Source organism: Fictibacillus nanhaiensis (genome assembly GCF_042686385.1).
Taxonomy (GTDB): Bacteria; Bacillota; Bacilli; order Bacillales; family Fictibacillaceae; genus Fictibacillus; species Fictibacillus nanhaiensis.
The window spans coordinates 2132426-2363111 of sequence record NZ_JBHUPF010000006.1 but is presented as its reverse complement, the minus strand read 5'-3'; the positions used below and the strand labels follow the sequence as shown (position 1 = coordinate 2363111).

Annotated in this window: 232 protein-coding genes, 2 tRNA genes, 1 other RNA gene and 3 pseudogenes (2 of these 238 cut by a window edge); 207 read left to right on the top strand and 31 right to left on the bottom strand. The window is 39.5% G+C overall.

What is annotated here, in order from left to right:
* Together ACFS5O_RS15705 and spoVM are read left to right on the top strand one after the other, a co-directional pair.
* Positions 1 to 350 carry the 3' portion of a thiamine diphosphokinase gene (locus ACFS5O_RS15705; protein ID WP_205726076.1) on the top strand. Its footprint begins 295 nt before the window's first position, so the window shows 350 of its 645 coding nt (coding positions 296-645); its start codon lies off the left edge, out of view; its stop codon occupies positions 348 to 350.
* Positions 351 to 454: 104 nt separating this feature from the next.
* Positions 455 to 535 carry a stage V sporulation protein SpoVM gene (spoVM, locus tag ACFS5O_RS15700; protein ID WP_007202502.1) on the top strand — a complete coding sequence of 27 codons (81 nt, stop codon included), beginning with the start codon at positions 455 to 457 and terminating at the stop codon, positions 533 to 535.
* Between the two features lie 634 nt (positions 536 to 1169).
* Here the strand turns inward: spoVM and rpmB are convergent.
* Positions 1170 to 1358 carry a 50S ribosomal protein L28 gene (rpmB, locus tag ACFS5O_RS15695; RefSeq protein WP_066240673.1) on the bottom strand — a complete coding sequence of 63 codons (189 nt, stop codon included), beginning with the start codon at positions 1356 to 1358 and terminating at the stop codon, positions 1170 to 1172.
* A gap of 234 nt (positions 1359 to 1592) precedes the next feature.
* On the opposite strand from rpmB, the gene ACFS5O_RS15690 reads away from it, so the two are divergent.
* From ACFS5O_RS15690 to rnc, 11 genes are all read left to right on the top strand, one after another.
* Positions 1593 to 1955 carry an Asp23/Gls24 family envelope stress response protein gene (locus ACFS5O_RS15690; RefSeq protein WP_066240675.1) on the top strand — a complete coding sequence of 121 codons (363 nt, stop codon included), beginning with the start codon at positions 1593 to 1595 and terminating at the stop codon, positions 1953 to 1955.
* A 15-nt stretch (positions 1956 to 1970) separates the two neighbouring features.
* Positions 1971 to 3647, top strand: a complete 1677-nt coding sequence (locus ACFS5O_RS15685; protein WP_205726077.1) for a DAK2 domain-containing protein — start codon at positions 1971 to 1973, stop codon at positions 3645 to 3647.
* Between the two features lie 96 nt (positions 3648 to 3743).
* Entirely contained in the window at positions 3744 to 4406 is a 663-nt protein-coding gene (sdaAB, locus tag ACFS5O_RS15680) for an L-serine ammonia-lyase, iron-sulfur-dependent subunit beta (RefSeq protein ID WP_144700837.1), read from the top strand.
* Between the two features lie 12 nt (positions 4407 to 4418).
* Entirely contained in the window at positions 4419 to 5306 is an 888-nt protein-coding gene (sdaAA, locus tag ACFS5O_RS15675; RefSeq protein ID WP_205726078.1) for an L-serine ammonia-lyase, iron-sulfur-dependent, subunit alpha, read from the top strand.
* A 2-nt stretch (positions 5307 to 5308) separates the two neighbouring features.
* Positions 5309 to 7345 carry an ATP-dependent DNA helicase RecG gene (gene recG / locus ACFS5O_RS15670; RefSeq protein WP_205726079.1) on the top strand — a complete coding sequence of 679 codons (2037 nt, stop codon included), beginning with the start codon at positions 5309 to 5311 and terminating at the stop codon, positions 7343 to 7345.
* 170 nt (positions 7346 to 7515) lie between these two features.
* Positions 7516 to 8088: a transcription factor FapR gene (fapR, locus tag ACFS5O_RS15665; RefSeq protein ID WP_153238561.1), complete on the top strand. Its 573-nt coding sequence runs from the start codon at positions 7516 to 7518 to the stop codon at positions 8086 to 8088.
* A gap of 6 nt (positions 8089 to 8094) precedes the next feature.
* Positions 8095 to 9093, top strand: coding sequence for a phosphate acyltransferase PlsX (plsX, locus tag ACFS5O_RS15660; protein WP_205726080.1), 999 nt, complete (start codon positions 8095 to 8097; stop codon positions 9091 to 9093).
* A gap of 3 nt (positions 9094 to 9096) precedes the next feature.
* Positions 9097 to 10047 carry an ACP S-malonyltransferase gene (gene fabD / locus ACFS5O_RS15655; protein WP_205726081.1) on the top strand — a complete coding sequence of 317 codons (951 nt, stop codon included), beginning with the start codon at positions 9097 to 9099 and terminating at the stop codon, positions 10045 to 10047.
* Complete coding sequence (gene fabG, locus ACFS5O_RS15650) at positions 10040 to 10780, top strand: 3-oxoacyl-[acyl-carrier-protein] reductase (RefSeq protein ID WP_205726082.1); 741 nt, start codon at positions 10040 to 10042, stop codon at positions 10778 to 10780. The genes fabD and fabG overlap by 8 nt, the downstream gene beginning before the upstream one ends.
* A gap of 83 nt (positions 10781 to 10863) precedes the next feature.
* The gene (acpP, locus tag ACFS5O_RS15645) at positions 10864 to 11097 is read left to right on the top strand and encodes an acyl carrier protein (RefSeq protein WP_066240701.1); all 234 of its coding nucleotides are present in this window, start codon (positions 10864 to 10866) and stop codon (positions 11095 to 11097) included.
* 183 nt (positions 11098 to 11280) lie between these two features.
* The gene (rnc, locus tag ACFS5O_RS15640) at positions 11281 to 11991 is read left to right on the top strand and encodes a ribonuclease III (RefSeq protein WP_066399950.1); all 711 of its coding nucleotides are present in this window, start codon (positions 11281 to 11283) and stop codon (positions 11989 to 11991) included.
* Positions 11992 to 12041: 50 nt separating this feature from the next.
* On the opposite strand, the gene ACFS5O_RS15635 is transcribed toward rnc, so the two are convergent.
* Positions 12042 to 12266 carry a DUF1128 domain-containing protein gene (locus ACFS5O_RS15635; RefSeq protein WP_205726084.1) on the bottom strand — a complete coding sequence of 75 codons (225 nt, stop codon included), beginning with the start codon at positions 12264 to 12266 and terminating at the stop codon, positions 12042 to 12044.
* A gap of 228 nt (positions 12267 to 12494) precedes the next feature.
* On the opposite strand from ACFS5O_RS15635, the gene smc reads away from it, so the two are divergent.
* The 119 genes from smc to hfq all read left to right on the top strand — a co-directional run bounded on the left by smc (position 12495) and on the right by hfq (position 134853).
* Positions 12495 to 16061 carry a chromosome segregation protein SMC gene (smc, locus tag ACFS5O_RS15630; protein ID WP_205726085.1) on the top strand — a complete coding sequence of 1189 codons (3567 nt, stop codon included), beginning with the start codon at positions 12495 to 12497 and terminating at the stop codon, positions 16059 to 16061.
* 14 nt (positions 16062 to 16075) lie between these two features.
* Positions 16076 to 17065, top strand: coding sequence for a signal recognition particle-docking protein FtsY (gene ftsY, locus ACFS5O_RS15625; protein ID WP_197220771.1), 990 nt, complete (start codon positions 16076 to 16078; stop codon positions 17063 to 17065).
* A 448-nt stretch (positions 17066 to 17513) separates the two neighbouring features.
* Positions 17514 to 17837: a putative DNA-binding protein gene (locus tag ACFS5O_RS15620; protein ID WP_205726086.1), complete on the top strand. Its 324-nt coding sequence runs from the start codon at positions 17514 to 17516 to the stop codon at positions 17835 to 17837.
* A gap of 15 nt (positions 17838 to 17852) precedes the next feature.
* Complete coding sequence (ffh, locus tag ACFS5O_RS15615; protein ID WP_205726087.1) at positions 17853 to 19199, top strand: signal recognition particle protein; 1347 nt, start codon at positions 17853 to 17855, stop codon at positions 19197 to 19199.
* Positions 19200 to 19281: 82 nt separating this feature from the next.
* On the top strand, positions 19282 to 19554 hold the full coding sequence (gene rpsP, locus ACFS5O_RS15610; protein WP_066393596.1) for a 30S ribosomal protein S16: 273 nt from the start codon (positions 19282 to 19284) through the stop codon (positions 19552 to 19554).
* A 21-nt stretch (positions 19555 to 19575) separates the two neighbouring features.
* Entirely contained in the window at positions 19576 to 19803 is a 228-nt protein-coding gene (locus ACFS5O_RS15605; protein ID WP_066393598.1) for a KH domain-containing protein, read from the top strand.
* A 453-nt stretch (positions 19804 to 20256) separates the two neighbouring features.
* Entirely contained in the window at positions 20257 to 20772 is a 516-nt protein-coding gene (gene rimM / locus ACFS5O_RS15600; protein WP_205726088.1) for a ribosome maturation factor RimM, read from the top strand.
* Complete coding sequence (gene trmD, locus ACFS5O_RS15595; protein ID WP_205726089.1) at positions 20772 to 21512, top strand: tRNA (guanosine(37)-N1)-methyltransferase TrmD; 741 nt, start codon at positions 20772 to 20774, stop codon at positions 21510 to 21512. Before rimM ends, trmD begins: the two co-directional genes overlap by 1 nt.
* A 113-nt stretch (positions 21513 to 21625) precedes the next feature.
* Positions 21626 to 21967, top strand: a complete 342-nt coding sequence (rplS, locus tag ACFS5O_RS15590; RefSeq protein ID WP_066393605.1) for a 50S ribosomal protein L19 — start codon at positions 21626 to 21628, stop codon at positions 21965 to 21967.
* A gap of 85 nt (positions 21968 to 22052) precedes the next feature.
* Positions 22053 to 22604 (top strand): signal peptidase I, encoded by a 552-nt coding sequence (lepB, locus tag ACFS5O_RS15585; RefSeq protein ID WP_205726090.1) that lies wholly within the window; start codon positions 22053 to 22055, stop codon positions 22602 to 22604.
* 12 nt (positions 22605 to 22616) lie between these two features.
* Positions 22617 to 23480 (top strand): ribosome biogenesis GTPase YlqF, encoded by an 864-nt coding sequence (ylqF, locus tag ACFS5O_RS15580; RefSeq protein ID WP_205726091.1) that lies wholly within the window; start codon positions 22617 to 22619, stop codon positions 23478 to 23480.
* A gap of 334 nt (positions 23481 to 23814) precedes the next feature.
* Positions 23815 to 24600, top strand: coding sequence for a ribonuclease HII (locus ACFS5O_RS15575; RefSeq protein ID WP_205726092.1), 786 nt, complete (start codon positions 23815 to 23817; stop codon positions 24598 to 24600).
* Positions 24593 to 26059, top strand: coding sequence for a hypothetical protein (locus ACFS5O_RS15570; RefSeq protein WP_205726093.1), 1467 nt, complete (start codon positions 24593 to 24595; stop codon positions 26057 to 26059). Before ACFS5O_RS15575 ends, ACFS5O_RS15570 begins: the two co-directional genes overlap by 8 nt.
* Positions 26056 to 26331: an EscU/YscU/HrcU family type III secretion system export apparatus switch protein gene (locus tag ACFS5O_RS15565; protein WP_205726094.1), complete on the top strand. Its 276-nt coding sequence runs from the start codon at positions 26056 to 26058 to the stop codon at positions 26329 to 26331. The genes ACFS5O_RS15570 and ACFS5O_RS15565 overlap by 4 nt, the downstream gene beginning before the upstream one ends.
* 46 nt (positions 26332 to 26377) lie before the next feature.
* Positions 26378 to 26536, top strand: a complete 159-nt coding sequence (locus ACFS5O_RS15560) for a small, acid-soluble spore protein, alpha/beta type (protein WP_137789681.1) — start codon at positions 26378 to 26380, stop codon at positions 26534 to 26536.
* 201 nt (positions 26537 to 26737) lie between these two features.
* Positions 26738 to 27898 carry an ADP-forming succinate--CoA ligase subunit beta gene (gene sucC / locus ACFS5O_RS15555; RefSeq protein ID WP_066393619.1) on the top strand — a complete coding sequence of 387 codons (1161 nt, stop codon included), beginning with the start codon at positions 26738 to 26740 and terminating at the stop codon, positions 27896 to 27898.
* Positions 27899 to 27932: 34 nt separating this feature from the next.
* Positions 27933 to 28847: a succinate--CoA ligase subunit alpha gene (gene sucD / locus ACFS5O_RS15550; protein WP_144700799.1), complete on the top strand. Its 915-nt coding sequence runs from the start codon at positions 27933 to 27935 to the stop codon at positions 28845 to 28847.
* 78 nt (positions 28848 to 28925) lie between these two features.
* The gene (gene dprA, locus ACFS5O_RS15545; protein WP_205726095.1) at positions 28926 to 29792 is read left to right on the top strand and encodes a DNA-processing protein DprA; all 867 of its coding nucleotides are present in this window, start codon (positions 28926 to 28928) and stop codon (positions 29790 to 29792) included.
* 99 nt (positions 29793 to 29891) lie between these two features.
* A complete protein-coding gene (gene topA, locus ACFS5O_RS15540) occupies positions 29892 to 31967 on the top strand; it encodes a type I DNA topoisomerase (protein ID WP_205726096.1) in 2076 nt (691 codons plus the stop codon).
* Between the two features lie 13 nt (positions 31968 to 31980).
* A complete protein-coding gene (gene trmFO, locus ACFS5O_RS15535) occupies positions 31981 to 33285 on the top strand; it encodes an FADH(2)-oxidizing methylenetetrahydrofolate--tRNA-(uracil(54)-C(5))-methyltransferase TrmFO (protein WP_066393637.1) in 1305 nt (434 codons plus the stop codon).
* 61 nt (positions 33286 to 33346) lie between these two features.
* Complete coding sequence (gene xerC, locus ACFS5O_RS15530) at positions 33347 to 34252, top strand: tyrosine recombinase XerC (protein WP_205727257.1); 906 nt, start codon at positions 33347 to 33349, stop codon at positions 34250 to 34252.
* A gap of 24 nt (positions 34253 to 34276) precedes the next feature.
* Entirely contained in the window at positions 34277 to 34816 is a 540-nt protein-coding gene (gene hslV / locus ACFS5O_RS15525) for an ATP-dependent protease subunit HslV (protein WP_205726097.1), read from the top strand.
* 20 nt (positions 34817 to 34836) lie between these two features.
* A complete protein-coding gene (hslU, locus tag ACFS5O_RS15520) occupies positions 34837 to 36231 on the top strand; it encodes an ATP-dependent protease ATPase subunit HslU (protein WP_205726098.1) in 1395 nt (464 codons plus the stop codon).
* A 24-nt stretch (positions 36232 to 36255) separates the two neighbouring features.
* Positions 36256 to 37035, top strand: a complete 780-nt coding sequence (gene codY / locus ACFS5O_RS15515) for a GTP-sensing pleiotropic transcriptional regulator CodY (RefSeq protein WP_066393642.1) — start codon at positions 36256 to 36258, stop codon at positions 37033 to 37035.
* Between the two features lie 501 nt (positions 37036 to 37536).
* On the top strand, positions 37537 to 37899 hold the full coding sequence (gene flgB / locus ACFS5O_RS15510; protein WP_205727258.1) for a flagellar basal body rod protein FlgB: 363 nt from the start codon (positions 37537 to 37539) through the stop codon (positions 37897 to 37899).
* 2 nt (positions 37900 to 37901) lie between these two features.
* The gene (gene flgC / locus ACFS5O_RS15505; RefSeq protein WP_205726099.1) at positions 37902 to 38348 is read left to right on the top strand and encodes a flagellar basal body rod protein FlgC; all 447 of its coding nucleotides are present in this window, start codon (positions 37902 to 37904) and stop codon (positions 38346 to 38348) included.
* A gap of 13 nt (positions 38349 to 38361) precedes the next feature.
* A complete protein-coding gene (gene fliE / locus ACFS5O_RS15500) occupies positions 38362 to 38661 on the top strand; it encodes a flagellar hook-basal body complex protein FliE (RefSeq protein ID WP_205726100.1) in 300 nt (99 codons plus the stop codon).
* An 81-nt stretch (positions 38662 to 38742) separates the two neighbouring features.
* Positions 38743 to 40335 (top strand): flagellar basal-body MS-ring/collar protein FliF, encoded by a 1593-nt coding sequence (gene fliF, locus ACFS5O_RS15495; RefSeq protein ID WP_205726101.1) that lies wholly within the window; start codon positions 38743 to 38745, stop codon positions 40333 to 40335.
* A 14-nt stretch (positions 40336 to 40349) separates the two neighbouring features.
* Positions 40350 to 41363 carry a flagellar motor switch protein FliG gene (fliG, locus tag ACFS5O_RS15490; RefSeq protein WP_066393658.1) on the top strand — a complete coding sequence of 338 codons (1014 nt, stop codon included), beginning with the start codon at positions 40350 to 40352 and terminating at the stop codon, positions 41361 to 41363.
* Positions 41356 to 42153: a flagellar assembly protein FliH gene (gene fliH / locus ACFS5O_RS15485; protein WP_205726102.1), complete on the top strand. Its 798-nt coding sequence runs from the start codon at positions 41356 to 41358 to the stop codon at positions 42151 to 42153. The genes fliG and fliH overlap by 8 nt, the downstream gene beginning before the upstream one ends.
* Positions 42150 to 43466, top strand: a complete 1317-nt coding sequence (gene fliI, locus ACFS5O_RS15480) for a flagellar protein export ATPase FliI (protein ID WP_205726103.1) — start codon at positions 42150 to 42152, stop codon at positions 43464 to 43466. Before fliH ends, fliI begins: the two co-directional genes overlap by 4 nt.
* On the top strand, positions 43466 to 43903 hold the full coding sequence (fliJ, locus tag ACFS5O_RS15475; RefSeq protein ID WP_205726104.1) for a flagellar export protein FliJ: 438 nt from the start codon (positions 43466 to 43468) through the stop codon (positions 43901 to 43903). The genes fliI and fliJ overlap by 1 nt, the downstream gene beginning before the upstream one ends.
* A gap of 17 nt (positions 43904 to 43920) precedes the next feature.
* Entirely contained in the window at positions 43921 to 44487 is a 567-nt protein-coding gene (locus tag ACFS5O_RS15470) for a MotE family protein (RefSeq protein ID WP_205726105.1), read from the top strand.
* A gap of 26 nt (positions 44488 to 44513) precedes the next feature.
* Complete coding sequence (locus ACFS5O_RS15465) at positions 44514 to 45674, top strand: flagellar hook-length control protein FliK (RefSeq protein ID WP_318300275.1); 1161 nt, start codon at positions 44514 to 44516, stop codon at positions 45672 to 45674.
* Between the two features lie 6 nt (positions 45675 to 45680).
* On the top strand, positions 45681 to 46133 hold the full coding sequence (gene flgD / locus ACFS5O_RS15460; protein ID WP_205726107.1) for a flagellar hook assembly protein FlgD: 453 nt from the start codon (positions 45681 to 45683) through the stop codon (positions 46131 to 46133).
* 12 nt (positions 46134 to 46145) lie between these two features.
* Positions 46146 to 46520 (top strand): TIGR02530 family flagellar biosynthesis protein, encoded by a 375-nt coding sequence (locus ACFS5O_RS15455; protein WP_205726108.1) that lies wholly within the window; start codon positions 46146 to 46148, stop codon positions 46518 to 46520.
* An 83-nt stretch (positions 46521 to 46603) separates the two neighbouring features.
* Positions 46604 to 47461 carry a flagellar basal body rod protein FlgG gene (gene flgG, locus ACFS5O_RS15450; protein WP_205726109.1) on the top strand — a complete coding sequence of 286 codons (858 nt, stop codon included), beginning with the start codon at positions 46604 to 46606 and terminating at the stop codon, positions 47459 to 47461.
* A gap of 49 nt (positions 47462 to 47510) precedes the next feature.
* The gene (locus ACFS5O_RS15445; RefSeq protein WP_205726110.1) at positions 47511 to 47723 is read left to right on the top strand and encodes a flagellar FlbD family protein; all 213 of its coding nucleotides are present in this window, start codon (positions 47511 to 47513) and stop codon (positions 47721 to 47723) included.
* A complete protein-coding gene (fliL, locus tag ACFS5O_RS15440) occupies positions 47724 to 48152 on the top strand; it encodes a flagellar basal body-associated protein FliL (protein ID WP_082861356.1) in 429 nt (142 codons plus the stop codon).
* A 34-nt stretch (positions 48153 to 48186) separates the two neighbouring features.
* Positions 48187 to 49179 carry a flagellar motor switch protein FliM gene (fliM, locus tag ACFS5O_RS15435; protein WP_066393678.1) on the top strand — a complete coding sequence of 331 codons (993 nt, stop codon included), beginning with the start codon at positions 48187 to 48189 and terminating at the stop codon, positions 49177 to 49179.
* Positions 49173 to 50309: a flagellar motor switch phosphatase FliY gene (gene fliY, locus ACFS5O_RS15430; RefSeq protein ID WP_205726111.1), complete on the top strand. Its 1137-nt coding sequence runs from the start codon at positions 49173 to 49175 to the stop codon at positions 50307 to 50309. Before fliM ends, fliY begins: the two co-directional genes overlap by 7 nt.
* Positions 50310 to 50327: 18 nt before the next feature.
* The gene (locus ACFS5O_RS15425) at positions 50328 to 50690 is read left to right on the top strand and encodes a response regulator (RefSeq protein ID WP_066240809.1); all 363 of its coding nucleotides are present in this window, start codon (positions 50328 to 50330) and stop codon (positions 50688 to 50690) included.
* 7 nt (positions 50691 to 50697) lie between these two features.
* Entirely contained in the window at positions 50698 to 51351 is a 654-nt protein-coding gene (locus ACFS5O_RS15420) for a flagellar biosynthetic protein FliO (protein ID WP_205726112.1), read from the top strand.
* Entirely contained in the window at positions 51344 to 52024 is a 681-nt protein-coding gene (fliP, locus tag ACFS5O_RS15415; protein ID WP_205726113.1) for a flagellar type III secretion system pore protein FliP, read from the top strand. Before ACFS5O_RS15420 ends, fliP begins: the two co-directional genes overlap by 8 nt.
* 13 nt (positions 52025 to 52037) lie before the next feature.
* A complete protein-coding gene (fliQ, locus tag ACFS5O_RS15410; RefSeq protein ID WP_066393686.1) occupies positions 52038 to 52307 on the top strand; it encodes a flagellar biosynthesis protein FliQ in 270 nt (89 codons plus the stop codon).
* A gap of 4 nt (positions 52308 to 52311) precedes the next feature.
* Positions 52312 to 53082 carry a flagellar biosynthetic protein FliR gene (gene fliR / locus ACFS5O_RS15405; protein ID WP_205726114.1) on the top strand — a complete coding sequence of 257 codons (771 nt, stop codon included), beginning with the start codon at positions 52312 to 52314 and terminating at the stop codon, positions 53080 to 53082.
* A gap of 4 nt (positions 53083 to 53086) precedes the next feature.
* A complete protein-coding gene (flhB, locus tag ACFS5O_RS15400; protein ID WP_205726115.1) occupies positions 53087 to 54166 on the top strand; it encodes a flagellar biosynthesis protein FlhB in 1080 nt (359 codons plus the stop codon).
* 23 nt (positions 54167 to 54189) lie between these two features.
* A complete protein-coding gene (flhA, locus tag ACFS5O_RS15395; RefSeq protein WP_205726116.1) occupies positions 54190 to 56223 on the top strand; it encodes a flagellar biosynthesis protein FlhA in 2034 nt (677 codons plus the stop codon).
* Positions 56223 to 57344: a flagellar biosynthesis GTPase FlhF gene (flhF, locus tag ACFS5O_RS15390; RefSeq protein WP_205726117.1), complete on the top strand. Its 1122-nt coding sequence runs from the start codon at positions 56223 to 56225 to the stop codon at positions 57342 to 57344. Before flhA ends, flhF begins: the two co-directional genes overlap by 1 nt.
* Positions 57337 to 58194, top strand: coding sequence for a MinD/ParA family protein (locus tag ACFS5O_RS15385; RefSeq protein WP_205726118.1), 858 nt, complete (start codon positions 57337 to 57339; stop codon positions 58192 to 58194). The genes flhF and ACFS5O_RS15385 overlap by 8 nt, the downstream gene beginning before the upstream one ends.
* Before the next feature lie 7 nt (positions 58195 to 58201).
* A complete protein-coding gene (locus ACFS5O_RS15380) occupies positions 58202 to 59248 on the top strand; it encodes a protein-glutamate methylesterase/protein-glutamine glutaminase (protein WP_205726119.1) in 1047 nt (348 codons plus the stop codon).
* Between the two features lie 18 nt (positions 59249 to 59266).
* On the top strand, positions 59267 to 61300 hold the full coding sequence (locus tag ACFS5O_RS15375; RefSeq protein ID WP_205726120.1) for a chemotaxis protein CheW: 2034 nt from the start codon (positions 59267 to 59269) through the stop codon (positions 61298 to 61300).
* A gap of 11 nt (positions 61301 to 61311) precedes the next feature.
* Positions 61312 to 61776, top strand: a complete 465-nt coding sequence (locus ACFS5O_RS15370; RefSeq protein ID WP_379839366.1) for a chemotaxis protein CheW — start codon at positions 61312 to 61314, stop codon at positions 61774 to 61776.
* Between the two features lies 1 nt (position 61777).
* Positions 61778 to 62410: a chemotaxis protein CheC gene (locus ACFS5O_RS15365; RefSeq protein WP_205726121.1), complete on the top strand. Its 633-nt coding sequence runs from the start codon at positions 61778 to 61780 to the stop codon at positions 62408 to 62410.
* The gene (locus tag ACFS5O_RS15360; RefSeq protein WP_205726122.1) at positions 62403 to 62891 is read left to right on the top strand and encodes a chemotaxis protein CheD; all 489 of its coding nucleotides are present in this window, start codon (positions 62403 to 62405) and stop codon (positions 62889 to 62891) included. The genes ACFS5O_RS15365 and ACFS5O_RS15360 overlap by 8 nt, the downstream gene beginning before the upstream one ends.
* A 27-nt stretch (positions 62892 to 62918) precedes the next feature.
* Entirely contained in the window at positions 62919 to 63683 is a 765-nt protein-coding gene (locus ACFS5O_RS15355) for a FliA/WhiG family RNA polymerase sigma factor (RefSeq protein ID WP_066393712.1), read from the top strand.
* An 11-nt stretch (positions 63684 to 63694) separates the two neighbouring features.
* Complete coding sequence (locus ACFS5O_RS15350; protein WP_205726123.1) at positions 63695 to 65035, top strand: flagellar assembly protein A; 1341 nt, start codon at positions 63695 to 63697, stop codon at positions 65033 to 65035.
* 18 nt (positions 65036 to 65053) lie between these two features.
* Positions 65054 to 65329: a hypothetical protein gene (locus ACFS5O_RS15345; RefSeq protein ID WP_205726124.1), complete on the top strand. Its 276-nt coding sequence runs from the start codon at positions 65054 to 65056 to the stop codon at positions 65327 to 65329.
* Positions 65330 to 65339: 10 nt separating this feature from the next.
* Positions 65340 to 65750, top strand: coding sequence for a DUF6115 domain-containing protein (locus tag ACFS5O_RS15340; RefSeq protein WP_205726125.1), 411 nt, complete (start codon positions 65340 to 65342; stop codon positions 65748 to 65750).
* 157 nt (positions 65751 to 65907) lie between these two features.
* Positions 65908 to 66633 (top strand): 30S ribosomal protein S2, encoded by a 726-nt coding sequence (gene rpsB / locus ACFS5O_RS15335; RefSeq protein WP_144700734.1) that lies wholly within the window; start codon positions 65908 to 65910, stop codon positions 66631 to 66633.
* Between the two features lie 102 nt (positions 66634 to 66735).
* A complete protein-coding gene (gene tsf / locus ACFS5O_RS15330; RefSeq protein ID WP_144700732.1) occupies positions 66736 to 67614 on the top strand; it encodes a translation elongation factor Ts in 879 nt (292 codons plus the stop codon).
* Between the two features lie 327 nt (positions 67615 to 67941).
* A complete protein-coding gene (gene pyrH / locus ACFS5O_RS15325; RefSeq protein ID WP_066393724.1) occupies positions 67942 to 68667 on the top strand; it encodes a UMP kinase in 726 nt (241 codons plus the stop codon).
* On the top strand, positions 68667 to 69224 hold the full coding sequence (frr, locus tag ACFS5O_RS15320) for a ribosome recycling factor (protein WP_198767060.1): 558 nt from the start codon (positions 68667 to 68669) through the stop codon (positions 69222 to 69224). The genes pyrH and frr overlap by 1 nt, the downstream gene beginning before the upstream one ends.
* 168 nt (positions 69225 to 69392) lie before the next feature.
* Positions 69393 to 70148, top strand: coding sequence for an undecaprenyl pyrophosphate synthase (uppS, locus tag ACFS5O_RS15315; RefSeq protein ID WP_205726126.1), 756 nt, complete (start codon positions 69393 to 69395; stop codon positions 70146 to 70148).
* Positions 70149 to 70161: 13 nt separating this feature from the next.
* Positions 70162 to 70950, top strand: coding sequence for a phosphatidate cytidylyltransferase (locus ACFS5O_RS15310; RefSeq protein ID WP_205726127.1), 789 nt, complete (start codon positions 70162 to 70164; stop codon positions 70948 to 70950).
* Between the two features lie 16 nt (positions 70951 to 70966).
* Entirely contained in the window at positions 70967 to 72124 is a 1158-nt protein-coding gene (gene dxr, locus ACFS5O_RS15305) for a 1-deoxy-D-xylulose-5-phosphate reductoisomerase (protein WP_205726128.1), read from the top strand.
* Positions 72125 to 72129: 5 nt separating this feature from the next.
* Positions 72130 to 73392: an RIP metalloprotease RseP gene (gene rseP / locus ACFS5O_RS15300; RefSeq protein WP_205726129.1), complete on the top strand. Its 1263-nt coding sequence runs from the start codon at positions 72130 to 72132 to the stop codon at positions 73390 to 73392.
* Between the two features lie 27 nt (positions 73393 to 73419).
* On the top strand, positions 73420 to 75132 hold the full coding sequence (locus ACFS5O_RS15295; RefSeq protein ID WP_205726130.1) for a proline--tRNA ligase: 1713 nt from the start codon (positions 73420 to 73422) through the stop codon (positions 75130 to 75132).
* Positions 75133 to 75349: 217 nt separating this feature from the next.
* On the top strand, positions 75350 to 79651 hold the full coding sequence (locus ACFS5O_RS15290) for a PolC-type DNA polymerase III (RefSeq protein ID WP_205726131.1): 4302 nt from the start codon (positions 75350 to 75352) through the stop codon (positions 79649 to 79651).
* 156 nt (positions 79652 to 79807) lie between these two features.
* A complete protein-coding gene (gene rimP, locus ACFS5O_RS15285) occupies positions 79808 to 80278 on the top strand; it encodes a ribosome maturation factor RimP (RefSeq protein ID WP_197127750.1) in 471 nt (156 codons plus the stop codon).
* A 19-nt stretch (positions 80279 to 80297) separates the two neighbouring features.
* Positions 80298 to 81401: a transcription termination factor NusA gene (gene nusA / locus ACFS5O_RS15280; RefSeq protein ID WP_066393741.1), complete on the top strand. Its 1104-nt coding sequence runs from the start codon at positions 80298 to 80300 to the stop codon at positions 81399 to 81401.
* Positions 81402 to 81421: 20 nt separating this feature from the next.
* A complete protein-coding gene (rnpM, locus tag ACFS5O_RS15275) occupies positions 81422 to 81688 on the top strand; it encodes an RNase P modulator RnpM (RefSeq protein ID WP_197220793.1) in 267 nt (88 codons plus the stop codon).
* Positions 81685 to 81990 (top strand): YlxQ family RNA-binding protein, encoded by a 306-nt coding sequence (locus ACFS5O_RS15270; protein ID WP_205726132.1) that lies wholly within the window; start codon positions 81685 to 81687, stop codon positions 81988 to 81990. Before rnpM ends, ACFS5O_RS15270 begins: the two co-directional genes overlap by 4 nt.
* Positions 81991 to 82005: 15 nt before the next feature.
* Positions 82006 to 84324 (top strand): translation initiation factor IF-2, encoded by a 2319-nt coding sequence (gene infB, locus ACFS5O_RS15265; RefSeq protein ID WP_205726133.1) that lies wholly within the window; start codon positions 82006 to 82008, stop codon positions 84322 to 84324.
* The gene (locus ACFS5O_RS15260; RefSeq protein WP_205726134.1) at positions 84321 to 84599 is read left to right on the top strand and encodes a DUF503 domain-containing protein; all 279 of its coding nucleotides are present in this window, start codon (positions 84321 to 84323) and stop codon (positions 84597 to 84599) included. The genes infB and ACFS5O_RS15260 overlap by 4 nt, the downstream gene beginning before the upstream one ends.
* A gap of 31 nt (positions 84600 to 84630) precedes the next feature.
* A complete protein-coding gene (rbfA, locus tag ACFS5O_RS15255; RefSeq protein ID WP_066393771.1) occupies positions 84631 to 85014 on the top strand; it encodes a 30S ribosome-binding factor RbfA in 384 nt (127 codons plus the stop codon).
* A gap of 81 nt (positions 85015 to 85095) precedes the next feature.
* Positions 85096 to 86007, top strand: a complete 912-nt coding sequence (gene truB, locus ACFS5O_RS15250; protein WP_318300204.1) for a tRNA pseudouridine(55) synthase TruB — start codon at positions 85096 to 85098, stop codon at positions 86005 to 86007.
* Between the two features lie 24 nt (positions 86008 to 86031).
* Entirely contained in the window at positions 86032 to 86970 is a 939-nt protein-coding gene (locus ACFS5O_RS15245; protein ID WP_205726136.1) for a bifunctional riboflavin kinase/FAD synthetase, read from the top strand.
* 139 nt (positions 86971 to 87109) lie between these two features.
* Positions 87110 to 87379, top strand: coding sequence for a 30S ribosomal protein S15 (rpsO, locus tag ACFS5O_RS15240; RefSeq protein WP_066240919.1), 270 nt, complete (start codon positions 87110 to 87112; stop codon positions 87377 to 87379).
* 193 nt (positions 87380 to 87572) lie between these two features.
* Positions 87573 to 89687 carry a polyribonucleotide nucleotidyltransferase gene (gene pnp, locus ACFS5O_RS15235; RefSeq protein WP_205726137.1) on the top strand — a complete coding sequence of 705 codons (2115 nt, stop codon included), beginning with the start codon at positions 87573 to 87575 and terminating at the stop codon, positions 89685 to 89687.
* A 202-nt stretch (positions 89688 to 89889) separates the two neighbouring features.
* Positions 89890 to 90864, top strand: coding sequence for a polysaccharide deacetylase family protein (locus ACFS5O_RS15230; RefSeq protein ID WP_318300205.1), 975 nt, complete (start codon positions 89890 to 89892; stop codon positions 90862 to 90864).
* 78 nt (positions 90865 to 90942) lie between these two features.
* Entirely contained in the window at positions 90943 to 92184 is a 1242-nt protein-coding gene (locus ACFS5O_RS15225; RefSeq protein ID WP_205726138.1) for a M16 family metallopeptidase, read from the top strand.
* A 299-nt stretch (positions 92185 to 92483) separates the two neighbouring features.
* A complete protein-coding gene (dpaA, locus tag ACFS5O_RS15220; protein ID WP_205726139.1) occupies positions 92484 to 93374 on the top strand; it encodes a dipicolinic acid synthetase subunit A in 891 nt (296 codons plus the stop codon).
* A 5-nt stretch (positions 93375 to 93379) separates the two neighbouring features.
* Entirely contained in the window at positions 93380 to 93973 is a 594-nt protein-coding gene (gene dpaB / locus ACFS5O_RS15215) for a dipicolinate synthase subunit B (RefSeq protein WP_205726140.1), read from the top strand.
* A 152-nt stretch (positions 93974 to 94125) separates the two neighbouring features.
* Complete coding sequence (gene asd / locus ACFS5O_RS15210) at positions 94126 to 95169, top strand: aspartate-semialdehyde dehydrogenase (RefSeq protein ID WP_205726141.1); 1044 nt, start codon at positions 94126 to 94128, stop codon at positions 95167 to 95169.
* Positions 95170 to 95190: 21 nt separating this feature from the next.
* Positions 95191 to 96456 (top strand): aspartate kinase, encoded by a 1266-nt coding sequence (gene dapG, locus ACFS5O_RS15205; protein WP_205726142.1) that lies wholly within the window; start codon positions 95191 to 95193, stop codon positions 96454 to 96456.
* A gap of 12 nt (positions 96457 to 96468) precedes the next feature.
* On the top strand, positions 96469 to 97338 hold the full coding sequence (dapA, locus tag ACFS5O_RS15200; protein WP_205726143.1) for a 4-hydroxy-tetrahydrodipicolinate synthase: 870 nt from the start codon (positions 96469 to 96471) through the stop codon (positions 97336 to 97338).
* 107 nt (positions 97339 to 97445) lie between these two features.
* A complete protein-coding gene (locus ACFS5O_RS15195; protein ID WP_205726144.1) occupies positions 97446 to 97682 on the top strand; it encodes a hypothetical protein in 237 nt (78 codons plus the stop codon).
* A gap of 359 nt (positions 97683 to 98041) precedes the next feature.
* The gene (locus tag ACFS5O_RS15190) at positions 98042 to 99709 is read left to right on the top strand and encodes a ribonuclease J (protein WP_205726145.1); all 1668 of its coding nucleotides are present in this window, start codon (positions 98042 to 98044) and stop codon (positions 99707 to 99709) included.
* A gap of 91 nt (positions 99710 to 99800) precedes the next feature.
* A complete protein-coding gene (locus tag ACFS5O_RS15185; RefSeq protein WP_205726146.1) occupies positions 99801 to 100541 on the top strand; it encodes a ClpP family protease in 741 nt (246 codons plus the stop codon).
* On the top strand, positions 100538 to 100747 hold the full coding sequence (locus ACFS5O_RS15180) for a YlzJ-like family protein (RefSeq protein ID WP_205726147.1): 210 nt from the start codon (positions 100538 to 100540) through the stop codon (positions 100745 to 100747). The genes ACFS5O_RS15185 and ACFS5O_RS15180 overlap by 4 nt, the downstream gene beginning before the upstream one ends.
* A 120-nt stretch (positions 100748 to 100867) precedes the next feature.
* Positions 100868 to 103225 (top strand): DNA translocase FtsK, encoded by a 2358-nt coding sequence (locus ACFS5O_RS15175; protein ID WP_205726148.1) that lies wholly within the window; start codon positions 100868 to 100870, stop codon positions 103223 to 103225.
* Positions 103226 to 103421: 196 nt separating this feature from the next.
* The gene (locus tag ACFS5O_RS15170) at positions 103422 to 104147 is read left to right on the top strand and encodes a GntR family transcriptional regulator (RefSeq protein WP_066393804.1); all 726 of its coding nucleotides are present in this window, start codon (positions 103422 to 103424) and stop codon (positions 104145 to 104147) included.
* A gap of 89 nt (positions 104148 to 104236) precedes the next feature.
* Positions 104237 to 105304 carry a BMP family lipoprotein gene (locus tag ACFS5O_RS15165; protein ID WP_066393806.1) on the top strand — a complete coding sequence of 356 codons (1068 nt, stop codon included), beginning with the start codon at positions 104237 to 104239 and terminating at the stop codon, positions 105302 to 105304.
* 77 nt (positions 105305 to 105381) lie between these two features.
* Positions 105382 to 106908: an ABC transporter ATP-binding protein gene (locus ACFS5O_RS15160; protein ID WP_205726149.1), complete on the top strand. Its 1527-nt coding sequence runs from the start codon at positions 105382 to 105384 to the stop codon at positions 106906 to 106908.
* The gene (locus ACFS5O_RS15155; protein ID WP_066393810.1) at positions 106898 to 107950 is read left to right on the top strand and encodes an ABC transporter permease; all 1053 of its coding nucleotides are present in this window, start codon (positions 106898 to 106900) and stop codon (positions 107948 to 107950) included. The genes ACFS5O_RS15160 and ACFS5O_RS15155 overlap by 11 nt, the downstream gene beginning before the upstream one ends.
* Positions 107950 to 108912 carry an ABC transporter permease gene (locus tag ACFS5O_RS15150; protein ID WP_205726150.1) on the top strand — a complete coding sequence of 321 codons (963 nt, stop codon included), beginning with the start codon at positions 107950 to 107952 and terminating at the stop codon, positions 108910 to 108912. Before ACFS5O_RS15155 ends, ACFS5O_RS15150 begins: the two co-directional genes overlap by 1 nt.
* Before the next feature lie 301 nt (positions 108913 to 109213).
* On the top strand, positions 109214 to 110512 hold the full coding sequence (gene yfmF / locus ACFS5O_RS15145) for an EF-P 5-aminopentanol modification-associated protein YfmF (protein ID WP_205727261.1): 1299 nt from the start codon (positions 109214 to 109216) through the stop codon (positions 110510 to 110512).
* The gene (gene yfmH / locus ACFS5O_RS15140; RefSeq protein ID WP_205726151.1) at positions 110493 to 111782 is read left to right on the top strand and encodes an EF-P 5-aminopentanol modification-associated protein YfmH; all 1290 of its coding nucleotides are present in this window, start codon (positions 110493 to 110495) and stop codon (positions 111780 to 111782) included. Before yfmF ends, yfmH begins: the two co-directional genes overlap by 20 nt.
* Before the next feature lie 60 nt (positions 111783 to 111842).
* A complete protein-coding gene (ymfI, locus tag ACFS5O_RS15135; RefSeq protein WP_205726152.1) occupies positions 111843 to 112568 on the top strand; it encodes an elongation factor P 5-aminopentanone reductase in 726 nt (241 codons plus the stop codon).
* 68 nt (positions 112569 to 112636) lie between these two features.
* Positions 112637 to 112894, top strand: a complete 258-nt coding sequence (locus ACFS5O_RS15130) for a DUF3243 domain-containing protein (protein WP_066393818.1) — start codon at positions 112637 to 112639, stop codon at positions 112892 to 112894.
* A gap of 134 nt (positions 112895 to 113028) precedes the next feature.
* Positions 113029 to 113805, top strand: a complete 777-nt coding sequence (locus ACFS5O_RS15125) for a DUF3388 domain-containing protein (RefSeq protein WP_066393823.1) — start codon at positions 113029 to 113031, stop codon at positions 113803 to 113805.
* Between the two features lie 18 nt (positions 113806 to 113823).
* Positions 113824 to 114696: a helix-turn-helix domain-containing protein gene (locus ACFS5O_RS15120; RefSeq protein ID WP_205726153.1), complete on the top strand. Its 873-nt coding sequence runs from the start codon at positions 113824 to 113826 to the stop codon at positions 114694 to 114696.
* Positions 114697 to 114737: 41 nt separating this feature from the next.
* The gene (pgsA, locus tag ACFS5O_RS15115) at positions 114738 to 115316 is read left to right on the top strand and encodes a CDP-diacylglycerol--glycerol-3-phosphate 3-phosphatidyltransferase (protein ID WP_066393829.1); all 579 of its coding nucleotides are present in this window, start codon (positions 114738 to 114740) and stop codon (positions 115314 to 115316) included.
* Between the two features lie 154 nt (positions 115317 to 115470).
* On the top strand, positions 115471 to 116712 hold the full coding sequence (locus ACFS5O_RS15110) for a competence/damage-inducible protein A (RefSeq protein ID WP_205726154.1): 1242 nt from the start codon (positions 115471 to 115473) through the stop codon (positions 116710 to 116712).
* A gap of 126 nt (positions 116713 to 116838) precedes the next feature.
* Positions 116839 to 117885 carry a recombinase RecA gene (gene recA, locus ACFS5O_RS15105; RefSeq protein WP_198767091.1) on the top strand — a complete coding sequence of 349 codons (1047 nt, stop codon included), beginning with the start codon at positions 116839 to 116841 and terminating at the stop codon, positions 117883 to 117885.
* A 373-nt stretch (positions 117886 to 118258) separates the two neighbouring features.
* Positions 118259 to 119824, top strand: a complete 1566-nt coding sequence (rny, locus tag ACFS5O_RS15100) for a ribonuclease Y (RefSeq protein ID WP_066393834.1) — start codon at positions 118259 to 118261, stop codon at positions 119822 to 119824.
* A 339-nt stretch (positions 119825 to 120163) separates the two neighbouring features.
* Positions 120164 to 120424 (top strand): stage V sporulation protein SpoVS, encoded by a 261-nt coding sequence (spoVS, locus tag ACFS5O_RS15095; RefSeq protein ID WP_010193268.1) that lies wholly within the window; start codon positions 120164 to 120166, stop codon positions 120422 to 120424.
* A gap of 354 nt (positions 120425 to 120778) precedes the next feature.
* On the top strand, positions 120779 to 122521 hold the full coding sequence (locus tag ACFS5O_RS15090) for a 2-oxoacid:acceptor oxidoreductase subunit alpha (protein WP_205726155.1): 1743 nt from the start codon (positions 120779 to 120781) through the stop codon (positions 122519 to 122521).
* Between the two features lies 1 nt (position 122522).
* Complete coding sequence (locus ACFS5O_RS15085) at positions 122523 to 123389, top strand: 2-oxoacid:ferredoxin oxidoreductase subunit beta (protein WP_198767093.1); 867 nt, start codon at positions 122523 to 122525, stop codon at positions 123387 to 123389.
* Positions 123390 to 123570: 181 nt separating this feature from the next.
* Positions 123571 to 124611, top strand: a complete 1041-nt coding sequence (tdh, locus tag ACFS5O_RS15080) for an L-threonine 3-dehydrogenase (protein WP_318300206.1) — start codon at positions 123571 to 123573, stop codon at positions 124609 to 124611.
* 24 nt (positions 124612 to 124635) lie between these two features.
* Positions 124636 to 125811, top strand: coding sequence for a glycine C-acetyltransferase (locus ACFS5O_RS15075; protein ID WP_205727263.1), 1176 nt, complete (start codon positions 124636 to 124638; stop codon positions 125809 to 125811).
* 227 nt (positions 125812 to 126038) lie between these two features.
* Complete coding sequence (gene miaB / locus ACFS5O_RS15070) at positions 126039 to 127559, top strand: tRNA (N6-isopentenyl adenosine(37)-C2)-methylthiotransferase MiaB (protein ID WP_379839350.1); 1521 nt, start codon at positions 126039 to 126041, stop codon at positions 127557 to 127559.
* Positions 127559 to 127993 carry a YlbF/YmcA family competence regulator gene (locus ACFS5O_RS15065; RefSeq protein ID WP_066393841.1) on the top strand — a complete coding sequence of 145 codons (435 nt, stop codon included), beginning with the start codon at positions 127559 to 127561 and terminating at the stop codon, positions 127991 to 127993. The genes miaB and ACFS5O_RS15065 overlap by 1 nt, the downstream gene beginning before the upstream one ends.
* Before the next feature lie 464 nt (positions 127994 to 128457).
* A complete protein-coding gene (cotE, locus tag ACFS5O_RS15060) occupies positions 128458 to 129030 on the top strand; it encodes an outer spore coat protein CotE (RefSeq protein WP_198767094.1) in 573 nt (190 codons plus the stop codon).
* Between the two features lie 104 nt (positions 129031 to 129134).
* Complete coding sequence (mutS, locus tag ACFS5O_RS15055; protein WP_205726156.1) at positions 129135 to 131726, top strand: DNA mismatch repair protein MutS; 2592 nt, start codon at positions 129135 to 129137, stop codon at positions 131724 to 131726.
* A gap of 14 nt (positions 131727 to 131740) precedes the next feature.
* Complete coding sequence (gene mutL / locus ACFS5O_RS15050; RefSeq protein ID WP_205726157.1) at positions 131741 to 133624, top strand: DNA mismatch repair endonuclease MutL; 1884 nt, start codon at positions 131741 to 131743, stop codon at positions 133622 to 133624.
* Positions 133625 to 133634: 10 nt separating this feature from the next.
* The gene (miaA, locus tag ACFS5O_RS15045) at positions 133635 to 134585 is read left to right on the top strand and encodes a tRNA (adenosine(37)-N6)-dimethylallyltransferase MiaA (RefSeq protein ID WP_205726158.1); all 951 of its coding nucleotides are present in this window, start codon (positions 133635 to 133637) and stop codon (positions 134583 to 134585) included.
* Between the two features lie 31 nt (positions 134586 to 134616).
* A complete protein-coding gene (gene hfq, locus ACFS5O_RS15040; RefSeq protein WP_066393852.1) occupies positions 134617 to 134853 on the top strand; it encodes an RNA chaperone Hfq in 237 nt (78 codons plus the stop codon).
* Positions 134854 to 134933: 80 nt separating this feature from the next.
* On the opposite strand, the gene ACFS5O_RS15035 is transcribed toward hfq, so the two are convergent.
* Positions 134934 to 135914 carry a tyrosine-type recombinase/integrase gene (locus tag ACFS5O_RS15035; RefSeq protein ID WP_205726159.1) on the bottom strand — a complete coding sequence of 327 codons (981 nt, stop codon included), beginning with the start codon at positions 135912 to 135914 and terminating at the stop codon, positions 134934 to 134936.
* Positions 135915 to 136016: 102 nt separating this feature from the next.
* Between ACFS5O_RS15035 and ACFS5O_RS15030 the strand changes: the two genes are divergently transcribed.
* A complete protein-coding gene (locus tag ACFS5O_RS15030; protein ID WP_205726160.1) occupies positions 136017 to 136595 on the top strand; it encodes a YhcN/YlaJ family sporulation lipoprotein in 579 nt (192 codons plus the stop codon).
* A gap of 131 nt (positions 136596 to 136726) precedes the next feature.
* Here ACFS5O_RS15030 and ACFS5O_RS15025 read toward each other — a convergent pair whose 3' ends face one another.
* Positions 136727 to 137350 carry a YitT family protein gene (locus ACFS5O_RS15025; protein ID WP_205726161.1) on the bottom strand — a complete coding sequence of 208 codons (624 nt, stop codon included), beginning with the start codon at positions 137348 to 137350 and terminating at the stop codon, positions 136727 to 136729.
* A gap of 274 nt (positions 137351 to 137624) precedes the next feature.
* Between ACFS5O_RS15025 and spoVK the strand changes: the two genes are divergently transcribed.
* The 5 genes from spoVK to glnA all read left to right on the top strand — a co-directional run bounded on the left by spoVK (position 137625) and on the right by glnA (position 143087).
* Positions 137625 to 138578, top strand: a complete 954-nt coding sequence (gene spoVK, locus ACFS5O_RS15020) for a stage V sporulation protein K (RefSeq protein ID WP_205726162.1) — start codon at positions 137625 to 137627, stop codon at positions 138576 to 138578.
* 39 nt (positions 138579 to 138617) lie between these two features.
* Positions 138618 to 139874, top strand: coding sequence for a GTPase HflX (gene hflX / locus ACFS5O_RS15015; protein WP_205726163.1), 1257 nt, complete (start codon positions 138618 to 138620; stop codon positions 139872 to 139874).
* 1 nt (position 139875) lies between these two features.
* A complete protein-coding gene (locus ACFS5O_RS15010) occupies positions 139876 to 141147 on the top strand; it encodes a methionine gamma-lyase family protein (RefSeq protein WP_205726164.1) in 1272 nt (423 codons plus the stop codon).
* A 129-nt stretch (positions 141148 to 141276) separates the two neighbouring features.
* On the top strand, positions 141277 to 141678 hold the full coding sequence (locus ACFS5O_RS15005; protein ID WP_066393870.1) for a MerR family transcriptional regulator: 402 nt from the start codon (positions 141277 to 141279) through the stop codon (positions 141676 to 141678).
* Positions 141679 to 141752: 74 nt separating this feature from the next.
* Positions 141753 to 143087 (top strand): type I glutamate--ammonia ligase, encoded by a 1335-nt coding sequence (gene glnA / locus ACFS5O_RS15000; RefSeq protein ID WP_205726165.1) that lies wholly within the window; start codon positions 141753 to 141755, stop codon positions 143085 to 143087.
* Between the two features lie 68 nt (positions 143088 to 143155).
* Here the strand turns inward: glnA and ACFS5O_RS14995 are convergent, their stop codons facing one another.
* Complete coding sequence (locus ACFS5O_RS14995; RefSeq protein WP_318300207.1) at positions 143156 to 143404, bottom strand: DUF2642 domain-containing protein; 249 nt, start codon at positions 143402 to 143404, stop codon at positions 143156 to 143158.
* Positions 143405 to 143707: 303 nt separating this feature from the next.
* Entirely contained in the window at positions 143708 to 144322 is a 615-nt protein-coding gene (gene lexA / locus ACFS5O_RS14990; protein WP_205726166.1) for a transcriptional repressor LexA, read from the bottom strand.
* A 160-nt stretch (positions 144323 to 144482) separates the two neighbouring features.
* Here lexA and yneA point away from each other — a divergent pair, with 160 nt between their 5' ends.
* The 14 genes from yneA to ACFS5O_RS14920 all read left to right on the top strand — a co-directional run bounded on the left by yneA (position 144483) and on the right by ACFS5O_RS14920 (position 157020).
* Positions 144483 to 144749, top strand: a complete 267-nt coding sequence (yneA, locus tag ACFS5O_RS14985; RefSeq protein ID WP_066393884.1) for a cell division suppressor protein YneA — start codon at positions 144483 to 144485, stop codon at positions 144747 to 144749.
* 19 nt (positions 144750 to 144768) lie between these two features.
* Entirely contained in the window at positions 144769 to 145413 is a 645-nt protein-coding gene (locus ACFS5O_RS14980; RefSeq protein ID WP_205726167.1) for a YneB family resolvase-like protein, read from the top strand.
* A 59-nt stretch (positions 145414 to 145472) separates the two neighbouring features.
* Complete coding sequence (locus ACFS5O_RS14975) at positions 145473 to 145712, top strand: DUF896 domain-containing protein (protein ID WP_205726168.1); 240 nt, start codon at positions 145473 to 145475, stop codon at positions 145710 to 145712.
* A 105-nt stretch (positions 145713 to 145817) separates the two neighbouring features.
* Positions 145818 to 146102 (top strand): HesB/YadR/YfhF family protein, encoded by a 285-nt coding sequence (locus ACFS5O_RS14970; protein ID WP_205726169.1) that lies wholly within the window; start codon positions 145818 to 145820, stop codon positions 146100 to 146102.
* 173 nt (positions 146103 to 146275) lie between these two features.
* Positions 146276 to 148279, top strand: a complete 2004-nt coding sequence (gene tkt, locus ACFS5O_RS14965) for a transketolase (RefSeq protein WP_379839342.1) — start codon at positions 146276 to 146278, stop codon at positions 148277 to 148279.
* A 145-nt stretch (positions 148280 to 148424) separates the two neighbouring features.
* A complete protein-coding gene (gene sirA / locus ACFS5O_RS14960) occupies positions 148425 to 148865 on the top strand; it encodes a sporulation inhibitor of replication protein SirA (RefSeq protein ID WP_205726171.1) in 441 nt (146 codons plus the stop codon).
* Positions 148866 to 148942: 77 nt separating this feature from the next.
* Positions 148943 to 149161 carry a YneF family protein gene (locus ACFS5O_RS14955; RefSeq protein ID WP_066241071.1) on the top strand — a complete coding sequence of 73 codons (219 nt, stop codon included), beginning with the start codon at positions 148943 to 148945 and terminating at the stop codon, positions 149159 to 149161.
* A 96-nt stretch (positions 149162 to 149257) separates the two neighbouring features.
* Positions 149258 to 150304, top strand: a complete 1047-nt coding sequence (mnmH, locus tag ACFS5O_RS14950) for a tRNA 2-selenouridine(34) synthase MnmH (RefSeq protein ID WP_205726172.1) — start codon at positions 149258 to 149260, stop codon at positions 150302 to 150304.
* A gap of 133 nt (positions 150305 to 150437) precedes the next feature.
* On the top strand, positions 150438 to 152189 hold the full coding sequence (locus tag ACFS5O_RS14945) for an ABC transporter transmembrane domain-containing protein (RefSeq protein WP_205726173.1): 1752 nt from the start codon (positions 150438 to 150440) through the stop codon (positions 152187 to 152189).
* Complete coding sequence (locus ACFS5O_RS14940) at positions 152186 to 153988, top strand: ABC transporter ATP-binding protein (protein WP_379839338.1); 1803 nt, start codon at positions 152186 to 152188, stop codon at positions 153986 to 153988. Before ACFS5O_RS14945 ends, ACFS5O_RS14940 begins: the two co-directional genes overlap by 4 nt.
* A gap of 420 nt (positions 153989 to 154408) precedes the next feature.
* Positions 154409 to 155254, top strand: coding sequence for a M15 family metallopeptidase (locus ACFS5O_RS14935; protein WP_318300208.1), 846 nt, complete (start codon positions 154409 to 154411; stop codon positions 155252 to 155254).
* A 105-nt stretch (positions 155255 to 155359) separates the two neighbouring features.
* Positions 155360 to 156070, top strand: a complete 711-nt coding sequence (locus tag ACFS5O_RS14930; protein ID WP_205726174.1) for a cytochrome c biogenesis CcdA family protein — start codon at positions 155360 to 155362, stop codon at positions 156068 to 156070.
* Positions 156071 to 156094: 24 nt separating this feature from the next.
* Positions 156095 to 156553: a Na(+)/H(+) antiporter subunit B gene (locus ACFS5O_RS14925; RefSeq protein ID WP_260858765.1), complete on the top strand. Its 459-nt coding sequence runs from the start codon at positions 156095 to 156097 to the stop codon at positions 156551 to 156553.
* Between the two features lie 2 nt (positions 156554 to 156555).
* Positions 156556 to 157020: a CcdC family protein gene (locus tag ACFS5O_RS14920; protein WP_205726175.1), complete on the top strand. Its 465-nt coding sequence runs from the start codon at positions 156556 to 156558 to the stop codon at positions 157018 to 157020.
* 51 nt (positions 157021 to 157071) lie between these two features.
* Here the strand turns inward: ACFS5O_RS14920 and ACFS5O_RS14915 are convergent, their stop codons facing one another.
* Entirely contained in the window at positions 157072 to 157497 is a 426-nt protein-coding gene (locus ACFS5O_RS14915) for a DUF2621 domain-containing protein (RefSeq protein WP_205726176.1), read from the bottom strand.
* Between the two features lie 28 nt (positions 157498 to 157525).
* Positions 157526 to 157622: transfer RNA gene (locus tag ACFS5O_RS14910), tRNA-Sec, on the bottom strand.
* 399 nt (positions 157623 to 158021) lie between these two features.
* On the opposite strand from ACFS5O_RS14910, the gene selB reads away from it, so the two are divergent.
* From selB to phnC, 5 genes are read left to right on the top strand one after another with little or no spacing between them, the layout of a single operon-like run.
* Positions 158022 to 159911 carry a selenocysteine-specific translation elongation factor gene (gene selB / locus ACFS5O_RS14905; RefSeq protein ID WP_205726177.1) on the top strand — a complete coding sequence of 630 codons (1890 nt, stop codon included), beginning with the start codon at positions 158022 to 158024 and terminating at the stop codon, positions 159909 to 159911.
* A gap of 3 nt (positions 159912 to 159914) precedes the next feature.
* The gene (locus ACFS5O_RS14900; protein WP_205726178.1) at positions 159915 to 160913 is read left to right on the top strand and encodes a glycosyltransferase; all 999 of its coding nucleotides are present in this window, start codon (positions 159915 to 159917) and stop codon (positions 160911 to 160913) included.
* 19 nt (positions 160914 to 160932) lie between these two features.
* Positions 160933 to 161826 carry a phosphate/phosphite/phosphonate ABC transporter substrate-binding protein gene (phnD, locus tag ACFS5O_RS14895; RefSeq protein ID WP_205726179.1) on the top strand — a complete coding sequence of 298 codons (894 nt, stop codon included), beginning with the start codon at positions 160933 to 160935 and terminating at the stop codon, positions 161824 to 161826.
* 9 nt (positions 161827 to 161835) lie between these two features.
* Positions 161836 to 162594 (top strand): phosphonate ABC transporter, permease protein PhnE, encoded by a 759-nt coding sequence (gene phnE, locus ACFS5O_RS14890; protein ID WP_205726180.1) that lies wholly within the window; start codon positions 161836 to 161838, stop codon positions 162592 to 162594.
* Positions 162595 to 162603: 9 nt separating this feature from the next.
* Positions 162604 to 163347, top strand: a complete 744-nt coding sequence (gene phnC, locus ACFS5O_RS14885) for a phosphonate ABC transporter ATP-binding protein (RefSeq protein ID WP_205726181.1) — start codon at positions 162604 to 162606, stop codon at positions 163345 to 163347.
* Positions 163348 to 163385: 38 nt separating this feature from the next.
* On the opposite strand, the gene selD is transcribed toward phnC, so the two are convergent.
* Entirely contained in the window at positions 163386 to 164441 is a 1056-nt protein-coding gene (gene selD / locus ACFS5O_RS14880) for a selenide, water dikinase SelD (protein WP_205726182.1), read from the bottom strand.
* A gap of 93 nt (positions 164442 to 164534) precedes the next feature.
* Between selD and ACFS5O_RS14875 the strand changes: the two genes are divergently transcribed.
* Together ACFS5O_RS14875 and selA are read left to right on the top strand one after the other, a co-directional pair.
* Positions 164535 to 164771: an Rdx family protein gene (locus ACFS5O_RS14875; protein ID WP_318300209.1), complete on the top strand. Its 237-nt coding sequence runs from the start codon at positions 164535 to 164537 to the stop codon at positions 164769 to 164771.
* Positions 164772 to 164824: 53 nt separating this feature from the next.
* Entirely contained in the window at positions 164825 to 166204 is a 1380-nt protein-coding gene (selA, locus tag ACFS5O_RS14870) for an L-seryl-tRNA(Sec) selenium transferase (RefSeq protein WP_205726183.1), read from the top strand.
* Positions 166205 to 166253: 49 nt separating this feature from the next.
* On the opposite strand, the gene ACFS5O_RS14865 is transcribed toward selA, so the two are convergent.
* The gene (locus ACFS5O_RS14865; protein WP_066393930.1) at positions 166254 to 166394 is read right to left on the bottom strand and encodes a small acid-soluble spore protein P; all 141 of its coding nucleotides are present in this window, start codon (positions 166392 to 166394) and stop codon (positions 166254 to 166256) included.
* A gap of 294 nt (positions 166395 to 166688) precedes the next feature.
* Here ACFS5O_RS14865 and ACFS5O_RS14860 point away from each other — a divergent pair, with 294 nt between their 5' ends.
* Positions 166689 to 166946, top strand: coding sequence for a hypothetical protein (locus tag ACFS5O_RS14860; protein ID WP_205726184.1), 258 nt, complete (start codon positions 166689 to 166691; stop codon positions 166944 to 166946).
* Here ACFS5O_RS14860 and sspO read toward each other — a convergent pair.
* Both sspO and ACFS5O_RS14850 read right to left on the bottom strand, forming a co-directional pair.
* Positions 166943 to 167113 (bottom strand): small acid-soluble spore protein SspO, encoded by a 171-nt coding sequence (gene sspO / locus ACFS5O_RS14855; RefSeq protein WP_137789569.1) that lies wholly within the window; start codon positions 167111 to 167113, stop codon positions 166943 to 166945. The genes ACFS5O_RS14860 and sspO overlap by 4 nt on opposite strands.
* 81 nt (positions 167114 to 167194) lie before the next feature.
* On the bottom strand, positions 167195 to 167383 hold the full coding sequence (locus tag ACFS5O_RS14850) for a DUF378 domain-containing protein (RefSeq protein ID WP_205726185.1): 189 nt from the start codon (positions 167381 to 167383) through the stop codon (positions 167195 to 167197).
* 282 nt (positions 167384 to 167665) lie between these two features.
* Here ACFS5O_RS14850 and acnA point away from each other — a divergent pair, with 282 nt between their 5' ends.
* Positions 167666 to 170392 (top strand): aconitate hydratase AcnA, encoded by a 2727-nt coding sequence (acnA, locus tag ACFS5O_RS14845; protein ID WP_205726186.1) that lies wholly within the window; start codon positions 167666 to 167668, stop codon positions 170390 to 170392.
* Positions 170393 to 170434: 42 nt separating this feature from the next.
* Here acnA and ACFS5O_RS14840 read toward each other — a convergent pair whose 3' ends face one another.
* Positions 170435 to 170563, bottom strand: coding sequence for an FbpB family small basic protein (locus ACFS5O_RS14840; protein ID WP_205726187.1), 129 nt, complete (start codon positions 170561 to 170563; stop codon positions 170435 to 170437).
* Between the two features lie 149 nt (positions 170564 to 170712).
* Here ACFS5O_RS14840 and ACFS5O_RS14835 point away from each other — a divergent pair, with 149 nt between their 5' ends.
* The 5 genes from ACFS5O_RS14835 to ACFS5O_RS14815 all read left to right on the top strand — a co-directional run bounded on the left by ACFS5O_RS14835 (position 170713) and on the right by ACFS5O_RS14815 (position 172582).
* Positions 170713 to 170856: an acid-soluble spore protein N gene (locus ACFS5O_RS14835; RefSeq protein ID WP_066241162.1), complete on the top strand. Its 144-nt coding sequence runs from the start codon at positions 170713 to 170715 to the stop codon at positions 170854 to 170856.
* Positions 170857 to 170963: 107 nt separating this feature from the next.
* The gene (locus ACFS5O_RS14830; protein ID WP_066393947.1) at positions 170964 to 171473 is read left to right on the top strand and encodes a hypothetical protein; all 510 of its coding nucleotides are present in this window, start codon (positions 170964 to 170966) and stop codon (positions 171471 to 171473) included.
* A 67-nt stretch (positions 171474 to 171540) separates the two neighbouring features.
* Positions 171541 to 171777 carry a small acid-soluble spore protein Tlp gene (gene tlp, locus ACFS5O_RS14825; protein ID WP_205726188.1) on the top strand — a complete coding sequence of 79 codons (237 nt, stop codon included), beginning with the start codon at positions 171541 to 171543 and terminating at the stop codon, positions 171775 to 171777.
* An 86-nt stretch (positions 171778 to 171863) separates the two neighbouring features.
* Positions 171864 to 172286 (top strand): acyl-CoA thioesterase, encoded by a 423-nt coding sequence (locus tag ACFS5O_RS14820; protein ID WP_205726189.1) that lies wholly within the window; start codon positions 171864 to 171866, stop codon positions 172284 to 172286.
* Positions 172286 to 172582, top strand: a complete 297-nt coding sequence (locus ACFS5O_RS14815; protein ID WP_205726190.1) for a hypothetical protein — start codon at positions 172286 to 172288, stop codon at positions 172580 to 172582. Before ACFS5O_RS14820 ends, ACFS5O_RS14815 begins: the two co-directional genes overlap by 1 nt.
* Before the next feature lies 1 nt (position 172583).
* On the opposite strand, the gene ACFS5O_RS14810 is transcribed toward ACFS5O_RS14815, so the two are convergent.
* Positions 172584 to 172877 (bottom strand): HesB/YadR/YfhF family protein, encoded by a 294-nt coding sequence (locus ACFS5O_RS14810; RefSeq protein ID WP_379839330.1) that lies wholly within the window; start codon positions 172875 to 172877, stop codon positions 172584 to 172586.
* A 224-nt stretch (positions 172878 to 173101) separates the two neighbouring features.
* Here ACFS5O_RS14810 and ACFS5O_RS14805 point away from each other — a divergent pair, with 224 nt between their 5' ends.
* Entirely contained in the window at positions 173102 to 173728 is a 627-nt protein-coding gene (locus ACFS5O_RS14805) for a uracil-DNA glycosylase family protein (protein WP_205726191.1), read from the top strand.
* Positions 173729 to 173738: 10 nt separating this feature from the next.
* Here ACFS5O_RS14805 and ACFS5O_RS14800 read toward each other — a convergent pair whose 3' ends face one another.
* Positions 173739 to 175151, bottom strand: a complete 1413-nt coding sequence (locus tag ACFS5O_RS14800; RefSeq protein ID WP_205726192.1) for a Na+/H+ antiporter NhaC family protein — start codon at positions 175149 to 175151, stop codon at positions 173739 to 173741.
* A gap of 469 nt (positions 175152 to 175620) precedes the next feature.
* On the opposite strand from ACFS5O_RS14800, the gene cshA reads away from it, so the two are divergent.
* The 4 genes from cshA (at position 175621) to ACFS5O_RS14780 (ending at position 182018) form a co-directional block, all read left to right on the top strand.
* Positions 175621 to 177159, top strand: coding sequence for a degradosome RNA helicase CshA (gene cshA, locus ACFS5O_RS14795; protein ID WP_066393958.1), 1539 nt, complete (start codon positions 175621 to 175623; stop codon positions 177157 to 177159).
* Positions 177160 to 177286: 127 nt separating this feature from the next.
* Complete coding sequence (locus tag ACFS5O_RS14790; RefSeq protein WP_205726193.1) at positions 177287 to 177787, top strand: metallophosphoesterase family protein; 501 nt, start codon at positions 177287 to 177289, stop codon at positions 177785 to 177787.
* 61 nt (positions 177788 to 177848) lie between these two features.
* Positions 177849 to 178397 carry a GNAT family N-acetyltransferase gene (locus tag ACFS5O_RS14785; RefSeq protein WP_205726194.1) on the top strand — a complete coding sequence of 183 codons (549 nt, stop codon included), beginning with the start codon at positions 177849 to 177851 and terminating at the stop codon, positions 178395 to 178397.
* A 99-nt stretch (positions 178398 to 178496) separates the two neighbouring features.
* Positions 178497 to 182018 (top strand): dynamin family protein, encoded by a 3522-nt coding sequence (locus tag ACFS5O_RS14780; RefSeq protein WP_205726195.1) that lies wholly within the window; start codon positions 178497 to 178499, stop codon positions 182016 to 182018.
* 319 nt (positions 182019 to 182337) lie between these two features.
* Here the strand turns inward: ACFS5O_RS14780 and ACFS5O_RS14775 are convergent, their stop codons facing one another.
* Together ACFS5O_RS14775 and ACFS5O_RS14770 are read right to left on the bottom strand one after the other, a co-directional pair.
* Entirely contained in the window at positions 182338 to 183792 is a 1455-nt protein-coding gene (locus tag ACFS5O_RS14775) for a UDP-N-acetylmuramoyl-L-alanyl-D-glutamate--2,6-diaminopimelate ligase (RefSeq protein WP_205726196.1), read from the bottom strand.
* 128 nt (positions 183793 to 183920) lie between these two features.
* Positions 183921 to 185078, bottom strand: a complete 1158-nt coding sequence (locus ACFS5O_RS14770) for an aminotransferase A (RefSeq protein WP_205726197.1) — start codon at positions 185076 to 185078, stop codon at positions 183921 to 183923.
* A gap of 160 nt (positions 185079 to 185238) precedes the next feature.
* Here ACFS5O_RS14770 and bcbE point away from each other — a divergent pair, with 160 nt between their 5' ends.
* Entirely contained in the window at positions 185239 to 186498 is a 1260-nt protein-coding gene (gene bcbE, locus ACFS5O_RS14765) for a bacillibactin exporter BcbE (protein ID WP_205726198.1), read from the top strand.
* A 62-nt stretch (positions 186499 to 186560) separates the two neighbouring features.
* Here the strand turns inward: bcbE and ACFS5O_RS14760 are convergent, their stop codons facing one another.
* Both ACFS5O_RS14760 and zwf read right to left on the bottom strand, forming a co-directional pair.
* Positions 186561 to 187172 carry a cyclase family protein gene (locus ACFS5O_RS14760; RefSeq protein WP_205726199.1) on the bottom strand — a complete coding sequence of 204 codons (612 nt, stop codon included), beginning with the start codon at positions 187170 to 187172 and terminating at the stop codon, positions 186561 to 186563.
* 3 nt (positions 187173 to 187175) lie between these two features.
* Positions 187176 to 188676, bottom strand: a pseudogene (zwf, locus tag ACFS5O_RS14755) (glucose-6-phosphate dehydrogenase).
* 96 nt (positions 188677 to 188772) lie between these two features.
* On the opposite strand from zwf, the gene ACFS5O_RS14750 reads away from it, so the two are divergent.
* The 14 genes from ACFS5O_RS14750 to ACFS5O_RS14685 all read left to right on the top strand — a co-directional run bounded on the left by ACFS5O_RS14750 (position 188773) and on the right by ACFS5O_RS14685 (position 204501).
* On the top strand, positions 188773 to 189612 hold the full coding sequence (locus ACFS5O_RS14750; RefSeq protein WP_205726200.1) for a sulfurtransferase: 840 nt from the start codon (positions 188773 to 188775) through the stop codon (positions 189610 to 189612).
* Between the two features lie 41 nt (positions 189613 to 189653).
* Positions 189654 to 190484, top strand: coding sequence for a PHP domain-containing protein (locus ACFS5O_RS14745; RefSeq protein ID WP_205726201.1), 831 nt, complete (start codon positions 189654 to 189656; stop codon positions 190482 to 190484).
* A gap of 72 nt (positions 190485 to 190556) precedes the next feature.
* Positions 190557 to 191153, top strand: a complete 597-nt coding sequence (locus ACFS5O_RS14740; RefSeq protein WP_066393984.1) for a trimeric intracellular cation channel family protein — start codon at positions 190557 to 190559, stop codon at positions 191151 to 191153.
* A 230-nt stretch (positions 191154 to 191383) separates the two neighbouring features.
* The gene (ablB, locus tag ACFS5O_RS14735; protein ID WP_205726202.1) at positions 191384 to 192238 is read left to right on the top strand and encodes a putative beta-lysine N-acetyltransferase; all 855 of its coding nucleotides are present in this window, start codon (positions 191384 to 191386) and stop codon (positions 192236 to 192238) included.
* Positions 192239 to 192284: 46 nt separating this feature from the next.
* Positions 192285 to 193691, top strand: a complete 1407-nt coding sequence (locus ACFS5O_RS14730) for a sigma-54 interaction domain-containing protein (protein ID WP_379839324.1) — start codon at positions 192285 to 192287, stop codon at positions 193689 to 193691.
* A gap of 167 nt (positions 193692 to 193858) precedes the next feature.
* A complete protein-coding gene (kamA, locus tag ACFS5O_RS14725; protein ID WP_205726203.1) occupies positions 193859 to 195286 on the top strand; it encodes a lysine 2,3-aminomutase in 1428 nt (475 codons plus the stop codon).
* A 13-nt stretch (positions 195287 to 195299) separates the two neighbouring features.
* Entirely contained in the window at positions 195300 to 195572 is a 273-nt protein-coding gene (locus tag ACFS5O_RS14720) for a YokU family protein (RefSeq protein ID WP_205726204.1), read from the top strand.
* Positions 195573 to 196134: 562 nt separating this feature from the next.
* Positions 196135 to 197502 carry an aspartate aminotransferase family protein gene (locus tag ACFS5O_RS14715; RefSeq protein WP_205726205.1) on the top strand — a complete coding sequence of 456 codons (1368 nt, stop codon included), beginning with the start codon at positions 196135 to 196137 and terminating at the stop codon, positions 197500 to 197502.
* Between the two features lie 14 nt (positions 197503 to 197516).
* Positions 197517 to 198248, top strand: a complete 732-nt coding sequence (locus ACFS5O_RS14710) for a CoA transferase subunit A (RefSeq protein WP_205726206.1) — start codon at positions 197517 to 197519, stop codon at positions 198246 to 198248.
* On the top strand, positions 198191 to 198853 hold the full coding sequence (locus ACFS5O_RS14705) for a 3-oxoacid CoA-transferase subunit B (protein ID WP_205726207.1): 663 nt from the start codon (positions 198191 to 198193) through the stop codon (positions 198851 to 198853). The genes ACFS5O_RS14710 and ACFS5O_RS14705 overlap by 58 nt, the downstream gene beginning before the upstream one ends.
* A gap of 19 nt (positions 198854 to 198872) precedes the next feature.
* Positions 198873 to 200135 (top strand): peptidase, encoded by a 1263-nt coding sequence (locus ACFS5O_RS14700; protein ID WP_205726208.1) that lies wholly within the window; start codon positions 198873 to 198875, stop codon positions 200133 to 200135.
* On the top strand, positions 200132 to 201439 hold the full coding sequence (gene gabT / locus ACFS5O_RS14695; protein ID WP_205726209.1) for a 4-aminobutyrate--2-oxoglutarate transaminase: 1308 nt from the start codon (positions 200132 to 200134) through the stop codon (positions 201437 to 201439). The genes ACFS5O_RS14700 and gabT overlap by 4 nt, the downstream gene beginning before the upstream one ends.
* A 141-nt stretch (positions 201440 to 201580) precedes the next feature.
* Entirely contained in the window at positions 201581 to 203038 is a 1458-nt protein-coding gene (locus ACFS5O_RS14690) for a hypothetical protein (RefSeq protein ID WP_205726210.1), read from the top strand.
* 26 nt (positions 203039 to 203064) lie between these two features.
* Positions 203065 to 204501 (top strand): hypothetical protein, encoded by a 1437-nt coding sequence (locus ACFS5O_RS14685; RefSeq protein ID WP_205726211.1) that lies wholly within the window; start codon positions 203065 to 203067, stop codon positions 204499 to 204501.
* Positions 204502 to 204540: 39 nt separating this feature from the next.
* Here the strand turns inward: ACFS5O_RS14685 and ACFS5O_RS14680 are convergent, their stop codons facing one another.
* Positions 204541 to 204792, bottom strand: coding sequence for a DNA alkylation repair protein (locus ACFS5O_RS14680; RefSeq protein WP_066394007.1), 252 nt, complete (start codon positions 204790 to 204792; stop codon positions 204541 to 204543).
* A 108-nt stretch (positions 204793 to 204900) separates the two neighbouring features.
* Here ACFS5O_RS14680 and ACFS5O_RS14675 point away from each other — a divergent pair, with 108 nt between their 5' ends.
* The 3 genes from ACFS5O_RS14675 to ACFS5O_RS14665 all read left to right on the top strand — a co-directional run bounded on the left by ACFS5O_RS14675 (position 204901) and on the right by ACFS5O_RS14665 (position 206224).
* The gene (locus ACFS5O_RS14675) at positions 204901 to 205041 is read left to right on the top strand and encodes a hypothetical protein (protein ID WP_186320522.1); all 141 of its coding nucleotides are present in this window, start codon (positions 204901 to 204903) and stop codon (positions 205039 to 205041) included.
* A 30-nt stretch (positions 205042 to 205071) separates the two neighbouring features.
* Positions 205072 to 205256: non-coding RNA, 6S RNA (gene ssrS, locus ACFS5O_RS14670), on the top strand.
* An 80-nt stretch (positions 205257 to 205336) separates the two neighbouring features.
* On the top strand, positions 205337 to 206224 hold the full coding sequence (locus ACFS5O_RS14665) for a 5'-3' exonuclease (protein ID WP_205726212.1): 888 nt from the start codon (positions 205337 to 205339) through the stop codon (positions 206222 to 206224).
* Here ACFS5O_RS14665 and ACFS5O_RS14660 read toward each other — a convergent pair.
* On the bottom strand, positions 206221 to 207150 hold the full coding sequence (locus tag ACFS5O_RS14660; RefSeq protein WP_205726213.1) for a DMT family transporter: 930 nt from the start codon (positions 207148 to 207150) through the stop codon (positions 206221 to 206223). The genes ACFS5O_RS14665 and ACFS5O_RS14660 overlap by 4 nt on opposite strands.
* A complete protein-coding gene (locus ACFS5O_RS14655; protein ID WP_205726214.1) occupies positions 207143 to 207550 on the bottom strand; it encodes a reverse transcriptase-like protein in 408 nt (135 codons plus the stop codon). Before ACFS5O_RS14655 ends, ACFS5O_RS14660 begins: the two co-directional genes overlap by 8 nt.
* 70 nt (positions 207551 to 207620) lie before the next feature.
* Between ACFS5O_RS14655 and ACFS5O_RS14650 the strand changes: the two genes are divergently transcribed.
* Genes ACFS5O_RS14650 through ACFS5O_RS14640 form a run of 3 tightly spaced genes read left to right on the top strand, consistent with a single transcriptional unit; the run spans position 207621 to position 209288 of the window.
* The gene (locus ACFS5O_RS14650) at positions 207621 to 208289 is read left to right on the top strand and encodes a reverse transcriptase-like protein (RefSeq protein ID WP_205726215.1); all 669 of its coding nucleotides are present in this window, start codon (positions 207621 to 207623) and stop codon (positions 208287 to 208289) included.
* Between the two features lie 52 nt (positions 208290 to 208341).
* Complete coding sequence (locus ACFS5O_RS14645) at positions 208342 to 208641, top strand: DUF6123 family protein (protein WP_205726216.1); 300 nt, start codon at positions 208342 to 208344, stop codon at positions 208639 to 208641.
* A gap of 2 nt (positions 208642 to 208643) precedes the next feature.
* Positions 208644 to 209288 (top strand): HD domain-containing protein, encoded by a 645-nt coding sequence (locus ACFS5O_RS14640; RefSeq protein ID WP_205726217.1) that lies wholly within the window; start codon positions 208644 to 208646, stop codon positions 209286 to 209288.
* A 298-nt stretch (positions 209289 to 209586) separates the two neighbouring features.
* On the opposite strand, the gene ACFS5O_RS14635 is transcribed toward ACFS5O_RS14640, so the two are convergent.
* Complete coding sequence (locus ACFS5O_RS14635) at positions 209587 to 209913, bottom strand: 2Fe-2S iron-sulfur cluster-binding protein (protein WP_066394020.1); 327 nt, start codon at positions 209911 to 209913, stop codon at positions 209587 to 209589.
* Between the two features lie 179 nt (positions 209914 to 210092).
* Here ACFS5O_RS14635 and ACFS5O_RS14630 point away from each other — a divergent pair, with 179 nt between their 5' ends.
* The 4 genes from ACFS5O_RS14630 to ACFS5O_RS14615 all read left to right on the top strand — a co-directional run bounded on the left by ACFS5O_RS14630 (position 210093) and on the right by ACFS5O_RS14615 (position 214467).
* Positions 210093 to 211781, top strand: coding sequence for a formate--tetrahydrofolate ligase (locus tag ACFS5O_RS14630; RefSeq protein WP_205726218.1), 1689 nt, complete (start codon positions 210093 to 210095; stop codon positions 211779 to 211781).
* Between the two features lie 54 nt (positions 211782 to 211835).
* Positions 211836 to 211985 (top strand): YycC family protein, encoded by a 150-nt coding sequence (locus ACFS5O_RS14625; protein WP_205726219.1) that lies wholly within the window; start codon positions 211836 to 211838, stop codon positions 211983 to 211985.
* 82 nt (positions 211986 to 212067) lie between these two features.
* A complete protein-coding gene (locus tag ACFS5O_RS14620; RefSeq protein ID WP_205726220.1) occupies positions 212068 to 212928 on the top strand; it encodes a CvfB family protein in 861 nt (286 codons plus the stop codon).
* Between the two features lie 126 nt (positions 212929 to 213054).
* Positions 213055 to 214467 carry an amino acid permease gene (locus ACFS5O_RS14615; protein ID WP_379839316.1) on the top strand — a complete coding sequence of 471 codons (1413 nt, stop codon included), beginning with the start codon at positions 213055 to 213057 and terminating at the stop codon, positions 214465 to 214467.
* Between the two features lie 151 nt (positions 214468 to 214618).
* Here the strand turns inward: ACFS5O_RS14615 and ACFS5O_RS14610 are convergent, their stop codons facing one another.
* Together ACFS5O_RS14610 and ACFS5O_RS14605 are read right to left on the bottom strand one after the other, a co-directional pair.
* Entirely contained in the window at positions 214619 to 216160 is a 1542-nt protein-coding gene (locus ACFS5O_RS14610) for a solute symporter family protein (protein WP_205726222.1), read from the bottom strand.
* Complete coding sequence (locus ACFS5O_RS14605) at positions 216157 to 216492, bottom strand: DUF485 domain-containing protein (RefSeq protein ID WP_205726223.1); 336 nt, start codon at positions 216490 to 216492, stop codon at positions 216157 to 216159. Before ACFS5O_RS14605 ends, ACFS5O_RS14610 begins: the two co-directional genes overlap by 4 nt.
* Positions 216493 to 216704: 212 nt before the next feature.
* Here ACFS5O_RS14605 and ACFS5O_RS14600 point away from each other — a divergent pair, with 212 nt between their 5' ends.
* Positions 216705 to 217385 (top strand): MgtC/SapB family protein, encoded by a 681-nt coding sequence (locus ACFS5O_RS14600; RefSeq protein ID WP_066394032.1) that lies wholly within the window; start codon positions 216705 to 216707, stop codon positions 217383 to 217385.
* 140 nt (positions 217386 to 217525) lie between these two features.
* Here ACFS5O_RS14600 and ACFS5O_RS14595 read toward each other — a convergent pair whose 3' ends face one another.
* Positions 217526 to 218590 carry an SDR family oxidoreductase gene (locus ACFS5O_RS14595; RefSeq protein WP_205726224.1) on the bottom strand — a complete coding sequence of 355 codons (1065 nt, stop codon included), beginning with the start codon at positions 218588 to 218590 and terminating at the stop codon, positions 217526 to 217528.
* Positions 218591 to 218650: 60 nt separating this feature from the next.
* On the opposite strand from ACFS5O_RS14595, the gene ACFS5O_RS14590 reads away from it, so the two are divergent.
* Both ACFS5O_RS14590 and ACFS5O_RS14585 read left to right on the top strand, forming a co-directional pair.
* Entirely contained in the window at positions 218651 to 219313 is a 663-nt protein-coding gene (locus ACFS5O_RS14590; protein ID WP_205726225.1) for an NAD(P)H-binding protein, read from the top strand.
* 63 nt (positions 219314 to 219376) lie between these two features.
* A complete protein-coding gene (locus tag ACFS5O_RS14585) occupies positions 219377 to 219808 on the top strand; it encodes a BrxA/BrxB family bacilliredoxin (RefSeq protein WP_205727271.1) in 432 nt (143 codons plus the stop codon).
* A 169-nt stretch (positions 219809 to 219977) separates the two neighbouring features.
* On the opposite strand, the pseudogene ACFS5O_RS14580 reads toward ACFS5O_RS14585, so the two are convergent.
* From ACFS5O_RS14580 to ACFS5O_RS14570, 3 genes and pseudogenes are all read right to left on the bottom strand, one after another.
* Positions 219978 to 220088, bottom strand: a pseudogene (locus ACFS5O_RS14580) (YjcZ family sporulation protein); the annotation flags it as partial.
* 317 nt (positions 220089 to 220405) lie between these two features.
* Positions 220406 to 220993: a glycerol-3-phosphate 1-O-acyltransferase PlsY gene (gene plsY / locus ACFS5O_RS14575; protein ID WP_205726226.1), complete on the bottom strand. Its 588-nt coding sequence runs from the start codon at positions 220991 to 220993 to the stop codon at positions 220406 to 220408.
* 91 nt (positions 220994 to 221084) lie between these two features.
* Positions 221085 to 223271: an MMPL family transporter gene (locus ACFS5O_RS14570; RefSeq protein WP_205726227.1), complete on the bottom strand. Its 2187-nt coding sequence runs from the start codon at positions 223269 to 223271 to the stop codon at positions 221085 to 221087.
* Positions 223272 to 223415: 144 nt separating this feature from the next.
* Here ACFS5O_RS14570 and ACFS5O_RS14565 point away from each other — a divergent pair, with 144 nt between their 5' ends.
* Together ACFS5O_RS14565 and ltaE are read left to right on the top strand one after the other, a co-directional pair.
* Entirely contained in the window at positions 223416 to 224183 is a 768-nt protein-coding gene (locus tag ACFS5O_RS14565; RefSeq protein WP_205726228.1) for a class I SAM-dependent methyltransferase, read from the top strand.
* A gap of 38 nt (positions 224184 to 224221) precedes the next feature.
* Complete coding sequence (gene ltaE, locus ACFS5O_RS14560) at positions 224222 to 225244, top strand: low-specificity L-threonine aldolase (RefSeq protein ID WP_205726229.1); 1023 nt, start codon at positions 224222 to 224224, stop codon at positions 225242 to 225244.
* Positions 225245 to 225497: 253 nt separating this feature from the next.
* On the opposite strand, the gene ACFS5O_RS14555 is transcribed toward ltaE, so the two are convergent.
* On the bottom strand, positions 225498 to 226955 hold the full coding sequence (locus tag ACFS5O_RS14555; RefSeq protein ID WP_205726230.1) for an amidase family protein: 1458 nt from the start codon (positions 226953 to 226955) through the stop codon (positions 225498 to 225500).
* A 139-nt stretch (positions 226956 to 227094) separates the two neighbouring features.
* A pseudogene (locus ACFS5O_RS14550) lies at positions 227095 to 227834 on the bottom strand (DUF6081 family protein).
* Positions 227835 to 228022: 188 nt separating this feature from the next.
* On the opposite strand from ACFS5O_RS14550, the gene ACFS5O_RS14545 reads away from it, so the two are divergent.
* The 6 genes from ACFS5O_RS14545 to kapB all read left to right on the top strand — a co-directional run.
* On the top strand, positions 228023 to 228307 hold the full coding sequence (locus ACFS5O_RS14545) for a hypothetical protein (protein ID WP_205726231.1): 285 nt from the start codon (positions 228023 to 228025) through the stop codon (positions 228305 to 228307).
* Positions 228308 to 228407: 100 nt separating this feature from the next.
* The gene (locus ACFS5O_RS14540; RefSeq protein ID WP_066394065.1) at positions 228408 to 228782 is read left to right on the top strand and encodes a DUF2203 domain-containing protein; all 375 of its coding nucleotides are present in this window, start codon (positions 228408 to 228410) and stop codon (positions 228780 to 228782) included.
* A gap of 79 nt (positions 228783 to 228861) precedes the next feature.
* Positions 228862 to 228936, top strand: a tRNA-Arg gene (locus tag ACFS5O_RS14535).
* Between the two features lie 136 nt (positions 228937 to 229072).
* Positions 229073 to 229981 (top strand): oxygen-dependent tRNA uridine(34) hydroxylase TrhO, encoded by a 909-nt coding sequence (gene trhO, locus ACFS5O_RS14530; protein WP_205727273.1) that lies wholly within the window; start codon positions 229073 to 229075, stop codon positions 229979 to 229981.
* Between the two features lie 140 nt (positions 229982 to 230121).
* Entirely contained in the window at positions 230122 to 230439 is a 318-nt protein-coding gene (locus ACFS5O_RS14525) for a hypothetical protein (RefSeq protein ID WP_205726232.1), read from the top strand.
* Positions 230436 to 230686, top strand: the 5' portion of a protein-coding gene (kapB, locus tag ACFS5O_RS14520) for a kinase-associated lipoprotein KapB (protein ID WP_205726233.1). 124 nt of this gene lie beyond the right edge of the window; the window shows 251 of its 375 coding nt (coding positions 1-251); it begins with the start codon at positions 230436 to 230438; the stop codon falls past the right edge of the window. The genes ACFS5O_RS14525 and kapB overlap by 4 nt, the downstream gene beginning before the upstream one ends.

Genomic DNA, 230686 nt, shown 5'->3' with positions numbered 1-230686 from the left:
TATTCGGTGCGACTGGTGGAAGGTTAGATCATGAATTGATGAACATCCAATTATTATATCGATCTCTGAGAGTACGTACAGACGTTAAAATTATTGATAACAGGAATGAAATCTCTCTCCATTTACCGGGATGTTATGATATTGAGCAGGATCATAGATATTCATACATCTCATTTCTGGCTCAAAGTGAAGAAGTGACAGGCATAACTTTAGTGGGATTTAAATATCCGTTAGAACAAGCTAAGCTTCAGGCTGGATCATCATTATGTGTTTCCAATGAGCTTGTAAATAAAAGTGGTACTTATTCTTTTGACTCCGGCATAATATTGATGGTAAAGAGCCGTGATTAAAAAATCACGGAATACAGGCCCCCAATGCACCTTTTTATAAAAAGGGGAATAAAGTATTTATGTTTAGCTCTTATCATTTTTTATGGGCCTGGAGGAGGGGTAAGATGAAATTTTATACCATTAAACTTCCTAAATTCTTGGGAGGCTTCGTACGTGCCGTCTTAGGTTCTTTCAAAAAAGGATAACAAACAAAAAAAGCGCTTGTGCGCTTTTTTTGTTTGTTTTGTAGTGGTTCTATGTAAGTGGTTGATTTCCGCTCCAGGTTGCTCGCTTTCCATGGGGCGAACGGTGAGCCTCCTGTCTAGTTGCAGTGACTAGCCCCTCGAGGTCAAAAGTTAAACGGTCTGTGATGAGCAAAGTGCGCCGTCCTCGCCCATTTACCTTTTGCTTGTCGAGGCTGAACGAGTCACTTGCACTTTTCGGACTGCCGCTTTGCGCCATTAGGAGTTTCTACCTGACCGCTTCAAGGTTGTCTCTCTGCTCCTGCGTCTACAAGTTTATGCTAACGAAGTGAATTCCTCGTCGCATGCCTTGCGAGAAGCACCTCATGTTGCAGGCAGGCAACCTTACGCTCCAATCAACTTGCCTAAGATGAGAAAAAGAAAATACCAAAAAAGCAAAAATCATTTAGAAAGAGTCTTTTAAGAGTAAATAATTTTTAGATTGGATGATTTACTGTCCAGTTTAAAGAAAATACTGTCCGCTTTCAGCTTTTTACTGTCCAGTTTGGAATAAATACTGTCCACTTGAATCTATTATTAGTTATCAAAGCGCTTTTTGGACAAAGAAAAAAACAGCAGCGGCTGCTGCTGTTTTTATTTATACACGTTCAACTTTGCCAGATTTAAGGGCACGAGCAGATACGTATACGCGTTTAGGCTTTCCGTCCACAAGAATACGAACCTTTTGGACGTTAGCTCCCCAGCTTTTCTTTGATTTGTTCATTGCGTGAGAACGCTTGTTACCAGTTTTAGGTCCTTTTCCAGTAATAAAACATTTACGAGCCATGTAGGTGAACCTCCTTTACAGCAAAAAAGCTTTGCATCAATTCAATCGTATGTTAAATACTAAATAATATTAGCATGACTTCAGAAGCAATGCAACATATTCGTAAAAGGTTTTCAAGTAAATTTCCTTGACAATACTATTTACATAGTGTGAAATGTAGTAGTCCTTTCAAAATACGCTGATATATAGTAAAATATTTGTTAGCCATTTAACAAATTAAAGGGGGATGTAAGCATGTCCATTGAAATGAAAACAACCTATGGTCAAATTGATATTTCTAATGAAGTAATTGCAACTATCGCCGGTGGAGCCGCAATTGATTGTTACGGAATTGTTGGCATGGCATCAAGGAAGCAATTAAAGGATGGAATAACTGAGCTTTTAGGACGTGAAAATTTCTCCCGAGGGATCGTTGTTCGACAAGAAGAAGATGAAGTACATATTGATATGTACATCATCGTTAGTTATGGAACAAAGATTTCTGAAGTGGCTCATAACGTTCAGAACAAAGTGAAATATACCCTGGATCAAATGCTTGGTTTGGCGGTTGACTCAGTCAATATCTACGTTCAGGGTGTCAGGGTGACAACCCCTTAGTTAGGAGGAAGTTTTGTGTCTTTAAAAGTATTAGATGGAAAAAAGTTTTCAAAAATGGTACTCGAGGGTGCTTCAAACTTAACAAGAAACGCAGCAATGGTCGACGCACTTAATGTTTTCCCTGTACCAGATGGTGATACAGGAACGAACATGAATCTAACGATTACTTCTGGTGCAAAAGAAGTAGAAAAAAATACTTCTAATCAAATTGGCGCTGTTGCCAGTGCTTTTGCAAAGGGTTTACTTATGGGAGCACGCGGAAACTCTGGTGTTATCCTTTCACAATTGTTTAGAGGATTCTCTAAATCAATCGAAGGAAAAGAGACGATCAACGCTGCTGAATTTGCCAATGCATTTGATAAAGGTGTAGAAACGGCATATAAAGCTGTTATGAAACCAGTAGAAGGTACGATTTTAACTGTAGCTAAAGATGCTGCAAGAAAAGCAGTTAAAGAAGCTAAAAAATCAGACGACATCCTATACATTATGAAAGAGCTTGTTAAAGAATCGAAAGCTTCCTTAAACCGCACGCCAGATCTACTTCCAGTGCTGAAAGAAGTAGGTGTTGTTGATTCGGGTGGACAAGGGTTAGTCACTGTTTACGAAGGGTTTTTAGCTGTACTAGAAGGCAAAGAGCTGCCAAAAGTATCTGTTAACGCTCCATCGATGGGTGAACTTGTTAACGCTGAGCATCATAAAGCACAGATGCACATGAAGACGGAAGATATCCATTTCGGGTATTGTACAGAGTTCATGGTAAGGTTCGAAGACAAAAAGATCAAAAACAATCCATTCGATGAGATCAATTTCCGTAATGAGTTAAGTCAACATGGTGATTCCTTATTAGTTGTTGCTGATGAAGACGTCGTGAAGGTTCACATCCATACGGAACAACCGGGTAACATGCTAACACTTGCACATCGTTATGGTAGCTTGATCAACATCAAGATTGAAAACATGCGTGAGCAGCACTCAGCGATTTTAGAGAGTGAGAACGAAGTGATTCCTTCATACTCACAATCTACAGCAGAGAAAAAGAAAGAATATGGCATCGTTACAGTTGCGATGGGTGAAGGAATCGAAGAGATGTTTTCATCAATGGGAGCATCAGTGATCCAAGGTGGACAAACGATGAACCCAAGTACTGAAGATATCGTAAAAGCGATTGCTGAAGTTAACGCTGAGAAAGTGTTCATCCTTCCGAACAACAGTAATATCATCATGGCATCTGAACAAGCTGCAAGTGTTGTTGATGAAGAGGTTGTAATCATCCGCACAAAAACAGTGCCACAAGGTATCGCTTCTATATTAGCTTTCAATCCTTCAGCTGATATGTCAGAGAATGAAAAGAAGATGAACGAAGCGATTACTTCTGTTAAGTCAGGCCAAGTTACTTATGCAGTTCGTGATACATCGATTGATGGTGTTGAAATTGCAAAAGGTGATTTTATGGGAATATCTGAAGGGAAGATTCTAACTTCTAAGACAGACAAACAAGAAGTTACGAAAGAACTTCTCTCCAACATGCTTGATGAAGATTCAGAGATCGTTACGATCATCTACGGTGAAGATAGCTCTGAAGAAGAAGCACAAGAGCTTGCTGAATTTATTGAAGAAAAGTATCCCGATGCGGAAGCTGAAATTCATAATGGTAAGCAACCGATCTATTCATTCATCTTATCTGTAGAGTAAAAAATGAAAAGTATTCTCTCTTAAACTTAAAGTGTGATAAAGTTAAGAGGGAATACTTATTTTTATGGGAAAAAACGCAACTTGAAGGAGAACGTCATGAAATATAAAAGTGTATTTGATATTATCGGTCCCATTATGATTGGACCCTCTAGTTCACATACAGCTGGTGCTGCACGTATCGGACGAGTAGCGAGAAGTCTTTTCGGCAGGAAACCTAAATACGCAACCATCTCATTCTATGGCTCTTTTGCTAAAACCTATCGTGGTCACGGGACGGATGTTGCGATTGTCGGTGGAATCTTAGATTACGACACGTTTGATACTCGAATTGTGGATGCGCTTACAATCGCTAAACAAGAGGGGATCGAGGTTAAGATGACTGCTGAGGATGCTATAACCGACCACCCTAACACAGCTCGAGTGATTATTGGAGATGAAACAGACAGAATCGAAGTGGTTGGAATTTCGATCGGTGGTGGGAAAATCGAGATTACTGAACTGAACGGATTTGAGTTAAGATTATCTGGAAATCACCCAGCTCTTTTGATCGTTCATAATGATAAATATGGAGCGATAGCAGGAGTGGCAAACATATTAGCTAAGCATGAGATCAACATTGGTCATATGGAAGTATCAAGAAAAGAAAAAGGGAAAGAAGCATTGATGGTTATTGAGATCGATCAGAATGCAGACGAAATCATCATAAACGAACTAAATTCTCTCCCGATTGTTCAACAAGTAGTAAAGATACACGATTAAGAGGTGAGAAGTATGTTTCGTAATGTAGCTGAATTAATAGAATTAGCTGAGTCGAAAAATTGTAAGATCTCAGAGATTATGATACAGCAAGAAATGGATGTTACAGGTCGTTCCAGAGAAGAAGTTCTTGGATTTATGGATCGAAATTTAAGAGTGATGGAAGAAGCAGTCTTGCGAGGAATTACTGAAGATGTGAGATCTCATTCAGGTCTAACGGGCGGGGATGGAAAACTTCTACAGACCTATATTAAATCTGGTAAGTCTCTATCAGGCGAACTGATGCTTGATGCCGTAAGTAAAGCGATGGCAACGAATGAAGTGAACGCGGCAATGGGTACGATCTGTGCTACGCCTACTGCTGGTTCTGCTGGGGTCGTTCCTGGTACGCTGTTTGCGTTAAAGGAAAAACTAAATCCTACCCGAGAACAGATGGTGGAGTATTTGTTTGCTGCAGGTGCGTTTGGTTTTGTAGTGGCCAACAACGCTTCTATTTCTGGTGCTGCAGGTGGATGCCAAGCTGAGGTAGGTTCTGCTACAGGGATGGCAGCCGCCGCCATCGTCGAACTTGCAGGAGGGTCTCCTTCACAATCAGCCGAAGCGATGGCGATCGCTTTAAAGAACATGCTAGGACTTGTTTGTGATCCTGTCGCTGGATTAGTAGAAGTTCCTTGTGTGAAACGAAACGCGATGGGTGCTAGCAATGCAATCGTTGCGGCAGATATGGCACTGGCTGGAATCGTTAGCCGTATTCCGTGTGACGAAGTAATCGATGCTATGTACAAGATTGGTCTATCGATGCCATCTGCTCTCCGTGAAACAGCCCTTGGAGGCTTAGCGGCTACACCGACAGGAAGAGAGCTTGAAGCAAAAATATTCGGCATCCCGCTGAACGAGAAATAACGATGCTGAATCAATCCATAACAACGGTAAACGGTATTGGAGAGAAGAAGGCTGAAGAGCTGGCTAGCATGGGTATCCATTCTGTAGAAGATCTTTTAGAATATCTCCCTTATCGGTATGAAGATTACCAAAAGAAAGACCTTGCGGAGATTGCACATGATGAAAAAGCAACGATTGAAGGGAAGGTTCATTCTGAGCCTTCTCTGCGTTATTTTCCGAAGAAAAAATCACGCTTAACATTTAGGATGTTGATCGGTAAATATTTGATCACAGCTACAATTTTCAACCGACCTTTCTTAAAGAATCAGATTGCATTAGGGCAGACGCTTACAGTAACAGGTAAATGGGACCGAAACAAGATGACATTAACCGTCAGTGATGTTCATTTTGGCACATTCAGTGATGATCATAAGATTGAACCGGTCTATTCGGTCAAAGGTTCTTTATATGGCAAAACGATGCGTAAGATTATCGATTCGGCATTTCGCCAGTTTTCTGGAGGGATCGAGGATCCACTTCCACAAGAGATACGTGAAACTTATCGACTTCCAGATCGAGAATCAGCTCTTAGAATGATGCACTTTCCTGAAGATTTTAAAGCGTTAAAAGCGGGAAGAAGAAGGCTTGCGTATGAAGAGTTGTTGTATTTTCAATTAAAGATGCAGATTTTTAGAAAATGGAACAGACAACAATCTAAAGGAACAGCTTTAAATTTTGATCGGGACCAAGTAGAAACGTTCATTCGTTCTTTACCGTTTCAGCTAACGGAAGCTCAACGGAGAGTAGTAGACGAGATATTAAGAGATCTCTCCGATACAAGCCGGATGAACAGGCTGCTTCAAGGTGATGTTGGCTCTGGTAAAACGGTAGTAGCAGCTGTAGCGTTATTTGCAACTGTTACGGCAAACAGACAAGGTGCGCTGATGGTACCGACAGAAATTCTCGCTGAACAGCATTTCCAATCGTTAAAAGAGCTGTTTGCTCCGTTTGGAATCACAGTAGCTCTTTTAACTTCCTCGGTTAAAGGGAAAATACGAAGAGAAACGTTGAACCTTTTACAGCAAGGTGAGATTCAAATCATGATAGGTACACACGCCCTTATCCAAGAAGAAGTGAACTTTCATCATCTTGGCCTAGTGATTACAGACGAACAGCATCGGTTTGGTGTTAATCAAAGAAGAGTGCTAAGGGAAAAAGGTGAGAGCCCGGATGTTCTCTTTATGACGGCAACGCCTATCCCTCGAACCCTTGCGATATCAGCTTTCGGTGATATGGATGTTTCAACGATTGATGTGATGCCAGCAGGAAGAAAGCCGATCATCACGCATTGGGCGAAACACGGTATGCTAAATCGTGTTCTTGATTTTATAAAAAAAGAAATTGAATCAGGAAGACAGGCTTATGTGATCTGTCCCTTAATCGAAGAATCAGAAAAAATAGATGTTCAGAATGCGATTGACGTACATGCTCAGCTTAGTGCTTACTTCCAAACATATGAAGTAGGTCTAATGCATGGCAGATTGCATTCGACTGAAAAAGATGAAGTGATGAGAAAGTTTGCAGAGAATGTTTGTCAAATTCTCGTCTCTACGACGGTTGTAGAGGTAGGCGTAAATGTTCCGAACGCTACCATCATGGTCATCTATGATGCAGAAAGATTCGGCCTTTCGCAACTCCATCAGTTAAGAGGACGAGTTGGTCGTGGAAGCGAACAGTCCTATTGTGTACTCATCGCAGATCCTAAGTCTGAGGAAGGTCAAGAGCGAATGAGGATTATGACAGAGACAACGAATGGCTTTGAGCTTTCTGAAAAAGATCTTGAGTTACGTGGCCCAGGTGATTTTTTCGGAAATAAGCAAAGCGGTGTTCCGAACTTTAAAGTAGCGGACCTCGTGCATGATTATCGAATTTTAGAAACGGCTAGAAATGATGCAGCTAGACTTGTTCAATCAGAAGCATTTTGGAAAGATGAGACCTATCGTTCCATTCGAGAAGTATTAACAAGGCAAGGTGTACTCGACAAAGAAAGACTAGATTAATCTTGAAAGAAGAGTGTTGATACTATATACTACTATTAGTACCAGCTCTTAATAGCAGAAAGATAAATAGCAGGTACGCTGTAATGGCGTTACCTGCTTTTCTACGCACTGCATCTTTACTCACTATCTTTCTCATATATGAGACCTTTGTATGGAAGAAGGAAGAAACTATGAAAAAATCAAAAAAAGAGAGACAAGAGCTGTTAAGGGAAACGATAAAATTAACCCCTTTTATAACAGATGAAGAATTGGCAGAGAAGTTCAGTGTCAGCGTTCAGACGATCAGACTTGACCGTTTGGAACTTTCTATTCCAGAGCTTAGAGAAAGAATAAAGTCTGTTGCTGAAACAAAGCTGGATGATGTAAAAGCACTTCCGCTTGAAGAGGTCATCGGAGAAATCATTGACTTGCAGTTAGATGAATCCGCTATTTCTATATTAGATATAAAAGAAGAGCATGTATTTTCTCGAAATAAAATCGCAAGAGGCCATCACGTTTTTGCTCAAGCGAACTCCCTGGCTGTAGCGATAATAAATGATGAGTTGGCATTAACCGCAAAAGCGAACATTCGGTTTTCTCGCCCTGTTCGAGTAGGAGAGAGAGTGGTTGCTAAAGCCAAAGTAAAAGAGACCACTCAAGAGCGAACTATTGTAGAAGTTAACAGTTATGTAGAGAATGAGCCTGTCTTTAAAGGTGAATTTACCATGTATAGATCTGCACAAGATACAAAGGAAGGAAGTTAAATCAGCATGAATATCGCAATAGATGCAATGGGTGGCGACAACGCACCAGAAGAAATCGTAAAAGGTGCAATTCTAGCGAAAGAACAATATCCAGAGCTTTCGATAACATTAGTCGGAGATCAAGATCAAATCGTAAAACATCTACCTGAAAAGCACGCGTTTACGATCATCCACACCGATGAAGTGATCAAAACATCAGAGGAACCGGTTCGAGCGGTTCGTCGGAAAAAAAATGCTTCAATGGTAGTAGCAGCAAATGAAGTAAAATCAGGTAAAGCGGATGCGTATATCTCTGCTGGTAACACTGGAGCTTTGATGGCAAGTGGATTGTTTTATGTCGGGCGGATAAAAGGCATTGATCGACCTGCACTTGCTCCGACACTTCCGACTTTAAACGGTGACGGTTTCTTGTTCTTAGATGTAGGCGCCAATATGGATGCGAAGCCAGAGCACCTCTTACAATATGCATTGATGGGTTCTGTGTATTGGAAAGAAGTGCGTGGTGTTGAAAAACCGCGCGTAGGCTTGCTAAACGTTGGAACAGAAAGTGAAAAAGGAAACGCTCTAACAAAAGCTGCTTTTCCTCTCTTACAAGAAGCAGATATCAATTTTGTTGGTAATGTGGAAGCGAGAGATCTTTTAATGGGAGCGGCCGACGTAGTGGTGTGTGATGGATTTGCTGGAAATTTAGTACTTAAATCGATTGAAGGTACTGCCATGGGCATGTTTTCGATGATTAAAGAGCAGCTAACATCAAGTTTAACTTCTAAACTTGCAGCTGGTATCTTAAAACCTAAATTAAGAGGCATTAAAGATAAATTGGATTATACAGAGTACGGAGGAGCTGGTTTGTTCGGATTAGCTGCACCTGTAATCAAAGCGCATGGTTCCTCAAACGCGAATGCGATGTTGAACGCAATCAGACAAACGAGAAGTATGATAGAGAAAAACGTAGTACCTACGATTCAAAATCATGTACAATCCCAAGATAACAAGGAGGAGTAAGAAATGGGGAAAATCGCTTTTCTTTTTCCAGGACAAGGCTCTCAAATAGTAGGAATGGGTAAAGAGCTAGTAGCACAGGAAGCATCAGCAAAAGCTATTTTTGATAAAGCGGATGAAAAACTTGCTATGAAACTTTCAAATATTATCTTTGAAGGACCGGAAGACTTGCTCAAACGAACAGAAAATACACAGCCGGCGTTATTAACGGTCTCAACTGCTGTTCTTGAACTGTTGAAACAGCGCGGGATTCAAGCTGATTATGTAGCAGGTCATAGCCTTGGCGAATACTCTGCACTTGTTGCAGCTGGCAGTCTTTCTTTTGAAGACGCGGTTTATGCGGTTAGAAATAGAGGATTGCTCATGGAAGAAGCTGTTCCTGCAGGTGTTGGGACGATGGCAGCTGTGATTGGGTTCGATCAAGAACGATTAGAAACAATTACGAAGGAAGTCACTAACGGTGAAGAGAGCGTTCAGATCGCTAATCTTAATTGTCCAGGGCAGATCGTTATTTCTGGAACCGTTGGTGGGGTTGAGAAAGCTAGTGTCCTCGCCAAAGAAGAAGGAGCCAAAGTGATTCCACTTCAGGTAAGCGGACCGTTTCATTCTTCCCTTATGAAACCTGCTGCAGACAAATTCAACGAAATATTAGATCAAATTGAGATAAACGAAGCGAAAACACCTGTTATTGCTAACGTAACGGCGAAAGCTATAACCGATCGTGATAAGATTAAAGAAAAGTTAATCGAACAACTTTATTCGCCTGTTCGATGGGAAGAAACGGTTCGTGAGTTAATGGACCTAGGTGTTGATACGTTTGTTGAGATCGGACCAGGAAAAGTTCTATCGGGGTTAGTTAAAAAGGTGAACCGAAGAGCGAACGTAATAGCTGTAAACGATTTAGAGACGATTAACATGGCAGTTGAGAAACTAAAAGGAGAGTCTGTGGATGCTTAATGAAAAATCAGTTTTAGTAACAGGTGCCTCTCGAGGAATCGGACGAGCGATTGCTTTGTATTTTGCTAAAAATGGCGCTAAAGTAGCGGTAAATTATTCTGGAAGCGAAGCGAAGGCGAATGAAGTTGTAAATGAGATAAAAGAAAACGGTGGAACTGCTTTTGCGATTAAAGCGGATATCTCTTCATCAGAAGATGTTACAAACATGGTCAAAACAGTTGTTGATGAGTTTGGAAGTCTCGACGTTCTCGTTAATAACGCAGGAATCACGAGAGATAACCTTTTGATGAGAATGAAAGAAGAAGACTGGGATGCGGTGATCAACACGAATCTTAAAGGAGTCTTCCTAACTACAAAAGCTGTAACAAGACAGATGATGAAACAAAGAAAAGGCCGTATTATTAATATTGCCTCTATTGTTGGTGTATCTGGAAACGCAGGACAAGCAAATTATGTAGCGGCAAAAGCTGGTGTGATCGGCTTAACGAAAACAGCTGCTAAAGAACTCTCTTCAAGAGGAATCACGGTTAATGCCATCGCACCAGGTTTTATCGAGACAGATATGACTGGTAAACTAGAAGAGGCCATCAAATCGGAAATGCTTAGAAGCATTCCGCTTGCTCGTTTTGGACAGCCTGATGATATCGCATCAGCGGCAGCATTCTTAGCAAGTGATGCAAGTTCTTATATCACAGGCCAAACCCTCCATGTAGACGGCGGAATGGTGATGTAAGAAAAGAACCTTCAATGACTACAAATCCCTCTAGTTTTTTAATGGGAAAAAGAATATACTATTGAAAGGAGGTGACACACAAAATGGCAGATGTTTTAGATAGAGTTTCAAAGATTGTTGTGGACCGTTTAGGTGTTGATGCATCTGAGGTTAAGCCTGAAGCTTCCTTTAAAGAAGATCTTGGTGCTGACTCTCTTGATGTAGTTGAACTAGTAATGGAACTTGAAGATGAGTTCGAACTAGAAATTTCTGACGAAGATGCTGAGAAAATTGCAACTGTTGGTGACGTTGTAAATTACATAAACAGCAAACAATAAGTGTAAGACGGATAAAGTCCCGTGCAAAACAGCGGGGCTTTCTTCCCTTTTTAACGGAAAAATATCAATAGCAAAATAGCCCTTTTACGAGATTTTTGGAGGAAGTTTATGAAAGGTTCAAAACAACATTCAACTCATAAGAAAACGGTGAAAAATCGGTTTAAATCAGCTTCCAAAAAGGGCATGGATGACAAGGTGCGCATTCAAAAAGTAGCCCCGATACAAGAGCGTTTAAACATTAAGTTTGAAAATGAAAAATTGTTAGCTCAAGCATTTACGCATTCATCATATGTGAATGAGCATCGAGGAAGAACGTTTGAGGATAATGAAAGACTTGAATTTCTAGGTGATGCCGTTCTTGAATTGACCATATCTCAATATTTATACAGCAAGTTTGCAAATATGAGTGAAGGTGAGCTTACGAAACTTAGAGCAGCTATCGTATGCGAGCCGTCGTTAGTTCTCTTTGCAAACGACCTTCATTTTGGTGAGTTTGTTTTATTGGGAAAAGGTGAAGAGAATACTGGAGGAAGATCAAGACCAGCCCTTTTAGCAGATGTATTTGAAGCATTTATTGGAGCGCTATATCTCGATCAAGGACTCGAAAAAGTAAAAGAGTTTCTAAATCAGTATGTGGTACCACGAATAAACGAAGGTGCTTTTTCTCATGTGATGGATTTTAAAAGTCAGTTACAAGAATATGTACAGCGTGAAGGATTAGGTCATATCGACTATCGAATCATTCAAGAAAAAGGTCCGGCACACAATCGAGAGTTTGTGTCAGAAGTAAGATTGAATGAAGCGAGTTTCGGAATTGGATATGGGAGATCCAAGAAAGAAGCTGAACAACATGCGGCACAAGAAGCGATAGAGAGAGTTTCTAAAAAGAGCTAAACAAAAAACCCCCTTAACATCAGGCGATTAGCCGTGTGAGGGGGTTTCTGTTACTTTGTTTTAAGTGATGCAAGTTCTTCAACGATGCCTTCCATGTCTCGAATGCTGAATGATGGCATCTTCATGACCATATCATAAAGCTCTTTAATGTCATCGTACTTTGAGAGTTCATAGTCTTCGGGTTGAATAAGTCCGCTGTTAACAAGCTGAAGTTTCTTTTTTAATCCTTCGATCATAAATGATAAGTTCTCATGATTTTGAGTCGTCAAGTCCATGGTGGGCTCCTTTTTATCCACATATCTTTATGTGAGATTTTACGTGCAAACATATTTTATGTCCAAACACATTTCATTTTAGCACACTGTAATCTTTGTGACTATGTATGTGTGAATCTATGATAAAATATAAAGGTTAAAGAAAAAAATACATATGAAATTCAAATAGAGCGCCCGAACATTTTAAAAACGGGAAAGAAAAAGTGAGAAGTAAAGGGGGATTTAATGATGTTCCTCAAACGAATTGATGTAGCAGGATTTAAATCATTTGCAGAGCGGATACAGGTTGAATTTGTACAAGGGGTTACAGCGGTTGTTGGCCCGAACGGAAGCGGAAAAAGTAATATCTCAGATGCCGTCCGCTGGGTGTTAGGTGAACAGTCAGCAAAATCTTTGAGAGGCTCTAAGATGGAAGATATCATCTTCGCAGGTAGTGATAACCGAAAACCATTAAATGTGGCAGAGGTTACCCTTACTTTAGATAACGAAGATCAGCATCTACCGCTGGATTACAATGAAATATCAATCACACGTAGAGTTTATCGTTCAGGAGACAGCGAATACTTGATCAATAAGCAACAATGTCGTTTAAAAGATATTGTAGAGTTGTTTATGGATTCAGGGCTCGGAAGAGAAGCTTTCTCTATCATCGGACAGGGACGGGTTGAGGAGATACTAAGCAGCAAATCTGATGAACGTAGAAAGATTTTTGAAGAAGCTGCCGGTGTATTAAAGTATAAGACTCGTAAGCAAAAGGCAGAAATAAAGCTTACTGAAACGCAAGAGAACCTGAATCGTGTTGAAGACATTCTTCATGAATTAGAAGGACAAGTCGAGCCTTTAAAAATACAAGCTTCTATCGCAAAAGATTACCTTGAGAAAAAAGAAGAGCTCGAGATCGTTGAAACAGCTGTTCTTGTTCAAGAGATCGAAGACTTGCATGCTCGATGGGAAAAACAAAAAGAACTCGTTGCAGAACTACAGAAGCAAGAAACGGTCCTATCGGTAAAAGTGAAACAAGGTGAGAATAAGATCGAGAGAGCAAGGCTTGATATGCAAGCGATGGATGAATCGATCGACGAACTCCAAAGTGCTCTTCTTCTAGCTAGTGAAACTTTGGAAAAACTAGAAGGTAAGAAAGAAGTCTTAAAAGAGCGTAAAAAGAATTACGATCAAAATAAAACTTCCTTATTAGAACAAATTCAACTCTTCAAGGCAAAAAAAGAAGAGTTAGGAAATCAGCTTTCTGTTGAAAAAGATGCGTTGCAGGATAAAGAAAAGCAATTAAAAAGCATCAAAAAGCAAGTGAAAGACGAAGAAGTTCGATTATCAGTTCTTGAGATGGATGTTGAAGCAGAACTTGAAAAGTTAAAAAGTGATTATTTTGAACGCTTGAACGAACAAACCACGATTAAGAACGAGATGCGTTATATCGAGGATCAAGCTCGGCAACAGAGCTCTAAAAGCTCTCGGCTAGATGAAGAGAACACAAAATATTTGGAACAAAGAGAAGCATTAAAAGAAACAAGAAAGAATGCTGAAGCTGCCTATCAAGCAGCAGAAACACAATTAAAAACAAAGCAAGAAGAATATCAGCGGTTAAAATCTGAGATCTCGATCGAGGATCAAGAAACGAGAACTCTCCAAGATAAATTGTACCAAGCGTATCAGTTTATTCAACAGTTCAAATCTAAAAAAGAGATGCTAGAATCCATGCAAGACGAATACGCAGGTTTCATGCAAGGCGTTAAAGAGGTTTTAAAAGCGAAGGAAACAAAGCTCACTGGAATTGAAGGAGCGGTAGCGGAGCTTTTATCGGTACCTTCTGAGGTGGAAACAGCAATTGAGACGGCATTAGGTGCTTCTATGCAGCATATTGTTGTAGATCATGAACAGAACGCTATGAAAGCTATTCAATTTTTAAAACAAACGAGAGCTGGAAGAGCAACCTTTTTACCTTTGAATGTGATCAAGCCACGTCAGATCTCTGGTTCAGATGCTCACCAAGCAAGCTCTATCGATGCTTTTGTTGGTGTTGCTGCAAACCTTGTTACGTTTGATTCTAAGTATCAAAACATCGTAGGCAATCTTTTAGGAAATATTATCGTCGCTAAAGATTTAGCGGGTGCAAACAAGATTGCAAAGCAAGTGAACTACCGTTACCGAATCGTTACTCTTGAAGGAGATGTTGTGTCTCCAGGAGGATCGATGTCTGGAGGAAGTCTAAAACAAAAAAGTAATTCTCTATTGAGTAGACAAAGAGAGATTGATTCTCTTACAGACAAAGTAGCAACAATGGAGAAGCAAACACTTCAACTAGAGGAAAAAGTTAGTGAATTACGATCAAAACTAACAGAGAAGAAAGAAAGACTCGAATCTCTTCAAACAGAAGGAGAGCTCTTAAGAGAACAAGAACAAGAGTTGAGATCTTCTTTAAGAGAAGTTGAAATAGAAGAAAAGAGCTTAAACGATAGGCTTCAGCTGTATGATCGCGAAAAGAATTCTTATGAATCAGAGCGTTCTGCCGCAGATACACGTCTCACAGCTCTACAGAAAAAACTCGATCTAGCTATGAAATCGGGTAAAGAGCTTGAAAAAACGATAGCTGACCTTACTGAGAAAAAGAAAAACAATCAGAGTTCAAAAGAAGAACTTAGAGAAGCACTAACACAATTGAAGATCAAGTCTGCCGAACTCGAACAGCAGGTCGCCAATCAGCGAGAAAAATGCTTAAGAATTCAAGAAGATTTTTATGAAGTGGAAGCTAAGAGCAAAGAAACAGAAGAAGATTACTGGCTTCTTGAAGAAGAGATGAACTCGAGCTCTTCTGGTGAAGATTCTCTTGATGAACAGATTCAACAGAGAAGGCATGAAAAAAATAATGCATTGAAATTAATTGCAGAACGAAGAAAAGAAAGAACAGATTCTTTCCATTCTATTGAAAGTATGGAGATCGGTCTAAAAGAGGCTAAAAGACAATATAAGCAACTTCATGATGGCCTCCGAACAGAAGAGGTTAGTATTAATCGCCTCGATGTTGAACTAGAATCAAGGCTTACTCACCTTAGAGAAGAATATGAACTATCATACGAAGGCGCGAGATTGAAGCATCGGTTAGAGATACCGCTTCAAGATGCAAAACGAAAAGTAAAGCTGATTAAAATGGCGATCGAAGAGCTCGGGGCTGTAAACATTGGAGCGATCGAAGAATACGACAGAGTAAGCCAACGCTTTGATTTTCTTACTGAACAAAGAAACGACTTAACAGAAGCGAAGGATACTCTTTATGGCGTAATTTCTGAGATGGATGAAGAGATGAAGAATCGATTTGAAGAAACGTTTACTGCCATTCGCTCACACTTCGGTGTTATTTTTAAAGAGTTATTTGGTGGTGGTCGAGCAGATCTCGTTTTAACGCAGCCTGATGATATGCTTTTAACTGGTGTAGATATTATGGCGCAGCCACCAGGCAAGAAGCTGCAACAACTTGGCCTATTATCTGGTGGAGAACGAGCTTTAACTGCTATAGCTTTATTATTTGCAATCTTGAAGGTTAGACCTGTTCCATTCTGTATACTAGATGAAGTTGAAGCGGCACTTGATGATGCGAACGTAAACCGATTCGCAAAATTTTTACGAGCATTCAGCAAAGAAACTCAATTTATTGTAGTAACACATCGTAAAGGGACGATGGAAGAAGCAGATGTCCTTTATGGGGTGACCATGCAGGAATCTGGTGTGTCGAAGCTTGTTTCTGTGAGGCTTGAAGAAACAAAAGAACTTGTAACATCATAGGGAGGAAATGGATAGTGAGTTTTTTAAAACGATTAAAAGAAAAATTCTCAACACAGCAATCAGAGGAATCATCAGAAAAGTTTAAGAGTGGACTTGAAAAAACGAGGAACTCTTTTTCATTTAAAGTGAACGACCTTCTAAAGCGATTTAGAAAAGTAGATGAAGAATTCTTTGAAGAGCTAGAAGAGATCTTGATCGGAGCAGATGTTGGGGTCCATACCGTTCTTGATATTATTGATCAACTAAAAGATGTTGCTCGTACGAAGAACATTCAAAATCCAATGGAGCTTCGATCCGCCATCACTGAGAAGTTAGCTGAAATGCTTCAAAAAGAAGAAAGCGATAATAAGCTGAACCTACAGACCGATGGAATGACGGTTATTCTGTTCGTAGGTGTGAACGGTGTAGGAAAAACAACAACGATTGGAAAACTCGCACATCAGTTAAAGAATGATGGAAAGAAAGTAATCTTGGCTGCTGGAGATACTTTCCGTGCAGGCGCGATCGATCAGCTAGAGGTATGGGGAGAACGTGCTGGTGTTGATGTGATCAAGCATCATGAAGGAGCGGACCCAGCAGCTGTTATTTATGACAGCATCCAAGCTGCTAAGTCTCGCAAAGCGGATGTATTACTTTGTGATACAGCTGGAAGACTTCAGAATAAAGTGAATCTGATGAACGAGCTTTCAAAAGTGAAACGTGTCATTGAACGTGAAATTCCAGGTGCTCCACATGAAGTTCTTCTTGTTGTAGATGCTACAACAGGGCAGAACGCTATGAATCAGGCAAAAACATTCGGACAATCAACAGATGTAACAGGTTTAGTTCTAACAAAGCTCGATGGAACGGCAAAAGGCGGAATCGTTTTAGCAATCCGTCATGAACTAGATATTCCAGTGAAATTTGTAGGACTCGGTGAGAAAATTGATGATCTGCAGGAGTTTGATGCTGATCAGTTTGTATATGGTCTGTTTGCAGGAACAGAAGAAGAAGGTGCAGAGTAAATCTGTAATTTATTATTAAAGCCATTTAGCTCTCTTTACTTGGGAGCTAGATGGTTTTTTGATTTAGCAGGGGGTATCTGAACATCGAGAATTATCGAGGATTGTAAACTCGCGGATAAATGAACATAATTTTTGGATTCGAGTCAAAAACTCGAGGATAAATAACCAAAATTTTTGGATTGAAGCCTTTTTTATGTGGATAAATCCTTATAAATACGATCTAAATACCCAGTAGGGTATCAATTTTTATTGTCTCCCACGGACACAGTACACTCGCAGACTCACTGATTCACATTATCAGTTAGAACGCGCTTAAAAAACGATAGGAACCTCTTATTTCCAGGCCACCTTTAACAACAACAGTGTTAAGAAAAAAACTTGACATCTAAAACCATGGGTTGTATAGTATTCAAGTAAAGGCATTTCACTTAACAAGGGTTGTGGAAGAATGCTAGATAAAACAATGAGAATTAATTATCTATTTGATTTTTACCAAGCATTATTAACCCCTAAACAGAAGAATTATATGGGTTTGTACTATTTGGACGATTATTCTCTCGGTGAAATTGCTGAACAATATAATGTCAGCCGCCAGGCCGTTTATGATAATATTAAACGGACAGAGGCGATGCTAGAAGAATATGAAGATAAGTTAGGGCTTTTTGCAAAGTTTCAGGAACGTGAACAGTTGCTGTCATCTTTAAGAGAGCTTCTGAATTCTGAACCTGATAACGTAATTGCAATTATCGATCGCCTTGAAAATATGGAATAGGAGGCGTTCAGTGAGATGGCATTTGAGGGTTTAGCCGACCGTCTTCAGAACACTTTACAAAAAATCCGTGGAAAAGGGAAAGTAAATGAAGCGGATGTAAAGGAAATGATGAGGGAAGTACGCCTTGCTCTTCTTGAGGCGGATGTTAACTTTAAAGTAGTAAAAGATTTTGTGAAAAAAGTATCTGAACGTGCTGTTGGTCAGGAAGTATTAAAGAGTCTGACACCAGGTCAGCAAGTAGTTAAAGTTGTTAACGATGAACTGACAACCTTAATGGGTGGGGAACAAAGCAAGATTGCTGTTTCCAACCGACCGCCAACCGTTATTATGATGGTTGGATTACAAGGTGCTGGTAAAACAACGACAACAGGAAAGCTTGCAAATCATTTACGTAAAAAGCAAAATCGCAAACCGCTACTGGCTGCAGCTGACATCTACCGTCCTGCTGCGATCAAGCAATTAGAAACCGTAGGGAAGCAGTTAGACATTCCTGTGTTTCAGATGGGTGATCAAGTAAGTCCTGTCAAAATTGCTGAAACAGCCATCGCAAAAGCAAAAGAAGATCATCATGATTATGTTATTATTGATACAGCTGGGCGTTTGCACATTGATGAAACGCTGATGGATGAGTTGAAGCAGGTTAAAGAGATTTCAAAACCTGATGAGATCTTCTTAGTTGTAGATGCGATGACTGGTCAAGATGCTGTGAATGTAGCAGAAAGCTTTAACGAAGCGTTAGGAATCACAGGTGTTGTATTAACCAAACTTGATGGTGATACACGTGGTGGTGCTGCACTCTCGATTAAAGCTGTTACAGGCCTTCCTATTAAATTTGTAGGTCTAGGTGAAAAGATGGATGCTTTAGAGCCTTTCCATCCTGATCGTATGGCTTCCAGAATCTTAGGAATGGGTGACATGCTTACGCTTATCGAAAAGGCACAAACCTCAGTAGATGAAGAGAAAGCGCGTGATCTTCAGAAGAAGATGCGTGATATGTCGTTCACGTTCGATGATTTTCTTGATCAGATGGGACAAGTGAGAAATCTTGGACCGCTTGATGAAATACTTGGCATGCTTCCAGGTGCGAATAAGATGAAAGGCCTCAAAAACGTACAGATCGATGAAAAACAGATCGGACACGTTGAAGCCATTATCCGTTCGATGACTCTTCATGAAAGAGAACAGCCTGAGATTATCAATGCCAGCCGTAAACGCCGCATCGCTAAAGGAAGCGGAAGAACGGTACAAGAAGTAAATCGCCTCATCAAACAATTCGAGGACATGAAGAAAATGATGAAACAAATGTCTGGAATGATGAATGGCAAAAAGAAAAAAGGTGGATTTAAATTCCCTTTTATGTAAACTGAATTTTCAGGTTTACAAACCTGTCAATTTATACTATTATATTATTTTGTGTGAACTATTTTCGGAGGTGCAAGTTATAATGGCAGTAAAAATTCGTTTAAAGCGTATGGGTGCTAAGAAAGCTCCTTTTTATCGTGTAGTAGTAGCAGATTCTCGTTCTCCTCGTGATGGACGTTTCATCGAAGAGATCGGAACGTATAACCCAGTTGCTAACCCAGCTGAAGTTAAAATCAACGAAGAAAAAGCTCTTGAGTGGATGACTAACGGTGCTAAACCATCTGACACAGTTCGTAACCTATTCTCAAAAGCTGGTCTTATGGAGAAGTTCCATAACGCGAAAAACCAAAAATAATTTTGACGAAGGGGAACAGATATGACAGAGTTGATCGAATCAATTGTGAAAGCTCTAGTTGATCACCCAGATGAAGTTAGCGTCAAAGAGGTACAAGAAGGACACCGACTTGTTTATCAACTAACTGTTAACCAGACGGATATGGGAAAAGTTATCGGTAAACAAGGAAGAGTGGCTAAAGCGATTCGTACGGTTGTGAATGCAGCAGGTACGAATCAAAATAAAAGGATTTCAATCGAAATCGTCTAAAAAAGGATGAGGGAAACCTCTTCCTTTTTTCTTTTATTCAAAGGCTTTTTTAGTAAGTTTTTAATGACTTGCAAGTAGTTGATTTCCGTTCCAGGTGCTCGCTTTCCGCGGGGCAGGCGGTGAGCCCCTTGCCGCTTTGCGCCCTTAAGGGTCTCACCTGACCGCCAGTCCCGCAGGAGTCTCGCACCTTGCACTCCAATCAACTGAACGTTGGAGAAAATCTAAAAAGCAATTCAATAGGAAAGTTCAAAAAAATGCTGAGTTTTTCGGAGGGTCCCTCTTTAAGTAATATTTATGCTTTCGTCCAGCGTACTTTAGAGATTGTGAATTTTAGTCCACGCTCTGAACAAGTCTTTAAAATAAGACTTTATTTTAAAAGTATACATATCGAGTTTTATGCTAAAATTTAGATTATAAGTAACTGATTAATTTGTACGGAGGTAGTGTATCAATATGGAAAATGAATGGCTGAACGTAGGTAAGATAGTAAATACACACGGAATTAGAGGAGAAGTCAGAGTGATCTCAAGAACAGACTTTCCTGAGGAGCGCTATAAGATCGGTAACACCTTATATGTGGATATGGGATCAGAACATATACCTGTTAAGATTGAAACGCATAGAAAGCATAAGCAATTTGATCTTTTAACATTTGAAAATCTGCATAACATCAATGATGTTGAACGATTTAAAGGGAATCTTCTCAGAGTGCCAAAGGACCAGTCTGTTTCGTTAGATGAAGGAGAGTTTTTCTATCATGATATTATTGGTTGCTCGGTTTTCACAGTTGAAGGTGAAGAACTAGGAAAAGTAAAAGAAATACTGTCTCCTGGAGCAAACGATGTTTGGGTAGTAAAAAGAAAAGGATTTGGTTCCGACATTCTTATCCCTTACATTCCTTCTGTTGTGAAATCAGTGGATGTGAAAGAAGCAAGGATTGTTATTGAACCTTTAGAAGGACTATTCTAATGAAAGTAGATGTCTTAAGCCTTTTTCCAGAAATGTTTTCCGGCGTATTTAGTCAATCGATTCTAAAAAAGGCCCAGGAAAAGAATGCTCTAGAACTTCGAGTAGTTGATTTTCGTGAGTTTTCAACCAACAAGCATCGGAATGTGGATGATTACCCATACGGAGGAGGAGCAGGCATGGTCCTTACTCCTCAGCCTTTGTTCGATGCGGTTGATCATCTAACGAAAGAGGCAGCTGTAAAGCCGAGGATCATCCTTCTATGTCCTCAAGGAGAAACGTTTACTCAGAGCAAGGCGGAAGAGTTGGCAGAAGAAGAGCATCTTATTTTCTTGTGTGGTCACTATGAGGGTTATGATGAACGCGTTAGGAAACACCTTGTGACAGATGAGATCTCAATCGGTGACTATGTGCTAACGGGTGGGGAGCTTGGGGCTATGGTAGTCATAGATGCAGTTGGGAGACTGCTTCCTAATGTTCTTGGTAAAGAAGAATCTCACCAAGAGGACTCATTTAGCACAGGCTTGTTAGAACATCCGCAATATACGAGACCTGCCGATTTTCGAGGTATGAAAGTGCCTGATGTTCTCATGTCAGGCAACCATAAGAATATTGAGATTTGGCGTAAAAAAGAGTCTTTAAAAAGAACATATGAACGCCGCCCAGATCTATTAGAAAAAATTAATTTATCAAAAGAAGAAGAAACTTGGCTAAATGAGATAAAAGATCATAAAACAACTTGAACACTGTTTGAATTGTATGGTATTATATTGTTTGTGGCTTATGCCCGTTTAATCCGGTGTTCCGCTGCTCTATCATTTAGCAAGAACATCCATGGGAAGGGAGGCAATAAACTATGCAACAGCTTATTGCAGATCTAGCGAAAGATCAATTAAAAGATTTACCAAAATTCCGTTCAGGTGACACTGTTCGTGTTCACGTGAAAGTAATCGAGGGTACTCGTGAGCGTATCCAGCTTTTTGAAGGTGTAGTTATCAAGAAGCGTGGATCAGGAATTTCTGAAACGTTTACTGTTCGTAAAATTTCTTATGGTGTTGGAGTGGAGCGTGCGTTCCCATTACATTCACCGAAGATCGCGAACCTTGAAGTAGTTCGTCGTGGTAAAGTTCGTCGTGCGAAGCTATACTACCTACGTGCACTTCGTGGTAAAGCAGCTCGTATTAAAGAAATTCGCTAATAATTCTCGAAAGGAGCTTGACTTATTCAAGCTCCTTTTTCCATATTATAAGTAAGGAATTTCTAAGAGATGGTGAGGATTAAGAATGGCACGTACAAAAAACGAAACGTGGGAATGGATTAAAGCATTAGCGGCAGCCTTATTATTAGCAGGAATCATCAGATTTTTTCTTTTCGCACCTGTAGTGGTTGATGGACAATCTATGATGCCAACTCTGCACAATGGAGATCGACTGATCGTGAACAAGTTTTCATATGTGATTGGCGATCCCAAAAGATTCGATATTGTTGTCTTCCATGCAACCGAAGAAAAAGATTACATAAAAAGAGTAATCGGTTTACCTGGAGATACGATCGAATATAAAGACGATACTTTATATGTGAATGGTAAGCAGGTAAAAGAAGAATATTTAGAAGCGTATAAAAAGAAAACAAAAGACGGAAACTTCACTTATGATTTTAAGTTGCTTGAAGTAACGGGTAAGCAAAAGGTTCCTCAAGGTCAGCTATTTGTATTAGGTGATAACCGAAGAAATTCTCAGGACAGCCGAAATATTGGAACTGTTGATGACGATACGATTTTGGGTAAAGCATCTTTCCGTTTCTGGCCGTTAAAGGATATTGGATTTGTAAAGTAGGGTGAAGAAAACATGACCATTCAATGGTTTCCTGGACATATGGCCAAAGCGCGCCGGGAAATAACTGAAAAACTCAAGATGATCGATGTCGTTTTTGAGTTAGTAGATGCTAGAATTCCACTAGCCTCAAGAAATCCTATGATCGATGAAATTCTGGATCAGAAACCTCGTATTGTGCTTTTGAACAAAGCTGATCTGGCAGATCCAAAAGTAACATCGATGTGGGAAAGTTATTTTTCTGAAAAAGGAATCCCATCTCTTGCTATAAATTCGCAAGATGGTAAAGGGATTAAAAAAATTGAACCGCTTGCTCATGAGCTAGTAAAAGAAAAGTTCGATAAGATGAGAGCAAAAGGAATCGTTAAACCACGTGCGGTTCGAGCATTGATTGTTGGTATACCTAACGTTGGTAAGTCAACGATCATCAACCGTATGGCTGGCAAAAACATTGCTGTAACAGGGGATAAGCCTGGTGTAACGAAAAAGCAGCAATGGATCAAAGCAGGTAAGACATTAGAATTATTAGATACTCCAGGGATTCTGTGGCCAAAATTTGAAGACCAGTCAATCGGTTTGAAATTAGCAGTTACTGGAGCGATTAAAGAAACACTCTTTGATTTTACAGAAGTCGTCTTATATGCGATTAAATATTTAAAAGAGCACTACGAAGAGCGTTTAGTGGAACGATACAAGCTGTCTGAGATTCCAGATGACTCGCTGCCCCTTTTCGAAGAGATCGGAAAGAAACGTGGGTGTATGATGAGTGGCGGAGAAGTAGATCTTGAAAAGACTGCTGAGATTGTGTTGCGAGACCTTCGAGCAGAAAAGCTAGGACGCTTGTCTTATGAGCGCCCAAATGAGTTTGAAATTAAATAGTGAAAACCGAACAGGCGCTGATGAAAGTGCCTGTTTTTAAAATTTCCGGGCTTTCTAAAAGTCTTTCTGAAGACAAAGTTGCTCTTTGGAAGTGGTTGATCTCCGTTTCAGGTTGCTCGCTTTCCGGGGGGCGTGCGGTGAGCCACCTCGCCGCTTTGCGCCCTTAGGTGTCTCACCTGTCCCGCTGATCCCCCAGGAGTCTCGCACCTTACACTCCAATCAACTTGTCAACGATGCTCATAAAGAATAAGCAAAAGTTACAATCTATTATGAAATAGCTTCTAAAAAGTACTTATATAAAACCGATAATACATACATAAAGAGCGTGATAAATATGAAACTGTCGATAAAAGAATGGGAACAAAAATTAAAAGCTTGTGAAGATACTGAATTAGTATCTCTACTGAAAATCCTCTCTGAAGATGAAAGATTAGGTGCAAAAAAGTTATTCCAAACCTTCTCCAAACGCTTACAGCGAGAAGAAGCTGAGAGAACGAGACTGAAGTTAATGCATACTTACGAAGAGCAATGCCAAAGACAGGGTAAAACTTTGATCGCGGGTGTAGATGAAGTTGGCCGTGGACCGTTAGCTGGTCCTGTCGTTGCTGCTGCCGTTATTTTACCTCTAGGGTATATGTTACCTGGGGTCAATGATTCTAAAAAGTTATCTGAGAAAAAAAGAGATGCCCTTTATGAGATCATTTTGAAGGATGCGATTTCCTACAGTGTCCATTTAGTGCAACCAGATCAGATCGACACGATCAACATCTATCAAGCATCTAAGTTAGCGATGACAGAAGCGGTGTGCTCGCTGAATGTTACTCCAGATCAGCTTTTAATTGATGCTATGGAAGTTCCTTTAGCGATTGATCAATTAAAAATAATAAAAGGTGATGAGAAGAGTATTTCTATCGCAGCTGCATCGATCGTTGCAAAGGTTACAAGAGATCGATATATGCAGGAGCTACATGAAAAATATCCTCAATATGGACTGAATTCAAATATGGGTTATGGAACGAAGGAACATCTACACGCACTTCAGCAGTTCGGCCCAACAGACATTCATCGTCGATCATTTAGTCCGGTAGGAGAACTTATTAAACTTACAGGAAGTGATTAACCTGTTACAAATCAATCAGATTAATGGTAAACCGTTAAACCCGTCTAGACCATTGGATGAACCTTTACTAATAAAGCTTAATCAGTTCATATCTGCAAGAATTTTAGAAATTTTTCCTGATCAAACAGCGAAGGTTCAATATAACGGTTCAACACTTCATGCGAAATTAGAAGCGCCTTTAATCAAAGGGGAAAACTATCTATTCGAAGTGTCTGAGAAGAACGGTGCGATCTATTTAAAAAAGATGGACTTAGATCCCGTTAAGTCTACTTCAGAACAGATCTTATCGAGATGGAGCCTTCCAGCATCTGATCTAAACAAAAAAGCAATTGATTTTGCTGTTATAGAAAAGTTACCTTTATTAAAAGAGAACATTAAAGTCATTTCAGAGATTTTAAAACATACGAACGCGTTGCCTTTTCATGAAAAAAAAGCAGTTGTTCAGCGAATGATGGAGCTTCAACTGCCTCCAAAGCAAGAAATCATCCAAGCAGTGACTTTTAGTCTAAAAAGCAGTACAGGTTCAAGTGATGAATTCAAACAGCTCTATGAGTCTCTCTTACCCTTTATTCATAAAGATAAAGCTGTTTCGAAAACAGTAGAGCTAATAAAAGATCTCTATGTATTTAAAGGTAACGAGGGAAGTAAGGAACAGGCTCCAATTCTAGATAGAGTGCGAAGTATGGATTTGAAGAACACACCAGAAATAGTTATGCCATCGAATGGGAAACTTCCAGATCCAATAAAGGTTCAATTGGGTATAAAGGATGGTCAAGAAAACATATCAGGCTTTTTAAAAGACGATGGAATGAAGGTTTCTAAAGAAACAAATCTGAACCCATCACAAGAATTTATAACAGCTGCAAAAAAGTGGCTAGTGAAATCCGGTCTATTGCATGAAAAAAACATTATTTTAGATCCGGTGCAACTTAAACAAACAGAAACGTTAAAATCACAACTACTATACCTGCAACAGAACGCTGACCGTCTAGAGCTGCCTGAGATCATCCAACAAAAAACAGAACAAGCGTTGAGTAAACTAACTGGTCAGCAGTTACAAAACTTACAGAGTAACGAGAATATGCAGCAATTTGTTCTTCATATACCGTTTAGCCAATCAGAAAATCCGAAAGAGATGACTGTTCGTTGGGAAAGTAAAAAGCAAGATGGGAAAGGGCTCGATCCAGATCATTGCAGGATGCTATTTTGGTTAGAGATGAAGCATCTAAAAGATATAGCTTTAGATGTGCAGATTCAGAACAGGATCGTTTCATTAAAAGTTTTCCATTCGCATCCATCATCCATCGAAAAATTTTCAGAACCGTTGTTGAATACGTTAAAGGCAAGCATGAAGAACATGAATTATACGCTATCTTCCGTTACATTCAGTTCTCAAAACGAAAAGATTAAAAATAACGAGACATCTATCTCATATAAAGGATTGGATCTAAGAGTATGAGTGATCGTAAAAAAGAAGCTGTGGCTTTAAAGTACAATCCCCTCGAATCGACCTCGCCGGTTGTGATTGCAAAGGGGAAAGGGGAAACAGCAGAGCGTATTCTTAAATCGGCAGAAAATCATAACATTCCGATACAGGAAGATCCCTCATTAGTCCATTTATTATCGAAGCTAGAGATCGAAGAGAGTATTCCTGAAGAATTATATGAAGTGGTAGCTGAACTTTTCGCTTTTATCTATCACCTGGATAAAGAAGCGGGAAAAACTACATAAATGTCATTGAAACGGGGCATTCCTATCTTAAAAGGAGTGTGTTTTAATGCCTAAAAATAAATTAGTTGTACAACAATCCGAGCAACTAGTGAACCAGTTTAAAGAAGAGATGGCTGAAGAGTTTGGCATGTACCGTTCAGCAGCCGAATCTGAAGCGATAACACCTAAAATTATCAAAAAACAGAAAAACGAAAAAAACAAATGAAATAAGAAGGTCTTTTCGTTCTTAAAGAGAACGAAAAAGCGTTGAAACCAAAGTCATTTTAAAATGATTTTGGTTTTTTATTTTGGTTAAAAAGCTGTATGCGCTTGCAATTTTCTGAAGAATAGTAGACATAATAGACTAGGTCTTATACAATGATAACGGTACTTTAAGTTTTCACCATGATAGGAGGATGGAGAGTAAATGAATATCCACGAATACCAAGGTAAAGAGATACTTAGAAAATATGGTGTGGCTGTTCCAAACGGGAAAGTAGCATTTACCGTTGAAGAAGCAGTAGAAGCTGCTAATGAGCTGGGGAGCACTGTATCTGTTGTTAAAGCACAGATCCACGCAGGTGGCCGCGGTAAAGCAGGTGGCGTTAAAGTCGCTAAAAATATTGATGAAGTGCGTACATACGCAAATGAAATCTTAGGAAAAGTTCTTGTAACTCATCAAACAGGTCCAGAAGGTAAAGAAGTTAAGCGCTTACTTATCGAAGAGGGCTGTGATATTAAGAAAGAATACTATATCGGTCTTGTATTAGATCGTGCAACTTCTAGTGTTGTTATGATGGGATCTGAAGAAGGCGGAACTGAAATTGAAGAAGTGGCTGAAAAGACACCTGAAAAAATCTTCAAAGAAGTAATCGATCCAGCGATCGGCCTTCAAGCATTCCAAGCAAGAAGACTTGCTTATAACATCAACATCCCTACTGAATTAGTAGGAAAAGCAGTGAAATTCATGATGGGTCTTTATACAGCTTTTGTTGAAAAAGACTGTTCAATCGCTGAAATCAATCCATTAGTTGTAACAGGTGACGGAAATGTTATGGCACTTGATGCAAAGATGAACTTTGATTCTAATGCTTTATACCGTCACAAAGACATCTTAGAATACAGAGATCTTGAAGAAGAAGATGCAAAAGAAATCGAAGCTTCAAAATATGATCTTAGCTACATTTCTCTAGATGGAAATATTGGCTGCATGGTTAATGGTGCTGGACTTGCTATGGCAACGATGGACATCATTAAACATTACGGCGGAGACCCGGCTAACTTCCTTGACGTTGGGGGCGGCGCAACTACTGAGAAGGTAACAGAAGCATTCAAGATCATTCTTTCTGACCAAAATGTTAAAGGAATCTTCGTTAACATCTTCGGTGGAATTATGAAATGTGATATCATCGCGAACGGTGTTGTTGAAGCAACGAAACAAGTTGGTCTTGAGTTACCTCTTGTTGTGCGCTTAGAAGGTACGAACGTTGATCTTGGTAAAAAGATTCTTAAAGAATCTGGTCTAAACATTACAGCTGCTGATTCTATGGCTGATGGTGCAGAGAAGATCGTAGCTTTAGTTAAGTAATAGAGAAAACATCGTAGGAAGGATGGATGGATGCATGAGCATTTTTATTAATAAAGATACAAAAGTTATCGTTCAAGGTATTACAGGTTCTGTTGGTCTTTTTCATACAAAACAAATGCTTGAATATGGTACGAAAATTGTAGGCGGTGTTACACCAGGTAAAGGTGGAACAGAAGTTGAAGGTCTTCCTGTTTTTAACACCGTTGTGGATGCAGTTAAAGAAACTGGAGCTAACGCTTCTGTTATCTATGTTCCTCCTGCATTTGCTGCAGAAGCGATCATCGAGGCTGTTGACGCTGAACTTGATCTAGCGATCTGTATTACTGAAGGTATTCCTGTAATGGACATGGTAAAAGTTAAACGTTATATGGAAGGCAAGAAGACTCGTCTAGTTGGTCCGAACTGCCCAGGTGTAATCACTCCTGAAGAATGTAAGATCGGTATCATGCCTGGATATATTCATACAAAAGGGCATGTTGGGGTTGTATCTCGTTCTGGTACATTAACGTATGAAGCTGTTCACCAGCTGACAGAGCGTGGAATCGGTCAATCTACAGCAGTAGGTATCGGTGGAGACCCAGTCAACGGAACTGACTTTATCGACGTCCTAAAGGCATTTAACGAAGATGAGGACACATATGCAGTAATCATGATCGGTGAGATCGGTGGAACGGCTGAAGAAGAAGCCGCTGAATGGGTTAAAGCGAACATGACGAAACCTGTAGTAGGATTCATCGGTGGACAAACTGCACCTCCAGGAAAACGTATGGGGCATGCTGGTGCGATCATCTCTGGTGGTAAAGGTACAGCAGATGAGAAGATCAAAACGATGAAAGCTTGTGGAATTAAAGTTGCAGCAACGCCTTCAGTTATGGGTGAAACTTTAGTTGAAGCTTTGAAAGAAAACGATTTATATGATCGCTGTGTAACAAATAAAGCAAAAGCGTAATAACGATTACAACGTGAAAAGCTCCCAGATCGGGAGCTTTTTGTTTACATTGATTTGTTTCATGAGGAGGAATGTAGTTTGGATAAAGAACGCTTAATTTTTCTTCATCATTGCGAAGGACTCACTTGGAACCATCTAAAATCAATAGTCGCCGCTGATCCTGAACTAAAATCTGTTTTTACCATGGATATTCGCATGTTGAGAATGTCGTTTGGACTGAGTGAACAAACGGCAAAGCGTCTCTATCAACACATGAAACAATATAATAGTACATACATAATGAAGAATCTTATGAGACATTCTATTTCAGCAGTAACAATTTTTGATAAAAATTACCCGCCGCTTTTAAAAAGTATTTATGATCCCCCATGGGTTCTTTACGGAAAAGGCGATTGGACTGTTCTAAATCGGGATAAAATGATTAGTGTGGTCGGTACTCGTAATCCTAGTAAACAAGGAAAACAAGCTTTGCAGAAAGTGCTTGAGCCATTAATTGATGATAACTGGATCGTGATAAGCGGATTAGCTAAAGGGATCGATACGTTTGCTCATGAGTTAAGTGTTCAGAACAACGCTCTGACTGCAGCTGTTTTAGGCTCAGGCTTATTACAGATCTATCCGAGAGAAAACAGAGAACTAGCGAAAAAAATTAGTGAACATGGCATTGTTATATCTGAGTTTTCCCCTCAGGTTACACCAAAACGCTGGCATTTTCCGCTTCGTAACCGTATAATAAGCGGTCTTAGCCGTGCAACGCTTGTTGCTGAAGCACGAACTAAAAGTGGTTCTTTAATTACAGCTGATCAAGCACTCGAACAAGGAAGAGATGTATTTGCGATACCAGGATCCATTTTAGAAGAGTGCGCGAACGGGACCAATTTTTTGATCCAAAATGGAGCAAAATTAGTCATGAGTGCAGAAGATATACAGAATGAAAGTTTCTAACCGTTTTCATTTTAATGAGGAAACAGTTTGACAAATGCAGATACATTATTTAATAATAGGGAAGATTTCACTAAACCCTTAAAGGGGGATAAACTGTAAATGGAAAAATATTTAGTCATTGTTGAGTCTCCCGCAAAAGCAAAGACAATAAAAAAGTACCTAGGGAGTAAATATGACGTTAAAGCATCTATGGGACATGTTCGTGATCTTCCCAGAAGTCAGACTGGGGTCGATGTAGATGCAAACTATGAACCGAAATACATCACGATTCGAGGCAAAGGGCCAATTTTAAAAGACTTGAAAACTGCAGCGAAAAAAGCAAAACGTATTTTTCTCGCAGCTGACCCGGATCGCGAAGGTGAAGCAATTGCATGGCATCTTGCTCACAGTTTAGACATGGATTTAGATTCTGATTGTAGAGTTGTGTTTAATGAGATTACCAAAAATGCGATAAAAGATTCATTTAAACGACCAAGAAAGATCAATATGGACTTAGTCGATGCACAGCAAGCAAGAAGGGTGCTTGACAGACTAGTAGGTTATAAAGTCAGTCCGTTATTATGGAAGAAGATCAAAAAGGGATTGAGCGCTGGCCGTGTACAAACGGTTGCTGTCAGATTGATCGTTGAACGTGAAAAAGAAATAGAAGCTTTCCAGCCAGAAGAGTATTGGAAGATCAAAGGAATCTTTAGTGCTGCTGGAGAGGACTTTGAAGCTCAGTTCTACGGAACGGGCGGCAAAAAAAAAGAACTTTCCAACGAAGAAGAAGTAAAAGAGATTTTAAAGACGATAAAGGGGAAACAATTTAAGATCGATTCTGTTCAGAAAAAAGAAAGACGCCGAAATCCTTCGCCACCTTTCATCACTTCTTCACTTCAACAAGAAGCGGCTAGAAAACTAAATTTCCGAGCTAAAAAGACGATGATGCTTGCACAGCAATTATATGAAGGAATCGATCTTGGAAAAGAGGGTACGGTCGGTCTGATCACCTATATGCGTACAGATTCGACACGTATTTCAGATACAGCTAAGACAGAAGCTGCTGAATTCATCGAAAAAGAATATGGAGAGCAGTTCGTCAACAAATCACGAGTAGAGAAGAAATCCGGAAAGAACGCTCAGGATGCCCATGAAGCGATCCGTCCAACTTCTGTCATGTATCATCCCCGTGATCTAAAGAATTATCTTTCAAGAGATCAACTCAGATTATATAAGCTGATCTTTGAGCGATTCTTAGCGAGCCAAATGGCATCAGCCGTTCTTGATACGATGACAGTGGATCTAGAGAACAACGGAATTAACTTCCGTGCGACTGGATCTAAAGTTAAGTTTCCTGGATTCATGAAAGTCTATGTTGAAGGCAATGATGATGGAAAAAAAGAAGAAGATCGTATTCTTCCAGATGTTCAAGAAGGCATGAAAGTAGAAAAGAAAGACCTTGAACCAACACAGCATTTTACACAGCCACCTCCGCGTTATACGGAAGCAAGACTTGTTCGTACGATGGAAGAACTGGGTATAGGCAGACCATCAACATACGCACCAACGCTTGATACGATTCAAAAACGTGGGTATGTAGCTCTAGACGAAAAGAAATTTGTTCCAACTGAACTTGGTGAGCTTGTGTTAGAGATGACACTAGAGTTTTTTCCAGAAGTTTTCAACGTTGAATTTACTGCCAAGATGGAAAGTGATCTTGACGAAGTAGAAGACGGGAAAGAAAACTGGATCAGAATAATCGATGACTTCTACAAAGGTTTTGAAAAGAAACTGAAGATTGCAGAAGAAGAAATGCAAAAAGTAGAGATTAAAGATGAGCCAGCCGGTGAAGATTGTGAGAAATGCGGACATGAGATGGTCTATAAGATGGGCCGTTTTGGAAAGTTTATGGCTTGTTCAAACTTCCCAGATTGCAGAAACACGAAACCGATCGTGAAAGAAATCGGTGTTACATGCCCAACTTGTCTTGAAGGAACAATCGTAGAACGAAAGAGCAAGAAAAAAAGACTTTTCTATGGATGTAACCGTTATCCAGAATGTGAATTCGTATCTTGGGATAAACCTATTGCCAGAACGTGTCCGAAGTGTAATAGTATGTTAGTAGAAAAGAAAACGAAAAAAGGCAAAGTCGTGCAATGTGTATCTTGCGATTATGCTGAAGAGGAAGCAAAGTAAGGAGTTTATCTTCATGAATCAACATGTTAACGTAATCGGAGCAGGCCTTGCTGGTAGTGAAGCAGCTTGGCAGATCGCTAGCCGAGGAATTCAAGTAAAATTATACGAGATGAGACCGGTTAGACAAACACCGGCTCATCACACAGAGAAGTTTGCAGAACTAGTATGTTCGAACTCACTTCGTGCCAATACACTAACGAACGCTGTCGGTGTATTAAAAGAAGAGATGAGAAAGTTAAACTCTGTTATTATTTCATCAGCAGATGATTGTGCTGTACCGGCTGGTGGAGCTCTGGCGGTCGACCGTCACGAATTTGCTAGTCTTGTGACAGAGCGAGTTAAGAATCATCCTAATGTTGAGGTGATCACGGAAGAAGTAACTGAGATCCCTGAAGGTCCGACTATTATTGCAACAGGACCTCTAACTTCTGATAACTTGTCAAAATCGTTGAACTCATTAACGGGAGAAGAGTATCTTTATTTTTATGATGCGGCTGCACCGATCATTGAAGTGGACAGCATCGACATGGACAAGGTGTATTTAAAGTCTCGTTATGACAAAGGCGAAGCAGCCTATCTAAACTGTCCGATGACAGAAGAAGAGTTTGACCGTTTTTATGAAGCGTTAATCACTTCTGAAACAGTGCCTCTAAAAGAATTTGAAAAAGAGATCTTTTTTGAAGGGTGTATGCCCGTTGAAGTTATGGCTAAAAGAGGAAAGAAAACGCTATTGTTCGGACCGATGAAACCTGTTGGTCTCGAAGATCCGAAAACAGGCAAGATTCCTTATGCGGTAGTTCAATTAAGACAAGATAACAGTGCAGGAACGCTATATAATATTGTAGGTTTCCAAACACACCTTAAATGGGGGCCTCAAAAAGAGCTTTTAAGACTGATTCCAGGCTTAGAGAACGCTGAAGTAGTACGTTACGGCGTAATGCATCGCAACACGTTCTTGAACTCTCCACGCCTCTTAGAAGAGACGTATCAGTTAAAAGCTAGAAAAGACCTTTTCTTTGCAGGTCAGATGACTGGTGTTGAAGGGTATGTTGAAAGTGCCGCTTCAGGTTTGATCGCAGGAATTAATGCTGCAAAGTTAATCAAAGGTGAAGAACTAGCTGTCTTCCCGAAAGAAACAGCGATCGGAAGCATGGCATATTATATTACGACTGCTAATCCTGATAATTTTCAGCCGATGAATGCTAACTTTGGTCTTCTTCCACCACTTGAAAAGAGAATCAAAAACAAACAAGAGCGTAATACAGCTCTAGCTGATAGAGCATTGGAAACAATTCAGAATTTTATAACAAATTTGTGAACATGTATTGATTTAGCCCCTAAATTGTGTTACGATTTAGGGGCTTTGTGAGGTGTATGAAATGGTATCAGAACGCCAACACGTGGTGGATTTCTTGAATTATTTAATGATCGAGAAGAACTGTTCACCTTATACGATTGAACACTATGAAAAAGACATTAATGATTTTACTTCTTTTTTGAAACAGCAAGCAATCGAAGGATTCGCTGCTGTTTCTTATGTTTTAGTCAGGCAATATTTAGTGACCCTTCATGAGAAGAAGTATGCTCGTAATACAGTAGCAAGAAAGATATCAGCGATGAGAAGCTTTTATCGTTTTCTAAACCGCGAAAAGATCATTGAAGAACATAATCCTTTCGCTATGGCATCACTCCCTAAAAAAGCAAGAATGCTTCCTCAATTTCTTTATGAAAAAGAGTTGGAGAGGCTTTTTAATGTGTCTGATGTTACAACGGCTATGGGACAGAGAAATCAAGCCATCCTCGAAATATTGTACGGAACTGGTATTCGTGTCAGTGAATTGTGTAAGATGGAATTGAGAGATCTTGATTTGACTGTAGAAATAGCACTTGTTAAAGGAAAAGGTAAAAAAGAAAGATATGTTCCAATCGGATCGTTTGCGAGAGAAACGCTTGAAAAGTATATACAGGACGGTCGCAAGTTGCTTATAGAAAAAACGGAGAAAAAGTCCGATGCATTATTTTTAAACTATAAAGGGGAACCTTTAACCGTTAGAGGCGTAAGAACTATATTAAATAAACTAATTGAGGAATCCTCCCTTACCATACATATCAGCCCGCATGTTTTGCGACATACGTTCGCGACGCACATGCTGAATGAAGGCGCAGATCTTAGAGCGGTTCAGGAACTTTTAGGGCATGCGAACCTTTCCTCTACACAAGTTTATACACACGTTTCAAAAAGCCATTTAAAAAAAATCTATAATAATGCGCATCCTCGAGCATAAAAACAAAAAGGGAGGGATTTTTCAATGTCAACATTTCATGCTACTACAATTTTTGCGATTCAGCATAACGGCAAGGCCGCTATGACTGGAGATGGTCAGGTAACGTTCGGCAACGCAGTTGTAATGAAACACACAGCCAGAAAGGTAAGAAAGCTCTTCGGAGGAAAAGTGCTTGCGGGATTTGCTGGCTCGGTTGCAGACGCATTTACGCTTTATGAAAAGTTTGAGAGCAAATTAGAAGAATACAGTGGAAACCTGCAGCGTGCATCAGTAGAGATGGCTAAAGAATGGAGAACAGATCAAGTTCTCAGAAAGCTTGAAGCTCTATTGATCGTTATAAACGAAGAGCATATGTTATTGATTTCAGGAACTGGTGAAGTAATCGAGCCGGATGATGGGATTCTCGCGATCGGATCAGGTGGGAATTATGCTCTTGCCGCTGGTCGGGCACTGAAGAATCATGCACCTGAACTTTCTGCAAAAGAAATCGCTCTTGCAGCCTTAAAGACTGCTGGCGAAATTTGTGTGTACACGAACACGGAGATTGTTTTAGAAGAATTGTAAAAAGTAAAGGAGCGGTTGCAATGAACAGTCAATTAACTCCAAGGCAGATTGTTGAAAAATTAGACCAGTATATTATCGGTCAAAACGATGCGAAGAAAGCTGTTGCTGTTGCGCTTCGTAATCGTTATAGAAGAAGTTTGCTTGACGACAAGCTTCGTGATGAAGTCTCACCTAAAAATATTCTGATGATCGGGCCGACCGGCGTAGGGAAGACAGAGATAGCGAGAAGGTTAGCAAAACTAGCTCAAGCTCCTTTTATTAAACTTGAAGCAACTAAATTTACTGAGGTGGGTTATGTTGGCCGTGACGTTGATTCGATGGTCCGTGATCTAGTAGAAACTTCAGTAAGGCTAGTTAAAGAGCTTAAGATGAACGATGTAAAAGACAAAGCTGAACAAAATGCGAATAAGAGACTTGTAGAGCTTTTAGTTCCTGGTAAGAAAACAGAAACAAGTTTTAAAAATCCATTAGAGATGTTCTTTGGTGGAGGTAATCAAGAGCAAGAACAAAAGCCACAGCAAGATGACGCTGCAGATCTTAGACAGCGACGCAACCAAATGGCTCAAAAGCTTGCGCTCGGAGAGATGGAGGATCATCTTGTTACAGTAGAAGTAGAAGAGCAGAACCCTTCGATGCTAGACATGTTCCAAGGTTCAGGACTTGAACAAGTGGGAATGAACATGCAGGACATGATCGGTGGACTTATGCCGAAGAAAAAGAAAAAACGGAAACTTACAGTTCGAGAAGCTCGTAAAGTGTTAACACAAGATGAAGCGGCAAAGCTCATCGATATGGACGATGTTACGAGTGAAGCTGTTTACAAGACCGAACAAACAGGTATTATATTTATAGATGAGATCGATAAGATTGCAGGAAAGAACCAAAACTCTGCTGATGTGAGCCGTGAAGGTGTACAGCGAGACATCCTTCCGATCGTAGAAGGTTCTACAGTGATGACGAAGTATGGCTCGATCAAGACAGATCATATCCTGTTTATCGCAGCTGGAGCTTTTCACATTTCAAAGCCTTCAGATCTCATTCCTGAGTTGCAAGGAAGATTTCCGATCAGAGTTGAACTAAATAGCTTGTCTGTTGAGGATTTTACACGTATATTAATAGAGCCTGATAATGCGATCATAAAACAGTATAAAGCTCTATTGAGTACGGAAGGTATAAATGTTGAATTTTCTGACGATGCTATTGCTAAGATTGCAAGCATTGCCTATGAAGTGAATCAAGACACCGATAATATTGGTGCACGTAGACTTCATACCATATTAGAACGCTTATTAGAAGATCTATCTTTTGAAGCGCCTGATATCAGCTTAGATCAAATTACCATTACACCCGAGTATGTAGAAGAAAAACTGGCTAACATCGCAAAGAACAAGGATCTGAGCCAATATATATTATAGGATGCAGTAGGAGGAAGAAATACAATGAATTTATTGAACAAAGCAAGAAGTATCAACTCGATGCTTCAACAAACAGGTGGTAAACAAGTAAACTTTAAAGAGATGGCTGAAACACTTAGTACGGTGATCGAAGCAAATATATTTGTGGTCAGCCGTCGAGGTAAACTGCTAGGTCTCGCTCTTAAACAAGAAATTGAAAACGAGCGTATGAAGAAGATGATCGAGGATCGTCAATTCCCTACAGATTACACAAAAAATCTTTTCAACATTACAGAGTCTCTTTCAAACATTGATATAGAGAGCGATTATACAGCGTTTCCTGTAGAAAACAAAGATTTGTTCTCAACAGGATTAACGACGATTGTTCCGATCGTAGGTGGTGGTGAAAGACTAGGAACTCTTATTCTTTCAAGACTATCCACATCTTTCGAAGAAGATGATCTCGTTCTAGCAGAGTACGGCGCTACAGTTGTTGGAATGGAGATCCTTCGTGAAAAAGCGGAAGAGATCGAAGAAGAAGCTCGTAACAAAGCGGTTGTTCAAATGGCGATCAGTTCATTATCATATAGTGAGCTAGAAGCGATTGAACACATCTTCGAAGAATTAGAAGGAAATGAAGGGTTGCTTGTAGCAAGTAAGATTGCAGACAGAGTGGGTATTACTCGATCAGTAATCGTGAACGCTCTTCGTAAATTAGAGAGTGCTGGTGTAATTGAATCACGTTCTTTAGGTATGAAGGGAACGTATATTAAAGTGTTGAACGATAAGTTCTTGCTTGAACTTGAAAAGCTTAAAACTTCATAATAACCAATAATAAGAACCAGCTCTGTAAATCAGAGCTGGTTCTTTTGTTTTAAAAAATAATATTTACGAATTATGAATTTCATGTTCATTTGTACATTCAGAGAGTATTTGACTCCCGTGCCCTCAATCAACATTTTCCAGATGTTTTATACGTGAACTCGTTCGGAACAATTGTTGAAGAAAACAATTAATATTTGTTTATTGTAAATAATAAACATCAAAAAGGCCGGAATTGTAAATATTTGTCGATTGTGTACGAATGTGGTATAGAGGTACCAAAAGTAGTATAAATATAGGGATTTTATTACTAGTTTTCAAATTAGGCATAAAGTCACGGTCGAAATATAGTCCTTTCTATCGAAAAAAGTCAGTTTGGGAAAAAATACATAGACACTTTTTGGATATATCACTTAAAATATGATAGTGAGGTAAGATTTAACATAATATGAAACTTCTATAGTAAAAAAGAGGGAAGTGAAGAATTTGTTCTCTGGCTCAGTCATGAAAAACTTAGAAATGGCATTAGATGGATCAGCATTAAAACAAAAGACCATTTCAAATAACTTAGCTAATGTGGACACACCTGGATATAAAGCAAAAGAAACAGTTTTTAACCAGGAATTCAAAAAAAGCTTGCAAGCCTATCGAACAGATCAACGGCATTTTTCATTCGGTACTGAATCATCCTCTTCTTTTAGTGTAAGAGAAAAAACAAATACAGTGATGAATCATAACGGAAACAATGTTGACGTAGATAAAGAGATGGCAGAATTAGCGAAGAATCAGCTTTATTATCAGACACTTGTACAGCGAATCAATGGAAAGTTTAATTCGATTAAGATGGTTGTTAAAGGTGGGAGATAAATATGGGAGTATTTGATGCAATGAATGTATCAGCATCCGGTTTAACCGCTCAGCGGCTTAGAATGGATGTTGCTTCCTCTAATATGGCAAATGTCGATTCGACACGTGGGGAATATAAGAATGGTGTGTGGGAACCGTATCGACGTAAAATGGTCGTTTTAGGTTCGGGTGAATCTAGTTTTAAAAATATGTTTAATAAGGCCGTTAATAACGGAAAAATGGCTGGTGTTAAAGTAAATGGAATTGTGAAAGATGAAACGCCATTCAAAACGGTTTATCAGCCTGAACATCCTGATGCAAACGAAGAAGGATTTGTTCAGCTTCCGAATGTAGATCCATTAAAAGAGATGGTTGATCTAATGAGTGCTACTCGATCTTATGAAGCAAATGTTACAGCACTGAACGCAGCAAAAGGAATGTATTTAAAAGCATTAGAAATTGGCCGTTAGGAGTGTTGAAAACATGGACAAAATATCAATCGGTTCACTTCAGAATATTAGTAATCCAACTTCCGTTGCAAAAGTGACACCATATGAAGCTCAAGAAGATTTTAAAAGTTACCTTAAAGGTGCGCTAGAAACGTTGAGTGAAACACAAGCACAATCGAATCAGGCTACTCAAGGTTTGATGAATGGAAATATGGATAACCTCCATCAAGTGATGATTACGGCCGAAAAAGCAAGTGTGACGATGCAAACAACTCTTGAGATTCGTAATAAAGTTGTTGAGGCCTACCAAGAAATCATGAGGATGCAAGTATAGTCTCTATTACATATTTCGATATTAGCATTCGATTTTGGGGGTAGCTGTTAAAAATTTTTATTGCGTTTATCGGGGGAAAAAATGAAAGAAAAATGGAAAAACATCATCAAGCAAACGACAGAGCGATTTAAAACTCGTTCCAATGTACAAAAGGGAATGATTCTCGGAGGAATCTTTCTCATAATCACAGCATTCATCTTTGTAACCATCATGATGTCATCACCTAACCTTGTTCCTTTGTATTCAAATCTTTCCCCTCAGGAAGCAGGCCAAATACAAGAGAATTTAAATAGCAAAGGTGTCGCGAATGAAGTCCAAGATGGCGGCAAAACCATACTGGTTCCTGAAGAACAGGTAAACAACCTGCAAGTGCAGCTTGCCGCAGAAGGATTGCCTGAAAGCGGAAATATCGATTTCTCCTATTTTGGTGAAAAATCAGGTTTTGGAATAACAGATAAAGAATTCGGTGTGTTAGAAAGAGAAGCCACACAAACAGAGATTGCTAGTTTAATCAAGAGCATCAACGGGGTTGAAGATGCAAGCGTAATGATCACCTTACCTGAAAGCAGTGTCTGGGTGAATCAAGAAGAAGAGAAAGCATCAGCTTCTGTTGTTCTTTCTTTAGCAGCGGGAGCTAAATTAAATGAAGATCAAGTGAAAGCACTCTATCATCTCGTTTCAAAGAGTGTGAGTAACCTTCCTATGGAGAATATCGTCATCACAGATCAATACTTTAATTATTACGATTTGAATTCTGTAAACTCTACAGCTTCAGCTTCAAAATACGAAGAGCAGAGAAAGATTAAGCAGGATGTTGAAAGAGACTTACAACGAAGAGTTCAACAGATGTTATCAACGATCATGGGACAAGGGAAAGTAGTCGCTACAGTGACAACAGATATTGACTTTACGGAAGAAAAACGTGAAGAGAATATTGTAGAGCCTGTTGACAAAGAAAACATGAAAGGCATCGAAGTAAGCGTAGAGCGGATAAGAGAAACGTTTACTGGAGAAGGTGCAGGAGAAGGTGGAGTCGGGGGGACGGGTGATCAAGAGGTACCTACCTACCCAGGTTCGGCTGCTGGTTCAAACGGAGACTATGAAAAAGTAGAAGAACGTATCAATAACGAAGTGAACAAGATTCGTAAAGAAATTGTAGAAAGTCCTTATGAGATACGCGATCTAGGTATTCAGGTCATGGTGGAGCCTCCAACTCCTAATAAACCAGAATCATTACCACAAGAAAGATTAGATGATATTGAACAAATTTTGAGTGCAATCGTAAGAACAAGTATCTCTAAAGATATTAATGAAACATTATCAGAAGATGATATACAAGAAAAAATATTTGTATCTGCACAGCCGTTCAACGGCAAGCAAGAAGTAAGCAAAGCGTCTACAGGTATTCCATTCTGGATCTACATTGTCGGTGGCATCTTATTAATCGTCATTATTCTATTAATCTTCCTGCTGTCTCGAAAAAGAAAAACAGAGACTGATACCAAGATTGAAGAATTCGAGATGGATGAGCCACAAGAGTCTTACTACGTGCCTGATGTAAACCAAGAAAAAGGTTCTGAAGGAACCGTTCGTAAGGAACAATTAGAAAGAATGGCAAAAGAAAAGCCGGAAGAATTCGCTAAATTAGTTAGAACATGGATTTCAGAGGAGTAAGGAGGTAACGAACGATGGCAAAAGGCATGAAAGAACTTTCTGGGAAAGAGAAAGCGGCAATCCTCGTTATCTCTTTAGGTCCAGATGTAGCTGCTCAAGTATATAAACATTTAAGTGAAGAAGAGATTGAAAGATTAACACTTCAAATCTCACAAGTTAGAAAAGTAGATTCAACATTAAAAGATGAGATCATCACACAATTTCATCAGTTAGCTCTTGCGCAAGATTATATTACCCAAGGTGGAATCGGCTATGCGAAGACGGTACTCGAAAAAGCGGTAGGTAAAGACGAAGCGATGCAGATCATCAACCGTTTAACATCCACTTTACAAGTGAGGCCGTTTGACTTCGCTCGAAAAGCAGATCCGGGACAGATATTAAACTTTATACAAAACGAGCACCCTCAAACGATTGCTCTGATTCTGTCTTACTTGGATTCATCACAGGCTGGGCAGATTCTCTCTGAACTTCCACAAGAGATGCAAGCTGATATAGCGAAAAGGATCGCATTAATGGATCGAACATCTCCTGAAGTGATTAATGAAGTGGAACAGATCTTAGAAAGAAAGTTATCTGCTACTGTTACACAGGATTTCACACAAGCTGGTGGAGTAGAAGCCGTTGTGGAGGTGCTAAACGGTGTAGACCGTAGTACTGAACGGACGATCCTGGATGCACTTGAAATACAAGATCCTGAGTTAGCGGAAGAGATCAAGAAAAGAATGTTTGTCTTTGAAGATATCGTTACGCTTGATAATCGTGCGATTCAAAGAGTTATTCGTGAAGTGCAGAACGAGGATCTACTCCTTGCTTTACGTGCATCTAGCGAGGAAGTAAAAGAAGTGATGTTCAATAACATGTCACAACGTATGGCTGAAAACTTTAAAGAAGAAATGGAATTTATGGGTCCTGTTCGACTTCGTGATGTAGAAGAAGCTCAGTCTAGAATCGTTGGAACCATCAGAAGACTTGAAGAAGCCGGAGAGCTCGTGATCGCTCGAGGCGGAGGAGATGATGTGATTGTCTAAAGTCATAAAATCTTTTCACGATCACAAAGAGAAGTCTGAAACAAGCGAAGTCGTTATAGGAATTCAGTCACTTTCATTATTTAAAACGAAAAACCATGCAATTTTAGAAGTAGAGGACGAAGAATCGAAGGTCATCTACATTAAAAATCAAGCGTATAACCTGCTTGAAGAAGCAAAAAGAGAGGCTGCTTCTATAACGAAGGAAGCAGAAGAATACAAAGAGGCCCATATAAAAAGGTTAGCTGAGGAAGAGACTCTCTGGAAAGAGAAGTTAGAAGCGGCTTATGAACAAGCGAAGCATGAAGGATATGACGCTGGCTTTCAAAATGGTCTAGAGCAAGGGCACGAAAGCTGGGCTTCACAATTGAATGAAGTCAAGAGCTTTATAGATACATTGAGGAACGATTACCATAACATCTTAAGTGAAGCAGAGCCACAGATGACCATTCTTGCCATGGCAGCCGCTGAAAAAATCTTAGGAGAAACGTTACGACATGCTCCTGAAACATGGATTTCTATCGTAAAGAAACTTGTTAAAGAAGCTCGAGAGTTTGAAGAGATCAAACTATATGTTCCTCCACATTGGTTTGAACTCACTCAAAACCATCGTGAAGAACTAAAGAACATTCTTCAATCGACAGCGACTCTTTTCATCTATCCAGATGAGAACTTGACCGAGAATGGTGCAATAATCGAGTTTCCTTTTGGGAAGATCGATGCAACACTTGACGTTCAGCTTAAAGAGCTTCGTGAAAAATTGCTAGAACAACTTGAGGTGTCAGATCAATGAACGTGGAACACATGATCGAGTCCCTTCAATCAATCGATTCCTATAAAAGATATGGAAAAGTGATTCGAGTTGTAGGCTTAATGATCGAATCTAAAGGACCAAAAACGTCTATCGGTGAGGTCTGTTATATCCACATGGGGAACAACAAGCAAAAAATTAAAGCAGAAGTAGTCGGCTTTCAGGAAGAAAATGTTTTGTTGATGCCGTTTACGTATGTAAAGCATATTGCAGTTGGCAGTTTGGTAGAAGCCACACATCGTGCGCTAGAAATAAAGGTTGGACCTTCTTTGATCGGAAAAGTACTTGATGGTATGGGTGTTCCATTGGATGGTTCTCCTCTACCTCGCGGATTGTTTCGTTATCCTTCAGAGAACGAGCCGCCTAATCCAATGGAAAGACCAAGAATTCATGAAAGTATTCAGCTTGGTATCCGGTCGATCGATAGTTTGCTAACCGTGGGAAAAGGACAGCGGGTAGGTATTTTTGCTGGGAGTGGTGTAGGTAAGAGTACGCTGCTCGGTATGGTAGCACGTAATTCGACAGCTGATCTAAATGTGATCGCACTAATCGGTGAACGAGGACGTGAAGTTCTTGACTTTATCGAGCGAGATCTAGGTGAAGAAGGTTTGAAGCGATCTATTGTAATCGTTGCGACTTCCGATCAACCCGCATTAATGCGGATAAAAGGTGCATTGACGGCAACGAGCATCGCTGAGTATTTTCGAGACCAGGGCAAGAACGTCATGTTGATGATGGATTCTGTAACACGCGTGGCTATGGCTCAACGTGAGATCGGCCTAGCTGTTGGAGAGCCACCAACAACAAAGGGATACACACCTAGCGTCTTTGCGGTTCTTCCAAAATTGTTAGAGCGTTCTGGAACGAATAAGAACGGAACGATTACAGCTTTTTATACCGTTTTAGTGGATGGAGACGATTTTAACGAACCGATCTCAGATACTGTCCGAGGCATTCTGGATGGACATTTTATCTTAGATCGAAACTTAGCCAATAAAGGACAGTTTCCTGCTGTTAATATTCTTAAGAGTATAAGCAGGGTGATGAATGATATTGTTCCGAAAGAACATCGGCAAGCGGCTGAACGTCTTCGAGAACTTCTTTCATCCTATGTGGAAGCAGAGGACTTGATCAACATTGGCGCATACAAAAGGGGTTCTTCTAAATCAGTGGATGAAGCCATTCAGATGTACCCTAGCATTCTGGCGTTTCTTAAACAGCAAGTAGATGAAGATGTTAGTTATGAACAAGCTCTAGAGCGGCTGTTGATTGAATTTGGGAAGGATGAACGTTGATGTCATTTCATTTTTCTATGGAAAAGGTATTGTCTGTTAAACAAAAAGAAAAAGAATCGATTGAACAAGAATTAGGAGAAGCTGTGCAAGCATTTGAGAGCATAGCAGAAGAGATATACAGTCTCCTGAAAAGGAAAGAAGACATCGAGAACCAATCGAACTATACCTTTCAACAAAGAATCGTAGTAAACGATCTACAGAATACACAGCGTTTTCTTTTGTCGATGACGAACAAGATCAAAGAATTACAGCCGCTGTTACAACGAGCAAGAGAGAGAATGCACGTTATTCAGCAAAGATTATTGCAGCAGTCCATTGAAGTGAAAAAATACGAAAAGCTAAAAGAAAGACAACTCATCGCATATAGAGTGGAAGTTGCTTCTTATGAAAGTAAGCAGAACGACGAATTTTCGGTATTGCGTTTTGCGAAGTCGTAAATAAATCAGGTGATCAGATGAAACAGAACGAAAAATCCAGCAGAATGGTTTGGTTTTTATTAGTAATCTTCGTCCCTTTCGTTTTTGCACTGACTGTTTTCGGAATCGTCCTTTCTTTTATGGGAGTGAACGTTTGGGAAGAAGCAAAAAACACGGGTAAGAATATACCCATTATCAAAAATGTTTTTAGCGAGAAAACGGATGTGGCTGTAACAAGCAATGTACAAGATAAGCAATGGAAATCAAAGTTCGATGAACAAGAAGATTACATTAAAGTACTATCCGCTGATCTGCAAAAGAAAGAAAAAGAAGTTACCGATCTAAAAAGCAATATTGCCGTCTTAGAAAAGCAAGTGGAAGATGCAGAAACGACTGTAAAAGAGGAAGAGAATGAACAAGTAAAAAAGATTTATGAAGCCATGTCAGCAAAAGATGCTGCAGCTGTTATGTCAGAGATGAACAATAATCAGATCATGGGCATCTTGATGCTTTTACAGTCTGAAACGCAAGCTGAGATCCTTTCCAAACTTGATGCAAAACGTGCAGCCGAGCTTACGGTTCTAATGGCAAACAAAACGCTATAAAAGGAGGTGTGAAAAACGTGCAATTAATGATTTCGCAGCCAGCGGCTTCAGGAGTGCAGTCTTCACCAGTATCTGGATCTGCTCAGAAAAATAGCAACATAGATTCTCTCTTTTCTCAACTGCTAGCATCTTCAGCTACTGAAAACGAGGGAGTAACAGAAGGTTTAGGAGAAATGATCGCAAGTATTCTAGGTAACATTGAGGGACTTGAATGGAGTTCAGAACTATTAGATAACGAAACTGTTCAATCATTATTAAACGATCTACCGCCTGAAATGAAAGAAGTGGTTGAGAAACTTCTTGAAAGCGAGATTGATTTTTCAGATATTGCAATAAACCCTTCGCCTGAGATGAAGCTAGCTCTATTGTTACAGCTTGTTGTTAATGAAGAAGTTGAGCCATTCTCGCAAAAAGACCAGAAGCAGATCACAGAAATGATCAGCCGATGGTTTCCAGGAGTAAAGCTTGACCAAAAAGATTCTCTAACAAAACAAACAGAGCAGATTTTTGGAGAGATTAAAAAGCTTCTAAGCGAATCATCGAGTAATGATAAGAATACTTTCTTAAAAGTTTTTGAGACACTCTCGGCCGAAAAAAAGGTGAAGAGCTTTGCGGACCAAGCTTTTCAGCGATACCTACCAACAGCAAAGTCAGTGGAAACTAATGTTTCAGCTTCTAAAGATCTTCAAACGGTACAGAGTCCACTTTCTCCTATAGAACAATGGACATTGAAAGTGCCTGTTACAGGAGGGGAAGGACAGAAGGAGCAGTTTGTTCGTGAGGTTCAACAAATTATATCAAGAGGAAAACTGTTCGTTACAGAATCTGGATTTACAAAGATGCAGATTCGATTAACACCTGAACATCTCGGCAATATAGAGATTCAACTGATCCAAAAACATGGTGAGATCACAGCAAAGATCATTGCATCCAGCCAAGGTGCGAAAGATGCCTTGGATAGTCAGCTCACACAATTAAAACAAGCTTTCACAAGTCAAGATATAGATTTTGAAAAGATCGATGTCTTTCTTAACGGAGACGAACAGACCTTTGATTTCCGTGATCAACATAATCAAGGATATGAAGATCAACAGCATGCAGATGAGAACATGTCTGAAGATGAGAAATCAGATCATCTATCATTCGATGAACAATTATCGCAGATGGTATTAAACGAAAAGGTGTGATGAGTGATGACTAAGATTTCTGAAGATCTGATGCTTTCTAATCATCAAGCAAAAACAAAGCAGACAGGATCAAACATTTTAGGAAAAGATGATTTTCTAAAGATATTAATCACGCAGCTTCAAAACCAAGACCCTACAAGTCCAATGCAAGACCGAGAGTTTATCGCACAGATGGCAAGCTTTTCATCACTAGAACAGATGACAAACATGAACCAAACGATGCAGCAATTTTTATCGTTCCAAACAGAATCTTCACTATTACAACAAAGTCAGATGATCGGTAAACAAGTAACCTACGAAACGGAAACAGTGGACGCAGAGGGTAATAAAAAGATTGAAGAAAAAGAAGCTGTAGTGAAATCGGTGTTGTTTGAAAAAGGATCTGTCATGTTGGAAATGAGTGATGGGACAAAGATCACAAGTTACCAAGTGATAAAAATAACACATCAGGCAAAGTAAGGAGTGGATAACATGAGCGAACGTATACACGCTCATCAATTGTACCAGCCGATGCTTTATCCGAAACATCGACAGCAGAAAAAAATAGATCAATCTTTTCAGTCAGTATTTCATAAAGAGCTTGAGAACCAACTCACGGTTAGTAAACACGCTCAAAAAAGACTGCAAGATAGAAATATTAAGATATCAGAAACAAGCTGGAACAACATAAGCAAAAAGGTGATCGAAGCGGGACAAAAAGGTATTAAAGATTCATTAGTGATCATGAAGAATGTCACGCTAGTCGTGAATGCGCCAAATCAAACCGTGATTACAGCGTTAGATCGAAACGAAAGTACATCTCAGATCTTTACGAACATCAATGGTGCCATCGTCATAGACGAATAAACGAGCTGGACCTTTACAGGAGGCTCACAAAACTGCCGATTGTTAGAAGCAGTTAATAAACCAAGTAAGGGAGATAAAAACAAATGTTACGTTCTATGTATTCAGGAATCAGTGGTATGAAAAACTTTCAGGTGAAGCTAGATGTAATCGGAAATAACATCGCAAACGTTAATACGTACGGATTTAAGAAAGGCCGTACAACTTTTAAGGACCTTGTGAGTCAGCAAATTGCTGGGGCTAGTGCTCCTTCTGCTGCTACTAATGGAAGAGGAGGAGTTAATCCTTTACAAGTAGGATTAGGCTCACAATTATCAACAATAGACACAGTTCATACACAAGGAAGTCTGCAAACAACAGGTAGACCTTTAGATCTAGGAATCTCTGGAGATGGATTTTTTATTGTAAATGATGGAACGAATGATTTTGTGACTAGAGCAGGTAATTTTTATTTAGATAAAAATGGAAATTTGGTTAACTCTGATGGAATGTTTCTTATTGCAGCTGAACCAAACAATACTAACACAGGGGTATTGGGTACTGCAGGAAAAATTTCTATACCTACAGATGCTAAAAGTTTTAGTATCGGACCAGATGGAATGGTGACATATATTCAAGAGGGGGTCAGTACACCAAAAGTTGCTGGGCAAATACTTTTAGCTAAGTTCTCCAATACAGGTGGTTTAGAAAAAGTCGGCGGAAATCTTTACAGAGAAACTACCAACTCTGGAACTATTCGAAATGGAACTAACTATACCAATGTTTCCGCTCCCGGAACTGATGGTGCAGGTGGAGTTGTAGCGGGTGCTCTCGAAATGTCCAACGTAGACTTATCTGAAGAGTTCACCGAGATGATTGTTGCACAGCGTGGATTCCAAGCGAATACAAGAATCATCACGACATCGGATGAGATCCTTCAAGAACTAGTGAACTTAAAACGTTAACGTGAAGGGAGGTAGGGGTAAGCAGGTAACGGCTTAACCCCCGAAACTCATGATTTCATTAACACAACTAAATGGCAATACGTTTACGTTGAATGCGATCTATATCGAACAGATTCAATCGTTTCCGGATACTACGATCACATTAACTACTGGCAAAAAGTTTGTGGTTAAAGAAAGTGAAGAAGAGGTTGCTCAATTGATAGCAGCTTTTTATAGAGATATTACGCTATTGCCAATAAGTCAGAAAAAGGAGGGTCTGTAGTTGGGAAAAAATAAAGTGGTAACGATCATGTTCTCCATGCTTGTAGCGATCGGTTTAATCGGCGCTGCAGGATATTACGGGTTTAAGCAGTTCTCACCTAAGACCGAAGCTTCTGAACCTACAGCAGAAGAACTGGACAAGCTGATGGTCGAAACCAATGAAATGACAACCAATCTTGCAGATCAGTCTTATGTAAAGATTCAGTTCAAGATTCAAGCGGATAATGAAGATGCTAAACACGAACTTGAGAAAAGATTGTTTCAAGTGAACAACCTGATCATCTATGAGATCTCGAACAAAAAAACAGAAGAACTATCTGGACAACAAGGATTGATCTCTCTTGAAGACAAGTTGAAAACAGAGATTAATAAGGTTATGCAAGATGGGAAAGTAGTCAGAGTCTACACAACTCAAAAGATCATACAATAATTCACTAAAAACGGCATGAAAAGAGGTGAGACTCTTGGTTGATGTTTTGTCACAAAACGAAATAGATGCTCTTCTCTCCGCCCTTTCCACCGGAGAGATGGATGCAGAAGAGCTTAAAAAGGAAGAGTCAGAGAAAAAGGTTAAAGTATACGATTTTAAAAGAGCCCTTCGTTTTTCGAAAGAGCAGATTCGCAGTTTAACGAGATTGCATGAGAACTTTGCAAGACTATTAACGACTTACTTTTCAGCTCAGCTTAGAACGTACGTCCAGATCGGTGTTGCATCTGTTGACCAGCTGCCTTATGAAGAATTCATCCGTTCTGTTCCGAAGATGACGCTGTTGAATGTGTTCGAAGCCCATCCTTTTGAAGGGCGAATCTTAATGGAAGTCAATCCGAATATCGCATATGCCATGCTTGATAGAGTGATGGGTGGTAGCGGCGCTGGAATGAATAAGATCGAGAATTTAACTGAGATCGAGACCAGAATCATGAATCAGTTATTTGAAAACACACTTGATAGTTTTAAAGAAGCATGGACAAGTGTGATCGAACTGGAGCCATTCATGCTCGATTTGGAAGTGAATCCGCAATTTTTACAGATGGTTTCTCCGAACGAAACGGTAGTCGTGATCTCTTTGAATACGACGATTGGTGAAACGAGCGGAATGATCAACATCTGTCTCCCACATGTTGTCATAGAGCCGATCATTCCTAAGCTCTCCGTTCATCATTGGATGCAGAATAAGAAGAAAACACCAATCCCGGGAGAGACAGAATTTATTGAACAAAAGATAAAGAACGCCTTCTTGCCTTTTAAAGTTGAGTTAGGATCTTCAGACATGTCAATCGAAGAATTTCTAAACTTATCAATTGGTGACTGTATTGAACTAGATCAACGGATCAACCAACCTCTCGTGATAAAAGTAGAAAACAATCCGAAGTTCTACGGTCAACCCGGAAAGGTAAAGAAAAAGTTAGCCGTTCAAATTATCGAAACCATTAAGGAGGATGAGGATCAATGGTAAGTGGAGATATGCTTTCACAAGACGAAATTGATGCTTTGTTGAATGGTGGAAGTCCTTCCTCGTCCGGAGAGACCGAAACCGAAGAATACCTATCATCGATCGAACGTGATGCTTTAGGTGAGATCGGAAACATCTCGTTTGGAAGTGCTGCAACAGCACTATCCACGTTGTTAAATCAAAAAGTAGACATCACGACGCCGACGGTAACAGTTGTTAAACGCACCGAGCTAAAAGATGAGTTTCCGATTCCGCATGTTGCAGTCCAAGTTACGTATACAGAAGGGATCGAAGGAGCTAACTTGTTAGTGATCCGAAAGACAGATGCACAGATCATTGCTGACTTAATGCTTGGCGGCGAAGGTACAAATCCATCTCCTGATTTTGGAGAATTGCAACTAAGTGCTGTTGGTGAAGCGATGAATCAGATGATGGGATCAGCTTCTACATCGATGTCTACGATCTTTAATAAAAAGGTAGATATCTCTCCACCTAAAATTGATTTTCTGGATATTGAATCAAACACGAGTTTAATTCCTGATGAAGAGATACTAGTCAAAGTTTCATTCCGACTTAAAGTGGGTGAACTGATTGATTCGAATATCATGCAGCTCATTGATGCTGAGTTTTCAAAGGACCTTGTACATAAGTTGATGAATCCTGAACCAGTTGTTGAAAAAGAACCGGTTGCGGACTATGTACCTCATGAAGAAATTGCTCAACCAACTGCACCGGTAGATCATTATCAAGAGCGTCCTATTAGTGAGCCAAGACGTGATCCTCAGCCTGCTTATCAACCGCAGATGAGAGATGTTTCCATCCAGCCGGCAAGCTTTTCGGACTTTGGAGATTATGAGACGAACCAAAGAGATACGAAAAATTTAGACATGCTGTTAGACATTCCACTTCAAGTAACGGTTGAGCTAGGAAGAACGAAAAAAACGATCAAAGATATTTTAGAGATGTCTCAAGGTTCAATCGTTGAGCTCGATAAACTAGCTGGTGAACCAGTTGATATCTTTGTAAACCAAAAGATGATCGCAAAAGGCGAGGTTGTTGTGATCGATGAGAACTTCGGGGTACGTGTAACCGAAATTTTAAGTCAGCGTGATCGCTTAGAAAAATTGAAATAATTATCGGAGGTAAGTGACATGGGAGAACGTATTTTAGTTGTTGATGATGCAGCATTTATGAGAATGATGATCAAGGATATTCTAGTGAAAAATGGTTTTGATGTAGTAGGTGAAGCAGCAGATGGTGCGCAAGCAATCGAGAAATTCCAAGAGTTAAAACCAGATCTCGTTACGATGGATATCACGATGCCAGAGATGGACGGCATCTCAGCTTTAAAAGAGATCAAGAAAACGAACCCTGAAGCAAAGATTATCATGTGTTCAGCGATGGGGCAGCAGGCGATGGTTATCGATGCGATCCAAGCTGGCGCAAAAGATTTTATCGTCAAGCCGTTTGCAGCTGACCGTGTAATCGAAGCGATCAAGAAAACTTTAGGATAAGCCTTTCATGTATCGATGGTTAATTAGTTTTTTTGCAGTTTGTCTTTTGCTTGTACCATTTAGTGTACAAGCGGAAGACAGCAGTTCAGGGAAAAGTGTTTATGACACCATAAATAAATCGGATCAAAAGGGTGACAAGGAAAAAGCACCAGCAACTAGTAGCCCTGAAAGTTCTGAGAGTGAAAGCACATTCATGATGCTTGTGAAGCTCGTGTTTATGCTTGGTATCGTTCTAGCGATCTTGTTTTTTGTTTTACGCTTTATTCAAAGAAAATCTGTCAGTTTTCAAGATGGGAAAAACCTTCAGTCTTTAGGAGGCATCGGAATCGGACAGAATCGTTCCGTACAGCTGATCAAAACAGGTAATTCTGTTTTAGTAGTAGGTGTGGGTGACTCCGTAACGCTCCTAAAAGAGATCACCGATGAAGATGAAGTTCAGATGATGCTCGATCAGCGTCCGTCTCAAAACGTTTCAACGATGACGAATCCATTGAAATTAAAATGGCTGAAGAATAGAAACGAAGAGTCTAGTAGCACTTCGTCCGAAACAAAAGATCAGACGCAATCTTTTAAGAATATGCTGCAATCGATCGTTCAAGATAAGAAGAATCAGCAAAAAGAACTTCAGAGAGTGCTAGAGAAAGGGAAACATCATGAATGAATTTATTCCTGGATTAGACTTGGATTTTATTAATAATAGCGATCCAGCGAACATGGAAACTACGATTCAGCTGTTGCTGTTGTTAACAGTCCTTTCGCTTGCTCCAAGTATCTTAATTCTTATGACCTGTTTTACGAGGATTATCATTGTCTTATCTTTTGTAAGAACTTCATTAGCGACACAGCAGATGCCGCCTAACCAAGTTTTGATTGGAATTGCATTGTTCTTAACGTTTTTTATCATGGCGCCAGTGATGCATGAGGTAAACAAAGAAGCGGTCCAGCCGTTAGTAAAAGGTGAGATCTCACAAGAAGAGGCGTTTGATAAAGGAAGTCTTCCGATCAAAGAATTCATGGCAAAACATACACGTCAGAAAGATCTGATGCTGTTTATGGAATATTCAGGTGCGAAAAAGCCAGAAAGTATTAAAGATATCCCTTTAACGACACTTGTTCCGGCGTTTGCCATAAGTGAACTTAAGACAGCCTTTCAAATTGGATTCATGATCTTTGTACCGTTCTTGATCATAGATATGGTCGTTGCGTCCATTTTAATGGCGATGGGGATGATGATGCTGCCGCCCGTTATGATATCACTGCCATTTAAGATCTTGTTATTCATACTAGTTGATGGCTGGTACCTCATCGTTAAATCATTGCTATTAAGCTATTAGGGCAGGTGAAAACATGGATTCTCAATTTGTCATTTCTTTAGCAGAAAAAGGGGTATACATGACCTTGCTTTTGTGCGGTCCGCTCATGTTACTAGCCCTGATCGTAGGTTTGATCGTTAGTATATTTCAAGCAACAACACAGATTCAGGAACAAACACTTGCGTTTATACCAAAGATTGTTGCCGTGCTAGTAGGTCTTGTGTTTTTTGGACCTTGGATGCTTTCTCAAATCCTAGGATTTACATCGAATATTTTCCAAAATTTACACACTTATATAGGATGATGAAATGGTAGATTTAGTGGCTTTCCCTGCTTTTTTATTAATCCTAACTAGAGTATCGGCATTTTTCTTAACAATTCCTGTGTTTTCCAATAAAAATTTACCTGTGATGCATAAAATCGGATTATCGCTATTTTTATCTTGGATCATGTTGTACGCTGTTGACCCAAAACCAATTCCGTTAGATGGTACATTCTTTCTGTTAATCATTAAAGAAGCGATGGTCGGACTTACAATCGGATTTATTGCAGCGATCGTTTTCTACGCGATTCAAGTTGCTGGTGGATTTATTGATCTACAAATGGGTTTTGCGATCGCGAACGTGTTCGATCCGCAAACAGGCATCCAGACACCGTTAATGGGGAGATATCTGTATACGTTTGCCATTCTATTGTTGCTAGCAACAGATGCGCATCACATGTTACTTGATGGAATCTTTTATAGTTATCAATTTTTACCCATCGATTCGACCATATCTAATTTTGGTGATGGCGGGGTCATGAAGTTTGTACTAAGTGTGTTCTCCGGTATGTTCTTAGTTGCGCTGCAGATGGCGATTCCGATCGTAGGCACGTTGTTTCTAGCAGATCTAGCGCTTGGGATCGTAGCAAGAACCGTTCCGCAGATGAACATCTTTGTTATCGGTCTGCCGGTGAAGATCCTGATTGCTCTTGTATTGTTCTTAGTCGTAATGCCCGCATTCTTTGTATCTGTTCAGATGCTGGTCGATCAGATGCGTGACAGCATGATTAACTTAATGGAATTGTTGGGAGCGTAAGTCAATGAGATATCCAATTCAACTACAATACTTTTCAGGAGAAAAAACGGAAAAAGCAACACCAAAAAAAAGGCAGGAAAGTAGAAAAAAAGGTCAAGTAGCGAAAAGTGCTGACATCAATGCTGCACTTGTGCTGTTTGCATCTGTCATGTTTCTATCCTTTATGGGGGGGTGGATGGGGCAAAGATTACTTCACCTCTTCGCATACAGCTTAGATAAAAAACTACTTTATGACGTTACAGAATCTAGTATTCCTAAACTGTTTTGGGAGCTTTCTCTTGAAGTCGCCATGATCATAGCACCTGTAATGATTGCAGCAATGGTCGCTGGTGTGTTAGGAAACTATTTGCAAGTTGGCTTTTTATTATCAACAGAGGCGATTCAGATGAAACTTGAACGGATCAATCCGTTGTCTGGATTTAAAAGAATATACTCGGTGAGAGCTCTCGTTGAATTATCTAAATCGATGCTTAAGATCTTATTAATCGGTGGTGTAACTTTTTTTATCCTATGGAGTGAACGAGATATCTATTTAAGAATGAGCTTAGTGAGTATTGAATCCTCACTTCCTGTATTCGGAGGACTTGCGGTCAAGATGGGCTTTGCTGCTTCACTCGTTTTACTTTTTCTTGCGTTTCTTGACTATATGTACCAAAAATACGATTTTGAAAAGAATATTAGGATGTCTAAACAAGATATCAAAGACGAATACAAAAAATCTGAAGGTGATCCTAAGATTAAAGGGAAGATCAAGGAAAAACAAAGACAGATGGCTATGAGGCGAATGATGCAAGAAGTGCCTAAAGCTGATGTTATCATCACAAACCCTACACATTATGCGATCTGCTTAAAGTATGACGATAACAGCATGGATGCTCCAGTCGTTGTGGCAAAGGGAGTAGATCTAATCGCTCAACGCATCAAAGAGATCGCAAAAGAGCATAACGTAGCGGTTGTAGAAAACAAACCTCTAGCAAGAACGCTGTACGCCCGCGTTGAGATCGGGCATGTGATTCCTGAAGATCTGTTTAAAGCAGTAGCTGAAATTTTAGCCTTTGTATACCGTGTAAAGAAAAAAGCGTAAGGAATGAATAGGAGAGTTTACAGATGAAAGCTAGAGACATGAGTGTTTTAGCAGGCGTTATTCTCATTATCGCCATGCTCGTCATACCAATGCCAACGTTTATGTTGGATTTCTTAATCATAACGAATATATCTCTGGCACTTTTAATCATATTGATTGCCATGAACACAACACAGCCTCTCCAATTTTCCATATTTCCGTCATTGTTATTGTTAGTGACGCTTTTTAGACTAGGGCTAAACGTTTCGACAACGAGAAGCATCCTTTCAACAGGAGATGCCGGAAACGTTGTACATACTTTCGGTGAATTTGTTGTAGGTGGGAATATACTTGTTGGTATCGTAGTATTTTTCATTCTAATTATTATTCAATTTATCGTAATTACGAAAGGATCTGAACGTGTATCAGAAGTTGCTGCAAGGTTTACACTTGATGCGATGCCTGGTAAGCAGATGAGCATCGATGCAGACTTAAATGCTGGTATGATTTCAGATCGGGAAGCGAAAGAAAGACGTGAAACGATTGAACGCGAAGCAGATTTTTACGGAGCGATGGATGGAGCGAGTAAATTTGTTAAAGGTGATGCTATAGCTGGTATTATCATCGTCTTGATCAATATGTTGTTCGGAATCATCATCGGAATGCTTCAGATGGGCCTCAGTTTTGGTGAGAGTGCAGAATTGTTTACAAGAATGACCGTTGGTGATGGATTGGTGTCGCAGATTCCAGCACTCATCATTTCTACAGCGACAGGAATTATTGTGACACGTGCGGCATCAGAAGGAAACTTAGGGTTTGATATCAGCAAACAATTGCTTGCGTATCCTGTCATGCTTTTTGTAGCTGGAGGAACGATCATCATGCTTGGGTTGTTCACACCGATCAATGACTTTTTTACGATTACGATCGGAGGAATTTTAGCAATCGGCGGCTATCTTCTATTAAAAGCAGAACGTGAACAAAAAGTAAAAGAAGAAGTGGTGGAAGAAGATATACAGACAGAACAGCTGAAAAGCCCTGAATCTGTAGTGAACCTTCTGCAGATCGATCCGATTGAATTTGAATTTGGCTACAGTCTTATACCATTAGCAGACACTTCGCAAGGCGGTGACCTATTGGATAGGATCGTTATGATCAGAAGACAGCTGGCTTTAGAACTTGGAATGATCGTACCCGTCGTTCGGATACGAGACAACATCCAGCTTCAGCCGAATGAGTACAGAATAAAAATAAAAGGCAGTCAAGTCGCAAAAGGTGAGTTGCTGTTGGATCATTATTTAGCGATGAGTCCAGGAATTGATGATGAAGAGGTACAAGGTATCGAAACGATGGAACCAGCATTTGGTCTGCCGGCCATCTGGATCGGTGAAGAGATGAAAGAACGAGCTGAATACTCAGGATACACGGTTGTAGATCCCCCTTCAGTGGTCTCGACGCATTTGACAGAAGTGATAAAGAAGCACGCACACGAACTGATTGGAAGACAAGAGACGAAACAACTTGTCGACCACTTCAAAGAATCGTATCCAGCTATTGTGGAGGAAGTAACGCCAGATGTGCTTACGATCGGAGAAGTTCAAAAAGTTTTATCCAAACTTTTACGTGAGCGTATATCGATTCGTAACTTAGCGGTAATCTTTGAAACGTTGGCTGATTTTGCAAAGATGACAAAAGATACAGATCTTTTAACAGAGTATGTAAGACAAGGCTTATCCAGACAGATATCAAAAAGCTATGCGAATGAAAATGAACCTCTGCATGTCATCACACTTGGTGGGTCAGTAGAAAAGAAGATAGCGGATGCTGTTCAGCAAACAGAACATGGTAACTACCTGTCTTTAGATCCGCAAGATTCTCAATCGATCTTTGACAGCATTACATCTGAACTGGAATCGGGACGAAGTTTTGACCAATCGGTCGTTCTCTTATGTTCACCAGCAGTAAGGATGTACGTGAGGCAACTGATTGAGCGTTATCTTCCGGATGTAGCGGTTTTGTCATACAACGAATTGGAACCTGAGCTAGAAGTGAAAAGTGTAGGGGTGGTGAACATCTGATGAAGGTAAAGAAGTATACAGCACAGAACTTGCCAGAAGCTATGAAACTAGTAAGAGCAGATCTTGGAAGCGGTGCGGTCATATTAAATACAAGAGAGGTTCAAGTTGGCGGATTCTTCGGATTCTTTACTAAGAAAAATGTTGAGATTTTCGCTGGACTGGATCAAGACGTAGATTATCAGCTAACAAAGAAGCAACACAAGAATAGTATGAGAGATCAGCAACCTGTTTTTAAAGAAGAGGATCTAACAATGGAGATTCGTCAACTAAAGAAGATGGTTCACACATTGACCGTACAATCAAAAAAGCCAGAAGATACAGCACCATTTGTTAAAGAGTGGGAAGCTTTTCTTGTAAACCAAGAAGTAGATTCAACGATACTTGAAGAACTCATTCCATCATTATCTTCTAAATATGAAAGTCTGGATGAAGCAGAAAGAGAGAACTATGACTGGAATACATGGATCAGTAGCTATCTAAGCGCAAGAATGGCTAAAAGTGAGTTTGGTGGCTTTCATTACGAATCAAAATTTTTAAACTTGATCGGACCGACTGGTGTTGGTAAAACAACAACGATAGCAAAGATTGGAGCAAAAGCGGTTTTAAAGGATGGTAAGAAAGTGGCGTTTATTACGACTGATACTTATCGGATCGCAGCTATCGATCAACTGAAGACATATGCTGAAATATTAAACATTCCATGTGAGGTCGCATATACGGCGGATGATTTTAAGAGAGCGAAAGAGAAGTTCGAAGACTATGACCTTGTTCTCGTAGATTCTGCAGGCAGAAATTTTCTAAATCGATTCTATATTGAAGAACTACAAAGAATCATCCATTTTGATAAAGATATGAAAAACTATCTCGTCCTTTCACTAACTTCAAAATATCGTGATATGGAAACCATCTACAGTCAGTTTAAGAGTTTACCTGTTCATAAGGTGATTTTTACGAAGAAAGATGAAACGAAGACTTACGGTTCACTTCTAAATCTTGCAATCTTAAACAGTGTACCGGTCGGGTATGTTACAAATGGCCAGAACGTCCCTGATGATATGTTTGAAGCCGATGCGGATGAACTAATTCAGACGCTATTAAAGGAAAAAACACAACATGCTTGATCAAGCGATAAGCCTTCGAAAACAGTTGGTCTCTGTCTCATCAAGCAGTGCTCGCGTAATCTCTGTAGTCAGTGGGAAAGGCGGCGTCGGTAAAACAAATGTCACGGTGAATCTTGCCCTTTCGTTGGTTCGGATGGAGAAACGCGTTTTGGTACTGGATCTAGATATAGGTATGGGAAATGTAGACTTAATTCTCGGAAGAAGATCTCACAAGCATATGATGGACATGCTACAGAATCAATTATCTGTCTGGGAGATCATCGAAGAGGGTGAAGACGGCCTTCATACGATTGCTGGCGGTAGGAATTTCGGTTCTCTTACGAGCATAACGGATGAGATGTTGGTACATTTTATGAATCAACTAGAAGAATTAGAGAGATTTTATGATTTTATTTTTCTAGATATGGGTGCAGGTGCAACAGAAACGGCATTAAAATTTGTGCTCTCAAGCCATGAGGTATTGGTAATAGCTACACCTGAGATCACATCACTAACAGATGCCTATTCTATGATGAAATTCATTTATATGAAAGATAAAGAACTTCCCTTCTATTTAGTTATCAACCGATATGAAAACCAAAGAGAAGGAAGAGATACGGTTGAAAAGTTAAGCCATGTTTGTAAACAGTTCTTACAAAAAGAGCTCATCTGTTTAGGACAGATTCCGATGGATCAAGATGTATGGCATGCTGTAAAAAAACAAATTCCCTTTTCTATTCATAAACCATCCTCATTAGCTTCCAAAGCTGTCTATCAGTTAGCGGAAACGTATGTAGGTACGGTGAAACAGCAAGAAGTATCTTATAAGTCTTTCATCGGCAAGTTAAAATCATTTTTTAAAGAAAGGTAGATGCTGCATGAAACAGATCAGAGTGCTAATTGTAGATGATTCTGCCTTTATGAGAAAGCTGATCAAAGAGTTCTTAAGTGAAGATTCTAGGATTATGGTGATCGATACAGCTAGAAACGGACAGGAAGCAATTGATAAAACACTAAAGTTAAAACCAGACGTTATCACAATGGATGTTGAAATGCCCATTTTAAATGGCATAGATGCTGCAAGAACGATCATGAAGAACTGCCCGGTTCCGATCATTATGCTGTCAAGTACAACAAAAATCGGTGCGGAAAATACGATTCTAGCTATAGAAGCGGGAGCTATTGATTTTATCGCTAAACCATCTGGCGCGATATCCTTAGATTTACATAAAGTAAAGAATAGTTTGATAGAAAAAGTGATCACATCTTCAAAAGCAAATATCGCAACAAAAAAAGCTCTGTTTCCATATAAACTTGAAAACAATGTGCAGAAGAGAATGTTAAAGACAGAGCATAAAGACAAGCTGGTTTTGATCGGTACATCGACAGGTGGTCCGAGAGCGTTGCAACAAGTGATCACAAAGCTTCCAAGTGATTTAGATGCACCCGTAGTTGTTGTACAGCATATGCCTGCAGGGTTTACGAGATCGTTAGCAGATCGATTGAATTCATTATCAAACGTTGCTGTAAAAGAGGCGGAAGATCATGAGTTGTTACAAAAAGGTTCTGTTTACATCGCACCAGGTGGCTTTCATATACGACTATACGAAAAAATGGGGCGATTGTACGTTTCGTTACATAAAGATGATCCCGTAGGCGGACATCGACCAGCAGTTAACGTACTGTTCCGGTCTGCAAGCAAACTTCAAGACTACCAAATAGTTGCTGTTATCATGACTGGTATGGGCTCGGATGGCACAGAAGGAATCATAGATTTAAAAGAAGCGGGTTCAACGGTCGTGATTGCAGAAGCAGAAGAATCCTGTATTGTTTATGGAATGCCAAAGGCCGCGGTTCTTTCAAAAAAGGTAGATGAAGTGGTTCATTTAGAGTCAATCGGATCAGCTATTCAAAACCATTTGTAAAATAGGGGGATATATACGATGGAAATGACACGATATCTCGACATATTCATTGAAGAAAGCAAAGAACATTTACAGTCTATTAATCAACAAGCAATGCTGCTAGAAAAAACACCAGGAGAACTATCAATTGTAAATGAGATTTTCCGTTCTGCTCATACATTAAAAGGAATGTCAGCTACGATGGGTTATGAAGACCTAGCTAACCTAACTCATTGTATGGAAAATGTTCTTGATGCGATTCGTAATAACAAATTAAACGTTTCATCTTCTGTTCTAGATGTACTCTTCGCTTCACTTGATCACTTAGAAGCGATGGTAGTGGAAATTTCAGAAGGCGGTAGCGGTAAACGAGATGTCACTGCGACAGTGAAAGAGTTAGAGGCGCTTGAAAAGGGAGAAGTTCCACAATCGACCCAAGCAGAATCAAAAAATAAAGCAGGCTCATTACAAGATTATGATCAATATGAAAAACAGATCATCATTCAATCAAAAGAACAAGGATTTCATGCATACGAGCTATCGATCTCATTAAGAGAAGACTGTATTTTAAAAGCTGCCAGAGTATACATGGTGTTTGAAGTGATCGAACAGATCGGGGAGATCATTAAAACGTTACCAGCGGTAGATATGCTAGAAACAGAACAATTTGGAACACATTTTGCGCTTTCCATCCTTACGAAAGAGTCTGCTGAAAATGTTAAAGAACGTATTTTAAAAGTTTCTGAGATTAATACAGTAGAAGTAAATGATATTAAGGCAGACCAACTCAACATATCTTCAAATTTCGAGAATGAAGAGAATAAAAAAATAGAGCAACAAGAAGTGTCGCCGGAAGATAAAAAGAGTGAAGTACAGCAACCTTCTAAAAAGAGTGAAGTACAGCAACCTTCAAATACGAGTAGCAGCGGAAAAACCATTCGCGTCAATATTGAGAGGCTTGATCAGCTCATGAACTTGTTTGAAGAACTTGTCATCGACCGTGGTCGGCTAGAAGAGATTTCGAAATCATTGAAAAGCATGGAACTAAACGAGACGGTTGAACGAATGTCTCGTGTGTCAGGAGATCTGCAAAACATCATCCTAACGATGAGAATGGTTCCAGTAGAACAAGTCTTCAATCGCTTCCCAAGAATGATAAGAGGACTAGCGAAAGATCTCGGTAAAAAAGTAAACCTTGAGATCGTAGGAGCAGAAACTGAACTTGATCGAACCGTAATCGATGAGATCGGTGATCCGCTTGTTCACTTGCTTCGTAACTCGATTGATCATGGCATCGAAAACCCTGAGGTCCGTTCTTCGAAAGGTAAAAATGAAACAGGTACCATCTATCTAAGAGCTTTTCATAGCGGGAATCATGTGTTTATCGAGATACAAGATGATGGAGCGGGTATTAATAAACAAAAAGTATTAAGTAAAGCAATCGAAAACGGAATCCTCACGAAAGAAATGTCTGAAAATTTGACCGATAAACAGTGTTTTGAATTATTATTCGCTTCAGGCTTTTCTACAGCTGATGTTGTTTCTGACATCTCGGGACGTGGAGTAGGATTGGATGTAGTAAAAAATAAAATTGAGTCGTTAGGTGGCTCTATCGCTGTCGATTCAACAGAAGGATCAGGAACGATCTTTTCCATACAGCTTCCTCTGACTCTATCGATCATGTCTGTCATGCTCGTTGAAATCAGTCGTGAAAAATACGCGATTCCGTTATCATCGATCATTGAAACGGCCATTATTAGAAAAGAAGACATTCTGTCTGCCCACAATCAAAAAGTGATTGATTTTAGAGGTAAAGTGGTACCTCTTGTTAACATGAAAGACATTTTTGAAGTACCTGGTTCAATGGAATCGGGTCAGCACGTTCCTGTAGTCGTAGTAAGAAAAGGAGATAAGATGGCAGCATTAGTTGTTGATTCGTTTATCGGACAGCAAGAGATCGTCTTGAAATCACTCGGTCAGTATTTAACTTCGGTATTTGCTATCTCAGGTGCAACGATTCTAGGAGATGGACAAGTGGCGTTAATTCTCGATTGCAATGCACTCATAAAATAAGGTGGTTAATCATGATGAATGAAGAAAAAGTGATCATCTTTCAATTGAAAGATGAAGAGTATGCAGTACCTGTCCAGCACGTGAAATCGATCGAAAGAATGCAACCAATCACTAGAATTCCAAGAACGGCTTCTTTTGTAAAAGGAGTAATTAATTTAAGAGGTGTTGTTACTCCGATTATCGATCTGCGTTCTCGATTCGAGATTGAAGAAGTAAGCCACACGGATACGACACGAATCATTATTGTATCAGTAGGGACGATCGAAGCGGGGCTTATTGTAGATGCGGCGAATGACGTAATCGATCTTGATAAAGAAAAGATCGAGCCTCCTCCAGAAGTGGTAGGTGGCGTTGATGCTGAGTATATACAAGGAGTGGCAAAGATTGAGAAACGACTATTGATCCTTCTTGATCTTGTGAAAGTTTTGAATCCAGAAAAGCTGGATGTACAACCCACTAAGGAGAGTATCCAATAAGATGGATTTTCTAAGAATTCAGCCTATCCATCTGGATGTCTTACGTGAGATCGGAAACATTGGAGCAGGACATGCAGCGACAGCTTTGTCAACGATGCTGAACAAAGCTGTTGATATGAAAGTCCCTTCCGTGAATGTTATCTCTTTTGAAGAAATATCTGAGATGGTCGGCGGAGCAGAGAACGTTGTGGCTTCCGTTTTCTTGAGAATCGTAGGGGATGCTCCCGGTTGTATGTTCTTCATGCTTCCCGTTGAGCAAGCTGAGAAGCTTTTAGAAGATTTACTAGTCGGTCAAACAGTGGATCTAACAAAAGAAGATGAGTCTGACATCTCATTATCTGCTCTTCAGGAAGTAGGTAACATTCTATCAGGATCATATCTTACTTCGTTCTCTGATTTTACTGGGCTGAATTTACAGCCATCTGTACCTGCCACAAGCATTGACATGGCTGGAGCGATCTTAAGTTTTGGACTTTTGGAAATATCTACCGTTAGTGATTATGCCATTGTTATCGATACAGCATTTACAGATATAGAAAGACAAGACGAGGTAAAAGGTCACTTTTTTCTGTTGCCTGACCCTCTATCCTTCTCAAAAATTTTTCATGCATTAGGAGTTCCGTTGGATGAGTGAAATCATTAAGGTGGGAATCGCTGATATTAACCTCGTTTCTCCTCCAAACACAATTAGAACTACAGGTCTTGGTTCATGTGTGGGCGTCATACTTTTTGATCAAGTAAAAAAAATCGCAGGCATGGCGCATATCATGCTTCCGGATTCATCACTTTCAAAAACTTCTATGTTAAATGAAGGGAAGTATGCGGATACAGCGATTAAGAGTCTCTATGACATGCTGATCAAGAGTGGTGCTAATGGAAAAGGCTTAAAAGCAAAGATCGCTGGAGGCGCACAGATGTTTAAGTTCACCTCCGGAAGTGAAATGATGCGAATTGGTCCAAGAAACGTTGAACGTGTTATTGAAGAGTTATCAGCTCTAAAGATTCCTTTATTAGCAAGCGATGTAGGAGGTTCTAGCGGAAGGACGATCGAGTTCAACCCTGAGAACACTTTATTAACGATTAAAACGGTTAATGCAGGAACAAAGGTCATATAAATACCAAAAAAAACGAGGAGGATTACCATGACGGAGCCATCTTTATTAGAAGAACAATCTTGCTGGGAAAAGTGGAACACGAGTCGTGATCGAGAAGCAGGTGACGAACTGATGCGTGCTTACTTACCACTTGTCAATTATCACGTACAACGTATATCGGTTGGTTTGCCTAAAAGTGTTAACAAAGATGAACTCCGATCCCTCGGTATGCTAGGGTTGTACGATGCTCTAAAAAAATTCGAGCCTGAAAGAGACCTGAAGTTTGATACTTACGCTTCATTTCGGATACGTGGTGCTATTTTAGACGGCTTACGAAGAGAAGACTGGCTTCCAAGAAGTTTAAGAGAAAAAACAAAAAAAGTGGAAGCGGCTATTGAAAGATTGGAACAAGAAAATCTTCGTTCGGTTAGCGCAAGAGAAGTTGCTGATGAATTAGGATACTCAGAAAATGAAGTAACAACCGTTATGTCTGAAAGTTTTCTTGCTAACGTTTTATCAATTGACGAAGAGAACAAAGAAACGGAAAGTCGTGAAAAAGTTAGTTACACGATTGAAGATAAAAAAGCGATCACACCTGAAAATAGTTTACTTCAAGAAGAACTTCACGGTGAGCTTGCATTAGTAATCAAAGAATTGTCTGAGAAAGAGCAGCTTGTAGTAAGTTTGTTCTACTTCGAGGAATTAACATTAACTGAAATCGGACAAGTACTTGGTCTATCTACATCCAGAATATCTCAAATACACTCAAAAGCACTCTTTAGAATTCGACAGGTTCTACAACGATATATGTAAGGGGTAGGGATATGGATCAATGGTTTCATATAAAATTGGAGAATCGTGAAACAGAAGCTCTTTTACAAAAAAATGGAGTTGATATTCCATCTGGTGAAGTCACGTATTCTAAACTGCTAGCTTGGATCGAGTCTAAAGGAATACGACATGGAATTCGAAATGAAGTATTGAGTTTAGTGGTTGAAAATCTAAATCGTTTTGTTTTCCCTGCTGAGATTGCAAAAGGGAAACTCCCTAAAGATGGAGAGTCTGCAAGACTTATTCCATCTTTCTCAAATGAGAAGAAGCTTGATACAAACGAGAATGAGAAGCTAGATTTCAAACGACTTTTTACAATTCCTACAGCTGAGTTCGGAGAAATCTTAGCAAGGAAACAAAACGCGACTGAAGGCATAGCAGGAATAAGTGTTTTTGGAAAAGTAATACCTGCAAAAAAAGGTAAAGATCTAGTAGTGAAAAATGGTGAGAATACCGTTTATATCGAAAGTGAGAAATGTGTCTTTGCTTCAGCGAGTGGAGAGGTTACGTTCCAAAATAATCGTGTAAACATTTATCCGGTTTATCGAGTAGATGGTGATGTTTCCTTAAAGACGGGTCATATTGATTTTGTTGGAAATGTTCACATAACCGGTGATGTGCCTTCGGGGTTTAAAATAAATGCAAAAGGTGATGTTCGAGTCGAAGGCGTCGTTGAAGCAGCTGATATTATTTCTGACGGAAGCGTTGTGATCGGTGGCGGTGTTTTAGGTCAAGGAAAAGGTACGGTTCGTTGTGGTGGAGATTTCACTTCCCTTTATATTAGTCAAGGAAATGTATACGCGGGAGGAAACATCGTGGTAGCACAAACGATTCTTCACAGCCATTGTGAGGCGGAATCTAACGTGATATGTACGAGTGGCAAAGGAAATATTTCTGGTGGCACCTGTATTGCAGGAAACGGAATCTCAGCGAATAACATAGGAAGCGATACAAACTCCAAAACGTTACTATACATAAAAACAAATGATAGAATGGATAAAGAAATCATACATCATGAACATAAAATTCTTGAACTCGAAAAAAATTTAGAAAAATTAACTCATTTAAAAAACGTGTTGATTCAAAAAAATACAGAACAACAAACGATTAATAGAATTATAAATACGATTTCTCAATCGAAACTGGAGATGAATAACCATCGAGAGGAAATCGAAAAATGTAAAAATGCTCTTAAATCTTCTATTAATATTAACAGCACGCTCCATCCTAATGTTGAGATCGGGATCGGAAAATATAAACGAAAGATCCAATCTCCATACACTGCTGCGAAAGTATTTTTAGAAGAGAAGGAAATTGTTGTTCACACGCTATAAGAATAGGATGTGGATGCTGTGAGTCTTAAATTAATCGAGCTCCAAGTGGCAATTCCAAGAACTCTTGATGCTTCAAAAGCAAGCGTTGATCTTATGAACAGAGGACTTCTTCAACAACAGCATACTTCAGAAGAAATACGGAAAAAAGATAAGAAAGAAGCAGAACGGGTCAATCAAAAAGAAGCGACCGAATCAAGTTTATTTCAAACAAATGACCAGCATCAGCAAGAAAAGACGAGTTCAAAGAGTTCGAGTCATCCTTATAAGGGAAGTAAAATCGATTATTCAGGTTAGGATGGATGCGATGTACGCTTTAGTTTTACTAAGTGTGATGTTAAACATAGTATGTTTATATTTAATTTTTAATCTGCACAAGAAATTACAACAAAATAACTCACATGAATCAAAAACAAGTGAAGAAGTAGAAGAGCTTCTTGAGCTTTTTTCAGAAGAGATGAAGCAAGAAAATGAACGCTTGCATGATATGATCTTAGAATTCACACAGAAGAACCATCAACAAATGGATGTGGATGAGATCACGAATGTTAAAATTGAAAAGACAGATACGGGCCAGATTTCAGACGATAAACATTTCTCTAAAGAGACAAATGAAGTATTAATCTTAGCTCAAAAAGGATATAATGCTGAAGAAATTGCAAAAATGCTACATCGAGGAAAAGGTGAAGTAGAGTTACTTTTAAAATTTTATCGTTAACAAGTAAAAAGACTTGCAGAAATTGCGCGAAACATGTTATATTATTTCTCGGTGTTAATCACACACGTTTGCGGATTTGAGTAATGTGGTGCTGACTCAGTCAGTTATTGCTCAAAGGTGAAACAAACGGAGGTAAACAAACCTAGGAGGTGCCATTATGGCAGTAATTTCAATGAAACAATTGTTAGAAGCTGGTGTACACTTTGGTCATCAGACTCGCCGTTGGAATCCGAAAATGTCTCGTTACATTTTCACAGAAAGAAACGGTATCTACATTATCGATCTTCAAAAGACGGTAAAGAAAGTTGAAGAATGCTACAATGTTATGCGTAACATCGCAGCTGACGGCGGAAAGATCCTTTTCGTTGGAACTAAGAAACAAGCTCAAGATTCAGTTAAGGAAGAAGCTGAACGTTCAGACATGTACTACATCAACCAACGTTGGTTAGGTGGAACATTAACAAACTTCGGTACAATCCGCAAGCGTATCAACCGCTTGAAAGATCTTGAAAAAATGCAAGAAGACGGTACTTTTGAAGTACTTCCTAAGAAAGAAGTTATCCTTCTTAAAAAGGAAATGGAACGTCTTGAAAAGTTCCTAGGCGGAATCAAAGACATGAACAAGCTTCCAGACGCATTATTCGTAGTTGACCCTCGTAAAGAGCGCATCGCGATTGCTGAAGCTCGTAAATTAAACATCCCGATCATCGCTATCGTTGATACGAACTGTGATCCGGACGAAGTTGATCACGTTATCCCTGGTAACGATGATGCGATTCGTGCAGTTAAACTTCTTACTGGTAAGATGGCAGATGCTATCATCGAAGCTAACCAAGGCGGAGAAGAAGTAGCAGAAGCAGCTGAAGAAGAAACTACTGCTTAATTAAATGGAATGCTCAAGGGTGGTAGAGGGGATGACCCTTTATCACCCTTTTTATGTAAAGTCACAACTAGCACTACATATCCCATAAGGAGGCAAAAACACATGGCTATTACAGCACAAATGGTTAAAGAATTGCGTGAGAAAACTGGCGCAGGAATGATGGATTGTAAGAAAGCATTAACTGAAACAGATGGTAACATGGAGGCGGCAATCGACTACCTTCGTGAAAAAGGGATCGCGAAAGCTGCTAAGAAAGCTGACCGTATCGCTGCAGAAGGTCTAACTTCTGTAATCGTTGACGGAAACAAAGCAGTTATCCTTGAAGTGAACTCTGAAACAGATTTCGTTGCGAAGAACGAAAACTTCAAAAACTTAATCGCTGAGCTAGGTAACCACTTGTTGGCTACAGAGCCTGCTTCAGTAGAAGATGCACTAGCTTCTGACTTTAACGGAACTTCAGTAAATGACTACATCAACGCAGCAATCGCTAAAATCGGAGAAAAGCTTACACTTCGTCGCTTTGAAATCTTGAAAAAAGACGAGAATGCAGCATTCGGCGCTTACCTTCACATGGGTGGACGCATTGGAGTTCTTTCAGTTGTTGAAGGAACGACAGAAGAAGAAGTTGCGAAAGACGTTTCTATGCACGTTGCAGCAGTAAACCCTAAATACATCTCTCGTGATGAAGTTAGTGAAGAAGAAGTATCACGCGAGCGTAAAGTGTTAACTGAACAAGCACTTAACGAAGGAAAGCCTGAAAACATCGTAGCTAAAATGGTAGAAGGACGTCTTGGTAAATACTTCGAAGATATTTGCTTGAACGACCAATCTTTCATTAAAGATCCAGACCAAAAAGTTGGTAAATATGTAGCTTCCAAAGGTGCTACTGTTAAAGCCTTCATTCGCTTTGAAGTAGGAGAAGGTCTTGAGAAGCGTGAAGACAACTTCGCTGAAGAAGTAATGTCTCAAGTTAAAAAGTAAGCACAGTTTTAAAAAGAGGGGAGCACGTTGTGTTCCTCTTTTTTTACAGAAATAACCTTGGTATTTTAATGGTTTTCAAAAAAGATTGTTGCTTGTGCTTGATAAAGACATCTTTGACTAGTTGATTGAAGTGTAAGGTGCGAGACTCCTGCGGGACGAGCGGTCAGGTGAGACACTTAAAGGCGCAAAGCGGCAAGTGGCTCACCGGTCGCCCCGTGGAAAGCGAGCACCTGAAACGGAAATTAACATCTTTCATAAGCAACAAAGCTTTATACGAAAAGCCTTAACACCAAAGTAAATACATTTTTTTAGGTGATGGAGGGACAAATGACTACTTCAAAATATAAACGAGTCGTCTTGAAATTAAGTGGAGAAGCACTAGCAGGTGAACAAACATCTGGAATCGATCCAAAAATCGTTCAGTCAATTGCAGAACAAGTAAAAGAAATCGTTGAACTCGACGTAGAAGTTGCTGTAGTAGTAGGCGGCGGAAACTTATGGCGTGGTAAGACGGGCAGTGAGATGGGAATGGACCGTGCTTCAGCAGACTATATGGGCATGCTTGCTACTGTGATGAATTCATTAGCCCTTCAAGACAGTCTTGAAAACATCGGGGTTCAAACAAGAGTACAAACATCAATAGAAATGCGCCAGGTTGCAGAACCTTATATCAGAAGAAAAGCCATTCGTCACCTTGAAAAAAAACGCGTTGTCATTTTTGCAGCAGGAACAGGTAACCCGTATTTCTCAACAGATACGACTGCAGCACTAAGAGCAGCGGAAATTGAAGCAGAAGTCATCTTGATGGCTAAGAATAACGTAGACGGCGTATATTCAGCAGATCCTAAATTGGATGAGAACGCTGTTAAGTATACGACATTATCGTATCTTGATCTTTTAAAAGATGGACTAGCAGTAATGGATACGACAGCATCATCACTATGTATGGATAATGATATCCCGTTAGTTGTTTTCTCGATCATGGAAGAAGGAAACATCAAACGAGCAGTGGCTGGAGAAAAAATTGGAACCGTTATAAGGGGGAGAAACTAATGGCAAAAGAAGTTTTAACTCAAGCAGAAGAAAAGATGCAAAAAGCGATCGGAGCTTTAAGACGCGAATATTCAACACTTCGTGCAGGTAGAGCAAACCCTTCTCTATTAGACAGAGTACAAGTTGATTACTACGGAACTCAAACGCCGATCAATCAACTAGCAGGTGTAACAACTCCGGAAGCTAGACTTTTGGTGATCCAGCCTTACGACAAATCTGCAATGGCAGATATTGAAAAGGCGATTCTAAAGTCTGATCTTGGTCTAACACCTTCTAACGATGGGCAAGTGATTCGTATTGCGATTCCAGCACTAACAGAAGAGCGCAGAAAAGAACTAGTTAAACTTGTTAAAAAGTTTGCTGAAGAAGCGAAAGTAGCTCTAAGAAACGTTCGTCGTGATGCGAACGATGATTTGAAAAAACTTGAAAAAGAAGCTGAGATCACAGAAGATGAACTGCGTCGCTATAACGATGATGTTCAAAAGCTCACTGATAAATACACAGCTGAAGTTGATTCTGTAAGTTCTGTTAAAGAAAAAGAAATCATGGAAGTATAAAGCTTTTCCATGTACAATTAAATATAAAAAGCCCTCTATAAAAGGGGGCTTTTTTATTAGACAATATCACCATTTTGCTAGACTTTTAAATGATAAGGTGATTGGCATATGGAGAACACCTCCCTATGAGGTGGATTCTATGAAGTCTAAGAAGATGGAGGCTTATACATGCTTGACAAGCTTTTCTTTAAGAAAAAAAGTCCAGAGAACCATACATTCAGTGAGGAAAACATCCCTAAACATGTAGCCATTATTATGGATGGAAATGGACGGTGGGCACGAAAACGAGCTATGCCGCGAATTGCCGGTCATCATGAAGGGATGAAGACCGTTCGTAAAATCGTTAAAGAAGCGAATAAAATTGGGATAGAAGTTTTAACACTCTATGCTTTTTCAACTGAAAACTGGAAACGTCCACGCGAAGAAGTCGACTTTTTAATGAAACTTCCTGGAGAATTTTTAAATACTTTTCTTCCAGATTTGATTAAAGAGAACGTACAAGTGCGAATAATGGGTAAAAAGGAGTTATTACCCCTTCACACAGTAAAAGCTGTAGATGAAGCAATCAACAAGACGAAGAACAACAGTGGGTTAATCTTAAACTTTGCTCTTAATTATGGCAGTCGTGATGAGATTACTGCTGCGGTTAAAGCTTTGGCTTCTGAGGTGAAACAAGGAAGATTAGAACCGTCACAAATTGATGATTCCATGATTGAACAGCATTTGATGACGCATGATCTGAACGACCCCGATCTTTTGATTCGCACAAGTGGTGAAGTTCGATTAAGTAACTTTATGCTCTGGCAGCTTGCGTATTCTGAATTTTGGTTTACTGAAGTGTTATGGCCAGATTTTTCTGAAGAGCATCTACGAGAAGCTGTATCACAATTTGCCGGACGAGGCAGACGGTATGGCGGTGTTTAATTAAGGAGGACTTATGAAACAACGGATAATAACAGGTGTAATCGCAGCCGTTTTATTTATAGGGATTACCCTTTATGGAAGCTGGCCGTTCTCACTATTAATACTATTGCTAACGGGGATTGGCATGTTTGAATTATTGCGTATGAAAAGAATGGAGCTAAGTTTCGTAGGGGGAATCGGATTCTTATTAGCAGTCTTGATCGCATTACCACAAGACTGGATGAGTTCTTTAGAACCTTTTACTAAAACTGATGCCATTATACTTGCAGTTCTTCTATTACTAGTCGTAACTGTTGTACAAAAGAACCATACAGATTACAATCATATTTCGTTTGTACTTTTTAGTTCTATTTACGTAGGGTTTGGTTTTTTCTATCTACTAGAAACAAGAATATTAGAAGGTGGGGTCCAACTTTTATTCTTGATCCTATTCATGATATGGGCAACAGACTCTGGCGCGTATTTTGTTGGGAAATCGATCGGAAAACGAAAACTTTGGCCGGTGATCTCTCCAAACAAAACGATTGAAGGAGCGGTCGGAGGTATCTTCTTTAGTCTTGTTGTAGGGTTGATCAGCTATTGGACTCATTTTGTGGATATGTCGTTGTCTAATATACTATTGATTTCCATTATCGTAGGTATATTTGGTCAGATAGGTGACTTGGCAGAATCGGCATTCAAACGAATCTACGATGTGAAAGATTCGGGTACTTTGCTTCCTGGACATGGCGGGATATTAGATAGATTAGACAGTGCGTTATTTGTATTCCCGTTGCTCCACGTACTTCACTTGATAGGATAACGTTAGGAGGTATAGGATGAAATCAGTTAGTTTACTTGGTGCAACAGGTTCAATCGGTGTTCAGACCTTAGATGTGATCGCCTCTCATCCAGAACAGTTCAAATTGAGTTCGATGTCTGTAGGTAAGAATATTGAGGCTGCTGAAAAAATCATATACAAATTTCAACCTGAAATTTGTGCTGTTCAAAACGAAGAAGATGCACAAAAACTTCGTTCGAAGGTAAGTTCATCTACAAGAGTTGTCTCAGGTATGGATGGATTGATCGAGGCCGCAGTTTCTACTGATTCAACAGTTGTTGTGAACGCAGTGATCGGTAGTGTAGGCTTAATTCCTACATTAAAAGCCATCGAAGCAAAAAAGACGATCGCTTTGGCTAATAAAGAAACGCTAGTAACGGCAGGTCATCTTGTTATGGAAAAAGCAAAGAAACATAACGTCGCCATTCTTCCGGTCGATTCAGAACATTCAGCGATCTATCAGTGTTTGAACGGTGAAGATCCGAACCGTGTGGAGAAGTTGATATTAACCGCTTCTGGTGGAAGTTTTAGAGACCGTACTCGTGAAGAATTAAAAAATGTTACCGTCGAGGAAGCTTTGAACCATCCGAACTGGTCGATGGGTGCAAAAATCACGATCGATTCTGCGACAATGATGAATAAAGGGTTAGAAGTAATTGAAGCTCATTGGTTATTTTCCTTTGATTATTCGAAAATAGACGTCATTTTACATAAGGAAAGTATCATACACTCTATGGTAGAGTTTGTTGATACAAGCATCATCGCTCATTTGGGACAACCAGACATGAGAGTGCCGATACAATACGCTCTTACATATCCCGATCGACTTGAATTAATAAACGGGAAAAGGTTAAACTTATGGGAAGTTGGGAAGTTGCATTTTCAAGAAATGGATTACGACCGGTTCAGATGTTTAAAACTCGCTTTTCAGGCAGGTACTGCTGGAGGCTTGATGCCGACCATCTTAAATGCTGCGAATGAAAAAGCGGTTGAACTATTCTTGAATGGACATATCTCTTTTCTTGAGATTGAAGAGATGATTGAACGAGCTATGCAGAATTTGTCTAACGTCAGTAAGCCAGACCTTGAGACAATACAAGAAACAGATAATAGGACTCGTCAATATGTGGAGTCACTACTTAGTAAAGGCAGGTAATGGAAATGAACACTGTGATAGCCATTATCATCATTTTAGGTGCTTTAATTTTCTTTCATGAACTCGGACATCTTTTGCTGGCAAAGCGTGCAGGTATCTTATGTCGTGAGTTTGCAATTGGATTCGGCCCGAAAGTGTTTGCCTTCAAGAAAGGGGAAACGGTCTACACGATTCGTCTCTTACCTCTTGGAGGGTTCGTACGTATGGCTGGAGAAGATCCAGAGGGTATTGAACTTAAGGCAGGTCACAGAGTTGGTTTGATCTTCAACCAAGCAAATGAAGTGGAGAAAATTGTTGTCAATCACCGTGAAAAATATCCGGTACAAAAAACGATTACCATTGAAAACGCTGATCTAGAACGTGAATTGTATTTGACTGGTTTTGAAAATGAAGACGCTGGAACATCGACTTATAAAGTGAAAGAAGATGCTCTTTTTGTAGCTGATCATCAAGAGATGCAGATCGCACCATATAACCGCCAGTTTGGATCGAAGACGATCATGCAGAGAACACTTGCGATCTTTGCTGGTCCAGCAATGAACTTTTTACTAGCTTTCGTGATCTTGGTCGTATTTTCTCTCATGCAAGGAATCCCTACAAACGAATCAAGATTAGGTACCCTCCAAGAAGGAGCCGGAGCAGATAAAGCTGGTTTGGTTAAAGGGGACAAAATCATTGCAGTTCAGGGTGAAAAGATGGATGATTGGAAAGAGTTAGTGTCTGTCATTCAAGAAAACCCGGGTGAGAAGTTAATGTTTACGATCAACCGTAACGGAGAAGAGAAAGTGGTTCCTGTTACGCTTGGCTCTCGTAAAGGTGCTGATGATAAGAATGAAGGTTTTATCGGAGCACATCCATATACTGAATCGTCATTCGTTGGTTCATTAGAATATGGTGCTAAACAGACATGGTTTATGACAACTGCCATATTTACAGGGCTTGGACAACTGATAACAGGTCAGCATGGAATCGATCAGCTTTCTGGACCACTTGGAATCTATGAGTATACAGATCAAGCGGCAAAAGCTGGTGTATATATGCTATTGCAATGGGCAGCAATATTGAGTGTCAACTTAGGGATCTTTAACTTACTGCCATTACCGGCACTTGACGGAGGACGACTTCTATTCTTAGGAGTGGAAGCTTTGAGAGGGAAACCGATCGATCCGCAAAAAGAAGGCATGGTCCATTTTATCGGATTTGCATTTTTGATGTTATTGATGCTTGTCGTTACATGGAATGATATACAGAAAATTTTTCTTGGTTAATTTGGGATGATTTGAGGAGTAGAGATTATGAGACAAAGTCAGTTGTTTATGCCAACTTTAAGAGAAGTTCCTGCAGATGCAGATGTTAAAAGCCACCAGCTCTTATTAAGAGCTGGCTTTATCCGTCAGAATGCTGCTGGTATTTATTCTTTTCTTCCATTGGGGAAAAAGGTTCTTCATAAGATAGAGAATATCGTACGAGAAGAAATGAATCGTGCTGGTTCACAAGAGATGATGATGCCAGCATTACAGCTTGCTGAACTTTGGCAAGAAAGTGGCCGTTGGTATAGCTACGGTCCTGAACTTATGAGATTAAAAGACCGACACGATCGTGATTTTGCTCTTGGAGCTACACATGAAGAAGTGATCACGAGTATCATTCGAGATGAAGTGAAATCATATAAGAAGCTTCCTCTTAATCTATATCAGATTCAAACAAAGTTCAGAGATGAAAAACGACCACGTTTCGGATTGTTACGCGGAAGAGAGTTCATCATGAAAGATGCCTATTCTTTCCATGATAAGCAAGAAAGTCTAGATGATACGTATGAAGCGATGAAAGACGCCTACTCGGCGATCTTTAGTCGTTGTGGACTGAACTTCCGTGCGGTTTTAGCGGACTCAGGTGCGATCGGTGGTAAAGATAATCATGAGTTCATGGTTTTATCAGAAATTGGTGAAGATTTGATCGCGTATTCGACGGATTCAGATTTTGCAGCGAACATTGAGATGGCTCCTGTTGTTCTTCGCGAAGAACGTTCACCTGAAGCTCTTATGGACCTGGAAAAAGTAGAAACGAATCACGCGAAAACCATTGAAGAGGTTTCGGATTTTCTACAAGTTGCACCATCAAATGTGATTAAATCATTGCTTTATATCGCTGATGAGCAACCTGTTTTAGTTTTAGTCAGAGGAGATCATGAGGTTAACGAGATTAAGCTTAAAAATGTGCTGTCTGCTAAAGAAGTAGAATTAGCCACGGCAGAAGAAACTAAAAAATGGATGAATGCTGAACATGGATCTCTCGGACCGATTCAGACTTCTAAAGAAGTTAAAGTAATCGCAGATCAAGCGGTGCCATATATGGTAAATGCAGTGTGTGGGGCGAATGAAACGGGATACCATTATACAAATGTTAATCACAATAGAGATTTTGAGGTTGACGAAACGGCTGATCTTCGTTTTGTTGTCGAAGGTGATCTGTCACCAGATGGGAATGGAACGATCGTTTTTGCTAAAGGAATTGAAGTCGGGCATGTGTTCAAACTTGGTAAAGTTTACAGCGAACCGATGAAAGCTTCTTATTTAGATGAGAACGGTAAGAATCAAATCATGTCTATGGGTTGTTATGGAATAGGTGTTTCTCGTACATTAGCAGCAGTAGCTGAAGAAAACAATGATGATAAAGGGTTGATCTGGCCGTTATCATTAACACCGTTCGACGTTCATCTAATCGCTGTTAACAGTAAGAACGCAGAACAAGCAGCACTTTCAGATGAGCTGTACACACAGATCAAGAATGATGGTTTTGATTGCTTATACGATGATCGCCCGGAACGAGCGGGTGTGAAATTTACTGATAGCGATCTTATCGGACTGCCGATTCGCGTTATGGTTGGAAAACGCGCATCAGAAGGCATCGTAGAAGTGAAGATTCGTAAAAGCGGAGAATCTTTCGAAGTGCCTGTTTCTGAATTAAGCAACTTTCTTAAGAATGAGTGGGAAAAGCTTAAAAATTAGTTAGAACGTGATTGAATCGATGATGTCCATAGAGGAGGTACCTCTTTTATATAAGAGGTGCCTTTCTCTTTGGACTTTACGAATGCAGATCTAATCTTTAAGATGATATTCGAGGCTGACTACTTAAAGCTATAGTATAATTAATAAAGTAACGTTTAAGGTTTACGTTGGTTAGTCATGTGAAAACATAATTAAACCCCTTTAAGAGGAGGTTCCTATGAGCGGAAATGATCAACAGATCAGACAAGAGAGGCTGTCGCTTCTATTAGAACAACTAGGTATGCCCGATGAGATGAAAACTGGTTTTTCGGAAGGAACGATCGAAAAACTTACGATAGATAAGAATAATAGAAGCTGGCATTTTATAATTGGACTTCTTCGTCCATTAACCCCTGATAGTTATGCATGGTTTAGTGCCAGCCTTCGCCAAACTTTTCAGCACATTGCTGCGGTGTCTTTTTCTTTACAAACGAAAGAGGGATTTCAAGCAGAAGAGCTTCTTGGCTTTTGGCCGTTGTGCAAAGAAAAATTAGTTGAGACTGCAGCCCCAAGTCTAGGAAGTATGCTTTCTACACAGGATCCTATTGCGGAAGGCAACTTTTTGTGTTTGACCGTACGAAATGATGCGGAAGAAGCGCTTGTACAAAGAAAGCTTTCTCCTGTTATTAAGGAGATGTACAGTCAGTTTGGGTTTCATTCTGTAATGGTCAAAACAGAGATTAAACACTCTGAAGAAGATTTTCAAAAGTTTATCGAACAAAGAAAACAAGAAGATCAGAATAAAGTAATGGAAGCATTGGTTGAAAAAGAAAAAGCTGCTAATCGATCAGATGGTCCTGCAGCAAGAACAGATATTATGATCGGTTATTCGATCAAGGATGAACCCGTTCCGATTCAAACGATTCAAGATGAAGAAAGACGCATAACGATTCAAGGTTATGTCTTTCATTCCGAAACGAGAGAGCTACGAAGCGGACGTACACTATTAACATTTAAGATCACCGATTATACGGACTCGCTATTAATTAAAATTTTCTCTCGAGACAAAGAAGATATTCCTATCCTTCAAGGTATTCAAAAAGGAATGTGGTTAAAAGTTCGAGGAGGAATTCAAAACGATACGTTTGTGAGAGATCTAGTTATGATCGCGAACGATATTAATGAGATCAAACCAGAATTTAGAAAAGATCTAGCAGATGAAGACAACAAACGTGTTGAGCTTCACCTTCACACACCGATGAGTCAGATGGACGCGATATCCTCTGTTTCTTCTTTAGTGGGACAAGCTAAGAAATGGGGTCATCCAGCTATCGCGATAACTGACCATGCTGGTGTTCAGTCTTTTCCAGAAGCTTATAGCGCCGGAAAGAAAAACGGGATCAAGATCCTGTATGGACTTGAAGCGAATCTTGTAGATGATGGTGTACCGATCGCATACAACGAGGCGCCGAGAAAGTTAACAGATGAAACATACATTGTCTTTGACGTTGAGACGACAGGTTTATCAGCTGTATATAATAAAATCATCGAACTTGCAGCTGTAAAGATACGTGGCGGGGAGATCATTGATCGTTTTGAAAGGTTCGCAAACCCTCATGAATCCTTATCTCAAACCACGATCGAACTAACTGGAATTACAGATGATATGGTGGAGAACGCACCAGAGATCGAAGAAGTGCTTCGCGATTTTCATGCGTTTATGGGTGATGATATTCTAGTAGCGCATAACGCGAGCTTTGACATGGGCTTCTTGAACGAAGGATTACGCAAGATAGGATTAGGCGAAGCGAAGAACCCTGTTATTGATACCCTTGAATTGGCAAGGTTCCTGCTACCACAATTAAAGAATCATAGATTGAACACACTTTGTAAAAGGTTCGATATCGAACTAACTCAGCATCACCGAGCAATCTATGATGCTGAAGCAACAGGCTATCTCTTATGGAAGCTATTAAAAGAAACGTTTGAAAAGGATATCTTCTATCACGACCGTTTGAACGATAACATGGGGCAAGGTGGATTTCAGAGATCTAGGCCGTTTCACTGTACGCTCTTAGCTGTGACACAAGAAGGTCTGAAGAATTTATACAAACTTGTCTCTGAATCACATCTATCCTATTTTTATCGAACACCACGTATCCCTAGATCACGATTAAGTAAACTACGAGAAGGTATACTTGTAGGTTCAGCTTGTGATAAAGGTGAAGTGTTTGAAGGTATGATGCAAAAACCGATCGAAGAAGTTGAAAAGATCGCGGAGTTTTATGATTATTTAGAGGTTCAGCCACCTAGTAACTATTATCATCTTATCGAAAGAGAATTAGTCGCAGATGAGATGAATTTAAGAGAGATCCTCTCTAACATCGTGCAGCTTGGAGAGAAATTGAACAAGCCTGTTGTCGCAACAGGAAACGTTCATTATTTAAACCCTGAAGATGCAATCTATAGAAAGATTCTGATCTCTTCTCAAGGTGGAGCGAATCCGCTGAACAGACAAACTCTTCCAGAAGTGCATTTTAGAACGACAGATGAGATGTTGGATCTGTTCTCTTTCTTAGGTGAAGAAAGAGCTCAAAAAGTAGTTTGTGAAAATACGAGACAAATCGCCGACATGATTCAGGATATTAAACCGATCCCGGATGATCTATACACACCCAAGATTGAGGGCGCAGATGAAGAAGTACGCTCCATGAGTTATAACCGAGCAAGAAGCATCTATGGTGAGAATCTTCCTGAACTTGTTGAGAAGAGGCTGGAAAAAGAATTAAAGAGTATTATTGGGCACGGATTTGCGGTTATTTACTTGATCTCACATAAACTTGTAAAAAAATCGTTGATCGATGGATACCTTGTAGGATCGCGTGGATCAGTCGGTTCGTCGTTTGTTGCGACAATGACAGAGATCACTGAAGTGAATCCATTGCCCCCTCATTATGTTTGTCCAAAATGTAAAGAATCCCATTTCTTTAATGATGGTTCCGTTGGTTCTGGTTATGACCTACCAGATAAAGAATGTCCAACATGCGAAGTACTTTATATTAAAGATGGACAAGATATTCCGTTCGAAACGTTCCTTGGATTTAAAGGAGACAAAGTACCTGATATCGATTTAAACTTCTCAGGTGAATATCAGCCTAGAGCACATAACTACACGAAAGAACTATTTGGAGAAGATTATGTGTATCGTGCAGGGACGATAGGTACCGTAGCTGAAAAAACGGCTTATGGTTACGTAAAAGGGTATGCAGGAGACAATAACTTAACGATCCGATCGGCAGAAGTTGATCGTCTCGTAGCTGGATGTACAGGAGTAAAGAGAACAACAGGTCAGCATCCGGGTGGAATAATTGTTGTTCCAGATTATATGGACATCTATGATTTTTGTCCTGTTCAGTTCCCAGCCGATGATAGTGGATCGGAATGGAAGACGACTCATTTTGATTTTCACTCCATTCATGATAACTTATTAAAACTCGATATACTCGGGCACGATGATCCGACCGTAATCCGTATGCTTCAAGATCTAAGCGGTATTGATCCGAAGACCATTCCTGCTTCTGATCCTGAAGTTATGAAAATCTTCTCAGGCCCAGAAGTGTTGGGAGTATCAGAAGAACAGATCATGTGTAAGACAGGTACGTTAGGGATCCCAGAGTTCGGAACAAAGTTCGTAAGACAGATGCTTGAAGAAACAAAACCGAGTACTTTCTCTGAACTTGTACAGATCTCAGGACTTTCTCATGGTACCGATGTATGGCTTAATAACGCGAACGAATTAATCGCAAACGGCACTTGTGTGCTAAAAGACGTTATCGGCTGTCGTGACGATATCATGGTCTACCTGATCTATAAAGGCCTCGAGCCCTCACTTGCTTTTAAGATCATGGAGAGTGTACGTAAAGGAAAGGGTCTGCCGGATGAGTGGATCGATGAGATGAAGAAGAACGATGTACCTGATTGGTATATTGGTTCATGTTTGAAGATCAAATACATGTTCCCTAAGGCGCATGCTGCAGCTTACGTACTGATGGCCGTTCGTATCGCCTATTTTAAAGTTCATTATCCAATCTGGTTCTATGCGGCATATTTCACGGTAAGAGCGGATGATTTTGATGTGGAGTCCATGATCAGAGGATCCAAAGCTTTAAAGACAAAGATCGAAGAGATCTCAGCTAAAGGTCTAGATGCTTCTACAAAAGAGAAGAATTTGCAGACTGTACTCGAGCTAGCTCTTGAGATGTGTGAAAGAGGGTTATCGTTTCAAAAGATCGACCTTTATCGCTCAAGCGCAACAGATTTCTTAGTAGAAGGGGACACTTTGATTCCGCCGTTCAATTCGATCGCAGGATTAGGTACGAACGCAGCATTAAACATTGTAAAAGCAAGAGAACAGGGTGAATTTCTTTCTAAAGAAGATCTTCAGCAGCGTGCAAAGTTATCCAAGACGATTATTGAGTACTTGGATGACCAAGGATGTTTGGAAGGAATGCCTGATGCAAACCAGCTTTCGCTCTTTTAATAAGGGCTTTCTGAAGGCTAGATCAGTTGCAGTATTTTATTGGTTATGGTATAGTATTTTTGGAAATACTGTTGAATGAATAACTGTCGGCGAAAGAGTGGGGCTCCCCACTCTTTCGTTACGTTTTGAGGTCATTCAGTAAGAAGGAGGGCAGCAATGAGTCAGAAGATTACAGAGCTCACTACAGAGCTTGTAACCCCAATCGTTGAAAAACTAGGACTTGAACTTGTTGACGTTGAATTTGTTAAAGAGGGTAAAAACTGGTTTCTCCGTGTATATATCGATTCCACGGATGGGATTGATATCGAGGAATGCGGGACTGTCAGTGAACAATTAAGTGAAAAACTAGATGAACTTGATCCGATCGAACAGCCCTACTTTTTAGAAGTATCTTCTCCAGGTGTTGAAAGACCATTAAAGAAACCTGAAGATGTGAAAAATGCTATCGGCAAAAATGTAAACATAAAACTTTATGAGCCATTAAACGGCGAAAAAGTATATGAAGGACTTTTAAAAGACTTTGACGGTGAAACGCTGTTCATGGAGATTAGAGTGAAAACGCAAGTGAAAAAGGTAGAGTTACCTTATGCTAAAGTGGCCAACGCCCGTCTTGCGGTTGTTTTTTAATGAAGAGGGGAGAAGAAAAATGAGTACCGAGCTTTTGGATGCACTTACATTGTTAGAAAAGGAAAAAGGGATCAGTAAAGAAGTTATTATTGAAGCGATTGAAGCTGCCCTTATTTCTGCGTACAAACGCAATTTTCATCAAGCGCAAAATGTTCGTGTTGATTTTAACAGAGACACAGGAAGTATCCGTGTTTTTTCAAGAAAAAATGTGGTTGAAGAAGTTGAGGACGATCGTCAAGAGATCTCAGTGGCAGAAGCTCAAGCGATCAACCCTGGTTATGAATTAGAAGATATTGTAGAAGAAGAAGTAACACCAAAAGATTTTGGTCGTATTGCTGCTCAAACAGCAAAACAAGTTGTTACACAGCGCGTACGTGAAGCAGAGCGTGGCATCATCTTCTCAGAATTTATTGATCGTGAAGAAGACATCATCACGGGAATCGTTCAACGACAAGACCACCGTTATATGTATGTTAGCCTAGGTAGAGTTGAAGCTCTTCTACCTGCTGCTGAACAGATGCCTGGTGAATCTCATACTACGAACGACCGCATCAAAGTCTACATTACTAAAGTTGAAAAGACCACAAAAGGTCCTCAGATCTTAGTATCAAGAACGCACCCAGGTCTTTTAAAACGTTTATTCGAGCTTGAAGTGCCAGAGATCTATGATGGAACGGTTGAGATCAAATCGATCGCTCGTGAAGCGGGTGACCGTTCAAAGATTGCCGTACATGCTGCTGATCCTGAAGTGGATCCGGTTGGTTCTTGTGTTGGACAAAAAGGCGCACGTGTTCAAACGATCGTAAACGAATTGAACGGCGAGAAGATCGATATCGTTCGATGGAGTGAAGATCCAGTTGTATATGTAGCAAATTCTCTTAGTCCAGCAAAAGTACTAGAAGTACAAGTCAATGAAGAGGAAAAGATGACGACTGTTATCGTTCCAGACTATCAACTTTCATTAGCGATTGGTAAAAGAGGCCAAAATGCTCGTTTAGCTGCAAAGTTAACAGGTTGGAAGATTGATATTAAAAGTGAAACAGAAGCAATAGAATCAGGTGTGTACGATCCATCAAACGCTCGCAGTGATTTTTTCGAAGATACTGATGAGGATGAAGAGTAAGAAAAGACGAGGTGGAGACAATGAAAACACGTAAAATTCCGATGAGAAAATGCGTAGCCTGTCAAGAGATGAAGGCTAAAAAAGAATTAACACGTATTGTCCGCTCACCAGAAGGAGAAGTCTCTGTCGACACGTCAGGGAAAAAATCCGGAAGAGGAGCCTACCTTTGTCATGAACCAGCTTGTATCGAACAAGCAAAAAAGAAAAAGGTTCTTGAGTCACATCTCAAAACAAAGATTCCAGCTGATCTGTTTGAACAGCTTGAAAAAGGAAGTCATACATCTTGAAACCAACTCCTTGGGAAAACTTTCTTGGAATAGCAGCTCGAGCCGGTAAAGTCATATCCGGTGAAGAACTAGTTGTGAAAAGCATCCAAAAGCAAAACGCGAAAATTGTTCTGCTATCAAAAGATGCTTCTGATAATACAAAGAAAAAAGTTACAGATAAATGTGCCTTTTACAAAATTGATCTTGCTTGGGTAGAAGATCGCAATGTTTTAGGCAGGGCTATCGGTAAGGAGCAACGAGTTGTAGTTGCTGTAAATGATCAAGGATTTTCTAAGAGATTGAAGGAACTTCTTGATCACTAACTCGGGGGTGAACATATGAGTAAAATCCGCGTATACGAATATGCGAAACAGAAAAATGTTCAAAGTAAAGACATTATTGAAAAGCTTAAAACGATGGATGTCCACGTTGCGAATCATATGTCTATGATTGATCAGGCAGCTCTTAAAAAGCTGGATGAAGCTTATCGTCCAAAGACCAACAAAGATCAACCAAAATCAACGAATCAAAATCAACTCCCTAAATCAGATGTGAAAAATAGCAACCCTGGTAATGACACCAAATCTAATAAAAAGGAAGTTCAAAAAGAGAGTAATATGAAAATAAAAAAAGAGAACAATAACTCGTCACAAGCTAAAGGACCAAAGTCCACGAATACTAACAACCAAAGTAATCAGAACAAAACTAGCAACAACACTCAAAACAAAAATAGCAACAACAATCAAAATAAGAGCAATAGCAATCATCCAAACAACAAGAATAATAACAACAGAAACCAAAACAATAATAGAAACAACAACAAGAACAATAACAATCGCAACAAACAAAACAGAGGCGGCGGAAACCAGCAACAACAAGCTCCTCAGAAGAAAGTTCTTGAAACACCGAGCAAAATCACTTTCACTGAATCCCTTCAAGTAGGTGAATTGGCTAAAAAGTTAAACAAAGATACGTCTGAGATCATTAAAAAGTTAATGGGCCTTGGAATCATGGCAACGATCAATCAAGAGCTTGATAAAGAAGCGATCGAACTGATCGCAGCAGACTATGATGTAGAAGTAGAAGAAGAGATCATCGTAGATGAGACTGAATTCGAAAACTACGAAATCGTAGATGAAGAAAAAGATCTTCAAGTTCGTCCGCCAGTCGTTACGATCATGGGTCACGTTGACCATGGTAAAACAACGCTTCTTGATGCGATCCGTAACACAAAGGTAACTGCAGGTGAAGCTGGTGGAATTACACAGCATATCGGTGCTTATCAAATCACGAACAACGGAAAACAGATTACGTTCCTAGATACTCCTGGACATGCTGCATTTACAACGATGCGTGCTCGTGGAGCTCAAGTAACAGATATCACGATTCTAGTTGTAGCTGCTGATGACGGTGTTATGCCTCAGACAGTAGAAGCGATCAACCATGCTAAAGCAGCAGAAGTTCCAATTATCGTTGCTGTAAACAAGATGGATAAAGAATCGGCTAACCCAGATCGCGTTATGCAAGAACTAACTGAGCACGGACTTGTTTCGGAAGCTTGGGGTGGAGATACGATCTTCGTAAACGTATCTGCGATTAAAGGTGACGGAATTGATGATCTGCTTGAGATGATTAACCTTGTGTCTGAAGTTGAAGAATTAAAAGCAAATCCAAACCGTACAGCAGTCGGGACTGTAATCGAAGCACAGCTTGATAAAGGCCGTGGATCTGTAGCAACTCTTCTCGTTCAATCGGGAACGCTGAACGTTGGTGATCCAATCGTAGTAGGACACACATATGGTCGTGTTCGTGCGATGGTCAACGACCTTGGCCGCAGAGTTAAAACGGTAGGACCTTCTACACCAGTTGAAATCACTGGATTGAATGATGTTCCACAAGCTGGTGATCAGTTCATGGTCTTTGCTGATGAGAAAAAAGCTCGTCAAGTTGGTGAGTCACGCTTCAAAAAGCAACAAGATGCACAACGTAAAGAGTCTTCTAAATTAAACCTTGATGACCTCTTTAATCAGATTAAAGAAGGTGACATCAAAGAAATTAATGTCATCATCAAAGGTGATGTTCAAGGTTCTGTTGAGGCACTTGCAGGATCGTTACAAAAGATCGACGTTGAAGGCGTAAAAGTGAAGATCATCCACTCAGGTGTTGGAGCGATCAACGAGTATGATATTATGCTTGCATCCGCTTCAAACGCGATCGTGATCGGTTTTAACGTTCGTCCTGATAATGGTGCAAAGCGTACGGCTGATGCTGAAAAAGTTGATGTTCGTCTGCATAGAATTATCTATAACGTAATTGAAGAGATCGAGTCAGCGATGAAAGGGATGCTTGACCCAGAATTCGAAGAAAAAGTGATCGGGCAAGTTGAAGTTCGTACGACTTTCAAAGTTTCTAAAGTCGGTACGATCGCTGGATGTTACGTTACTGAAGGTAAGATCACGAGAGATTCTACTGTTCGCTTGATTCGTGACGGTGTTGTATCTTACGAAGGTAAGATCGATGCACTTAAACGATTTAAAGACGATGCTAAAGAAGTATCTGCTGGGTATGAATGTGGGATCACGCTAGAAAAGTTCAATGATATTAAAGAAGGCGACATCATTGAAGCTTACATCATGGAAGAGATTAAAGTAAAATGATCGGGTTCTTAACGGTTGAGTTTTTTATCTATGAAGCACAGTCGTTAAAAGATAAACTTTCAGTTGTTCAAAAAGCGGTAAACAGGCTTCGTCAACGATTAAACGTGGCTGTATCTGAAACAGATCATCAAGATTTGTGGCAGCGCGCAGAGATAAGTATGGTTACCGTTTCTTCGGACAAAATAATAGCAGAAAAAGAATTGCAAAGAGCACTTGCGATCATTACATCTATTACTGAGTTGGAAGTTACACGTTCAAACATCGAGTGGCTGTAAGGCAAGTGGCAAGAAACGGGGTGTAGTAAAAATGGGCACAATCCGTTCCAATCGTATTGGGGAACAGATGAAAAAAGAGCTTAGTGACATTATAGGCCGAAAAATCAAAGACCCCCGCGTAGGTTTTGTGACCGTTACGGCGGTAGATGTAACTGGTGATCTACAGCAGGCAACTGTTTATGTTTCTGTGTTTGGTGATGCCGATCAAAAGGAACAAACATTGCGAAGTCTAGCGAAAGCTACAGGTTTTATTCGTACGGAAATCGGAAAACGAATCCGCATGCGTAAAACACCAGACATCTTTTTTAAATTTGATGAATCTCTAAATTATGGAAGTAAGATCGAAAGTCTTTTGTCTGATATCAAACGTGAGGATGAAGAAGACGAAGAAAACGAAGAGCATCCGAAACCATAATAGCAGATGGATAGGCAATTAATTTTGTCTATCCATTTTTTGCTTACAAAACGTGATAATGTGATCGAAGGAGAAGCTTTTATGAGTGCAAGACAAGGAATTTTGGCATTGAAAAAACCTGCTGGTATGACATCACATGATTGTGTGGCAAAGATACGAAGAATCTTTAGAACCAAAAAGGTGGGTCATACAGGGACATTAGATCCTGAGGTAACAGGGGTTCTTCCTATTTGTATCGGAAGAGCGACAAAGATCGCAGAGTACATGTCAGACTATGGCAAGGAATATATAGGTGAAGTTACTTTAGGATTCTCTACAGAGACCGAAGACGCTCACGGTGAAAAAGTAGAAGAAAAACAAGTAGAAAAAGATATCCCATTTTCGGCGATCAAAGACATTTTACAGTCTTTACAAGGAGAGATCGAACAGGTTCCACCGATGTATTCCGCGGTTAAAGTTAACGGTAAAAAACTTTATGAATATGCGAGACAAGGGCTGACTGTTGAACGGCCGAAACGTAATGTTACGATTCATGAACTCGAGCTGATCAACGATAGTGATTTATTGAGTAAAGAAGAGCCGGTATTTTCCTTCCGAGTACGATGTTCCAAAGGTACATACGTTAGAACACTTGCTGTTGAGATCGGTGCGAGACTTGGATATCCAGCACATATGTCATCTTTGATCAGAACAGCATCAGGACCTTTTACTATTGAAGAATGTGTGAAGTTTGAGCAGCTTGAAAGCGGTGAGACGCCTTTAGATGATTATCTGTTTCCTCTTGAAAAAGGAATCTCTCACTTTCCAAAATGGACAGTTACAGAGGACTTGTTGTTTAAGATTAAAAATGGTTCTGTGCTTGAAGCACCAAATGATTTGGTAGAAAGCCCTTTTGGTGTTTATAATGAAGAAGGAAAATGTCTAGCCATTTATGAGAAACATCCTTCAAAACCAGGTTTAATAAAACCGGTTAAAGTGTTAGCCATTGATTAACGAAAGAAGTTAGTAGGTGAGTTTTTGGAAACGATTGTTATAAGTCATCCGCATCATTTTGAACAAGATAACCTTCCATCAACTGTATTGGCTTTAGGTTATTTTGACGGAATTCATGTAGGACACCAACGTGTGATCAACACGGCAGTAGAGCTTGCAAAGCAGAATAACGCCGTTCCTGCTGTTATGAGCTTCCATCCGCATCCGTCTGTCGTATTAGGCAAGAGTGATCAAAATTGGACCTATATCACACCTTTAGAAGAAAAAAAGAAGATTCTAGAGGAGATGGGTGTAGAGCGATTTTATCTTGTGAAATTTGATCATGTTTTTGCAGGTCTCGATACTCAGGAGTTTGTTGATCAGTATGTGATCGGATTGAACGTAGTCCATGTTGTTACTGGTTTTGATTTTTCATATGGAAAGTATGGAAAAGGAAACGTTGAAACATTAGTAAAAGAGTCTAACGGAAAGTTTGGACAGACGGTTATTGAAAAGATTGAAAAAGATGGCCAAAAAATAAGTTCTACATTGATTCGCAACTACTTAAAAGAAGGTCAAGTCGATGAGATTGAGCCTTACTTGGGTAGAAGATATAAACTTAACGGTACAGTGATTCATGGGGATAAGCGAGGTCGTACCATCGGGTTCCCGACTGCGAACCTAGACACCGATCAGTATTCACTGCCAAAAGTCGGAGTTTACGCAGTCGAGGTTTCTATCGATAACAAAAATTATCTAGCGATGGCGAATGTAGGCTACAAGCCGACATTTAAAGATGATCAAAAAAAACCTTCCCTTGAAGTGCATATCTTCGACTTCAACAAAGAGATTTATGGTGAAGATGTTCGGATCACTTGGTTGAAGAGAATCCGTGATGAAAAGAAATTTAATGGAATTGATGATCTTATCGCGCAGCTTCATGCAGATAAAAGCAAAACGTATGAAATCATACAATCACTGTAATAAAAAACTTGCATTTATTCTATAAAAAGTCTATGATAATAACTGTACATTTTAATGTGCACATAACCATTGCTTGGCAAATCGAGTCACCGACGTTTGCTCGGTAATTGGTGTTTCTATTATTAAGGAGGTGAAAAGGATGGCTATTACTCAAGAGCGTAAGAACGAACTAATCAGCGAGTATAAGGTACATGATACGGACACTGGATCTCCAGAAGTTCAAATCGCTATCCTTACTGAACAAATCAATGAGTTGAATGATCACTTGCGTACACACAAGAAAGATCACCACTCACGTCGTGGTCTATTGAAAATGGTTGGTAAGCGTCGTAACTTGTTAACGTACCTACGTAACAAGGACATCACGCGTTACCGCGAATTGATCGGAAGACTTGGATTACGTCGTTAATCCAGCAAAGCGGGATATATTTCCCGCTTTTTTTATTGCAAGCATTCATCCATAAACGGCACGAAACATGTTATTCTTGGTATGTATGAGTAAATTCTTTCGAGTTTTTCTTTTTAGGAAGGACTCCGTTAGGATATAATAGAACCATAATATGATAGGATTTTTCTAAGTGTTGAGAGGAGTACCAAGTAAAATGGATCAACAAAAAAGAACTTTTACAATGGACTGGGCGGGTAGAACGCTTACGTTCGAAATTGGAGAATTAGCAAAACAAGCAAACGGTGCTGTAATGGTCAGATATGGTGATACTGCAGTGCTTTCAACAGCTGTTGCATCAAAACAGCCTAAAAACCTTAGTTTCTTTCCGCTGACAGTAAACTACGAAGAGCGTTTATATGCAGTTGGTAAAATTCCAGGTGGATTTATTAAACGTGAAGGACGTCCAAGCGAAAAAGCTGTATTGGCGAGTCGTTTGATCGACCGTCCTATTCGTCCTCTATTCGCAGATGGTTTCCGTAATGAAGTACAAGTTGTCAGCACTGTAATGAGTGTAGATCAAAACTGTTCTTCAGAAATGGCTGCGATGATCGGATCATCCCTTGCGTTGTCTATTTCTGATATTCCTTTTGAAGGACCGATCGCTGGAGTAACTGTTGGTCGAATCGAAGGCAAATTTGTGATCAATCCAACGGTTGAACAAAATGAAAAAAGTGATATTCAATTAATTGTAGCGGGTACTAAACATGCTATCAACATGGTTGAAGCTGGTGCAGAAGAGGTTTCTGAAGAAGTGATGCTAGAAGCAATCATGTTCGGTCATGAAGAGATCAAGCGCTTAATCGCTTTCCAAGAAGAGATCGTTGCTGAAATCGGTAAAGAAAAGATGGAGATTGTTCTTCATGAGCTAGATAAAGATGTTGAACAAGAAGTTCGTGAATTTGTTGGAAACGATGTGAAAGAAGCAGTTAAGGTTGTTGAAAAGCATGCTCGTCAAGAAGCTTTAGACGCTGTAAGTGCAAACGTCGCTTCTCGCTATGAAGAAGATGAAGATAAAGCCAGCGAAGCAAAAGAGGTTTTACATAAACTCATCAAAGAAGAAGTACGTCGCTTGATCCTAAAGGAGAAAGTACGTCCGGATGGAAGGAAGACAGATGAAATCCGTCAACTTTCTTCAAAAGTTGGCATTTTAGCAAGAACGCATGGTTCAGGTCTATTTACACGTGGGCAGACTCAAGCGCTCAGCATCTGTACATTAGGTGCTCTTGGCGACGTTCAAGTCCTTGATGGTCTTGGTGTGGAAGAGTCAAAACGTTTCATGCATCAATATAATTTCCCTCCATTCAGTGTAGGTGAAACTGGGTTTATGCGTGGACCAGGTAGACGTGAAATCGGACATGGTGCACTCGGTGAACGTGCTTTAGAGCAAGTGATTCCGAACGAAGAAGAGTTCCCATACACGATTCGTCTTGTTTCAGAAGTATTAGAATCCAACGGTTCTACATCACAAGCAAGTATTTGTGCAAGTACACTTGCGTTGATGGATGCTGGTGTTCCGATTAAGGCACCAGTTGCTGGTATTGCGATGGGTCTGATCTCTGATGGTGAAGATGTAACGGTGTTAACGGATATTCAAGGCATGGAAGATCATCTTGGAGATATGGACTTTAAAGTGGCAGGAACTCCTAACGGTATCACTGCTCTTCAAATGGATATTAAAATTTCAGGAATTAATCGTGAAATTCTTCAAGAAGCTTTAACACAAGCAAAAGAAGGACGAATGATCATCCTAAAGTCTATGCTTGCTACACTTTCAGAATCTCGTACACAACTTTCTCAATATGCACCTAAGATCTTAACGATGAAGATCAATCCGGATAAGATCCGTGATGTAATCGGGCCGAGCGGGAAGATCATCAACAAGATCATTGAAGAAACGGGTGTTAAGATTGATATCGAGCAAGATGGTACAGTCTTCATCGCTTCAACTGACGAAGCTATGAACAAAAAAGCGAAGAAAATCATTGAAGATATTGTTCGTGAAGTTCAAGTAGGTGAGTACTACATGGGTAAAGTTAAACGTATCGAAAAGTTTGGTGCGTTCGTAGAACTATTCAGCGGTAAAGATGGACTCGTTCATATCTCTGAACTTGCTGAAGAACGTGTAGGAAAAGTTGAAGATGTTGTAAAGCTTGGTGACGAGATCATGGTTAAAGTAATGGAGATCGATAATCAAGGTCGTGTTAACTTATCTCGTAAAGTTGTATTGAAAGAAGAAAAAGCAAAGAACGAGCAGCAACAAAACGCATAAAATAAATAGCAAAAGACTGATCCATACAGATACATTGTATCATTGTGGTCAGTCTTTTTTTGTGTGTTGTAATAATAGCTCTTTACTTAAGGATTGGTACAACAAGAGCCGATACACTCCTTTTAATACATACACAAGCGGTTTTATAAACGTTCTAACCTGTCCAAATCGTTCATACCTTGGTTACAGGGAGGGAGTTCATGTGAAAAATAAAATTCTTCAATGGTCATTAGTCGTTATGGTTATCACTTCGATAGCATTTTCGTTGCATAATCCATTCACAAGCACGTATATTGAGAGTTTGAAGGCTCAGAGTATAGCCGTTTCACAAATGGAGTCTAATTCAATCTATCAGCAGATCAAAGAAAAAGCAAAGGAGCTTAATCGTCCTCCTAAAAATGCAGAAATTGATCCGGTCTGGAAAGCAACTCCTGGTTATAATGGTGTTGTTGTCGACATGGACGCATCCTTTAAAGCGATGAAGAAAGCAAATAAATTTGATCAAAATAAACTTGTTATAAAACAAATAAATCCTAGTGTTCATCTTGGAGACCTTCCTGCATCACCTATCTATAGAGGGAACCCTGAAAAACCTATGGTTACACTATTAGTTAACGTTGCATGGGGAAATGAGTACCTTCCTAGCATGCTTCAGACGATGAAGAAGAATAATGTGAAATCTACTTATTTTCTAGATGGTTCGTGGGTGAAGAAGAATCCATCACTGGCTAAGATGATCGCAGAAGAAAAACATGAGATCGGTAATCACGCTTACTCCCATCCAGATCTTAAGAAGATGACCAATACAAGAATAACCGAGGAACTTAAACAAACGAACGAAGTGATACATGCGACACTCGACATACAGCCAAAATGGTTTGCTCCTCCAAGTGGCAGTTTCCGGAACGACGTTGTACAAATCGCTTCGGAGATGGATATGAAGACCATTCTTTGGACGGTGGATACGATCGATTGGAGAAAACCTAATCCTGATGAGATGGTAAACAGAGTTCTCAGTAAAGTTCATCCTGGTGCAATGATCTTAATGCATCCAACAGAGTCATCCTCTGCCGGTCTTGAAAAACTCATTAAAGGAATTAAAGCAAAAGGATATAGCATCGGAACGGTTTCAGACTTGATGGATGAAACGAGATTAGTTCCTAAAACCATCAAGTAAAGTTGTGTACGCGTTATGATAATGGTATATTGTTCCTATGATTTATGTGGAACAACTGACAGCTAGGGGGAAACAAGTTTGATTAAAAGATATACATGCTCAAACGGCGTGCGAATCGTTCTGGAAAACATTCCAACAGTACGCTCTGTAGCGATCGGAGTTTGGATCGGCACAGGCTCTAGGTTTGAAAACACAAAAAACAACGGAATTTCGCATTTTCTAGAGCACATGTTCTTTAAAGGAACGAAGACGAGAACGGCACGAGAAATTGCTGAATCTTTTGATAGCATCGGTGGACAAGTGAATGCTTTCACTTCTAAAGAATACACGTGTTATTATGCTAAAGTTTTAGATACACATTCACCATATGCTTTAGAAGTATTAGCGGATATGTTTTTTAACTCAACCTTCGATGAAGGAGAGTTATCGAAAGAAAAGAATGTTGTCTTAGAAGAAATTAAAATGTATGAAGATACACCTGATGATATTGTTCATGATATGTTAAGCCGTGCTAGTTTTAAAAACCATGAACTCGGCTTTCCGATTTTAGGTACAGAAGAAACATTGAACACATTTACGGGTCATACACTTCGAGATTATATGGATACTCATTATGTGCCGGAAGAAGTAGTCATTTCTGTCGCAGGAAACGTCGATGAATCGTTTATAAAGGAAGTTGAAAAATGGTTCGGTGACTACAAAACAAGCGGAGTGATTAAGCCGGAAATTCAAACGCCAGTATTTTATCCTGAGAAGCTAACCCGTAAGAAAGAAACAGAACAAGCACATCTTTGTCTTGGATTTCCTGGACTCTCTCTAAAAGATGAACGCAGCTACAGTTTGATCATTTTAAATAATATTTTCGGATCAAGCATGTCTAGCCGTTTGTTTCAAGAAGTACGAGAGCAAAAGGGGTTAGCTTATTCTGTGTTCTCTTACCATTCAGCTTTCCAAGATAATGGGATCTTTACGATTTATGGAGGAACAGCTCCACATCAATTAGATGAATTGTATAATACGATCTTAAATATTGTAGATGATTTAAAAGAGAACGGAATCACTGACAAAGAATTAAAGAACTCAAAAGAACAGATAAAAGGAAACTTGATGCTGAGTCTTGAAAGCACGAACAGCAGAATGAGCCGCAACGGAAAACACGAGCTCATCTTAGGCTACCACCGCACTCTTGATGATATGGTGGAATCGATCGATAACGTTTCAAAAGACGATGTAGACACGTTGGTTCAGTCTATCTTAAGTGAAGGCTGTTCAGCTTCTCTAGTGAGTCCGTCTGGAGATCTTCCAAAAGTCCTTCAATAGCATAGCTACTATACTAAGAAACCCGGAATGTATCCGGGTTTTTTCTCGTTTTTAGATATCTTCCTTAAAAATGGGCTTAATGTTTTCTGAATGCCCCAAACATAGGAGTAGCTCATGAATATAATGGTGTTGATTGAAAGCTTATGATCGTGTTTATTAGCATCTAGCGTTTTTTAAATAGTCGTATACCGTTGTGCAGAATGTCTTTCTGTAACCAGATAGGCGGGGTGTTCATATGATGGTGAACGTGGATAGTAATCCCCTGCAAGAAAAGGAACAACGGAGAAAGGGGAGAAAGAATGTTAACGGATTTGCATATCGCGGTTTTTGGCGGCGATGCGAGACAGTTAGAAGTTATTCGGAAACTAACAGAACTGGATGCGATACTTACACTTATTGGTTATGACCAACTTGATCATGGATTCACTGGAGCTTCAAAGATGGATATAGATGAAGTAGACTTCACAAAGTTAGACAGCATCATTCTGCCTGTAAGTGGAACAGGACTTCAGGGGGAGATCGATACTATCTTCTCAAATAAAAAAATGATTCTTACAGAAGATCATCTTAAAAAGACAAAAAACCATTGCCAAGTATTTTCAGGTATCAGCAATTCTTATTTAGATGGTATCACAAAAAACAGCAATAGAAAGCTAACCAAACTATTTGAAAGAGATGATGTGGCGATCTATAACAGCATTCCTACTGTTGAAGGAACGATCATGATGGTCATCCAGCACACGGATATCACCATCCATCAATCAAATACGGTTGTGTTGGGATTTGGTCGTGTAGGAATGAGTGTAGCGAGAACATTCCAAGCATTAGGAGCGCGTGTAAAAGTGGGAGCGAGAAAATCTGAGCATATGGCAAGGATCTCTGAGATGGGGATGATCCCTTTTCATTTAGATGATCTAAAGAATGAAGTCTATGAAACGGACGTTTGCATTAACACGATTCCCACACAGATCGTGAATGCTGATGTCATCTCAAAGTTTCCTTCACATACATTAGTTGTTGATCTTGCTTCAAAACCTGGGGGCACTGATTTTAGGTATGCAGAAAAGCGTGGCATCAAAGCACTTCTTGCACCAGGATTACCAGGAATTGTAGCTCCTAAAACTGCGGGTAAGATTGTTGCAAATGTACTTTCGCAGCTCTTAATCCATGAATTTAAGCGGAAGGGGTAATGATGATGGATTTTAAAGATAAGCATATCGGTTTTGGCTTAACGGGATCTCATTGTACGTACGATGTCGTGTTTCCTCAGATTCAAAAGCTGGTTGAGTTAGGAGCGAACGTTTCTCCATTTTTTACACATACCGTAGGTCACACGACTACACGTTTTGGAGTAGAAGGAGAATGGGTGGAAAAGATTAAAGAGATCACTGGAAACGAACCGGTAGATTCTATTGTAAAGGCTGAGCCATTTGGACCGAAAACACCACTTGATTGTATGGTCATTGCACCGTTGACAGGAAATTCGATAAGTAAATTTGCGAATGCGATGACAGATTCTCCTGTATTAATGGGTGCAAAAGCAACACTTCGTAATCAAAAACCTGTCGTTCTCGGAATTTCTACGAACGATGGTCTAGGATTGAACGGTGTAAATATCATGAGGTTGATGGCAACAAAAAATATCTATTTCATTCCATTCAGCCAAGACGACCCAGTCAAAAAGCAAAATTCATTAGTCGCTCATATGGATGCTCTTATTGAAACGATTGACCTCGCAATTCAAGGGAAACAGCTCCAGCCAGTTCTTAGGGTAAGAGATTTAGGGTAATCCAACGAACAACAGAAGAAAATCCGTTCATAACCTCAAAGTTTATGATAAAATATGATAAATTATATGGATTAACTAGGAGAAACTAAATCTTTGAGTTTCTCCTTCTGTTGTAGATTGCTTACCTTAAACAATAAAGGAGTTAATAGAGTATGAGTCAAAAATCATTTCATGTAGCTGTTGTAGGAGCGACTGGCGCAGTTGGCCAGCAGATGTTAAATACGTTAAGTGAAAAAAACTTTCCTATAAAAAAGTTATCTCTTCTGGCAAGTAAAAGATCAGCAGGACAGGTCATCACGTTTAATGGAGAATCTCATACGATTCAAGAAGCAACTCCTGAAGCATTTGAAGGTGTTGATCTAGCATTGTTCTCAGCTGGTGGTTCTGTTTCCAAAGCTCTTGCACACGAAGCGGTGAAGAGGGGTGCGATTGTTGTAGACAACACGAGCGCATTTAGAATGGATCCGAACGTACCACTCGTTGTACCTGAAGTAAATGAACAAGACTTATTAAAACATAACGGAATCATTGCGAATCCGAACTGTTCAACGATACAGATGGTCGTTGCCCTTCAGCCTCTTCATGAAAAGTTCGGGCTGAAAAAAGTAATCGTATCTACTTACCAAGCGGTTTCAGGAGCTGGAGCTAAAGCTGTTGAAGAACTAAAAGATCAATCAAGAGCGATTTTGAACGATGAACCATTTGAAGCTTCCATTATGCCTTGTGCCTCAGACAAGAAACACTATCAGATCGCTTTTAACGCGGTTCCTCAAATTGATAAATTTGAAGAGAACGGATATACGTTTGAAGAGCTTAAGATGATGAACGAAACGAAGAAGATCATGCATCTAGAGAATTTAGAGATCGCTGCAACTTGCGTTCGTTTACCAGTTGAGACTGGACATTCAGAATCTTTGTATGCAGAGTTTGAGAATGGTAACCCTTCCGTTCAAGAAATAAGAGAACTACTTAAAACAGCTCCTGGTATTACACTTCAGGATCAGCCTGAAGAGCAGATCTATCCTATGCCAGCAATAGCTGCAGGTCTCCCTGACGTATTTGTTGGTAGAATACGTAAAGACTTAGATCGTGATAATGCGTATCATATGTGGGTCGTGTCAGATAACTTACTTAAAGGTGCTGCATATAACTCCGTACAAATCGCAGAGAGCTTGATTAAATTAAATCTGCTTTAAATATATAAAGAAGGTGCATTCATGAAGATAATCGTTCAAAAATTTGGGGGAACTTCTTTAAAAGATGATACAGGCCGCATTGAGGCGATTCGTCATATTAAAAACGCGGTAGAAGAAGGCTATAAAGTCGTTTGTGTCGTTTCGGCGATGGGACGGTTCGGTGATCCGTATGCGACAGACTCTTTATTGAGTCTTTTAGGAGATAAGAACAAGATTTCGAACCGAGAACAAGATCTTTTGTTGTCTTGCGGAGAGATTATTTCATCGGTCGTATTTTCTGGATTGTTAAATGCCAACGGCCTTTCATCTGTAGCTTTAACAGGTCCTCAAGCAGGATTCAGAACAAATGATGACTTTTCGAACGCACGAATTATCGATATGAAAGTCGATCGGTTAAAGTCTGAACTTGAAAACAATCAAGTAGTTGTGGTTGCAGGGTTTCAAGGACAATCAAAATCTGGGGATATTGCAACACTCGGAAGAGGAGGAAGTGACACGAGTGCTTCAGCCTTAGGTGCTGCTTTAGAAGCTGAATTTATTGATATTTTTACAGATGTAGAAGGAGTCATGACTGCTGACCCTCGACTAGTTAAGGATGCAAGACCCTTATCTGTCGTAACCTATGCAGAGATCTGCAACATGGCTTATCAAGGAGCTAAGGTCATTCATCCACGTGCCGTGGAGATTGCCATGCAAGCCAAGATTCCTTTACGTATTCGTTCAACGTATTCAGATCTACCGGGAACACTTGTTACATCAGCAGTAAAAGGCCCTCTAGGAAAAGACGTTCAAGAATCGATCATTACGGGTATTGCACATGTCTCAAACATTACCCAGATTAAAGTTTATGCGAACGATGGGCAGTATGATCTTCATACAAAAGTGTTCAAAGCGATGGCTCAAGAACAAATTTCAGTAGACTTTATCAACATTAGTCCAAAAGGTGTCGTCTATACGATTATGGAAGACAAGACAGATTTGGCTTTAGCAAAATTAAAAGATCTTGGATATGAACCTGAAGTGAATCGAGATTGTGCCAAAGTATCAGCAGTTGGAGCTGGAATCGCAGGAACTCCAGGGGTGACGGCGGCTATCGTCGAATCATTGTCCAGCAGAAACATACAAATTTTACAATCTGCTGACTCACATACTACGATTTGGGTCCTTGTAAAGAAAACAGATCTTATTGAATCAGTAAATGCTCTTCATTCCGCTTTTCGTTTGAATGAGGAAGGAATATCTGCAAACTTACAAGAAATTGTACAGCAGCAGTTTAATGAGTATTGAGGAGTGAAGGAAATGGATTTCGGAAGTATTAGCACCGCGATGGTAACACCTTTTGACAGCAAAGGTAACATTGATTTTAGCAGAACCACGAAATTGGTTAACCATCTGATCAACAATGGAACTGATAGTCTAGTAGTAGCAGGGACTACAGGAGAATCTGCTACATTAACGACAGAAGAAAAAATTGCCCTTTTTAAACACGTTGTAAAAGTGGTGGATGGAAGAGTTCCTGTGATCGCAGGAACGGGAAGCAACAATACGAAAGCATCTATTGATCTTTCAAAAAAGGCTGAAGAAATCGGTGTGGATGCTATTATGATCGTAGCGCCGTATTATAATAAACCGAGCCAAGAAGGGATCATCGCCCATTATAAAGCGATCGCAAGTGCTGTAAGCCTTCCGATCATGGCGTATAATATCCCAGGAAGATCAGTGATCTCATTCTCTGTTGATACAGTTCTTCGACTAGCTGAAGTGCCAAACATTGTTGCGTTGAAGGATGCTGGCGGGAATTTAGATACGATGAGTGAAGTGATTGAGAATACACCTGAGGATTTTGTTGTATATAGCGGTGACGACGGCTTAACCCTTCCATCTCTAGCGATAGGAAGCGCAGGAATCGTTTCGGTAGCTTCACATGTGATCGGAAACGAGATGCAAGAGATGATCAAGGCGTTTAGAGAAGGTGAGAATAAAGAAGCTGCGCGTATTCATCGGAAGTTGCTTCCGGTTATGCAAGAGCTCTTTAAAGCGCCTAGTCCCGCTCCGGTTAAGACAGCGCTACAAGTAAAAGGACTTGATGTTGGCGGCGTTAGATTGCCGTTACTACCTTTAAATCAATCTGAAAGAGAAGCACTCTCAAACAAATTAAATAGCTTATAAAAAGTAGTAAAGAAGGGCTTCGCATGCGAAGCTCTTTTTTCTTATGTACTCATCAGCGATCAATATAAACAAGCCCCGTCTTACATAGACAGGAGCTTTTTTAATAGGTGAGCGTATTAGTGTTGTCGCGTTTTGTCGAAGATTGTTTAATAAATTTTATCCGTGAAATTATTGACTCTATACGTGAATATATTTTGATTTACCGTGAAAATAAAATGGATTACCGTGAAATTATTAAACGTTGCGATTTCTACAAACAAAAACTTTCACTTAAACTAGATCGAATTGCAGTCGCATCATCTTTTAATAAACAAAAAGACTTTGATTCAATCAAGAAACATTGAATTAAAGCCTCAATTTTATTCAATTATGATATTTCCGACCCAGTTTTATGTCTCTTCCTATTCTCATATTGGGGCAGTCCAGACTCAGTCAAGAAAGTGTTCTCTGCCTTCAATCATCTTACTTTTGACTGCGACGCTCCCATTGTAGCAAAAAAGGTGAGACTACGAAGGCGCTTTGCAAAGGGGGGATGTAAATAGACTAAGACCAAAGTTCAAAAACAATTAGGAAGCACTTTAACCTTATTTTTATTTGTCTTTTGCTCAGTCTTGTTTTGTATTCCTCTCATAGAGTATAATGATTTTAAGTGACGTGATCGGGATTTATTTTTTTTACATACAACATAGGAGGAATATACACATTGTCAAAACAAAATAGAGATAAAATTAAAGTTTTTGCCCTGGGCGGAGTCGGTGAGATCGGCAAAAACATGTATGTCGTGGACACAGGTGAAGAAATCTTTGTCATGGACTCAGGTCTGATGTTTCCTCAAGAGGAAATGCTTGGAATCGATATCGTCATACCAGATGTGACCTACTTGAAGGAAAACCTAGAGCGTGTGACCGGAATCTTCTTAACACATGCCCATGAAGACCATATCGGCGGGCTTCCATATGTTTTAAGACAAGTACCCGTACCTGTATATGGAACACGTTTGACGTTAGGACTTGTAGAAGCAAAGCTAAAAGAAGCGGGACTATTGCGTTCGACAGAGTTAAATTTAATTGAAACGAACCAAAAGCTTTCATTTAACAGTGCGAAGGTGAGCTTCTTCCACGTAAATCACAGTATTCCAGATGCAGTAGGAATTGCAATTCACACGTCACAGGGAATTATTGCAAATACTGGTGATTTTAAGATCGATCATACACCAATCGATGGACAGCATACAGAGTTCGGCAAGATCTCAAGCCTAGCTGAAGAAGGAGTACTGTGTCTGCTATCAGATAGCACGAACGCAGAACGACCAGGCTCTACAGGTCCAGAAGCACAAGTCGGACAAGAGATCCTTGATGTGTTCCAAGCGGCAAAAGGAAGAATAATCATTGCTTCATTTGCTTCAAATGTACACCGTGTTCAGCAAGTGATGAACGCTGCTGCAAAAACAAACAGAAAAGTAGCTGTTAACGGAAGAAGTATGGTAAAAGTTGTTGATATCGCATCACAACTTGGCTATTTGACAATCGAAAAAGATCTATTAGTAACGATTGATCAAGCAAACGATTACAGTGATGAAAAAGTAGTTATCTTAACAACGGGTAGCCAAGGTGAATCGATGGCAGCGTTGTCTAGAATGGCACAAAAATCACACAAGCAGATCGCTCTTCGTCCTTCAGATACAGTCGTAATTGCCGCTACCCCGATACCTGGCAATGAAACTTCAGTTGCGAAGATGGTTGATAAACTGATGCGTACAGGAGCAGATGTTATATTTGGTCAGAAAAAGGTACACGTATCCGGACATGGTAGTGCGGAAGAACTTAAGTTCATGCTTAGTATGATGAAACCGAAATATTTCATGCCAGTTCATGGTGAGTATAAGATGCAAAAAGCGCATCAAAAATTAGCGATTGAAGTTGGAGTTGAAAAAGACAACATCTTTATCGTGGATAAAGGTGAAGTGGTAGAGTTCGCCAACGGGTTCGCTCAAAAAACAGGGAAAGTACCGTCAGGAAACGTATTAGTAGATGGTCTTGGTGTAGGAGATATCGGAAACATCGTGCTTCGTGATCGTAAACTATTATCACAAGATGGGATTTTAGTGGTCGTTGTTACGATCAGTAAAGATTCTCATAAACTGATTTCAGGTCCTGAGATCATATCAAGAGGCTTTGTATACGTACGTGAAAGTGAAGCTCTTCTTCAAGAAGCAAATACAAAAGTTCGTGACGTACTTGAAAAGTGCATGAACGAAAATATGAAAGAATGGTCTAGTCTGAAGTCAAACGTTAGAGATACATTAAGTCAGTATCTGTTCGAAAAAACGAAGAGAAGACCAATGATCATGCCGATCATAATGGAAATTTAACCCGCTGATACAGCGGGTTTTTATTTTTTTCTCATATCAATGGAAAAAACGCCCATACTAAGAAGAACCTAACTTAGAAGGGGTATGAATTATGGATCAGACACCAGAAACAGAAACACCACAAACAGATGCACCTAAAAAGGACGATAGCTCGGGACTTATACAGAAGATACAGTCGTTAGGACAAACGAACGTACCTACAATGGAAGGCTCGAGCATACATTGTTTGACGATCGTGGGCCAGATCGAAGGGCACATGCAGTTACCTCCTAACAATAAAGCAACAAAATATGAACACTTGATTCCGCAGCTAGTAGCCATCGAACAGAATCACAAGATCGAAGGACTTCTTGTTATTCTGAATACAGTAGGTGGAGATGTGGAGGCTGGCCTTGCGATCTCTGAGATGATCGCATCCCTCTCAAAGCCTAGCGTTTCTCTCGTATTAGGAGGAGGACATTCTATCGGAGTACCAATAGCGGTCAGCGCTGATTATTCGTTCATCGCTCCAACGGCTACTATGACCATCCATCCTGTTCGACTGACAGGTCTGGTCATTGGAGTACCACAAACATTTGAGTATTTAGACAAGATGCAGGACCGGGTGATTTCTTTTGTTACGAGCCATTCAGAGATCACAGAAGAGCGATTTAAAGAATTGATGTTCTCTAAAGGGAACTTGACTCGTGATATCGGTACCAATGTGATTGGAACGGATGCCGTAAGTGATGGACTCATAAACGAAGTAGGCGGAGTCGGCCAAGCGCTCAAAAAGTTAAACGAACTGATCGAAGCGAACAAAAATGAAGACGATAAAGGATTAACACAATGATCTGGTACACGATGCAGCCTTTTGAATTGATGTTTCCGGAAGAAGGAAACGAACAATCTGCGCAGAATGTTATACTTTATAATAACGTCCCTGTCCTCATCGAACGTATGGGCGATGAGACAAAGATCGTTCAGATCATGAGCACAGATCCTTCTCATTTCTTACTGGAAGACTGCCAACCTGGAATGGTGCTGCGAAACTTTTAAAAAAGTCATCTAAGAATTATGCTATACTAGTACAAAGCAGCCTTCAATTTTGCAGGGCTGCTTTTCTTTCTATTTTTGTTCATACATACATAATTGAGGCAAGCTAGCGAGGTGAAAAAAATGGCAAAAAACAAAAAAAAGAAAGCCAAGAATAAAGGCAGATGGAAAGAGCAGCTGACGTATGAGATAGCGGGACTTACCATCTTAGCACTGTCTTCTTTAGCACTTGCTAAGATGGGAAACGTAGGAATGGCTTTTGTTCATCTTCTGCGTTTCTTTAGTGGAGAATGGTATGGCATCCTTCTGCTCGGTTGTATCTTATTATCCTTTTATTTGATCTGGAAAAGAAGCTGGCCGGTTCTCATATCGAAGAAATTAACAGGTGTTTATATCCTTTTCTTCTCGTTTTTAGTTTTGAGCCACTTAACGTTGTTCGAACATTTAACAAACGGTGGAGAATGGAAAGATGCGTCGGTCATAAGAAACACGTGGGATCTATATTGGATGCAGCTTCAAGGGGAAACTGCAACGGATGATATTGGTGGAGGACTTGTAGGAGCTATCGGATTCGCTCTTTTTTACTTTTTATTTGGTGCAGGAGGAACAAAGCTTGTCATTTTCTTTCTCATAATAGGAAGCCTCCTGTTGATCTCAGGTAAATCGTTGTCCGTTCTTCTTCAGAAACTCGTTGATACATCAAGTTCAGCAACTTCTAAAATGAAAGAGTACATAAAAGAAAAGAAGACTTCAATTTCTGAAGAAAGAATGAAAAAAGTTAAAGAAAAGAAAAGTTTAAAACCGGCAACTGATGATGAAGAAGAGACGGAAGAGATCATCATCTCTGAAGAACCTGTCATTGAAGATTTTACGAAAAGAGTTCAACAAACAGAGAGTGGCGTTCAGTTAAAATTTGCTCCTCAGATGTATGGTGAGAATGAAGAAAAAGAAGAGCAAAGAGATGCAAGGGAAGCAGAGAACGAATCTACACCTTCGCCTTTACCGGTTAACTTTGGTGATGAGGTCATACAGAATGAGCATTATCAGCTTCCGACCATGAAACATCTTAGAACGCCTCAAAACAGCGGACAGCATAAAGACAAGCAATACGCTGCAAGTAAAAGTAACGCGAAAAAACTTGAAAAAACGTTCGAGAGTTTTGGCGTAAAAGCAAAAGTACTTAAAGTTCATCTTGGACCTGCTGTTACGAAATACGAAGTGTACCCAGATGTTGGTGTTAAGGTAAGTAAGATCGTGAACCTATCAGATGACTTGGCTCTCGCTCTTGCTGCAAAAGATATTCGAATCGAAGCGCCTATACCAGGAAAATCAGCTGTTGGGATCGAGGTGCCGAATCAAGAGATCTCGATGGTAACATTAAGAGAAGTTCTTGAAGCCCCTCAGTTTTCGGGTCAGCAATCACCTCTTGCGATCGGTCTTGGCAGGGATATCTCCGGTGAACCGATCATCGCAGATCTTTCTAAGATGCCTCATTTGCTTGTTGCAGGAGCGACAGGGAGCGGTAAGAGCGTGTGTGTAAACGGCATTATCACGAGTATTCTGATGAGAGCTAAACCACATGAAGTGAAAATGATGATGATTGATCCGAAGATGGTAGAATTAAATATGTATAATGGGATACCTCATCTCCTCGCACCAGTTGTAACTGAGCCGAAGAAGGCTGCTCAAGCTTTAAAACGGGTAGTCTCTGAGATGGAACGCAGGTATGAGCTATTCTCCCATAGTGGTACACGGAACATCGAAGGTTACAACGAATCGATCCGAAAACAAAACGCTAAAGGGGATGCTAAACAGCCCTTCCTACCATATATCGTCGTTATTGTTGATGAACTTGCTGATTTGATGATGGTTGCATCTGGTGATGTTGAGGACGCGATCACTCGTCTAGCACAGATGGCTCGTGCAGCTGGTATACACTTGATTATTGCAACTCAGCGGCCATCTGTTGATGTCATCACGGGTGTTATTAAAGCGAACATTCCATCACGCATCGCGTTTAGTGTATCCTCACAAACCGATTCAAGAACGATACTGGATATGGGAGGGGCAGAAAAACTTTTAGGAAGAGGAGATATGTTGTTCTTCCCTTCAGGAGCTTCAAAGCCTGTTCGTGTTCAAGGTGCATTTTTATCAGATGAAGAAGTGGAAACGATCGTAGAACACTGTGTATCACAGCAAAGAGCACAATACCAAGCAGAGATGATTCCTACAGAAGAAGCAGAACCTGCTGTCATGGAGTCTGAAGATGACTTGTTTGCTGATGCTGTCAGACTTGTCGTCGATATGCAGACAGCCTCGGTTTCCATGCTTCAACGAAGGTTTCGCATCGGTTATTCAAGAGCTGCAAGATTGATCGACTCGATGGAATCAAAAGGAATAGTAGGTCCATATGAAGGATCAAAACCTCGAGAAGTGTTGATCTCCACGATGCCTGATGAAAAAGAAGCGTCTAGTTCATAAGTCTTAGGAAAACGAGCTCATGCGGGCTCGTTTTCCTCTGTGTATGGAAATTAATTCAAGTAATGTAAAAAGCAAAGAACACCTATTAAAAATTTGTAAAAATAGTATTTATTTATAGAAATAAAAATGGTATAGTAATGTCGATTCTACTAATAATTTGTCATACGTCGAACAACTAAGTTAAGGTGGTTTTGTAATGTCAATAAAGGCTGACCATCGCTTGTTATATATAAAAGTGATTGAAAAGTTAAAAAAAGATATTGAAGAAGGTATTTATAAAGAGGGAGAAAAACTTCCTTCTGAGTTTGAGTTATCCAAACAGCTTGGTATATCTCGAGCTACATTGCGTGAAGCGCTTCGTATTTTAGAAGATGAAAACGTACTCATTCGAAAACATGGTGTTGGGACTTTTGTAAGAACTCGTGCTTTGTTCTCATCTGGCATTGAAGAACTCTACAGTGTGACCGATATGATAGAAAGAGGCGGCAAACGCGCTGGTACTATTTTCCTAACGTCGCAGATGACAGATGTTACAGAAGAACTACTTAGTAAGTTTAATGATTCATTGCCTGAAGGACTCATGATGATGGAGCGGGTACGTACAGCAGATGGTGAACCAGTCGTTTTTTGTAAGGACCATATGCCAGCACACCTTTTCCCTGCAAAAGGGTTACACGATTATGAATCATTCTTAGAGATGTTGGAAAAGGAAACGGGAAGACGTGTTATGTATGCGGTAACAAACATCGAACCGATCGGATATCACGACAGAGTTTCTGAAATATTGGAAAGCGATGAACGCGTTCCTCTCCTCATCTTAAAACAAATGCATTACGATCAATTTGATGAACCTGTACTTTATTCTTGCAACTATTTTAGATCTGATAAGTTTATGTTCTCTGTTTTAAGAAAGCGCTTATAGTTAAAGTCTTTTTTAGGGGGTGATCGGTACTTTATTTTGCAGCATTGGTTTAGTCATTAAAATGAAAACACTTACAGGGGGAAAATGACTTGAAAAAGAAATTAGGATTAATGGTAACTGCAATGTTAACGGCCGGTACGATTCTTGCCGGATGTGGATCTTCTGATGACGGGAAGTCTTCTGGCGGAGGAGAGAAAAAAGACTTTAAAGTAGCGATGGTAACAGACACTGGCGGTGTAGACGATAAGTCTTTCAACCAATCAGCTTGGGAAGGTTTAACTAAGTTTGGTAAAGATAATAGTTTAGAAGAGAGCAAAGGTTACAAATACTTGCAATCTACTGCACAAAGTGATTACAAGCCGAACTTAAACTCACTGATTCGTCAAAAGTACGATGTAGTATTTGGAATCGGGTTCTTAATGGGAACCGACGTAGAAACAGTTGCGAAACAACAACCAGATGCAAAACTTGCAATCGTTGATATGGTTGTTAAAGGTGACAACGTAGCGAACATTACGTTCTCTGAGCATGAAGGTTCATTCTTAGTAGGTCTAGTAGCTGGTATGCAATCTAAAACGAACAAAGTAGGATTCGTTGGTGGTGTTAACAGTGAACTGATCAAAAAGTTTGAAAACGGGTTTAAAGCTGGGGTATTAACAGCGAACCCTAAAGCAGAAGTAATGGTTCAATACGCTGAAGACTTCAACAAAGCTGAAAAAGGACAACAGATCGCGAACACGTTCTATCAACAAGGAGCTGACGTAATCTATCATGCTGCTGGTGGAACGGGTATGGGTGTGTTCACTGAAGCGAAGAACCGTAAGAAGAACGGTGAGAATGTTTGGGTAATCGGTGTTGACCGTGACCAACACGAAGAAGGAATGCCTGAGAACGTAACACTTACTTCAATGGTAAAACGTGTAGACCAAGCGGTATACGAAGTTTCTGAGCAAGCGATGAACGGTAAGTTCCCAGGTGGGAAAATTGTAGAGTTCGGTCTTAAAGAAGATGGAGTAGGTATCGCTCCAACTCAAGAGAACGTTGAAGAGAAGTCACTTCAATCTGTTGAAGATTTCAAAAAGAAAATCATCGCTGGCGAAGTGAAGGTTCCTAAGACAGACGCTGAATTTGAAGAGTTCAAAAAGAGCTTAAAATAATTCAAGTGAAATGAATAACAGGCCAGGACTTGGCAGAAGCCAAGTCCTTCCTTATGCAATAAGGGGGGAGCAAGAATATGGAATATGTAATCGATATGCGCAATATCCGAAAAGAATTCCCTGGAATCGTCGCGAATGATGACATCACGCTTCAAGTTAAAAAAGGGGAGATCCATGCATTACTAGGAGAGAATGGTGCAGGTAAATCAACGTTAATGAACGTTTTGTTCGGTCTTTATGAGCCTGAACAAGGGGAGATCTTCGTAAAAGGAAATAAAGTGGTGAACAATGATCCGAATATTGCCAACTCGCTTGGTATTGGGATGGTTCATCAGCACTTTATGCTCGTTGATAAGTTTACTGTTACCGAAAATATCATTCTTGGAAAAGAGCCTACAAAAGGCGGGAAAGTTGATCTTCAGACAGCTGCTAAAGAAGTACAAGCTCTTTCAGATCAATATGGACTTCGTGTAGATCCTTACGCAAAGATTGAAGATATCTCAGTTGGTATGCAGCAACGTGTGGAAATTTTGAAAACGCTTTATAGAGGAGCGGATATTCTCATTTTTGATGAGCCTACAGCTGTGTTAACTCCTCAAGAGATCATAGAACTCATTCAGATTATGAAAAAGCTAGTTAATGAAGGCAAGTCTATCATCCTCATCACTCATAAATTAAAAGAGATCATGGAAGTCTGTGATCGCTGTACGGTAATACGAAGAGGTAGAGGCGTTGGTACGGTAGAGGTTAGCGATTCTAACCCTGATTCTCTAGCAGCGATGATGGTTGGCCGTGAAGTAAACTTTAAAGTTGAAAAAATTGATGCTGATCCTAAAGAAGCTGTATTGAAGATCAAAGACCTTGTCGTTCATGATAGCAGAAAAGTACCTGCGGTAAACGGCCTGAACTTGACTGTTCATGCAGGAGAGATCGTTGGAATCGCAGGAGTTGACGGAAACGGTCAATCTGAACTTTTAGAGGCGATCACGGGTCTTCATAAAGTACATGAAGGATCGATACATCTGCGAGATAAAGAGATTACGAATAAGTCTCCTAGAAGTGTTACAGAGAACGGTTTGAGTCATATACCGCAAGATAGACATAAACATGGACTTGTATTGGACTTTTCAGTAGGAGAGAACATGGTGCTTCAAACCTATTATCAAAAGCCATATTCTAAATCTGGCATATTGAACTTTAAGCCAATCTTTGATAAAGCTAAAAAGTTGATCGAGGAATACGATGTTCGTACGCCAGATGCTTATACACCAGCTCGTGCCTTATCGGGTGGAAATCAGCAAAAAGCGATCATCGCTAGAGAAGTTGATCGGGATCCGGACTTTTTGATCGCAGCTCAACCAACTCGTGGTCTTGATGTCGGAGCGATCGAGTTCATCCATTCCAAACTGATCGAACAAAGGGATAATGGAAAAGCTGTACTGCTCGTTTCATTTGAGTTGGATGAAATCATCAACGTGAGTGACCGAATCGCAGTCATGTATGAAGGAAAGATCGTTGCGATCGTAAACCCGAAAGAAACAACAGAACAAGAACTGGGTCTATTGATGGCTGGAGGAAAGAGAGGTACCGTTCATGCAGAATAATACAAACAAGATGAAATTTTTAGTGCCTCTTATCTCCGTGTTTTTAGGACTTCTTATCGGTGGCATTATCATGCTGATCAGCGGATATCCACCGATTGAAGCGTATGCGGCTCTATTCGAAGGAATTTTTGGCGGTTCATACTACATGGGTGAAACGATCAGACAGATGTCACCTCTTATTCTTTCAGGTTTGGCTGTAGCATTTGCGTTTAGAACAGGTTTATTTAATATCGGTGTAGAAGGACAGCTTTTAGTCGGTTGGCTAGCTGCTGTTTATGTGGGGATTTTTGTTGATGCTCCAGCCATTATTCATATTCCGCTAGCAATTCTTGCAGCTGGAGTCGCTGGTGCACTATGGGGATCTGTTCCTGGTATATTAAAAGCGCGTTTTAAAGTTCACGAAGTAATTACGACAATCATGATGAACTATATTGCACTTTATAGTACAAATGAAATCATTCGTAATTTCATGCTTGCTCCAGGTGAGCGAACGGAGAATGTAAAAGAATCAGCTTCTCTTGCTTCACCGTTTTTGCAAGAACTAACAGACAATTCTACACTTCACTATGGTATTATCGTAGCAATCGTTGCAGCAGTGATCATGTGGTTCTTATTATGGAGAACAACTTTGGGTTATGAGCTTCGTGCTGTAGGGTTCAACCAGCATGCATCTCAGTACGCTGGGATCAACGTTTCAAAAAACATTGTCCTTTCCATGGCGATCTCAGGAGCATTTGCAGGGATTGCAGGAAGTATGGAAGGTCTAGGTACGTATCAATACATGACCATCAATGCCGGATTTACCGGAGTAGGATTTGATGGAATCGCTGTTGCACTTCTAGGTGCTAACAGTGCGATCGGTGTTATTTTAGGTGCTGCATTGTTTGGCGGACTAAAGATTGGTGCACTGAATATGCAAGCTATGGCAGGTGTTCCGACAGAACTTGTTGGAATCGTTATTGCTTTAATCATCTTCTTTGTTGCGTGCAGCTATCTTGTTCATTGGTTGATGAACCGTGTGAACAGAGGAGGTAAGATCTAATGAGTTTTATGGATATTCTAGCACTAATCATACCTGCTGCTATCGTTTCAGCCGCTCCCTTAATCTTTACTGCTCTAGGTGGAGTCTTCAGTGAACGTTCAGGAGTTGTAAATATTGGATTAGAAGGCTTAATGCTATTTGGTGCTTTTACAGGCGCCGTAACGATCTATTACGGCGAACAGTTTGGATTAGCCGGTGCAGCTCCATGGGTAAGTTTTGTTGTTGCAATGATCGTTGGAGCGCTATTTGCTTCTATTCATGCTGTTGCGAGTATCTCACTGAAAGCAGATCAAGTTGTTAGTGGTGTAGCGATCAACTTTTTGGCTGCTGGACTTGCGATCTTCTTAACGAAGAAAATCTTTAATGCGGGACAAACACCTGTCATCTCACAGCGTATCTCTAAAAGTGATATACCGTTTCTGTCAGATATTCCGGTGATTGGAAAACTATTCTTCCAAAACGCCTATCTGACTTCTTATCTAGCCGTATTCGTTGCTTTCATCGTATGGTATGTTCTTTACAAAACCCCATTTGGTCTACGTCTTCGTTCTGTAGGTGAACACCCGATGGCTGCAGATACGATGGGAATCAACGTTAAAAAGATGCGTTATGTTGGCGTTTTATTGAGTGGTGCTCTAGCTGGACTAGGTGGAGCTGTCTATGTAGCTTCTATTTCAGGGAACTTCACGCACTCTACGATCACGGGACAAGGTTTCATGGCTCTAGCTGCGATGATCTTCGGTAAATGGCATCCACTTGGCGCTTTAGGAGCTGCTTTATTCTTCGGTCTCGCACAAGCGATCAGTATCTCAGGAGCTCAGATTCCCGGTCTGCAAGATATCCCGAAAGTATTCTTGCTTATCGCACCATACGTTCTTACGATACTTGCTTTAGCAGGGCTTGTAGGTCGTGCAGATGCACCGAAAGCTCTTGGTACACCTTATGAAAAAGGAAAAAGATAAAAAACAGATACTGGTGGTGATATTTTCTTAGATTATATAGCAATCGCTGCTTTTTAATCTTTTTTTTATCTTCTATGAACAATTGTTGATTGTAGTAGAAGGTGCGTGCCTGTCACACGGAAAGCGAGCACCCTAAAAACGAAGATCAACTACTTTCAAAAACATCTTTATATAACATATAATAAAAAAGTCCGCCATTCGGTGGACTTTTTTTGTTTTATAGGGAGGAATGTCATGTCAGGTATCGAAAATGGGTAAACTAGGATGTAGACATAATGAAAGGGGTACTTACTCAATGGGAATTGTTAATCATAAAAAAACCAATCTCCACGGCATGACTGTACATACGATTGAAACAAAAAAGTATAAGACCACATCGTTCATACTTCAGGTTAAAGAACCGATCAACGAAAAGAACGTAACAAAGAGAGCTTTACTTGCTTATGTCTTACAGAGCGGCACTAAAGATTTTCCTTCTTCAAAAGAACTTCGAAGTGCTTTGGATGATCTTTATGGAGCTACATTAAATGCTGATCTTTCAAAAAAAGGCGAGAATCAAGTGATCAGTATTCGAATGGAAGTAGCAAATGAGAAATTCTTATCCAATTCAGAACATGTTCTTGATAAAGCTTTCCATTTGTTATCTCAAGTTCTTTTAGCACCAGCTCTAGAAGGAGACGTATTTAAAGAAGGAATCGTTAAAAAAGAGAAACGCAGTCTGAAACAACAGATCGAATCGATCTATGATGACAAGATGCGTTATGCCAATAAACGGCTTTTAGAAGAGATGTACGACTCTGAACCTTATCGTTTAAATGTCTATGGTAACGGTGATGAAGTAGATTCGATCTCATCCAAAGAACTGTTTGATTATTATCAGGAAGTGATTAAAAACGATAAGATCGATCTTTATGTGATCGGTGATATATCAACGGATGAGATGGTTGACAAGGTTAGTAAGCATTTTCGTTTTTCGAAAGATAGAAAAGAAGATGAGGCTAACGCGGTGAATGCTGCAGATGAAAAGAGGATTTCTGAGGTTAAGGAAATCTTTGAAGAGCAGGATGTTCAACAAGGAAAGTTACACATGGGTTATCGCACGTATACCACCTATGCAGACGATGATTATTTCGCTCTACAAGTGTTTAACGGTATTTTCGGTGGGTTTTCTCATTCTAAGTTGTTCATGAACGTTCGTGAAAAAGAAAGTTTGGCTTATTATGCAGCTTCTCGGTTTGAGAGCCATAAAGGTGCTGTTTTTGTTATGAGTGGAATTGAAACGGCCAACTACGAAAAGGCTGTAAAAATTATTAAAGAACAGCATGAGGAAATGAAAAAGGGTAATATCACAGAATCTGAATTTGAACAGACGAAAGCGATGATCAACAACCAAGTGTTAGAGACGATTGATCACCCGATCGGTCTATCAGAAGTGCTGTATCACAATGTTGTTGCTGGTACGGATCGATCCATTGAAGAGTGGATGGAAGGAATAAAAAAAGTAACAAAAGATGATGTGGTTGCAGTAGCTAAAAAAGTAACACTTGATACCATTTTCTTCTTGAAGGGAGCTGGCACGAATGGGAATGAAAACGTTTGATCAATTAGACGAAACGCTGCATTATGATGAACTGCCGAACGGTTTGAAGGTATATGTACTTGAAAAGAAAGGATTCAATAAGACGTATGCTACGTTTACGACGCATTATGGATCAGTAGATAATCATTTTAAACCATTAGGTAAAGATGAAAATGTAAAGGTTCCTGATGGAATCGCACATTTTCTGGAGCACAAACTTTTTGAAAAAGAGCACGGAGACGTCTTTCAAGATTTTAGTAAACAAGGTGCTTCTGCTAACGCATTCACGACATTTAACAGAACCGCTTATCTGTTTTCAACAACGGGCGATGTGAAAAAGAACTTGACGACTTTGATCGACTTCGTACAAGAACCATATTTTACAGAAAAGACAGTCGAGAAGGAAAAAGGAATCATCGGTCAAGAGATCAGAATGTACGATGACAATCCAGATTGGCGCGTTTATTTTGGCCTGATCGAGAATATGTACCACCACCACCCGGTAAAGATCGATATCGCTGGAACTGAAAAATCCATCGCTAAGATTACGAAAGATGATTTATATGAATGTTATGAAACGTTTTATCACCCTAGCAACATGATTCTTTTTATTGTGGGTCCGGTAGATGCAGAAGATATTTTAAATTTCGTAAAAGATAATCAATCACAAAAAACGTTTAAAGAAAAAGAACACATCGAACGTTTCTTTGACGAAGAGCCAAAAACGGTCGCAAAAACAAAGAAAGTGATCGAGATGACCGTGCAGACTCCAAAGTGTTATATGGGGTATAAAGAAGCTACCCCTAATCGCCAAGGCAAAGACTTAATGAAACATGAACTCAGTGTAAATCTTCTTTTGGAGATGATGTTCGGAAAAAGCTCTCCGAATTATGAATCTTTATATGAAGAAGGGTTGATCGACCAGACCTTCTCTTTTGATTACACAGAAGAGAATGGCTTTGGATTCAGCATGCTTGGGGGAGATACTGGGTCTCCAGATGAATTTGTTGAAAGAATCTCTGGGATGGTAGAAGCCTTTAAACAACAGTCGATCGATGAAGATTCATTTGAGCGTGCTCGAAAAAAGAAGATCGGTGCTTTTTTACGATCATTGAACTCTCCCGAATTTATCGCCAATCAGTTCACTCGTTATGCGTTCAATGAAATGGACCTCTTTGATGTGATTCCGGTTTTCGAATCACTTACAGTGCGTGATGTTAAAGAAGTCTTACAGAACCACTTTAAAAAAGAAGCGATGACTGTTTGCCAAGTACAGAAAAAGAAGTCATAATAAATGAAAAAAACATCCTGCTGAGGTAGGGTGTTTTTTTAGAGCAATGAGGGATTAACAGTGAAAAATGCGCTTGTCACAGGAGCATCCGGAGCGATCGGAAGCGAGATCAGTCATTTGTTAGCATCAAAAGGCTTTCGTTTGTTTCTTCATTACAACAGTAATCTATCCGCTGCAGCATCACTTCAGAACGAACTGAAGGAAAAATATGGAGTACCTGTTTCCATTGTCAGTGCAGACCTGTCTAAAGCAGGAGGATCAGCTGTTCTATGGAATCAAATTCAGGAAACCTTAGATGTATTCGTATATAATTCTGGTTCTGCTCATTTTGGCCTTCTTACAGATTTTACTGAAGAATCTATAACAGAGACGATGCAGTTGAATCTTTTAAGTGCGATCTCACTGTCAAAAATGATAGTGCCGAACATGATTCAAAGAAAATCTGGAAAGATCATCATGATTTCTTCTGTTTGGGGAGAAGTAGGGGCTGCATGTGAAACGGTCTATTCAGCTGCAAAAGGTGGAATGAATACGTTTGTTAAAGCACTCTCAAAAGAATTAGCGCCGAGTCAAATACAAGTGAACGGTATCTCTCCCGGAGTGATATCCACTCCCATGATGGACCAATTTACAGATGAGGAGAAGCGGTCATTGGCGGATGATATACCTGCCGGTCGCTTTGGAGAGCCTCGTGAAGTTGCTCATGCCGTCGAATTTTTAATGAGCGAAAAAGCAGACTATATCTCTGGTCATATCCTTTCGATAAACGGATCATGGTTTACTTAAAAAAAATGTATAAAAAGGGTGAAACTAAGAGATATTAATGCTGTATCAACCTTGAAGGAGGAGACAGCATGTCTGTATTAGACAACTTTGGTCAATGGAAAGATTTCTTGGCAGAGCGTTTAAATCACGCGGAACACGAAGGTATGAACCACGACACGATTTCGAACTTAGCAACTGAGATCGGTGGCTACTTAGCGAACCACGTTGAGCCAAAAAACGAGGAAGAAAAAGTTCTTGCCGATCTTTGGAAAGTGGCCGATGAAAACGAAAGACACGCCATCGCTAACATGATGGTCAAGCTAGTTCAAAACGACGGAAGCCGCTAAATGGTGAAGGATGTTAAGAATTTTTTCTTAACATCCTTTTATTTTGCTTTCATAATAAATTGAAATCATTTATTATTAGAAACAAGAATAGATGTAGAATTTTGTTTCATTTTGAAAGAATAAGGAGATGAATTATGGGAGAGCAAGAATGGTATTTAGAGTATGAGATACATAAAAACCGGCCGGGTCTCCTAGGGGATATATCTTCCTTGTTAGGTATGCTTGGAATTAATATCGTCACGATTAACGGTGTTGATAACGAGCGCCGTGGAATGCTTCTGATCATTGATAACGAAGAAAAGATCAATCGGCTTCAATCGATCTTAGATTCAATGGACAACATTACAGTAACCAAGTTTCGAAAACCGAAGCTGCGTGATCGTCTAGCTGTTAGACACGGCAGATATATTGAACGTGATGCAGACGATAAGAAAACGTTTCGTTTTATAAGAGATGAACTTGGTATATTAGTTGACTTTTTAGCTGAATTATATAAAGTTGAAGGACATAAATTAATCGGCGTTAGAGGCATGCCACGTGTTGGAAAAACGGAAAGTATCGTAGCTTCCAGTGTGTGTGCGAATAAACGTTGGGTCTTTATATCATCCACGTTGTTGCGTCAGACTGTTAGAAGCATGCTTGCGGATGACGAATACGACTCTGACCACGTTTTTATTATTGATGGTGCCGTTTCAGCACGTAATATGAACGATAAGCATTGGCAGCTCATACGAGAGATCATGAGGCTTCCTGCAGCGAAAGTTGTGGAACATCCTGATCTTTTTGTTCAGCAAACGGAATATACACTTGATGATTTTGACTATATTATCGAGCTAAAGAGTCATCGTGATGAAGAAATTACATATGAAGCTCTGAAACAAGATCAAACAGGATTCGGAAATTTAGAATGACGTAAGTAGGTGGGAAGGTTGACAGAACTCGGTAAGTTATTAAAAGAAAAACGTGAAGAAAAAGGAATGTCACTCGAAGAACTTCAAACAGCAACTAAGATTCAAAAAAGATATCTGGTAGCCATTGAAGAAGGAAAGTATGAAGTACTTCCTGGGTCGTTTTATGCTAGAGCGTTCATTAAAAATTATTGTGAAGCTGTAGGGTTGCATTATGAGACCATCTTTGATGAGTATGCTCATGAGATACCAAAATCGGCAAAAGAACCAACCACAGAGTTTGAACCGCGTTCAAAAAGAGAGCGTTCCGGTGTATCAGATGATCATTCTCTTTTAAAGAGGTTGGTACCGATCATACTTATCGGAGTTTTGATCGTGGTTGTTCTCTTCATTGTATGGAAGCTCCTTCCTGATGGGAATGATCAAGCGAAAAGCGGCAATGATGCACCAGGTGTTCTATTGGATGCTGATGAAAACAAACCACAGAAAAAAGAAGCACCAAAGAAAGAAAAAGAAGATGTAGCTGAAGAAAAGGATGAAAAATCGGAAGCTCCAAAAGAAGAAGAGAAACAACAAACGTTAACGAAACTTGAAACAGTCGGTAAAGTAACAACTTATGAATTGAAAGATTCAGAAGAACTAGTTGTGGAACTGAGTGCAAAAGGTCCAAGTTATGTAGGGATTCAAGATGAAACGAAGAAAAGTTATTTTGATAACCAGATGAAAGAGGGTCAGACGGAAACTTTCGACCTTTCTTCTGCCAAAGAGGTAACACTAAATATTGGCGCATCTCATGTAACATCTATTAAAATTAATGGGGAAGCATTCACATATCCTGTTCCAGCAACTGAACTGATCCATCAGAAAATCGTGATTCGTAAGGCTCAACAATAGTTAAAACAAACTGATCTTGACCGTATTTTGGAGGAATTGCATTGAACTTACCTAATAAGATTACTATTTCTAGGATTTTTTTGATCCCTCTCTTCATGATCGTTCTTTTAGGCGATTTTGATTGGGGAGTATGGAAGATAGCGGGTGAAGAACTGCCTGTCACTCATTTTGTAGCTGCACTGATCTTTATCTTTGCATCAAGTACAGATTGGGTCGACGGCTATTATGCTCGCAAATATAACTTAGTTACGAATCTAGGCAAATTTTTGGACCCACTAGCAGATAAGCTGCTTGTTTCAGCAGCACTTGTAGGGTTAGTTGAACTTGGAGCTGCACCTGCATGGATGGTTATTGTTATTCTAAGCCGTGAGTTCGCTGTTACAGGAATTCGTGCTGTTGCTTCTGCAGAAGGCGAGGTCATTGCAGCAGGACAGATGGGTAAGCTAAAGATGTGGATTCAAATTATTGCGATTTCAGCTCTATTGCTTCATAATCTTCCATTCGCATGGATCGGATTACCATTTGCAACGATCAGTCTTTGGGCAGCAACACTGATTACCTTATATTCTGGCTGGGAGTATTTCGTGAACAGCAAACATATTTTATTAAAATCAAAGTAATCAAGAATGAAGAAAAAACAGGAGCAGAAAACTCCTGTTTTTTTATTAGCTGTAAGAGAAAACGCAGAAAACGGAAAGAAATGAAAGCCATTTTTAGAATCTATAAGTTTGAATGATATGAATTGAGAGAATACAATCAAGGAGCGTGTACAAGTTGAATGCAGAGATCATAGCAGTTGGCAGTGAACTTTTATTAGGACAAATCGCAAATACGAATGCTCAGTTTATTTCTAAGGGGCTTGCTGACATCGGAGTGAACGTTTTTTATCACTCAGTAGCAGGTGATAACCAAAACCGTCTCTCGGCCGTTATTGAAACAGCTAGGTCACGATCTAATTTGATCATCTTTACAGGAGGTCTAGGACCAACGAAAGACGATCTCACGAAAGAAACGATCGCAAAACTATTTCAAAAGGAATTGGTCCATGATGAAGCTGCTCTTCACTATATAACCAATTATTTCGTTCAGACCAATCGAGAGATGACACCGAACAATAAGAAGCAAGCTCTTATTATAGAAGGGTCTACCGTACTGCCGAACGATAATGGAATGGCACCTGGAATGGCGTTTACTCATGATAACATCACATGTATACTCCTACCTGGACCACCTAGCGAGATGAGACCGATGTTTAACAATTATGTTATTCCTTATCTTTATTCTAAGATGGATGTTCAGACTAAGTTTCATTCGAGAGTATTAAGATTTTTTGGGATTGGTGAATCAGTCTTAGAAACCAAGCTTCAGGATCTAATCGAGAAACAAAGTAACCCTACGATCGCGCCATTAGCATCTGAACATGAAGTTACGATTCGGCTGACTGCAGCTCACCCTTCAGAAACTGAGGCAAAAAGATTGTTAGATGAAGTGGAACAAGAAGTATTAAGTCGTACAGGTTCCCATTTTTACGGATATGATGACGAAACGCTTGAGAAACAGTCATTCGATCTCCTACGAAATAATGAGCTGACGATCGCTTCAGCCGAGAGTTTGACGGGCGGACTCTTCAGCAAGATCATCACTGATTTTCCGGGTGCATCTTCCGTTTTTCAAGGAGGAGCCGTCGTTTATTCGAACGCAATGAAACAATCAATGCTTAAAGTACCTCCTGCTTTAATCGCAGAACATGGTGTTGTAAGTTCACAATGCGCAGAGTGGATGGCAGAAGAAATTAGAAGACAGACAGAGGTAGATATCGGTATCAGCTTTACAGGTGTTGCGGGTCCTGATGCACAAGAAGACAAGCCAGCAGGTACAGTGTTCATCGGAATATCGATGCACGAACAAACACATTCCTACTCATTAAAACTTGCAGGCACAAGAAAGGCGATTCGTGAAAGAACAGTTAAGCATGGATTTCGGTATATAAATCAATTGGTCAAAGAAGGACAATAAAAAAATCGAATAAATGTTCGTAAAATGATTGGCAAATCTATAAAAAAGAGATATGATAGAGAAGTAGCAAGTTACAGAATTAATGAAACAAAAATACATGCAAAATGAATTTGAGGAGTGAATTGAATGAGCGATAGAAAAGCAGCTCTAGATATGGCTCTACGCCAAATTGAAAAGCAGTTCGGAAAAGGTTCCATCATGAAATTGGGTGAGCAAACAGAACAGCGAATCTCGACAGTTTCCAGCGGATCGATCACTTTGGACATCGCACTTGGAATTGGTGGTTACCCTCGTGGAAGAATTATCGAAGTATACGGTCCTGAATCATCAGGTAAAACCACTGTTGCACTTCATGCCATTGCAGAAGTACAACGTAATGGTGGACAAGCGGCGTTCATTGATGCAGAGCATGCGCTTGACCCTGAATATGCTCAAAAGCTAGGCGTTAACATTGATGAACTCTTATTGTCTCAGCCTGATACAGGTGAACAAGCGCTAGAGATCGCTGAAGCTCTTGTAAGAAGTGGAGCAGTTGATATCCTAATTATCGACTCCGTTGCTGCGCTTGTTCCTAAAGCTGAGATCGAAGGAGAAATGGGTGACTCTCACGTTGGCCTTCAAGCTCGTCTGATGTCACAAGCACTTCGTAAACTTTCAGGTGCCATTAATAAATCGAAAACCATAGCGGTATTCATCAACCAAATTCGTGAAAAAGTTGGCGTTATGTTCGGAAACCCTGAAACAACTCCAGGAGGAAGAGCTCTAAAATTCTACTCCTCTGTTCGTCTGGAAGTACGTCGTGCTGAACAGCTGAAACAAGGACAGGATGTTGTTGGTAACAAAACAAAGATTAAAGTTGTAAAAAATAAAGTGGCTCCTCCGTTTAGAACGGCTGAAGTAGATATCATGTACGGAGAAGGGATCTCGTATCAAGGAGAGATTCTCGATATCGGTTCGGACATTGACATCGTTCAAAAGAGTGGTGCTTGGTATTCTTACGAAGGAGAACGTTTAGGTCAAGGACGTGAGAACTCTAAGCAATTCCTAAAAGAAAACCCTGAGATTGCATCAGCAATCGTAGCTGAGATCCGCAATTATTATCAGCTAGAAGGGAAAGCGACGGCTGAAGTGGAAGCTCCTTCCTTAGAAGAAGAGTTTGAGTTAACAGAATAGCAATCGGGAAGACTGGTCAGATGCGACCGGTCTTTTTTCTATTTCATTGTTCTTTTTAAGTGTTTTGTTCTTCTTTCGCCAATTTGTTTATTCGTAAAAAAGAACAGACTCATCGCTTGCAAGTTCACTCAAAAATCGCTAAGTTAGCAGGCAAAATATGCTCCTTGCTATTTTTAGGTCAAGCAATTATTATAGAAGATTGACTCTCTTGACAAGCTTTAGGCACACCTATAAAATGAAGATATATTTTGATTTCTTATGAAATTAAAAGATATGTATAGAATTTGTACGACATGAATGGTGCACAGCACATGTAAGACGATTGACGCCAAAAATGCAGTATGAAAAGCAGAAAGCAAGAGGAGGTGGGAATATGCCAAGTTTAGCAGTATTCATCTCCAGTTTGCTTGTCTCACTAGGTGTCGGTGCTATTGTCGGATATCTTGTTAGGAAATCAATTGCTGAAGCGAAGATTTCAAGCGCAGAACGAGCAGCTGCGCAAATTGTTGAAGATGCAAAGCGCGATGCTGACGCCAGCAAGAAAGAAGCGCTGTTAGAAGCAAAAGATGAAATCCATAAGCTACGTACCGAAGCTGAACGCGAAATTCGCGAACGTCGAAACGAGCTTCAAAAACAAGAACATCGATTGGTTCAAAAAGAAGAGATCCTAGACAGAAAAAGTGAAACTCTTGACAAAAAAGAGGAATCTTTAGAGCGACGTGAGGAGTCTCTCACCAAAAAACAGCGACAAATTGAAGAGATTGAAAGCAAAGTGGAGGAATTGCTAGAAGAACAACAGCGAGAGCTTGAGCGCATTTCCAGCATTACCAGGGATGAAGCCCGCCAAATTATCATGACTGAAACTGAGAACGAGATGACACATGAGTTGGCGATGATGGTAAAAGAGATGGAGAACCGTGCGAAAGAAGAAGCGGACAAGAAAGCAAAAGAAATTCTTTCCCTAGCTATCCAACGCTGTGCAGCCGATCACGTAGCAGAAACGACAGTTTCTGTAGTAAACCTTCCTAACGATGAAATGAAAGGAAGAATTATTGGACGTGAAGGACGAAACATTAGGACGTTAGAAACGTTAACTGGAATTGATTTAATTATTGATGATACTCCAGAAGCCGTTATTCTGTCTGGTTTTGACCCGATCCGCCGTGAAATTGCACGTATGGCTTTGGACAAGCTTGTACAGGATGGAAGAATTCACCCTGCACGAATTGAAGAGATGGTTGAAAAATCACGTCGAGAAGTGGATGAGTATATCCGCGAAGTAGGAGAACAAACAACATTTGAAGTTGGAGTTCACGGACTTCATCCTGATTTGATTAAAATTCTTGGACGTTTGAAGTATCGTACGAGCTACGGTCAGAACGTACTGAAACATTCAACAGAAGTGGCCTACTTAGCTGGCTTAATGGCAGCTGAAGTAGGAGAAGACGTTCATCTTGCAAGACGAGCTGGATTGCTTCATGACATCGGTAAGGCGATTGATCATGAAGTAGAAGGCAGTCACGTAGATATTGGTGTTGAACTTGCTACGAAGTACAAAGAACACCCAGTAGTAATCAACAGCATTGCGTCTCACCATGGAGACACTGAAGCAACTTCAATCATTGCAACTCTAGTTGCAGCAGCAGATGCACTTTCTGCTGCTAGACCAGGAGCGCGCCGTGAAACACTTGAAACGTATATCCGCAGACTTGAAAAGTTAGAAGAGATTTCGGAATCATTTGATGGTGTTGAAAAATCTTTTGCGATCCAAGCAGGTCGTGAGATACGTATCATGGTTAAACCGGATATGATTGATGATGTAGCATCATACCGACTAGCACGTGATATTACGAAAAAGATTGAAAGTGAACTGGATTATCCAGGACACATTAAAGTGACAGTCATTCGTGAGACTCGAGCAGTTGAATATGCAAAATAAAACACACAAAGCGGTGGGAGATCAGTCCTACCGCTTTTTTCTATGGGGTATTTCGTATAGATATGTGGAGTGAAGCTTGTGATCAAAGCAATCAATGGCGTTCTTTGATAAAAGAGCGATTTACTTGTAAAATTCATCAAAGTTTTAATAAAAATCCACTTTTTGGTTTGAAAGAACTTCGTTAAGGGTACTAGAATATCGGGGTTTATTCATAGGGGCAGCTGCTTTAACAAATCAGCAAATAAGAGAGAGAATGCACAATTTTGTTTCGGCAGGAATACAAGCCTAAATCAATGAATATAGTAGAACAGGTATCTATCCTGAAGGAGGTTCAAAACAATGGAAATATTAAAAGTTTCAGCAAAATCTAACCCCAACTCTGTAGCTGGTGCACTTGCTGGTGTTCTCCGGGAACGTGGAGGCGCTGAAATTCAGGCAATCGGAGCAGGTGCATTAAACCAAGCTGTTAAAGCAGTAGCGATCGCACGAGGTTTCGTAGCACCGAGCGGAGTTGACCTCATTTGTATTCCAGCATTTACAGATATCTTAATCGATGGGGAAGAACGAACGGCCATTAAATTAATTGTTGAACCGCGCTAATTAAAGTGAAACCTGCTTGCTCATCAAAAGAGTAAGCAGGTTTTTAGTTTTGTAGACATATTTTCTTTTTAGAAGGTATGCGAAGAATAAGAGAAGGAAATGCGGAAACACATCTAGAATTGTAAAAGAGTAGTAACTTTTTTAAAGCGCTTTCATTTATTTACATTTTTTGTAATAGTTTGAATAATGATAGGCGAATACTTGCATTTTTATGAAGTTAAGTCTAGAATTGTAGACGTTTAGTACATAATTTAAGTAGACGTGATAATGCGCGTTCAACACAACATGAAACCATACTAAATCAAACTATTGATTGAAAAATTTAACGTTTGGGTTACTGAAAGGGTGGAGTACATGATTGATCAACTTTCTTGGAAAGTTGGCGGACAGCAAGGTGAAGGAATTGATAGTACAGGTGAAATTTTTGCGATGGCACTCAACCGCCAAGGCTACTATCTGTATAGCTATCGACACTTTTCTTCCAGAATTAAAGGCGGTCATACCAACAATAAGATTCGTGTAAGCACGAGTGAAACCCGTTCGATCTCTGATGATCTTGATATTTTAATAGCATTCGATCAAGAAACGATCGATGTGAATGTACATGAGCTTCGCGATGGTGGTGTGGTGATTGGAGACTCAAAATTCAATCCTACAGTTCCAGAAGACCTGAATGTTAGATTATATTCGGTGCCATTCACAGAGATTGCAAGTGAACTAGGAACATCTCTAATGAAAAACATGGTAGCGATCGGAGCGACTAGTGCTGTTCTAGGTCTTCCTGTAGAAAGCTATTTAGAAGTTGTAGAAGAGATTTTTGCACGTAAAGGAGCAAAAGTAGTAGAAAAGAATATGGAAGCTATCCAAAAAGGTGCAGACCGTTTCAATGAATTATCTGGTGGCCAGATTGATGGATTCCAATTAAATAAAGCTGATGGCAAAAAGAGAATGTTCATGATTGGAAACGATGCGATCGCTTTAGGATTCGTGGCAGGAGGCGTACGTTTCATGTCCGCTTATCCGATCACACCGGCATCTGAGATCATGGAATACTTGATTAAAAAACTGCCAGAGTTTGGCGGAACTGTCATTCAAACAGAAGATGAGATTGCAGCTTGTACGATGGCAATCGGAGCGAACTATGCAGGTGTTCGTACGATTACATCTTCAGCAGGACCAGGTCTATCCTTGATGATGGAAGCATTAGGTCTGTCTGGGATGACAGAGGTTCCGTTAGTCGTTGTAGACACACAGCGTGGAGGTCCGTCAACGGGACTACCTACAAAACAAGAGCAATCTGATCTCATGGCGATGATCTACGGTACTCATGGTGAGATTCCAAAAGTGGTTATGGCACCAAGTACGGTTGAAGAAGCATTCTATGACGCTGTCGAGGCGTTAAATATTGCAGAAGAATATCAGATTCCTGTAATTTTACTTACTGATCTTCAACTTTCTCTAGGTAAGCAATCCGTAGAACCATTAGATTATAGCCGCGTTGAAATTCGTCGTGGAAAACTTAATCCAAAAGAAGAGCTTCCAGATACAGATGATAAAGATGGGTACTTTAAGCGTTATGAAGTAACTGAAGACGGAATTTCTCCTCGTGTTATACCAGGTATGAAGAATGGTATCCACCATGTAACGGGTGTCGAGCATGATGAGACAGGAAAGCCTTCAGAAGTAGCAGCGAACCGTCAAAAGCAGATGGATAAGCGTTTGCGTAAACTTCAAAACCTTCGTTTTAACGTACCGGTTGTCAAACAAGCTCCTCATGAAGAAGCTGATATTCTTTTAGTTGGGTTCAATTCAACCAGAGGAGTGATCGAAGAAGCGATCCCTCGTTTAGAAGCAGATGGATTAAAAGTCAATCATGCCCACATTCGTTTGATCCATCCGTTCCCTGCCGATGAGATGAAATCGATGATCGACAAAGCAAAGAACGTAATCGTCGTCGAGAACAACGCGACAGGACAGTTGGCGAACATTTTAAAAATGAATGTTGGACAGCATGAGAAGATTAAAAACTTGTTAAAATATGATGGGAATCCTTTCTTGCCATCAGAAGTTGTCATGAAATGCAAGGAGCTGGTTTAAAATGGCTACATTTAAAGATTTTCGTAACAGCATCAAACCGAACTGGTGTCCAGGATGTGGAGATTTTTCTGTACAGGCGGCTATTCAAAGAGCAGCTGCAAATGTAGGTTTAGAACCAGATGATCTTGCTGTCGTATCAGGAATTGGGTGTTCAGGACGTATTTCAGGATATATCAAATCTTATGGTTTCCATGGGATCCATGGTCGCTCGTTGCCGATCGCGCAAGGTGTAAAGATGGCAAACCGTGATCTGACTGTTATTGCTTCAGGTGGTGATGGGGACGGGTTCGCGATCGGAATGGGTCACACCGTACATGCGATCAGACGAAACATCGATATTACTTATATTGTTATGGACAATCAAATCTATGGTCTAACAAAAGGTCAAACATCACCACGATCTGATGTTGGTTTTAAAACGAAGAGTACACCAGAAGGATCTGTAGAGTCAGCGATCGGAGTTATGGAACTGGCTTTAACGGCTGGGGCTACGTTTGTGGCTCAAAGTTTTTCAACGGACTTAAAAGAGTTAACATCGATCATCGAAGCCGGAATCAACCATAAAGGCTTCTCATTGATCAATGTATTCTCCCCATGTGTGACATACAATAAAGTGAACACATACGATTGGTTTAAAGAGCATCTCGTATCTTTAAGCACGATTGAAGACTATGATTCTTCAAACCGTATGATGGCTATGCAGACACTAATGGAAAATAAAGGTCTTGTAAAAGGGATCATCTATCAAGATAAAGTAAAACCTTCTTATCAAGATCTTGCACACGGATACAGCAAAGAAGCACTTGCAAAAGTTGATCTGAACTTGCCTGAAGAAAAGTTCAATCAATTGATGGCAGAATTCATGTAAGAAACAGCCCTTCTCCTAAAATTTGGAGTGGGGCTTTTTTCTTAATAAAAAAAATCCGCTAATTTTTTTTGGAATCTGCGAATGTCCGCGTGGTATGGACACAGCACTTTACCTTGATGTTCAATCCATGTACAATTATTTATGGAATTGATTATTAAGGTTCAAAGTGAGGGGTGTTTCTGTGCAAGGAAAAATGAAAGCAATAGTTAAGCATCATGCGGGTTATGGAGCTAGATTAGAAACAGTAGATATTCCTGAAATCAATGAGAGTGAAGTTTTAATCAAAGTTAAAGCGACTTCAATCTGTGGAACAGATGTCCATATTTACACATGGGATGAATGGTCACAGAGTCGTGTGAAAACGCCATATGTATTTGGACATGAGTTTTCAGGGGTTGTTGAAAAAGTTGGAAGCGCTGTTACAAATGTCTCTGTTGGAGATCACGTTTCAGCTGAAACACATATAGTTTGTCATTCTTGTCCACAATGCCTAAAAGGACAGTTTCATATCTGCAAGAACACGAAGATCATCGGTGTTGATACTCAAGGGTGTTTTGCAGAATATGTAGCGATGCCATCAGAGAACATTTGGAAAAATGATCTTAAGATGCCGTTTGAACACGGATCGATTCAAGAGCCGATGGGGAATGCTGTTCATACTGTGTTAGCTGGTGATGTTGCGGGTAAAACAGTAGCTGTTATCGGATGTGGTCCGATCGGTGTCATGGCGGTCAACGTTGCAAAAGCAGCAGGTGCAAGTCAGGTAATCGCTATTGATCTTAACGATTATCGTTTAGATCTTGCCAAGAAAGTAGGTGCGACAGAAGTGATCAACCCTAAAACCATTGATCCCGTTGAAAAAGTAATGGAATTAACGGATGGTAACGGTGTGGATGTTGTTTGCGAGATGAGCGGTCATCCGGTTGCGATCGATCAAGGATTCAAGATGATCACAAACGGCGGTCGTGTTTCTATCCTAAGTCTCCCTGTTAAACCTGTTGAGATCGACTTAACGAACGATGTTGTATTTAAAGGAGTTACTGTTCAAGGAATTACGGGAAGAAAAATGTATGAAACGTGGCAACAAGTTTCAGGACTTTTACAGTCAGGGAGCATGCATCCAGAAACGATCATTACTCATACACTTCCACTTGAAAAGTTTGAAGAAGGCTTTGATCTAATGATAAAAGGAAACTGCGGAAAAGTAGTTCTTATTCCTTAAATTCGAAAGGGGCAAAACATCGTGATGAAAGGTTTTGAATACCTGCAAGAAGAATTGGACCATATGAAAGAAGAAGGTACGTTTAGGAAGCTCGTACCTCTAGAATCAGAGCAGGGATCTAAAGTTGTGATCAATGGAAAAGAAGTGATCCAGCTCTCTTCCAACAACTACTTAGGACTTACAAGTCATCCTAAGATGAAGGAAGCAGCTCTAAAAGCTGTTGAAGAATTCGGAGTGGGTACTGGTTCTGTGCGTACCATTGCAGGAACTCTTTCCATGCATGAAGAATTTGAAAAAAAACTAGCTGAATTTAAGCACACAGAGGCGTGTCTTGTTTTCCAATCTGGTTTTTCTACAAACCAAGGTATCCTTTCTGCTATTCTAACAGATCAAGATGTAGTTATTTCAGATGAGTTAAACCATGCATCGATCATTGATGGAATCCGATTAACGAAAGCGAAAAGAAGAATCTACAAACACGTTGATCTAGAAGATTTAGAAGCGGCTTTAAAAGAGACACAGGAATTTAGAAAAAGAATCGTCGTAACAGACGGGGTTTTCTCTATGGATGGTAACATCGCACCTCTTCCGGGAATCGTAGAACTCGCTGAGAAGTATGATGCCCTCGTAATGGTAGACGACGCACACGCGAGTGGTGTATTAGGTACGAATGGCCGCGGTACGATCGATCATTTTAACTTGAACGGTCGAGTTCATATTCAAGTAGGAACATTAAGTAAAGCAATTGGTGTTCTTGGTGGTTATATAGCAAGTACGCAAACGTTAAGAGACTACCTGATTCATAAAGGTCGTCCGTTCTTGTTCAGCACATCGCATCCGCCTGCAGTCATCGCAGCTAGTTCAGCCGCGATCGACGTTTTAGAAGAAGAGCCAGAACACATGGAAAGACTTTGGGAGAACACGAAGTTCTTTAAAGCTGGATTAAAAGAACTAGGGTTCAATACAGGAGTGAGTGAGACGCCTATCACACCAGTACTTGTAGGTGATGACGCGCTAGCGCACAAACTATCGGATACTTTATTAAAATACGGTGTATTCGCTCAAGGGATCGCATTCCCAACTGTAGCAAAAGGAAAAGCACGTGTTCGTACAATCGTGACTGCTCAGCACACGAAAGAGGAGCTTCAAGCTGCATTAGATGCATTTGAAAAAGCAGGAAAAGAATTAAATATCATTTAGTTGTTTGTGAAGTTGACTTTAAAAGGAAAATATGACTTTTAAAGTCAACTTTTTTAATGGACCAGATCAAACCGAACAATTAATTAACCATAATATTATTATGTAAACTAAAACGATTACAAGTTTAACTATAATCCAATTTTTGATATAATGTTACAGTTGGATGAAAAACTAGATTTATGTTGAACGGATTACCTGCAGTAATGGCAATAAGGAGTGAAGATGTCTTGGATACTACGAAAGACAATAAAGAAGTGAAGACGAATGAAAAAGAAAGAGATTATTCACAATACTTTCAATCTACGTATGCACCGCCTTCTTTAAAAGACGCAAAAAAGCGTGGTAAAGAACAAGTACAAATATTAAAAGATTTTTCGATTCCGGAAAACTTAAAGAATATTGGTGTTGGCAAGAAGTTTTATATACGTACGTACGGATGTCAGATGAACGAGCATGATACAGAAGTTATGGCAGGAATTCTGAATGAGATGGGTTATGAAACCACATATTCGACGGATGATGCTGATGTGATCCTTCTAAACACATGTGCCATTCGGGAAAATGCAGAGAACAAAGTATTTGGTGAACTAGGACATTTAAAACATACAAAAGCGAACAATCCTAATCTTCTTCTAGGAGTTTGCGGATGCATGTCACAAGAAGAGTCAGTCGTTAACCGTATACTTTCTACTTATCCTCAAGTTGATATGATCTTTGGTACTCATAACATACATCGTCTGCCACAAATTATTGAGAACGCGTTATTCTCAAAAGAGATGGTAGTGGAAGTTTGGTCTAAAGAAGGAGATATCGTTGAGAACCTTCCAAGAAAGCGTAAAGGAAACGTTAAAGGCTGGGTCAACATTATGTACGGCTGCGACAAGTTCTGTACATATTGCATTGTTCCTTACACGCGAGGAAAAGAGCGAAGCCGTTATCCGCAAGATATCATAGAAGAAGTAAGACAGCTTGCGAGAGAAGGCTATAAGGAAGTAACATTACTTGGCCAGAACGTGAATGCATACGGCAAAGATTTTGAAGATCTAGAGTATGGCCTAGGCGATCTAATGGATGAGATCCGTAAGATCGATATTCCTAGACTCCGTTTTACAACAAGTCATCCGCGAGATTTTGATGATCGATTGATCGAAGTCCTCGCGAAAGGTGGAAACATCGTAGATCATGTGCATCTTCCAGTTCAACACGGAAACAGCGATGTACTCAAATTAATGGCCCGTAAGTATACACGTGAACATTATTTAGAACTTGTAAGCAAGATTAAAGCTGCGATGCCGAATGTAGCCTTGACTACGGATATTATCGTTGGATTTCCGAATGAGACGGAAGAACAGTTCCAAGAGACGTTATCTCTCGTTAAAGAAGTGCAGTATGATGCGGCTTACACGTTTATCTATTCACCTCGTGAAGGCACTCCAGCTGCAAAGATGCAAGATAATGTTCCGATGGAAGTGAAACGAGAGCGTCTACAGAGGCTGAACGCCATGCTGAATGATATCTCTTTAGAAAAGAACAAAGCATATGTTGGTAAAGTTGTGGAAGTGCTAGTTGAGGGAGAAAGTAAAAAGAATCCTGATGTACTAACAGGTCACACAGGTTCCAACAAAGTAGTAAACTTTAAAGCTCCTAAGCACTTAATAGGAGAAATTGTGAAAGTTCAGATTACCGATGCTAAAACATGGAATCTTGGCGGCGAATGGGTAGAAGAAAAATCAGAGGTGGTAGGCTAATGAGCACATATACAAAAGAAGAGATCTTGGGAAAAGCAAAAGAACTTGCAAAAATGATCGCAACAACTGATGAAGTTGATTTTTTTAAAAAAGCAGAAGCTCAGATCAATACGAATTCAAATGTAGCTAGATTGATGGGACAGATTAAGAATCTGCAAAAACAAGCTGTTAATCTTCAACATTATCAAAAGCATGAAGCGTCAAGAGAAGTAGAAGAAAAGATCGATGCTCTGATGGCTGAGCTTGATAGCATTCCAGTTGTGCAAGAGTTCAAACAATCACAAAGTGATGTGAATGATATCTTACAGATGGTTTCACATACAATCTCTAATAAAGTGACAGATGAGATCATTGAATCAACAGGGGGAGACCTTTTAAAAGGAACTACGGGCTCTCAAGAAGGATGTTCTCCTGGCGGTTGTGGCTGTCACTAAACAAAAACACGATGTCTCTTACAGGCATCGTGTTTTTTATTGTGATTACCTCGTATATCTGACGTTTCGCGTATACCTATAGAGGTATTAAGTACTTTCAATCCAGAAGTTTTGGTGTGGAATCCAAAAGTTTATGCTGTTCATCCACGAGATTCGGCTCTCAATCCAAAAGTTTTCACCTTTTATCCACGAGTCTACAAACCTCGACAAATTCTTCGCCATCCTGAAGTCCTATAGACTTACATACCTCTTAAAGCGTTTATCTTAAAGTAAAGATCAACTACTTTCAAAAGTTTAAACACCCCAATGTAATTTCACGTACCGTTCACCACATATAATATTTTGAGAACATTGGACAACAGATGCCCATATACTTAGACTAATTGTGTTTTGAATAATGGAAGACACAATAGGCATCCGCCCAGCATATACTGTATGTAGATTGGTAGAGGAGGGATTCATGTATGTCAAGACGCGTAGAACAGGAGCTGACTTACAGAGAAATCATCACAAAAGCGGTCTGCGGAAAAGGGAGAAAATTTTCTCAGGCTACGCATACCATTGCACCAAGTCATCGTCCGAGCAGCATTTTAGGGTGCTGGATCATCAATCATGCCTATAAACCAAAGCGGAATGGGGAAGCGGTTGATGTAGAAGGAAGCTATGACATTAACGTGTGGTATTCATACAATGATAATACGCGAACGGAAGTCGTAACAGAGACCATTCATTTTGTAGATAAAGTGGACCTTAGTGTAAGAGATAAGAATGCGTTAGGCGATCAATATGAAGTTACGTGCCGTGCACTTCAAGAGCCTAATACGTTAGAAGCGACGATTTCTCCGAACGGAAATAAAGTGATCGTTCAAGTAGAAAGAGAGTTTGTTTGTGAAATTATTGGAGAAACAAAAGTCTGTGTGTATGTGAACCCGGACGGTTTTGATGATGTAGAGACAAGAGATTGGGAATATGATGTGGAAGATGAGAATTTTGAAGACCTGGATCCAAACTTTTTAATAGGTGATTTGGAAGAATAATAAACGGGGAGAGAGCTTCCCGTTTTTTTCATGCAGAGAAAACGATAGATGCTTTGAATTATGTTATAATAGCGACATTGAAATGTTATGAAAAAGGTGAAATTATGGCTCAATATACTCCAATGATTCAACAATATTTATCAATCAAGGCAGCTCATCAGGATGCCTTTTTATTTTTCCGTCTAGGAGACTTTTATGAGATGTTCTTTGAAGATGCTGTTCAAGCATCTCAGATCCTCGAAATCACACTAACAAGCAGAGACGGCGGCTCTCAAGATCGAATCCCCATGTGTGGGGTACCGTATCATTCATCAGCGGGCTATATAAAAACACTAGTTGAGAACGGACATAAAGTAGCAATCTGTGAACAAGTAGAAGATCCTAAACTATCAGTTGGGGTAGTGAAACGTGAAGTCATCCAGATTATAACGCCAGGAACGGTTATTGATGACCATCTTCTTCAAGATAGAGAGAATAACTTTTTAGCATCCATAGAAAAAGATAACGATACATATGGATACGTTCTTTGTGATCTTTCAACAGGTGAGTTGAAGGGTTATACATATGACGGAAATCAGTTATCGTTCATACAATTGCTTTTAAGTCACGGTGTTAAAGAAATCGTCGGAAACCAAGAATTGTATGATGCTTGGACGAACACTGTAACACAGACAGGACAAGCCTCCGTTTCTATTCAGGAAGAAAGTTCTGTAGACAATCAGTTTGATCATCTTGTTCAAACGATCGCTCATCCTGTTTTATTACGTGCTGCAGGACGATTGTTCCACTATTTGACGCATACGCAAAAGCGATCGTTTCACCATATTAAAGCGGTTGAATATCAACAGAACGATAAAAGGATGAAGCTTGATGCGTTTTCTAAACGCAACTTAGAATTAACAGAATCCATACGAGCAAAAGGAAAAAAAGGTTCATTATTATGGCTGTTGGATGCCACGATGACAGCGATGGGCGCTAGAAAACTTAAACAATGGGTGGAAGAGCCGTTGTTCGTGAAAGAAACGATCGAGAAGCGTCTTCAGCTCGTTGAAAACTTAATCGGAGAATTCTTTATTCGTGAAGAGATCAAAGAACAATTAAAGTCTGTATATGATATGGAACGGTTGATAGCAAAAATATCTTATGGAAATGCTAGTCCGAGAGATCTTGTTCAATTAAAAAGATCTTTGTTCAGTGTTCCGGTACTTAAAGAAAAGATCAAAGGTATCCAAGGGAAATATGCGCTTGAACTTCATTCTAAGATGAATGAACATAAAACACTCGCAGACTATTTACATTCTGCTATTCATGATGATGCACCTATTCATATCAAAGAAGGTGGTCTCATCAAAGCCGGTTACAATGAGCAACTTGATCGATATAAAGATGCGAGCAGCAACGGTAAAGCATGGATCGCTTCTCTTGAGCAGCAAGAAAAAGCAGCTTCAGGCATTAAGTCTTTAAAAATAGGTTTTAATAAGATTTTTGGATACTACATCGAGGTAACAAAATCTAATCTTTCACAAGTACCGGATCGCTATGAAAGAAAGCAAACGCTTGCGAATGCTGAAAGATATGTGACCCCAGAACTGAAAGAGAAAGAAAGAATCATCTTAGAAGCGGAAGAGAAAATCTCAGGATTGGAATATACACTCTTTTTAGAAGTAAGAGAACATGTAAAGCAATTTATCCCTGGCCTGCAAGAGCTTGCGTCAGCTATTTCTGAACTCGATGTTATGCAATCATTTGCTGAGATCAGTGAGCAGTATCGTTATGTAAGACCGACAGTTTCAGAGGATGGTATCGTAAATATTGTGAACGGGAGACACCCTGTTGTTGAGAAAGTAATGGATGCACAAGAATATGTGCCAAATGACATTGTTTTAAATAAAGAAAGAAACATGTTACTTATTACTGGACCGAACATGGCTGGTAAGAGTACGTATATGCGCCAGTTAGCACTTACAGCTGTTATGATGCAGATCGGTTGTTTCGTTCCAGCAGAGAGTGCTGAACTTCCCATGTTTGATCAGATCTTCACGCGTATTGGAGCAGCTGACGATCTAGTGGGCGGACAGAGTACGTTTATGGTCGAGATGCTAGAGACGAACTTTGCCCTAACGAGTGCTACTGAAAATAGTTTGATTCTTCTAGATGAGATCGGCAGAGGAACTTCCACGTATGATGGGATGGCATTAGCGCAATCCATCATCGAATTTATTCATGAAGAAATAGCTGCCAAAACACTCTTCTCTACTCATTATCATGAACTTACCATCTTAGAAGAGTCTCTTCACTCACTAAAGAATGTGTTTGTAAGTGCAGTTGAAGAGAATGGCAGTCTTGTATTTTTGCATAAAGTTATTGACGGACAAGCAGATAAAAGTTTTGGTATACAAGTGGCAGAGCTCGCTGAACTTCCAGAACCCGTGATCTCTAGAGCAAAAACGATCTTACAAACCTATGAAAATCAAGAAAAACGAGAGGCGCTTCCCATTCAGGAGGTATCAGCAACTAAGGAAGAAGTTATTCAAGAAAGTCAGTTGAGTCTTTTTGTTGAAAAAGAAGAGACGACGAACAGAAGAGACAATAAAGAGCAAGAGTTGATCAAAGAGTTAAAAAGTTTAAATGTATTAGAGATGACGCCACTCGATGCGATGAACGCGCTATATAAACTGCAAAAAAAAGTAAGATAAAGGAGGCGTGACAAATGGGCAAAATTGTACAGCTAGATGAACATCTTTCCAATAAGATCGCTGCAGGTGAAGTTGTTGAACGCCCAGCCTCTGTTGTTAAAGAACTTGTTGAGAATTCAATCGATGCCAACGCAACGAGAATAGAGATCGAAGTTGAAGAAGGTGGATTATCACTCATTCGTGTTCTAGATAACGGGGACGGAATCGAGCCGGAAGATTGTGTGCTCGCTTTTAACCGACATGCGACAAGTAAGATTAAAAGTGAGCAAGATTTAATCCAAATCCGTACCATGGGCTTTAGAGGAGAAGCGTTACCGAGTATATCTTCTGTCTCTCAAGTAGAACTTAAATCATCAACAGGTAAGGGACCGGGTGCTTATCTGTTTATTGAGAACGGTAGAATCGTTAAACAACAACAAACAAATAGCAGAAAAGGGACTGATCTGACTGTTCGTAACTTATTCTATAACACACCAGCCAGATTGAAGCATGTGAAGACCATCCAGACAGAACTAGGGACGATCAGTGATCTAGTGAACAGACTTGCTCTTGCTAACCCAGATGTTTCTTTTCGTTTAAAGCATAACGGAAAAGAGCTTCTGCACACTTCTGGTAACGGAAACCTGTTGCAGATCATCGCTTCTGTATATGGGATACAAACTGCTAAAAATATGATCTCCGTTTCTTTTTCTTCATTAGATTATGAAGTAACGGGCTATATAGCAAAACCTGAAATAAACCGAGCGTCCCGTCAGTATATGTCGTTCTTTATGAACGCTAGATATATAAAGAACTATGCATTATCAAAAGCTGTACAGAATGCTTATCACACTTTTCTGCCGATCGGGCGTTTTCCGATCGCGGTTCTATCCGTTAAGATGGACCCTACAATTATAGATGTGAACGTACATCCATCCAAACATGAAGCAAGGTTGAGTAAAGAAGTCGAACTCGTTCAGCTCGTTGAGAATGAGCTCAGAAAAGTGATCAGAAATCAGCAGTTGATCCCAGATGTTCAGTTTAAGAAAAAAGAACAAAGAGAGAACGATCGAGAAGAACAGCGTTCATTTACTTTCGATTACCAAAGAAACACAGAAGATGTTCACACGGATGTAAAAGAAGATATAGAAACAGCACAAAGTGAAAGCGGGTCCAGTATGATTTCAGATGATGCTGAACCTTCTTTTATAAGAGAGACTTCACATGAAGTTGATGAGATTGAAGAGGGTGTGGTGGATTTACTACCAAATTCTGAATGGAACGAAACTCCAGTAACGAAAGAGGATGACCTTCACCAGACTGATGCATCAGTTGATAAGATTCCGGTTATGTTTCCGATCGGACAGATGCACGGAACATATATTCTTGCTCAAAATGAGAACGGATTGTACCTCATCGATCAACATGCTGCACAAGAACGTATTAAATATGAGTATTTCAGAAAAAAAGTGGGGCAAGTCGATCGAGAAGTCCAACTGTTAGCCGTACCATATACGTTTGAGTTCACCGCGAGTGAATCTGCTTTTTTAGAGAGTCACATAGAGACTCTCGGCGAAGTGGGTCTGTTTTTAGAAACGTTTGGACACAATACGTTTATCGTAAGAGAGCATCCACAGTGGTTTCCGAAAGGATATGAAAGAGAAATCATGCTAGATATCATCCAGCAGGTGCTCGATCATAGAAAGGCCGATATTGAAAAATTAAGAGAAGATGCAGCGATCATGATGTCGTGTAAAGGATCGATAAAAGCTAATCATCATTTAAGGAACGATGAGATCTTTGCATTGTTAGAATCTTTAAGAACATCAGAAGATCCTTACACATGTCCGCACGGCAGACCGATAACGATCCATCTATCAACATATGAACTTGAGAAGATGTTCAAAAGAGTGATGTAGGAGTAAAACCATGAAGGAAAAATTAGTAGTGATCGTAGGCCCAACGGCTGTTGGAAAAACAAAAACCAGTATCGAACTTGCTAAGGCGATCGATGGTGAAATAATTAGCGGCGATTCTATGCAGATCTATAGAGGTCTTGACATCGGAACTGCCAAGATTACTGAGGAAGAAAAAGAAGGCATCCCTCATTATTTGATCGATATTAAAGATCCTAAAGAATCATTCTCAGTTGCTGAGTTTCAGAAGCTGGCGAGGGAACGAATAACAGAAATCAACCAAAGAGGAAAGGTTCCGATACTTGTAGGTGGAACGGGGTTATACGTTAGAGCTGTCACGCATCACTATGAATTCTCTGAAGCAAATCGGAATAACCAGTTGAGAGATGAACTTCAAAGAAAGTCAGAGATCGAAGGGTCAGAGGCATTGCATGCAGAACTAATCAAAGTTGATCCAGAGCGTGCAAAAGAGATTCATCCTAATAATGTACAGCGAGTGATAAGAGCGCTTGAAATCTATTACACAACAGGAAATGCCCCCTCTACAGAACAAGGAAAGAATAGAAGTGATGAAGAATCAATCTATCAATTAGCTTTAGTTGGTTTGACGATGGATCGAGAGCGATTATACAAACGCATAAACGAGAGAGTAGATCAAATGGTTCAGCATGGGGTACTAAACGAAGCAAGAATGCTTTTTGAACAAGACATAACGAACAGTCTGGCTGCTAAAGCGATAGGCTACAAAGAGTTTTTTCCTTATCTTTCAGGGGAAAGTACGTTAGAAGAAGCGATCACTTTGTTAAAAAGAGACTCGAGGCGATATGCAAAAAGACAATACACATGGTTTCGAAATCAGATGGATGTAGAATGGTTCAGCATGGACGAGGATTCCTTTCACAAAAAATTTCAAGAAATTCAGCACTTTGTTGAAGGGAAATTAGAAATTTCCGAGAATGTATAAGGGTAATGCCCAAAGAGGAGGATCTGTTCACATGAAGCAATCAATCAATTTACAGGATCATTACTTAAACCAGTTACGTCGCGAAAACATTTATGTGACCGTATATCTGCTGAATGGTTTTCAGCTTAAAGGTTTAGTGAAGGGGTTTGACAACTTTACGGTTGTATTAGAGGCAGAAGGAAAACAGCACCTCATTTACAAGCATGCCATTTCAACGTTTACCCCACACCGAAATGTCGATTTGTCTTCTGCAAATACAAATGAATAAAAAAACTCTCCCTACTGACCTTGCTATAAGGTTGGTAGGGAGTTTTTAATTTTTACACATATTTAGTCCATTACCCTTGATTATCCCTTTTTTATTCTCGTTGTTTCTAAATAAGCTTCATAGCGGTTCAGAGTGAGATTTGATTTTAATCCAAACCATAATTGAACGTCTTCCTCAGCTTTTCCTTCTTTTAAAAGGTTTAAGATGGCTGTTCTTCTTAAGTGTTGTGAGCTGATTCCTTCTCTTAGACCAGAGCGACGGATCTCTTGTCTCAGCATCTTCTGTATAGCGATAACCGTTAACGGTTTTGGCTCATACTTTCCATAATCAAACCGATATGTTCCTCTTTGGTAATCAAACGCGATAAAGAAACGATCTGAAGAATATTTTCTTGGCCGGATGGCTTCAGGAATATCTTCCTTGTATTCGTATAATAGATCTTGTGTCTTATCGTCAAGTGAGATCAATCTTGTTTCTTTTTTGTTGATTACTGTTAATTCATGCTGTGTGAAATGCACATGCTTCATTTCAATATTCGTGATTTCCTGTAGTGTAATGCCATAACGGTAGAGAAGTGAGAGGATCGCTTCATTTCTTTTGATCAAAAGGTGTCTATATTTTTGCTGTTTCTCCGTTAGGCCATCATATGAAGATAGTGTTTGAAAAAGCATCTTGTATTCTTCATCTGAAATAAAATCATCATCCGTAAAATGAGTGTCTTCTTTAAGGGTTTGCTCTAGGCCAGAAAAAGGATTGGATGAAATCTTTCTATTAGCATGCAGGTAGGAAAAGAGACTTTTAATAACTGTGAAAACTCGTTTGCTTGTGGCGGTTCGATATTCTCGTTGTTCGGAAAGAAAAAGAAAGTATTCATTTAACGTTACAGCATCCAGGTGCTGTATCACTTGTAAATCATCATTTTCCTTCATAACTCTAACCCATGCAAAAAAATCTAAAAGATCATAATAATAGCGTTTTATCGTGCTGTTCGTTCTATCTTTTTTTTGTAGGTGAACAATAAATGGTTCGGCATATTCGGGTAAGTGTGGATAATCTTCCATAATTGCCTCCTATAACCTCTTTTTCCCATTATATCAAAGCGTCTTTTTTTTGCATATTTCAACAAAGTCCAATGAAAACTATGGAAAAAAGGATGGTTAAATATGCGGAAATCAGCAATGTTCGTTCTATCTTCAGTTCTTCTCTTAAGTGCTTGTTCAGGCAAAACCGGTTCTGGAGATGAAACGCTAGATACAAAGCAAGTAAAATACAATACATCAGAACGAAAACCGAATACACAGATAGATTCACCGTTAGTGGTTGAAAAGTCTGATGAAGTTCATCAATCTAAGGATCTTGTTCTGCTGGCGGAAAAAGTAAACGGAGTAGATAAGGCGTATGTCATTGTAAGTGGTATCTATACACTAGTCGGCATCGTTCCTGAAGAGCCTGTTTCACCGGGGAAAGAAAACGATCAACTGCGCCAAGACGTTTATAACGGATTAAAAGGAAATGCGCATGGAAGAAATGCGGCCATTACAACGGACCCAGATAAGATAGAGCAAATAAAGAAGCTTGGAAACACTGCGTCACATAGTAAACATGATTCAAAGAGTGGAGTCTATAATGAGCTTGGGATTCTAATCGGGAAAATTAAGCCATTAAAAGGGCAGTCGAAATCTACAGAGAGGCAAGAAATGCATGAAGAGATGAATCATGATCGAGATGATCTCTACGAGTAAAAAGTTTTATTTCCTAAGCAAGCGCAGAAAATGACAAAGATAGACAGTTTGTTTACATAATAATTAATATGTAAATAAAAGATGTTGGAACGAAATAAGAAAAGAGCATTCTCCGATTACGAAGAATGCTCTTAACTATTTTGAAGTGTTTCTGTATCAGTCGTCTGATACACAGCTTCTGAAGGTTTAACAGCGCTTTTTAATTTTCCAGTCAAAAAGGAAGCGACGGTTATAGCGATAATTGATATTAATGCATTTTTAAATCCAAACATGACCACAGCAGAAGACACAATAATAAAATCTGTAACAAACAAAGAGATTCCTCGATTGATATTAGATTTTTGTTCTAAGTATAGAGCGAGAATGTGTATGCCACCTAGTGATGCTCCTGAATTTAATACAAAGCTAACACCTATACCTATCAAACTTCCGGCAATGACCGCAGCGGCGATCGGTGAGATTAGAGGAAGTGTAAGATAATCCATCAAATCTGAGATGGCAGAGATGAGTATGATGCAAAGAAACGTCAGAAGAGAGAAATTCCAACCCAGTTTTTTTATTGATAGAATAAAAAAAGGTAAGTTTACGATTAAGAACAGAATGCCCCATGTCCAATTCGTCATAAAAGAAACGAGAGTAGCAATTCCTGCTGTACCGCCAAACGTTAACGTGTGTATGTTTAATAATTTTATGCCAATCGCTGTTAAAAACAATCCAATGAGTATATACAAGCTTTTCTGTATTTTTATATGCATAATTTTTTCGTCCATTCATTTCGTACTTTTTTCACATTATTTAACATAACACGGAAATCTTGCATACTTGAGTATTTTTATTCATCTGAAAATAGAAAACGCTTACATTTAAATAAATATATATTCATTCTAAAAACAAAGCTTGTCTTTGTAGTAGATCATAAAACTTCAACATAAATTGATAACAGTGGATCAAGAAATCGTATGGGCATTTGTCACGGAAACGGATGTAGTTGCGTATAATGATTTGACTGGCAAAGTGAGGTGGTTCCTTTTGAATGAACCGATTGCGATAAAAAAGCAAAGGCAGATCAATATCGTTTTAAATCAAGGGAATGAGAAATCTAGAATCGACGATGGAGCGGCACTTGCAGGAAAAAAAGAAAAAACGATTGAAAAGCACCAACCCCTCATTAAAATGGAAAAAGATTTAAACCGTTTAGTAGGAATGGAAGAATTGAAATTTCATGTTAAAGAGATCTATGCGTGGCTTCATATTAATAAATGCCGTCAAGAGTTAGGGTTAAAAGCTGAAAAACAAGCTCTTCATATGTTGTTTAAAGGTAACCCAGGCACAGGAAAGACCACTGTAGCAAGAAAACTAGGGACTTTGTTTCATGAGATGAAAGTCCTCTCTAAGGGCCATCTGATCGAAGCGGAGCGTGCTGATTTAGTAGGAGAATATATTGGACATACGGCTCAAAAGACACGTGAGCTTCTAAAGAAAGCTAGCGGTGGGATCTTGTTTATCGATGAAGCGTATTCTTTGGGCCGTGGTGGAGAGAAAGACTTTGGCAAAGAAGCGATCGATACACTCGTAAAAGCTATGGAAGATCAGCAACACGATTTCATCTTAATCTTGGCTGGTTATCCAAAAGAAATGGACCGCTTTTTAAAATTAAATCCGGGTTTACCTTCTAGGTTTCCACTTGTTATCTCGTTTCCTGATTATTCGGTGGAGGAGTTAATGGAAATCGCAAAGAGAATGATCTCAGAAAGAGAATACATGTTAACAAGAGATTGTGAATGGAAGCTAAAAAGTCACATCGAGCGGATCAAGCAAAGCAATCCAGGTTCGTTTTCTAACGGAAGATACATTCGTAATATGGTTGAAAAAGCGGTCAGAAGGCAATCTGTCAGGCTCTTGTACGAAAGCAACCAAGACAGAAGAACGTTGATGACGATTCAAAGTGATGACCTTGTGCTAGAAGAACGGGATACGATTTGATATGATGAGAGGAGACTATGGAAAGCAGGGATCGCAAATTTGAACAAAAACAATGATTCAGTTCATGAAAAAGCGATACTCGTCGGATGTCAGCTTCCACGGCAGAACGACGAGCGTTTTTTTTATTCAATGGAAGAATTAAAATCTTTAACAAAAACAGCTCAAGGAACTGTTTGTGCTGTTGTTACGCAAAAAAGGGATCGATATGATTCTTCTACTTTTATCGGAAAAGGTAAAGTAGAAGAGATTATTACACTTGAAGAAGAGCTTGAAGCAGATATCATTATTTTTAACAGTGAGTTATCTCCTTCTCAAGTTCGAAACTTGTCGTCTCATTTCAACGCAAGAGTCATTGATCGTACACAGCTGATTCTAGATATCTTCGCTCAACGTGCGAAGACTAGAGAAGGAAAGCTTCAAGTAGAACTCGCTCAGCTTGAATACTTACTACCTCGTTTATCAGGTATAGGCGCAAGTCTTTCAAGGTTAGGTGGAGGAATCGGAACTCGTGGTCCTGGTGAGACGAAACTTGAAAAGGATAGACGCCATATTCGGTTTCGTATACACGAACTGAAAACACAGATCAACTCAGTTGTAAGTCATAGAGAAAGATATCGAGAACGTCGCAAACACCAAGGTGCTTTTCAAGCAGCTCTTGTTGGCTATACGAACGCAGGCAAGTCAACGATCTTCAATAAATTAACAGAAGCTGATAGTTATGAAGAAGATCAATTATTTGCAACGCTTGACCCGTTAACGCGAAAAGTAAAACTGAAAAGTGGTTTTCAGATGCTGTTAACAGATACGGTAGGTTTTATTCAAGATCTACCTACGTCATTGATCGCTGCCTTCAGGTCTACATTAGAAGAAGCAGCTGAAGCGGATCTTCTTATCCATGTGATCGACGGTTCTAGTGAGGATCGTAACCAACATGAACAAACGGTCAAACGTATTTTGAGTGATCTAAAGGCATCCCATATTCCGATGCTCACGGTATATAATAAAAAAGATCAGTTTGGAGAGGATTTTATCCCAGAGAGTCCATCCATATCGATTTCTGCGTTAGAGAGTACAGATATTTCCTTGTTACTCGAAACGATTGAAAAAGAAGTGATGAAACAGATGACTTTTTATGAGGTTAAGGTTCCGTCTCATGATGGCAAACTTTTATCACAACTTCGTGGAGAAACCATACTAATTACGCAAGAATTTAATAAAGAAGAGTTGGTCTATGAATGCAAGGGATACGCGTTATCTTCCTCTTCCATTCCGTCCATCAGCAACAAAGGAGAATAACATGTATTCACAGTTTCAAAATGAAGAAGTATTGAAACATACTTCAGAAAAAGTAACAGCACGTATTATAGATCAACATAAGCTGATTGAAGAGATAAGTGAAATGAATCAGTTAAAAGTGTTGAGAGCATTTCAAAACAATCAAGTAGGCGATCATCATTTTCATCCTTCAACCGGTTATGGATACGACGATTCTGGTCGAGATACTCTTGAAAAGGTGTATGCAGATGTTTTTAGAGCAGAGGCTGCAATCGTTAGGCCGCAGATCATCTCTGGTACTCATGCCATCACGCTATCTTTATTTGGTATGCTCCGTCCTGGAGATGAATTGCTTTATATCACTGGCAAACCATATGACACGCTTGAAGAAATCGTGGGGATAAGGGGTACAGGTGAAGGATCATTAAAAGATTACAACATATCGTATCAACATGTAGACTTGACTCTTGAAGGCGCGATTAACTTCTCAGAAGTTCAGCGTGCGATTAACGAAAAAACGAAAGTAATCGGTATTCAACGCTCCAAAGGATATGCAGATCGTCCATCCTTCACAGTGAATGAAATAGAAGAGATGATCTCTTTCGTAAAAGAGATCAAATCAGATGTGATCGTGTTTGTTGATAATTGTTATGGCGAATTTGTTGAAGAAAGGGAACCCATCGAGGCAGGAGCAGATATTATTGCTGGCTCCCTGATTAAAAACCCTGGCGGTGGGCTTGCCAAAACAGGTGGTTACATTGCAGGAAAAGAGAAGTTGATCAATAAGATCTCTTATCGACTAACCTCTCCTGGTATTGGCCGTGAAGCAGGGGCATCTCTTTACAGCCTTCAAGAAATGTACCAAGGATTCTTTCTAGCTCCTCACGTAACAGCTCAAGCGTTAAAAGGTGCGGTATTTACAGCTGCTTTCTTAGAAGAACTAGGAATGGAAACACGCCCTTCTTTTAATGCAAAGAGAACAGACCTTATTCAATCTGTCATCTTTAACGATCGCGAGCGGATGATTAAGTTCTGTCAAGCTATACAAAAAGCATCACCGATCAACTCTTATGCGATTCCATACCCTGATTATATGCCAGGCTATGAAGACGATGTGATTATGGCAGCAGGTACATTTATTCAAGGAGCAAGCATTGAATTAACAGCAGATGGTCCGATCAGACCGCCATACATAGCGTTCGTGCAGGGTGGGCTTACGTATGAACATGTGAAGATTGCTGTATTATCAGCTGTTGATGAACTTTTAACTCATGGACTTATTAATAAACGATAACAATAGATGAAACAAAAAAGAGGCAAACAGCCTCTTTTTTGTTTTGATGTTAATTTTTCTAACATTAGGATTGACATGTGAGCTTTTGTGACATAAGATATAAAAAGAAGTTGAGAGGAGGTAGGCAATATGAACGATATGAATCGTAGGAACTTACCTTTGTTCCCCATCAGCATCGTCATGCAGTTAACTGAACTATCAGCTCGTCAGATCCGTTATTACGAAGAGCATGATCTTATTCATCCTGCACGTACTGAAGGGAACCGTCGTTTATTTTCATTTAATGATGTTGATAAACTTCTTGAGATCAAAGCACTTCTTGAACAAGGCGTAAACTTAGCTGGAATCAAACGAGTCTTTGAACTGAATGAACAAGCAGCAGAATTGATTAAGAATCAGCCGAATGTGCAAGGTGTTCAACAAATTTCCGAATCTGCGCTTCATCGCAGGTTAAAAAGGGAATTGATTCATGCTGGCAGACATGGAAAAACCTCATTGATTCAAGGAGAACTTTCCCGGTTTTTTCATTAAAGATTATTTGTTTATACTTACGATGTGAACAATCGCCATAATTAGGCGCTTTATATTTAAAGGAGGAGAAAGATTTGTCTAAGTACACTAAAGAAGATATCTTAAGAATGGTAAAAGAAGAAAACGTAAGATTCATCCGTCTACAATTTACTGATTTATTAGGTGTTATTAAGAATGTAGAGATTCCGATCGGTCAGCTTGAAAAAGCTTTAGATAACAAGATGATGTTTGACGGATCTTCCATTGAAGGATTCGTTCGAATTGAAGAGTCAGATATGAATCTTTATCCTGATTTAGATACATTTATGATTTTCCCATGGACTTCTGAAAAAGGAAAAGTTGCACGTTTGATCTGTGATATCTTTATGCCTGATGGTAATCCGTTTGATGGAGATCCACGTGGAATCTTAAAGCGCGTACTAAAAGATATGGAAGACTTAGGATTCTCTGATTTCAACATTGGACCTGAGCCGGAATTCTTCTTATTCAAGAATGATGAGAAGGGTGAGCCGACTCTAGAACTAAACGATAAAGGTGGTTATTTTGACTTAGCTCCAACGGATCTAGGTGAAAACTGCCGTAGAGATATCGTGTTAGAACTTGAAGATATGGGCTTTGAGATCGAAGCTTCGCACCATGAGGTAGCACCTGGTCAGCATGAGATCGACTTTAAATATGCTGATGCAGTGAGCACATGTGATAACATTCAAACGTTTAAGTTAGCTGTAAAAACGATCGCACGTAAACATGGTCTTCATGCTACATTCATGGCTAAACCTTTGTTCGGTGTGAACGGTTCAGGTATGCATGCGAACATGTCTCTATTCAAAGATGGTGAGAACGTGTTCTATGATGAGAAATCTGAAACAGGATTAAGCGAGACAGCTATGCATTTCTTAGCAGGTATCTTAAAGCATGCACAAGATTTCACAGCGATCACGAACCCGACTGTAAACTCTTATAAGCGACTTGTACCTGGTTACGAAGCGCCTTGTTATGTTGCATGGTCTATGCAAAACAGAAGCCCGCTTATCCGTATTCCAGCGTCTCGCGGCATCAGCACGCGTATCGAGGTAAGAAGCGTTGATCCAACGGCTAACCCTTATCTTGCTATGGCAGTATTGCTTGCAGCTGGTCTTGATGGAATCAAGAACAAGCTAAACGCTCCAAAACCAATCGATAGAAACATCTATGTTATGGATAAAGAAGAGCGTGAAGCAGAAGGTATCAAAGATCTTCCAGCAACATTAAAAGAAGCTCTAACTCTATTCAGCAAAAATGAAGTTCTTACAACAGCTCTTGGAGCACATGCTACAGAGCACTTTATTGAAGCGAAAGAGATCGAGTGGGATATGTTCCGCACGCAAGTTCACCCTTGGGAACGCGAACAATATATGAGCATGTATTAAAATGAAATAACCCCTGACACATTCGTTGTCAGGGCTTTATTGTTTTTTCAAAAAAATGAAAAATTTAATTAAACAGGCATTATAGATACAATTTGTTGGATACGAACAAAAAAAGTGGAGTCGTTACCAGCACTTAATGCAATATGATCGGGTTGTACATCGACAAGGACACCTCTAATCGTATCTTTTGTTGTTTCTACGACTAGATCTTTACCTACTACTGATCGCAAACGATTCACAACGAACGGATCTACTAACGTCATATACTGAGTATTAACATTTTGGTTTCTTGTTTGTTCATAAGGATTATAATACATGATTCATTCCTCCTGTATGGGTATCCGTACACTTTATGCATACAAAGGGGGAGAGGTGAGAGGGACTAACGATGATAAACATATAAAAAGAGAAACAGCTTATCTTACTAAGCTGCTTCTCTTTTATGTTGGCTGTATTCGTATTCATTGTTGCTTTTGAAAGTAGTTGATATCAATTTAGGTTGCTTGCTTTGTGCGGGGTAGGAGTCTCACACCTTACACTACAACCAACTGTTCAAAGAAGACAATAAAAAAGATAAAAGCAATAATCCTTTAAAAAACAGCCTTTATGTTTTATTTGAATTAGTGAATACTTCTATATACACCAATCACTTTACCGAGTATCGTACAGCTTTGCAGGATTATCGGTTCCATCGATGAATTTTCTGGCTGCAGGCGTATATGATTTTTTTCTTTAAAGAAACGTTTTACCGTAGCTTCATCTTCATCGGTCATAGCTACGATAATATCTCCGTTGTTAGCGGTAGGCTGTTGTTTAACAACAACTAAGTCTCTGTTGAAAATTCCCGCTTCAATCATACTATCCCCTACAACAGATAACATGAAGACGTTCTCATCACCAACAACGTGTTCAGGTAATGGAAAGTATTCTTCTACGTTTTCAACCGCGCTAATTGGAAGACCTGCTGTAACTTTACCGATAACAGGAATTGAAACAGAACGGACTGAAGGAATATTATCTTCTAATCCTAATACTTCAATGGCTCTTGGTTTTGTAGGATCTCGTCTAATAAGCCCCTTTTTTTCAAGTCTTGCTAAATGCCCATGAACTGTAGAGCTTGAAGCAAGGCCAACCGCTTCTCCGATTTCACGAACTGAAGGCGGATACCCTTTTTGTGATACTTCCTCTTTTATGAAAGCCAATATATCCAACTGTCGTCTGGATAACTTAGTCATTTTTTAGCACCTCACCGAATTTTTTATCTATAAAAAGTATATCATGGGGAATTCAGAGATACAAACATAAGTTCGAAAAAATAGTTGACACCGAACAAACGTTCCAGTTATTATAAAAACAAGAGATGCGAACAAACGTTTGTTGAAAGGGGATATCACAATGAAACAAGGGACAATGCATGTTATTGTATTTTTAGGGTTGTTAGGTGGTATATTTTTTACGTTATCAAATCTTGCCTCACAAGAAGCTCAATATATTGAAGTAACCATACAGGAAGGAGACTCACTGTGGAGTCTTTCTGAAGAATATAATGCCAAGCATCATTATTCCAATTGGGAGTTTATTAAATGGGTCGAAAAGAAGAATAGCGTAAACGCTGCAGCGGTTTTTCCAGGTCAAAAAGTAATCATACCAGTCAATAAATAATAAAGCGGGTTTTAAACAAATGAAAGCAATCATTTACTCCAGAGTAAGTACAGATAAAGATGAACAAATGACTTCATTAGAAAGACAAGAAGGGGAACTTAAGAAGTTAGCACTACAATTTCAATTTGAAGTGGTGAACTGTTATCGTGAGAAGGCTAGTGGATTCTCTTTAGATCGAGAAGAACTATTAAACATATTAGACCTCGCAAGAGATGGTGAGTTTCAATGCCTTCTTGTCCAAGATGATACTCGTTTAGGCAGAGGAAAAGCTAAGATGGCGATCCTTCATCAGTTGATCAAATACAATATTAAAGTATATACCCTTTCTAATAACGGAGAGTACACGTTAACGGAAGCGGACGAAATGGTGCTCGATATTGTATCAACTGTAGAGGAATACCAACGAAAGCTTCATAATATGAAGATTAAGCGAGGCATGAGAAAAGCTGTCAAAGAAGGATATAAACCTCAAAAGAATCTAAAAAATCAAACCGGAGGTGGCAGAGACAAAAAAGAAGTGCCGATCTCTGAAATCGTACGTTTAAAGAACATGAAGCTTACCTTCCATGATATAGCCTTAACTCTCAGAGGTTTAGGATTCGATGTTTCTAAAGCTACCGTACATAGAAGATACAAAGAACATGTGGAAAATACAGATAACTAGAAATTCCTTTCATTCTGCTGTAGGATAGAGTGAAGAATGCTTTAAAAGGAGTTTTTAAAATGTTATCTAAAGATAAAATGCAACGAATAAATGAACTGTCTAGAAAATCAAAACAATCCGATCTTACATCAGCAGAAAAAGCGGAACAAAAAAAACTACGAGAAGAATATTTACAAGTGTTCCGTAAATCTTTTGTTCAGGATCTTCATGGTATGACCTTTGTTGACCCGAACGGTGATGATGTAACACCAGAAAAATTAAAAAGAAGTAAAGATCATAAAAAAAACCTTAAACATTAATAAAAGATGCCTGTTTACTCAACTGTAAATAGGCATCTTTTTCTGTTGCAATCTATATATATTAGTATATACTGTTATATAACAACTTTGAAAGGGGAGAATATTTTGACTTTTTCAATTACAAGTGCAGCAGCGAACCTTTATAAAGACATTACATTAGAAGCGACTGAGGCTTTAAGACTTTTCGTGAAATACGCAGGAAGTGGTGATTCTGGAGGCTTTTCACTTGGCGTAACGCCTGCAGTACCCGATGAGGATGACTACGTTCAAGAGGTCGATGGTCTTCGGTTTTTTGTAAGAAACGAAGAAAAATGGTTGGTGGAGAATATGAAACTTGATTATGATGAAAGTACGGATTATTTTTCATGTCACTTACCAGGGCTAGCATAATAGAATCTAACCGCCTGTTGTAATACAACGAAAAAGTTGTAGAAATACAGGCGGTTTTTGTATGATTTTATGTGTAGATGGTAAAATAACTAGAGTTAATAATGTGTTTGTCTTGTCTAATTGCACTTGAACGTTTATTATGAAAGTCAAAACTGTTTAGTACATATGAAGGGATGATTTTTTTGTCACGAACTATTGATGAATTAGCAATTAATACGATAAGAACGCTTTCTATCGACAGCATAGAAAAAGCAAACTCAGGGCATCCAGGTATGCCGATGGGTGCTGCGCCTATGGCATATAGCTTATGGTCAAAATTTATGAACCATAATCCTGCAAACCCAGAATGGTTCAACCGTGACCGTTTTGTATTATCAGCGGGGCATGGATCAATGTTGTTATACAGCTTGCTTCATTTAAGTGGATATGGTTTAACGATTGATGATTTAAAGAACTTTAGACAATGGGGTAGTAAGACTCCAGGTCACCCTGAATTCGGACATACTGTTGGTGTTGAAGCAACAACTGGTCCACTTGGTCAAGGGATTGCAATGGCAGTAGGTATGGCTATGGCTGAGCGTCACTTAGCTGCAAAATATAACCGTGAAGGGCATGAAGTGATCGATCACTTTACTTATTCGATCTGCGGTGATGGGGACCTTATGGAAGGCGTTTCTGCTGAAGCTGCTTCACTTGCAGGTCATCTTGCATTAGGTAGAATGATCGTTCTTTATGATTCAAACGATATTTCTTTGGATGGAGACCTTCACCACTCTTTCTCTGAAAGTGTAAAGGATAGATTTGAAGCATATGGATGGCAAGTGCTTTATGTTGAAGATGGAACGGATTTAGAAGAGATTGAAAAAGCTCTTGCAGAAGCACGTGAAGAACTTAATAAGCCGACACTTATTGAAGTGAAAACGGTGATTGGACATGGTTCACCAAATAAATCAGGTAAATCTGCTTCTCATGGTGCACCACTTGGAAAAGAAGAAATCTTATTAACAAAAGAAGCGTACAAATGGACGTTTGAAGAAGATTTCCATGTTCCTGAGGAAGTACAATCACACTTTGAACAACTGAAAAGTGAAGGACAAAGAAAAGAGGAAGAATGGAATAAGCAGTTCAAAGCTTATTCAGAAGCTTATCCAGATTTAGCTCAAGAACTTCAAGATGCGATCAAAGGGAACCTTCCAGCGAATTGGGATAAAGATCTTCCAGATTATGATAAAGCGATTGCTACTCGTTCTTCTTCAGGTAAGGCGATCAATGCTCTAGCTAAGAGTGTACCTTCCTTATTTGGTGGATCTGCTGACTTAGCTGGTTCTAATAAGACACTTATTGAAGGCGAAAATAACTTCAGCCGTAACGATTATAGTGGACGAAACATCTGGTTTGGTGTTCGTGAGTTCGCTATGGGAGCTGCATTAAACGGAATGGCACTGCATGGTGGTCTGAATGTGTTTGGTGGAACATTCTTCGTGTTCTCTGATTACGTAAGACCTGCAATTCGTTTATCTGCTCTAATGGGACTTCCTGTTACCTATGTATTAACACATGATAGTGTTATGGTAGGAGAAGATGGTCCAACACATGAACCAGTTGAGCAACTTGCTTCTCTTCGTGCGATGCCTAATCTTAATCTGATTCGTCCAGCTGATGGTTATGAGTCGAATGCAGCTTGGAAGTTAGCGCTTGAGAGCAAGAACCAACCAACGGCATTGGTACTAAGCCGTCATGACTTGCCGATCTTAAAGAACACAAAAGAGAAGGCATATGAAGGGGTTAAGCGTGGAGCTTATGTAGTTTCACCAGCTGAATCAGATGCGGATGTTTTACTTCTTTCTGCTGGATCTGAAGTGAGTATTGCAGTTGCCGCACAAGAACTGCTTCAAAAAGAAGGAATTTCTGCTTCTGTCGTTTCTATGCCATCTTGGGAAAGTTTTGATAAGCAAGATAATGACTACAAAGAGTCAGTACTTCCTAAACATATTACGAAGCGTCTAGCGATCGAGATGGGAGCTTCACTTGGTTGGCATAAATATGTCGGCCTTGAAGGAGACACGTTAACAATCGATACGTTTGGTGCATCTGCTCCTGGAGAAGTTATCCAAAAAGAATTTGGATTTACACCAGAGAACATCGTAAAACGTGTTAAAGACATGTTGAATAAATAATGATTTATAAAAGGGGGTTTCCAAGAGGAAGCCTCCTTTTCTTACTGTTTCGACAAAAATAGTTATAATTTGCGCACTTTTTTAGACAAGCTTTTTTCCGTATATTGTATATACTTTTAGAAAAGTATCGGAGAGGAGCTTGTTCATGAGAGAATTTTATATTTATTTAATCACAAAAGAAGTTGCTCATTCCTACTATGGCAAGGAAAATAAGCTTTTTCAGTTGTTTTTCGAAGAACAGCGCTCAAATGGTATTTCAAAAACCATTTTACAAAAGCAAATCAGCTACATAACCTCTCTATTATCTGTTTCTCAGCTAGAAAAACACTTCTGGAACCATTTAAAAGATAAACATGAATGGCGTTTGGAAGGAGAAACGTATTCTTTAACTTGTAAAGATAGTATCGTGAGGATTGAACTCACTGATCAATATATCCATCTTTATAGCATCGGCAACTTTGAAGCAGAAACGGTGATATTCGAGGCGTTACGCCAATATGAACCATATTTCCTTGCGATGGACTATAGTGAAAGAAAATTTGGCTGGCTCTCACCGTTTAAATTGAACATGGTCTATGCCACTTAATTCTCTTTCAATCTTGTATGTGTAGGTAAACTTGTAGTAAACTAGTTCTAGACAACATGAAGGAGGAAGTTTTAACAATGGGTACTGGTATGATAATCCTTGTGTGTGCACTTTCACTGATTGCAGGTGTTGCGATCGGATTTTTTATTGCCCGCAAGTATATGATGAGTTATTTACAAAAAAATCCACCGATTAATGAAAATATGTTGCGTGTGATGATGATGCAGATGGGTCAAAAGCCTTCGCAAAAGAAAATCAATCAAATGATGCAGGCTATGAACAAACAGATGAAGTAATGTTGGACAAGCACCCTGATATAGAATCGGGTGCTTGTTTTCGTTCTATCATAATAGCTGAAGCTAAAGCAGTGCATCAACAAAAGGATGATAGCAGTGAGTGAAGTTAAGACAATTTCGATAGATGAGATAGAAGCAGATCATTATTTGCTCTTTGATGTCAGGTCTCCTAAAGAATTTGAAGAATATCATATTCCGGGTGCGTATAATGTGAGTATCTTTTCAAACGAGGAAAGAGCAGAGATCGGTACCCTCTACAAACAGGATAGCAAAGAAGCTGCGATGGAACGTGGACTCCAAGTCGTCGCTCCAAAACTTCCGTCAATATATAAAGAGATCCATACAAAAAGTAAAGAACATCCAGAAAAAAAGGTGGTCATCTATTGTGCACGAGGTGGATTTCGTTCGCAAAGTATTGCTCAAACGATGAACATGATGGGTATGGATACTTTACAGTTAGATGGTGGCATACGTTCCTATCGAAAGAGGATTGAATCTGCCTTTAGGAAGATGGTTGCAGAACCTAGGAACATCATCGTACTCGAAGGTCACACCGGTACGATGAAAACGAAACTATTAAAAGAACTACAAGAAGAGGGATATCCTGTATTAAACTTGGAAGAGATGGCAGGACATAAAGGTTCGATTTTTGGAAATATTGGAGAAGACCCTTCTTCTCAAAAGAAATTTGAATCAAGCCTTTACGAACGGTTAAAAGAAATCGAGAACTCTTCGTCAATTATCATTGAATCAGAGAGTAAACGGATAGGAAGAGCAGTCGTGCCTGATTTTCTTTTAGAAGGTAAATATAGTGGTGTTCGAATTCATGTGGAGTTACCTTTTCATTTGCGAGTCCAATATATTTGTAATGTGTACGAGCCACTTCTGCATAAAGATGAGATTGTGGAGGCAATTCATAAGCTTTCAAGGAGAATACCACCATCGGTCATGGCGGATATTCAAAACAACTTAAAGGCGTTACGTTACGAAAAAGTTGTAGCCCTCTTACTAGAAAACTATTATGATCCAAAATATGATTACGCCGAGCAAAAATACGATAGTGAGTGTATCAAACTAAGTAGTCAATCTTATCAAGAGATGTATACCGAAGTAAAGAATCAACTAGACCATTTATTAAGCTAACCATATGATTACCGAGTTTCAATAGAAGACCCATTATTCTAGGGTCTTTTTTTGTGAAACTTTTTTCTTTTCGGAATTTTCATGTATTGGTAAACTATAATTGTTTTGATTTGCAAACAAGGGGGAACGGGCGTTGAGGGTTTTTCTTCAATTAATGTGGTATTTTAAACAAGAAAAGTGGCGATATTTAGGCGGAATCGTGATGCTGGCATTTGTCTCATTAGGGTTATTAGTACCTCCGAAAGTAGTAGGGCTCATTGTCGATCATATCGAAGAAGGTACGATAACTGAAGAGATCTTATGGAGATATGCTGCTGTTTTAATCGGTATCGCAGTAGGTATCTATGTTCTCCGTTACATCTGGAGAATCTTGATATTTGGTTCAGCGGTTAAACTGGCGATGTTATTAAGAAATAGACTGTACGAACATTTTACAAAAAAATCACAAGAATTCTACCATAAGAGACGTGTTGGAGACTTGATGGCTCATTCTACAAACGATCTCCAAGCCATTCAACAGACCGCTGGCGACGGTGTTTTGACTTTGGTAGATTCTCTGATGATGGGCGGTTTCACATTGATCGCGATGGCTACTACGATCAGTTGGAAGCTGACTCTTGTAAGTCTTCTACCTTTACCTATCATGGCTTGGGCAACGAACAAATATGGCACGATGCTACATAAAAGGTTTCACAGTGCGCAAGAAGCATTTTCAACTCTAAACGATAAGGTGCAAGAAAGTATCTCTGGAACGAGGGTGATTAAAGCATTTGGCCAAGAGAAAGAGGATATTGACAGCTTTTCGAATCTTTCCAGTGATGCTGTTAAAAAGAACATGGCTGTAGCACGTATTGATTCTTTGTTCGATCCTACGATTTCACTGATCATTGGTTTTTCCTTTTTCTTAGCAGTTGGTTATGGTTCCATTCTTGTAACGCGCAATGAACTAACAATAGGAGAACTTGTTTCTTTTACAAGTTATCTTGGTTTATTAATCTGGCCGATGCTTGCATTTGGTTGGCTGTTTAATATTGTTGAGCGAGGAAGAGCTTCTTATGATCGCGTAGAATCACTTCTTGCAGTAAAGGAAGAGATTGAGGATAATGGTTCAATTGAAAATAGCCCTAAAGGTGATATCACTTTTCAGTTGAAGAAGTTTTCGTATACGGCTGACACTCCTGTTTTAAATGATATACATTTTACATTAAAGCGAGGTCAGACACTTGGGGTTGTCGGAAAAACAGGTAGTGGTAAAACAACGTTATGTAAGTTATTGCTACGTGAGTATCAATTGAAATCAGAAGACATTATTATTGATGATCACGATATCTGTGCGTATAAATTGCATGCGTTAAGAAGCTCGATCGGTTATGTACCTCAAGACCATTTTTTATTCTCAGCAACTATAGCAGAAAACATAGCGTTTTCTAAGGTAGAATCACCTTTTTCAGAAATAAAAGAAGCAGCAGAACTGGCCTCAATTCATAAAGATATAACGCAGTTTAAATATGGTTATGAAACAGTAGTAGGGGAGAGGGGCGTTACACTTTCAGGGGGACAAAAACAAAGGATCTCTATTGCGCGAGCATTGATTAAGAATCCAGAAATTCTCATTCTAGATGACTCTCTCTCTGCTGTTGATGCGAAAACAGAAGAGTCCATCCTTCAGCAATTGAAGCGTAAACGCCAAAATCAAACGACGATTATTACAGCACATCGCCTATCATCGATCGCGCATTGCGATCTAATCATCGTTTTGGAAAACGGAACGATCGTACAACGCGGTACACATTTCAGTTTATTGAACGAGGATGGTTGGTACAAAGAAACATATGAGAAACAAGCATTGGAAACGTTGATCTCAGAAGGGGGTGTCATCAAATGAGTACCGAACAAGAACCAACGCTCGATGAATTACAGCAAATGAAGCAATGGTCTGTATTTAAAAGACTCATGTCTTATACAAAACCACACAAGAAACGTTTGGCATTCGCCTTCCTTTTATTATTAGTTGCAACTGCTGCTGAATTAACGGGTCCAATCCTTGTTAAAACGTTCATCGATGATTTTGTCACACCTCGCAATTTTGAACAAAAAGCTTTGGTGATGCTTGCTTCTGGATATATCGGATTAATCGTCATCTCAGCAGTTGTAAACTACATACAATTTGTTCTGTTTCAAGCGGTTGCTCTAGATATCATTCAAACACTGAGAATTCAAGTGTTTTCAAAGGTACATTCATTAGGATTAAAATTCTTTGATCGAACACCAGTCGGGAGCTTAGTTTCAAGAATTACAAACGATACAGAAGCAGTAAAAGATCTTTATGTAAGTGTACTCTCAACGTTTGTTCAAAATATCGTATTTTTATTTGGTATCTTTGGATTCATGTTCTATTTGAATGTAAAACTCGCTTTATTCTGTTTAGGGATTCTCCCGTTCATCGTTTTGATCATGTGGTTGTACCGTAAATACAGTTCACGTTCGTTCTATGATATGAGAGAGAAACTTAGCCAGTTGAACGCTAAATTGAACGAATCTCTTCAAGGAATGTCGATCGTACAAGTGTTCAACCAGCAAAAAAGACTTAAAAAAGAGTTTGCAAAAATCAATCAAGACCATAATGACGCACAGATCAGAAACATAAAATATAACGGTTTGTTGTTAAGACCTGCTGTTGACCTTGTATATATGCTGGCTTTGTTGATGATTCTATCTTTTTTTGGCATCAAATCTTTTCATTCACCTGTAGAGATCGGTGTAATCTATGCTTTTATCAATTATCTAGATCGCTTTTTTGAACCGGTCAATATGATGATGATGCGCCTATCTATCTTTCAGCAAGCGATCGTCTCTGCAGGAAGAGTATTTACAGTCATGGATGAAGTAGAATTTGCTCCTGTAAAAAAAGGGGATGAGATGCCTTCGGTTTCAAGAGGAAAGATCCAATTTAAAAACGTTTCCTTTTCTTATGATGGAGAGCAAGAAGTTCTAAAAGATATCTCTTTCACTGCTGAACCTGGTCAAACGGTTGCCCTTGTCGGTCATACCGGAAGTGGTAAGAGCTCGATTATCAATTTGCTGATGCGTTTTTATGAAGTGAACAAAGGTAATATCTATATCGATGACGTTCCTTTATCTAACTTTGAAAACAAAGAGTTAAGGAACAAGATGGGTCTCGTTCTGCAAGATCCCTTCTTATTTGTAGGAGACATTATGCAGAACATAAGATTGTATGATAAGACGATTACAGATGAGGATGTATTGAATGCTGCTAGATTTGTTCAAGCTGCACCGTTTATCGAAAGATTGCCAGAGGGGTATCAGACAGGGTTAGGAGAAAGAGGTGCCACCTTTTCAAGTGGGCAAAGACAGCTGATCTCTTTTGCACGCACGATGGCTTTTTCTCCAAAGATCTTGATACTAGACGAAGCGACGGCAAACATTGATACAGAGACGGAAGAAGAGATACAAGAAGCTCTTCATAAAATGCGCAGCGGCAGAACGACCATTGCGATCGCACACAGATTATCAACCATACAAGACGCAGAACTTATCCTCGTTTTGCATAAAGGTGAAATTGTCGAAAGAGGCACTCACCAAGAACTATTAAGACAACGAGGGTTGTATCATAAGATGTTCCTTTTACAACATGGAAAAGATTCTATGAACGATGTGGGTTGATTAACAAAAGGGTTTACGTATGAAAAGACAGCTCTTCATAATACAGAGCTGTCTTTCTTAATGGTTTGTACTGTCTGTGTATAGCTTTTAGGTGATCGCGGAGTAATCTCAGGTGGTTATGCGCGTCTTAGCGGTGCTCCTAAACGTTTCATAGGTGGAAAGAGAGCATTCACAGGTGAAAACAGCCCATTTACCGGTGAACGTGTAATAAATATAAAAACACGTACCGTAAGAAGCTCAGCCTGGAACAAGGTTTATGAAAAAGACTTTTATTCGAATCTCCATTCAAAATGTCCCTGTTTTTTACTATAATTTTTCGAAAATATGAACATGTCGTTTAAGCATTGACTTATTTGCAAATTATTTTATTATAAGATAGCATACACGTACAGACAAACTGAATAAAAGGATGAGAATGCTTTGAAGAAATATGTATTACCATCAATGTTGATCGGCAGCATGGTTGTCCTTTCGGCATGTAAGCCAGTTGATTGGGCAGAAAAGAAGTGGAATGCTGCCTTTAATGAAGAGAGCTCTGAAGAGAACGAAAAACAGATTTCGAACGAGCAGACTACACAAAAACCAAATGATGAAAACAAAAATGAAAATTCGGATGAACAACCTTCAGCGGAGACTGATCTGCCTTGGTTAGAAGAAACGGTAACCGCATCCGGTGACGGAAAAGCGGTCGTACAAAACTTAGACGATCTTTTAATTGTTGCGAACAAAGAAAGAAATCTACCTGGTAATTATGAACCGAAGGATTTAGTTACACCAAATGTTCCGTTCCCTTTTAAAGAGGACTTACCTAAGAAAAAACTTAGAAAAGAAGCTGCTCTTTCCCTAGAAGTATTGTTTAAGGCAGCTGAAGAAGAAGGATTAGAGCTGCTCGCGCAATCAGGGTATCGCTCTTATGATACGCAAGTGTCCATCTTCGCCTTTAATGCTGAGCAAAAAGGAGAAGAAGTAGCAAACAAAACAAGCTCCAGACCTGGTCAGAGTGAACATCAGACGGGATTGTCGATGGACGTGACTTCTCAAGAAGTAAACTTTGAACTGGTGGAAGCGTTCGGTGAGACGAAAGAAGGAAAATGGCTCGCAGAAAATGCACATAAGTATGGATTCATCATCAGATATCTTAAAGGGAAAGAAGAGATTACAGGATATCAATATGAACCTTGGCATCTCCGATATGTGGGTGTGGATCATGCGAAAAAAATCCACGAGCAGGGCATTACCCTCGAAGAGTATTTACAAAAACCATAAAACATTTCTGACAGCTTTTTTCAAAGCTGTCTTTCTTTATGTTTGAACAAAATGGATATTCCCTTTAAGATAGAGAGAGAACTGTAAAAGGAGTTTACTAAAAAAATGACCGATCTTAATATTCTGCTTGCTTTTGGAGCTGGGCTGCTCTCCTTTATTTCACCGTGCTGCTTACCATTGTATCCCGCTTTCTTATCTTATATAACGGGGATCTCTGTTCAAGAACTTAAAGAAGAAAACGCCATGCTAAAAAAAACGGCGCTACTACATACTGCATTTTTTTTAATAGGTTTTTCGATCATTTTTCTTTTCCTTGGATTATCCACTACGATAATCGGTGATCTATTCGTTCAATATCAAACTTTGCTAAGACAGATCGGAGCTATTGTTATAATCTTTTTCGGATTAGTAGTAATAGGATTCATAACTCCTGCCTTTCTGATGAAAGATAAGAAAGTAAGGTTTCAATCCCGTCCAACCGGCTATCTGGGTTCAGTGTTGATCGGTATCGGTTTTGCAGCAGGATGGACACCTTGTATGGGTCCTATTCTAGCAGGTGTTATCGCGCTAGGGGTATCGAATCCGGCAGCATCCATGACGTATATGATCGCCTATGTTTTAGGTTTTGCTGTACCGTTCTTTGTTTTAAGCTTCTTTTTGGATAAACTAAAGGTAATCAAAAAGTTCAATCGTCAGTTTATGGTAGTTGGCGGGACTCTTATGGTCTTCATGGGAATTTTGCTATACTTTGATTGGCTGACACAATTAACATCGTTTCTTACAAACCGTGTGTTTGGAGGATTTAAAGGTTTTTAAGAGTAACATTGAAAGGGGATATACATCATGCATTCACGATCGAATGACCTTATCTTAAAAACAACAACAAATATTATTGTTTTTGTTATTCTAGCTTTTTCGATAAACATGCTTTTTTCGGGACATAATGCACCTGGAGGAGGATTTATCGGTGGGTTGATGGGAGCGGGAGCATTTCTTCTTCTCTATGTTTCCTACGGATTACAACCAGTACATAGAATCTTGCCGATTAATTTTACGTACATGATAGCAGCTGGTTTATTGATCGCCATACTGACAGGAGCAGGTTCCTTTGTTTTGGGTGTTCCGTTTTTGAGTCACAGTTTTGGCTATTTTCAACTCCCGTTGTTAGGGAAAACAGAGCTTGCTACAGCGATGCTCTTTGATTTAGGAGTTTATTTGACAGTAATCGGTGTTACGATGACCATTATCCTCTCAATTGCAGAAGATAAGATTGAGAAAGAAGTAGGGGAAGGGAACTAACCGTGTTTTTTATTGCGAGTACATGCTTTGCCATCGTTATGGCAGTGATTGTTTTTAATTTCCGAATGAAAGAAACAAGAGAACCTGTTACGACCAAAAAGATCATCATTCCTCCACTGGCTATGAGCACAGGCTTTCTACAGTTCGTGATTCCTGCTTTTCATATCACCTGGACGGAAGCAGGGGAGGCATTCTTAGTCGGTGTCATGTTTTCCGTATTTCTTATCATGACAAGTAAATTTGAGATTAAAGGTGATCATGTTTACTTGGTCCGATCGAAGGCTTTTATCTTTATCATTATCGGATTGTTCGCCATTCGCTTAGCTCTAAAGTGGTATATTGGTTCGACGATATCGATCTTTGAAACAAGTTCGTTATTCTTTATCGTTGCGTTTGGAATGATTCTTCCGTGGAGACTTGCCATGCTCGTTTTATTCAATAAAAAGAAAAACGAGATTGCGATGTAAACTTCAATAACAAAAAGAAAACCCCCTGAATCTCATGATTCAGGGGGTTCTTTATGCGAGTAAAGAATGATAAGGTTTGATATCGATGTTTTTCTTTTTTAAAGTTTTGATCAGCCATTTGTGATCTCTTTTAGGTGTTGCGATGATATAGCCGCGAATGATTAAATCTTGTGACATTGTACTTGCCTTTTCTTGTAATGCTAATTCACCGATTTTACCAGCGATCTTTTCTTTCGCTACATCTCTGAAGAGTTCAGGAACAGGAGCTACTAATTCGTTTAAGAGTTTCTTCTGATCGTCAGTCCATAGATGAATGGTTTGGTTGATGTAATGTTCTTGCCAATCTAGTATTGATTTTCCATCTTCTTTAGGTAACCGTTTTAAAAATTTACGAAACATAAAATATCCGCCGATGGCAAACATGGTAAATAAAAAAACGGACCATAACACGATAAAAGTGATGAACCATCCAGACAATGCGTCCACCTCATATGTATAAATTTTTTGGCGGGACCATGTGGGAATCGAACCCACCGGAGACGGCACGCGCCTCCCAAAAGGTTTTGAAGACCCAGGCAAGCACCAGCTACACATCTGGCCCCAAGTAAAATCTCTAGCTCGCTATTGCATTATACAGCATTTTACCCCTATAGGACAAGACTTGTGCTTTACTCTAGGGTAGGGGAGGGTGGATTTGTCGAACGGTGGTATAGCGCGACTGTAACAGAGGAAATATTCAACAATAACAGCTGGGCATTATAACAGATTATTTTTTTCACTATAACAGTTCGTCCTGTGGACAAGTGTGAATAACTTGTTCTGTGGATAACCTGTGAGTATACAGAGGTGAATAAATATACATTCAGTTATATCGGTTTGGGAAATAATATGGTTCGGGTGAATATCGCTATTTTTCAACAATGAATAATGCGTTATTCTTGTTTTTTACATCTCCTTTTCATAAAGTGTAGAAGAGTATGTACATATAGGTGGTTAAACATATGACGATTAAATATTATACGATTGGAATGGCAGGGCACATCGATCATGGGAAAACGACGCTCACAAAAGCATTGAGTGGCATCGACACGGATACGCTAAAAGAAGAAAAAGCGCGTAAAATCACGATCGAACCAGGCTTTGCGCCATTTCCTTTAACAAAAGAACTGCACACCTCAATCGTTGATGTACCGGGTCATGAAAAGCTGATCCGTCAGATGATCGCTGGTGTGGCGGGGATCGATCTCGTGCTCCTTGTAATCGCTGGAGATGAGGGTGTGATGCCTCAAACGAGAGAACACTTTGAGATTCTTTCCTTCCTAGGCATCGAAAAGGGAATCATCGTGGTTACAAAGTCAGATATGATTGACGATGAGATGAGATTGTTAGTAGAAGAAGACATTATTGAACTTACAAACTCATCTGTTTTTGAACATTTTCCCATTCATTTCGTGGATAGTGTTTCTTCAGCTGGCATTGACGAACTAAAACGTGAAATGATTAACCTCTTGAAAGACACTCCGGTTAAATCTTCACAAGGCGCTTTTCGCATGCCGATCGACCACATCTTTTCAGTAAAAGGACAAGGTACTGTTGTAAGAGGAACCGTCTATGAAGGTGAAGTGCAGGAAGGTGATGAACTTGTTGTTCAGCCAGGGAACGATAAAGTGAAGGTTCGAAAACTTCAAGTACATAAACAAGATGTACAAGCTGCTAGAGCTGGTCAAAGAGCAGCACTAAACCTTTCAGGTGGTTCTAAGGGTGATTGGAAAAGAGGGCATGCTTTAGTAGAACCGAATGTTTTTTCGACAACAGACACTATTGATCTCGTATTATCAACGGGTAAAGGGTGGCAAGGGAAAATAAAACAACGCTCTCTTATTAAATTTTATTGTGGAACTTCTGAAGTGATGGGGAAACTTGTCCTTTTTGACCGGAATGAACTTGAAAACAATGAAGATCAAGTCTATTGTCAAGTTCGATTAGAACAAGAGATCGTTACGAAACGAGGTGATCGTTTCATCTTAAGACGACCTTCTCCTGAGGAAACGATCGGAGGAGGAGAAGTTCTCGACCCAAACGGAACGGCTTATAAGTTTGGAACAGAAACGATCGAACGATTAAAAAGGAAGCATGAAGGAACCCCTAGTGAACGTATCTTACAGTTGCTTAATAAAGAAGGATCGTTGACAGAATTAGAACTTAAAAGATCGATTGGAATGGATGAGGAAGTATTTCAACACACGACGGAAGAATTGTTGCGTGAGGGTGCTATGGAACAAATACAGAATTATCTAGTTTCTGTTTCCACCATCCAGCATATTGAATCTAGCATCACGAACAAGCTTCAAAACTTCCATAAGGAATATAGTTTAAGGCAGGGTATACCTAAGGCAGAGATTGTTCAATCCTTACAAAGTGAAGTAAATCCGAAGATAGTTAACACCCTTCTTGAAAAATGGATCGGGGAATCGACCATTTTGATTACAGATCAATTTGTTCATTTATCTCATTTCACTCCGCATTATCCAGAAAAATGGGCTAAGAGAATGACGAATGTTCTTTCACTGTTAGAAGAAGGTCAGCTTGAACCGGATGATCTGCGGAACCTCTATAACGCTCAGCAACTCCCAGAAGCTCTCTACCAAGAGTTCAAATATTTTTTACTAAAAACAGATCAAGTGATCTTTCTTTTTGACGAGGTGTTTTTGAGCAGGAAAGCATTTGATTCAGTGGTTGAACAATTGCGCGTCCATACGGGTTCATCATTTACCGTACAAGAAGCTAAAGCAGTTCTTCATACATCAAGAAAGTTTTTGATTCCGATCTTGGAGAGCATGGACTCAAAAGGATACACGATGCGAGAATCTACTGTTAGGAAATGGGTGTAGTATGTGAGAGTTGTCTTTTTTACACCATACTATAAACAGAACCGTGGAAATTCAACAACAGCTAAACGATTGGAACATGGATTATCTGAGAAAGTTGACCTTTCTATCTTTTCGTATGAAGAGACAAGTGTACATGCTACCCTTTTTGATTGGATGGAGAAAGCAGATTTATATCATATTCTTCATTTTTCTAGATTCGTTCAGTGGGCCGATAAAAATAAGATTACGTTGGATAAGCCATATATTGTTACCTCTGGAGGTACTGATCTCAACCACTCGTTAAAAGAAGATGAAGAAAGGTATCTTCCTCTCTTGCGGAAAGCGAAAGCGATTACTGTTTTTACTCAACAAGCTAAACAATTGCTCGTAAAAGAGTATGAACTGAGCGATCAGTCCATACATGTGATCCCTCAAAGTATTTATTTACCTATTACTGATCATACGATCGGAGGCTTCACTCTACCAGAGGGTTATCCAAAATTATTACTGCCAGCTGGAATTCGTCCAGTTAAAGATGTTCTTTTTGCATTAAGAAGTTTGATTAGGTTGTCTACTGATTTCTCTAAACTCCGCTTTTTAATTGTAGGGGCAATCTTAGATGAGGAAGAATTTGAACGAGTGAAGAAGGCAGAAAATAAGTATGAATGGTTGCATTATCTGCCTGAAGTAGAGCTCAGTGAAATGAAGAAGCTTTATGAATGGGGAGATGTTGTACTGAATACATCGATTTCAGAAGGGCAACCGACAGCACTGTTAGAAGCGATGAGTTTCAGAAAACCTGTAATCGCAAGAGAAAACGTCGGAAACGCAAGCATCATACAACATGGTATGAACGGATTGTTGTTTCAATCTCAAGAAGAATTATATCATTCTATAAAGAAAGTTATTACAGATCGTGACACGTATAAACAACTTAGTGAACATGGGTATCAAACCATAAAAGAGGATCACACTCTGAAGAAAGAAATAGACTCTTATATGGAATTATATAAAGATGAATAAGAATAAAGGAGAGAACATGATGAAAAAACTTAGTTTACTATTGCTGACTATGATTCTATTCTTATCAGCTTGTGGAACAAAAAACGATGAGAAGAAGAATACGAGTTCAAAGAAAGATGAAGTCTTTACGATTGGGGTAATTCCAGCCCAAACGGAAGGTGAGATGAAGGGCGCGCTAGATAAGCTTCAGAAAGTGCTTACTGAGAAGATGGAACGTGAAGTGAAGATCACTTCTTATCCAGATTACAACGGTGTAGTGGAAGCGATGAACTATGATAAGATCGACATGGCTTATTTTGGACCTCTTACATATGTTGTTGCTCATGAAGAGAGTGGAGCTAAAGCGATCGTAACACAATTGATCAAAGGTGAACCGTTCTACTATTCTTATCTGATCTCGCATAAAGACAGCAAATATGAAAGTCTTGAAGATATGGTAACTGATGTGAGGAATGTAAAGTTTGCTTTTGGTGATCCATCCTCCACTTCCGGATCGTTAATTCCGAGCATCAAACTTAAAGATGAGGGCATCTATAGAAGTGAATCTGATAGTGATTTTAAAAATGTGAGGTTTACAGGTTCACATGATGCGACCGCACTAGCTGTACAAAACAAACAAGTGGATGTTGGTGCGATCGACAGCGCCATTTATGATAAGTTGATCGAAGAAGGAGCAATTGACGGAGATCAGTTTAAAGTGATCTGGAAGTCAGAGAAATTGTTCCAATATCCATGGGCAGTTTCTAAGAGTACAGATGAGAAAACGATGAAGAAACTTCAACAGATCTTTTTAGATATTAAAGATAAAGAGATTCTAGATGCCTTTGGTGCAACTGGGTTTACAAAGGCAGACAACAAGGATTACGAGAGTATCCGAAAAGCAGCAATTAAAGAGGGTACCATTCAAGAATAGAGGGGAACCATGGTTTGGTTTAAGAGGAGCCAATTTTTAATCGTAGTATGCTTAAGCTTACTCGTAGTAGGAAGCATGAAGTTAACGGAGTTTGATCTTTCGAAGTTCAGAGATTTTCAGAATATGGGTGACTTTCTGTCGAAATGGTTTCCGATGAACACAGAAAGTCTGCCATTTCTGTTTCAAGAAAGTTTATTAACGATCGCTATCGCATTTTTGGGGAGCTTATTCGGTCTGATCATCGCACTTCCGTTAAGCTTTATGGCCGCTCGAAATACGAGTAAAAATCGTTTTGTCTATTCCGTAACACGTTTCTTGCTTAGCTTTTTACGATCAGTACCTGAATTTGTGTTCGGTTTAATTCTTTTAACAACACTTGGACTTGGGCCGTTTCCAGCCGTTATCGCCATTATATTTCATAACATTGGGGTATTAGGAAAGCTGATTTCAGAGCTGATCGAGTCAGCTGATAAGGGTCCGATGGAAGCGATGTCTGCAGTTGGTGCGAGTAGATGGATAGGAAATCTTTTTGCAGTATTACCACAAATATGGCCGAATGTCCTGTCTCAATTTTTCTACCGATTTGAAGTGGCTATTCGAACTTTACTCATTTTAGGTCTGATCGGTGGCGGGGGAATCGGGCAACAGTTGTTTATTCATTTTAAAACATTTCAATATCAATTAGTCTCTGTTGACGTCCTCCTCATCATGATCATGGTCATCTTGGTGGATTATATGGGCAGCAAAATTCGGGAAAAGGTAATTTAGGGTGATCATATGATTGAATTTAAGAATGTATCTGTCACGTATCCTGGCGCTAGAGAACCTGCTTTAGCGAATGTAAGTGTAACTTTCCAAAAAGGGGAGTTCGTTTGTGTCTTAGGAAGAAGCGGTGCAGGAAAATCAACGTTTATCAGATGTATCAACGGATTACAGCCTGTAACTGAAGGTTATGTAAAATGGGAAGATAAGGTATTAAGTGAGATGACTCACAAAGAAACGCTAGAAGTTCGCCGTAAAACAGGTATGATCTTTCAGCATTTTAACTTAATTCCGAGGATGAGTGTCGTTCAGAACATCTTAACCGGTCTGTTTGGATACAAAAAATCGTATGAAAATTTGTTAGGATTGTTTAAATCCAGCGATCGATTGCAAGCTTTAGAAGCTATAAATCAAGTAGAACTAACGGTTGAACCAACAAGACGAGTGGAGAAGTTAAGCGGCGGGCAAAAACAAAGAGTGGCGATCGCTCGAGCGCTTGTGCAAAACCCGAAAGTATTCTTAGGGGACGAACCTGTTGCAAGTTTAGATCCTGGAACGGCTGATCGGATATTTCATTTACTAAAAGAAACTCATGTGAAAAGAAATCTTGTTTCCATCATTAACGTACACGATGTCTGTCTCGCTAAAAAATTTGCGACAAGAATCATTGCGCTTAAGGACGGAAAACTCTTTTTTGACGGAGCTCCTGAAGAATTTGATGATAAGATCTATGCAGAAATTTATAACCATACATCTTAAAAATGCACAAAAAACTCCGATGCCGGAGTTTTTTGTGTTTAATTGGCTTTGATCGGTTTTTCAGAGAATGCAAGAACACGACCAACGATGCTTGCGTCATTTATGCCATTCGTATGAAGTCTCTCCACGTATTCTAGCGCTTCACTTTCAGGTAGACTTACGAGTAATCCGCCAGAGGTCACAGCGTCACATAATATCCATTGCTGATACTGGGAAAGGTCGTTTTCGTATTGGACATCATCTTTGATCCAACGATGATTGGCTTTAGAACCACCAGGAACGATTCCTTCTTGAGCAAGCTCTGTAGTGCCTGGTAAGAGTGGTACTCGGTCATAATTGATCTCGATTGTAATATCTCCTGTTCCTTTTGCCATCTCAGTGGCGTGACCAAGGAGACCAAATCCAGTTACATCTGTAACAGCGTTTGGAGATAGACCTTCTAAACATTCGGCAGCAGTCTTATTCAATGCAGCCATCGTTTCGCTGACGAGCTTAAGCTGATCGGCGGTAAGCTTGTCTTTTTTTATCGCTGTGGTTTGTATACCCACACCGATCGGTTTTGTTAATACAAGAACATCTCCGGGTCTCGCACCAACATTTTTATATACTTTTGATGGATGAACGAGGCCAGTTACAGACAGACCGAACTTAGGCTCTGAATCGTCGATCGAGTGTCCTCCGACCAGCACTGCCCCAGATTCTTTCACTTTATCGGCAGCTCCCTTTAGGATTTCAGCTAAAACATCGTGACCGAGAGTGTTAATCGGAAAACCTACTATATTCATCACTGTTGTAGGTCGTCCTCCCATCGCGTAAACATCACTCAATGAATTTGCAGCTGCAATCTGGCCGAACATGTATGGATCGTCTACGATTGGTGTAAAGAAGTCGACAGTCTGGATCATAGCAAGGTCATCCGTTAACTTATAGACTCCTGCATCGTCTGAAGTATCTAAACCAACTAAAAGGTTAGGATCATATTCGCGTTTTGGTAGATGGCGCAAAACTTGCGCCAGGTCTTCTGGACCGATTTTACAGCCTCAACCACCTTTTGAGGAAAGGTGAGTGAGCTTAACTTTATCTTTACTCGTCATAATAAAAGGACACCTCCTTTTGTTAGTATAAACATTATTTTTGTGAAATGCCTAAGGATATACTAAAATAGTCTTAAAAAAGGAGGATGAAACATGAAAGTATCTATTGAATTCTGTATGATGTGAAACTTTGCACCAAAAGCCGCGAGTCTCGCGGAAGACCTGTTCAACCATTTTCGTTCTAAAATTTCTTCACTCGAACTGATTCCTAGTTCTGGAGGAGTGTTTGAAGTATCCGTCAATGGCGAAAAAATTTATTCAAAAAAAGAGACCGGAGAATTTCCGGATCATGATCTGATCATAAAACACTTAGAAAAATTATTGGCTTAAAAAACGATGCCCTCCTTAAAGGAATCGTTAAGCCCTTAAGGAGGAGCTTCATTTTGTTAAAATCTGATTTGTTAAGGCAGCTACCTGCGGTTCATGAGGTGGTAAAAGATATCAGTTCTGAAGTGAGTGGCAAACCTGAAAAGGAAGTAACACGAGCTGTTCAAGATGCGATCAAACTTTGGCGAAAAAATATTCTCAACGATCACCATGCTATTGACTTGAAAACTGATATCAGATCACTCGTTAAGGATTCAGCAAAGTCTAATTTAGTTCATCCTACCCATCAGATCCGCTCATTGATCAATGCTAGCGGGATCGTTATACATACAAATCTTGGACGATCTAGACTAAGTGAGAAAAGCGTAGAACGAATGAGTGAAACAGCAAGAATGTATTCAAATTTAGAGTATAACTTGGAACAAGGAAAAAGAGGTTCTAGGCATGATCTGACAGAAGAACTAATTAAACAAGTAACAGGTGCAGAAGCCGCGATGGTCGTGAACAATAATGCAGCAGCCGTTTACCTGATTCTGAAAGCACTAGCTAAAAACAAAGAAGTCATCGTTTCTAGAGGTGAGCTTGTTGAGATAGGAGGTTCATTTCGTGTTTCTTCTATAATGGAAGAAAGTGGAGCGAAACTGCGGGAAATTGGTACGACGAACAAAACACATCTCTTTGATTACGAAGAAGCGATAAATGAAGAAACTGGAATGATCATGAAGGTCCACACAAGTAATTTTAAGGTGATTGGATTTACGAAAGAAGTATCTTCAAGTGAGTTGATTCAGTTGAAGAAGGATCATCAAGATCTGATTATATACGAAGATCTTGGAAGTGGAGCCCTCTATCCTTTTCAGTCTGAAGGAATCGGTGATGAACCATTGATCTCCTCCGTTATTAATAATGGATTAGATATAGTGTCTTTTAGCGGAGATAAACTTTTAGGCGGCCCACAAGCTGGAATCATTGCAGGGAAAAAAAGAATCATCGATCAATTAAAGAAACATCAGCTAGCTCGTGTTCTAAGAGTGGATAAGTTTACGATCGCTGCATTAAACGAAACGTTACTGTCTTATAGAAATGAAGAATATAAAGACATTCCAACAGTTAGAGATATATTAAAAACTCCTGAAGAAATCAGAGAGAGTGTATGGCGACTAAAAAGAAAAGTGGAAGATCATTCTTCTTTAAACATCAGAATTCTAGAAGAGTTCTCTCAAGTTGGGGGAGGAACAATGCCGGATGTGAAATTGCCAACTTTTTGTTTAGGACTTAAACACTTTAAAGGAGCAGATTACCTAGCAAGAGCTTTTCGGAACCATCAAACGCCTATTATCGTGAGGATCAAAGGTGAAGAAGTTCTTCTTGATCTCAGAACGATTTCCGATGATGAGCTTTTGACGGTTGAAGATGCAATACGATCGATCGATTAAGAACAGGGACTGACAGATTATCTGTCGGTCCCTGTTGTTGTTTGTTTTATTAACTGCCTTCTCCACGGTTTTGTCCCGTATGATTACGCTGTTTTACTTTTTTAGAACCACTCATAGGAGCTGGTTGTCCAGGGTTCTCTCCTTTTGGAGCGTTCTTTCTGATATCTTTAAACGTATTATGCTCTCCCATAATAAGCCTCCTCCTATCTTTCTTTTCACTTTTGTATAATTATTTGTTAGAAATGCTTCATTGCCTAGTTGATTGTAGTGCAAGGTGTGAGACTCCTGGGGGATCAGCGGGACAGGTGAGACACCTAAGGGCGCATAGCGCCGAGGTGGCTCACCGCACGCCCCCCGGAAAGCGAGCACCTGGAACGTAAATCAACTACATCTGTGCAATTGCCCAGCAATAAAAAGCAATTTATTGAATAATTCTAGATGATATTGGAACGTTAAAGGTATATCAAAACAAAGGATGGTAATTATGCCCTATCATAAAAACAAGCAACAAGCATATCAAGCTGCTGAGCAAGGTTATCACCATGCGATGGATCTCTCCAAAACATTGGACGCGTCAAATAGTGAATATGGTGTTTTTTATTCTCATTTTATGACCGAAAACGAAAAGGCTTGTCAACAAATACAGAACGCAATGGAAACAGCTTCTGAACATCAACAGCCTCAGTTAGAAAGCTTTCTAAATGAGCTGCAACAACTTCAAAGTCAGTTTCCAAAACCTTAATGTCTTTTCTTCGTTTTCTTATTGTTTTGACGCTCAGCTTCACTTAACTTTTCATTAGGTAAGGATAGTGATTCATTACCGAATTCTGTATCATATCCAGCTCCCTTACCTTGAGCTTTTGCTGCATTCATTCCAGGACGCGAGTGATTTGCTTTATTTCTTCCCATTTGTTTGTCACCTCCGTTACATTTAGTTTGTGCAAAATCAAAAAGAAGAAGCACTCCAAAAAAAGGAGTGCTTCTTTACGTTCAAGATTTATATTTACTGAATAACAGCCAGACACCAGAAAGGCCGATCAAACTGTATAAAACTTTTGTAACAGTGGTAGCGCTTCCAAAAATTTCTGTCACAACGTTAAAATTAAAAAGACCGATTGCTCCCCAGTTTAATGCTCCGATCAACACGAGTAAAGCGGCAAGTTTTTTTAACCATTCCATCCTGTTTCCCTCCGATCTTTTTAAGCGTGGTACTTATGGGAAAACAAAAAGAAGTATTACGTAATTTACTATATGCAAGCAGGAAGATAGTGGTGATATTTATACCATAAGAAAAACTTATGTCGATTGATAACCATTAACTATTTTACTTATGAAAGGGTTTTACGTATGATAATAGAGGGAAAAAAAGATTTTGTGTAAAAGACTCTGAAATTGAACACATTTTTTCGACAATTTTTCTCATAATCGTGTATGATTGTTAGTGAAGGGAGAGAGTGGAACATGAAAAGAAATGATGTATTTAATGCCCGTTCTACTTTTGATGTGAACGGTAAGGAATACAGCTATTACCGTTTAGGAGCGTTAGAAGAAGCGGGAATTGGTAACGTATCAAAATTACCCTACTCTGTAAAAGTATTATTGGAATCTGTATTAAGACAATTTGATGGAAAAGTAATCAACAAAGAACACGTTGAAAATCTTGCAAAGTGGGGCACGAGTGAACTGAAAGATATCGATGTTCCTTTTAAGCCTTCACGTGTTATTCTTCAGGATTTTACAGGAGTACCAGCTGTTGTTGACTTGGCGTCTCTTCGTAAAGCGATGAAGGATATGGGTGGAGACCCTTCTCAGATCAACCCTGAAATTCCAGTTGATCTTGTAGTTGACCACTCTGTACAGGTTGATAAAGCAGGGACTCAAGATTCACTTGCTTTTAACATGAACCTAGAATTCGCTCGAAATGAAGAGCGTTACAAACTTTTAAGCTGGGCTCAATCTGCGTTTGACAACTACCGTGCAGTTCCTCCTGCAACAGGTATTGTCCACCAAGTAAACTTAGAGTACTTAGCCCCTGTTGTTCTTACGAGCGAATCTGAAGGTGAAACCATTGCTTTCCCTGATTCATTAGTAGGGACGGATTCTCATACAACCATGATCAATGGTCTTGGAGTATTAGGATGGGGTGTTGGTGGAATTGAAGCAGAAGCTGGCATGTTAGGACAGCCTTCTTACTTCCCAGTTCCAGAAGTAATCGGTGTTAGATTAACAGGAACACTTCCAAACGGAACGACTGCAACAGACCTTGCACTTAAAGTAACGCAAGTATTGCGTGAAAAGAAAGTAGTTGGGAAGTTCGTTGAGTTCTTTGGACCAGGACTTGCTGAAATGCCGCTTGCAGACCGTGCAACAGTTTCAAACATGGCTCCTGAATATGGGGCAACTTGTGGTTTCTTCCCAGTTGACGAAGAAGCATTAAACTATCTTCGTCTGACAGGCAGAACAGAAGATCAAATTCAGCTTGTAGAAGCTTATTGCAAAGCAAACGGATTGTTCTACACAGCTGGAGATGCAGACCCTGAATTCACAGACGTTGTTGAAATCAACCTTTCTGAGATTGAGCCAAACTTGTCAGGACCAAAACGTCCACAAGATTTGATTCCTTTATCTCAAATGAAAGACAGCTTCAATAAAGCGCTTGTTGCTCCACAAGGCAATGCAGGGTTCGGCCTGACAGCTGATGAGATCAATAAAGAAGTTACAGTAAAGCATCCGAACAACGAGTCTTCTACGATGAAGACAGGTGCTGTTGCGATCGCTGCGATTACAAGTTGTACGAATACGTCTAACCCTTACGTTATGCTAGGTGCTGGATTGGTTGCAAAGAAAGCGATCGAAAAAGGCTTAAAAGTTCCTGGCTACGTAAAAACATCTTTAGCACCGGGTTCTAAAGTTGTTACACGTTATTTAGAAGAAGCAGGTTTGATGAGCTATATGGATCAGTTAGGGTTCAACCTTGTTGGTTACGGCTGTACGACATGTATCGGTAACTCTGGTCCTTTGGCGCTTGAAGTTGAAGATGCGATCGCTAAGAACGATCTTACTGTTACTTCTGTACTTTCAGGAAACAGAAACTTTGAAGGACGTATCCACCCGCTTGTAAAAGCAAACTACTTAGCTTCACCACCTCTAGTAGTAGCGTATGCACTTGCAGGAACTGTAGATTTCAACCTTCAATCTGATTCTTTCGGAACAGACAAAGAGGGTAACGAAGTTTACTTTAAAGATATCTGGCCGTCAACAGAAGAGATTAATGAAGCGATGAAGAAAGCAGTAACTCCAGAATTGTTCAAGAAGGAATACGAGCGTGTATTTGATGAGAACGAACGCTGGAACGAACTGAAGACTTCTGCTGACCAACTTTATGGTTTTGATACATCATCAACATACATTCAAAACCCTCCGTTCTTTGAAGAGCTTTCTGCAGAACTTAAAGAGATCCAACCTCTTAAAGATCTTAAGCTTATCGCTAAATTCGGAGATTCTGTTACGACAGACCACATTTCTCCAGCTGGTGCGATCGGAAAAGATACTCCTGCAGGCAGATACTTGATTCAAAACGGTGTAGAGCCACGCGACTTTAACTCTTATGGTTCTCGTCGTGGTAACCATGAAGTCATGATGCGTGGTACGTTCGCGAATATTCGTATTCGTAACGCGGTTGCTCCAGGTACTGAAGGTGGATGGACTACTTTCTGGCCAACTAACCAAGTGATGAGCATCTATGATGCTGCGATGAAATACAAAGAGAACGGTACGGGTCTTATGGTAATCGCAGGAAAAGATTACGGTATGGGATCTTCTCGTGACTGGGCAGCCAAAGGTACTACATTACTAGGCATTCAAACTGTACTTGCTGAAAGCTTCGAGCGTATCCACCGTTCAAACCTTGTGTTGATGGGTGTACTGCCTCTTCAATTCAAAGATGGTGAGAATGCTGAGACGTTTGGACTTACAGGAAAAGAATCTTTCACGGTTTCTGTTGATGAAACGGTTAAACCGCGTGATCTTGTTCAAGTTACAGCTGTTTTTGAAGATGGAACTGAGAAAACATTTGAAGTTGTAGCTCGTTTTGATAGCGAAGTTGAAATTGAATACTATCGTCATGGTGGTATCCTTCCAATGGTACTTCGTAACAAGCTTGCTCATTCTTCTCAAACTCAAAACTAATAAAAAAATCCTTTGCCAATTCGTTTTAGGCAAAGGATTTTTTTATGCTTTTCTCATATGTTTTTCGTCAAGTTTGATTTCAAGTTGTTCGATGTAAGATTCATCTTTCAACAATTGCCTCTTGTTCTCATTCACGAGTTCTTTAAAACTCATTTTTCTATTCTTCCTCATGATAGACACCTCTTCATTGTAATAATAACAATATAGCCAATGTAAAATCGAAATAATCAGACATTAAAAAAATAATTGCCATTCTACTGATGAATAGATGGATTTGATTAATGGAAAAGTAAAAAAGAAGACGAAAGGAGGTAGGACCTTTGAGTAATCCAAAACGCTTTCCTGAAGATTTCGTTCCAAATCATATAGGCACTCAGCCGCGTGAGAGTAACAGTAATAATGGTAAAAAGATGGCTAATAAATCGCACGATCATGCAGATTACGTACCACCAAAAGGGAAATAACACGTTAGTTTCTAAAAAATACCTCTCCATAATTTTTCTTTTGACTCCCATATACTATAGATTTTGTCGAAAAAGTGTATGTAGTGAAAGAATTAGGAGGGGTACGTTTGATTACGGCATCTGTCAAACCATTACCTGTATCACATAACAAAGATGATCAGGATTATTTATATCGTCAGTTAGAGATTGAAATGCAACGACTGGGACATCTAGTTCCTTTTCGTGAAGAGTTGAACTGGGATAAAGAAATTACAACGATGGAACTAGGAAATGTTGAAACGCTCGAAAAGTTAAAAAAAGCAGCAGCAAAAAACGATGGGGTATTTTTGTTCTATGCTAAGCTTACAAAAGGAACCGTTTACCAGCACATCATCCTGCATCCGAACACGGAAGGGTTCTATCTTCCGTTTCGATTTGAAGAACCATTTCAGATTACAGTAAAAAACAAAAAATATTGGATCGGTTCATCAATTAGGTTGGCAGAGGAGTTAGCCTGGCTAGAGATTACAATGAAAAATCTTGAAGATGATAGTGTAGTGGAATATTGGAAATACCTTTCTGAACTTTGTCAATCAAGCGTTCAAAACATGAGTCCGATCCTCTTGCAAAAAAATTAAAGAATAACTATAGCAGTCATTTGTACAAACTATGATGGTACGAATTTTTTTACAAAGGAGAATCATCATGAACAAACCAAACCGAGACGATCGAAGCAACAATGTTGAATGTTTAGAACAAATGGTTCAGAATACAGAACAAAACATTTCTGAAGCTAACCAGACTGCGGCTAACACAGAACTGACTGCTAGCCAAAAAGAGCAGATTAAAGAGAAGAATCAACATAGACAAGAATCCATTGAGCAGTTTCAAAATGAGATTCAAGAAGAAAAGGCGTATAGAGAAGGTAACGACCTTCAATAAGAGAAAGACCGGCATATTGCTGGTCTTTTTTTTCATTTTCTACTAAAGTGTTAAGAAAAGACAACATGAAGGGAAACAGATGACATATGAAATTTGTTGAAAGTAGCGTAGATGTTAGATATGCAGAAACAGATCAGATGGGTGTCGTGTATCATGCAAACTATTTGGTATGGTTCGAAATCGGAAGAACGAAATTGATCGAACATTTAGGTTTTAAATATGCAGATATGGAAAGAGAAGGGATACTATCTCCAGTAACAGACATTCATGCGTCATATAAAAAACCATTAACCTACGGGCAAAAAGCCCATATTAAAACAGCCGTAAAAGAATATTCAGGGATTAAGGTTGTTTATTATTATGAAATTTTTAACGACAAAAACGAGCTGTGTGTTATCGGAGAATCCACTCATGTCTGTGTAAAAAAAGAAAATTTCCGACCGATCTCGATCAAAAAATATTTTCCAGATTGGCATGAAGCCTACATGGAAATGAGCTCATCAGAATAATGGCTTTTGGAATAAAACGTGCGGACTTAAAGAGATGGAAAGATGAAGTGGAGGCAGGCCACATCGCATTCCTCACACATTTTTGGTATGATACGCGATTTCCAAAAGCAAAAAGTGTAACAAAAGTGGGTTGTAACGACAGGGAAAAATTATCAGAGTGGGGAAGAACTCACGGTTTAAAGGAAGAGTGGATTCATGAACGAGATGCTTATCCCCATTTTGATCTTATCGGGGATAAGCAAGTAGAGATCATGAAAAGAGAAGGACGGATTCAAGAACTTCAAAAGTTCTTATAGTTTAGTTTTTGTTCTCGTTAAAATCATAATTGATTTCTCCATCTTTAATAGAAACGGTTAGATCATTTCCATCAAAGAACCATTCATCTTCTTGTTCGATGAAAAATGTGTGGTTCTCTACAACGATTTGGGCAGCTGGATGTTTGGGTGTATCTTTTGTAAGGCCTAATGAAAAGCCGTCTTGAACTGTACTGCATCCTCCAAGGCGAACAAAAAAACGGATGGAATCGTTCTGTTTTGCTTGAAGATCGGTGATTACAAAATTGGCAGTTTCATCATTCATAATGATTTTCAAAATATATTCACTCCTTAACACTTACTTATAAAGTAATGATGATATTGTGGCATACGAATGTAGAAAGCACAATAAAAACGATCACATTAAGTTTGCTTAAAGGCTGGTTTTGGAAGCGATTGTTTTCCACTCCAAGCTACCCCATTTATGCATGAAAGGAAAAGAACGTTGTATAAAAATATACATACTATTAGACAACTTTAAATGAAAAGGAGGCAGATTTGATGGACATCCATTCTTTTTTTGAAGAAGCATCAGCACGTTATAGTGTTCAAGATCTAATTTCTGAACACACGAATATGATATTTATTTTAGAATCACCTCACAAAGAGGAGATCAAATCTGGAGTGCCTTTGGCGGGTTTGTCTGGCAGATCGATGGCAAAAGAATTGTTTGAAGTCGAAGATACCCTTCCGATGGGAAAGTTGTTAAAACAGTACATAAATGAGAACAAGAAAACAGCGTTTGGTATCGTAAATGTGTGTTCGTTTCCACTGCAAGGGTCCGCATTTCCTGATCGTTCATTCGTTACCAAATATTCAGAAGAGATCAAAGTCGCTGAAGCAGTTAGGACGAGCTCAGTGAAAGTCTTTAAAGATGAATGTAGAGCTGATTTCGATCAACTTCTTCTACAACATTTTGAAACGAGGTTAACATCATTGCTTACAGAAAATACACTTATCGTCCCATGCGGAAGATTCGCAGAAAAATATGTGAACAAACTCTCTAAAAGAGAGAAGTTAACCGTTATTGAAGGGGTACCACATCCTTCTTATCATTCATGGTCGAGAGAACGCTATCAAGAAGTGATAAATAAAGTAAGAGTTGAAGGAAAAAAACGAACCTCCTAAATCAGGAGGTTCAAATAAAGAATACGGTAGCTCCGTATAATACAGCTGTTATTCCAGCAGCTATTAGTGCGGGTTTAAGCTTGTATCGTGCGTAGGTGATAACGGATAGGTTTAAAATGCGTGCGATCGTGTTCGTATCATCACTTAAAGGTGAAGCGAATGCTCCGAATGTTCCACTTGCGAAGACCGCTCCGATCACAAGAGGGAGTGAAACATCTGCCACCCCTGCCATCGATACACCAAGAGGCATCAATATTCCCCATGTACCCCAAGCAGATCCGATAAAATAAGAGACTGCACAGCCGAAGATAAACAGCAACGGAACGATAACTGACCCAGGAATCCATCCAGCGTAACGAGTTACAAAAGCAGAGAAGCCAAGTTCTTCCGTAACGGAAGATAAGCCCCAGACAACAGCTAACAGCACGATTACACTCATTAACTCGTTACCACCGAAAATAAACCCATTTAACAGGTCACCTGTCTTTATTTTTTGAAAACGAAGAAAAAGAAACGTGAATATGGTGGTGAACAACAGTGCGATCAGCATCGCATCCATAACATCTGCTGAAATAAACGCGGCAAAGAAACTGCCTTTCGTTTTTTTGTAACCGTCCCACCATGTCAGCAGGAGAGTAAGAAATACGACAAGAATGAGTGGGATCAATAAATTCCATGGTTTATTCGGAAGTTCTTTATTTACAGCAGGATCACAACTATGCCAGTCATCCTCTTCGCTTTTACCTACATCTTTTGGGTCTGTTTCTTCTGTAGATTTTGAATGATGAAAGAAGCTCAGGTAGATTCCTACAATGATCATGACAAAAGAGAAAAAATTAAACGGAATGCTTTGTAAAAAGAGAGAATAAGGATCTGCTGTAATGTTTTCGTTCTTCAACGATATGTCGACAATGGATGTCATGTAGCCAACAAATGCGGTAGCAATTGGTATCAATACGATGATGGGAGTTGCAGTAGTCTCAATAACAAAGCCTAGTTCTTGGGTAGACATCTTTACCTTTTTTAAAAGAGCTCTCATGATCGGAGCAATCGTTACGAAACGAAAACTTGGAGCTGCAAAAGTACCTATCGTAGAGACATAAGTAAGCAGTAATGCTCCTTTTTTTGTTTGGATCCTGTTAGAAGCTTCTTCTACAAAGCCTTTAATTCCTCCAGAAAGTTTAATCATAGAGATGAGTCCTGAAAAAGCATACAAAAATACTAATATTTTTATATTCTTAGGGTCTACCAGTCCTTTCACTAGAAATTGAACCATCTTTTCCAATCCACCGACAAGTGTGGGGTGGAGTAGGTAGGATCCGGTCAAAAGACCTGCGATCAAACCAGGGAGAACTTGTTTAGTCTTGATAGCTATAGGAATTACTACTAAAAATGGTATAACAGAAACCCAATTATGATCCATGAAGCGTCCTTCTTTCATCCAGGAGATAATACTGTTAGCGTGCGATGCTTTTTAAAATTTATTCTTTAGAACAAAAGAATGACGTTTCATACAAAACTTCATTGGTTAGACTAATACCGTTCAAGTGAAATATCACATGTTTAAAGAGTTGTGTGAATAAACTTTAAACACCACTTCTAATGTAAAGAGTTGCATTTATTAGGTTTACGTGATAAGTTTAACAACGGAATATATATGGACGGAACAAGTTTGAATTACGGATAGCCTTGTAACTATTAACGTTTAATTTTTACGCATATTCACATGGCTAAGCATTTCCCATCAATACTTAATTAGGAAATGCTATTTTATGTGCAAATCATGATGTATTTTGAAAAAACAAATTGGCCGGCAGCTTAACATAACAATCCTTGCCGGATCCACGAGGTTATCGTAAAACCTTTTTCGTCACAGAAAAGGAGATAGAACATTGACAACATTTCAAGAACTAGGACTAAGTCCTGAGTTGCTTCAATCCATTAATAACATGGGATTTGAGGAAGCAACACCGATTCAGCGTGATACCATTCCAACAGCACTTAAGGGGACTGACCTTATTGGCCAAGCACAAACAGGGACTGGTAAGACGGCTGCGTTTGGTATACCGCTAATCGAAAAAATGGATACTAGATCACGATTCGTTCAAGGAATCGTATTAGCTCCAACTCGTGAGTTAGCTGTTCAAGTAGCAGAAGAACTCAATAAAATCGGTCAATTCAAAGGAATTAAAACATTGCCGATTTATGGTGGACAATCCATTGTTCGACAAATTAAAGCATTAAAAAATGGTCCACACATCGTAGTAGGTACACCAGGACGTGTGCAAGACCACATCAACAGAAAAACATTGAAACTTGAAAGTGTTCATACGGTTGTTCTTGATGAAGCGGATGAAATGCTTAACATGGGATTCGTTGAAGATATCGAAAAGATCTTAGAAAACGTTCCAACAGAACGTCACACGATGCTTTTCTCTGCAACAATGCCTAAGCAGATTCAAAACTTGGCAGCAAAATTCATGAAGGACGTATTGCTTATCAAAGTAAAAGCGTCTGAAATGACAGTAAAGAACATCGAGCAAGAATATGTTGAAGTAAAAGAGCGTCAAAAGTTTGATGCGTTATGCCGCTTCATGGATATTCACTCTCCAGAGCTTGCGATCGTTTTCGGACGTACGAAGCGTCGTGTAGATGAATTGTCTGAAGCTTTAAGCAAACGTGGATATTCAGCTGAAGGAATTCACGGTGACCTTCCGCAAGCAAAACGTGACAAAGTGTTACGTGCGTTCAAAAACAACACGATCGAAGTTCTTGTTGCAACAGACGTAGCTGCTCGTGGACTTGACATCTCTGGTGTATCACACGTTTATAACTTCGATATTCCTCAAGATCCAGAAAGCTATGTTCACCGTATTGGACGTACTGGCCGTGCAGGAAAAACTGGTTATGCATTAACGTTTATCACGCCGCGTGAAATCGATCACTTATATACGATCGAAAAAATTACAAAGCGTAAAATGGTAAAACGTGCGATTCCTTCCGTATCAGAAGCAATGGAAGGACAACAACAGATCACGCTTGAAAAGTTGATGGAAGTGGTTGAGCAAGATAACTTTAACGGTTATAAGCAAACAGCAGTTGAGTTGCTAGAAGAGAACGATTCTGTAACACTCTTAGCTGCAGCGCTTAAGCTTCTTACAAAAGAACCTGATACGACTCCGATCAATCTTACAGATGAGCCGCCACTATCAGTTAAAAAGAGACGTCCTAATAACCGTTTCTCTGATCGTAGACGTTCTGGAGGAGGCCCTAAAAGAGAGGGTGGAGGCGGAAGAGATAATCGCCGTTCTGGATATTCTAAAGGCGAACGCAGTGGTTCTCGCGATGGTGGAAACCGTAGCAGCAGCGGCAGCCGTGATCAATCATACCGTTCACAAAAACGTGTTCGTGAAGACTTTAAAAACAGATAAATCATACTAAAAAGCAAGGGAGAACGTCTCTCTTGCTTTTTTTGTGTTTATTTTCTCTCTATGTTTAAATGAAGCATATAAGATATTTGGCATTAATAGCTGGTTTTCATGGAAAGAGGTTACAGAGTTGAAAAAAATTTTAATTATTTCTGATACTCACATGCCGAAAAAAGGAAAGATGTTTCCTAACCCACTTTTAGACGTTCTAAAGAAGGATATCGACTACATATTTCATGCAGGTGATTGGACGGCACAATCCGTTTACGAAGAACTCAAAACGTATGCGCCCCTATTTGGAGTAAAAGGGAATGTAGACAAAGAGAGTTGGAGTAATACGTTGCCTGAAAAATTACTTGTTGATCTGGAAGATATAAAAATTGCAATGGTTCATGGACATATTGGAAAAGGAAGATCGACACCAGAACGGGCATACAGAGAATGTGAAGGGGATCATGCTGATCTGATTATATTTGGGCACTCCCACATTCCTTTCCAGGAGCGAAAGGGGAGTACAATCCTTTTTAATCCCGGTTCGCCAACAGATAAAAGAAGGCAGAAACAGTTTTCATTCGGCATTGCAATGATCGATCAGTCAACGATCACACTCAATCATCATTATTTTTCTTGATGCATGACAACCTGTAAAGAAGACATAATAATACAATCATAACTTTTGGAGGAATAAAGCCATGCCAAATGGGGACAACTTCTTCTTTACAGCAAAAAATGGGGAAGAGATCATCTTAAGACCCGTAGAAGAAAAAGATGCAGCAGATATCACAAAACATATAGAAGCGATCGTGAAAGCCGGTAGATACCTTCAAAAAGAGGAGCTTCATTCCGTTTCAGAAGAGATTAAGTTTATTCATGAGGTTAAGCATAAGGGGAATCTATACACAGCTGTCGAACGGAACAAAAAAGTTGTAGGCATCGCCAGAGTGCTAAAAGGAGAACTTCAAATGAAAAAACACACCGGTGTTTTTAGAACTTGGATTCATCCAGAAGCACAAGGCCTAGGTATTGGAAAGGAACTTCTGGCTCATACGTTAAGATGGGGAGAGATTAACAATCTACATAAGATATGGCTTACTGTTTTTTCTGGAAACGAAAAGGCAGTAAGAGTTTATGAAAAAGCAGGGTTTATAATAGAAGGCAAGCAAAGAGATCAAGTGATCATAGAAGGCAAATTTGAAGATGAATACTTTATGGCGTATTTTTTTAACTCCATTCAAAAATAACTCATTCGGATTCCAAGATAATAGATAATCAATGGTGAAATCGCTATCATATATATGGTAAAGTGGATAGTGATACAGTATTGAAGACAGGTGGATACGATGAAGTCAACTGAAAAAGAATTATTGATAACAGAAAAACAAAGATTGATCGGATTATATGAAGTGTTTCAAAGAACGGACAATAAAAAAGAAGAAGATCAATTAAGCAAACTATTCCTTAAGGTAGCAAAGGAAGAGTTTGCTATAGCTTTTTGCGGTCATTTTTCTGCAGGAAAATCTAGCTTGATCAATGCACTTTCAGAAACCGGCATACTTCCGTCCTCTCCGATTCCTACAAGTGCAAACATCGTTAAGATGGTAAGAGGAGAGGAAAGAGCAGTTGTTACTCTAAAGAACAAAGAAGTGGTTACATTCCACGCTCCATATGACGTAAATGAGATAAAAGAGCTCTGTAAAGATGCAGAGCTTGTTGAGGAGATAGAGATCTATTATGGCGGTGACGATAAGAAAGTAGAAAATATCGCTTTTTACGACACACCAGGAATCGATTCGACTGATCCCCTTCATAAGAAAGCGACAGAAAACGTCGTCTATCTTGCGGATCTGATTTTTTATGTAATGGATTATAATCATATACTCTCTGAAACGAACATGTCATTCATCTCATCACTGATTAAAAGAGAGAAAGATGTCCGCTTAATCGTTAACCAGATTGATAAGCACCGTGAAGAAGAGTTGAAGTTTACAGCTTTTAAGGAAAACGTGTTTGCCTCTTTTCAATCTCTTGGAATACCGAAAGAGCATATCTTTTTCACCAGTGTTAAGAAACAAGATGTTTCGCACAATGACCTAACTGCTCTAATGGCTTATATAAAAAGAATTGAGCAAAACAAAGACGCCCTTCTTTTAAAACAAGTGAATAATCAGCTTCAGCAATTTGTACATGACTTTGTAGAAAGAAAAGAAGAAAGTTTAACAACCATCGATGTTGTTAGCCAGAGGTTAGCATCATTGTCTCAAGAATATGAAGATCTAACAAAGAAGAGATCTAAGATAAAACAGGTCATCAATGAAAAAGAAGAAAGTGTTAAGGACCAACTTATTAATATTTTAGAATCCGCACAGTTAATGCCATATGAGACGAGAGAAAAAGCAAGCTCCTTTCTTGAATCTGCTAAAACAGACTTTAAAATAGGTCTATTCTTTTCAAAACAAAAAACAGAGCAAGAACGGACTGTTCGAACAGAGGAATTATTAGAAAATCTACAGAAGTCAATCGATGCTCATATCAACTGGCATGCTCAAAATTTTGTAAGCTCTCTTCAAAAAGAGGTAGACCATCATCTCCCAGATTGGGAACCTATAAAAGTAGACAAAGACATGTTGCATTCATTTATCACACCGGGTTTGTCAATTCAAGGGCAAGGTCTTTTAAACTATTGCAACAATTTATCCAATGAAATTAAAAAGAAAGCACGTCAAGAGGTCACAGAATGTATAAATGCTGTAAGAACATCTTTAAACTCAAAAACAAATCATGAGCTATCAAACTTGGAAGAAGAGTTGTACAAGTTAGAAAAAGAACGGAAAAAGCTATATCTTGAAAAAGAGATCGCAGAAATCTGGGATGAGCAAAAACATGAACTTCAAGAACTGCTTGATGAAAATGTATCTGGCGATCGACCAATAGATGAATTTGAAAGAAAGTTTCTTGCTGAATACCAGCCTCTATCGATCGAGATGTTTAAGGAACGATTTGATAAAGGACCAATAGAAGCGCCTGAAGATCAATTGGAAGAGGGAAATTTTCTTACTTTACATTCAAGTGAAGACTCTCTTTCTCTAGAAACAGAAAAATTATCAGTGGCAGCTAAGATACTTAAGCCGGTCAGAGGGCTCTCACATTTAGCTGCTGAGATGGAAGAACTTCATGAGAGACTAGAAAAACGATCGTTTACGATGGTTCTCTTCGGTGCGTTTTCAGCAGGAAAATCATCATTTGCGAATGCATTATTTGGTGAAAGTATTCTCCCATCTTCACCGAATCCTACAACAGCTGCTATTAATGAGATACGGTATCCAGATCGTGAACATCATCACGGTTCGATCAAGATTGAGATGAAGAGTGAAGAAGAACTAAAGAAGGAGCTCAATATGCTCTTGAAAACAACCGATCAAGAATTAAGCGAGTTACTAAATTCTTCAGATGAGAGATTGGCGTCTTACAAAACAGGTTACACTTGGGCGAACGGTCATCTAGGTAACGTCCTAAATAAAGAAATTTCTGAGATCGGTGAGTATGCTGCCGATGAAACAAGAGCTTGTTTTATAAAAAAAATAACGATTTATTACAGCTGCCCGTTAACTGAAAAAGGTCTTGTGCTCGTTGATACACCAGGAGCTAATTCGATTCATTCTCGCCATACAGAAGTCGCGTTTGAATATATGAAACACGCTGATATTATCATTTATCTTACCTACTTTAACCATGCCTTTTCATATGCAGATCGAGAATTTTTGATTCAGTTAGGAAGAATTAAAGATACCTTCTCATCAGATAAGATGTTCTTTGCGATCAATGCTGCAGATCTTGCTGAAACGGAAGAAGACAAGAATGATGTTGTGCAACATGTAAAGAGAAACCTTCTTTCATTTGGTATCAGGAACCCGAGATTATTCCCGGTTTCGAGTAAGAACGAACTGATGGCAAGTAAGCGAACAGAAAGTGGGTTTGATGCATTTTCATCAAGCTTAACTCATTACATCGAAAATGAGTTGGAAAACACCATGATCAAGAGTGCAAGATCTTCCGTTACCCATGCAAACACTGTCATTGAAAATATGATCAAAGAAACAGTTCAAAGAATGGAAAAAGAAGACGAGTATTTAGAGCTTCTTCAGAAGAGAGAAAACACGCTGATCGATTTCAGTAATGATTATATTAAAATATCGAAAAAACAATTTCTTCAAGAAGAAAAAGAACTTTTATATTATATAAAACAGCGTGTATTGATTCGTTATCATGATTTTTATAAAGAAACGATTCATCCGGCTGCGGTTCAAAGTTCTAAGAGTGCGTTAGCGCAATGCATTCGGGAACTTTTCGGTAAGATCTCGCATGATTTGCATCAAGAGTTCAAAGCATGTTCGTTACGTTTAGATCATTGGATACAAAAAGACATGAAAGAAAAAGTAGCTCATCTGATCTCTAAAGCAGGTCAAGGAGGCGTAAGTCTGCAAGAGAGAAATGAAACAGCAGATCTGTTTAAAACGCCATCCTTCTTTTTAGATTTTGTGATACAAGATGAATCGAAACATAAGAGATGGCTATCTTATTTTAAGAATCCGAAACAGTTCTTTGAACAAAATGGTTCAAACGAATTGAAGAACCACCTTGTTGATGAAATAGACAGTGAAGTGGAAAATTGGCTGAGAGAAGCTGAAAAGAAACTCATACACCACTATGAAACGGTTTTAGTCAACACAGAAAAAGAATTCAAAACTCACATGATCAATCAAATTGTTCACTATTTTGAAGAACTAAAGAAGCCTGGTGATCTTGAGGCAAGAATTCAAGAATTGAACAACTCACTTACACAAATGAAAAAGCTTGAAAAATAATCGTCATTCTAAAGTGTGAAATTGGTTGACCGATTAGTAAGAAGCAAGCATCAAAAACGGAAAACCATTACAAGATTTTTTAAAACGCTTTTTTCTAAAAGATCGATGCTTTGACCTCGAGGGGCTAGCCACTGCAACTAGACAGGTGAGACACTTAACAGTGAAACGTACAAATGTGGCTCACCGTCTGCCCCGTGGAAAGCGAGCAGCCTGGAGCGGAAATCAACACTCCCAAAAGAAACAAAGTTTACGAAAACAGCTTCAAAAAAACAGCACTCTCTTTGTTGAGGGTGCTGTTCTTTTTGGTTCGTTCTATTGTTTAGATACAAGTCGGTTTGTTTAGCGTTTGGTAGAGCTCTATAGAATCGAGATCAGAAGTTGAAGGGTGATTGTATGTTTCCTTATACTTTTCAGGTCCTTTACCCGTAATGATCACTACTGAGTTTGCGGGTGCTTCTTTTAAAGCAAAGAATATAGCATCGGTCCGGTCTTCAATGATCACAGGTTGGTGGGAAGACCTAGGAATGGCTTCTTTTGTTTCTTGGAGAAGTTGATCACGATCTAAACCGTTTAAGTCATCGACAGTTAAGACGGTCTTCGTACTGTATTCTAAAGAAATCTTAATCATTTCTGAACGTTTCGTTAGATCTCTGTTTCCTCTGAATCCAAACACATGAAAAAGAGGACGTATTCCTGCTTTTTTGCTCGCTGCGTCAAGCACTTGAGAAACTCCATCAGGCGTATGTGCATAATCCACGATCACTTCTGTCCCATTATGGAGGGTGATCTCTTCAAAACGACCCGGAATTCCTGCAAAGCTTTTTAGATATTCTACAGAGTTCTTTATAGGTATCCCATAATCTAAGGCAGCAGCGATTGCAGCAGTCGTGTTTAGTGCATTATATTCGCCCGGTAATGGTAATGAAACGGTCACTTGAAGTGTTTCATGTACCAGATTGAAGGAATCTATTCCAACGTCTTCGATATAAAAATCATCAGACTTTCGTTTGCCATAAGTCCAAATCTGCAAGTCGCTTTTTGAACGCAGATCATCTCTAAGTCGTTTCCCATATTCACCTTCACTGCAAATTATGGCTGTTCCTTTGTTTTTTAAGTATGAAAATAATTTCGACTTGCAGAGAAAGTAGGATTCCATCGTTCCATGATAATCAAGATGATCATGCGTTAAATTTAGAAAGATCGCTTGATCATACGTAATCCCATCGATCCTATTCTGTTCGATCCCATGTGAACTCACTTCCATAACAACTACTTCATCATTGCTTTTTAAGAGCATCTTCTGAAGAGTGACAGGATCCGGTGTAGTATGTGAACTTTTCACAATTTCGGAATTGATATAGTGGTATACCGTACCGAACAGAGCAGAGGTCATACCGTGAACCTGGAGGATATGCTGCAACAAAAAGGAAGTTGTTGTTTTTCCGTTCGTTCCTGTAATGCCTGTCATCTTATGCTTTCTATAAGGCTCTTCATAAAAGAAAGAAGCGGCCAAACTTAATAAACGTTTTGTTTCTTCTGCGTATATATAAACGCCAGGGCCAATGTTCTCATCATATTCTCCGATTACAGCTGCAGCACCATTATCAAATGCTTCTTGTATGTATTGATGGCCATCAGCTTGAACACCAGAGATCGCAAAGAACAAGTTTCCTGGTTTTACTTTTTTAGAGTGAGAGGTAATTCCTGTGATCAGAGGATCATCCTCGATCACAGTAGGTATCGATAAGTGACTTAATAAAGCTTTTAACTTCACAAAAACGCATCCTTTGAATAAATTAATTTTAGTTTTTTTCTAATTTAAGTTCTTATTCAGAAACTTTAAATTAACCGTAATATGTTTATGTTAACTTATTCGAAAAAACTGCCCATTTTCAGGGCAGTTCAGTAAAGGGAATTTATAAAGTTTTCTATACCATCCATACCTTTTTTTAACTGTTCCATTGAAGCCGCATAAGAGATGCGTATATATCCTTCTCCAATATTTGAAAATGCATCACCTGGTACAACAGCAACTTCTTGATCCTGTAAAAGCTTTAATGCAAAATCATATGAAGAGAGACCATATTTTTTTATGGAAACAAAGAGATAAAAGGCTCCGTTCGGTTTTTCAAAGTTCAACCCCATATCGTGAAGACGGTTGTAACAATAATCTAGCCGTTCCCTATAAGCGTTTCGCATGACGTAAGCATCGTCTTTACCGTTTGTTAATGCCTCGATAGCAGCTGCCTGCGAGATGGTTGAAGCACACGTAACATTGTATTGATGGATCTTTAGAACATGTTGCATAAGGTTACTTGGTCCGAGAAGCAATCCTATCCTCCAACCGGTCATGCTGTGTGATTTTGAAAGCCCGTTAATCACAAACGTTTTTTCACGCATGCCTTCGTAGTTCGCGATCGACTGATGTTCACCCTCGTATTTTAGTTCGCTATAGATCTCATCAGATACGACAAAGATATCTTTGTTAGACAAGTATTGAGCGAGAGCCTTTAATTCATGATCCTCCAAAACAACACCTGTCGGATTAGAAGGGGAAGGGATAATGATGGCTTTTGTTTTTTTGGTTATATGTTTTTCGATTAATTCAGGTGTCACCTTAAACCCTGTTTGAGTTGTATCAATATAGATAGTATTCGCACCGCAAAGAGTAATTACGGGTTCATAACCAGGATAGATAGGAGCAGGAAGAAGCACATCATCTCCTTCACTTAAGATAGTACGCAATGTAATATCGATCGCTTCACTAGCCCCTGCTGTAACGATGATCTCTTGGGCTGGATCATAAGTAAGAGCATACTTTTCATGAACGAAAGAAGACGCGGCTTCTCTAAGTTCAATATAACCTGCGTTATGAGAATAAACCGTTTGATTATTATGTATCGCTCTGATCGCAGCTTCTTTTACATGCACTGGGGTTGGGAAGTCAGGTTGTCCTAAAGTTAATGAGATCGCGTTTGGGAACTGAATAACCTCATTAAAGAATTTACGTATACCTGAGATCTGTATGTCTTTTGCTCTGTTGTTTAATAAATGTTCCAAAAAAATTACTTCCTTTCTTCATATCGCTCCAATAGACAAATTAAAGGTTGCCATTAGTGTAGCTTTATTTGGTTTCTTGAGTCAATGGGTGGATTTTCTTGTATGGTTTTATGACTTTTTACAATACTAAAGATGTAATAGTACGGTTTTGGAGGAAATTATGGAAGCAAAGAAAAAGTGGGACTTACTTGCACTGGCATCCATTCCCCTTGTGATGACTTTGGGGAATTCTATGCTCATACCCGTTTTGCCTGAGATCGGAAAAGAACTAAACATCAGTTCTTTCCAAGTCTCCTTGATCATCACGGTGTATTCGATCGTTGCCATCTTGTTGATTCCGATCGCGGGATATCTGTCAGACCGCTTTGGCCGTAAGAAAGTAATCATCCCTAGCCTTTTTATCGCCGGGATCGGTGGTTTGATCTGTGGTTGGGCAGCCTGGCAATCGGATAATGCGTTTACTTTTATACTTATCGGAAGGTTCTTTCAAGGTGTAGGATCTTCTGGAGCAGCACCCGTTGTCCTACCTTTAGTAGGGGATATGTTTAAAGAGGAAGAAGAAGTGAGTTCAGGTTTAGGATTGATCGAAACATCCAACACGGTCGGAAAAGTATTAAGTCCTATTCTAGGAGCGTTTCTTGCAACAATCGTTTGGTTTTTGCCATTCTGGCTTATCCCCGTTTTTTGTATTGTTTCTATCCTGTTAGTTATGTTCTTAGTTAAAGTTCCAAAAAAGGAGCAAGAAAAACAACCTTTTAAAGAATATCTCAAAAACGTAAAACAGATTTTTCATAACGAAGGAAGATGGCTGATCGCCATTTTTTTAATCGGTGGCATTATTATGTTTGTCCTGTTTGGTATTTTATTTTACCTATCGACCATTTTAGAAGAGAAGTATGGTGTGAAGGGTGTTATGAAAGGATTAGTAATCGCTGTACCGTTATTAGCACTCTCTATAGCCTCCTTTATTGCAGGAAAGAAGATCAAACAAAATAAAATCATCATGAAGTGGTGTACGTTTATTTCTATGGCGCTGTTAGGTGGTTCCGTCTTTTTAATTACGTTTACAGAAAACGTTTATTTTCTTTTAAGTGCACTTTTCGTGGCGGGTATAGGTATCGGTGCGGCACTTCCAAGTCTAGATGCGCTAATTACTGAAGGAATTGAAAAAGAGGCAAGAGGAACGATCACGTCGATCTATAGTTCGATGCGATTTGTTGGTGTAGCGCTCGGGCCCCCCATCTATGCGATTCTAATGAAACAGTCACATGAGATTGTTTTTTATACTTCTGCAGGAGTGAGTATTATTGGAGCTATCGCTGCATTTTTTGCTATTAAACCCGAAAAGAGAAAAGGCGGGGGAGACGAAGAAAAGAAAGATCCTAATCATACTCAAAAATTAAAACCTGCTTTAGAATAACATAATCACTACACAAAAAAACAAGGGCATTGCATGTTGGATGATGCAAGCCCTTGTTTTTATTATTGTTCGATAAGTACGATTCTTGCAGGAGAAGCATCAAGACCTCTAATCTTAAGAGGAGCAGCGACCATTAAATATTCGCCTTCAGGAACTTCTTTTAACTGTAGTCCTTCGATGATAATGATGTTGTTTTCAAAAAGCTGTTTGTGAGTAGGGTGATTTTCTTGTGCTCTCTCTACCCCTAATGCATCGATTCCAACACCTGCTATACCGATTTCAGCCAACACTTTAGCGGCATCACTGTTTACGTAGATAAATTCAAAGTTGAATTCTGTGTCCCAGGAATTCTTCGTTTTAAAAAGGACGAAGTCATCTTTTTGAATATCTTTATCAGCCAAATCTTCAGCAGAAATAAAACCTGTAGAACCTGTAAGATCAATGACTTTCGCTTTTCGAACCAGTTTCTCGATCGGAAGGGTTTCGATCGTATCTCCACCAGGAACCATGTGCAGAGGAGCGTCGACATGTGTTCCTGTATGAACATCCATTGAGATACGTGTTTCTGTTACATGACCATTTTGTGTAGTGTTAAACGCTGGTTGTTTTTCAGGTTTATTTTTATAAACAGGCATTCCCTCGAAAATTGGTAATGAGACATCATATATTTTCATGAACTAACATTCCTCTCTAACTTTTGTAGGTTCCCACCAAGAATGTCCGTCAGCTTTCAATAGTTCGTCTGCTTCTTTAGGTCCCATGCTTCCTGACGGATAGTGAGTGAGATTAGCTCCCGTTCCGTCTTGCCATGATTTCGTGATTCGGTCAATAAAGTCCCAGCTCAGTGCCACTTCATCCCAACGTGTGAAATAAGTAGAATTACCAAGAAGGCAATCGTGCAGAAGTTTCTCATATGCTTCTGGTGAGTTCATCTCAGCTGTATTCTTATTGTTGTATGTCATATCGATCGGCAACAGATCAGGTGTGTCACCTTTTGGTTTAGCATTCAGAGTTAGACTAACACCTTCGTCTGGTTGAACATGAATTCTTAATAAATTTGGCAGATAGTTTTCTGTGTTCGCATGATAAAGTGCCATCGGACCTTGTTTAAATTGAATGACGATCTCTGTAGATTTAACGGCCATACGTTTACCTGTTCGGATATAGAACGGTACGCCTGTCCAACGGAAATTATCAATAAATAGCTTAGCTGCTACAAATGTTTCTGTTTGAGACTTTGGATCAACATTCTCTTCATTTAAATAACCAGGAACTTGTTCTCCGTTCATTGATCCTTCTGAATATTGTCCACGGATCACATTCTTTTTCACTTCTTCTTCTGAAAAGAAGCGTAGGGAACGTAGGACCTTCACTTTTTCGTCTCGGATGTGTTCTGGTTTTAATTCACCCGGCGGTTCCATGGCCACCATCATGACCATTTGAAGCATATGATTTTGTACCATATCAAGAAGGGCACCAGATTTTTCATAATAACCTGCTCGATCTTCTACACCTAATGTTTCACTCGATGTGATCTGAACGGAGTCAATATATTTATTGTTCCAGATCGATTCAAAGATGGCATTTCCAAAACGGATCATGTATGTTTTGAACCATCTCTTTTCCAAGATAGTGATCGATGCGGTAAATATCATTTTCATTGAAACTTTGCTGAATCTCTTCATTTAACTTTGTTGCAGAAGGCAAGTCATTACCGAATGGTTTTTCAATTACAATCCGTTGCCAACCTTCCGTGTTCGTGATTCCTTCTGATTTTAAGAAAGTAGGAATCGTTCCGAAGAACTTAGGAGCCATCGCAAGATAATAAAGGCGATTTCCATTCGTTTGATAATCTCTGTCGAGTACGTTCAACAGCTCTTCAAGCTCATGATAGCTTGCTTCACTCGTGACATCCATCTTTAGGTAATAAAAATGAGAAGCAAACTTTTCTACGATTTGGCGATCTGCACCTTGTGCATGTTCATGAATAGCTGACGCAACCTCAGCCTGAAATTCTTCATGAGAGAATTCTTTTCTTGAAACACCTACAACAGAAAAGTTCTCTTTCATATGTCCCTTTTGATACAATTGATAAAGAGCAGGGAAAAGTTTTCTGTGAGCAAGGTCACCAGTCGCTCCAAACAATACGATGGATGCGTTAGGAATACTATGTATCATCTGTACGTCACTTCTTTCTATCTTTTCTAATATAGTTACAGCTTTCCCTAGATGAAGTTAAAATAACGAATTACTTCATAAAACAGGAGGTCAAATATGTCGAATTTCGTAAGTCCTGAATGGGTGAACCAAAAAGTGAACAGTGCTAATATCGTGATCTTTGATTGCAGGTTCTCATTAGCTGAACCCTCAAAGGGATATGAACTGTATAAGAACGATCACATCGAAGGTGCCATTTATGCAGATCTTGATCAACATCTCTCAAGCACCGTTTCAACCCATGGTGGTCGTCATCCATTACCTTCCGTAAACATACTATCACAATTTTTTAGCCGTTGTGGTGTTGACCAAGAAAAAATTGTAGTCGCCTATGATGATCAATCAGGCAGCATGGCTGCAAGACTTTGGTGGATCTTGAAATACTTAGGACATGATAACGTTTATGTCATGCAAGGCGGCTATACACACTATAAAGAAAAAGGATATGTCATCTCAAGTAAAATGCCTGTCGAAAAACCTGCACATTTTACTCCAAAAGTAAGAGATGACATGTTAAAGAACAAAGATGATGTATTACGCGAAATGAAAAATGACGGTACGCTGATCGTAGATGCACGAGAATTTAAACGGTATATAGGAAAGATCGAGCCGATCGATCATAAGGCGGGTCATATACCAAATGCGATAAACATTCCTTGGGAAAGTCATATGCAAGAACCTGGCTGGTGGAAGAGCAGACAAGACCTACAAAGTATGTATGATGGGATGAATGGAAAGAAACCCGTTATTGTGTATTGTGGTTCTGGTGTAACGGCATGTGTGAACATACTTGCAATGGATGAAGCGGGAATCACGAACAAAGCTCTTTATGCTGGCAGCTGGAGTGACTGGATCAGTTACGATGAAAACCCAATTATAAACGAAGCTGCAGAATAAAATTTCATGTACCGTAATTTAGAGTATTAGGAGACAAAAAAATGAAACAAAGCGATTTACATACCCATACTACAGCATCTGACGGAACTTATACTCCAGCTGAAAACATTAGAAGAGCCGTTGAAAAAGGCCTAGGAGCGATCGCGATCACAGACCATGATACAGTAACTGGCATTGAAGAAGCGATGTTAGAAGCAAAAAATCATAAAGGCTTTACAGTCGTTCCAGGTATCGAAATCAGTACTTTATACCAAGGCCAAGATATTCATGTATTAGGTTATTTTATTGACTATAAAGACGAACACTTTTTACAAGCATTAAGCAGTCTTACTTCTGTGAGAGACAAAAGAAATAAAATGATTCTTCAAAAATTAAATAACCTTGGAATCTCAGTGATGGAATCAGAATTAGAAGGTAAGAGACATGGCAACGGAAACGTGGGAAGAGGGCATATTGCAGAACTTTTGATGGAAAAAGGAATCGTACATTCACTTCCAGAAGCATTTGAAAAGTATTTAGGAAAAGGGAAAGCTGCTTATGCTTCAACCGAACGTATCTCTCCAATTGAAGCGATAGAATTGATCAGGAATGCAAAAGGAGTACCTGTTCTTGCTCATCCAGGTATTTACGGGGCAGACGAACTTATTCCGATTTTAAGTGAGAACGGTTTGATCGGATTAGAGTATAAACATCCAGATCATACGGAGGAACAAGTTGCTTTTTATGAGAAACTTGCAGAAAAACACTCTCTCCTTAAAACAGCAGGAAGTGACTTTCACGGTTTTCGTAACGGTGAAGTTTTCCATGGAGACATTGGCAGCTGTTCAGTTCCCATCAGCATCGTGAACAATTTGAAAAGTTTTAGTAAATAAAGCTTGCTAGTCGGCCTAGAACCTTATAAGATTCAATACGGAGTATATTGATTTTTGAGAGGAAGAATGGGTTTGACTTGGGATTTATTGAACATCATTGGAACGATTGCATTCGCCATTTCGGGTGCTTTAGTTGCAATGGAAGAAGATTATGATATTTTAGGCGTCTTTATATTAGGACTGGTCACAGCATTTGGCGGAGGAATAATTCGAAATGTGTTGATCGGTCTTCCGGTTGACACGATTTGGGAGCAAGGACTTTTATTGAAAGCAGCTTTAGCTTCCATGGGAATCGTATTTTTCATGCCAGAGAGCATGATTCAATTTTCTAAGAGGAGCCTTCATTTTTTTGATGCTATCGGCCTTTCCGCGTTCGCGATTCAAGGGGCGATCGCTGCATCAAGTATGAATCATCCCATCAGTGCCGTTATCGTTGCTGCGATCTTAACAGGGATTGGCGGAGGAATGATACGTGACGTGTTAGCTGGTCGAAAACCAGTCGTATTGCGTGAAGAGATCTATGCAGTATGGGCTTTGTTAGGCGGTTTAATGGTTGGCTTTAATATCGTGGACAGTACAGTAGAGTATATGATTCTTTTTGTTTCATTAGTTGTGTTTAGAATGTTGTCACTGAAACTAAATTGGAGACTTCCACATAGAGCTTTGTAATATCCGTTTTTACTAAAAGACTGTTGCACCCTATGGGACTTGATGATAGGGGAACGCCTATGAAAGCGAGCATTCTTGGGTGAAAGTATTGTAAAACAATAAAGTCTACGAAAACAGCCTGAATTTAATAGGTATAGATGAAACCACCCTAAACAAGGGTGGTTTTTTGTGCAGGAATTTCAGCATATATTAGGGAAGTTATGAAACAGGAAGTATTAGGAGGGAAAACCATGCAGACAACATACTACGAGAACAAAAAAATCTCTAAAACTCACTTTATCGCAGATACATGTTTTGATTATTACAGCGAACGGTTAAGAACAGACGATTATCGAGGAAACGTATCCTTTTTTTCAAAATGGCTTCTAGAAGAAGCCGATAAAAACGGATTTCATAAGATCATTGTTAAATCTAAAAGAGATGATGTTTATGCTTGGCAAGAGCTAGGCTATATAAACGAAGGAGAGTTCAAAGGATATTTTAATGGTGCCACAGCATACGCCATGTGCAAATATCTTAAGAATGAGAGAAGAAACAGCGAATATTGGATCGATGAGGATCGTATTTTGAAAGATGTTCTAAAGCTAGAAAAAGGAACCAAGAATCAACCGCTACAGATCGAATATTCGTTAAGAATGGCTGACGTTCAGGATGCTAAGTCGCTTGCAGAGCTGTATGGAAAAGTATTTCAAGTGTATCCGACACCGATGAACGATATAGAGTATGTGAGGAAGATGATTGAATCTGGCACTTTGTTTTGTATTATTGAGCATGCTGGAAGAATCGTTAGTGCTGCTTCTGCAGACGTCAATGAAACGTATAATAACGCTGAGATCACAGATTGTGCGACGACCCCAGAGCACCGAAAATTTGGTCTTATGAAGCATCTGGTCGATCAACTTGAAAAAGAGTTATTTCAGAGAAAGATTTATTGTTCCTATTCCATCGCTAGAGCACTCTCATTTGGAATGAATGCCGTTTTTCATCAAAAAGACTATCTATATACGGGAAGACTAGCCAACAACTGTAAAATTTTTGACAAATACGAAGATATGAACATTTGGGTAAAGGATTTATCAAAATGAATGCCGAATTTTAGGCATTAGTGACAAAAATTAAGCACTCTTGGTGGTGATCTTGTTGATATCTAATTCATTAGAAACTGCAGAAACTTTAAATGCTATTTTAAAGACGATTGATGAGGGAATACATGTAGTCGATGCAGATGGAATCACTATTTTTTATAATTCAGTAGCTGCTTCATTAGATGGATTAACAACAGACGAGGTTCATCATCATCATGTACTTGATGCATTTCCATCTTTAACAAAGGAAACGAGTACACTACTTAAAGTCATAGAAACCGGAAAACCCATCTTTAATGAACATCAATCCTATACGAACCGAAAAGGCAAACAGATCGATACGATAAATTCTACGCTTCCGCTCTGGTTGAACGGAGAATTGATTGGCGCTGTAGAAGTAGCGAAAGATCTTTCAAAGATCAAAGTTCTTTCTGAACAGCTGATCGATCTGCAAAAAAAGATGAAAGTTAAGCGGAAAACAAATAAAGATCAACCCCTTGCAGCTTACCATTTCTCTGATATTATTACGGCTGACACTGAACTAAACGAGGTAAAGTCACAATGTAAACAAGCCTCGCAAACAAACTCTCCTATCATGTTATATGGAGAAACGGGAACTGGTAAAGAGATGTTTGTTCAAGCCATACACAATTCATCTAAACGTGCTTCAAGTCCCTTCATCGTTCAAAACTGCGCTGCGATTCCAGGACCTCTCCTTGAAGGGATATTATTTGGAACGACAAAGGGAAGCTTTACAGGTGCTATCGATCGGCCAGGAGTTTTTGAGTTAGCAGATGGAGGCACTCTTTTTTTAGATGAACTCAATTCGATGCCAGTTGAACTGCAGGCAAAGCTATTGAGGGTCGTTCAAGAAGGTGTTGTAGAGCGAATAGGAAGTCATGTTTCAAGGAGAGTTGATGTTAGGATTATTTCTGCCTTAAATGAACAGCCAGATGTTTGTATGGAAAAAGGAAAGTTGCGAAGAGATCTTTTTTATCGGTTGAATGTCGTTTATTTTGAGCTGCCACCGTTAAGAGAAAGAAAAAGGGATATTGCATACTTAGTGAATCATTTTATTGACTATTTTAATTGTACGTTTGAAAAAAACGTACGAGGAATTACTTCGGAAGCTGAAATTTTCATACAACGTTATTCTTGGCCGGGCAATGTCCGAGAACTCAAGCATGCGATCGAGCACTGTATGAATTTTGCGGAAGACGATTCTTTGATCGAGACTTCTTTACTTCCAAAACATGTAACGATTCATGAAGAAAAAGAGCTTACAATAAAAAAGGAATTGTCAAAGATACCTTCGTTAAGACAGGCATTAGGAGATTATGAAAAACAGATCATCGAGAGGGCTCTACAACATACTTCTGGTAATATACTTCAAGCTGCCAAAATATTAGGAGTACCGAGGCAAACTCTGCAATATAAAATAAAACAAAAATGAACTGCCGATTTTCCGGCAGTTCATTTTTGTTTTATTTCCAGTAATTAAAGGCCCACATCCTACAGAGCATGCATACGATATAGGATAAATCTCTATATTCTGAACTTTCTGTAACTTGGCACGCTTCTTGCATAAGTAAGGGTGTAGAAATAAAGGAGGTCATTAGAATGCCTGTAGTGAATGGATTATTCAAACCAAAGAAACATTGGAGTGAATTTGAATTATGGAAAGATGTCACAGAAGAACAATGGAATGATTGGCTGTGGCAGCTGACGAATACTATCAGAAATTTGAAAGATCTTAAGAGCATCATTAACTTGACTCCAGAAGAAGAAGAAGGCGTAAAAATTTCCACGATGACGATCCCGTTAAACATTACACCTTATTATGCGTGGCTCATGGATCAAGATGATCCACGATGTCCGATTCGTATGCAGTCCGTTCCGATCGGTAAGGAAATTTTAAAGACGAGATACGACTTGGAAGACCCTTTGCATGAAGACGAAGATTCTCCAGTTCCAGGGCTTACGCATCGCTATCCGGATCGTGTTCTTTTTCTTGTAACCAATCAGTGTTCGATGTATTGCCGTTATTGTACGAGAAGGCGTTTTTCTGGGCAGATCGGTATGGGTGTACCAAAAAAACAATTGGATGCAGCCATTAACTATATTCGCAACAATCCACAAGTAAGAGACTGTCTGATCTCAGGTGGCGACGGGTTATTAATTAATGACAACATCTTAGAATATATATTAAAGAACTTAAGAGAAATTCCACATCTAGAGATCATTCGTATCGGAACACGTGCTCCAGTCGTATTCCCACAAAGGATCACAGAAAATCTATGCAACATCTTAAAGAAGTATCATCCCGTTTGGTTAAACACGCATTTCAATACTTCGATCGAAATCACAGAAGAATCAAAAAGAGCGTGTGAGATGCTTGCGAATGCCGGAGTTCCGGTAGGCAATCAATCTGTCATTCTTGCAGGGATCAATGATAGTGTTCCTATCATGAAAAAGCTGATGCATGATCTTGTGAAAATTAGAGTTAGACCTTACTATATCTACCAATGTGATCTATCTGAAGGAATCGGACATTTCCGTGCTCCTGTATCAAAGGGTCTAGAGATCATCGAAGGATTACGTGGTCATACTTCTGGTTATGCAGTGCCAACATTCGTAGTAGATGCTCCTGGAGGCGGAGGAAAGATTTCTGTTCAACCAAACTATGTGATCTCTCAATCGCCAGAAAAAGTAGTGCTTCGTAACTTTGAAGGTGTGATCACTTCTTATCCTGAACCTCAAAACTATCAAGCTGGAAGAGCAGATGCTTATTTTAATGAAGTGATGGGAACAGACCACATCAAGCCAGCGATCGGTGTATCAGCACTAATGAACGATGAAGCATTCAATCTTGTTCCAAAAGGATTAAAACGGCTTGAACGAAGAGAAGATTATGATACGAATCCGGAGCATAGTTCTTTAAAGGATAAACGAGATAAACGCGATGAATTAAAAGAGAAAAAATATAAGTTTGAGCAGACAAAAGACGAAGGAATCTCAACGACTCCTGAAGAACAAAGAAATGCATAGAGAGGAGGATAACATGAAGTGCTTATGGTGTGAAAGTGAATATGCAGAGACGGCAGGATTAACAGGTTATTGGGAATTGCCTGATGGTTCAAGAGCAGTCCAAATAACTGTAATCCCTTCTGTATCCTGTTCTTCTTGTGGCATGGAATATCAAGAAGATCATATTGTAGATGAGATAGAAGATCAACTCATGTTAATAGATACAAAGAAGATAGATTCAACGATTTCTTACACAGAATTAATGAGCATACCGAGGTTTTTGAAGAAGAATTATTTTAAATTGTAACACCAGTAGAGTAAGGGAGTATCTTTTTTAAATGTTGTTTTCGCAAACTTTGTTGCTATTGGAAGTGTTGATTTCCGTTTCAGGCTGCTCGCTTTCCACGGGGCAGCCGGTGCGCCACATTCGAATGTTTCACATTTAAGTGTCTCACCTGTCTAGTTGCAGAGGCTAGCCCCTCTAGGTCAAAAGTTAAATGGCCCACAAGGCAAAGTGAGCCTTGATAGCCCATTCACCTTTTGCTGGTCGGGGCTGAACGAGCCTCTTCCACTTTTAGGACTGCCCGCCTTAAGAAGTTCCTTGCTCCTGCGTCTACAAGTGATGCTTCATAGTAAGCTTCCTCGTCGCATGCCTTGCAAGAAGTATCTCAGGTGGTAGGCACGCACCTTCCACTACAATCAACTGTCAAAGGTGACAAGGAGTTAAAAGCAACAATCTTTTAGAAAAGAGCGTTCTCAATAAAATTATTATTTAAAAGCTGCTTGTTAAACTTTCTGAGAGAGACAGTGAAAATAGCTTTAAATAAAGATATTTCCTTTTTAACCCTTATGAGGAAGGAGCCTTTTTTATGAGAAAATCACATCTCATCAAACCGGTTCTAGGAAGCGATTATCCTGTTATCAGTCATGGTAAAGGAATCTATTTATACGATAAAGAAGGTAAGCAATATATTGATGGATCTTCAGGTGCGATCACTTGTAATATCGGTCACGGAGTACATGAAGTTGCAGAAGCCATGTGGAATCAAGCAAATCATGTATCTTTTGTCTATCGTTCGCAGTTTACGAGTGAAGCAGCAGAACAATTAGCGGAAAAAATAGCTCATTATGCACCAGGAGATTTGAATTCAGTTTTCTTTGTTAATAGTGGATCAGAAGCAACCGAGACAGCACTTAAGGTTGCTATTCAGTATTTTCAAGAACAAGGAAACCTGACGAAAACCAAAGTCATTTCTCGATGGACCAGTTATCACGGAATTACTTTAGGGGCACTGTCGATGTCTGGTCATAAATTGAGACGTCAACGATTCACGTCATTGCTTGAAGACTTTCCTGCTGCGCACCCACCCTATTGTTACCAGTGCCCACTAAAAGACACCTATCCTGGTTGCGGTGTGAAATGTGCAGAAGACTTAGAATCATCTATTCAAGCGATAGGACCAGATCAAATCGCAGCATTTATAGCAGAACCGATCATCGGTGCATCTGGAGGAGCGATCGTTCCTCCAGACGAATATTTCAAAAAAATAAGAGAGATCTGTGAAAAATATAATATTCTACTGATCGCTGATGAAGTGATGACAGGTATGGGACGAACGGGCAAGATGTTCGCGATGGAACATTGGAATGTTACACCAGACATTATAGCGATAGGAAAAGGCATGAGTGCAGGATATACCCCGATGGCCGCTACCATCGTATCAGACCGCATTATGAACGTGATCGAGGCGGGAAGTAAGGTAGTTATGAGTGGACACACGTTTAGCGCAAATCCACAATCTGCTGCAGTTTGTCTTGCTGTTATCGATTATATGGAAAGAAATAACCTTCAGGAAAATGCAGAAGCTATGGGGCAGTATATGATCAATCACCTTCAACGGCTTCAATGGAAATATCCTTTAATCGGTGATGTGAGAGGCAAAGGATTGTTATGCGGCGTTGAATTTGTTAAGAATCCGATTACCCGAGAACCTTTTGAGATTACATCAAAAGTTACAGACCGACTCTTATCCATCTGTTTTGACAAAGGGTTGCTCGTTTATCCGGCGGTAGGTGGAGTAACTGGGTTTTCAGGAGACTCTATTCTTTTATCGCCACCATTAAACGTTACGAAAGAACAAATAGCCGATATCATGGATATTCTTGATCAATCCATCGGTGAACTGACCACTCAACTCATTACAGAAGGTATTTATATTACAGAAGCGACCAGTTGAAAGAGGTGTTGTGAATGACAAACGGTGTTGATAAACAGATCTCGCTTGAAAGTGCTTCTGCTTATTTTCATAACGGTATGTCACTTATGATCGGCGGTTTTGGAGGAGTTGGGGCTCCTCCAACTCTAGTTAATCTCATCTTAGAAAAAGATATTAAAGACATTTTTCTGATAAGTAACGATACCGGGTTTCCTTGGATCGGACCAGGTAAGCTGATCACAGAAAAACGGGTAAAAAAATTGATCGCCTCTCATATCGGCTCAAACCCTGAAGCAGGTAAACAGATGCAAGAAGGTTCGTTAAAAGTAGAATTTGTTCCTCAGGGAACTCTTGCTGAAAAAATAAGAGCTGGTGGTATGGGGCTGGGTGGTATTTTAGTAGATGTTGGTCTAGGAACGGTTGTTGGAGCTAACAAGGACAAAGTCACTGTTGGTAACAAAGAATATATGATCGAACCAGCTTTAACAGCTGATGTAGCGCTCGTTTATGCGAAAAAAGCAGATCGATATGGAAACCTGATCTATGATAAAAGCGCTCGAAATACGAATCCACTCGTAGCTACAGCAGGACAGATAACGATCGCAGAAGTAGAAGAGATCGTTCCGGTAGGTTCCCTTGATCCGGAAGAAATCGTCACGCCAGGTGTCTTTGTTGACTATATCATTCAGAGTAAAGGAGTGGACTGGAAATGGGTCTGGGAATTGAAACAAGGCACAGGATCGCAAGAAGGGCAGCCCTCGAAATAAAAAAAGGTATGATCGTTAACCTTGGTATCGGTATTCCCACGCTTGTTGCAGATTATATTGAACAAGATCTACATATCATGCTGCACACGGAGAACGGTATCTTAGGCATGGGTGGGTCACCACAACCTGGAACTGAAGATGGTAACCTATCAAATGCTGGAGGATATCCAGTTTCTATCCAGCCAGGAGCTTCTTACTTTGACAGCGCCACAGCTTTCGGAATCATTAGAAAGGGATTGCTTGATGTAACGATTTTAGGTGCACTTGAAGTGAGTGAACGAGGTGACATTGCCAATTGGATCGTCCCTGGAAAACGTGTTCCTGGAATGGGTGGAGCGATCGACCTGGCACAAAAAGCAAAAAAAGTCATCATTTTAATGAACCATACAGATAAGTATGGAAATCCAAAGATTGTGAGTAACTGTTCTCTTCCACTTACAGTGAGGGAAGGTGCAGACATGATCATTACGGAGAAAGCCGTTTTTCACTGTGAAGAGGGGAAACTCTATCTTCGTGAGATCATGAGTCCTTATACGGTAGAAGATGTGATCCAAACAACAGGAGCTTCTATCGTTGTAGATGAACAGATCTCTGTTTTTCAATGAGATGTTAGGGAGGAGAAACATGTTAGTTAAAGAAAAACTCTCAAACTGGTTGATGAAGGAACAAGAAATCGCCATTCATTTTTTACAAAAAACGGTTCAAGAAGCGAGCACGACTGGAAATGAAACGGGTGTACAAAAGTTGATCGCCCAAAAACTCGAGGAAATCGGACTTGAGGTCGATATGTGGTATCCGGATGGTGAGGAGTTAGCGAAGCATCCTAACTTTTGTGCGAGCCGGACAGATTTCAGTACGAGTCCTAATGTTGTTGGGATATGGCGAGGAAAAGGTAACGGGCGTTCACTTGTTCTAAACGGTCATGTGGATGTCGTCCCAGAAGGTGATTTGAACCAATGGAACGATCATCCTTACAGTGGAAAAATAATAGATGGTAAACTTTACGGCAGAGGGTCAACAGATATGAAAGGTGGAAACCTCTCCCTTTTGCTTGCCATTCAAGCACTGAAAGAAACAGGGGTCCAATTACAAGGCGATTTATACTTTCATAGTGTCGTAGAAGAAGAGAGTGGTGGTGCAGGAACGCTCGCTGCGGTACTACGCGGATACAAAGCAGATGCAGCCATCATTCCAGAACCTACAAATATGAAGATTTTTCCTGCTCAACAAGGTTCTATGTGGTTTCGCCTTACAGTAAAAGGGAAAGCCGCACACGGTGGAACTCGATATGAAGGTGTTAGTGCTATCGAAAAAGCGGTAGTCGTACTAGATGCTATTAAACAATTGGAAACGATCCGAAATGATAGAGTGACAGATCCTCTATACAAGGATATTCCGATCCCGGTTCCGATCAACGTAGGAAAGATTTCTGGAGGAAACTGGCCATCATCTGTTCCAGATACAGTTGAGATCGAAGGGAGGATCGGCGTTGCTCCTAATGAAACGTTGGAAGAAGTAAAAAATGAACTTCAGGAGCACCTATCAAAGGTTTCAGATCCATGGTTAGAAGAGCATGGGATCTCTGTAGAATGGTTCGGTGCACAGTGGTTGCCAGGTTTGATTGAAACTGAGCATCCGCTCATGAACATGCTCTCTAAAAATTTTGAAGATGTAACCGGAGATCGGCCTATCATTGAAGCGTCACCTTGGGGAACAGATGGCGGCTTGTTATCTCATGTTGGTGACACTCCTTCGATCGTGTTCGGGCCAGGAGTTACAGGGGTCGCACATTATCCGAACGAATATATTGAGATTTCTAAGATCATGGAAGCTGCTGAAATCATAGCTTTAACGATCTATGACTGGTGTGGAGGCGAGAATGGATGAAGAAATCAGAAGAGTTGTTAAAACGAAAAGAGTTGAACGTCCCAAGAGGTCCGTTTAATACAGTTTTAAATTTTGTAGATCATGCGAGCGGAAGTACGATGGTTGATGTTGACGGAAACGAATATATCGATTTTGCTGGAGCGATCGGAACGTTAAACGTTGGTCATTGTCCACCCAGGGTAGTAGAAGCACTTAAGAACCAAGTGGAAAAATACATCCACCCATGTTTTCACGTCATGATGTACGAACCGTACGTTCAACTTGCGGAAAAACTGAACGAGATCACACCTGGAGACCATCATAAGAAAACGTTCTTTTTAAACAGTGGTGCAGAAGCTGTAGAAAACGCTGTTAAGATCGCAAGAAAATATACGGGAAGAAAAGCGATCATCTCATTTGAACGTGGATTTCACGGCAGAACGCTGCTCGCCATGAGTTTAACAAGCAAAGTGAAACCATACAAATTTGAGTTCGGGCCCTTTGCACCCGAAACATATAAGATGCCATATCCTTATTATTATCGTGAAGACCGGAATGTTGAGGAAACGGATAAAGCGATCTTAAAAAAATTCGAAGACTTTTTCTTAGGTGAAGTTCCACCGGAGGAAATTGCAGCGATCATCTTTGAACCTGTTCAAGGAGAAGGAGGATTCGTAATTCCTTCGAAAACGTTTGTAAATGGACTTCGCGAGATCTGTGATAAATACAATATCCTCTTAATCGCTGATGAGATTCAAACTGGATTCGGCCGTACGGGAAAAATGTTCGCGATGGAACATTTTGAGGTAGTTCCAGATCTTATGACGATGTCCAAATCGATAGCTGCTGGACTACCGATATCAGCTGTAACGGGCAGATCGGAAATCATGGATGCACCCGCTCCGGGCGAGATCGGGGGTACCTATGGAGGAAGTCCATTAGGATGTGTTGCGGCACTAGAAGTCATCTCAATGATAGAAGAAGAAGGTTTGTTAACCAGAGCGAATCAGATCGGTGAAAGAATTACTGAGACTTTCTTAAAATGGAGAGATCAGTACGAATTTGTCGGGGATGTTCGAGGAATAGGGGCTATGTGCGCGCTTGAAATCGTGAAAGACAAAGTCACGAAAACACCAGATCCTGATCGAGCGAAGAAAATCATCGCACTTTGTAATCAAAATGGCGTAGCCATCATGGGGGCTGGTCTTTATAGCAACGTGATTCGGATCCTCTCACCACTTGTAATCTCTGATGAACAACTCATTAAAGGGTTGCACGTCATCGAGGAACAGCTTAATAAGATAAACGAAATGGTATCGTCTTAACAGATTCGGTAACCTCGTCTCAATAGAGACGAGGTTATTTTATGATTTCATGAGCATTTTCAAAATAATGGATTTTTCCCAAGTGAAAATTCGGAAAATTATGCTAATATGTTGGTATAGAGGTCAAAGGGGCTGTAAGACTTGCAAATCATTAAAAAATTATTGATCGGTTCTGTTTTAATTGGAGGATTCGTCGTTTATACACAATACGAAAAAAGTGCTGAACCAACTTGGACGGTAAATGCGGAACAATTTTTGGTGGTAGACTCATTTAAAGATGGAATGAAGAGAGAATATATCAAGTTCGCTGAATTAGAAATCATGGATAAATACGGTTTTCTTAAAGACGTAAACAAGACTTTAACACTCAAAGATTCCTATCGGACGTTAAAGATTGAAAAACTTTGGAACATGAATGGACGCATGTATGTTTTATACAGTGTGGATGTAAAAGAGAGAGACAAGGACGAATATGATATTCCGCGTCTTTCTGTTAAAAACATGCGGTTTCAAACAAAAGAAGGTGAGGAGCTCGTTCTCAAAGCAGGGGAAGAAATGGTGCAGCCTGGAACAAGGGACGAAGGATTCGTGTATAAGCACCGTTTATACCGCTCCATGATGTTGATGCCAAGTATGTTTGATTCTTCAGAGAACGATTGGTCGATCGTATCAAATGCTAATGTCGTTCGGCTGCAGGACCTTACGATCTCCTCAAAAGACAAAGGGGTAGACTCGATTCAAGATATTGCGTTAACGATGCCTGACGAAGATCCTTATACGAAAGTTTTGAAAAGTGAACCGATCGATCAAACAATTACATATGAAGACAACAAAAAAGTAAAGATAAAATCCATTGAGGCCTTACTTTATGAACAGAGACTGAGCGTAGAAATTCCAGATGATGAAGATTTGATCGGATTTGCTAGCAAAAACCACACACTACATGATAGACCTACAAGAACATATGGAATTCTAGGAGCCAAGAAAAATGGTTATTACATTCCCATTTATGATATGCCTGAAGAAACGAATGAGAAGAAAGAAAAAACTCTCACTTTTACTTCTTCTGTACATAAAGATCCTCGTTCTTTCTCTTGGACAATTCCTAAGAAAGACATACAAACGTTTTTAACGAATAAAAATCAACCGGTTTTAAAGAACCAAGAAATAGTAAGAATGAATGATACAGTAATACGCTATGAAGGTATCGCTCTTTTTGAAGAGAGCTCTAGAATCAAGTTAAGCTTAACAACTGACACGGATCAACAGCTAAATCATCTGCGTTTGATTCCTGACCATTATTATAGTGATGCTGAAGTATCTGATGATTACGAACGGGTGTATAAAAACAACATCATTTCGATCTCAGATGAGAAGAAAATGAGAATCAATAACTTCGAATTACTTAGTTCAGAAGAAGAAAATAAAAGCACCTACTATATTACGTTTTATAACAAAGAAGAGATGGGAAACGGTGAGATGAAACCGATCTTGATTCCTGAGAGTGACTTGACCATTACTTTATCAAACCTCTCTTATTTAAAGCCTCTTAAAAATCCGGTGGATATCCCATTCAAGAACATCATGATTATGAATTGATAAAATGAATAAAGGAGATAGGTTTTTTGAGCAACAAGCGAAATAAGATCCTCATTGGACTGATATTATTAATTGGATTTGTACTATACACGCAATATGAAAAAAGCGCTGAACCGACGTGGAAAATAAACGAAGAAAATTTTGTTGTGATGAACAACTGGGAAGAACTCATGGATCGAGAGAAATCAAAATTCAGCGACCTAAAGTTTGCTGATCATTTCAAGTTATTAAGAAACAGCCATGTATCTATTCCGTTAGCGAATAATCAACGAACGTTTCAAGTCGAACGAATCTATGATTTTGGACAACAACTCTATATACTCTACAGTGTTGACCTGGTTGAAAGGGATAAAGAAGAAAGTGATGTCCCCCGGTTATCATTTAATCAAGTTGAGCTCACATCCAAAGAAGGAAACAAGTTTACTTTTCCGATCGATCTATACGAAGGAGAAGGTGCGATCGGTGGAGTAGTGTACAAACATAAGCTATACCGTTCCATGATGATACATGCTCAATACGATAACGTTAAAACAGATGAAGAGTGGAAAGAGGTCTTTAGCAGTGAGACCCTAGATTTTCTTAATCCAACATTCACTTCAAATAACGGAAAGGTTACGATCGATCACTTAACTTTTAAAGTCAAGCCTCATCATGTTTTTGAAATACCTCCTGTTCTGGCGACAGAAACCATTGATAGATCTCTGCAGCTTTACAACAACGAAAAAATTCAATTAGACCAGTTTGAAGTCTATCAAATGGGTGCACGAATCAAGATAGATTCTAACATTAATAAAGATCTTGTTTCTTTATTTGGAACAATTGAGGGTGGGCAGAATCAGTATACCCTCAATTCAGATATTACGGGAGAAGAAGTGACAGGTTATTTTATGGAAACGTATTTTGCTTTAGATGAACTTCTTAATATGAAACAAGCAGATTCATTAAAGATGTCGTTGACACACTCGATTCATAGAACGAATAAGTCGTATTCCTTTTCTGTCCCTAAACAAGATATTGAGAAATTTGTAAAAGACCCAAAAGCAGATGTGACAAAAAATCATGTGATCGCGAACGATAAAGATTATAAGGTTATATTTAAAGGGATCACAAATGATATTTCAAGTGATCAAAAAGGTATAGAGTTTTCTATAGAGAGCAAAACAGGAAAAATCGCACAAGAAGAATATCTTTATTTTCAACCAAACGTTAGTGAGAATAGAATTCCAAACGAAGAACGTTTTATGAATAACCTCGTCACGATTAAAAATTCATCAGGGAAGGCACTGCAAAATTTTGATGTGATGCAAACCTTCGATAATGAACAGCCTGGATTTTTGTTGATCTTTCATGAAGGACTGCCGAAGGATGACCTCACCGTTACCCTTTCAAGATTAACACAAGTTTATCCATTAAAAGAAAAGGTAGAAGTTCCTTTAAAGCTTCCTACAGCAAACAAAAAATAAAAAAAAGACTGCCGAAATGGATAAACGGCAGTCTTTTCTCTACGCTCTCGGATTACTTTGAGCACGTTTGATGTACATCTCTTCTTCTCCAACTATGCCGCATGCGCCGCACTGGATCAATCGTTCAGAACCTTTATACGGAAGATGGAACATATCTAACTCACCATCTTCATATTGTTGAACCACATCACCAGTGGATGGATCTAGCTTAACCGCTACAGGATTCTGTTCGATCACGTTAAAACGCGTTCGGTTCGTCTTACAGTTTGGACATAAATAAGGATTTGCCATTTTTAGAAACCCTCCTTTTTTAGTCTTAAGTTAACCAATCAAGGAAAAATTATGTAAGTTATATTTTTATATCATTGAGCCATAGTAAGAAAAAGGAGGGATACAATTATGGGTAAACAGAAAAAAGCTAATGCTAATGCACAGCGAAATAACAACGTGAAAGAGAACGGTGCAGAAAACCAAACCGAATTTGCGTCTTATGCTGAAATGGAAGTTGAAAAGATGCATCATGGCAAAAAAACAAAATGATTTTACTTCTTAACAAACTGGTAGTATAATAAAAATCTGCGATGTTCGTGGCTTTTCCATGTCTTTAACCTATGTGCTAATGACGGGAATCCAATATGATCTGTCAGACAGTCAAGCCTTGCTTTCGACTTGGAAGGCTGTAACGGCAGCTGCGGATACCCACCTGAGAGATCAGGTTCCAAAGGCATATAAAGTCACGGCAGAGCGGATTTACTTAAACGACAACAAGCGTATTTTACATCACATGTAAAATGCGCTTTTTTCATAACATATTTCTACCGGGGGACACAAGAAGATGGAAAAGAAAGAAGTTTTACTATTAATCGATGGATTCAATCTGCTCAGCAGATGTTATTTCGCGACAGCTTATGGAAAAGAAATGCACGATCTTCCTCGAAACTCTAAAGGGCAGTTCACGAATGCCATACGCGTGACCATTCAAAAACTGCTTATGCTCGTACGAGATCATGAGCCTTCTCACATTGTCGTTGCTTGGGATGTTAAACGTGACGAAACACTACGGAGAGAGAAGTTCGCTGATTATAAGGGAACACGAAACGAACTACCCGAGCCGCTTATTCAGCAATTTGAAACACTCGTTCAACTTTTTGATAATATTGGAATTACTCAGCTTACAATTCCTAGATATGAAGCAGATGACATCATAGGTACTCTTGCACACCGTTGGCGAAACGAACGTGACGGAGAATGTATCATCTACAGCAACGATCGGGATCTATTGCAGCTTCTTTGCGAAAAAACTTCACAGCTTATTACAGTGAAAAGAGATGAGCTGAAATATACGCTCACTCATTTTCAAGAGGAGTATGGCATCACACCTTCACAGTGGATCGATGTAAAAGCTTTATTAGGTGATAAGAGTGATAATATTCCTGGAGTAGCGGGAGTCGGTGATAAAGCTGCACTTCCACTCATCCAACAGTATGGTGCTGTGGAATCAATTTATGAAAATTTTGAGAATCTAGATCCTAGATACAAGAGGTATTTAAAAAAACTCGAAGCAGGTCGCGAGATGGCTGTTCTTAGTAAAGATCTCTGTACGATTTTTACAGATGTTCCAGAAGTAGTCGACAGAGATTTAGAAGAATGCCGATATATTCTAGATAAACAGATGGTTCGAAGTGCTTTAGAAGAATTAGAGATTCAAATAAGAGTGGGTTAAGTAAGATCCCACTCTTTTTGTTTTCGTTTTATGAAATCCTTATTGAACCGTATTTCAGATAATATCATACCAAGTAAAATTAACCCGCATCCTAACAATGATTTTGAACCGAGTCGTTCATTGAGCATGATGTAAGCCGTAAGTGCCGCAAAAACAGGTTCCATCGCAAAGATCAAAGCTACTCTTGCGGGTGTTGTAAATGATTGAAAATGTGTTTGAGCCAAAAAAGCTAGAGCCGTTGCAAAGAATGATGTGATCAAGAGAGCATTGATAACTTCCGGCTGTAGAACCAAATTAATTTTGAACATCTGCTGATAATCCTCAATCATGAGTGCGGTAATGAAACTGAATGTGGCAACGGTCAACAGTTGGATAACAGTTAAACTTATAGCGTTAAAGGATACTGCAAATTTCCCTGTGAACACGATATGAAGAGCAAATGAAATGGCACATAATAACACATAACCATCGCCAACGTTCAACGAGAGGCTGTTGTGTATCGTTAGTAAGTATAAACCGATTACAGCTAATAAAGAACTAATACCTACTTGCCAATTCAGTTTGTTCTTTAACAATAAATAACTGAACAAAGGGACCAAGACAACACTTAATCCTGTGATGAATCCAGCTTTTGAAGAAGTGGTGTATAACAATCCGACAGTTTGAAATCCATATCCTAAAAATAGCCAAAAACCAAGAATGATACCACTAACCCATATTCTTTTATCAGTAAAATGCCTGAGTGACGAGCGGTTAAACAAGAAGATAATCAGCAATAATGTTATAGCGGCAATAATAAAACGCACGCTATTAAATGAATAGGGTTCTAAGAATGCGATTGCTTTTTGTACGATTACGAATGTCGAACCCCAGATCAAGGCGACAAGGAGTAAATTGAAGTCGGCAAACCAAGTCTTTTTAAACATCAGACGGTCTCTTGTTTAATTGAATAGCTTGTCGTGCTAGTTCATCTGCGATCTTGTTTTGTTTTGAGGGTATCCATTTGATAAAAAACAAATCCAATTTCTCTGAAAGATCGATAGCTACTTCTAACATTTTTGTATACCGTTTATCTTTTGCATATTTTTTATCCATCGCGCTCTCAACTGCTTGTGAGTCTGTGCGGAACGATACGATTCTCCAATTATTTTCAATACATAATTCTAAGCCATGAATAAGAGCTCTAAATTCCGCTTCATGGTTACTCATCGTGCCGATTGGAAAACGATACGAATGTGTAGTGCCGTTTCCGACTTTTACATATACGCCAGCTCCGGAAAGTCCAGGATCCCCTGCACTTGCACCATCAATGTATATTTCTATCAATTCTGTCTCTCCTCTATAAGAATATATTCGTATTATAAAGGACTTTATTAAAAACAAAAAGGAGATTACTATGAACTTCTCAATAGAGTATATGTATAAACATCCGAAGTCACCCTTTAAGATTCGATTTGTTTCTGATCCTATGTCTTTAACAGAGGCCCTTTTTACGGCAACGGATATAGAAAAGACTGGAAGAGTTTCTGAGATGGTCTTTATCGATACGAAGGGTGTAACGTGGACGAAAAAAGAGCTCACCAAACTAACACAAGTGAAAAAAGAAGAACCAAAAGAGATCTCTATCTATTTCGATGGAGGGTTTAAGACAGAGACGGGTACGAGTGGGCAAGGTATCATCATTCATTTCTCTCAAAACGGGATTACTTATCGTCTTAAAAAGAACGCGAGTCTAACACACCTCGAATCCAATAATGAATCTGAGTATGCAGCACTATGGTTGGCTGTAAAAGAACTCGAAGAACTTGGTGTCCAATATGAAGAAGTTCTCATTCAAGGAGATTCGAAAGTTGTGATAGAGCAATTAAAAGGGGAATGGCCATGTTACGAATCAAACCTCCAAAAGTGGGCAGAGAAAATCGAAACACTATTGAAGAAGCTTCAGATCGAACCTGTTTATGAATGGGTGGCTAGAAACAAGAACAAAGAGGCAGATCATCTCGTAACACAAGCATTAAACGGAAAGATCATACAAGCGAAGAAAGAAGTCATTGATAATTCTTAAACATAACTGGTACAATTTACTAGAATCTTTTGATTTTGGGGTTGAGGTAGACATGAACGAGAACGTTCTAGACGATTATATAGCACTATTAGCTTCAAAGGGATTTCGTCTTAGTGAAGGAGACCTGCATTTTGTAGACTTTGGAAAGCATTACACAGATGCAAGTGAACCTCAAGTAAAAATTGCATTAGAAGTTACATTAATAAAACAACGATCGTTTGATGGAAGTTACTTTATCGCCATATTAGAGTCTTTGGTCAACGAGAATATCACCTCAAAGAAAAAAGCGTATGAACTACTTGATCAGCTACAAAACAACAATGAGAGAAAACATTCTTATACAGTGGGGTAAATATGAAAGAGAAGATGATCGAACAGACAGAGACGTTTGTAAAAGATAAGTTAAAAGATGATAGCAGTGGCCATGATTGGTATCACATCTATCGTGTTAAGAAATTGGCTTTGAACATTGCAGAAAAAGAAGGGGCAGATTCTTTTGTTTGTGTGATGGCGGCACTTCTTCATGACATAGCAGATGAAAAAATCGCAGGAACGGAAGAAGAGGGTCTTCGAGAAGTCAGAAATTGGTTAGAGTCTATTTTTGTAGAGGAACCATACATCAAGCACATATTATCCATCATCTCTTCGATGTCATTTAAAGGTGGTAGCGGAGTAGAGATGGAATCGATAGAGGGTAAAGTCGTACAGGATGCAGACCGCTTAGATGCGATCGGAGCGATTGGAATCGGAAGAACATTCGCTTATTCTGGTGCGAAGGGGCAATTGATGTATGATCCTGAGATACCGGTTCGAGAGACGATGACAAAAGAGCAATATCGCAATCAAAAAAGTACAGCTATTAATCACTTTTACGAGAAATTATTAAAATTAAAGCATGGGATGAATACTCCTTATGCAAAAAAACTAGCGAATGACCGGCATGCCTTTCTAGAAAACTTTTTAGAGCAATTTTTTGAAGAGTGGGAAGGCAGAAAGTGAGTAAGTTTTCTATGAAAGTAGTTGATTTCCACTCCAGGTTGCTCGCTTTCCATGGGGCGAACGGTGAGCCTCCTGCCACTACGTGCCATTAGGAGTCTCCACCTGACCGCTCGTCCCATAGGAGTCGGCAACCTTGCACTCCAATCAACTTTCATAGGAAGAGAAAAAACATCCAAACAACATTCTTAGTTTAGTTTGGAAGAAGATTTACTCATGTTATTTTAAAGTGAATAATCCGCATTAAAAAAAGGCCAAAATAATGGCCTTTTAGTTGCATATCAACAGCCTTTAATTTATTTTAACACTCTTCTGCTGGTCGAGGTCCAGCGTCTAATCCTTCTGAAGTTACAGTAAGAACAGGATTGATCGATGCATCTTCACTTACACAGATCTGGCAAGATAATCTTACATTTCCTGATAAGCCCTTTGTAGCGATGATATTCGCTTCATTTTCTCCGATCGGACCTAGGTCTCCTGACAAAACTTCCACTCGGCATGTCGTACATTTCGCTTTGCCTCCACAGCGGTGAAGGATGTCAATTCCGTTGTCTTCAAGTGCATTTACAAGTTTTTTACCGTTCTCAATCTCATATGTACCAAATCCGCGCACATCAATTCTTGCCATTTTACCTGCCTCCTTAAAATAAACACTTAGTATTTCTTTCCATTCTTATTATACGATAACCTTCTACCAAGTAAACTACATGTTTAGAAGTTGTAATAGAAAAACTAATCGCATCACATACTTGTTTCATATACAATAGAGAGTGGAGTCAATTTATTATGATGGAGGGTTAAATCAACATGCTAGAAAAGCTTACGTTCAAGAGTGATATCGAGATTGCCCAATCAGCGAAAATGCTGCGAATCGAAGAAATTGTAGGACAACTAGGAATTGAAGAAGATGATTGGGAACCTTATGGAAGATACAAAGGAAAGCTCTCATTAGATCTGTTTCAAAAGCTTCAGAATGTTGAAGACGGAAAAGTAGTCTTAGTAACAGCAATCAGTCCAACACCAGCGGGAGAAGGGAAGTCTACCGTAACTGTGGGGCTTGGACAAGCACTCAATCGTGTTGGAAAGAAAACGATTATCGCTTTACGTGAACCATCACTTGGTCCTAGCATGGGTATTAAAGGTGGTGCGGCAGGTGGAGGGTATTCTCAAGTGATGCCGATGGAAGATATCAATCTTCACTTTACAGGAGACCTTCATGCTATTACAACGGCTAACAACGCATTAGCCGCATTGATCGATAACCATATTCACCAAGGAAATGAATTGAACATAGATCCACGTCGAATTGTATGGAAACGTGCGTTAGATATGAATGATCGAGCATTAAGAAAGATTGTTATAGGCTTAGGTGGACCTGTTCAAGGTGTTCCACGAGAAGACGGATTTGATATTACGGTAGCATCAGAAGTCATGGCGATCTTCTGTTTGGCTAACGATCTAGAAGATTTGAAGATAAGACTTTCTAAGATGGTTGTGGCGTTTGATTATGACAACCAACCTATAACAGCAGGTCATCTGAATGCTCAAGGTGCACTTACATTACTATTAAAAGATGCGATTCGCCCGAATATCGTACAAACTTTAGAAAACACGCCAGCACTTGTTCATGGTGGGCCGTTCGCGAACATTGCACACGGATGTAACAGTGTTATCGCGACCAAGTTAGCATCAAAGCTCGGTGAGATGGTCGTAACAGAAGCAGGGTTTGGTGCTGATCTTGGAGCGGAGAAGTTTTTAGACATTAAGGCGAGATATGCGGGTATCAAACCAAGTGCAGTTGTTATTGTTGCTACAGTAAGAGCGCTTAAGATGCATGGTGGTCTAGCAAAAGAATATTTGAAGAATCCTGATTTAGAAGCACTTCAAAAAGGTATGCCAAACCTCGAGAAACATTTAGAAACGTTAAAAGAATTTGGTGTTCCCGTAGTGGTAGCCATCAATAAATTTGTAACTGACACGGACGAAGAAGTTGCATTCATAAAAGAGTGGTGCGACTCAAGAGGTATTGCTGCTGAAGAAGCTGATGTTTGGGCAAAAGGCGGACAAGGTGGAGAAGCATTAGCGAAAAGAGTGTTAGAAACGATCGAAACCGAAGAGAATAAGTACAAGCCTCTGTATGAACTAAATGTGTCTTTACAAGAAAAAATAGAGACGATCTGTAAGAAAGTATATGGTGCAGGAGAAGTACAGTTCTCACCAAAAGCAGTAAAACAAATGAAACAGTTTACTGATTTTGGATGGGATCAGTTGCCGATCTGTATGGCTAAAACTCAATATTCGTTCTCTGATGATCCTAAAAAACTTGGTCGTCCAAAGAACTTTACGATTACGATCAGAGAACTAAAACCATCAATCGGTGCAGGGTTTATCGTTGCCCTTACAGGCGATGTGATGACGATGCCAGGACTCCCTAAAGTACCTGCAGCAAACAACATGGATGTATCAGAAGACGGAAAAGCAGTAGGACTATTTTAAGAAATAGTGTAAAGTATCCATATAAACTGCTATACTTCTGTAGGAGGGATGCATATGAAACCATTACAACTTTCAGCTGACACGGCGGTAAAATTAGCAAAGGAGCTAAACGTACCACTCGAACAGCTGATGCATATGCCTCAGCATATATTGGTGAAAAAGCTGATGGAATTGGAAGCATCCAAAGAAAATAAGGATGAATAATTAAGAACGAGAAGGCGAAAACCTACTATGTAGGTTTTTTCTTTTTTTTCTTAATCTATCTTTTAAAAAAAGGAATGAAAATATGGAAACAAAAAAACCTGGTTTAGTGTATACACTTAAAGTGGCACGAGTTTCTGATCTTGGTTATGTGTTAGATCTTGAAGACGGGAAAGAAGTACTTTTACATCGTTCTGAAGCAAAAAGTAAGCATGAAGAAGGTAATAGCATAGAAGTCTTCTTATACCAAGATCATGAAGGAAGACTTGCTGCGACCGAAACGATTCCAAAAGTTCGTTTGGATTCATTAGCTTGGCTAGAAGTTGCTGGAGTGAACCGTAAGTTAGGAGTATTTCTTCATATCGGCATTAAGAAAGATATCCTCTTATCAAAAGACGATCTTCCTGAATCATGGGACGAATGGCCGCATCTTGGTGATCGTTTATATTCAGGTATGAAGCTGGATAAAAAAGGCCGTATCTTTGCTGACTTAGCTACAGAAGAAGAGATGGTAGAACAAGCGGAAGCGGCAACAGAAGAAATGTTTAATCAACAAACATCAGGATATGTCTACAAGATCAATGAAGCTGGTGTACTTCTGTTTACGGAGTCAGGGCACATCGGATTCATTCATAACGACGAATTGAAGGTGAAACCGCGGCTTGGGCAGAAGCTTGGAGCTCGTGTTGCATTCGTTCGAGAAGATGGAAGAATGAACTTGTCGATGAGAGCCAGAAAAGAGATTGCATATAGCGAGGATTCCGAACGCATCTATCAATACTTAAGAGAAAATAAAGGGCAGATGCCTCTAACAGACAAGTCATCTCCCGAAGAGATCAAAGAGACTTTTCAGATGAGTAAAGCTGCGTTCAAAAGAGCTCTCGGTAAGCTGATGAAAGAAGAAAAAATCATTCAAGAAGATGGAAAGACTTTTCTTCAAATTTAAGGAAAAGAACCTGATTTTCACATCAGGTTCTTTTTTCTTTCCTTTAAACTTTTTTAGACCATGCAACCTCAGGATTTGCAACGTACTTCATTGGGTAAAATAAGCGTAGAGAAAGGTGGAGTCACTTTGAAAAGAAATCTAGGTTTTTGGGTTTTAACAGCGCTTGTAGTAGGAAATATGGTAGGATCGGGTATTTTCATGTTACCACGATCATTAGCTGAAGTAGCAAGTCCATCTGGTGTATTAACAGCCTGGTTGATCACAGGTTTTGGTGTATTGATGACAGCTCTTGTTTTCGGAAACTTATCTTTAAGAAAACCAGAATTAAATGGAGGACCTCAAAACTATGCGAAGGCTTTGTTCAAAGAGGATTCACAATCTTCATTAGTAGCAGGGTACCTTGTAAGCTGGGGATATTGGGTGGCTAACTGGTCAGGTAACGTTGCGATCATCACTACGTTTGCCAGTTATCTTTCAACTTTTTTTCCTGTTATGACGAACAAAACCATTTTATTTACCGTGTTGGGGACTTCTGTACGAGTAGGGGGAGTCATCACTTTTATTATCTGTTCGGTTCTTCTGTGGAGCGTACATTATTTAATCCTTAACGGTATCGAGGGAGCAGGAAAGGTGAATTTTATTGCTACTTTGGCTAAAGTTTTAGGATTCTTATTATTTATACTAGCTTGTCTATTTGCATTCCAAAGTAGCAATCTTGTTCCTTTTTATGAACCAATTGAGAGTGAAGGCGGTGTGACTACAGGTTTCCTATCTCAAATAAATAACGCTGCGATCGCAACACTTTGGGCGTTTGTAGGAGTTGAATCGGCTGTTGTCTTCGCGACCCGTGCCAAAAAGAAGAGCGATGTAAAAAAAGCGACCATCCTTGGGTTGATCATTGCACTTGCTTTGTATCTAAGTATTACCTTGTTAGTCATGGGAACTTTGAATCAAGAAGAATTGATCAATTCTCAAAAACCACTTGTTGATTCGTTGATGGCAGCTATCGGACCATCAGGCAGTATGATCATGGCTGTATTAGGAGTGGTCTCCTTATTAGGAGCAACAGTAGGGTGGGTTTTACTTTCAGCCGAAGTGCCGTTTCAGGCAGCACAGCAGAGAATGTTTATTAAGAACTTTTTAAAAGAAAACGATAAAGGAGCACCTGTTTTCTCTCTTTGGATCACTAACCTATGTACACAACTATTCTTGTTTTCTGTTATTTCTCAGTCTATGGCATCGGCGTTTGATTTTATGATATTTATTGCAACACTGGCTTTTCTCGTTCCGTATTTGTTTGCGTCTCTTTATCAGTTGAAACTCGTTTTGAGAGGAGAAACGTATGAGAAATCGGGTAGAAGCCGAACGACCGATGGAATCATAGCTGCCATAGCAGCTATCTATTCGTTCTGGGTCATCTATGCAGGAACGGCAGACCTCAAAACCTTTTTGTTCGGGATCGCATTACTTGCATCTGGAATCTTGTTTTACCCCTTTGTTCCAAAACCATCTGAATCCATCAAAAAACCGGCTGATTAATAATAGCCGGTTTTTTATAGCTCAGTTTTCTAAATGATTGTTGCCTTTAAGTCTTTTTTATTCCCTTCTTTGACTTTTGATTTGAAGTGGAGGATGCGAGACTCTAGGCTAGTACAGGCAGGCAGTCCGAAAACTCGTTCAGGTTTTATCTTCATGCTCCTTTTCGAAGGCCAGACCCCGTATTTGCTTTTACTAAAATTTCATTAAACTTATCAACGTCTGATGGTTTGAAAAGCATCGTTCCGATAAAAGCTCCTAGGAAGCCAAGTGGTATGGAGACAATTCCTGGGTTAGCTAGTGGAAAGATCGCTTCGCCAGTAAGAATAGCTGCTCCTTCTACAGGAGACCAAACACTAGGTGAAATCATAACTAAAACAAGTGAACTTATGAGTCCGACTAACATTCCCGTTACGGCGCCCGCAGTATTAAAGCGCTTCCAAAAGATCGTTAAAAGAATGATAGGAAGGTTTGCACTAGCTGCTACGGCAAAAGCGAGAGATACTAAGAAAGCTACATTTAATTTTTGTGCGAATAAGGCTAGTATGATAGAGATGAACGCTACACCTACTGAAGCCCATTTCGCGGCTTTCATCTGTTCTTTCTCTGACGCATGACCTTTTCTGATGATGTGTGTATAAAAGTCATGAGCAAAAGCAGAAGCAGCTGACAAAACCAACCCAGCTACTACGGCTAGAATGGTTGCGAACGCCACGGCTGAAACAAATGCAAATAAAAATTCTCCTCCGAGTACCTCAGCTAACAGTGGAGCTGCCATATTTCCAGCAGCATTTGCAGCAACAATCTGATCTTGACCTACAAAAGCTGCAGCACCAAAACCTAAAAAGATCGTCATGATATAGAACGCTCCGATCAGCCAAGTAGCATAAACAACCGATTTTCTTGCAGTTGGGGCATCTTTTACCGTAAAGAAACGGATAAGTATATGTGGTAGACCGGCTGTTCCCAAGACAAGTGCTAAGTTTAAGGAGATCGTATCAAGCGGATCCTTGAACTTATTACCGGGGTTCAAAAACGATTCTCCTAGTGGTGTTGCACTTTTTACTTGATTGAACATCTCAGTAAAACTAAAACCAAACTTAGCAAACACCATGACAGAAATAATGAACGTACCAAGCATCAATAGAATCGCTTTTACGATTTGTACCCATGATGTAGCAGTCATACCGCCGAACACTACATAGACCGTCATCAACACACCTACGATAAGTACAGAATATATGTACTCAATACCTAATAAAAGTTTGATGAGAGCACCAGCACCTACTAATTGAGCGACCATGTAAAAGGTGGAGATCGCCATCGTATTTAGTGCTGCCACACCGCGAACCTTCTTATCATTAAATCTAGCAGCGATCATATCAGCCATCGTATACTTTCCTAGATTCCGAAGAGGCTCAGCTACTAAGAAAAGAACAACAAGATATGCCACAAGAAAGCCGATGCTATAAAAGAAACCATCAAATCCTGATAGTGCGATCGTCCCTGCGATTCCTAGGAATGAAGCGGCTGACATATAGTCTCCTGCAATGGCAAGGCCATTCTGCATTCCGGTCAATCCGCCATCGGCTGTGTAGAAGTCACTTGTTGTTTTTGTTTTCTTAGAGGCAAAATAGGTAATGACTAAAGTAAGAGCAACGATTCCTAAAAACAAAGAAAATGCTGTACCGTTCATGAAGAAGCCTCCTTGTCCATATCAGCTATGACTTTTTCAGCGAGTTCATCAAAGCGCTTGGCTCGTTTCGTATAGATCATACACAGAGCCCACGTCATGATGAACTGAGCGAAAGCAAAGATCCATGCCCACGTGATATCGCCGATCGCTCTCTGATTCAAAACATCTGTGTAAGCAGTTAGGATAGGAAGGCTAAAATAAAACAGTAAAAAAAACACGGTCATGGGTATGATGAAACGTTTTTTTTCAGTCATTAATTGCTGAAATTGGTTCGTGTTCACGATTTCGCTGTACCTTGAGTGTTCAAAATTTTGCTGTTTTTTAGGTAACAATGCATTTCCTCCTCTTATTTAATTGAGTGAAGTAAGTCTTCTACACCTCCTTTTACTGAATAATCTATATTTTCTGATAATAAAATCAACTTCTATTATATACGGAGTAACGGTATGATTCAACGGGAATCATTCTTGAAGTTAGAAGGATTTAATGGGATGATTTGCGTATTATTAAATAAGGGCAAAAACAGGAGAGAGGTGTATACATCATGAGTCTTGTCTTAGTGAAACTTGGAATGTCAGCATTTTTCGGGTTGATCATCGGTATTGAGAGGGAGTTGAAAAATAAACCCGTTGGTCTTAAAACGAGCCTTGTTATCTCCATAAGCAGTTGTTTGCTCACGATCGTTAGCATAGAATCTGCTAGACAGTTTTCACTTCTAACCGGTCAGACGGTCATGGACCCTATGCGATTAGCAGCTCAGATCGTAAGTGGGATCGGTTTTCTTGGAGCAGGTGTAATTTTAAGACGGAGTAACGATGTCATTTCAGGACTAACTACCGCAGCTATGATATGGGGAGCATCTGGATTAGGAATTGCTGCCGGAGCTGGTTTCTATAAAGAGGCAGCTGCAGGTGCTTTTTTAATTCTAATTAGTGTTGAACTGATTCCTTTAATCATGAAATGGATCGGTCCAAAAGCATTAAGGCAGATTGATATTAAATTAAAATTAGTCGTTAACCCGGACACGATCATGAGTGATGTGATGAAAGAGATCAATGAGTTAAAAGTTAAGATCGTAAATGTTCGAATAAAGGATCTTGATAACGACTATAAAAAAATGGAGATGGCAGCATCCATCTATGAAAAAAGGTATACAACAGATCTCTATGATGATGTAAAAAAGATTGAGGGTATCCGTAGTGTGGAGATTGAAACTCTTGGTTGATATAGGAATGATGATTGTTTTCTGCAAAAGAGGTTGTCGCCTCTTGTAAACAGATAAGGATGCGAAAGAGGTATCGTCCACTCTACACATGTAATAACTTAGGAAACAAGAAGGGTGACGATTTATTGTCACCCTTTTTGTTAATAGCGTATTAAGTTCTTGTCGTGAGCATTGTTCTTATAATAGTGCACCATGGAACCTACATACTCATCGAACGGCCGACATTGTATCCCTGATTTCTCTAGATCTTGAAGAAGTTGAGAAGTATCATATATGGCATCATGAGAAAAATAGGAAAGAGTTTCAAATGGTACACCTAACCATTTGGAAACGTGTGAAATGGCTAAGCACTGTTCAGCTATTCTCCTGTTCAACGTCCAGCTAGGTTTTTTTCCTAGAAGCTCTTGGCATAAAAGAGTGTATGCTTTCTGGATAGAGGGTGAGTCAGGACTAAGTACATGATATGTTTTGGATTTTCCAACAGTATCATGCATGAGAAACACGGTAGCTTCTATAATGAAATCAACAGGAACAAGATGGATCTTCGACGACGTTTTACCGATATAGGGAATGGGAAACTTAGATAAACGCTTCATGAATTGCATCATAAAATAAGGACCGTCAAACTTGAGCGTTTCTCCTGTTTGAGAGTCACCCACAATGATACCAGGTCGTATGATCGTGATCGGAAGTTCATGCATCTTTTCACGGACTTTCTTTTCTGCCTCGTGTTTGGTCTGTTCATAATAATTACGAAATCCACTAGGCATACTTAAGTCGTTTTCCATGATCAATCCTTTTTTATCTCCAGAAACATAAGCTGTACTGAAATAACAAAAGCGCTGTATGTTCGCACATTTTTCTACAAACGTTAAAACGTTTTTAGTACCGACCACATTGCATTGATATGCTGGTTCAAAAGCAACAGTGAGATCATAAAGAGCTGCAAGATGTACACAATGTGTAACACGTTCATATAGATCTTCAATCGTTTGAGGAGATAGGCCGAGTTCTTGTTTTGTAATATCTCCTTCGACTAGATGAACGTTTCCGGTACGTGATCTTAATTTTTTTTCTGCGATTTCTCGCTCATGCTTTAAGATCAATAAATAAATGGTAGAAGAGGGATATTCGTTTTGAAGAGCACTTACAAGCTTTGAAGCTATAAATCCTGGGTAACCGGTGATAAAATAAGTATGGTTCATCCATATACACCTCAGCTCAAGATTAGATAAGTTTACTAGTAAGAGAAAGGACCGTAACACATGAATTTAAAAACAGTTATTGTTGCAGGCTCAAGCGGATTAGTAGGACAAGAAGTGGTAAAGCAATTATTGACTGATCCACAGTGTAAAGAGATCATCTTGCTAGTTAGAAAGTCATCGGGAATAAAACATGATAAGATTAAAGAGGTGATATTTGATTTTACTTCATCTGATTACAGCATAGAACGAACATATGCGGATGTTATGTTCATCTGTATAGGTACGACGATGAATAAAGTAAAGTCAAAAAAAGCCTTTGAAGACGTAGATCTACATATTCCGGTAAAATTAGGAAAACTAGCTCACAAGTTAAATATACAACATGTTTCTGTTATTTCGGCTATGGGTGCTCATGAAAAGTCCACATTTTTTTATAATCGTGTAAAGGGGAATATGGAGTCTCAGTTGATTTCAATGAGATTACCATCTTTGACGATTGTGAGACCTTCACTATTGCTCGGAGATCGAGAGGAATTCAGGTTCGGAGAAAGATTGGCCGAAAAACTTTATAAAGTACTTCCATTCATCTACCCTAGTAAATACGAGCCGGTAGAATCCAGTTCAGTTGCAAAAGCTATGATAAGAGCCGCTTTTGAAACCAACAATGAATCCGTAAAAATTATAGAGAACAAGAGGATACACGAGATAAGTAAAACAATTTAAAAAGTTAGTCTGTATACGTTATAATAACATGGTATGTAAATGAATCGTTTTCAGGAGGAATAGATTATGAATGCTTATGAAGAATATATGAAACAGATGGCTCAGCCGATGAGAGACGAACTGACGCGTGCTGGTTTTGAAGAATTAAAAACACCGGAAGAAGTTAATTATTTCATGCAGGAGTCAGAAGGTACAGCACTTGTTGTGATCAACTCGGTCTGTGGTTGTGCTGCTGGTCTTGCTCGTCCGGTCGCTGTTGCATCTCTTAACCATTCCGTAAAACCTGACCAGTTTGTAACGGTTTTTGCTGGTCAAGATAAAGAAGCGACAGCTCAAATGAGAGAATTCTTTGGGGAGATCCCACCATCTTCTCCTTCGATGGCTGTTTTAAAGGACGGAAAAGTCGTTCATTTTATCCATCGTCATAACATTGAGAACCATGCTCCTGAAGAGATTCTTGAGAATCTTCTTGGAGCTTATGATGCGCATTGTTAATTCGCTACGCCTAGAATTATGAATTCTTGGTTATTAAGAAAGAGAGAAGCTGATCTGCTTCTCTCTTTCTTTTTTAGAATATGATGACTTAATGAGATGAAGATGATGAAGATGATGAAGAAGATGAAGATTCGTCACAGTCATGTTCTTCTTCTTTACAATGAAACGCAGTAGCACCGATAATGATCAACAGGATGAATAGGACAACAATGATTAAAAAGCCGCAACCGTGTCCATAGCCACCATAGCCTCCACCATATTCACCATGATGAATCGGCATGTTTGCTACCGGCTTCATGTTAATGTTCATATTGTCACCATAAGGCATATTCATTTTTTTATTTTCCATTTCAGTCCCTCCAAATATTTAAGTCTAGGTCAACGTCACATTACACCATATGACCGAATCAACTAAACGGACACGGACAAATGCGGAGTTTTTAGTGAAATCGCCTGTACTTTTTTAGGAGAAGAGCCTATTTTTCGATTTTTATAAAAAAACATCTTGAAAAAAGGGCAATATGATTACTTGTCCTTTTAAAAAAAGTAAAGGATTTAAGGTCAAAAAAAAGAACCGCTCTTAAAAAAGAACGATCCTTAAATCCATTTCACTTTAGGCTCTGTTTTTTTAGCGATCCTTACAATATTTTGTCTATGTCTATAGATTAAAAGCAAAGTAAATCCGATCAAAATATACGTTGTCAGCCAATCACCAGCTATGAAAAAGCTAAGAACTACTGAGCCGACTCCAGCCATGATAGACGACAGTGAAACGTATTTACTTATGTATAGTGTCAAAAAGAATGTGAACAAGACGAGTACAAACAATAATGGTTGAGCGAATAATAGTACACCGCCAGATGTAGCAACAGCTTTGCCGCCTTTAAATCTTGCGAAAACCGGATAACAATGCCCAATTACAGCGGGAACTCCTGCAATGAGTGGATGAAGATCAACATCCAATAATATGGGTAAGCTTGCAGCTAACGTTCCTTTTAAAACATCTGCTGCTGAAACAATAAAACCGGCTATTTTTCCTAAAGTTCTAAATGTGTTCGTACCGCCTAAGTTACCGCTTCCATGTTCTCTGATGTCAATGCCATATCCTATTTTTCCAACTAATAGTGCAAAGGGGATCGAGCCAAGTAAATAAGAAAGTAAAAGAATAATAATGATTTCAAACATATGAACACCCCTTAATGATGAGACTAGCTATTATTTATTATAGGATATAATGTTTCGTTTTCCCACAATTACTTTAAAAAAACGGCCTCCCTTAAGAAAGGGCGCCGCTTCGATTCTTCTCTTTTCTTTTTATGAAAGGCATCCACCAGTTCCAGTCTCCAAGCAGTTTCATGAGAGACGGAACGAAGATCATCCTTACGATCGTGGCATCGATAAATATGGCAAGAGCAATAGCGATACCAATCTGCTTGACAGGCATGACGTTTGTGAAAGCAAATGAGCCTGTGATTACAATCATGATCGCTGCGGCAGATGTAATGATCTTAGATGTAGAAGTTAATCCAAGTAGAGTAGCACGATCATTATCACCAATCTCTTCGTATATCTCTTGAATCCTAGAGATCAAGAAGACTTCGTAGTCCATACTAAGTCCAAAAACGATTCCAAAAGTAAAAACGGGAATCATCAATCCAATATCAACAGGTTCCATGATGACACCGCTTTGGAAGATCCAAACGAGGATTCCAAAAGTAGCGGACAAACTCAGCATGTTCATAAAGATCGCTTTTACCGGAATAAATACAGAACGGAATGCGATCATGAGAATGAAGAGTGTTGTTATAAGAACGATAGCTAAGCCGTATGGAGCCTTTTCGATGATCTCATCGAAAATTTCTTGATTAAACTTCGTAACGCCACCTATAGTGATGGACAGTCCTTCATGTTCTTTTTCCCATTTTTTGACGAACTGTTTCGCCTTATCACCTGTCACATCTACTGATAGATAAGCTTTAATTACAGCAGTATCGTCATTGATAAAAGGTTTCAGAACAGGAGAGAACTGCTGTTTTCCTTGATCGGTCTGCAGTGCTTGAAAGAGTTCTGAACCAGTTAGCTGGTTGGTGTAGGTAAAAATAGATTCTGTTTTATTTACTTCTTTTTCGTTTTGAAGATCTTCTGTTAGTTGTTCAAGAGCTAAGAGAGAATCTTCATCTTTGAGAAAAGAATTTTTAGATTCGGCAACGATTGTTACAGGATATAACTCATCTTCACCGAATGTTTTTTCAAACTTCTCAAATGCGAGTCTCGATTCATAATCCGGTGGAAGTGCGTCAGCTTCCGGTATGGATAGCTTCATATCTTTCACAGGTGTAACAGATAAGCCTAAAACAAGAGCCGCGATTACAGCCATTATTATAGGGCGTTTCATCACGAATGCTGCAAAGCTATGCCAAACCGATCTATTGTTCTCTTTTGTCTTAAACAATTTCAAAGCGTTCACTCTCTGTCCGAGGACGGCTAACATAGCTGGTAAGAATGTTATGGCATTCAAAACAGAGAGGACTACAACGACCATGCCTCCTATGGCAACGGTCTTGAAAATATCAATATCGATCAAAAGCATCCCAGATAGTCCTAAGAAAACACATAGACCTGAGAACGCGATTGAACGACCAGCTGTTTGTACAGAAATGATGGTAGCTTTCTCAACACCACGATGAAGCTCCTCACGAAAGCGGTTGACGAGAAGAAGAGCGAAATCAATTCCTAATGCAAGTCCGATCATAGGAACAACATTGAGTAAGAAGATGCTCACATTCGTTGTTTGTCCGTAAAAATAAAGAAGACCAAGTGAACTTGCAACCGAGATTAAACCGACTATGATCGGTAAGCCTGCTGCGATCAATCCCCCGAAGGCGAGAAGAAGAATTATTAGAGCAGCAGGTATCCCTATGGCCTCTGCTCTTGCAAGATCATGCTGACTGGCAGTGTTCATATCCTCTGCGATCACAGGTCCGCCAGTTAACGAAACCGAAATTTCTTTTTCGTCAGGCATTCTCTCTCGGATTTGATCGATCGACTTTTTAAGATCTCCAAAACTCTTATCGAATTGAACTGATGCAAAAGAAACGTTATCTTTTATCGTTCTTTCTGGAACCTCATAAGGACTTTGGATGTCTACTACATCGTCGACTCCGTCCATCTTTTCGATCGTGTCCATAACAAATGCCTTATACTCATCGTCTTCAGGAGCGTGTGTTTTAGAATCAAAGACTAGCATCACAGAGGATTTTGGCTGATCAAATTTATCTTGAAGAATGTTTTCTACTTTTGAAAAAGATCCATCCATTTCAAACCCGCTGCCGCTTAAGATCGAAGGGAGTTTGACAGCAAAAAAGCCTAAGAGAATGGTAGTTAGAACCCAAAATGTTATAATAAGCTTACGGAAACGGTATGTAAATTTTCCTAAGGTTTGAAACGATAAACCCTTTTTCATTATTGGAGCCTCCTCATACATCTATCTTCCCATATTTTAGGTTTGTTCTATGAGATATGCAAATGATACGTAATCCTACTAGCAGGTTTGTATAAGGCCGATCACTAAAGGTATTGTCCATAATAAAACAGATAGGTGAAAACAATGATCATTACGACAGCTGGAAAGAATGCAACACGATTAAGAAACAAAGCACAAGAAGTTGCCGTCTCGATAGACGGTACTTTTGTGGAGAGAGAGAACCGTTCCATCTCTTCGATGATAAGTACTTATAATGACCATGTTCTTATGATCGGAGTGGACAAACTCTCCTATCATCCAAAAGACGGAAGCACACCTTTCTTTTTCCATCCCAATTCTTCCATGTTTCGTGTTAAACAGATTCTTAGAGGAGAAAAAGATGCTTTTATAGAAGCGACTCAACTCAAAGAGGGGATGAAGATTTTAGACTGTACGCTAGGATTAGCCTCTGATGCAATCGTTGCGAGTTTAGTAGCAGGAAGATCAGGATCTATAATCGGAGTAGAAAGCAGCAGAGCCATATCGTTTGTCGTGAAGAGTGGTCTTCAAGTGTGGGATTCTAACTTTGAAGAGATGAATGAATCGATGAGAAGAATTGAAGTGGTCTATGAAGATCATTATGAATTTCTAAAGAAACAGCACGATAACAGCTTTGATGTGGTTTATTTTGATCCGATGTTCGAATCAACGATCTCATCACCTGGCATTCAAGGGTTAAAGAGCAGTGCCGATTATAGTGAACTAACTGAAGCATCCATTAAAGAAGCAGAAAGAGTAGCTTCAAAACGAGTTGTGATGAAAGACAACAAAACAAGTACGAAGTTTAATGACTTAGGGTTTTCCGTCATAAAACGAAATGCCAGTTTTTTATATGGTGTGATTGAATTATAGAGAGATTATGCAATGAAAAAAATCGGACGAGGTGGAACATGATTGATCTTAGAAGTGATACGCTAACGCAACCTACTAAAGAAATGAGAGACGCCATCTATAGTGCTTCTGTTGGTGATGACGTATATGGAGAAGATCCGACCATAAACAAACTTGAAGAGATGGCTGCTGAGATAACAGGAAAAGAGGCTGCTCTGTTTGTAACAAGCGGAACACAGGGAAATCAATTGGCGGTGCTGGCTCAATGTTCACCTGGTGATGAGATCATCGTCGAATCAGAGTCTCATATCTTTTTTTATGAAGGAGCTGCTATCTCAGCATTAGCAGGTGTTCAACCAAGAGTGATTGAAGGTGTACGGGGAGTGATGGATCCAGCTTTAGTCAAACAAGCGATTCGTTCTGAAGATATTCATTTTCCAGATACAACGTTGATCTGTCTTGAGAATACACATAACCGTTCTGGAGGATCTGTCGTTTCATTAGATAATTTGAAAAAGATATATGATGTGGCACAAGAGGCAGGAATTCCTGTCCATATCGATGGAGCGAGATTATTTAATGCAGCTGTAGCAACCTATAAGAATGTGTCAGATTATACCCAATACTGTGATTCTGTACAAATCTGTTTATCAAAAGGATTAGGTTCACCAGTAGGTTCCATTCTTGCAGGAGACAAAAAGTTTATTCAAAAAGCCCGAAAATGGAGAAAACGTTTAGGCGGAGGAATGAGACAAGCTGGTTTTTTGGCGGCAAGTGGTATCATTTCGTTAACAAAGATGGTAGACCGATTAGCTGAAGATCATGATAAAGCGCAAAAGCTAGCAGAAGCGATCGAAGGTATGAACGGGTTAGCACTAGTCAATAAACCGGATACAAATATTGTCATCATAAATATTGAAAATACGAAACAAAAGAATGAAGAGTTTTTAGAGAGATTAAAGCAAGAGGGAGTTCTTGCCGTATCGTTCGGCGAAGGACAGATCCGATTAACAACGCATTATGATGTTAGTGATGAAGATATCGAACATGCAATCTCAGCATTAAGACGAGTAGTAGGATAATAGAATGTATGGCTATAACTGATGAAAAAAAGAACTAATGATAGAAGGATGAGCCCCTAAAAGAAGGCTCATCCTTTGTGTTTTTATAAATGCTTCTTTGCCTTAATGGTCGATGTAACTCTTTGATCTTGAGGGGTTAGTCACTGCAAGTAGATAGGTGAGACACTCAAAGTGAACGAAAAAATGCGGCTTACCGTCTATCCCGCTAAAAGCGAGTATCTGAAAAGGGAAATCAACTGCTTTCAAATAAATTCTATTGAAATACTACAGGAACTCTCTTTTGCGAAATCTGTTCAAAAACATAAGCGGCTTGTATCAGTTTTTTCTCGGAGTATGCCTCTCCGGTAAAAATTACGCTCAACGGCATGCCATCATCATCAAACCCTGAGGGAACAGATATAGAAGGGTATCCTGCTTTTGCGGGAATACCGTACCAGACATCATTTGGACTGATTATGGCAGTCAAGTTGTTCTCTTCTATGACAAGATCTATTCCTTTTTTCTGTGTCATCTCAAGATCGTTTAATTTCGCTTTAAGGTATTCTGGACTTGTTAAAGTTCCGTCAGTCGCGTTACTTTCTATCAAAAGCTCTTGATTGTGCTTTAAACATCTTTCTTTATTTTGTTCATTAAAATTTATAACATCTGATAAAGAGGAGATCTTAATATCTGTGGAAACGGTACGTAAGTAATGGTTTAGTCCAGACTTGAATTCGTGTAAGAGGACCTTATAATCAGATTCCTTTTTCTCTAAAGGAGAGATCTGTTCCAAATATATGATTTCTCCACCTTCATCCTCTATGAGCTTTAATGCTTCATCGAAGACTGATCTTTGTGTATGATTTAAATGCTTTATACAAAATTCGTACGATACCCCGAATCGTTTTCCTTTCAGCGTGGCTTGTTCTAGCCCTTCTATATATCTCATCTCGTTTGGAGCGGCTAATGTTGCAGGATCTAGTGGGTCATTACCCTGGATTGCTTCTAAGAGGATCGCAGCATCTTTAACATTGCGTGCCATAGGACCTGCAGTATCTTGACTAATTGAAATGGGAATGATACCGGATCGAGAGACTAAGCCAACAGTGGGTTTAATTCCTACGATGTTATTATTTCCAGCGGGACATAGGATTGAGCCTGAGGTTTCAGTTCCTATGCTTAGAGTTGCAAAATTACTTGCTACCGCTGCCGCTGAGCCAGAACTAGATCCACTTACATCTAACACTCCAGGTCCGTATGGATTCAATACTTGACCTCCTCTTGAACTAAAGCCGTTTGGCATATTGTATGCCATAAAGTTCGCCCACTCCGTCATATTTGCTTTTCCGATGATGACTGCACCTGCATCTCTCAATTTCTTAACGAGAAAAGCATCACTTTTGGCATAATGGTTTTCTAAAGCCAAAGATCCAGCACTCGTATGCATCTGATCAGAGGTGTCGATATTATCTTTTATGAGGATGGGCACTCCGTGTAGGGGTCCTCTAACATTTCCGTTCTGTCTTTCAATATCGAGACTTTTTGCAATGAACAAAGCATCGGGGTTGATTTCTAAAACAGAGTTGATCTTTGGTCCTTGTTTATCGTATGTAGAAATACGATCTAGATAAAAAGTTACAAGTTCACGAGATGTTAGATCACCGTTCTCATAATGATGCTGTATTTTTTCAAGTGTGATCTCATTTAAATCTAACACGATATTTTGTGACATTATGCCGCTTCCTCTCTTATTTACTCATTACTTATTATATAAAACTGTCGCAAAAAAAGGAATTTTCAAAGTATTTATAGAATAAATAAAAAAAGGCCCGCATCATGCAGCCCTTTAAGGTTTTAAGCCGATTTTTGTATTATTCACTGAAAGATACTTTCATTGGAGACCATTCACCGATAATCCCTTGACCATGAAGTGAAGTACTTCCATCAGGTGATAAGTCTTTCTCGGTCATAAGTCCTAACGCTACGGTGAACTCATTAAACTTGATCGGCACATCTTTTTCTGTTCGAACGATATGTCCGTTCACTAAAAACTTTACTTCATCAGCTGATCGGTTATAGGAGATCTGATAATCGTTCCATTCTCTTTGATTGAATTCTTGTTCTTCTTTAAAGATACAAAAGTATCTCGTTTTTCTGTTTCAGGTACTGACACTCCTGGGAATGGAAGCACAGCATAGACGCTTGCGTATTGATCGTTTCCTGCAAAGAAATCTAATGCAGCTCCAGTAGTAAAGTCCAATAAGTTTACAGAAACAAAACCGTCATACAGATCATTCGCATTTGTTCCGATCGGACGTGAACGCATTTTCCATTGAAAAGAAACGGTTCCGTCTTGTGGCACTTTGATCGGTTCATTTGAATAATACATGTGTTTTGCATTATCTAAGAACTGAACAGAAGGGTGGGATTTAGTGAATGGATTTACTCTAACATATAGCTCGTCATTACGAACGATAACCACTGCCTCAGGCTCTCTAAATTCATGGAAGGATCCATCTGGAAGAGGAAATCCTCCGATCTTCCACGTTTCTGATTCAGTCAGGATAGAATGGAAATTGCTGAGCACGAATTCATTTTGATTTTTTTTCATTAAACACAGCTCCTAGTTAATTGCTTATACACATATTTAATCAAATTAAGATTGATGAGGCAAATGCTGGCTTTTCTATTAATACCCGTCCACAAAAAACTAGATTTCTAGGATGGACAAGTATATTTCAGAAAAAACTGAATAATAATGGTATTAAGAGCTCGCAAATTAAAGGGAGGGTGTTCTCTATGAAAACGGTATCTCAAATTAATTTACGAAAAGAAAAGGAAAAAACGTTCTCAAGCGGAGATAGAATCATGTTGTTTATTACGAAGTTCCACCTTAAATCAAAACGGGATAAATGGTTGACATTAAGGCTTCTGCTTAGAAGAGGATCTGTAGATCTTGTTGAGCAAATCTTAATCAGTTCAGAATATCGAAGAGATTTTCCAGAACTTCTTGAAGATGAAACAGTCAGGGATTTTTATTTAGACTTAAAGAATCCAAAGAAAGATATATGTGTTACCGTTTAACCTTTTGGTGAACCCAAAAGGTTTTCTTCTTGTCATTTTTGTGTGCAAAGTATTTCTCTTTTGTTATAATACGAACAAGAAGATGAAGGAGAACGATGTAATGAAGCGTTATACATTAGAAGAAGCTAATCAATTGCTTCCGGTCCTCTCAAAAGAGTTTGATTCACTACATAATCTACAAAGAGAGTTTGACTTGTGGTATGAATCCTTTCAGCAGGTCGAGCCTCAATTGAATGCTGAGGAAAAAGCGGCTTGGGAAAAAAGAATTCAATTTATGGAGCTTGAAGCTGAAATGTTCATTTCAAATATTTTGTCTCATGGAGTTTGGTTTGAAGATGCCTTCTCATCGACGCTCCACTTTCCAGCTATCCTAAATGGAGAAAAAGGTGTGTTTAAATGGCATCCTGAAGAACCCGTTATCACCGTCTATGAGAGTGTTGAAGAAAACTTAGATTCACTTCATTTGGTAAATTAAGGTTAGCTTATGGATTTCATGTAAATAACACTTGTATTATTCTCAAAAAAAGCTTATGATATTATTCGTGACGTAATTAGCGCCTATAGTGAAATGGATATCACACGAGATTTCGGCTCTCGTATTCTGGGTTCGAATCCTGGTGGGCGCGCCACTTCCAATTGAATAACTAAGAATATCGGTTAGACCGGTACTCACCACGGGGAAGGCAATTGGGACCGGTGGTTTTTTATTTGGCGTCACAAAAATAAACTAACGTTGCAGGTTGGTGATTAATTGTGTCAGAAAAAATGAGAGTACTCTTGTATTACAAGTATGTTCCGATCGATGATCCAGAGAGCTACAAAGACGAGCATCTAAAGTTTTGTAAAGATTTAGGTCTTCTAGGCAGGATAATCGTTGCTCCTGAGGGAATCAATGGAACCGTGTCAGGAACGTATGAACAGACTCAGATCTACATGGATCATCTAAAATCAGATCCGCGATTTGAAGATATTGTTTTTAAAATAGATGAGGTTGAAGAACATGCATTTAAAAAGATGTTTGTTCGTCATAAAAAAGAGCTCGTAACTTGGCGCTTTGAAGATGATGTTGATCCGAATCAATTGTCAGGTAAACGTTTATCTCCAAAAGAATTTTACGAAGCGCTGCAAGACGATGATGTAATCGTAATCGATGGTCGTAACGACTATGAATATGAGATCGGTCATTTTCGCGGTGCAATCCGTCCAGATGTAAAAGCATCAAGAGATTTTCCGAAATGGGTACGCGAAAACATCAGCCAGTTTAAAGATAAAAAAGTTTTAACATATTGTACCGGCGGTATCCGCTGTGAAAAGTTCTCAGGCTTTCTTCTACAAGAAGGGTTTCAAGATGTATCACAGCTTGAGGGCGGGATCGTAACGTACGGTAAAGACGAAGAAGTTCAAGGTAAGCTTTGGGACGGTAAACTTTACGTGTTTGACGAACGTATCTCAGTTCCTGTAAACCGTACAGAAGAAGATGTAGTGATCGCTACATGTTATTATTGCGGAAAAACAGAAGACCGTTATGTGAACTGCGCAAACCCAGAATGTAATAAACAACATGTTTGCTGTACGGAGTGTGAAGTGAAACATAAGCGTTCTTGTTCGAAAGAATGTTTAGATCACCCGCGCAACCGTTATGAGACGGAACAAAAAGAACAACAAACCGTTTAAGCTATAAAGCCAGTGATTATACTGGCTTTTTTTATTTTCCTGTTTTAAAGTTAACGGTATATAGTCATAACTTTTATATCAAACATGGAAAACAAAACGGATGCAAAAACAGATAATAGAGTGTTAAAGAGGTGATAGAGTTGAATAATAAAGCTAACGATATTTCTAAACAAGTGATAAGTAATTATCAAAAAGATGAAGGTATGATGATCATCATCTATGCTCAATGGTGTGTAAATAATAAGCTCGATCCTAAAACGGTCTATCTTAAAGCGTACCCAGACCAAAGTAATAATGACTATGTGATGCATATGCTCGAACAAACGGTTTCAATCGAAGAAGCAGAGCACATCCCTCATGATACCGTACTTCAAGTTTTATCGATGTTTGGTAACGATGACCTTGCCTTTGTCGTGTCTAATGAAATTCAGGCGATAAAGGAGACAATAAAAAGATGACCATCGATAATCTTGTTATCGCAAGTTATAAAACGGGGCAATATATTGGGAAAGCGGGAGAAGAGCGGAATCAAATGGTGTTGTTTGAAGTGCTTGCAGTAAAAAAACACCCTTGGCAAGGTGATCTTCATAATCCTAAACAAGCAGAAGTCCCATTTTTTCAGGAAAGAAGAGCTCTAAGTTACAAGGAAAAAACATGGGTGCCCGTACATACGGTAAAAAACTTTGATGGTGAACTTCTCCCGTA

Coding starts and splice junctions, on each gene's coding strand:
- yfmH (WP_205726151.1), top strand. CDS start 110,493: ATGGGAATGAAAACGTTTGATCAATTAGACGAAACGCTGCATTATGAT.
- tkt (WP_379839342.1), top strand. CDS start 146,276: ATGATTTTTTTGTCACGAACTATTGATGAATTAGCAATTAATACGATA.
- dpaA (WP_205726139.1), top strand. CDS start 92,484: ATGTTAACGGATTTGCATATCGCGGTTTTTGGCGGCGATGCGAGACAG.
- fliG (WP_066393658.1), top strand. CDS start 40,350: ATGGCAAAAGGCATGAAAGAACTTTCTGGGAAAGAGAAAGCGGCAATC.
- ACFS5O_RS15260 (WP_205726134.1), top strand. CDS start 84,321: ATGATCGGGTTCTTAACGGTTGAGTTTTTTATCTATGAAGCACAGTCG.
- ACFS5O_RS15385 (WP_205726118.1), top strand. CDS start 57,337: ATGCTTGATCAAGCGATAAGCCTTCGAAAACAGTTGGTCTCTGTCTCA.
- sirA (WP_205726171.1), top strand. CDS start 148,425: ATGAGAGAATTTTATATTTATTTAATCACAAAAGAAGTTGCTCATTCC.
- ACFS5O_RS15175 (WP_205726148.1), top strand. CDS start 100,868: ATGGCAAAAAACAAAAAAAAGAAAGCCAAGAATAAAGGCAGATGGAAA.
- ACFS5O_RS15310 (WP_205726127.1), top strand. CDS start 70,162: ATGAAACAACGGATAATAACAGGTGTAATCGCAGCCGTTTTATTTATA.
- ACFS5O_RS14760 (WP_205726199.1), bottom strand. CDS start 187,172: ATGAAAATATATGATGTCTCATTACCAATTTTCGAGGGAATGCCTGTT.
- cotE (WP_198767094.1), top strand. CDS start 128,458: ATGTCAAGACGCGTAGAACAGGAGCTGACTTACAGAGAAATCATCACA.
- ACFS5O_RS15035 (WP_205726159.1), bottom strand. CDS start 135,914: ATGGAAGATTATCCACACTTACCCGAATATGCCGAACCATTTATTGTT.
- ACFS5O_RS14850 (WP_205726185.1), bottom strand. CDS start 167,383: ATGGAATGGTTAAAAAAACTTGCCGCTTTACTCGTGTTGATCGGAGCA.
- ACFS5O_RS15130 (WP_066393818.1), top strand. CDS start 112,637: ATGTCTGTATTAGACAACTTTGGTCAATGGAAAGATTTCTTGGCAGAG.
- miaA (WP_205726158.1), top strand. CDS start 133,635: ATGAAGGAAAAATTAGTAGTGATCGTAGGCCCAACGGCTGTTGGAAAA.
- sspO (WP_137789569.1), bottom strand. CDS start 167,113: ATGGGAAGAAATAAAGCAAATCACTCGCGTCCTGGAATGAATGCAGCA.
- ACFS5O_RS15180 (WP_205726147.1), top strand. CDS start 100,538: ATGATCTGGTACACGATGCAGCCTTTTGAATTGATGTTTCCGGAAGAA.
- ACFS5O_RS15620 (WP_205726086.1), top strand. CDS start 17,514: ATGCTAGATAAAACAATGAGAATTAATTATCTATTTGATTTTTACCAA.
- ACFS5O_RS15340 (WP_205726125.1), top strand. CDS start 65,340: ATGTACGCTTTAGTTTTACTAAGTGTGATGTTAAACATAGTATGTTTA.
- ACFS5O_RS15295 (WP_205726130.1), top strand. CDS start 73,420: ATGAGACAAAGTCAGTTGTTTATGCCAACTTTAAGAGAAGTTCCTGCA.
- spoVM (WP_007202502.1), top strand. CDS start 455: ATGAAATTTTATACCATTAAACTTCCTAAATTCTTGGGAGGCTTCGTA.
- kamA (WP_205726203.1), top strand. CDS start 193,859: ATGCCTGTAGTGAATGGATTATTCAAACCAAAGAAACATTGGAGTGAA.
- fabG (WP_205726082.1), top strand. CDS start 10,040: ATGCTTAATGAAAAATCAGTTTTAGTAACAGGTGCCTCTCGAGGAATC.
- ACFS5O_RS15085 (WP_198767093.1), top strand. CDS start 122,523: ATGGCTACATTTAAAGATTTTCGTAACAGCATCAAACCGAACTGGTGT.
- ACFS5O_RS14565 (WP_205726228.1), top strand. CDS start 223,416: ATGATCATTACGACAGCTGGAAAGAATGCAACACGATTAAGAAACAAA.
- rpsO (WP_066240919.1), top strand. CDS start 87,110: ATGGCTATTACTCAAGAGCGTAAGAACGAACTAATCAGCGAGTATAAG.
- gabT (WP_205726209.1), top strand. CDS start 200,132: ATGAAGAAATCAGAAGAGTTGTTAAAACGAAAAGAGTTGAACGTCCCA.
- ablB (WP_205726202.1), top strand. CDS start 191,384: ATGCAGACAACATACTACGAGAACAAAAAAATCTCTAAAACTCACTTT.
- ACFS5O_RS15125 (WP_066393823.1), top strand. CDS start 113,029: ATGGGAGAGCAAGAATGGTATTTAGAGTATGAGATACATAAAAACCGG.
- tsf (WP_144700732.1), top strand. CDS start 66,736: ATGGCTATTACAGCACAAATGGTTAAAGAATTGCGTGAGAAAACTGGC.
- ACFS5O_RS15025 (WP_205726161.1), bottom strand. CDS start 137,350: ATGCATATAAAAATACAGAAAAGCTTGTATATACTCATTGGATTGTTT.
- ACFS5O_RS15355 (WP_066393712.1), top strand. CDS start 62,919: ATGACGGAGCCATCTTTATTAGAAGAACAATCTTGCTGGGAAAAGTGG.
- lexA (WP_205726166.1), bottom strand. CDS start 144,322: ATGACTAAGTTATCCAGACGACAGTTGGATATATTGGCTTTCATAAAA.
- phnC (WP_205726181.1), top strand. CDS start 162,604: ATGATTGAATTTAAGAATGTATCTGTCACGTATCCTGGCGCTAGAGAA.
- phnE (WP_205726180.1), top strand. CDS start 161,836: ATGGTTTGGTTTAAGAGGAGCCAATTTTTAATCGTAGTATGCTTAAGC.
- ACFS5O_RS15290 (WP_205726131.1), top strand. CDS start 75,350: ATGAGCGGAAATGATCAACAGATCAGACAAGAGAGGCTGTCGCTTCTA.
- nusA (WP_066393741.1), top strand. CDS start 80,298: ATGAGTACCGAGCTTTTGGATGCACTTACATTGTTAGAAAAGGAAAAA.
- ffh (WP_205726087.1), top strand. CDS start 17,853: ATGGCATTTGAGGGTTTAGCCGACCGTCTTCAGAACACTTTACAAAAA.
- flgD (WP_205726107.1), top strand. CDS start 45,681: ATGACTAAGATTTCTGAAGATCTGATGCTTTCTAATCATCAAGCAAAA.
- asd (WP_205726141.1), top strand. CDS start 94,126: ATGAGTCAAAAATCATTTCATGTAGCTGTTGTAGGAGCGACTGGCGCA.
- ACFS5O_RS15605 (WP_066393598.1), top strand. CDS start 19,576: ATGACAGAGTTGATCGAATCAATTGTGAAAGCTCTAGTTGATCACCCA.
- ACFS5O_RS15470 (WP_205726105.1), top strand. CDS start 43,921: ATGAAACAGAACGAAAAATCCAGCAGAATGGTTTGGTTTTTATTAGTA.
- infB (WP_205726133.1), top strand. CDS start 82,006: ATGAGTAAAATCCGCGTATACGAATATGCGAAACAGAAAAATGTTCAA.
- plsY (WP_205726226.1), bottom strand. CDS start 220,993: ATGTTTGAAATCATTATTATTCTTTTACTTTCTTATTTACTTGGCTCG.
- truB (WP_318300204.1), top strand. CDS start 85,096: ATGAGTGCAAGACAAGGAATTTTGGCATTGAAAAAACCTGCTGGTATG.
- sdaAB (WP_144700837.1), top strand. CDS start 3,744: ATGAAATATAAAAGTGTATTTGATATTATCGGTCCCATTATGATTGGA.
- ACFS5O_RS15005 (WP_066393870.1), top strand. CDS start 141,277: ATGAACGATATGAATCGTAGGAACTTACCTTTGTTCCCCATCAGCATC.
- rpsP (WP_066393596.1), top strand. CDS start 19,282: ATGGCAGTAAAAATTCGTTTAAAGCGTATGGGTGCTAAGAAAGCTCCT.
- rbfA (WP_066393771.1), top strand. CDS start 84,631: ATGGGCACAATCCGTTCCAATCGTATTGGGGAACAGATGAAAAAAGAG.
- flgG (WP_205726109.1), top strand. CDS start 46,604: ATGTTACGTTCTATGTATTCAGGAATCAGTGGTATGAAAAACTTTCAG.
- flhA (WP_205726116.1), top strand. CDS start 54,190: ATGAAAGCTAGAGACATGAGTGTTTTAGCAGGCGTTATTCTCATTATC.
- ACFS5O_RS15445 (WP_205726110.1), top strand. CDS start 47,511: ATGATTTCATTAACACAACTAAATGGCAATACGTTTACGTTGAATGCG.
- ACFS5O_RS14705 (WP_205726207.1), top strand. CDS start 198,191: ATGGGTCTGGGAATTGAAACAAGGCACAGGATCGCAAGAAGGGCAGCC.
- ACFS5O_RS14930 (WP_205726174.1), top strand. CDS start 155,360: ATGACCGATCTTAATATTCTGCTTGCTTTTGGAGCTGGGCTGCTCTCC.
- ACFS5O_RS14645 (WP_205726216.1), top strand. CDS start 208,342: ATGAACGAGAACGTTCTAGACGATTATATAGCACTATTAGCTTCAAAG.
- mutL (WP_205726157.1), top strand. CDS start 131,741: ATGGGCAAAATTGTACAGCTAGATGAACATCTTTCCAATAAGATCGCT.
- ACFS5O_RS14995 (WP_318300207.1), bottom strand. CDS start 143,404: ATGTATTATAATCCTTATGAACAAACAAGAAACCAAAATGTTAATACT.
- spoVS (WP_010193268.1), top strand. CDS start 120,164: ATGGAAATATTAAAAGTTTCAGCAAAATCTAACCCCAACTCTGTAGCT.
- ACFS5O_RS15360 (WP_205726122.1), top strand. CDS start 62,403: ATGAGTGAAATCATTAAGGTGGGAATCGCTGATATTAACCTCGTTTCT.
- ACFS5O_RS15090 (WP_205726155.1), top strand. CDS start 120,779: ATGATTGATCAACTTTCTTGGAAAGTTGGCGGACAGCAAGGTGAAGGA.
- ACFS5O_RS15150 (WP_205726150.1), top strand. CDS start 107,950: ATGAGTTTTATGGATATTCTAGCACTAATCATACCTGCTGCTATCGTT.
- phnD (WP_205726179.1), top strand. CDS start 160,933: ATGAAAAAACTTAGTTTACTATTGCTGACTATGATTCTATTCTTATCA.
- ACFS5O_RS14785 (WP_205726194.1), top strand. CDS start 177,849: ATGCCAAATGGGGACAACTTCTTCTTTACAGCAAAAAATGGGGAAGAG.
- rnpM (WP_197220793.1), top strand. CDS start 81,422: ATGAAAACACGTAAAATTCCGATGAGAAAATGCGTAGCCTGTCAAGAG.
- ylqF (WP_205726091.1), top strand. CDS start 22,617: ATGACCATTCAATGGTTTCCTGGACATATGGCCAAAGCGCGCCGGGAA.
- sucC (WP_066393619.1), top strand. CDS start 26,738: ATGAATATCCACGAATACCAAGGTAAAGAGATACTTAGAAAATATGGT.
- ACFS5O_RS14820 (WP_205726189.1), top strand. CDS start 171,864: ATGAAATTTGTTGAAAGTAGCGTAGATGTTAGATATGCAGAAACAGAT.
- ACFS5O_RS14570 (WP_205726227.1), bottom strand. CDS start 223,271: ATGAAAAAGGGTTTATCGTTTCAAACCTTAGGAAAATTTACATACCGT.
- recA (WP_198767091.1), top strand. CDS start 116,839: ATGAGCGATAGAAAAGCAGCTCTAGATATGGCTCTACGCCAAATTGAA.
- ACFS5O_RS15155 (WP_066393810.1), top strand. CDS start 106,898: ATGCAGAATAATACAAACAAGATGAAATTTTTAGTGCCTCTTATCTCC.
- acnA (WP_205726186.1), top strand. CDS start 167,666: ATGAAAAGAAATGATGTATTTAATGCCCGTTCTACTTTTGATGTGAAC.
- ACFS5O_RS14975 (WP_205726168.1), top strand. CDS start 145,473: ATGTTATCTAAAGATAAAATGCAACGAATAAATGAACTGTCTAGAAAA.
- trmD (WP_205726089.1), top strand. CDS start 20,772: ATGAAAGTAGATGTCTTAAGCCTTTTTCCAGAAATGTTTTCCGGCGTA.
- ltaE (WP_205726229.1), top strand. CDS start 224,222: ATGATTGATCTTAGAAGTGATACGCTAACGCAACCTACTAAAGAAATG.
- ACFS5O_RS14955 (WP_066241071.1), top strand. CDS start 148,943: ATGGGTACTGGTATGATAATCCTTGTGTGTGCACTTTCACTGATTGCA.
- ACFS5O_RS15370 (WP_379839366.1), top strand. CDS start 61,312: ATGATGAATGAAGAAAAAGTGATCATCTTTCAATTGAAAGATGAAGAG.
- mutS (WP_205726156.1), top strand. CDS start 129,135: ATGGCTCAATATACTCCAATGATTCAACAATATTTATCAATCAAGGCA.
- fliJ (WP_205726104.1), top strand. CDS start 43,466: ATGTCATTTCATTTTTCTATGGAAAAGGTATTGTCTGTTAAACAAAAA.
- tlp (WP_205726188.1), top strand. CDS start 171,541: ATGAACAAACCAAACCGAGACGATCGAAGCAACAATGTTGAATGTTTA.
- rseP (WP_205726129.1), top strand. CDS start 72,130: ATGAACACTGTGATAGCCATTATCATCATTTTAGGTGCTTTAATTTTC.
- ACFS5O_RS14640 (WP_205726217.1), top strand. CDS start 208,644: ATGAAAGAGAAGATGATCGAACAGACAGAGACGTTTGTAAAAGATAAG.
- ACFS5O_RS14620 (WP_205726220.1), top strand. CDS start 212,068: ATGGAAACAAAAAAACCTGGTTTAGTGTATACACTTAAAGTGGCACGA.
- rimP (WP_197127750.1), top strand. CDS start 79,808: ATGAGTCAGAAGATTACAGAGCTCACTACAGAGCTTGTAACCCCAATC.
- ACFS5O_RS14860 (WP_205726184.1), top strand. CDS start 166,689: ATGCCCTATCATAAAAACAAGCAACAAGCATATCAAGCTGCTGAGCAA.
- topA (WP_205726096.1), top strand. CDS start 29,892: ATGGAAAAATATTTAGTCATTGTTGAGTCTCCCGCAAAAGCAAAGACA.
- ACFS5O_RS14865 (WP_066393930.1), bottom strand. CDS start 166,394: ATGGGAGAGCATAATACGTTTAAAGATATCAGAAAGAACGCTCCAAAA.
- ACFS5O_RS14675 (WP_186320522.1), top strand. CDS start 204,901: ATGGGTAAACAGAAAAAAGCTAATGCTAATGCACAGCGAAATAACAAC.
- ACFS5O_RS14610 (WP_205726222.1), bottom strand. CDS start 216,160: ATGAACGGTACAGCATTTTCTTTGTTTTTAGGAATCGTTGCTCTTACT.
- fliF (WP_205726101.1), top strand. CDS start 38,743: ATGAAAGAAAAATGGAAAAACATCATCAAGCAAACGACAGAGCGATTT.
- flhB (WP_205726115.1), top strand. CDS start 53,087: ATGAGATATCCAATTCAACTACAATACTTTTCAGGAGAAAAAACGGAA.
- ACFS5O_RS14710 (WP_205726206.1), top strand. CDS start 197,517: ATGACAAACGGTGTTGATAAACAGATCTCGCTTGAAAGTGCTTCTGCT.
- fliE (WP_205726100.1), top strand. CDS start 38,362: ATGGACAAAATATCAATCGGTTCACTTCAGAATATTAGTAATCCAACT.
- ACFS5O_RS14660 (WP_205726213.1), bottom strand. CDS start 207,150: ATGTTTAAAAAGACTTGGTTTGCCGACTTCAATTTACTCCTTGTCGCC.
- ACFS5O_RS14625 (WP_205726219.1), top strand. CDS start 211,836: ATGAAACCATTACAACTTTCAGCTGACACGGCGGTAAAATTAGCAAAG.
- xerC (WP_205727257.1), top strand. CDS start 33,347: ATGGTATCAGAACGCCAACACGTGGTGGATTTCTTGAATTATTTAATG.
- ACFS5O_RS14780 (WP_205726195.1), top strand. CDS start 178,497: ATGAAGTCAACTGAAAAAGAATTATTGATAACAGAAAAACAAAGATTG.
- fliP (WP_205726113.1), top strand. CDS start 51,344: ATGAATGAATTTATTCCTGGATTAGACTTGGATTTTATTAATAATAGC.
- ACFS5O_RS14750 (WP_205726200.1), top strand. CDS start 188,773: ATGTCGAATTTCGTAAGTCCTGAATGGGTGAACCAAAAAGTGAACAGT.
- ACFS5O_RS15560 (WP_137789681.1), top strand. CDS start 26,378: ATGCCTAAAAATAAATTAGTTGTACAACAATCCGAGCAACTAGTGAAC.
- plsX (WP_205726080.1), top strand. CDS start 8,095: ATGAATATCGCAATAGATGCAATGGGTGGCGACAACGCACCAGAAGAA.
- ACFS5O_RS14665 (WP_205726212.1), top strand. CDS start 205,337: ATGGAAAAGAAAGAAGTTTTACTATTAATCGATGGATTCAATCTGCTC.
- rnc (WP_066399950.1), top strand. CDS start 11,281: ATGGATGACAAGGTGCGCATTCAAAAAGTAGCCCCGATACAAGAGCGT.
- ACFS5O_RS15380 (WP_205726119.1), top strand. CDS start 58,202: ATGAAACAGATCAGAGTGCTAATTGTAGATGATTCTGCCTTTATGAGA.
- hslU (WP_205726098.1), top strand. CDS start 34,837: ATGAACAGTCAATTAACTCCAAGGCAGATTGTTGAAAAATTAGACCAG.
- rplS (WP_066393605.1), top strand. CDS start 21,626: ATGCAACAGCTTATTGCAGATCTAGCGAAAGATCAATTAAAAGATTTA.
- rpsB (WP_144700734.1), top strand. CDS start 65,908: ATGGCAGTAATTTCAATGAAACAATTGTTAGAAGCTGGTGTACACTTT.
- flgB (WP_205727258.1), top strand. CDS start 37,537: ATGAAAAACTTAGAAATGGCATTAGATGGATCAGCATTAAAACAAAAG.
- flgC (WP_205726099.1), top strand. CDS start 37,902: ATGGGAGTATTTGATGCAATGAATGTATCAGCATCCGGTTTAACCGCT.
- ACFS5O_RS14540 (WP_066394065.1), top strand. CDS start 228,408: ATGAAGCGTTATACATTAGAAGAAGCTAATCAATTGCTTCCGGTCCTC.
- ACFS5O_RS14650 (WP_205726215.1), top strand. CDS start 207,621: ATGAACTTCTCAATAGAGTATATGTATAAACATCCGAAGTCACCCTTT.
- ACFS5O_RS15065 (WP_066393841.1), top strand. CDS start 127,559: ATGAGCACATATACAAAAGAAGAGATCTTGGGAAAAGCAAAAGAACTT.
- hfq (WP_066393852.1), top strand. CDS start 134,617: ATGAAGCAATCAATCAATTTACAGGATCATTACTTAAACCAGTTACGT.
- dapG (WP_205726142.1), top strand. CDS start 95,191: ATGAAGATAATCGTTCAAAAATTTGGGGGAACTTCTTTAAAAGATGAT.
- selB (WP_205726177.1), top strand. CDS start 158,022: ATGACGATTAAATATTATACGATTGGAATGGCAGGGCACATCGATCAT.
- ACFS5O_RS14545 (WP_205726231.1), top strand. CDS start 228,023: ATGAAAACGGTATCTCAAATTAATTTACGAAAAGAAAAGGAAAAAACG.
- ACFS5O_RS14680 (WP_066394007.1), bottom strand. CDS start 204,792: ATGGCAAATCCTTATTTATGTCCAAACTGTAAGACGAACCGAACGCGT.
- dxr (WP_205726128.1), top strand. CDS start 70,967: ATGAAATCAGTTAGTTTACTTGGTGCAACAGGTTCAATCGGTGTTCAG.
- ACFS5O_RS14720 (WP_205726204.1), top strand. CDS start 195,300: ATGAAGTGCTTATGGTGTGAAAGTGAATATGCAGAGACGGCAGGATTA.
- ACFS5O_RS14805 (WP_205726191.1), top strand. CDS start 173,102: ATGGACATCCATTCTTTTTTTGAAGAAGCATCAGCACGTTATAGTGTT.
- ACFS5O_RS14715 (WP_205726205.1), top strand. CDS start 196,135: ATGAGAAAATCACATCTCATCAAACCGGTTCTAGGAAGCGATTATCCT.
- ACFS5O_RS14940 (WP_379839338.1), top strand. CDS start 152,186: ATGAGTACCGAACAAGAACCAACGCTCGATGAATTACAGCAAATGAAG.
- ACFS5O_RS15635 (WP_205726084.1), bottom strand. CDS start 12,266: ATGGACTTGACGACTCAAAATCATGAGAACTTATCATTTATGATCGAA.
- ACFS5O_RS14800 (WP_205726192.1), bottom strand. CDS start 175,151: ATGGATCATAATTGGGTTTCTGTTATACCATTTTTAGTAGTAATTCCT.
- ACFS5O_RS14745 (WP_205726201.1), top strand. CDS start 189,654: ATGAAACAAAGCGATTTACATACCCATACTACAGCATCTGACGGAACT.
- fliR (WP_205726114.1), top strand. CDS start 52,312: ATGGTAGATTTAGTGGCTTTCCCTGCTTTTTTATTAATCCTAACTAGA.
- ACFS5O_RS15030 (WP_205726160.1), top strand. CDS start 136,017: ATGCGGAAATCAGCAATGTTCGTTCTATCTTCAGTTCTTCTCTTAAGT.
- ACFS5O_RS15160 (WP_205726149.1), top strand. CDS start 105,382: ATGGAATATGTAATCGATATGCGCAATATCCGAAAAGAATTCCCTGGA.
- ACFS5O_RS14815 (WP_205726190.1), top strand. CDS start 172,286: ATGGCTTTTGGAATAAAACGTGCGGACTTAAAGAGATGGAAAGATGAA.
- dpaB (WP_205726140.1), top strand. CDS start 93,380: ATGGATTTTAAAGATAAGCATATCGGTTTTGGCTTAACGGGATCTCAT.
- rpmB (WP_066240673.1), bottom strand. CDS start 1,358: ATGGCTCGTAAATGTTTTATTACTGGAAAAGGACCTAAAACTGGTAAC.
- ACFS5O_RS15075 (WP_205727263.1), top strand. CDS start 124,636: ATGAAAGGTTTTGAATACCTGCAAGAAGAATTGGACCATATGAAAGAA.
- ACFS5O_RS14600 (WP_066394032.1), top strand. CDS start 216,705: ATGAGTCTTGTCTTAGTGAAACTTGGAATGTCAGCATTTTTCGGGTTG.
- fliQ (WP_066393686.1), top strand. CDS start 52,038: ATGGATTCTCAATTTGTCATTTCTTTAGCAGAAAAAGGGGTATACATG.
- ACFS5O_RS15690 (WP_066240675.1), top strand. CDS start 1,593: ATGTCCATTGAAATGAAAACAACCTATGGTCAAATTGATATTTCTAAT.
- ACFS5O_RS14700 (WP_205726208.1), top strand. CDS start 198,873: ATGTTAGTTAAAGAAAAACTCTCAAACTGGTTGATGAAGGAACAAGAA.
- ACFS5O_RS15565 (WP_205726094.1), top strand. CDS start 26,056: ATGAGTGATCGTAAAAAAGAAGCTGTGGCTTTAAAGTACAATCCCCTC.
- bcbE (WP_205726198.1), top strand. CDS start 185,239: ATGGAAGCAAAGAAAAAGTGGGACTTACTTGCACTGGCATCCATTCCC.
- fabD (WP_205726081.1), top strand. CDS start 9,097: ATGGGGAAAATCGCTTTTCTTTTTCCAGGACAAGGCTCTCAAATAGTA.
- ACFS5O_RS15465 (WP_318300275.1), top strand. CDS start 44,514: ATGATTTCGCAGCCAGCGGCTTCAGGAGTGCAGTCTTCACCAGTATCT.
- ACFS5O_RS15425 (WP_066240809.1), top strand. CDS start 50,328: ATGGGAGAACGTATTTTAGTTGTTGATGATGCAGCATTTATGAGAATG.
- ACFS5O_RS14590 (WP_205726225.1), top strand. CDS start 218,651: ATGAATTTAAAAACAGTTATTGTTGCAGGCTCAAGCGGATTAGTAGGA.
- uppS (WP_205726126.1), top strand. CDS start 69,393: ATGCTTGACAAGCTTTTCTTTAAGAAAAAAAGTCCAGAGAACCATACA.
- ACFS5O_RS15420 (WP_205726112.1), top strand. CDS start 50,698: ATGTATCGATGGTTAATTAGTTTTTTTGCAGTTTGTCTTTTGCTTGTA.
- pnp (WP_205726137.1), top strand. CDS start 87,573: ATGGATCAACAAAAAAGAACTTTTACAATGGACTGGGCGGGTAGAACG.
- fliY (WP_205726111.1), top strand. CDS start 49,173: ATGGTAAGTGGAGATATGCTTTCACAAGACGAAATTGATGCTTTGTTG.
- rimM (WP_205726088.1), top strand. CDS start 20,257: ATGGAAAATGAATGGCTGAACGTAGGTAAGATAGTAAATACACACGGA.
- yneA (WP_066393884.1), top strand. CDS start 144,483: ATGAAACAAGGGACAATGCATGTTATTGTATTTTTAGGGTTGTTAGGT.
- codY (WP_066393642.1), top strand. CDS start 36,256: ATGAATTTATTGAACAAAGCAAGAAGTATCAACTCGATGCTTCAACAA.
- ACFS5O_RS15575 (WP_205726092.1), top strand. CDS start 23,815: ATGAAACTGTCGATAAAAGAATGGGAACAAAAATTAAAAGCTTGTGAA.
- ACFS5O_RS14630 (WP_205726218.1), top strand. CDS start 210,093: ATGCTAGAAAAGCTTACGTTCAAGAGTGATATCGAGATTGCCCAATCA.
- acpP (WP_066240701.1), top strand. CDS start 10,864: ATGGCAGATGTTTTAGATAGAGTTTCAAAGATTGTTGTGGACCGTTTA.
- lepB (WP_205726090.1), top strand. CDS start 22,053: ATGGCACGTACAAAAAACGAAACGTGGGAATGGATTAAAGCATTAGCG.
- ACFS5O_RS15010 (WP_205726164.1), top strand. CDS start 139,876: ATGTATTCACAGTTTCAAAATGAAGAAGTATTGAAACATACTTCAGAA.
- ACFS5O_RS14840 (WP_205726187.1), bottom strand. CDS start 170,563: ATGAGGAAGAATAGAAAAATGAGTTTTAAAGAACTCGTGAATGAGAAC.
- fapR (WP_153238561.1), top strand. CDS start 7,516: ATGAAAAAATCAAAAAAAGAGAGACAAGAGCTGTTAAGGGAAACGATA.
- trhO (WP_205727273.1), top strand. CDS start 229,073: ATGAGAGTACTCTTGTATTACAAGTATGTTCCGATCGATGATCCAGAG.
- trmFO (WP_066393637.1), top strand. CDS start 31,981: ATGAATCAACATGTTAACGTAATCGGAGCAGGCCTTGCTGGTAGTGAA.
- frr (WP_198767060.1), top strand. CDS start 68,667: ATGGCAAAAGAAGTTTTAACTCAAGCAGAAGAAAAGATGCAAAAAGCG.
- hslV (WP_205726097.1), top strand. CDS start 34,277: ATGTCAACATTTCATGCTACTACAATTTTTGCGATTCAGCATAACGGC.
- ACFS5O_RS15375 (WP_205726120.1), top strand. CDS start 59,267: ATGGAAATGACACGATATCTCGACATATTCATTGAAGAAAGCAAAGAA.
- ACFS5O_RS15455 (WP_205726108.1), top strand. CDS start 46,146: ATGAGCGAACGTATACACGCTCATCAATTGTACCAGCCGATGCTTTAT.
- ACFS5O_RS14635 (WP_066394020.1), bottom strand. CDS start 209,913: ATGGCAAGAATTGATGTGCGCGGATTTGGTACATATGAGATTGAGAAC.
- ACFS5O_RS15185 (WP_205726146.1), top strand. CDS start 99,801: ATGGATCAGACACCAGAAACAGAAACACCACAAACAGATGCACCTAAA.
- ACFS5O_RS15350 (WP_205726123.1), top strand. CDS start 63,695: ATGGATCAATGGTTTCATATAAAATTGGAGAATCGTGAAACAGAAGCT.
- rny (WP_066393834.1), top strand. CDS start 118,259: ATGCCAAGTTTAGCAGTATTCATCTCCAGTTTGCTTGTCTCACTAGGT.
- ACFS5O_RS14595 (WP_205726224.1), bottom strand. CDS start 218,590: ATGAACCATACTTATTTTATCACCGGTTACCCAGGATTTATAGCTTCA.
- ACFS5O_RS15365 (WP_205726121.1), top strand. CDS start 61,778: ATGGATTTTCTAAGAATTCAGCCTATCCATCTGGATGTCTTACGTGAG.
- flhF (WP_205726117.1), top strand. CDS start 56,223: ATGAAGGTAAAGAAGTATACAGCACAGAACTTGCCAGAAGCTATGAAA.
- dapA (WP_205726143.1), top strand. CDS start 96,469: ATGGATTTCGGAAGTATTAGCACCGCGATGGTAACACCTTTTGACAGC.
- ACFS5O_RS14555 (WP_205726230.1), bottom strand. CDS start 226,955: ATGTCACAAAATATCGTGTTAGATTTAAATGAGATCACACTTGAAAAA.
- smc (WP_205726085.1), top strand. CDS start 12,495: ATGTTCCTCAAACGAATTGATGTAGCAGGATTTAAATCATTTGCAGAG.
- sucD (WP_144700799.1), top strand. CDS start 27,933: ATGAGCATTTTTATTAATAAAGATACAAAAGTTATCGTTCAAGGTATT.
- pyrH (WP_066393724.1), top strand. CDS start 67,942: ATGACTACTTCAAAATATAAACGAGTCGTCTTGAAATTAAGTGGAGAA.
- recG (WP_205726079.1), top strand. CDS start 5,309: ATGCTGAATCAATCCATAACAACGGTAAACGGTATTGGAGAGAAGAAG.
- ACFS5O_RS15170 (WP_066393804.1), top strand. CDS start 103,422: ATGTCAATAAAGGCTGACCATCGCTTGTTATATATAAAAGTGATTGAA.
- ACFS5O_RS14980 (WP_205726167.1), top strand. CDS start 144,769: ATGAAAGCAATCATTTACTCCAGAGTAAGTACAGATAAAGATGAACAA.
- fliI (WP_205726103.1), top strand. CDS start 42,150: ATGAACGTGGAACACATGATCGAGTCCCTTCAATCAATCGATTCCTAT.
- sdaAA (WP_205726078.1), top strand. CDS start 4,419: ATGTTTCGTAATGTAGCTGAATTAATAGAATTAGCTGAGTCGAAAAAT.